This is a genomic window from Actinoplanes sp. NPDC051494 (assembly GCF_044454705.1).
Taxonomy (GTDB): Bacteria; Actinomycetota; Actinomycetes; order Mycobacteriales; family Micromonosporaceae; genus Actinoplanes.
In genome coordinates this window covers 1-224842 of record NZ_JBITDZ010000014.1, presented here as the reverse complement: position 1 = coordinate 224842, position 224842 = coordinate 1, and the positions used below count along the sequence as shown (strand labels likewise).

The following is a 224842-nucleotide window of genomic DNA, read 5'->3' as shown; positions in this document are numbered from 1 at the left end:
TACCGGGTGCGTCACGACCAGCTGACCGGGCTGCTGTCGCGCAGCGGCTTCGAGCACGACATCATCAGCATGCTGACCGGGCGCCCGCTGCCCGCCACCGTGCTCTACCTCGACGTGGACCGCTTCAAGGCGATCAACGACGGCTCCGGGCACGCGACCGGCGACGAGGTGCTGCGCGCTCTCGGCGTACGCCTGCAGTCCGGCGTGCCGCGCGGATCGCTCGCCGCCCGCCTCGGCGGCGACGAGTTCGTGATCGCCCTGCCGGTCACCCCCGACGAGGGCCGCCGCATCGGCGAGGCGCTGATCGCGGCCATGGCCGAACCCCTGGTGATCGATGGCAACCGGGTCCAGCTGTCGGTGAGCATCGGCCTGGCCGGCGCCCAGGGTCCCGGTGAGGCCGAGCGGGCCGTGCTGTCCGCGGACACCGCCATGTACGCGGCCAAGCGCGGCGGCGGCAACCGGCTCGAGATGTTCAGCGACCAGATGCGCGTCGCCGTGCAGGACCGCATCGTCGCCGAGGCCCGGCTGCGTGCCGCCCTCGACGGTGACCTCGAGGTCACCCTGCCGGTCTGGTTCCAGCCCATCGTGGCCGGCGCCGACGGCCGCATCATCGGCGCCGAGGCGCTGGTCCGGATGCGCACCCCGCAGGGCGAGATCCTCGCGCCCGGCCACTTCATCGGCGCCGCCGAGGAGACCGGCCTGGTGGTGCCGCTCGGCGAGCACGTCCTGGTCTCCGCGCTGCGGCACCTCATGTACTGGAACAACGACCTCGGCTACGTCTCGGTCAACGTCAGCCCGCGGCAGCTGTCCGAGCCGGGTTTCGTGCCGATGCTCGCCGCGCTGCTCGCCCGCGCCCCCGGCCTGGACCCGTCCCGGCTGGTCCTGGAGATCACCGAGACCGCGGTGCTGGCCACCTCCGGCGACTTCCAGAGCCGGTTGTACGCGATCAAGGCGCTCGGTGTCCGGATCGCCCTCGACGACTTCGGCACCGGTTACAGCTCGCTGACCTGGCTCCAGTCGGTCCCGGCGGACGTGGTCAAGCTGGACCGCTCGTTCGTGGCCGGCCTCGCCACCGACCCCCGCAAGGCGTCGATCATCTCGGCGACGTTGTGGCTGGCCCAGTCGCTGGGCATGACCGCGGTGGCCGAGGGTGTCGAGGAGGTCGAGGACTGGCAGGCGCTGCGCGCGGCGGGCTGCCCGGCGCTGCAGGGTTACTACTTCAGCCGCCCGCTGCCCCCGGCCGAATTCGACGCACTGCTGCGCAGCGGCGCCGGTCATTCCGTCGATCTCGTGACGGCCTAGGGCCGGGTGCGGTTTGGGTACCGGGCGTCGTATTGTACCCGCCATGGTTGTTCTGCTCACCCCCCAGCAACGCCGGCCTGCCGGCCAACCCTCCCCGCCCCGCAAGGGCCGGATCGCGGTGCTCGACGGACTCCGGCTGGTCGCGGCGCTCACGGTGGTCAGTTACCACTTCACCGCGTACGACCGGGGTCAGCCCAAGTGGTGGGGAGGCCCCACCGAGACGGTGTTCCCGACGCTGGCGCCCATCACGGCGTACGGCTGGCTCGGTGTGGAATTGTTCTTCCTGATCAGCGGATTCGTGATCTGCATGAGCGCGTGGGGCCGGTCCCTCGGTGACTTCCTGCGCTCACGCATCGTGCGGCTGTACCCGGCCTACTGGGCGGCGGTGCTGCTGACGTTCAGCGTGCTGACCCTGTGGCCGATCGTGCGCCAACCGGTCTCCGGCAGCGAGATGCTGGTCAACCTCACCATGCTGCACGAGCCGCTCGGGATCTCGCCGGTGGACGCGGTCTACTGGACGCTGTGGGTCGAGGCCCGCTTCTACCTGCTGTTCGCGCTCGTGGTCTGGCGCGGTCTGACGGTGCGCCGGGCGGTCCTGTTCGCCGGTGGCTGGCTCGTGGCCGCGGCGATCGCGACGCAGGCGGACGTACCCGCCCTGAACGTGATCGTGATGCCCGATTACGCGCCATACTTCTCGGCCGGCATCGCGCTGTTCCTGATCCACCGCTTCGGCTCGCACATCGGTCTCTGGGGCCTGGTCGGGGCGTCGTTCCTGATGGCGCAGCACCACGCCATGGGCCAGAGCCAGCACATCGCCGAGGACATCCTGCGCCGGCCGATGCCGGCCTGGCCGGCGCTGATCATCGTCGCGACCGTGTTCGCCGCGATGGCCGTGGTCGCCACCGGGCGCCTGGACGGCATCCAGTGGAAGTGGCTGACCGTCGCCGGCGCGCTGACCTACCCGCTGTACCTGGTGCACGAGTACATCGGCTGGACGCTGATCTACTACCTGCACGAGCACCTCAACCGTTACCTCGTGCTGGCCACGGCGGTGACGGCGGTGCTGCTGCTCGCCTGGCTGATCCACAAGCTGGTCGAACGCCCGCTGTCGCGGATCCTGCGCGACCGGCTGAAGCGCCCCATCTCCCAGTGACACCCGGCCGGCCCCGATCCCCGGGGCCGGCCCCCGCCCCGCTCAGTCCAGCAGTTCGCGGACCCGCGGGATGACCTCGGTGCCGTACAGGTGGATCGCCGTCATGAGCGACTCGTGCGGCAGCGTCCCGGCCGAGTACTTCAGATCGAAGCGCTGGATCCCGAGCGCCGTGACCGTACGGGCGATCTTCGCGGCCACCGTCTCCGGGGAACCGACGTGCCACGCCCCCTCGCTGATGTCGTCCTCGAACCGGTCCCGGGTCAACGGCGGCCAGCCCCGCTCGGCACCGATCCGGGTGATCGACTTCTGGGCGTGCGGCCACAGCGTCTCGACCGCCTCCTCGTCGGTCGCGGCCACGAAGCCCGGCACGTGCACCGCCACCGGCAGCCTCTCCCGGTCGAACTGGTCGAGAGCCCGGTGGTACAGCTCGACGTACGGGGCGAACCGGGCCGGGTCGCCGCCGATGATCGCCAGCACCATCGGGAAACCGTGCTGCGCGGCGCGGACCACCGACTCCGGGCTGCCGCCGACACCGATCCAGGTCGGGATCGTGCCCGCCTCGGTCTTCGGGAAGACCTCCTGGTCCTGCAGCGCCGGGCGCACCGTGCCGCTCCAGGTGACCGGCTTCTCGGTGAGCAGCTCGGCCATCAGGTCGGCCTTCTCCGAGAACAGCTGCTCGTAGTCGGCCAGGTCGTAGCCGAACAACGGGAACGACTCGGTGAACGAACCCCGGCCCAGGGTGATCTCGGCCCGCCCGTCGGAGACCGCCGCCAGGGTGGCGAACCGCTCGAACACCCGCACCGGGTCGTCGGAGCTGAGCACGGTCACCGCGGTGCCGAGCCGGATCCTGCGGGTACGGGCGGCGATCGCGGCCAGCACGATCTCCGGCGCTGACACCGCGTAGTCGTCCCGGTGGTGCTCACCGAGCCCGAACACGTCCACGCCGACCTCGTCAGCCAGCACTGCCTGCTCGACCACGTTCCGGATCACCTGGGCGTACGGCAGGGAGTTGCCGTCCTTGTCCACGGTGACGTCACCGAACGTGTCGAGGCCGAATTCCACGGAGCTCATGCCGCGATCCTAGAACGCCCGGCGATCATCGCGGTCGTCCCGGTGATCCACCGGACACCACCTCAGGTGCGCGGGTGCCCCGCCGATGACAGGTCCGACCACGAACGGGACAAGGAGCATCATGGGGCAGCGGAGTCACCTGCGCGACCCCTGGCTGCTCGGCCTCGCCGGGCTGGCGGTGCTGTGCGTGCCGTGGTTCCTGGCCGGCCCGGCCCCGCTGCTGTCCACGTGGCTGGTGCAGACCGCGCTCGACGTGCTGCTGGTCTTCCTCGGGTGGCGGCTCGCCCGGCTGTCCCGCCACCGGCCGTACTCGCTGCGGTTCTGGCGGGCCCTGCAGATCGCGATGATCTTCTGCGCGGTCGGCGACGCCTACCAGACCAGCCTGGTGCTGCGCTTCCCCGGGCACACCGGCGTCTCGGTCGTCCAGACCACGATGGTCGTGCTCGCCATGTCGATCGTCGCGGTGACCATGCTGTGCCACCCGCTCGGCGCCACCGGCCGGCAGCGGCTGCGGTTGTGGCTCGACGCGGTGACGGTGCTGGCCGGCGTCGCGGTGTTCCTCTGGTACTTCACACTCGCACCGCAGCTCAGCAGCGCCCACGACACCGACCGCTACGCCGCGGCGGCCAGCGCGGCGGTCATGCTGGTGGTGGTGTTCGGCCTGCTCAAACTCGTCTTCAGCGAACTGGCCCCGTTCCTGCTGGGTCCCGGCATCGTGGGCAGCCTCGGCGTGGCGACCACCGCGCTGGGCACCTCGGCCGGACTCGTGCTCACCGGCGGCCACGACCAGCGGATGATCTTCCTGGCCCAGGTCCTGTCCTGCACCCTGATCCCGATCAGCCTGCGCATGCAGGAACTCCAGACCCGCCGCCTCGACGCCACCCGCCCCGCCGACCGGCGCCGGCGCTACAGCCGCATGCCGTACGTCGCGGTCATCGCGGCCGAGGTCCTGCTGGTCGTCGCGCTGCCGCACACCAGTGCGGACGTGCGCACCTGGGGCGTCACGATCGGCGTGCTGGCCATCACCGCGCTGGTGCTCGGCCGCCAGCTGGTCGCGTTCACCGACAACGACCGGCTCCTCACCGACCTGCACGAACAGAAGGAATGGTTCCGGTCGCTGGTCCAGCACGCGTCCGACGTCACCCTGGTCGTCGGCCCGGGCGACATCATCCGGTACGCGAGCCCGTCCGCGACCCGCATCTTCGGCACCACCCAGGCGGTCGGTGCCGGGCTGGACATCTACCTGCACCCCGACGACCTGCCGGCGTTCCACGACCTGCGCGAGGAACTGGCCGCCGAACCGGGCACCGACGCCGCCGTCCAGGTCCGCGTCCGCCACGCCGACGGCACCTGGCGCTGGCTCGACCTGGTAGGTGCTGATCTCACGGCCAACCCGAGCGTCCGCGGCGTGGTCTACAACGCCCGCGACGTCACGGAGGCCCGGGCCCTGCAGGACCAGCTGCGCCACGAGGCCACCCACGACCGCCTCACCGGCCTGGCCAACCGCACCCTGCTGGCGGAACACCTGGCGGCGACGGGCCCGGCCCCGGTAAGCGTCCTGGTAGCGGACCTCGACGGCTTCAAACAGATCAACGACCTCCACGGCCACCACATCGGCGACGACCTGCTGGTGGCGGTGGCCCACCGCCTTCGAGCCGCCCTGGGCCCCCACGACCTCGCAGTCCGCCTAGGAGGCGACGAATTCGCCATCATCCTCCCGGCAGCCACCCCCGCCACCGCGGCAGACCTGGCCGCCCACCTGGCCACAACCCTGACCCACCCGTTCCTGATAAACGGCCTCCCCCTGACAGTGGGGGCAAGCATAGGAACCGCAACCGGCCCAGCCGACAACCCCGACGCCCTACTCCGAGAAGCCGACGCAGCAATGTACCGAGTAAAGAACGCAGTCTGACCCTTCGTTCCCGAAGCCCAAAAATAACCACCACCCGAACCCGCAACTGCACCCGTAACCGATGCACCCCCTCAACACCCCCGCCGAACCCCCACCCCCGACCAGAACCACACCCAAGCCACGCCACAATCCCCGCGAAAATACAAAAGCGGTCCCCGATAGCCCCAGAAAAACGCGACCAGAACCATCACCAGGACCGCGCCCGAACAAACCGCCAACCCCACCGAAACCGGCCCCCCGCCCCGGCCCCACAACTGAGGCCAGCATCCGAACTGCGCCCGGCGCCACACCCTTTCCTATACCCGCGCCCGGCACAGGAACCGCAGCCAGACCGACGACCGGAACCGCCGCCGGAACCGCCGCCGGAACCGCAGCCGGGGCCGGGGCCGGAACCGCAGCCGGGGCCGGGGCCGGAACCGCAGCCGGGGCTGGGGCTGGGGCCGGGGCTGGGGCCGGAACCGCAGCTGGGGCTGGGGCCGGGGCCGCAGCCGGAACCGCAGCCAGGGCTGGGGCCGGGGCCGGGGCCGGGGCTGGGGCCGGAACCGCAGCCGGGGCCGGGGCCGGGACCGGGGCCGGGACCGGGGCCGCAGCCGGAACCGCAGCCGGGGCCGGGGCCGGGGCCGGAACCGCAGCCGGAACCGCAGCCGGGGCCGGGGCCGGGACCGGGGCCGGGACCGGGGCCGCAGCCGGAACCGCAGCCGGGGCCGGGGCCGGGGCCGCAGCCGGGGCCGCAGCCGGGGCCGCAGCCGGGGCCGCAGCCGGGGCCGGGGCCGGGGCCGGAACCGCAGCCGGGGCCGCAGCCGGGGCCGGCGGAAGCGACCCCAGAGCACGCATCAACGCGGTCCACAACGACTCGATCGCCCTGTCCACAAACGCATCACCACGCGTGGCGCGCAATTCACTCATACGCGCGACATGAACCCGGTACTTTCCCCAAGCACGATTCTCGGCATGCTCACGACGGAACCTTTCGCGCTCCAGCGAATAGTTCCTCGATCTGGTCCGATCGCGCATATCCGTGACCTGATCACGTGTGAACATCGACATCTGCCCCATGCCCTTTATTGTCCTCCGAGCCGCCCGGAACGTCCAACTGGATCATCGACAAGTTTCGCGACCGGCAAAACATCAATTGACTCCTGACGTGGCGAAGCCCGCTGACAGAAGACCGACAGATTCCGGCGCTGCATGCGTTGTCGGGCTGCGGAGTAAAGAGTACGTTCGTAGCCATGAAAGCCAACGAATATACGCGACGTCAAGAGCACGATACTTTGTGCAAACGGCCGAGCTGACGCGAACAGGGAAGTGACACACAAGCGCTCGTGCCGCAGCGAAAGAAACAGTGTGGGCCGCAAATAATTGCGCGAAGGGAGACGTCGTGGCAGATACGTCGTCGACTGGCGCGGTGCCGGGGTGGACGCACAACGGGGCAAGCCCGGAGCGGGCGACCGCTCTCGCCAGGCGGAGCGCCCGGCATCACGACCCAAAGTGGGTAAGCCCCGGAGAGAAGCCACCGGGAGGCGAGGTATCGGCACCAGCAGGAGAGATCGGGAACAGGGCACCGGGTGAGGGCGGGGCTCCTAGAGCGCTGCCACCCCGGCGACCACGGCCATGCCGTTGGCGTTGCCGTCGCCTCCGTCGGGCCATTCGTGGACCCAGACCAGGCCTGGGGGGACCAGTTCCGCGTCACCGAAGAACTGCAGGATCTGGTCGCGGGTGCGGCCGTGGGCGGCTGAGACGTCGGTTCGGCGGTAGAGGGCTGTCACCTCCGCCTCCTTGGCGTCGGCCGGGGTGTCGGAGATGCCGTGCGAGATCACCAGGTAGGAGCCGATGGGCAGGGCCTGGCGGAGACGGGCCACCGCTTCGTAGGCGGAGTCCTCCGTCACGAAGTGCAGCATGGCCACCAGCATGAGGCCGACCGGTTGGTCGAGGTCGATGAGGCGGCGGACCTGGGGGTGGTCCAGGACCGCGTCGGGGAAGCGCATGTCGGCCTGGATCGCGCAAGCCCAGGGGTTGTCCTTGAGGATGTCGTTGCTGTGAGCCACCGCCACCGGGTCGATGTCGACGTAGGCCACCCGGGCGTCCGGGATGCGGCGCTGGGCGATCTCGTGGACGTTGCCGACCGTGGGGATGCCGCTGCCGATGTCGAGGAACTGGCGGACACCCCGGTCGAGGAGATAGTGCACCGCCCGGCTGAGGAAGGCCCGGTTGGCGCGGGCCATGTCACCGGCCGTGGGGATCATGGCCAGCAGGCCCTGCGCGGCCTCACGGTCGGCGGCGAAGTTGTGGTTGCCGCCGAGCAGGGCGTCGTAGATGCGCGCGCTGCTGGGACGGTTCGAGAAGTCGGGATCGGCGTTCGCCATGCCGAGAAACCCTACTCCATTGTGGAGGTTCGCCAGTGGTTCTCTCACGAGGACACCAATCCGGCCGCCGGGTGGGCGGCTCGCAGCAGGGCCGGCACCTGGTGCGGGGTGGCCGGAGCCGCGTACCGCAGGCCCTGGGCTCCGTCGCAGCCCGTACCGGTCAGGGTCGCCGCGCGGCGTTCGTCGTCGATGCCGTGCACGGTCAGGGTGAGGCCGAGGGCGTGGGCGGTGCGGGCCATACCGGCGAGCAGGTCGCGGTCGGACTCGGAGCCGGCCTCGGTGGCGCGCAACAGCCCGGCGGGGGTGCGAAGACCGTGGACCGGCAGGTCCCGGAGGTACGCGAGGCTGGTGAACCCGGTGCCGAAATCCTCCAGGACGATCCGGACGCCGATCTCGGCCAGCGCGGTCAGCACGGTCAGGCTGTGGGCGCCGGCCGGGACCGCGTCGAGGCCGGCGAGGTGCAGGTGCAGCCGGGCGGGGGCGAGCCCGCTGCCGTTCAGCGCGTCGCGGACCAGGTCGATCACATCGGGGTACCCGATCTGGTGCACCGGCACGTCGACCCCGACGAACGGGCCCTTGGCAGCACCGTCCCACTGCATCGCCTGGCGGCAGGCCTGGCGCAGCAGGCCGGCGGCCAGCCGGGTGGTGGTGTCGCGGTCGCCGGTGAGCTGGCCGATCCGGGCAAGGTCGAGGGTGCCGAGGTGCGGGTGCCGCCAGGTCATCCGGGTGTGCAGGCCGGCCACCCGGCCGGTGCCGAGACCGATGACCGGTTGGTACGTCGGCGGCCCGGTAACCAGCCCACTGACGCCCGAACCGCCCGAACCGCCCGAACCGCCTGAACCGCCCGAACCGCCCGCACCGCCCGCACCTGGCCCGCCTGCACCGACGCCGCCGACAACGACGCCGGCAGCACCGACGCCGCGAGCAACAGGGCCAGCAGCACCATCGCCACCAGCACCAACGCCACCAGCAATGGGGCCGCCGGCAATGGGGCCGCCGGCAATGGGGCCGCCGGCAATGGGGCCGCCGGCAACAGCACCTCCCACAACATCACCGCCAGCACCAACGCCGCCGACAACAGCACCTCCCACAACATCTCCGCCAGCACCAACGCCACCGGCAACAGCACCTCTCACAACATCACCGCCAGCACCAACGCCGCCGGCGACAGGGCCGCCTGCGACAGGGCCGGTACCGCGAAGGCCGGGCGGGGTGGTGCGGGTGAAGGCTGGGCGGGCGTCGTACACGGCCCAGCCGGTGGCTCCGGCGCGGGCCTGGCGCAGGGCTATCTCGGCGTCGACGAGGACGCGGGCCGGTTCGAGGCCGCCGGTGGCCACGTCGACGACGCCGACGCAGGCCGCGATCGGGGCGGTCAGGCCGGTGCCGGGCAGGGTGGACGGCTCGGCGAGCAGGGCGGTGATGCGCTCGGCCAGGTCGGCGAGGTGCACGAGGCCGCCGCTGTCGTGCACGAGCAGGGTGAACGTGTGGCTGCCGTGCCGGGCGAGCAGGTAGTCGGGGTGGTCCGCGACGAGGCGCAGTCGCCGGGCCACCTCACCGAGTACGTGGTCGCCGGCCTCCGTACCGAATTGTTCGCAGACCGCCGGGTAGCAGCCGACCTCGACGAGGCAGAGGCCGGCGTGCCGGCCCGGGTCGTCGCCGTTGGCGGCCTGCCGCAGCCGCTGGATCAGGCGGGCCTTGGTGGCGACCCCGGTCACCGGGTCGTAGTGGGCGAGCCGCCGGTAGCGTTCCTCGCTGATCTCGAGGGCGATCTGGAACTCGCGGGCGGCCCGCCGGCTGGCCCGGTGCAGGGATTCCTGCTGGGCGAGCGTGCGGGCCTGCATCGCGGCGGCGAACCCGGACACGAACGCGCCGGCCACCTGGCGGGCCGCTCCGGCGAGCACCTCGCCGTCGCTGAGGTCGTCGAGCACCACGCCCATGGTGGCGGGCAGCGCCTCGTGCCGGCCGATGCCGAGCGCGACGACCTCGATGCCGGCGCGGTAGGCGGCGTCGAGGTCGGCCGGGACGGTCCGGGCGGCGTCGCGCAGGCAGCGGGCGTAACCGTCGAGGGTCCGGGCGGCGACCGGTGCGTCCACCGGGAGGTAGACGCCGGCCCCGGTGACGGCCGCGAGCCAGGTCTCCCCCACGGTCCGTCCAGCGCTCACGGTCGCCCGCACCGGGACCAGATCGATGGGTACGGGCGCCGGTTGGTCCCGCCGGGAGCTGAATACGGTACGGGCGGCCCGGTCCAGTGCCGCGTCGGTGTACTGCTCGGCGGTGGAGAGCGCGGCCGCGACGATCCCGTCCGCACGGGTCCGGGCATCCGCGATCACCCGGTCGGCCCCGGTGTCGAGCGGCACCGGGGGGTAGCCGCATTCGCCGAGGATCTGGTTCAGGGCGCCGATCATCATCGCGTGGGTGAGTGGCTCGTCGGGCTGCGCCATCAGTGGTCCCCTCCCTCCGGGGTGGCAGACGTCCGGGGGACGCGCTGCTCCGGTATCGCCTGCCAGAGGGCGACAGCTTGTTTGCGGCCGAGTTTGAGCGCGGTCCGGACGGCCTCGGGCGACTTGCCGACCTTCGCGGCGATCTCCGACGGGGTCATCCCCTGCGCGGACAGTTCGAGGGCTTCGCGCCGTGCCGGGGGCAGTTGGGCCAGCACCCCGGAGAACCACTCCTCCAGTTCGTACTTCTGCAGGTCGGGGTCGTCGGCGCGGCCCTCGCTGAACTCGGCCACGTCGGGCACGAGCAGCTCGAGGTCGCCCTGACCGCTGGCCCGGCGCTGCTTGAGCCAGTGCGAGCGGGCGGCGGTGCGGACCCAGGCCGCCGGGTGGGTGAGGTCCCGCCAGCGGCGCAGGGCCTCGCGGATGGCCTCGGCGACCGCGTCCTGCGCCTCCCAGCGGTTGGCGCCCTCGCGCATGAGGTTGCGGACCAGGCCGGTCCAGTAGGCCCGGAAGAAGTCCTCGATCTCGGCCGCGGGCGGCGGGTCGGGGATGACCTGATCGGACCGGACCGGGTGGGGCGGAGCGACGGCCGGGGCCGCCTCATCGGACCGTGGTGGTCCCGCCGTGTCACTGCCCACGTCGTGCGCATCATGCGCGTCGACCACCACATGCCTCCGTTCGCCGTCGAACTCCCACCTAGTTAGGTCCCTGACAGCCCTCCGGCGTGACAGCCGAGGTCAAGATTCTTTTCGGTCAGCGCACCTCGCGGTCGCGCACCGTGATGAAGATCCGTTCGCCAGTGGGCCGCTCCGGCCAGGGAGAACGTTCTGTCCGACATGGACTGTACGGCCCAGCCAGCACAGGAGACCCACCGCCGGGTATGCGTTTTCGGTCACGTCTCTCTCCGGGGATAAGCGGGGCCGCGCTGCCCGGCCGATGCTGGGAAGATCGGTTGTCGACGAACATCGAAGGTTGGGGAGGCGCCGGTGCCCGGCACGCTCTACGCGGTCAGCGACCTGCACGTCGCGTACGCGGAGAACCGCAAGCTGCTCGATGACCTGCACCCGCCGTCCCCGCAGGACTGGCTGATCGTGGCCGGTGACGTCGGCGAGGTGTTCGGGCACATCGAGCAGACCCTGCGGCTGCTGCGCCCACGATTCGCCGAGGTCGTCTGGGCCCCCGGCAACCACGAGCTGTGGACGCACGGCCGGGACCCGGTCACGCTGCGCGGCGCCGAGCGGTACGACGCACTCGTCGCCATGTGCCGTGAGCTGGGCGTGCACACCCCCGAGGACGAGTACCCGGTGTTCCGTGGCGAGGGCGGGCCGGCCGTCGTGGCGCCCCTGTTCCTGCTGTACGACTACACGTTCCGGGCCCCGGGGACGGCCACCAAGGAGGAGTCGCTCGCGTACGCGTACCGGACCGGTGTGGTCTGCACGGACGAGGAACTGCTGCACCCTGATCCGTACCCGGACCGGGAATCGTGGTGCCGGGCCCGCGTCGCACTGACCGAGCGGCGCCTGGCCGCGATCGACCCGGACCTGCCCACCGTGCTGGTCAGTCACTGGCCCCTGCACCGGCATCCGACCGAGGTCCTGTGGTACCCGGAGTTCGCCCAGTGGTGCGGCACCGAGCTGACCGCCGACTGGCATGTGCGGTACCGGGCCGCCGCCGCGGTGTACGGCCACCTGCACATCCCGCGGACGACCTGGCAGGACGGGGTGCGCTTCCAGGAGGTGTCGCTGGGCTACCCGCGCGAGTGGGGCAAGCGGGCCGGCGCCCCGGCGCTGCTGCACAAGGTGCTCGAGTGAGGGCCGCGCCGTTCGTGCTGTCGCTGACCGGGCTGCTCGCCGTGCTGGCCCTGGGTACCGGGATCGCCGGCCGGGACGACACCCGGCTGGACCCGGCCGGGCGGACCATGACCGACGCCGTGGTGACCGCGCGCGAGAGCGGCACCACCGACACGGTGGCGTTACGGGTCTCCGACCCCACCCGGGAGGTGACCTGCCGGGTGCCGAGGTCGGATTTCGACGGGGACTGGCCGGCGGTCGGCGAGGTCGTCCCGGTCATCCCCGGCGCCCTCGGCCGCTGTGAGCTGCCGGTGGTCACCGGCCGGCTGCCCCGGGCCCAGCTGGTGGTCACCGGGCTGATCCTCGCGGCGGCGCTGGTGGCGTGGCTGATCCACCGCTCGGTCCGCGCGGGCCGGCGGCGGGCTCAGGACGCGACGCTGGCGGCGTACCTGTCCCGGAACGTCGCCCGGTAGGCCTGCGGGGTCGTCCCGAGCCGCTGGCCGAAGTGGTGCCGCAGGGTGGCGGCGCCACCGAAGCCGGCCCGGGCGGCGATGCTGTCGATGCCGAGCTCGGACTCCTCGAGCAGGCGGCGGGCCAGCAGCACGCGCTGCCCGGTCAGCCAGTCGTGCGGCGTCGCGCCGGTCTCGGACCGGAACTTGCGGGCGAACGTCCGGGGGGCCATGTGCGCCTGCGCGGCCATGGTGTCCACGGTGTGCGGCCGGTCGAGGCTCTCCATCACCGCGGTGATCAGCGGTTGCAGCGTCTCGCACTCGACGGACTGCACCGGCGTCTCGATGAACTGGGCCTGCCCACCCTCGCGGTGCGGCGCGACCACCATCCGGCGGGCGATCTTACGGGCCACCTCGGCGCCCTGCTCCGCGCGGATCAGGTGCAGGCCGGCGTCGAGCGCGGCGGCGGTGCCCGCGCTGGTCAGGATGTTGCCGTCGGCGACGTAGAGCACGTCCGGGTCGACGGCCGCGGTCGGGTAGAGCTCGGCGAGCCGGTCCGTGTGCCGCCAGTGTGTGGTGCAGCGGCGGCCGTCGAGCAGGCCGGCCGCGCCCAGGGCGAACGCGCCGGTGCAGACGCTCATCACCCACGCCCCGCGCGCCGCGGCGGCACGCAACGCGTCGACGACCTCGGCCGGGAACTCCTCGGCGTTGTCGTGCGGCACGATCGCGACGAGGTCGGCGTCGTAGGCCGGCGACAGGTCGTGGCTGGGCGAGATCGAGAACCCCGCATGGGTACGGACGGGAAGCCCGCCGACACTGCAGACCGCGAACTCGTACGCGGGGAGCCCGTCCTCGGTGCGGTCGAAGCCGAACAGCTCGCAGAGCACGCCGAGCTCGAAGACGGCGACGTCGGCGAGCACGATCACGGCGACTTTACGGAGCATGCGGACAGCCTAACGAGGGTTGGCAGGATTTTGTAGATGTATGGCATCACTGCCACTGTCCGCGCCCCGCCGTGCGGTTCAGACTGGTCCCAGAACAACCGGTGCGCACCGGCTCCACTGGATCAAGCCGGACTAGGTTGGGACCGTCATGGGACTCGTCATTCTGCTGTTCTTCCTGCTCATCGCCGCTGCCTCGGCGGCCGGGCTGACCGTCGACTCGCACGACAGCGCCGACTGGAAACCCACCGTCAACGGCGCCCGGGTCACCGCCCGCCGATGACCGGCAACGGGAAGTGGCGCGCACCTCGCCCGAGGTCGCGCCACCCGCCCGTACCGTGAAAGGTCAGTCCTTCTTCTTGGGAGCGACTTCCTCAGCCGCACCGGCCTCGTCAGCGGCACCGGCCTCATCAGCGGCACCGGCCTCATCAGCAGCGCCGGCCTCATCAGCGGCACCGGCGGCAGCGCCCTCGGCGGCCTTGGCGTCGGCGAGCGTGAGGCACGCGGTCAGCAGCGCCTCGCGGGCGGTGACCACCTCGGCGGCGAGATCCTCGGCGGCGGCACCTTCCTCGGCGGCACCCGCTCCCGCCTCTTCCTTCTCCGCGGCGGCGCCCATCTTCTTGGCGTACTTCTTGGCGATGGCCCGCTTCACCTTCTTGGAGAGCGGCTCATGCGCGGCCTTCTCAGCGGCCCCGGCCTCGGCGCCCTCTTCCTCAGCCGCACCCGCTTCCTCAGCGGCACCGGCCTCGGCGTCCGCGGCGGCCTGGTCGACGGCGAACGTGTCGCACGCGGTCTCCAGCGCGAGAGCCGACGCGGCGGCGGCGTCAGCGGCCCCGACGGCCTCCTGCGGCGCCAATTCCTCGCCGTCGCAGACCACCGCTCCCGCATTGATTTCCAGCGCTTCGCAACCGGCGACATCGAAGTTCTGGCCGTCGACGACCACTATCTTCGCGGCCTTGACCTGTTCGCCGGCGGAGGCCAGCTGCAGGCCGGTCACACCGCCACCCACCAGCACCGCGGCGAAGACCGCGGCGCCGATTGCCTTGCGGTTGACGCCGGTTCGCCGTCGCTGACGCAATCTCATCACCACTCCTGATCGTCGTCCACCAATGTCGCGTTCGGGAGTCGATACGGGCTCCGGACGACGAAGGGTTCACTTCTCGCGCACATTCGGGGGGTTCAATTCCTAATGGATAATTTTGAACTTTTTCCGGCCCGGTGGGGTTAGGGCGGGTCCTGGCAGGTCACATGCATGACCATGGCGACGAAGAAGACCGTGTTCGTGCTGTTCGGCGCGACCGGCGACCTGGCGAGGCGGATGGTGCTGCCCGCGTTCTACACCCTGGCGATCGAGGGGCTGCTGCCGAAGGACTGGGTCCTGGTCGGCAACGGCCGCGGCGATGTGGCGCACGAGGACTTCCGGGGCCACGTGCGCGAGGCGCTCACCGAGTTCGGCCCGCACCCGGACCAGGGCCCGTGGAAGGAGTTCGAGAAGCGGCTGCTGTTCGCCGGCGGCGGCTTCGACACCGGCTCCCCCGGCAGCCTGCTCGACGTCATCGCGCACGCCCGCGGCAAGCTCGGCGCGAACGCTCAGCTCGTGCACTACTTCGCCGTGCCGCCGTCGTCGTTCGGCGAGCTCACCCGGGCGCTGGGTCAGCACGGTCTCGCCGAGGGCTCCCGGGTCGTCTACGAGAAGCCGTTCGGCACCTCACCGCAGGACTTCCGCGCCCTGGACCGTACGGTGCACCGGGTGCTCGAGGAGCCGCAGGTCTACCGGATCGACCACTTCCTCGGCAAGGAGGCCACCCAGAACCTGCACGTGCTGCGCTTCGCCAACGAGGTGTTCGCGGCGATGTGGAACCGGCACCACATCGAGAGCGTGCAGATCGACGTGCCCGAGGACCTCGGCATCGACGACCGCGCACTGTTCTACGACGCGACCGGCGCGGTCCTCGACATGCTGGTCACCCATCTGTTCCAGGTCGCCGCCGAGGTGGCGATGGAGCCACCGGCCACGCTGGACGCCGCGGGCCTGCAGGACGCCCGGGAGAAGGTGATCCGCCGGTTCCGCCCGCTGGACCCCGCCGAGGTGGTGCTCGGCCAGTTCGAGAAGTACCGCGCGGTCGAGGGGATCAGGTCCCGGTCCACCACCGACACGTACGTCGCGGCCCGGCTCTGGATCGACAACCCGCGCTGGCGGGGCGTGCCGTTCCTGCTGCGCACCGGCAAGCGGATGGCCGCCTCCGAGCAGCGGGTCAGCGTGGTGCTGCGTACGCCGGCCGGCCCGTTCGCCGACCTGCCGCGGCAGGCGAACGTGCTCAGCTTCTCGCTGTCGGGCACCGGCGACATCGCGCTGAGCCTGCTGGCCAAGAAGCCCGGCGTCGCGCTCGAGGTCGACCCGGCGACCATGGCGCTGCCGCTGGCCCAGCTGCCGGACGCCGAGCCGCTCCCGCCGTACGCGCGACTGATCAACGATGTCCTGCTGGGTGACCGGTCGCTGTTCACCCGCCCGGACGGCCTGGCGTCGGCCTGGAAGGCGGTCCGCCCGCTGCTGGACGACCGCCCGCGCCTGCACCGGTACGCCCAGGGGTCCTGGGGCCCGGCCGCCGCCCGCGAGCTGGCCGCCCCGCACGGGTGGCTCCTGGGCCAATAGCGCGGACCCACCGGTACGGCGTCCCACCGGTCGCGACGAGCGGGGCCGGACGATCCGGATGAGTGCCGGTTCCGCCGGTGGGCCCACCACGGCCTAGTATCGGCGGATGGTCCCGCCCCTAGGACACGCCTGCCTGGCCTTCGACGACGTCGAGAGCTTCGAGGCGGCCGCGTACTCCTTCCTCGCCGCCGGGCGGCGGGAGGGCAAGCGGGTCCGCTACGTCGCCGAGAGGGCGCCCCGCGGCTGGGATTTCGAGCCCGAGCTGATGTCGCCCGCCGAGCACTACCCGGTGGACGGCGTCATCGACCCGGCGACCGGCCTGGACACCTGGACCGAGGCCACCGAGCAGGCACTCGCCGACGGTTTCACCGGGCTCTGCGTGGTCGCCGACACCACCCGGCTGGTGGGCACCCCGGCACGGCTCGACGCGTTCGCCCGCTACGAGTACCGCGTCGACCGCTACATGCGCGGCCACCCGTTCACCGCGATGTGCGCGTTCGACCGTACGGTGGTCGACGACGCCGTGATCGACGAGATGGCGTGCATCCACCCGGACTCCGACGCCCCGTTCCGGCTGTACGCCACCACCACCGGCGACGCGGGTGCCGGGCTGGCCGGCGAGCTGGACGCGGCCACCCACGAGCGGTTCGAGCACGCCCTGGACCGCGCCGAGCTCGAACCGGCGGACGGGGAGGTCGTGCTGGAGGCCGGCGATCTCACGTTCATCGACCACAACTCACTCGTGCACCTGGACACCTACGCCCGGCGCCGCGGCGCGGTGCTGGCGCTGCGGACCCCGCTCGGCGTCGCCGGGCGCATGGCCGGTCTGCTCGGCCTGACCGCACTGCGAGTGGAGATCACCCGATGAGGACAGGCGCGGCGGCCGGCCACCACGGTTACTTCCACGAAGCGGTCACGTACTCCACCGACCGGGAGTTCCTCGATCTCGCCACCGCGTTCCTGCTGGCCGGCCGCGCCGCCAGTGAGCCCAGCGTCGCGGTGCTCGACGCCGGCGGCATCGACCTGCTCCGCCGGGTCCTGCCGGCGGACTCCGGCGTCGAGTTCGTCGACAACCACGACCTGTACAACCGGCCCGCCGCCACCATCCACAACTACCGCAAGCTGCTCGGCGCCCACGTCGCCGCCGGCGCCCGGCAGATCCGGATCCTCGGTCAGGTCCCCACCACCGCGGACAACTGGGACCGCTGGGCCGACTACGAGTCGGTGATCAACGTGGCCTACGACGACTTCCCGCTCTGGAGCAACTGCGCGTACGACACTCGCACCACCCCCGGGCCGATGCTGGCCGAGGTGGCCCGGACCCACCCCCGGTTCGCCCGCCCCGGCGACCGGCACGAGGTCAGCCCCACGTTCCTCGAGCCCCGGTCGTACCTGTCCCGGCAGCGTCCCGCGCGGCCGGACCCGCTGCAGTCGGGCCCGCCCACCACGACGCTCGCGGACCCGGTGCCGGCCCAGGCCCGCGCGGCCGTCCGGGCGGCGGACCCGGGCCTCGCCCCGGAGGACCTCGACGACCTGGTGGTCGCGGTGAGCGAGACGGTGACCAACGCTTTCCGGTACGGTGTCCCGCCGGTGACCCTGCGCGTCTGGCGCGGTGCCGACCGCCTCGTCGTCACGGTCACCGATGCCGGGACCGGGCCCGAGGATCCCCTCGCGGGCCTGCTCCCGGCTGGCGACGGGTCCCTCGGCGGCCGCGGTCTGTGGATCACCTATCAGGCCTGCGACCAGGTCACCGCCGCCCGCGACGAGGAGGGCTGGACGATCCGCCTGACCGCCGGAATATCCGCGCGCTGATCACGTTGTATCGGCCGTATCCTCCGGGAGGTCGAAGATGAAGACTGGTATCCACCCCACCTACGGCTACGTCGTCTACCGTGACCGCAGCGCGGACTACACGTTCCTGACCCGCTCGACCGCGACGAGCGACACGACGATCGAGTGGGCGGACGGCACCACGTACCCCGTCCTGGACGTCGGCATCTCCGCGGCGAGCCATCCGTTCTGGACCGGCAAGCAGCGCCTGCTCGACACCGCCGGCCGCGTCGAGAAGTTCCGCGCGAAGTACGCCGCCTTCCAGAAATAGTCCGCGAACACGCCCCGGTCGTCAGGCCGGGGCGTGTTGCGTCCCCGGCCGGATCTGCACGCTGACCGGGCCGACGCGCAGGATCCCGTCGTTGAGCGGCACCGTGCGGATCCCGCCCCGGCCCCGCATGGCCTTGAACGCCCCCGGCGCGATGGTGGCGTCCATCCAGGCGCAGGGGTTGGCCCGCCGCTTCACCCGCAGGCAGACCGGGCCGTCCCCGGAGTCCAGGCACAGCACCGACCCCACCAGGTCGTCCACCGCGATCCCCCGGACCAGGATGTTGCGCCGCGTCTGCACCAGATCGGCGCCGCCCGGCAGACCTTCGACGGCCACCACCGTGACCACGGCGTCGCGGTGGGCCTGTTTCGCGAAGTACCGGTCCCCCACGATGCCCAGGCCGGCCCGGATCTCGATGGACCCCACCATCTCCCCCGGCGGTGCGGCCGCGGGCCCGGCGGAGGGCCGGCCCTCGTACCGGTGCGCGGGCGAGGCCAGCAACTGCAGGATCTCCGGCATCGGCCCATCGTAGGTCAGCGCGCGGCGAGCCAGTCCGGGAAGCCGATCGCGCCGATCCGCGCACCCGGCCCGGTGACCAGCGAGGTGTCGTCGAGCACCGCGCCGAAGTAGCCGGTGGCCGGGTCGGCGATGACCTTGCGGGCCGGTTCGTCGCCCCCGGCGGCCGCCAGGTAGCGCTCCACCAGGGTGGCCATCGGGAACGTCTCCGGGCCACCGAGCTCGGCCACGGCACCCGACGGCGTGCCGGTGGCCAGCTCGGCGAGCGTGGAGGCCACCTCGTCCGCGGCGACCGGCTGGAACAGCCGCGGGGTGAGCCGGATCGTGTCGCCGTCGGTCGCGGACGCGGCGATCGCGCGCAGGAACTCGAAGAACTGGGTGGCCCGCAGGATCGTCCACGGCACTCCACCCTGCTCGATCAGCGCCTCCTGCGCGACCTTGGCCCGCAGGTATCCGCTGTCGGGCAGCCGGTCGGCGCCGACCACGCTGAGGGCGACGTGGTGGGCGACGCCGGCCACCTTCTCCGCGGCGAGCAGGTTCCCGGTCGACGTGCGGAAGAAGTCGAGCACGTCGGCGTCGGCGAACGACGGCGAGTTGGACACGTCGACGACCACCCGGGCGCCGGTCAGCACCTCGGCCAGCCCATGCCCGGTGAGGGTGTCGACGCCGGTGTCCGGCGACGCCGCGACCACTTCGTGCCCGGCCCGGCCGAGCAGGTGGACCAGCTTGGAGCCGATGAGCCCGGTGCCACCGATGACCACGATCTTCATGACGTTCTCCCGTTCCTCAACTCGGATAACTCTTGTCCGAGACTATACTCAGACAAGTCCTGTCCGAGTCAAGTAGGATGGCGTCATGAAGATGTCCGGCGGGGTCGAATGGGCCCTGCACTGCTGCGTGGTGCTGACCGCGGCCGACCAGCCCGTCCCGGCCGCCCGCCTGGCCGAGCTGCACGACGTGTCGGCCAGCTACCTGGCCAAACAGCTCCAGCTGCTGTCCCGGGCCGGGCTGGTGGCGTCGGTCCAGGGCCACGCGGGCGGCTACCGGCTGACGCGGCCGGCCGAACAGATCACGGTCCTCGACATCGTCGAGGCGGTCGACGGCGGAGCACCGGCGTTCGTCTGCACGGAGATCCGTCAGCGCGGCCCGATGGCCACCCCGGCCGAGGCCTGCACCGCCCCGTGCGCCATCGACCGGGCCATGCGGGCCGCCGACGAGGCCTGGCGGCAGTCCCTGCGCGACATCACGATCGCTTCGCTGGCCCGCAACGTCACCGGCGACTACGGCCCGGGGGTCTTCACCGGCATCCGCGGCTGGCTGGCCGCGCCCTAGGTGTTCCGCCCTAGGCCGGGTCGGGCCCTTCCGGCGGCTCGACCCAGGCGGGTGCCTTGCCGGGGAGCCGGTTCGGGACCTCGGGGAAACGGCCCTGGCCCAGAGCCGCCCGCATGGTCGCCACGCAGTGGTTGCGGGCGCGGTCGACGCGGTCGCGGCGGTAGTGCTCCTCGAGGTTCATCTCGGCGTCGGTGGTGCGCAGCGGCTTCTGCCAGGCCGTCTTCATCTGCTCGCCGACCTCGGCCTTGGCCTCGTTGGTGAGCAGCCGGTAGGCGGCGGCGACCGCGGGCGCCTCGATGTCGAGCAGCGCCTGGTGGAACGCGAGCCGGGAATAGATCCGGCTCACCTCCTCGGTGAGCTGCTGGCGCCCCTCCAGGGTGCCCGGCCGGCGGCGGATGCGGTACGGCATCTCGGCGTAGTCCTCGACCACGCTGAGCGCCTCACCGAACGCCAGCGCCCGGCGCTCGCGGCGCGCGGCCCGGCGGTTGAGCCCGTACGTGAGCAGCGCGACCAGCGCCGCGCCGAGGATCGCGATGACCGGTGCGAGCACCGCCGTCGTCTGCACCGCCGTCCACTTCACGCCGCGGCGCCCAGGACGGTGACGAGGTCCGCGGCGTACCCGGCGTCCCACTGGTCCGGGCCCGGGCCGAAGATCCGGTTGATGCCGTTCTGGCAGGACAGACCCGCGAACGCCACCGGATCCGTACGGTGGCACCGGCGCAGCCACGCGATCGCGCCGCGATAGGCCGCCCCGGGCGAGCCGGCCCGGTAGACGTGGTCCGGGACGTTGTACAGCAGGCATTCGAGCAGGTAGGACGGCGCGGTCGAGCCGGCCCGCCGCCGGGCCTGCTTGGCCGTACGGACGACCTGCTTGAAACCGCCGCCGGTGCGCAGGTCCTTCGCGTCGCCGTTGCGCCGGTGCTGCTTGGGGAAGTTGACGATCGGGCGGCCCTCGCGGTCACGGAAGAAGACACCCTGCTCGAAGGAGCCGGCGCCCGGCACCGGGTGGAACCTGTACTCGGTCGCGACGAGGATGTCGACCATCTCGCCGAACAGCGAATCCGGATCATCGACGTTCACGCAGCGGCGGCCCATGCGCACGGTGTAGGACTCCCCCAGCACGGTGAGGACGTCGTCGCGGAAATCCTCCCAGGCGGAGACGCCGGCCGGCGCGCTGAGCATGAGCACGAGGTCGATGTCGCTGGTCGGCTCGACGGCGGTGCCGTTCACCCGGGAACCCTGGGCGAAGATCTGGTACGGCCGGCCGTCGAGCAGCGGGGAACGGTGCAGCGCCTCGCGCAGCACGCCTCCGGCCCAGGACACCAGGAACGCGTCGGGCTGCCCGATGCTGCGGGCAGCCCCGCGAAGGTCGTCGACCGTCCTGGTCATGACGCCCATTATGCCTCGGCCCTAGAGCGGTGCCCGTACGGTGAACGTCGTCGCGCGGGAGCTCAGGGCGAGCCGGGAACGACTCACCGACAGTGAGCGGTCGGGGTAGTTCTTGGAACGCAGCGTGACCTCACCCGGGGCGCGGCCCGCGATCGGGCAGAACGTCGCGTCGGCGGCGTACAGCGCCGAGCCGGTGGACCGGTCCAGCCAGATCTGGCCGTTGCGGTGCCGCAGGTGGTAGCCCGGGTAGTTCGACGACTCGAAGGAGACGCACGAGCTGTCGGCCAGGCCGGCCCGGACGACGAAGCGGGAGTCCGCGCGGTCCAGCGCCGAGCTGATCCGCTCGACGCGGCCCCGGTAGTCGCGGTGCCGGACCCGGTAGCCGGTCATGCCGGCGGGTTCCAGGCTGACCGCGGCGCCGACGGTGAACGGGCCGGGGGCCGGGGGCGGGGCCGAGGACCGCGTCGGTGCGGGCGCCGGGGAGGAGGACGCGGGTACGGGCGCGGGAGGTGCCGCCGTCGCGGTCGCCGGGCCGGACGGGTGGGCGGACGGCAGGGCGGACGCCGACGCCGGCGCCGAGGTGCCGGCGCTGCGGCTCGCACCGGAGGAGGACACCGAGACAGAGACCGAGGCCGATGTCGATGCCGACGGCGAGGCCGGGGCGGACGGCACCGTCAAGGGCATGGCCGGGACGGTCGGCACCGTGGGCAGCGTGACGAAACGGGCCTCGCCGGCGTTGCCCGGGCGCGCGGTCTGCCAGGCGACCGAGCCGGTGACCAGCAGGACGGCGATGGCGGCGAACGCGCCGACCGCGGCCCGGCGGCGGGTGGCCCGGGTGCCGGCGGCCGGCGCGACGGGCTGGGGGACGGTGGCGGTGGCCGAGGCCAGGAACGAGTCCGGCAGCGGCGGGTGGCCGGCCGGGCTCTGCGGGGGTGGGGGCACCCAGCCGCCCACCCGGAGCTCGGGGGGCGTGGAATCCTCTGTGGTCATTCACTTCCGATCGACAAAGCTCCGCGGTGGGGGCGTACCGCGGAGGTGCCTGGAAATGATCGAGGCAAATGACCCGAAACGCAAGCATCAGAATGGGGGGCCCGGGACGCGGGGATGGAAGCCGCGTCCCGGGCCTGCTCTCACCCGTTCGGGAACAACCGGGCGAATTCCGCGTACCCGGTGGCCACGTCCACCTGGGCCCAGAAGCGGTGGTAGTTGAACGTCGGTGCGGCACCGCCGTTCAGGTAGGCCTCGACCTTCGGCCAGTCCGGGTCGTTCTTGTAGAAGGACCGGATGTCGAGGAACGAGACGCCCGGCTTGATGACGTCACCGTTGGGCATCTTGCCGGTCCAGCCCGGCGGGATGTAGATGCCCTGTCCGGTGGAGGCGTTGTACACGTCGTCCATCCGGTTGTAGTCGGCCCGGGTCTCGGTGACCGAGACACCCTTACCGTCCTTGTACGCCCAGATCGCGTCCAGCAGTCCCTTCGCGGCCGTCTTCGCCTGGGCGTTGCCCGACTTCGCGGCGTAGTAGGTGAGCAGCTTGGCGTACGAACCGGCGACCCCGAGGTCCTGGCCCTTGCTCGTCACGGTGACGTGCAGGCCGGAGTTCGCGGCCGGGCTGGACGGGTTCCAGGTGGCGGGCTTACCGCTCCACGCCAGGTCGGAGGGGATCTCGAACGTCGTGGCACCGATCGTGGTGTTGGCCAGCGCCCACGGCACCCACTTGTCGAGCACCGCCTTCGCCTTGGCGTCGCCGCTCACGTAGTAGTACTCGGCGAGGCGCTCGAGAGACCACGTCTGCATACCGAACCAGCGGTTCGACGGCGGGTCCTCGTACACCGGGGCCTCGACGTAGGACAGACCGTAGAACGTCGGCGTGCCCGACGGGGGTGCCTGGTAGGAGCCGTTCCAGCTGTTCGTCGCGCCGCCGGCGATGCCGCCCTCGGACGACTGCAGCCACTGGTAGAACTCCAGCTGGCGGCCGAGGCTGGCCGCCCAGTCGGCCTTGGCCGTCGGCGATTTCGGCGTCAGCGCGGTCTGGGTGGACAGGATCCAGGCGGCCATCGGGTTCTGGTACCCGAAGTGGCTGGTGCTGGAGCCGATCCGCCACGCCCAGCCGGCGGAGGTGTCGGTGGCGCCACCCCACGCGTAGTACCAGGACATGAGGTTGTTGGAGCTGCTCTTGCCGGTGCCCGCGGCGCAGGACGTCGAGGTGCAGCCCGGGTTCTTGAAGTACTTGTCGTAGAACGAGTAGCGCAGGTAGTCACCCATCTTGGCGGCGTTCGCCACGGCGGCGGAGACCTGCGAACCCTTGCCCTGCTCGGTGGCCCAGGTGTACGCCCAGTACGCCGCCTGCACGGCACGGGAGTCCGCGTCCGGGGCATTGGTGTACTTCCACTGCTTCGCGTACGAGGTGTCCTTGGTGAACAGGTCGAGGTAACCGTTGGGGCCACCGGCCGCGAACGTGTCGCAGGACGGCTGCGGCACGGTCTCGAACGTCGACTCCTGGGCGCCCCGCTGGAACGTGTTGATGTACGTGACCCGGGTGGTCTTGTCCCCGCAGTGCCCGAAACCGTAGACGTTGTCGACGTCCAGCAACCAGTGCATGCCGTAGATGTCCGACGTGCCGTACGCCGTCTTCAGCTCGGCGGCCAGCGGGTCGGTCCCCACCGAGACACTGGGGTCGAGCTGCGACGGGTACTGCGACGGCGTCGGGTACTCGGCGGCGTACGTGGCGGGTTTCGACGGGTCGTACTTGTCGTTGGTGGGCTGGTCGGCGTGCGACGGGATGATGTACTTCTCCATCGTCTGCCAGGCCGAGCTGAACGGCGACCACTCACCGGTCACCCGGCCGTGATGCGCTTCCAGCCACAGCCAGTAACTGAACGCCTCGGACGTGGTCTCATGGCCGTGGTCGGGCGCCTCGTCGATCAACGTCTCGATCGAGTGGTACGGCACGCCCTCGGGGCTGAAGTAGCCGTTCGACGGGTTCTTGATGTCGTTGTAGAGCTGGGTGAACCGGGCGTCGGCGCTGCCCTCGGCCACCACGCTCGCCGTGACGGTCGCCGCGGTGTGCCCGGCGGCGGTCGCGGAGAACGTCGCGGTCGTGTTCACGGCGGCGGCCGCGGTCGCGGAGACCGTGACTGTCTGTGCCGTGTTCCAGTTCGCCGTCGTGAACGTCAGCGACGCCGGCGCGGCCGTCACCGTGGTGGCCCCGGCGGTCCGGGCGACCGCGACGGTGGTGCTCGCGGTGGGCGCCCTGGAGAGCGCGACCTTGAACGTCGCGGTCTTGCCCGGCGACACGGTCAGCGACGTGGCGTCCACGATGATCGCCGGGGTCGCCGAAGCGTCGACGAAGACCGGGACGTCGGCCGCGGTGCTGCGGACACCGGCGGAGTCGAAGGCCACCGCTTGTACGTGGTAAGCGGCGGCCTGGGCGGGAACGCCGCTCCACGTGTACGCGTACGGGGCGGTGGTGTCCTCCCCGAGCAGCAGCCCGTCGTGGTAGAACTCGACCTTGCTGATGGTCCGCCCGGTGCCGGCGGTGGCCGTGGCGGTGATCGGGATGCTGGCCGGCGCGGTGTACCGGGTGTTCGCGGCGGGGCTGCTGATCGCCGCGGTCGGGGCGGCGACGGCGCCGTTGCACGCCGTACCGTTGAGGGTGAACGCGGTGGGCAGCGGGTTCGCCGACGTGAACGTGCCGTTGAAGCCGGTGCTCACCGATCCCCCGGTGGGCAGGCTGCCGTTCCACGCCACGTTGGTCACGGTGACGTGCGCGCCGCTCTGGGTGTAGTTGCCGCTCCAGCCCTGGGTGACCTTCTGCCCGGCGTCCGGGAAGTCGTACTGCAGGTTCCAGCTGGTCAGCGGATCCCCGGTATTGGTGATCGCGATGTCCCCGGTGAAACCACCGGACCATTGGCTCTGCACTTTGTAGACGACGGAGCAGGCCGCGGCCGCCTGTGCGGGCGGCGGGGCGGCGACGAGAACCATGACGGTGCCGAGGAGGGCGGCACCGGCGGCTCTCCGGGTTTTGCGTGGCATGTGGGGCTGCCTCTCTGCAGGGACGGGCTGCGGGCCGGCCGCCGTGGAAGCGCTCCCATGAATGTCGTGGGTCCGTCATCTCCTTGTCAAGAGCTGGAAACAAATCCATCGAAGACCGACTATGTTGCCAGGGATCCTCGTTGACAGCGGGCCACCGTTTCGGTACCTATAGAGACATCACCGCCGTGGGAGCGCTCCTCATCGAACGGTGATTTCTTGTCGCACCCTCCCGCTATCGTCCAGGCGACCGATGGACGTGGGAGGGCTGTACTGATGTACCGGCAAGGTGATGTGCTGATCGTCGCGGGCGAGATCCCCGAGCAGTCCTGCGTCCCGGTGCCCCGCGACCGGCGCGGGCGCATGGTCCTCGCCCGGGGAGAGGCCACCGGCCACGCGCACGTGGTGGGCGGCCCCGGCCTGACCCTGGTCGCCGACCGCGACAACCCCGCCCTGATGTGGATCGACGTGCCCTCGCACGGCCGCGTCACCCACGAGGAACACGGCCCCATCTCGCTGCCCGCGGGGCAGTACCGCGTCGTGCGCCAGCGCGAGTACATCCCGGGTGCCTGGCGCCCGGTGGCGGACTGATCCCATGGCCCTGACCGCAGCCCAGGAGACCGCCGCCGCGGCCATCGAGGACCAGTGGCTCGCCACCGCCCTGCGCACCGGCCCCGCCAACCGCCCGGCCGCCGAGGAAGCCCTCGCCCAGACCTACCGAGCAGCCGGCCTCCCCCCACCGGACCGCGTCTACTGGCTCGGCTCCCCCCACGCCGGAGCAATAGCCGCGGCCCTGCTCACCGGCACCGCCCCCGCCGAGCCCGCACCCGCTGTCGCCTTCCCTGGCGCGGCGTCGGGTGGACCGGTCGCCGACGTGGTGGCCGCGCTGCGGCAGCAGGGGTGGGAGCCCGGGTCCGGCGCGACCGCGGGCGCGCCGGTGCGGACCGCGGTCCGCACCACGCCCTGGGCCACCGCCCGGGCCGAGGCCCTGGCCGCCCACGGCATGGACGACTGGGCACACCTCAGCGCCGCCGCCGGCCGCCGCTGCTGGGACCTCGTCATGGACCGGGTCGCCGGCCGCCTGCGCACCCGCTTGCGCGAAGACCTCGCCGATATCCCCGGCGACCTCGGCCGGGCCGCGTCCCGGGCCGTCCTCGACGCGGTCTACGGCCAGCACGACGCGGCCTGGCTCGCCCCCTTCGACGCCGCCGCCCGACTGCTGCCCCGCCCCGCCGCAGCCGAACCGGACAGGCTCGGCGCGCTCGCCGGGCTGGCCGCGCTCGCCCGCGAGACCGGCTGGTGGTGGCCCTTCGCGGACGTCGCGATCCTCACCGAGCGGCCGGTCACGCTCTCCCGCGACAACGTGGGCCGGCTGCACAGCGAGACCGCCGCGCTGGAATTCCCCGACGGCTACCAGCTGTGGGCCTGGCGCGGAATGCCGATCCCGCCCGGCCTCGCCGCCGAGCTGCCCACGCTCACCGCCGGCCGGATCGCCGCGGAGGAGAACGCCGAGCTGCGCCGGGTGATGCTCGAGCACTACGGCTACGAACGCTACCTGCGCGAGTCCGGGGCCCGGCGCCTCGGCGAGGACGAGACCGGCATCCTGTGGTACCTCGACCTGCCCCGCGACGAACCCCTGGTCATGGTCGAGGTCGTCAACGCGACCCCGGAACCCGACGGCACCAGCCGCGTCTACTGGCTGCGCGTCCCACCCCGCACCCGCACCGCCCGCGAGGGTGTCGCCTGGACGTTCGGCCTGGAGGCCGCCGACTACCACCCACGGATCCAGACCTGACATCCGGCCGTGATGACCACGAGGATCCGGAAGGATTGCTGAGCCGGGTCAGGGCTGCTCGCCCGCGAGAGCGATGGCGCGCGTCTCGGGAACCCCTAACATCAGCAGGCTCGTGATCGTCGCTGCCCGGGCGCCTGAGATCTCGGTCGGCAGGTCGCTGCTCGCGATGGCAAACACGACACCGTAGGCGACCTGGCTCAGCACGCCGGCCGGCAGGTGCTGTGCGAACACGTCGCTGTCCTGCCCCCGTTTCACGAGGTCGGCGAGGAGCTCGTCAACTGGCCCGAACAGGCTGTGGATCGCCTCGCCGTACTCGCCACGGCGCAGCGCCAACAGCACTCGGTACCGGTGCGTCACCGGCCATAGGCGGGCGATGAATGCGACCCACGTCGCGTCCGCTTCCGCACCGGCGGCGCTGACCTCGGCGAGCACGGCTGTCATCTCGGTGACAGCCCGTTCCATGAGTGTCCGGATCAGGTCGAGACGCGAGGAGAAATGTCCGTAGACGGTGCGGCGGACGACTCCGGCGGCAGCGGCGATGTCACCCATTCCGGCGTCGGGGTCCTCCCCCAGCAGTGTGCAACGGAGGGTTGCGCCACGCTTCGAAGCTCAGGAGAACACTGCCATGACCGGATCCGGAGACGGTGGGCGACTGGTCGCAAGGGGTTCGCGTGGCAAACGCCAGATCCCTGGTCGACCACTGGGAGCGCAGCTACGACTGGCGGCGCTTCGAGTCCCAGCTCAACAGCCACCCCCAGTTCCTCACCGAGATCGACGGGCTGGACATCCACTTCATCCATGTCAGGTCCGGGAACCCCCACGCGATGCCGCTATCCTCACGCACGGATGGCCCAGCTCGATCGTCGACTTCCTGAAGCTGATCGGCCCGCTGACCGATCCGGTCGCGTTCGGCGGGGACGCCGCCGATTCCTTCGACGTGGTCATCCCGTCGCTCCCCGGCTTCGGTTTCTCCCAGAAGCCCACGCAGACCGGGTGGACAGCAGCGCGCATCGCCGGCGCGTGGGCAGAGCTGATGAAGCGCCTCGGCTACCCGAGATGGACCGCGCAAGGCGGCGACTGGGGTGCCGTCGTCACCACCGCCCTCGGGGTCTTGCGACCCGAGGGGCTGCTCGGCATTCACCTGAACACCCAGTACGCCTTTCCCGCGAAGATCCCCGACACTTTGTCGCCCGAACAGCGCCATGCGGTGGAGACCGCCGCCCTCTATGCCGGCGATCTCGGTGGGGCGAACCACCTTCAGGGCACGAAGCCGGAGACCATCGGATTCGCCCTGGCGGACTCTCCCGCCGGCCAGGGCGCCTGGATCTACGACAAGTTCCAGTCCAAGACCGACAACCAAGGGCTCGCCGAGGACGCTCTCAGCGTCGACGACATCCTCGACGCGATCTCCCTCTACTGGTTCACCAACAGCGCGGCGTCGTCCGCCCGCATCTACTGGGAGAACAAGTCGAACACTTTCGCCGGGCCCAAGCTGACGCTCCCGGTCGCGGTGACCGTCTTCCCGAAGGACATCCCCCTGCCGCCGCGAAGCTGGATCGAGGACACCTACAGCAATCTGATCCACTACCGCGTGGCCGACAAGGGCGGGCACTTCGCGGCTGCGGCGGGCATGGCGCAAGGTGACCGACGGCGTAGCAGCCGAGGTGAAGCCCATCGCACACGGCGGCGGTCAGGGCCAGGTGGCGGGGATGCGTTCGAGGACTCCTGGGCCGTACACGTCATAGAGTTCGAGCGGTTTGAGGTGCACGTAGCCGATGTGGCAGTCGCAGATGGCGTTCGTGCAGGGCCGGGGTCGCAGGCCTGACCGCCAGGAGCCGTCGTAGAGGTTGCCGATCGGGGTGTCGATGAAGTGGCAGCGGCGCACCGTGCCGTCGCCCAGCACCGAGATGGCTGTCTCGCCGGCGTGGCAGGGCAGTCCGCGGGAGCGGTGCGGGCGGACGCTGTCGCCGAAGCGGGGGTCGATCGCGGTCCAGCGACGTTCCTCCTGCGCGGTGTAGAGGTGGCCCTCGGCCGCGTTGATCCAGAGGTAGACCGACGGGTCGAGGGCGGCCCGCAACGTCACGGCCGCGTCGTGGTGCTCGGGGAGGCCGACCACCCCGACGGAGTAACGGTGGCCGAGTTCGTCCAGGCGGCGGCAGCGCGCCAGGAAGCGTTCCAGCGTCACCTGGCCCGGATGGTAGGTGGCCCAGAGCGCGGCCACACCGGGCTTCGCCGCGGTCAGCCAGTCGACGCGGGCCGCGAGGTTGGTCTGGATGGCGACCCGGCGGATGTGCGGCTCGTGGGAGAGCCGGACGATCGCGTCTCTGTACCAGGAGCGGGTCAGGCCCTCGCCCCACGGGGTGAACAGCAACGACAGGGTGCGGTCGGTGGTCGCCACGGCCCAGGCGACGAAGCGGTCCAGGGCGGCGCGGTCCTCGCGGAGCAGGGCGGGCGGGTCGACGCGCTTGGCGAACGGGCAGTACGGGCAGTCGTAGTTGCAGCTCGCCAGCGGTCCACGGTAGAGCACCGAGAGCGCCGTCATCGCAGCACGTGGGTGGCCATGGCCGTGCGGACCGCACCGGAGACCAGCCACGGCCCGACGGCGTCGGAGTGGGCCAGGCCGGCCGGGGTGAGGCGGCGGCGGGCCGGGTCCAGCCAGCCGCGGGTGACGAGGTCGGCGAGCTGCGGGAAGTCCTCGTCGTGGCGGGTGCCGAAGCGGTTCTCGTACGCGATCGGGTCCAGGCCCTCGGCTCGCAGCAGCGATTTGAGCAACCATCGGCGGCGCTGTTCACGGTCGTCGAGGCGGAAGCCGAACTCGGCGTGCGCGAAGTCGTCCGGCGGGCGGGACACGTAGTCGTCGATCACCGCCCGGACCTCGGGCACGCTGACCGCGTAGTCGAACGAATAGTGCAGGTCGCAGGTGTACGACCGGGCGCCGCAGCCCAGCCCGACCATGCCGTCGTCCTGGCAGGAATAGTCCGGGCCGTCGTCGGTGGGGACGTCCGCGCGCCGGAACTGGCGCATGGACTGCTGCACGTAGCCGGCACCGGTCAGCACGTCGACGGCGTGGTGGTAGAGATCGAGGCGCTGGCCGTCCCAGCCGGCGACGGTGGTGGCGCGGCGGCCGAGGCCGGTCAGCGGGCGTACGTACAGCGGGTAGAGGAACAGTTCCTCGGGCCGCCACCGCAGCGCCTCGTCGAGGGAGTGTCGCCAGGTCTCGCGGGTCTGGCCGTCGATGCCGTAGATGAGGTCGATGTTGAGGACCGGGATCGCGGCGGCGCGGATCGCGTCGAGGGCCGCGTGCACCTCGGACAGTTTCTGCGGGCGCACCGCGGCGCGGGCCTCGGCCTCCAGGAAGCTCTGCACCCCGATGCTGACCCGGGTCACACCGTGCCCGGCGAGCACGGCGAGGCGGTCCGGGGTGGCGGTCGCCGGGGAGGTTTCCACCCCCACGGGGACGCCGGTGGCACCGAGGGTGTCCTCGACGACGCCGAACAGTTCGGACAGTTCGGGGGCGGTGAGGTAGGTGGGGGTGCCGCCACCGATCGCGACCCGGGCGAACGACGCGTCCGGGCCGAGCGCCCGGCGGACCGCGGCGCCCTGGTGGGCGAGCTGCGCCAGGTACGCGGTGACCTGCTCCGCCGGCGGCCGGGTGCGCGTGAACAGGTTGCAGAACCCGCACCGCATCTCGCAGAACGGCACGTGCACGTACGCGAACAGCGCGTCCCGCCGCTCCCCCGCCCACACGTCCCGCAGCGCGGGCCGGGGTTCGAGCCGCCGGTACGCGGTCTTGTGCGGGTAGGCGTACAGGTAGCCCTGGTAGGGCGAACCGTCGAGGGTCGTCACGAGGCCTCCAGGACGAAGTCGGCGTAGGGCACCGTCCAGACGGCCTCGTGGGCGACCCGGTGCCCGGTGTGGCCGTCCTCGCCGTACAGCGTGCCGTGGTCCGAGCAGATGATCACCAGGCAGGGCCGTCCCCGGCCGCCGGCCAGCGCGAACAGGCGGGGCAGCCGCGAGTCGACGTATTCCAGCGCCGCGGCGTGGGTGCCCAGGTCGTCCGCCGCGGCGCCGGGCCGGTAGTGGCGGTTCGGCTGGTGCAGCGCCGCGACGTTGAGGAACGTGAACAACGGCCGGTCCGCGCTCAGCCCGGCGACGACCGTGGCCAGCCGGTCGAGCTGGGCGTCGACGCAACCGGGGGCGGTGACACCGAACGCGGGCTCCCAGTGCGCTTCGGTGAAGAGGCCCGGCAGCACCCGGCCGAGCGGCGAGCCGGGGTTGAAGAAGCCGACCCCGCCCAGGCAGAGCGTGTGATACCCGGCGGCGGCCAGCGCGGTCGGCAGGTCCGCGGCGTCGAAGACGTAGGTACGCGGTCCGCTGCTCTCGCTGCCCGCGAAGCTCGCCGCGAACAGCCGTTCGTGCGGGCCGGGCGTGACCGGGGTCGGCAGGAAACCGGCGAAGAACGCGTGGTGCGCGGCGTAGGTGAAGCTCGCCGGGGTGTGCCGCCGCTGCCAGGTGCCGCCGGGCAGGACCCGGGCCAGTTCCGGGGTACGCCCGGCGGCCAGGCAGTCGGCGGCCACGTCGTACCGCAGCGTGTCGAGCGTGACGAACAGCAGGTCGTGGTCGCCGATCAGGTCGCGCACGGCACCCCCGCCCGGGCGAGTTCGGCGACCTGGGTGGCGTACGTGTCGAGGCCGCCGGCCAGCACGCCGGGCAGCAGGTCGCCGAACGCGTTGACCTCGGCGACCGCGTGCCGGCGCCACCCGGTGCCGAACATCAGGTCCACGCCCACGTGCAGGCTGCCGGGGAAGCACGCCGCGGCCCGCTCGCAGGTGCGCATCGCGGCGGCCCAGGCGGGCTCCCCGGCGGCGGCCCGCACCGCCGCGACGTCTCCGCGCGCGTTGCCCAGGTGCAGGTTGGTCATCGGGCTGCGGGAGGTGCGCACCACCACGTGCCGGGCCCGGCCGGCGATGACGACGACCCGCAGGTCGAGGGCCCGGTCGCCGAGGCCGGCCTTGGGGAACCAGCGCTCCGCGTGCAACCCGTCGGGGGCGAGCCGGTCCACGATCGCGGCCACCGCGGACTCGCTGTCGTAGCGGCGTACCCGCAGGTTGTTGAAGAGCCGGCCGTCCGCGCCCAGCTCGACCGAGGTCAGCGCCGACACCCGGGCGCCGGCCACGGTCACGGCGAGCACGCCGGACGCCGACGACGCGTGCGCGGGCTTCACGAACACCCGGCCCCACCCGGCGTCACGCAGCGCGGCCCGCACCTGCTCCCAGCCGTGCACGGGCGGCAACGCCTCCGGGACCGGTACCCCGGCGTCGCGCAACACAGCGTGACATCGGCGCTTGTCACCCATGGTCAGCACGTCCCCGGGCGGGTTGAGCAGCAGCCCGCCCCCGCCGGCGATCCGGGCCAGCCCGGCGCCGAGCCCGCGGTGGGCGGCGGCCAGCCCGAGGATCTCGCCGTGCTCCGCGGCCCGGGACGGGTCCCCGCCGAGGGCCCGCAACAGCAGGTCGACCCGCGGGTCCTCGCCGGGCGAGTCGATGCGCACGGTCGTGCCCGGGCCCGGCACCCGGCCCGCTCGGAGCACGTCGTGCCACGCGAACACCCGCGGTGGGCGCAGGCCGGCCCGCACCGCCGCCGCGGTGAACAGGTGCACCCGCCGGTTGGCCGGGTTGCCGACGACGGCGAGCTCGGTCATTCCGCCACCGCGGTGTAGCGGCCCCACTCCTCTTCCTTCTGCACCTCGGAGACGTCCACCCGGACACCGGGCAGCTCCTCGACGAGGCGCCCGGAGATCTCCGGGCTCATGAAGTGGTGCCGCAGGACCAGGGCGGAGAGGTGGTTGAGGGGCTGACCGGTGAGCAGCGCCTCGCCACCGGTGTCGCCGAGCATGCCGAGCGACAGGTCCAGCTCGGTGAGGCGGCCCACGACCGGGGCCGCGGCCAGGGCCACCGCGATCTCGTCCGCGTTCTCCGCGTTGCGCAGGCCCAGGCGGGTCAGGGCCGGGAAGGCGCGGCCGGTGAGGATCGGGGACAGGTCCTCGACGGTGGCGCCACCCTCGTAGTTCTCGACGCCGAGCCACAGCTCGAGGCCGGTCAGCCGGGGCAGGTCGAGCTCGCCCACCGTGCGCACGATCCCGGGTGGCAGGCCGCCGGACTGGATGACCAGCTCGGTGAGGCTCTCGTGGCGCAGCGCGCTCAGGCCCAGCTCCTGCGAGCCGCGGATCCACAGGCGTTCCAGCCGGGGGAACGCCTCCAGCAGCGGGGTGTAGTCACCCTGGTGGATCCAGGAGATCTCGCACTGCTCGAACGTCATCTCGCCGACGAACAGCGAGCGCAGCTCACCGAGCCGGGCGGCGGCGCCGATGACGACGTCGAGCGGGGCGCGTTCCTCGTACGCGGAGCCCCACTCGCCGATGATCAGCGTGCGCGGACCGCCCGGGCCGGCCCGGTCCATGACCTGCTCGAAAGCGGCCACGAAGTCCTCGCGGGGACCCTCGAAGTCCTCGATCTCGACCCGCCACGCCACCGCGGTGGGGTCCTCCGGCGTCTCCGGTGCGTCCCAGGCGACGATCGGCAGACCGGCGAACGTCGTCAGATGGGATCCGATGGCCACAAGCTCTCCTTCGCGTCGTTCCGGGTCGACAGCGAACCTAGCAGCGGCATCCGACAGAACCGCGGACCCGTGCCCGTTATGGTCGGAAGATGAGCCTGACCCAGCTGATCTACTCCAGCCGGCGCAGTGACACCCTGCCGCCGGAGGGTATCTTCACGATTCGTGACCAGGCCTGCGCCAACAACGCCCGCAACGACCTCACCGGCGTGCTGCTGTTCGACCGGCACACGTTCCTGCAGTGCCTCGAGGGCGACCGCGAGCAGGTCACGCGGACGTTCTGCACCATCGGCGAGGACCCGCGGCACACCCATGTCGCGCTCGTCTCGGTACGCGACATCGAGCAGCCGAGCTTCCCCGACTGGTCGATGGGCCTGGTCGACGGCAACTCCCCCAGCCTGCGCGCCGACCTGGGCGATGTGCTGACCGGCGACGAGTTCTCGCCCGGCAACCTGCCCGCCGAGAAGGCCACCACCGTGATGCAGCGCATGCGTACGCTGCGGTACTCCTACTGACGGACGCTCAGAACCCGCCCGCGACCGTGACCCGGACACCGCCGGCGGAGACGGTCTTCGCCTGGTACGTATCGGCGGACGCGGACCGGCCGGTCGACGCGTGGAAGTACTGGACGGCGAACGTGTACTCGCGCGGGTCCAGGACGTTGCCCTTCGTGAGCACAAAGCGGTAGACCAGTTTCCCGTCACGTTCGGTGACCGTCTTGGTCATCATCGGGTCCGGGATCGAGCTCCACGAGCCGCTACTGGACACGCCCTCGGTCTTCATCACCGTGATGGTGACCTCGAGCTCGGTGAGCTTCTCGGTGGGGGTCAGCAGCACATTGCCCTGGGCCCAGCCGACGTTCGACGCGGGATCGACCAGCGCCTTCGAGGACAGGTAACCGGACTTCGCCCGGGGCCGGTCGGCCGCCCCGCTGGACGTCGACGCCTGCGGCGCCTCGGTGTCGCCCCCGGTGGCCGGCGGCGCGGGCTTGGATGTCGGCGCCGGCTTGGACGTGGGCGCGGACCGCGACGGCTTGACCGACGGTGTGACCGGCGTGGACACGGCCGACGTGGGGGCCGCCACCTGGTCGTCGGGGGTGGTGTCGCCGCCGCCGAGCAGGCGGGCCCCGGCGATGCTCGCGACCAGCACGACCGCCACTCCCCCGGCGGCGGCGAGCGGGCGCAGCCGGATCAGCGCGGACGGCCGGCGGGCCTCGGTCCGGGCGGCCTCCTTCCGGGCGGCCTCGGTCCGGGCGCTGACGATGCGCGAGAACATCGCGTCGCGGTCCGGGTGGTGGCGTTCCGCCTCGTCGCGCAGCAGGGCGCGGAGGTCGCGCTCGTCGTGTTCACGCACGGTGTCCTCCTCCGGTACCCACGGGCATGTCCTGCAGGAACGTGCTCAGTTGCGCGGCGCCGCGCGAGGTCTGGCTCTTCACCGCGCCGACCGAGATGCCCAGGATCTCGGCCACCTCGCGTTCCGGCACGTCGAAGGCGTACCGCAGCACCACGCACTCCCGGCGCCGCACCGGCAGCCGGGCCAGCGCCGCGCGGACGTCCAGCACCGCCGGGGTGTCCGGCTCGCTGCGGTCGCGGCGCAGCAGGCCCAGGCGCAGCATGCCGTGCCGCTCCCGGGTCTGCTTCTTGATCCACTGCCGGGCCAGGTTGCTGACGATACCCCGGGCGTACGCGAGAGGGCTGTCGGCCGCCTCGACCCGGGCCCAGTGCTTCCAGACCTCGGTGAACGCGTCGGCGGCGAGGTCGTCGGCGATCCCCGCGTCCCCGGTCACCAGGTACGCGAGCCGGGAGAGGTCCGCGTGGTGCTGGTCGAAGAAGCGCCGGAAGGCACGCTCGGCGTCGAGGTCGGTCACGCGGTCCTTCCGGGTCGGGAAAGCGGTGGCTTGGGACAGCCGGGGCAGGTCAGCCGATTCGCACGGAGTAAGCATCGGTCTCCAATGCGCCGGCCCCGGTGAACACCTCGGTACCGGCCTGGACGCTGGAAAGATACCTGGTGGCGGGCAACCATGCCCGGGCGGTCAGTTCGTCGGTGAAGTCGGTCAGGTCGAGGTCCGCGGACGAGGTGTTCCCGGTACGCACGAACGAGTACACGTTCCAGCCGATGTCCCCGCGGTACAGGTCCCAGCTCGTCCCGCCGACCGTGACGGTCGCCTGCCTGGTGCCGACCGGGCCCGCGCCACCGGAGCGGTACAGCCACACCATCACCTCGTCGGTGGGCTGGTTCTGCCAGTCGGGGTTCGCGATATCGTGCACCCACAGGTCGTACGCGACGTTCATGGCGCCCGGCTTGTCCTCGGTGACCGTGAAATCCCAGTTCGCCCGGACCGGCTCGTGATCGGACAGCCGCACCGGCAATCCGGTGTCCCCGGCCTTCCAGCCCCAGTGCCACCCCAGCACGGCGCTGGCGTACGACTTGACGGAACTCGGCTGGCCCGTCCACTCCCACTCTGTGCGCCAGGCAAGCGTGTCCCCGTCGAGCCCGGCGTCGCTGCTGCACTGCTCGCCGCTACCGGTGTCCTTGCCCCACAGGTTGTTGTTCAGCCAGTACTTCCCGGCCGGGATCGCGGCGTTGGCCTCACACGTCCCGGCACCCCGGGACGGCGACACCGACGGCGAGGGGCCGGGCGAGGGCGGCACCGCCGACACCGCCCCGTCGCACACGGCGCCGTTCAGCGTGAAGGAGCCGGGCGAGCCGGCCGCGCCCGTGCCGTTGAAACCCAGGGACACGGCGGACCCCGAGGCGATCGTACGGTTCCAGCCCGCGTCCTTGACCCGCACAGCCGAGCCGCTCTGGGTCCACGTGCCGTTCCAGCCACCGTCCAGGCCCTGCCCAGCGGGGAACGTGAAGCCGAGCTCCCAGCCGTCCACCGCGGTCGCCCCGGTGTTGCGGATCTCGACGCTGCCGGTGAAACCGCTGCCCCACTGGCTGCTCACGGCGTACGTGACCGCACAGGAACCACCCACCGGGGGTGACTCGGCCGCGTCGGCGCGCATGATGCCCGCGGCCAGCGCGGCCGTGGCGGCGGCACCCACCGCGACGGGGATGACGAAACGCTTGCGCAGCATGCGGAGCCTTCTCGACCGGGGATGTGACGATCCGCACGCGGAGAGGCCGGTGAGGTCCGGGAACGGCCTCTCCGCGGGCGAACAAACCCTCAGTGCTCCCCCGCCCCGGAAAGGTTGCCCGCCGTCGGAAACTTTTTTGAACCCCTCCACTAGGGTGGCCCCGGTACGGGGGAGGACCGACGACCATGACCATGCCGCTGCGCCCGGGTGACGCGACCCGGCTCGGCCGTTACGACCTGCTGGGCCGGCTCGGACAGGGCGGCATGGGCACCGTCTACCTCGGCCGCGACGACCGGGGCCGCCGGGTCGCCATCAAGATGGTGCGCCCGGAATTCTCCGACCACGAGGAATTCCGGGGCCGGTTCCGCAGCGAGGTCACCCGCGCGCAGCAGGTGCCGCCGTTCTCCACCGCCGAGGTGCTCGACGCCGACCCCGACCACGACCCGCCCTACCTGGTCGTCGAATATGTGGAAGGCCCCAGCCTCGCCGCGGTCGTCGCCGACACGGGCCCGCTGACCGGCGGCGCCCTGCACGGCGTCGCGGTGGGCATCGCGACCGCACTCACCGCGATCCACGGCGCCGGGGTCGTCCACCGCGACCTCAAACCGGACAACGTCCTGATCGCCATGGGCGGCATCAAGGTCATCGACTTCGGCATCGCCCAGGCTTTCGAGGCGACGAGCAAGCACACCCGCACGGACCAGATGGTCGGCACCGTCGCCTACATGGCCCCGGAACGCTTCGACCCCGACGGCAGCGGCCGCATCGGCCCGGCGGCGGACATCTTCGCCTGGGGAGTGGCGGTAGCGTACGCGGCGACCGGCCGCACCCCGTTCGCCACCGACAACGCGGCGGCCACAGCGGTGCGCATCCTCACCCGGCCCCCGGACCTGACCGGCATCCCGGAACCCCTGCGCGGCCTGGTCGACCGCACCCTGGCCAAGGACCCGGCCGACCGCCCCACCGCCCGCCAGCTGTTCGACCTCCTCATCGCCGATGTCGCCCCCACCCCCGGCAACCTGGCCCAGGCACCCGCGGTCCCGGCCCAGGCCCGGCCGGCCTCACCCACCACCCAGCCCGACTCACCCACCGCCCAGCCCGGCCCCACCGCCCAGCCCGGCCCCACCGCCCAACCCGGCCCCACCGCCCAACCCGGCCCCACCGCCCAACCCGGTGCCGCCGCCCGGCCCGACACACCCGCGGGCCGGCCGGCCTTACCCACCGCGCGACCAGGCTCTCCCGCCGCACCGGCCTACCCCGTGGCACGGACCTACCCCGCCACGCTCTATTCGGCCACTACCTCCCCCTCATCCGACAAATCGGATTTGTCGGTCGGGGAGTCGCGGGCGGGCGAGGGATCGCGGTGGTCGGGCGACGGGTCGCAGCCCGGCGCAGGACCACAGCCCGGCGCGGGGTCACGGTCCGGCACGGGGGCGCGGGCGGGCGAGGGACCGAGGTGGCCCAGCGACGGGTCGCAGTCAGGAGCAGGACCACAGCCCGGCGCGGGGTCACGGGCCGGCGCGGGAGCGCGGCCGGATGCGGGGTTACGGTCGAGCGCGGGGGCGCAGCCGGGCGCGGGCTCATGGTCAGGCGAGGGGTCACGGGCCGGCGCGGGGGCCCAGCCGGGCGCGGGGTCATGGTCCGGCGCGGGGGCGAGGGCGGGCGAGGGACCGCTGTGGCCGGGATCGGGACCGCAGGGGGGCTCAGCGCCGCCGCTCGGGGCGGGGTCTCGGCGGAAGCGGGTACGGGTCCGGGTGGCGCTCTCGGTGCTCGGGGTGGTGGCTGTCGGTGCGGCCACGCTCGTCGGTCTGCACTACAGGTCAGTGGGGGACGACTCAGCGGGGACCGGCACCGGGACAGCCGGGGCGGCGGGTCCCGGCGGCAGCTCGCCGAGCGCCGCGCCGTCGCTGTCGGCGCAGGACAAGCTGGCGGCCGTCAAGCGGGGCAGCCGTAAGACGCTCATCCACATCGCCGAGATCGACCGGGACCTGGCGTTGCCGCTCGACGCCGACACGGTGGTGGCGTCGGACGGCACCGGGACGAAGTCGGAGTTCGTACTCGTACCCGCCGGGGTCGATTTTCTGATCCGGTCCCTGCGGGCGGGCACCGCCGGGCCGGAGGTCTGTCTCGGCGTGAAGCGTCGCACGAACGCCTCCGACACCCTGGTCCCGACCGCCTGCGAGCAGACCAGGGCCACCATTTTCTCCCTGGTCGACACCGGCGCGAAGGACGACAAGGGCCGGCCCACCCATTATCTCGACAACGAGGAGTACGGCACCGTGCTGTGGGACGCCTCCGCCCGCTCCGTGATCGTCGAGTTCGCCGACGACTGGACGCCGAATCTGAGCGTCAGTTTTGTCGACCGCGGCGCCCTGGAGCCGTGACATGGTCAAGCCGCTGCTTCCGGGCGACGATACCCGCCTCGGACGGTACGACCTGGTGGGCCGGCTCGGGCAGGGCGGCATGGGCACCGTCTTCCTCGGCCGGGACGACCGGGGACGCCGGGTCGCGATCAAGATGGTGCGCCCGGAGTTCGCGCACGACGAGGAGTTCCGGGGGCGGTTCCGCAGCGAGGTGACCCGGGCCCAGCAGGTGCCGCCGTTCTCCACCGCCGAGGTGCTCGACGCCGACCCCGATCATGACCCGCCGTACCTGGTTGTCGAGTACGTCGACGGGCCCAGCCTGGCCGCGGTCGTCGGCGACACGGGGCCGATGTCCGGCGGCGCGCTGCACGGCGTCGCGGTGGGCATCGCGACCGCGCTCACCGCGATCCACGGCGCCGGGGTCATCCATCGTGACCTGAAGCCGGCGAACGTGCTGGTCGCCATGGGTGGCATCAAGGTCATCGATTTCGGGATCGCGCGCCCGTTCGAGGCGACGAGCAAGCACACCCGTACCGATCATATGGTCGGCACCGTCGCCTACATGGCGCCGGAACGCTTCGATCCCGACGGGGGCGGCCGGCTCGGGCCGGCGGCGGACGTCTTCGCCTGGGGTGTGGTGGTGGCCTTCGCGGCGACCGGCCGCACCCCGTTCGCGGCGGATTCGGCGCCGGGCACCGCGATGCGCATCCTCACCCAGCCGCCGGATCTGGACGGCGTGCCGGAACCGTTGCGGGAGCTCGTGAACCGGGCCCTGGCCAAGGATCCCGTCGAACGACCGACCGCCCGGCAGCTGTTCGAGCTGCTCACCACCAGCGGAACGACCGGCACCACTGCCCGCCCGTCCATCCGGAAACGACGGCGGGGCGTGGTGATCGGTCTGTCGGCGGCCGGCGTGCTGCTCGTCGCGGCGGCCACGCTGCTCGGCCTGCACCACCGGGCCACGACCGCCGGGAACGGCACCGCGGCGGTGAGTGACGAGGAACGGGCCGCCGGTGTCCTGGACGGCACCCGCAAGACCCGGATCCACCTCGCCGGGATCGACCGGAACCTGGCCCTGGACTATGCCTCGCCCATGGTGGAGGCCTCCGCCGACGAGGGGTCGAACGCCGAGTTCGCGCTGGTGCCGCAGGGCGTCGACTACCTGGTCCGGTCGCTGAACCGCGGGGCCGCGCTGCCGCGGACCTGCCTCGGTGTCCGCGTCGACCCGGACTCGGCGGGCATGCTGGTGCCGACCACCTGCGCCGCGTCCAAGGCCACGGTCTTCACCCTGCAGGACACCGGCGAGGGTACGTATCTGCTGGTCAATCCGGAGTACGGGACCGTGCGCTGGGCGGCGGACGAGGAGCGGGTCGTGATCGGCTTCACCTCGTCGCCGGAGCCCGAGCTCCCGGTGAGCTTCGAGGACCTGGGTCCCCTGGACGAATGACGACGGTCCCGCCCTCCCTCATGGGGTGGACGGGACCGTCGTACCGATGCGATCAGGCCTTTCGCAGGACCGTCACGCTGCGCGGCTCGAGCCGGTCGGCCGAACCGTGCAGGAACTCCCCGTCGAGACCGGTCAGCTCGACCGGCTCGGCGGTGCGGTTGACCAGGAACCAGTACTCGCCGCGGACCGCGAGCTCGACGCGGCCCCGCAGCTCGGCCGGCAGCTCACTGGTGACGCCGGCCCGCTCGAGAAGATCCCCGAGCACCGGTGCCAGGCCGTCCGCGGCGAGGCGGGTCGACACGTACGCGGCAGAGCCCGTCCCCACCGTGCGGCGGGTGATGGCGGCCCCGCCGTCCTTGTAGCGGGCGAGCACCTGCACCCCGTCGCCGGTGACGTCGATCCGGTCGGTCCACAGGGTGCCGGTCGTGCCGTTGTCCAGCGGCGCGGTGTCCCCGTCGAGCAGCGGCTCGAATTCCTCGATCCGGATGCCGAGCAGGTCGCGCAGCGCCCCCGGGTACCCACCCAGGTACACGTGGTCGTTCTCGTCGACGATGCCCGAGAAGTACGTGGTGACGAGGTGTCCCCCACCGTCCACGTACGCCTCGAGGCGCTGCTTCAGCGGTTGCGGCACCACGTGCAGGATCGGTGCCACGACCAGGTCGTACCCGCTGAGGTCGGCGTGCGACGGCAGGACGTCGGCCCGGACCCCGAGGTCCAGGAACGCCGTGTACCAGTCGAGCGCCTCCTGCTTGTAGCGCAACCGGTCGCTCGGGTGCGAGTCCTGCTCGCTGGCCCACCAGGAATCCCAGTCGAACACGATCGCCGCCCGCGACGGGGTGCGCCCGGTCCCGGAGATCGGCGCCAGCTCGCGCAGGGTCGTCCCCAGTGCCGTGACGTCGCGGAACAGCACGCTGTCCGCGCCGGCGTGCGGCATCATGCCGGAGTGGTACTTCTCGGCACCGGCCCTGGACTGGCGCCACTGGAAGTAGCAGACCGCGTCGGCACCGTGCGCCACGTGGGTGAGCGCGTCCCGGGCCAGTTCGCCCGGCTTCTTGGCGACGTTGATCGGCTGCCAGTTGACCGCGCTGGTCGAGTGCTCCATGAGGAACCACGGCTTGCCGCCGGCCACGCCGCTGGTCAGGTTCGCCGAGAACGAGAGCTCGTCGAGGTCCTGCGCACCGGGCAGCCGGTAGTGGTCGTTGGAGACGAAGTCGACGTCGGCCGCCCAGGCGGCGTAGTCCATGGCCTTCGTCTCGCCCATGATCATGAAGTTGGTGGTGACCGGCACGCCCGGGGTCAGCTCGTGCAGCAGGTCCCGCTCGGCCCGCAGGTACACCCGCAGCGCCTCGGAGGAGAAGCGCTTGAAGTCGAGCTGCTGGGTCGGGTTGGGGTGGGTCGCCGCCAGCCGCGGCGGGAGGATCTGCGCCCAGTCGCTGTAGTGCTGCGACCAGAACGAGGTGCCCCACGCCGCGTTGAGCGCGCCGAGATCGGAGTACCGCTGCTGCAGCCACACCCGGAACGCCGCCGCGGCGTCGTCCGAGAAGTCGTAGACGTTGTGGCAGCCCAGCTCGTTGGAGACGTGCCAGGCGGTCAGCGCCGGGTGGTTGCCGTAGCGCTCGGCCATGACCCGTACCAGGCGCAGGGCGTGCTCGCGGAAGATCGGCGAGGTGGGACGCCACTGCTGGCGTCCACCGGGCCAGATCGTGCGGCCCTCCCGGTCGACCGGCAGGATCTCCGGGTGCTTGGTGGTCAGCCACGGCGGCGGGGACGCCGTCGCGGTGGCGAGGTCCACCGAGATGCCCCCGGCGTGCAGCAGGTCCATGATCTCGTCGAGCCAGCCGAAGTCGTACGTACCCTCGACCGGCTCCAGCCGGGCCCACGAGAAGATGGCGAGCGAGACGACGGTGACGCCGGCCGTCCGCATGGCGCGGATGTCCTCGTCCCAGGTCTCCCGCGGCCACTGCTCGGGGTTGTAGTCGGCGCCGTACTCCAGCCGGGGCTGCTGCCCCGGCCGGGTCGGGCGGAGCCAGGTGTGGTTCGTCGTCACTTGACCGTGAACCCCTGCTCCTTGCCGTAGTTCGCGGACTGGTCCTGCCACGCCTTGAGGCTGTCCGCGAGCGGCGTCGACGACACGTAGGACTTGCCCACGGTGTCGTTGAAGATGCTGTTGGAGTAGACCTGGAAGGGCAGGTAGGACCAGCCGGTCACGACGGACTTGGCGGACGCGGCGAAGATCTCGTTGGCCTTCTGGCCACCGAAGTAGTCGAACTCCTTGCTCAGGAACTCGGGCGAGGAGATCTCGGCGCTGGTGGCCGGGAACGCTCCGCCGTCGACGCGGATCTTCACGCCGTCACCGTCGTTCGCGTACTTCAGGAAGCCGTAGGCGAGGGCCTTGTTGGCGGCCTTCTCCGGGATGGTGAGCGAGCTGCCGCCGTTCTCGGCGGAGGCGTTGGCACCGGCGGTCCACTGCGGCAGGGCCGCGGCGCGCCACTTGCCGGAGCCCGCGGGGGCACCGGAGGTGAAGTTGGCCGGCATCCAGGCGCCGGTCGACAGCGTGGCGATGGAGCCGTTGCCCAGGCCCTGGTACCACTGGTCGCTCCAGGAGCTGACCGGTGCGAGCAGCTTCTCGCTGATCAGCTGCTGCCAGACCTTGGTGAACTCGGTCGCGCCGGCGTCGGCGAAGTTGATCGTCACGTTGGTGCCGTCGACCTGGTACGGCTTGCCACCGGCCTGCCAGATGAGGCTGGTCACGAAGCCCGCGTCGCCGGTGTCGTTGGCGATGTACGCCTTCGGGTCCGCGGCGTGCAGCTTACGGGCGGCCTCGAGGTACTCGGTCCACGTGGTGGGCACCGCGATCGAGTGCTTGTCGAAGACCTCTTTGTTGTAGAACATCGCCATGGGGCCGGAGTCCATCGGCAGGCCGAAGATGCCGCTGCCGCTCTTGACCGACGACCACGGGCCGGGGGTGAACTTGCTCTCCAGCGAGGACGCCGAGAACGTGTTCAGGTCGGTGACCGACTTGGCCAGCGCGAACTGCGGCAGCGCGTAGTACTCGATCTGCGCGACGTCCGGGATGCCGGAGCCGGCCGCGAACGCGTTCTGCAGCGCGGTGTACTGGTCGTTGCCCGTGCCCGCGTTGACGAGGTTGATCTTGACCTTGGGGTACTTGGTCTGGAACTGGGTGACGACGTCCTTGAGGGTCGGCTCCCAGGCCCAGACGGTCAGGTTGCCGCCCGCCTCGAGCGCCGCCGTGACGTCGGCGTCGGAGATCGTGGCACCCGAACCGGAGTCCGAGTCGTCACCGCCGCCGCACGCGGCGAGGGTGAGCGCGGTGGCGGTGGCGAGCGCGGCTACGCCGAGCAGCCGCCGCCTGGAGAACGTACGCATCTGGATGTTCCCTTCTATTCCTTGACGCTGCCGGCGGCGAGGCCGGACTGCCAGTAACGCTGCAGCAGCAGGAATGCGGCCAGCAGCGGGAGGATCGTGAGCATCGAACCGGTGATGACGAGGTTGAACACGACGTCACCACCCGCGGTCTGCGCCTGCGCGTTCCAGGCGTTCAGGCCGACGGTGAGCGGGTACCAATCAGGATTCTTCAGCATGATCAGCGGCAGGAAGTAGTTGTTCCAGGTCGCGACCATGCTGAAGAGCAGCACCGTGACGATGCCCGGGGCGAGCAGCGGCACGGCGAGCTTGAAGAAGATGCGGAACTCGCTCGCGCCGTCCACCCGGGCCGCCTCGAGGATCTCGGTCGGGATGGCCTGCTCGGTGAACGTCCACATCAGGTACAGCCCGAACGGGGTGATCAGCGACGGGATGATGACCGCCCACGGCGTGTTCGTGAGGCCCATCTTGCTGAACATGAGGAACGTCGGGACGGCCAGGGCGGTGCCGGGGACGGCGACCGCGCCGATGACGATCGCGAAGACGCCCTTCTTGCCCGGGAAGTCGAACTTGGCCAGGCCGTAACCGGCCAGCACGGCCAGGAACGTCGCGCCGCCGGCGCCGACGATCACGTAGAACAGCGTGTTGCCCAGCCAGCGGACGAAGATGCCGTCGTTGTACGTGAGCGTCTCGCGGATGTTGTCCCAGAGCGCGAAGTTCCCGTTGTCGAACCACAGGCCGAACGAGTCGGCGAGCCCGTCCTGGGTCTTGGTCGAGTTGATGACGAGCCAGACCAGCGGGATGAGGCTGTAGATCAGCACCAGGCCGGTGACCAGCGTGAGCACGACGCTCTTGCGGTCGCGGGGGTTCTTGCGGCGCTTCAGGGCCGGGGGCGTGGCCCTGCCGGTGCGCTCGGGCGCGGTGACCGTCGTCGTCATCGCTCAGCTCTCCTTGGTGCCGCGCAGCTGCACGACATAGGCGATGACCATGGTGATCAGGCCCATGACGATGGCCACGGTGGCGGAGTAGTTGTACTGCTGGCCCGAGAACGAGAGCGAGTACGCGTACAGGTTCGGGGTGAAGTATGTGGTGATCGCGTTCGGCGCGACGTTCTGCAGGATGCTCGGCTCGTTGAACAGCTGGAAACTGCCGATGATCGAGAAGATCGTCGCGATGACCAGTGCGCCCCGGATCGCCGGCAGCTTGATGGAGCGGATGATCCGCAGCTCCCCGGCGCCGTCGATCTCCGCCGACTCGTACAGCGTGGTCGGGATCGTGCGCAGCGCGGAGTAGAAGATCAGCATGTTGTAACCCACGAACTCCCAGGTCACGATGTTGCCGATCGAGGTGAGGATCAGGCTCGGCGACAGCGGGTCCGGCAGCGTGATGCCGAACGCGTCGTTGATGTTGCCGACCAGGCCGAACTGGGTGCCGTAGATGAAGCCCCACATGAGCGTGGCGACCACGGCGGGCACCGCGTACGGCAGGAAGATCGAGATCCGGAAGAAGCTCTTGCCGTACAGCCGCCCGCTGTCGATCGCGAGGGCGACCAGCAGGGCGATGAACAGCATGATCGGGACCTGGACCACCAGGAAGATCGACACCCGGCCGACGGCGGACCAGAAGTTCGCGTCGGTGAGCGCCTGCTGGTAGTTCTCCAGCCCGACGAAGGAGTTGCCGCCGATGAGCCGGTTCTTGAACAGGCTCAGGTAGATCGAGTAGGCGATCGGCGCGAGGAAGACCAGAGCGAAGACGGCCATGAACGGACCGACGAACTGCCAGCCCCTCCAGGACCGGCGTCTTGGTACCACGATGTCGGCCACGTGACGTCCCTTCTTCCGACAAAGTATGTTTACGTAAACATCATGCTCCGCCGCACGTCACTCTCCCAGACCGGGGAGCGATTGTTACGTGAAGGTGAATACCGTGATGTTAACGTAAACATCGTGGTGATCGTTACACCAAGATCGCCGGTCGTCAAGAGGAGCCGCAGGTCATGACCACAGGGTCGCGACGCAGGCCGGGACGGGGCGTCTCCATGGCCGACGTCGCCCGCCTCGCCGGGGTCTCGTCACAGACGGTGTCCCGGGTCGCCAACGGACACCCCAGCGTCGTCGAGTCGACCCGGCAGCAGGTGCTCGCCGCGATGCAGCAGCTCGGCTACCGGCCCAACAGCGCGGCCCGGGCGCTCAAGCGCGGCGAGTTCCGCACGCTCGGCGTCATCCTGTTCACGCTGGCCACCACCGGCAACAGCCGCACGGTCGAGGCCATCGCGGCCCACGCCGCCCAGCAGGGGTACGCGATCACGCTCATCCCGGTGGCGGTGCCGACCCAGGACGGGCTGCTGGGGGCGTTCACCCGGCTCGGCGAGCTCGCGGTCGACGGCGTCGTGGTGATCATGGAGGTGCACCTGCTCGACGCCGCCAACCTGACCCTGCCGCCGGGCATGCAGGTCGTGGTCGTCGACTCCGACGCCGGTGAGCGTTACCCGGTCGTCGACACCGACCAGGCCGACGGCGCCCGCCAGGCCACCCGGCACCTGCTGGAGCTCGGCCACGAGACGGTCTGGCACGTCAGCGGGCCGGCCGAGTCGTTCGCGGCCGGTCGGCGCACCCAGGCCTGGGCGGAGACCCTGCTCGCGGCCGGACGGGCCGTGCCGCCGCCGCAGCTGGGCGACTGGACCGCGGAGTCGGGATACCGGGCCGGGCTGGTCCTGGCCGCCGACCCGTCCTGCACCGCGATCTTCGCCGCCAACGACCAGATGGCGCTGGGCGTGCTGCGCGCCCTGCACGAACGCGGCCGCGCCATCCCCGGCGAGGTCAGCGTCGTCGGTTTCGACGACCTGGCCGACTCGCACGCGTTCTTCCCCCCGCTGACGACGGTCCACCAGGACTTCGCGGAGGTCGGCCGGCGCTGCGTGGACGGCCTGCTGCGCCAGATCCGCGACCAGCCCGGCCGGCTCGATCAGCCCGGCCAGCTCGATCAGCCCGGCCACCCGGGGACCGACCTCGTCCCCACCCGCCTCGTCGTGCGGGACAGCACCGCGCCGCCGCCCGCACCGCCTCGTTGAGGGGGTCCGGTCGCCTACGGGGGCAGGCGACCGGACCCGGTTCACTCAGACCGCGAGACGCTGACCCACGAAGATCAGGTTCGGGTCGCTCACCGCGCCGCTGTTGAGCTGGTAGAGCCCACGCCAGCCGCCCGGGACGTGCTTGGCGTTCGCGATCTTCGCCAGGGTGTCACCGGACCTGACCACATAGGTACGGCCGGTCGCCTTGACCGACGTGGAGCGGGTGCTCTTGTGCGCCTTCGTACGGCTGCTGGTCGTGCTCTTCTTGCGGGTGCTCGTGCTCTCGGTCTTCTTCTTCGCCGTGCTCTTGCTCACCGAGGAGCCCGACGTGTTGGTGCCGGAGTACGACTTCGACGAGCCGGCCTTCCTGCCGCAGACCGGCCAGGCACCGATGCCCTGACCGGAGCGGACCTTCTCGGCGATCCGGATCTGCTGCGACTTGCTGGCCTTGTTCGCGGTACTCGCGTACTTCGTGCCGCCGTACGCCTTCCAGGTGCTCTTGCTGAATTGCAGGCCACCGTAGTAGCCGTTACCGGTGTTGATGCTCCAGTTCCCACCGGACTCGCACTGTGCGATGGCGTCCCAGTTCACGCCGGACTTCGCCTGCGCCGCGCCGGCCGAACCGAGCAGGAGGCCGCCACCGGCGGCTCCCGCGACGATCAGGCCGAGACTACGGCTGCGCAGGGATTTCTTGCGAACGTGGTGCTTTGCCATGAAGTTTGACCCTCCACGCCTGCGAGGTCAGCTGTCGGGTTCGGGCCGAGGAGCCCGGCCGCGGTGTGCGGCTTCACCCCGAGGCGCGCCGTGCGGCGCGCCGGAAAACCTGTGGGTCCCCCGCTTCCTGCCTTGAGGTTGAGGTCCCGGTCCGGTCGGTGGCAGGACTCGGCGTTACCGACCGCGGGGCCCGCGTCAGCGGACTGGCCGACGATATCCACGCCCCAAGGGCGGACAGCAAACTTCTGACCCCGAAAGGTGAGCTTGTCTACACCCCAGGGGTCCCCCGTGAATGTGGAGAAAGGCGGACAGATCACCGCACCGCAGGGAGCGTCGGCAACAGCGCGACACGCAGGCCGAGCCGCAACGCAGCCAGTGTCAGGGCGGTCGAGTCGGAGGTGGTGTCGAGGTCGGCCGCGTGAGTGGGCTCGCGCAGACCGAACGCGTACCATCCGCCGTCGGTCGTCGCTCCGATCACCACGTCGAAGTTCCGCAGGAGATCATGAGCGTCCCGCATGAGCTGCGGGGTCATCTCGGGTGTCTCCACAGTGATCATCAGGAAGTCGCTACGGCGGTACACGCTGGGGGCGGCGCAACGGAAGAACCGGGTCATGCCGATAAGTGGCCGGAACCCGTCAGAAAGTTGCCACGCTCAGCAGGAAATCCACTCCGTGACCGTGGTCACTTCCGCGAGCACCTCCGGGAGCGGTGCGACGCCCAGGCCAGGGCCGTCCGGGACCCGCAGATGACCGTTCTCGAGCTCGAACGGCTCGGTGATGTCGGTCTCGAAATACCGCCGCGACGCGGACGTGTCACCCGGCAGGGTGAACCCCGGCAGCGCGGCGAGAGCCACGTTCGCCGCCCGCCCCAGGCCGGTCTCCAGCATGCCACCGCACCACACGGGTACGCCGTGAGCGGCGCACACGTCATGGATCCGGCGCGCCTCCAGATAACCACCCACCCGGCCGGGCTTCACGTTCACGATCGCGCAGGCGCCCATGCTGATCGCGGCGGCCGCGGTCCGCGCCGATGTGATCGACTCGTCGAGGCAGATCGGGGTGCCGATCATCCGGGCCAGCTCGGCGTGCCCGGCCACGTCGTCCTCGTCGAGCGGCTGCTCGATCAGCAGCAGCCCGAACGGGTCCAGCCGGGCCAGGTGCCGGGCGTCACCCAGGGTGTACGCGGTGTTCGCATCGACCTGGAGCAGGACGTCGTCACCGAACCGCTCACGGACCGCGCGGACCGGCTCGACGTCCCAGCCGGGCTCGATCTTCAGCTTGATCCGCAGGTATCCCTCGGCGAGGTAGCCGTCGACGGCGTCGAGCAGTTCCGGCACCGAGTCCATGATGCCGACCGAGACACCGCAGGGCACCCACTCGCGTACGGCGCCCAGCTCGCGCCCGAACGAGCGGCCGGCCGAGCGCAGCTCGGCGTCGAGGACCGCCGTCTCCAGCGCGGCCTTCGCCATCCAGTGCCCCTTGAAGCCGGACAGCGCCCGGCCCACCGCGTTGCCGTCCAGCCGGGGCGCCGCGGCCAGCGTCGGCACCAGGAAGCGGCGCAGCACGTCCGCGGCGGCGTCGACGTACTCCGAGGAGTAGCGCGGGTCGCTCATCGCGACACACTCGCCCCAGCCCTCGGCCCCGTCGGTCACCACCCGCACCAGCAGCACGTCGCGGGCCGTCTCGGTGCCGAACGACGTCCGGAAAGGACTGACCAGCGGCATGGCGACCCGCCGCAGCTCGACCCCGGTGAGTTTCACGCGCCACCCCGCATCACGTAGCCGCCGAGTCGGTCGAATCCCGCGAAGCGGTAACCGTCGGCCATCAGTCCGGTGAGGACCTCCCGCACGTCGGTCCGCCACCGCCGGGCCGCGGCGGGATCGGTGCCCCGCAGCCGCTCGACGTCCTCCGGCACGGCGACCAGCACCTTGTCCCCCTTCATCGGCCCGCGCTCCCCGGCGCGGTCCAGAGCCGCCACCCCGTCCGCCGCGGTGCCCCGCAGCGGGGTGGCCCCGCTGACGTCCCAGCGGACCAGCAGGCGGTCCGACGGGCCCGCGTCGTTGAGCCGGTCGTGCATGGACCCGTAGAAGTCGGGGAGGTACTCGACCGGCTCCGCCCCGAGCTTCGCCAGGTTGAAATACGCGTTCCGGGCCACCAGCGGGTCGAACGTCCACGTGATCGCGATGGCCCCGCGCTCGCGCGCCCATCTGCGCTGGTGCTGCTTCAGGGCGTAGCCGGCACCCCGGCCGGCCGAGCCGGGCACCACGCCGGCGACGTGGCTGTGCAGCTCGGCCTCGTCCGGCGGGCCGAAGAACCCGACGCAGCCGCCGACCAGCACACCGCCGTCGTAGGCCCCGGCGACGTAACCGCCGGCCTTGGCCAGCGCCCGCAGCAGTTCGGAGCCGAGCATCGGCGCCGGCTCGTCGTTCCAGATGCCGCCCAGCATCCGGTCCAGCGCCTCCAGGTCGGGGAGCGCGGAGAGGGTACGCACCTCGATGCTCATCGAGACAGCAGATCGCTGATCAGGCCCGCGATCAAGACCGCACGCGCGGGGAGTTCACCGACGATCACGTGCTCGTCGTCGGCGTGGGCGCCACCGCCGACCGCCCCGAGACCGTCGAGGGTCGGCACCCCGATGCCCGCGGTGAAGTTGCCGTCGGACCCGCCACCGACCGCGGCGGCGGTGGGCGCGGGCAACCCCAGCCGGGCGGCGACCCCGGTGGCGCGCTCGAACAGCGCCGCCGTCGCGTCCGGGCCCATCGGGGGCCGGTTGGGGCCACCCTGGATCTCCAGCCGGGCCCCCGGTAGGACCGGGCGCAGCGCGTGCACCGCGGCGTCGACCCGGCGTTGCTCGGTGGCGTCCCGGACCCGTACGTCGACCGCGACCTCACCGAGCGCCGGGACCGTGTTCTGCGAGGTCCCGGCGCCGAGCAGGGTCGGGGTGACGGTGGTGCCGCGGGCCGGGCCGGCGAGCGCGGCCAGGGCGAGGATCTGGTGCGCCAGCTCGACGGTGGCGTTGATCCCGAGCTCGGGCTCCAGCCCGGCGTGCGCGGCGCGGCCGTGGACCAGCACCCGGTAGCGCGAGACGCCCTTGCGCCCGGTCTTCAGCGCTCCCCCGGCGGCGGCCGCCTCCAGCACCAGCGCGGCGGCGCATCCGGCCGCTTCCTTCTCGATCAGGTCCCGCGACGTGGGCGATCCGATCTCCTCGTCACACGTGATCAACAACGTCACGCCGCCGAGATCGATCGTGTCCCCGACGGCCCGTCCGATATCCGACAGATCATCGGTGGAACGCACCATATCGGACAGTTCGGCCAGGGCGTGGAAGGCCAGCACCAGCCCCGCCTTCATGTCGACACAGCCCGGGCCGCGCAGGATCCCACCCCGCACCCCGTACGGGAGAGAGGTGAGCGTGCCCACCGGCCAGACCGTGTCGTGATGGCCCAGCAGGAGCACCCGGGACGGCCCGGCGCCGAGCCGCCACCGCAGGTGGACCCGGTTGTCGACGGTCAACCGCTCGGGTTCGGCACCCAGCAGCCGGGTGCCCAGCGCCGCGACGGCCTCGGTGCTAGCGGCCAGCGCGACCGGGTCGCTCGAGGGCGACTCACAGCGCACCAGCCGCTCGATGTCCGCCACCATCGATGGCAGCCGGGCGGTCATCCGGTCCCGCAGGCTCATACCCGGTCATCCTACGGGGCCAGGGGGCGATAGTGTGCTAACCCGTGACCCGGCCCCTACGCCCCGGTGACCCCCACGAGCTGGGCGGTTACCAGATGTTGTCGCGTCTCGGCGAGGGCGGCATGGGCGCCGTCTTCCTCGGCCGGGACGCCACCGGACGACTGGCCGCGATCAAGGTCATCCGCCCGGAGTACGCCTCCGACGACGAGTTCCGTGGCCGGTTCCGCAGCGAGGTCACCCGCGCCCGGCAGGTGCCACCGTTCTGCACCGCCGAGGTCCTCGACGCCGACCCCGAGCACGAGACCCCCTACCTCGTCGTCGAGTACGTCGACGGCCCCAACCTCGCCGAGGTGGTCGAGGAGAACGGCCCGCTCACCGCCGGCAGCCTGCACAGCGTCGCGGTCGGCGTGGCCACCGCGATCGCCGCCATCCACGGTGCCGGGGTCATCCACCGCGACCTCAAGCCCCGCAACGTGCTGTTCTCCCTGGGCACCCCGAAGGTCATCGACTTCGGCATCGCCCGCGCGGTCGAGATCACCAGCAAACACACGCGTACGGACCAGATGGTCGGCACGGTCGCCTACATGGCCCCGGAACGTTTCGACGCCGACAGCAGCGCCACCGGCCCGGCCGCCGACGTGTTCGCCTGGGGCGCCGTCGTCATGTACGCGGGCACCGGGCGTACCCCGTTCGCCGGCGACACCCCCGCGGTGACCGCCGCGAAGATCCTCACCCAGCCACCCGACCTCGACGGCCTGCCGGACCCGCTGCGCGGCGTCGTGGCCCGCAGCCTGGCCAAGGACCCCCGCGAGCGCCCCACCGCGTACGAGCTGCTCGACCTGCTCCTCAACGCGGACCAGGGCGGTGAGCAGACCCTCGCGCAGCGCCCCGAACTGCTCGAGGCCGCCGAGGCCGCCCGCCGCATCCGCCCACCGGCCCCGCGCCGCACCGGCCGGGTCGCCCTCGTCGCGGCCGCCGTCGCGGGACTGCTCCTGGCCGCCGGAGGTGCCGCGTACGGCGTCAGCCTCGCCCGCGACACCGGCCCGTCCGACGACGCCGGCATCACGGTGGCCGCACCCGCCCCCCGCACGGTGCGCGGCCTCTCGGTCATCGACCCGCTCGACCGCCCGGGTCAGTGGCGCACGGTCACCGACGACCCGGGCGGCTCCTGCGTCTTCACCGGCGGTGCCCTGCACATGACCACCGACGAGTACAACTCCTACGCGTGCGAGGGCCCGCAGGACTCGTTCGCCGGGGACCAGGCCATCGCCGCGGACGTGACGCTGCTCGACAAGGACAGCTGCGCGGTGATCCGCTTCCGCTACAACGACCCCAGCGGTTACCTCCTCGCGGTCTGCGCCGGCGTCCTGCGCATCGACCTCGAGAACGACGGCCGCGCGACCACCCTCACGTCGGTCGCGTCCGAGACGTTCGCCCCGGGCGCCACCCACCGGGTCCAGCTCGACCTGCGCGGCCAGGACGCCACCGTCTCGATCGACGGGACCCCGGTCTTCCAGGCCCCGATCACCGACCCGACCCTGGTCGCGGGCCAGGTCACCCTCGGTGTCGAGCGCGCACCCGGCGAGGGCGACGGCAAGGTGACGTTCGCCAAGGCGGAGATCCGCTCCCTGTAGTCGCAGAAATCCACCCGCCCGGTGATCCACACCGATCGACCTCACGTATCTTGACGTACCGGTCGGCACTCGTCACAAATCAGGGCAGGGACTCCATGGCGGACTCTTGGGATGACACCACTGCGGAACCACGTGACCCGGTGCTGGTCCGTCCGTACATCACCACCGAACCGGCCACCCCCGAGATCGCCGGTCACGACGACCGTCCGGATGAGACCTGGCCCCACACCGCGATGCTCCCCGAGGAGCCCGCGGCCGCCGCGACCACGGAAATGCCCAGGGTCACCGCGGCCCCGGCCACCAGTAAGGGCGCCGCTTTCCTCCGCCAGCGCATCCTGGTCCTGGCCGGCGTAGCGGTCCTGGCCCTGGCCGCGGCCGGCGGTATCTTCCTCACCACCGGCTCCGAGCCCGAGGACGACCTGTCCGCCCCGATCAACCCCAGCTTCGCCACCCCCGGGGAGACCACCAGCCCCGGCGCCGCCGCGACCCGCTCAGGTTCCCCGGCCGCCACGACCGCCCCGAGCCAGGGTGCCAAGGCTTCGTCCGCAGCCGCGTCCGCCCGCCCCGGGTCCTCCCCGGACCCGGCCGGAGCCCCGGCATCCGCGCCCCCGCCCCAGAACCAGGCGCCGCTCGACCCGGCTACCACCACCACAACCCCCGCCACCACGGCACCCACACCCACGGCGACCCTGAACCCGCCCCCGGCCACCGACCGCACCGGCCCGGTGACCTCGTCCGCGGGCCGCTGCCTGGCCTTCGGCGGCCTGCTGGGCATCGACGGCACCCCGATCCAGGTCTCCGGCTGCAGCAAAATCAATTACCAGAGCTTCACCCTCACGACCGCCGGCACCCTCACCGTGGCCGGCCACTGCACCGAGGCCACCACCGCCGGCGAGGTCCGCTCGGTGACCTGCGACGACCGCGAGAGCGCCCAATGGCGCACCGGCCCCGGCAACTCCCTGGTCAACCCGGCCACCGGCCTCTGCCTCACCGACCCGGGCACCTCCGGAGCCACCGCCCGGGTAACCCCCTGCGACGGCTCCGCCGCCCAGACCTGGACCCTCCCCTGAGGCTGGGCTCTCCCCTGAGGCTGGGCCCTCTCCTGAGGCTGGGCCCTCTCCTGACGCTGGACCGAGGCCCCGGGCCCACTCGGTCGTACCCCTGCAGCCCCCGGACCACCGGCGCCCGGTGAGCCACAACCTCACCGGGTGGCCCTCCGGTCCGGCACCCCGCGAGACACCTCCCCCACCTCGTCGCCGCCCCGCTCCCAGGCCCGACCTGGCCATTCCGCGAGGTGTCACAACCGGCGGGCCAACTGTCCGGCACCGGCAATTCGGACCCGGCGCGCTCCGCCCAGTCGATGGTCTCCACCAACCGGCAGGCAGCCATTTAAAACGGCCTGAAGACCCCTTAGTGGCGCGGACAAACATGCCTCACAACGTAGACAAGAATGACGATGAGATCAATTATATGCAAGCTATGATCCTGGACGCAGATTCACTGCATGAACCATTCAGTGAGAGTCGCTGACGACCAGTAATTGATCTTGCTGAAGTTCACTGTTCAGGTGTCACGCAGCGCGATTTAGCCTCTGCCAACAGCCTACTCCGCCGCCGGTCCGGAGCACCGAGGATCCCGCTGTCGGGGTTACGTCAGTGAGCTTCCGCACTTCCGGCAACCACAGTGGGATTTGGCGGAGTGTGAAAATGGCCGCACTTCCAGCGCTTATCCGGAGGGGCGTTCACGGCCGGCGCGAGGGATAATTTGATACGTGGGCCAGATGCAGTTGTTCACCCGGGAGCAGACCGCGGTAATGCGTGACCGAACCAGGTCCCGCAACTACTCCGTGGAACGCGAACAGTTCCGTCATGACCACGCTGTCAGTCGCGCGTGGGGCAAATATCGTCATCATGTCGTGTGTGTGCGTAGGCTCCGTGACAAGTACGGCGATGCCTGGGTGGAGAGTGCGCTCGAGGTACTGCGGGAGGCGCTGGAGAAAGCTCTGAAGTCGGTGCCGGCGGCCCCGGTCGTCTCCGCGGCCCCAGACCCGGTTGCGACCGCGGGTCCGGTTACGACCGCAGATCGAGTTGCGACCGTAGGTCCGGTCACGACCACGGGTCCGGTCACGACCGTAGGTCCGGTCACGACCGTAGGTCCGGTCACAACCGCAGATCGAGTTGCAACCGTAGGTCCGGTCACGACCACAGGCCCGGCCGCGACCACAGGCCCGGTCACGACCGTAGGTCCGGTCACGACCGTAGGTCCGGTCACGACCGTAGGTCCGGTCACGACCGTAGGTCCGGTCACGACCGTAGGTCCGGTCACGACCGTAGGTCCGGCTGCAGGCCCGGTCACCGCTGCGTCTCGGTTTCCGCGCATGGCCTCGACCGGCTGCTTCGGTCCGGGCACGACGCCGGGCGCACCTACGGACTCGTACATAAGCACGGCCCCTGGCACATGCACGACGTCAGGCCCAAGCACGGCCTCGGACCCAAGCACGACGTTGGGCCCAAGCACGGCCTCGAGCCCGGGTCCAAGCACGGGCGCAGGCACGCTCTCCGACACAGGCACGACCTCGGGCCTGGGCAAGGAGACGGCCTCCGCCACCGACAACGGCACGAGCACCAGCGCGGGCGTGGATGTGGACGTGGGCACGACCTCGGGCACCGGCGCGGACGTGGGTTCCGGCGGTGCCCACTCTTCGGCCGGTTCCTCTGAGCGGTTCTCGGCGAGGCCCCCTATCGCGGTGGCCTCGGGTGGGACCGCGGATCCAGGCCCAGCCGCCGTCCTGTGGCAGTCCCCAGGCGGCGCGGGGGCTTTGGCCTCACCGAGGAGAGACGCTGTGCTGCGAACCGGACACCGCACGGTGGTGTCAGTGCGGAGACGGGCCGGCACTTCGGTGCGGACGTCGATCGCGATGCCGGTGCCACCTCACCTGCTGACCCTCACCACCACTACCGGTGGTACGCCGTCGTTGTCCTGGACGGGGGTATCCGTTTCCTCGCCGCTGGGGCAGGGGCGGGTACGCGGGCAGGCTCCGGCGCCGCCTGGCTCCGGCAGACGAAACGGCTGCCGAACAGGTCAGCTTCATGCGTCGGGAGCTCGGCCGCCTCCGTGCACAGCCACGCCGAGTCGATCTCTGCGCAGGAAGGCGGGCCGCGATGTTTCAGGCCGGCGCCGCGCGGACGCGGGCTGGGCGAGACCCGGCTGAGCAGACGCAGGCGGGACAGCCGCCGGCAGCACCGACGCGGGCGGGACGGCCGCAGGCGGGACGGCCGCAGGCGAGACGGCCGCAGGCGAGACGGCCGTGGGCGGGGACGGCCGCAGGGTCGGGACGGCCGCGGGCAGGGACGGCCGCGGGGTCGGGTGAGTAGGGCTGCGGAGGGTAGGAGGGGCGGGTGGGCTGAGGGGCGGGCGAGGGGTCAGCCCTCGGCGTAGTGCAGGACTTCGGCGATCAGGCGGTCGACTGCCGGGGTTCGCAGGCGGTAGTGGACGTTGCGGCCGGCTCGGCGGCGGGATACCAGGGCTGCGTCGCGGAGGTAGCGGAGGTGGTGGCCGACGACGGTGGTGTCGACCTGGAGGCGGCGGGCGAGGTTGTCGGGAGTGGATTCGCCTGCTCTGAGCAGGACGAGGATGTGGAGGCGGTGTTCGTATGCCATGGCCTGCAGGACCGTTACCGCTCTGGGGATCATCGGGTGGCCTCCCTCAGGCCGGCGATGCCCTGGGTGGCTCGGCGCAGGGTCAGCGACCCGGCCAGGATCGCCGCGGCCACCAGGGTGATCGAGGCTCCCGCCGCGATGTTCCAGGTGCCCGACAGGGCGAGGCCGGCGATGCCGCTGAGCATGCCCAGGACGGCGGACAGGACCGTGATGACCGGGAGCCGGGCAGACCAGACGCGGGCCGCGGCGGCCGGGGCGACGATCAGCGCGAGGGCGAGGATCGTGCCGACCGCCGGGACGATCGTGACGATGACCAGTTCGATCGTCACGAGCAGCAGCAGGTCGGCCAGGCCGGGACGGTAGCCCGCGGCCCGGGCGCCGGCCTCGTCGAAGCCGGTGAACAGCAGCGTACGGCCGGAGAACGTGAGGACCAGGGCGACCAGGACGAGCACCGCGGCCGTGGTCATGACATCCGTGCGGCCGACCGTCACGATGCTGCCGACCAGGAACGACGACAGGTCGCGGCTGAAGCCGTCGCGCAGGGCGACCAGGCCCACGCCGATGGCGAAGCCCGCCGAGACGACCACGCCGGTGGCCGCCGCCGCGTCCTGGCCACGGCGGCGGGTCAGTGCCGCCACCCCGCAGGCCACGACGATGCCTGCCAGCGCGCCACCGAGGGTGATGCTCACGCCGAGGATGGCCGCGGCGACGACGCCGGGGAACGTGGCGTGGGTGAGCGCCATCGTGAAGTACGACAGCTTGCGCAGCACCACCTGCACACCGATGAGGCCGGCCAGCGCGCCGGCCAGCACGGCTTCGAGATACGCGTACGTCATTGCCGCCTCCGCAGATATCCGATGGGCAGGCACAGCACGTACGCGAGCACCAGCGCGAGCACGACCGAGGTCGCCGATGTGAGCCGGATCCCGTGGTCGACCGATGCCGTCCAGCTCAGCCACAGGCCCGCGTACCCGCAGATCAGGGTGAGCAGGGTCCCGGCCGCGGCCATCGCGACGAGCCGGTCGGTGAGCATCCGGGCGGCCGCCGCCGGTACGATCAGCAGGGCCAGCACCAGGATCGTGCCGACCGCGCGGACCGCCGCGACGACCACGAGCGCGACCACGAGGTTCAGCGCGAGGTCGAGCCGGGCGATCCGGAAGCCGGCCGCCGCGGCGCCGCCCGCGTCGAACGAGCGGAACACCCAGGCCCGCGCGCCGAACGCCACCAGCGCCAGCGTCACGACGGCCAGCACGGCGGTCTCCACCAGCTGCCCCGGTGTCACGGTCAGGATGCGGCCGAAGAGGAACGACGTCAGATCCGATGTGTACGACGACCGGCGCGACACCAGCGCGACTCCCACGGAGAACAGCGCGGTCAGCACCACGGCGGTGGCGGCGTCGTCGGAGAGCAGTCCGCCGCGGGTCAGCAGGGTCAGCACCACGGCGGTGACCAGGCCCGCGACCAGTGCGCCGCCGAACACGCCCTCGGTGCCGGCGGCGATGAACCCGACGACCACGCCGGGGAACACGGTGTGGGTGAGCGCGTCCGCGACGAACGACAGCCGGCGTGCGAACACGAACACGCTGACCGGCCCGCAGACCAGGGCGAGCAGGGTCAGCTCGGCGAGCGCCCGCACCATGAAGGGGGCGTCGAGCATCAGGGTTCCACCAGCATCGTCCGGCCGCCGGGAAGATCGACGGCGTGACGTCCGTACGCTTCCCGCAGTACCTCGGGCACCAGCACGTCCCCGGGCTTACCGGCCGCCCACTGGCGGGTGTTCAGCACGCAGACCTGGTCGGCGATCCGGGCGGCGACGGCCAGGTCGTGCGTACTGATGATGACCGCCGCGCCGTCCGCGGTGAGGTCGCCGAGCGCGCGCAGCACCGCCTCCTGACTGGTCGCGTCGACGCCGTTGAGCGGTTCGTCGAGCAGCAGCAGCCGCGCCTCGGCGGCGATCGCCCGGGCCACCAGGACCCGCTGGCGCTGCCCGCCGGAGAGCAGCCCGAAACGGACCTTCGCGCGGCCGGCGAGCCCGACCCGGTCCAGGGCGGCGAGCGCGGCGGCCCGGTCGGCACGCCCGGTCGGGCGCCACCAGCCGATCCGGCGGTAGCGGCCCATCAGCACGACGTCGGCGGCGCTGACCGGGAAGTCCGGGTCGAGCGTCTCGGCCTGCGGAACGTACGCGGCGAGCCCGCGCGCCCTCGCCAACGGCCGGCCGAGCACGGTGACCTCACCACCGACCAGCTCGGCCAGCCCCGAGACCGCTTTGATCAGGGTGGACTTCCCGGCACCGTTGGGACCGACCAGCGCGAGCGTCCCCCCGGTGGGCACGGTCAGCTCCACGTCCCTGAGCACGGCCCGGCCCCGGTATCCGAAACTGGCGCCCTCGACGCGCAGCGCGGTGCCCCGCGCGGACTGCCGGGGGATTGCCGGGTCAGCCACCGAGGGCCGCCGTGAGCGTGGCCGTGTTGTGCCGTTCGGCGCCCAGGTACGTACCCTGCTCCGTACCCTGCGGTCCGAGGCTGTCGCCGAACAATGCGTCCTCGCCGCCGACGACCGTGACCCCCGCCCGGGCCGCGATGGCCTCCGCGGACTTCGGCGGCAGCGAGCTCTCGGTGAAGATGGCCTTGACCCCGGTGGCCTTGATCTTCGCGACCAGGTCGTCGAGCTGCTGCACGGACAGCTCGGCCGACGTGTCGAGGCTGGGGATGACCGAGCCGACGAACTCCAGCTGGTACCGGTCGACGTAGTAGCCGAACGCGTCGTGGTTGGTGACGAGCTTGCGCTGCGCGGCCGGGATCGTCGCCCAGGCGGCCTCGTTGTCGGCGTCCAGCTTGTCGAGCTCCGCGGCGTACGACGTGAGCTTCGCCCCGAATGCCCCGGCGGCTCCCGGCTCGGCGGCGGACAGCGCCTTCTCGATGTTCGTCACCATGATCTTCGCGTTGGCGGGGTTGTGCCAGATGTGCGGGTCGTGCTCCTCGCCGCCGGCCTCCTCCTCCGCGTGCTCGCCTTCCTCTTCGTGGCCACCCTCGCGCAGCGTCACGCCCTGGCTCGCATCGACGACCGACCCCTTGAACCCGGTGGCCTCGATCGTGGGCTCCAGCCATTCCTCCAGCCCCACCCCGTTCTCGACGACCACCTTCGCGGCGCCGATGGCCTGCAGGTCGGCCGGCGTGGGCTCGTAGTCGTGCGGGTCGACGCCCGGCTTGATGATCTGCGTCACGGCGACCCGGTCCCCACCGATCTGCCGCACGAAATCAGCCACCTCGGGCGTCGTGGCGACAACCTTCAACGCACCGGGCGAGGCGGCGTCAGCGGCCGCGTCGTTCGAGTTCCCGCAGGCAGCGAGCGAGACGACAACACCGGTGGCAAGCACAAGACGGAAGACTCGGTTCATGCGCCAAACGGTAATCATTTTCAATTACATGGTCTAATCACCATGGGACGATGTGCGCACATCCGCATGTGTCCGCGCGAGCGACCGATGAGCCGGGCCGGGCGTCAGAGGCGGGTGGCGGTGCGGACCAGACCTGCTACGGCCGGGGAGCGGCTGTGCGGGGGCCAGGCGATCACCGTGGTCACCCGGGGTGCGTCGAGCAGGGGGACGGTGACGACGTCGGCATGGAGCTGGTTCCGGGCTGATTCGGGGGCTACCGTCAGGGCCCGGCCGAGGCCGATGAGCTGCAGCAGCTGGGTGTGGTCGTGCACCTCCGGGCCGGGGCCGTCCGGGTAGGTGCCGTCGTCGCGGGGCCAGCGGGGCATCGGCAGGTCGGGCACGCCGGTGACGTCGGCCAGAGTGAGGTGACTGTGGACGGTCAGGGGGTGCCCGGCCGGGAGGACCGCGACCTGCCCCTCGGTCAGCAGGTCCTCGGTGTCGAAGCCGGCGGTGCTGTCGAAGGGGCGGTGCAGCAGGGCCACGTCCGCTCGCCCGTCGCGCAGGATCCGCTCCTGCTGGCGGGGGCCGCACAGCAGGACCTCGACGGGGACCGCGCCGGGTTCCGCGGCGTAGGCGCCGAGCAGCTTGGCCAGCAGTTCGGTGGAGGCGCCGGCCTTGACCGCGAGGACCACGCCGGCCCGGCCGGGTGCGGCGGCTCCGGCACGGCGGGCGCGGCGTTCGGCGGCCTCGACCGCGTCCAGTGCGGCGCGGCCCTCGTCCAGCAGGACCGTGCCGGCGGCGGTGAGGGCGACCCGGTGGCTGGTGCGTTCGAACAGCGCGGTGCCGAGGCGGCGTTCGAGCTGGCGGATGGCGCGCGACAGCGGCGGCTGGGCCATGCCGAGTCGCTGGGCGGCCCGGCCGAAGTGCAGTTCCTCCGCCACGGCGACGAAGAATCGCAGCTCACGCGTCTCCACGCCACCGAGCCTACGCGCGGGCCGGCAGCGCGGCGATACCCGTGCGGTATCGCACCGGACCCAGTCGGTGTTGCCCGGGGTGACGCCGGGTGGCGACGATCGGTGGCATGAGCGAAACGAGGATTGCGCTGGTCACCGGCGCGAACAAGGGCATCGGGTACGAGATCGCGGCCGGCCTGGGCGCCCGGGGTTACACGGTCGGGATCGGTGCCCGCGACAACGAGCGCCGGGAGGCCGCGGTCGCGAAACTGCGGGCCGCCGGCGTGGACGCGTTCGGGGTGCCGCTGGACGTGACCGCCGACGACAGCGCCACCGCCGCCGCCACGCTGATCGAGCAGCGGTACGGGCATCTCGACGCGCTGGTCAACAACGCCGGGATCACCGGGGGCATGCCGCAGGAACCCACCCGGGTCGACGTCTCGATCATCCGGACCGTGGTGGAGACGAACGTGATCGGGGTCATCCGGGTGACGAATGCGATGCTGCCGCTGCTGCGCCGCTCGGCCGCGCCGCGGATCGTGAACATGTCCAGCAGCGTCGGCTCGCTGACCCGGCAGTCCGGCGCTGGCGGGGTGACGACCACCGGCCCGGTGGCGGTCGCGTACGCGCCGTCGAAGTCGTTCCTGAACGCGGTGACGCTGCAGTACGCCCGGGAGTTCACCGGCACGGCCATCCTCATCAACGCCGCGTGCCCCGGCTTCGTCGCGACCGATCTCAACGGTTTCCGGGGCGTGCGCACCCCGGAGCAGGGCGCGGCGACCGCGATCCGGCTGGCGATGCTGCCGGACGGCGGCCCGACCGGCGGTTTCTTCGAGGACGACGGCGAGGTCCCCTGGTAGCGACCACCCCCTTGCGGCCTGACGAACATGTTCGTTACGATCGCGTTATGACGACTCGCCGTACCCCCGTCAGCCGCCGGGACCGCCCCGCGAAGCCGGCCCTCAGCCGGGCCGGCGTCGTGGCGGTGGCGGTGCGGGTGACCCGCGAGGAGGGCCTGGAGAAGGTCACCATGCGCCGGCTCGCCACCGAGCTGGACACCGGGCCGGCGTCGCTGTACGTCTACGTCGCGAACATGGCCGAGCTGCACGGCGCGGTCCTCGACGAGCTGCTCGGCGAGCTCGACCTGGGTCCGGACCGGCCCCTGGTGGAGCTGCTGACCGCGGTCACCGGGCTGCTCTTCCGGTATCCCAGCGTGGCCCGGTCGGTGCTCACGCTGCGCCCCGCGGGGCCGCACTACCTGCGGCTCATCGACTCGGCACTGACCCTGCTCGCCGCCGAGGGGGTGCCCGCCGCCCAGGCCGCCTGGGGTGTCGACCTGCTGCTCCAGCACGCCATCGCCACCGCCGCCGAGCACGGCACCCGGTCCGAGCGGGCCGACGACGAGCCCCTGGAAGAGATGCTGCGCGGCGTCTCCGACACCGACCATCCGGCCATCACCGCGGCCGGCGAGCACCTGCTGTCCGGCACCGGTGAGCAGCGCCTGCGCTGGGCTTTCACCGCTCTGATCGCCGGGATCGCCGTGACGGCGGTCCCGCCCGCCTAGTTTCGCGGCCATCACGAACACGTTCGTCACGAACTCGTTCACCTCCAAGGAGAAACCATGACCATTTCCATCGCCATCGTCGGAGCCGGGCTCGGCGGCCTCACGCTCGCCCGCGTCCTGCACGTGCACGGCATCGCCGCCACCGTCTACGAGGCCGAGCCGTCGCGCGCGGCCCGCACGCAGGGCGGCATGCTCGACATCCACGAGGAGAACGGCCAGGTCGCGCTGCGCGCCGCCGGACTGTACGAGGGGTTCCACGCGCTCGTGCACCCCGGCGGCCAGGCCATGCGGATCCTCGACAAGGCGGGCACCGTCCTTCTCGACCAGGCCGACGACGACAACGGCGGGCGCCCCGAGGTGAATCGCGGGCAGCTGCGTGACCTGCTGCTCGACTCGCTGCCGGAGGGCACGGTGCGGTGGGGCGCCAAGGTCACCGGGGCGCGTCCGGACGGCGGGCTGACGTTCGCCGACGGCTCGTCGCTGACCGCCGATCTGCTGGTCGGGGCGGACGGCGCCTGGTCCCGGATCCGGCCGCTGGTGTCCGGCGCGCTCCCCGCGTACACCGGGATCTCGTTCGTGGAGGCCGACCTGCACGACGCGGACGCGCGGCACCCGGAGCTCGCCGCGATCGTGGGTGGCGGCATGCTCTTCGCCCTGGGTGACGGCAAGGGCGTGCTCGCGCACCGCGAAACCGACGGCAGCCTGCACTTCTACCTGGCGTTCAAGGACCTCGCGAGCGACGGCTTCCCCGACGACGAGACGGCCCGGCGGCAGGTCGGAGCACAGTTCGCGGACTGGCACCCGGCCCTGCGGGCGATCGCGCGGGACGCGGACGGGCCACTGGTCCACCGCACGATCCACGCGCTGCCGATCGGGCACCGGTGGGACCGGGTGGCCGGGGTGACGCTGCTCGGGGACGCCGCGCACCTGATGTCCCCGTTCGCCGGGGAGGGCGCGAACCTGGCCATGCTGGACGGCGCCGAGCTCGCCGCCGCCATCGTCGCGAGCCCCGCAGACGTGGAGAGCGCGCTCACCACGTACGAGACGGCGCTCTTCCCCCGCAGTGCCGCCTCGGCGGGCGAAGCCGCCGCCAACCTGGAGCTGATCTTCCGGGCCGACGCACCGCGGGGGCTGATCGAGCAGTTCGCGGCGTACGCCCAGGGCTAACCTGTACGGCCGTTGGCGTAGACCACCCGGAAGCCGAGGTGGTCGGCGAGCGCGGCCCAGCGCGTCGACCGGACCAGGCGCTCGACGCTGTCGATCCGGCCGCCGTTGACGAGTGTGTTGAGCACCACGGTCTCGAACGCGGCGGACTCGACCCAGTCGATCGACTTCGTGAAGCCGACCAGCATGGTGGCCTTCGTCTCGTGCAGGAATTCCTTGAGCACCCGGTCGGAGGTGCGCAGGACCGAACAACTGCCGAAATACAGCGTACGACCTGCGCAGCGGCCGGACATCCACGCGCCGATCTCGTCGAGCTCCACGGTCGTCCTCGCGGTCAGGCACAGTTGCGACGGCTGTCCGTGCAGGGCGAAGAAGCCGACCTTGTAGTCCTTGTACTTCTGCGACAGCCACGTGTCGAGGTAATAGTGCAGCTCCTCGACCGTGGCGGTGTCGCGGTGGATGAACCGGATGCTGCCGAGGCGTTCGAGCAGCTCAAGGGTAGGCAGCACGGACCCGCGCTCGGTGAGGTCGTCCTCCCACTGGCCCTCGACGCAGAACACTCCCCCAGGCTTACGCACGATCCCCCCGATCATCGCCTCAGCGCCCGACGCTAACACCCCGGCCGGCACTTACCTCGAAGTGCGTTCTGGCCGATCGCCGCGACGACCGCGCATGATGGGACGGTGACAACCGAACCCGCACCGCCGCCACCCCCGCCGGCACCCGCGCCCCTGATCCTGCTGGGCGACGGCGACGCCGAGACCTGCTCCGACGACGGCTGCAACTGAGAGGAACACCGAACGTGCTGGTCGAGATCTGGTCCGACGTCGTCTGTCCGTGGTGCTACATCGGCAAGCGGCGCCTCGAGACCGCGTTGAAGGACTTCGAGCACGCCGACGACGTCGAGATCGTGTGGCGCAGCTTCCAGCTCGACCCGTCGCACCCCAAGGGTGTGATCGAGCCGACCCAGGCCAACCTGGCGAAGAAATTCGGCTCCCCGGAACGCATCAAGCAGATGCAGGCGCAGGTCGGCGCGCTGGCCGAGGCCGAGGGGCTGCACTACGACTTCGACAACGCGGTGAGCGTCAACACGTTCGACGCCCACCGGTTGCTGCAGCTGGCCAAGGACCACGGGCTCGGCGCCGAGGCCCACGAGCGGCTGATGCGCGCCAACCTCATCGAGGCCCGGACCCTGGACACCGACACGCTGGTCGAGCTCGCCGACGAGCTGGGCATCCCCGGTGACGAGGCCCGCAAGGTGCTCGAGAGCGACGACTACACCGACGACGTCAACAAGGACATCGAGCAGGCCCGCGCGTACGGTGCGTCAGGTGTGCCGTTCTTCGTCCTGGACCGCAAGTACGGCATCTCCGGCGCCCAGCCGGCGGAGCTGTTCCTGCAGGCCCTGCGCACCGCCGACGCGGACTCCTAGAGTCGTTCCAGGCCGCTCAGCACGCGCTGGGCGGCCTGGGTCGCGGTCGAGAGCTGGCGGGTCACCTCGCTGAGCACCGCCGCCTGTTCCTCGACCGACACCGCGATGTCGGTCTGCACGGTGTGGATGTCGGTCACCGCGCTCGTCGTCGACTCGAACGTCGAGGCCACGTCCGCGGTCTGCGCGACGATCGTCTCGATCACCGAGTTGACCCGTTCGACGGAGCTCGCGGTCTGCTGGGCGAGCGTCTTGACCTCGTTCGCGACCACGGCGAAGCCCCGCCCGGACTCCCCGGCCCGGGCCGCCTCGATGGTGGCGTTGAGCGCGAGCAGGTTCGTCTGCGCCGCGAGCTGCGCGATCAACGCGTTGACCTCGGCGATCTCCCCCACCGACCGTTCCAGCGTGCGCACCTTCCCGGCCGCGGTCAGCGCGCTGTCCTTGCCCTGCGACGCGTTCGAGGCGGCCTCCCCCGACCGCGCCGACACGTCCCGGACCGCGGACGCCAGGGTGGCCAGCTCGGCGTCCACGGCGGTGACCGCCTCGATCGCCGACCGCGCCTCGCCGCTGATGTCCCGGACCTGCTCCGAGATCCGTTCGGCCCGCTCGGCCAGCTCCCGCGTGCGTTCCTGCTCCGCGTCGGCGACCTTGCTCCGGGCGTCGCGTTCGGCCTGCTCCACGGCCTGCTGCTGACCGGCGGCCGCCGTCGTGAGCCGCTCGGTCTCGTTCTCGGCCTGCTGGGCGAAATGCCAGAACACCACGATCCCAACGATCTCCAGGGTCGCGAACCCGGCGTGCAGGGCGACCTGCCCGAGCGCCAGCAGCGTGTGCATGTGCGCCATGCCGAAGACACGCTCCGGGGCGACCAGCCCGAGCACGCCGTGGTGCACCAGGATCACGATCACCGACCACACCAGCGGCGGCCACTGCTGATACAACGCCACGAAGACGAGTACGGCGTACAGGTGGATGTGCATCGCCATCATGCCGCCGGACAGCTCGATGAAGGCGAACGTGGTGCCGATCAGCCCGACCGCGGTGATCGTCGCCCGGGTCCGGGCCTCCCCCGGCACCGTCGACAGCCCGACGACCGCGGCGACCGCCCCCGGGATCACGAACGCCTCCCACACCGGCCTCGGCCCGACCAGGCCCACCACGATCAGCGCCGGCACATGCAGAGCCAGCAGCCACGTGTTGATCCGGTGCCGCTCCCGCATGGACTCCGGCGACAGTCTCGCCCCTCGCGGGAGCCGCGCCGCCAGTACCGTCATCCCCGCATCATCGCTGATCAGAGACCTCCAGAAGATCACTTCCCAGAAGTACGGGCACCAGCTCCCGCTCCCGATGGCGAAGCCGGCCGCCAACCGGCCCCAAGGCGCCCGGCCCCGGGCCAGCTCCGAACGCCGGCCCGCCATCGGCACCGCCGGCGCCGCCCGCTCATCCCGGTGTGGCACCGCACCGGGATGAGCGGGTGGGCTCGGGCAGCCTGACCGCACCAGCGTGAGAGACCAACCGGGCTCCTCAGGCGAACGGCCGGCACCCGAAAAAGCCAGCTACCAGGGACTCGGGCGCAGGCAGATCGGGCGCCGGCAGATCGGGCGCCGGGAACCAGGTGCTGGGGAATCAGGTGCAGAAGAACCACGGAGCGTGGAGACCGGGCCGCAGCGCCGCCGGCCCCGGTGCCGGGCGGCCGGCCGGAGCGAGGATCGGCCAGGACAGGCGCCGGTCACGACGCAGGACCGTCAGGACCCGAGGGCCGTCCCGGTGCCAGCTGTCCAGGGCGCGAGGGCCGTCCCTGTGCCGACTGTCAGGGTGTAAGGCTGGCCAGGTGAGGGGCCAGGTGAGGGGGCCAGGTGAGGGTGGCCAGGTGACGATGGCCAGGGCGCGAGGGCCAGGGCGCGAGGGCCGTGCCAGGGCCGGGCGGTCAGGGCGTAAGAGGCTGGGCCAGGTGAGGGGTGGCCAGGTTTGCGAGGGCCGGGCCCGTTGCCGGGTGGTCAGCGCGCGAGGTCAGCGCGCGAGGTTGAGGTGGGCCAGGGGGAGGACGAGACGGTCGACGATGGTGGGGGGCCAGGGGAAGGCGGTGCTGACGGCTCGCTGGTGGGCCAGGCCGTGCAGCGCGAGCCACAGCGCCACCGCGTCGGCGGACGGGTCGTCGCTGGTGGAGCTGCCCGCATCGACGCAGGTGGAGAGCGCGTCGATGAACACCTGCAGGGCGTCGTGGCCCAGCTCGGCTGCCTCGGCCGGGGTGATCGCCGCTTCCGCGACGGCATCGGCGGCGCTCCACAGGCCGCCGAACATGACCCGGTAGCGCTGCGGCTGCTCGGCCGCGAAGTCCAGATAGACGTCACAGACCGCGCGCAGCCGCCGTACCGCGACGTCCGGGGCCACCACCTCGCCGATCTGCGGGTCATCGCCGTCGGCCGCGGCGGCAAGGCGACGTTCGAGATCGGCGAACGCGTCGCGGACGATGGCCAGCAGGATCGACTGCCGGTCGGCGAAGTGGCGGTAGATCGACGGCGCGGCGATCCCGACCTGCCGGGCGACCGCGCGCAGCGTCACCGCCTGTTCGTCACCGGTCTCGTCGAGGATTGTGGCGGCTGCGAAGACGATGTCGGCCCGCAGCCGCTGGCCCTCTCCGCGGCGGTTGCGGCTCCGGGCCTCGGTCTCAGTCACGGCCCGACCCTATCCGCCTCCGTTCAGGCGGCCACCACCTGGAGCTGGGTCATGAGCAGCAGCGTGTCGGAGTTGATCCAGTACTCCACGAAGCGGCTGTCGGCGATCCGCAGGATGTCAGTCCCGGTGAAGTCGATGCCGGTGCCCGCCGGCGCGGTCGCACCGGGCATGCCCCCGGCGTAGGTGCCGGCCGCCCGCCATCGCACCACGACATGGTCGCCGTCGGTGAGTGGCCCGACCTCGATGGTGAAGCGCAGGTCCGGCATGGCCGCGCGCGTCTGGGCGATCCACCCGACCAGCGCCTTCGGGCTGTCGATCGCGCTCCCGTCACCGCCGTCCACCATCGCGGCATGCAGCCGGAACCCGTCCGCGACGATCTCGTCGGCGAGCGCGTAGTCACCGTTCCACAGTCGCAGCCAGGAGTTGATCAGGTCTTCAGAAGTCATACCGTAAGCTTACGTCGTAAGCTTACGTATGTAAAGTTGAGCTACCGTGGAGACTGAATGGATCGGAGGAGCGCAAGGCAGGCAGATAGCCAAAACCGGAAGCCGGCCGGAAGAAGGCGACAGAATCGGGCCTCGGGCAGGCACGCGACCGCACATCAAGGCGGACGGCACATCACCCCGGCCGGCGCACAACCCGAACGGCAAGGCGCGCAACCCGAATGGGCCGGCCACTGGCGCGCGGGCAACCGAACAGCACGACGGGCAACCAACACGGCGACGGGCAACCAAACAGGGAGGCGGGCAACCCGAACAGGACGGCGGCAACCAAACAGGGAGGCCGGCAACCCGAACAGGACGGCGGCAACCAAACACGGCGACGGGCAACCAAACACGGCGGCGGGCGACCCGAACAGAGCGGCGGGCAACCGAACAACGCGGCGGTCGACCCGAACAGGGCGGCGGGCAACCGAACAGGGCGGCGGGCAACCGAACAGGATGACGGCGGCCCGTCAGGGGTGAGTGGACTGACCGCCCCGGGTGAGGGCGGGCAGCAGCACGCCGTCGATGATCGACGTGAAGAACGGCAGGTCGACGGGTTGCCGCAGGAACAGCGCGCGGTGGGCGGCCATCGACGGGATCACCTGAGCCAGCGCGTCGACGTCGGCGGGTCCGGGGAACTCACCGCGGTCGGCCGCTCGCTGGATCAGGTGCCGGTAGGCGGCCACGGACGGCTCGACGATCGCCTCGCGGACGGCGGCCGCCGCCTCCGGGGTGCGGCCCATCATCGCGGTGACGCTCGCGAGGATCCGCAGCCGCCGTTCGCTGCCGCCGAGCCAGTCCGGGTCGAGCATCGCGAGCAGGTCGGTGCGCAGCTCACCGGTGTCGGGGAGCCGGTCGGCCTCGAGGTCGGCGCGGTCGGTGCAGGCGATCGCGGCCAGGATCAGGTCGTCCTTGCCGGCCCACCGGCGGTAGATCGTGCCGCGTCCGGCGCCGGCGCGGGCCGCGACCATCTCGATGGTGAGGTCGGCGTATCCGGTGTCGGCCAGGACGTCCAGGGTGGCCCGCAGGATCTCCGGGTCCCGCGAGTGATCCCGCTTACGTCCGACGGCAGAGGAGTTGATCACGGCGCAACAGTACGCGATAGTTCCGGAACTGTTCAGTACCGCAATGGGAGACTCAAGGGAGAGCACCGTCATGACCCTCCAGGAACTCGCCGACCGGGCCGACGTCACCGCCGTGATCTACGCGGTCGCCCGCGCCATGGACACCCGCGACTGGGACCTGCTCGCCGCCTGCTACGCCCTCGACGCCCGGGGCGACTACACCAACGCCACCGCCGACGGCCGGGATGCCATCGTCGCGTCGGCGCGGGGCTTCCTCAGCCCGCTGGACGCCACCCAGCACCTGATCGGCAACGTCGAGGTCCGCACCCTCGAAACCGGCAATATCGAAACCGGCGACGTCGCGACCACCCGTGCCACGTTCATCGCCCAGCACGTCCGCGACGGGGGCCAGTTCCTGATGGGCGGCACCTACGACGACACCCTGCGCCGGGGCACCACCGGCTGAACGATCACCAACCGCCGGATCCGGGGGATCTGGAGCAGCGGCGATCCCGCGGTGCTGACTATCGCGGTGAGCTGACCCGCGACGGCGGTGCCGGGATCCCGCGCAGCCCCCGGCCGAACGTGGCCGCGACGGCGGATCCCAGCACCGTGGCCGCGAACAGCAGGATCGCCGGCACCGGGCCGGCGGCGTCCACCAGCACACCGGCCAGGATCGGGGCCGCCGCGGCCGCGGACATCGCGATGAGCAGGATCACGCTGACCACCCGGCCCTGCAGGCGGTCCGGGGTCACCGACGCCTGGTATCCGAACAGCGCGGCGTTCGCGGCCGGGCCGAGGAACACGGCCACCCCGATCGGCACCGCGGCCAGGACCGTGTGGCTCAGCGGCGCGCTGAGCACCATGAGCCCGGCCGCGGCCCAGCAGATGGCGCGCACCAGCGTGGGCAGGCTCATCCGGCGCTGCAGAGCCGGTGCCGCCAGCGCCCCGAGCAGGCCACCGGCCCCGAGCATCGTCTCGGCGGTGCCGATCAGCGCGGGCGGGGTGCCGCGCTGCTGGAGGCTGATGATGATGGTGAACAGGATCCCGGTGACGGCGAGGTTGAGCGGGGCGGCGACGGCCAGCAGCGCGCGCAGGAACGCGTTGCCGAACACGAACCGCAGCCCTTCCGCCATCGCGGCACCGTGCTTCGCCGGCGGCTCCGTGCGCTTCTCCTGCATCGGCGTACGGATCAGCGCGACTCCCACCATCGACGCCAGGTACGTGGCGGCGTTGGCGAAGAACGGCACACTGCGTGCCACCCCGAACAGCAATCCGCCCAGCGGCGGTCCGGCGAGCGAGGTGCCGTACGAGCGGGCCTCGTTGCGGGCGAACGCGTCCGTGAGCTGCCCGGCGGGGACGAGGTTGCGCAGCGCCGCGTGTTCGGCGGTCGCGAAGACGGCACCGCATCCGGCGTCGAGCACCGCGACGACGGCGAGCAGGGCGAGCCCGGCGTGCCCGCCGAGAGCCGCGAGCCCGAGCGCCAGGAACGCCAGCGTCCGCACCGCGTCGCAGGTCAGCATGATCCGGCGCCGATCGAGGCGGTCCGCCATGACGCCCGCGGGCAGCCGGCACGCCAGCCGGACCACCGCGGCCGCGGTGCCCACCAGGCCCGCCTGCACGGCCGACCCGGTCAGCACGAGGACGGTCAGCGGGATGGCGATGCCGGCGACGGCGGTGCCGAGGTCGGACAGCGACTGGCTGGTCCACAGCAGATTGAAGTCCCGGTTGCGCCAGAGCCCGGCGGCCGCGTTCACCGGCCCGCTCATCGGCCGGCCCGCCGGGGGAACGCGTGCACGATCACCACGACCTGTTCGGCGTCGTCGCCGCCGTCCGGCCCCCGGTCGTGGTCGCGTACCGCCGCGCCGACATCGGTCCAGAGTGCACGCAGGCCCGCCGGGGTGGTCCGCAGCACGAAGTCGCCGGATTCGGCGGCACCGCGCCAGGCCGCGCTCCACTCGAGCCGGGCCGCCTCGGCCCGGTAGCGTTCCAGCAGGTCGTCCCAGACCTGCTGGGCCGCACCGGTCATCGCCCGGGCCGCCTCGGCGCCGCCGGGGCCGAGCTGCGCCGGATCGGTGCTCCAGGTCGTCGTCTCCGTGGCGGCCTTCCACCACCGCTCCCGCCCCCGGGGCCCCTTGCCCAGCTCGGGCGCGTCGAGCACGAACCCGTACCGATGAAGGTGGCGCAGGTGGTGACTGGTCTGGCCGGAGTCGGTGCCGAGCCGGCGGGCCAGCAGCGCCGCGGTGGCCGGCCCGTCGACCCGCAGCGATCCGATGATCTGGATCCGCAGGGGGTGTGCCATGGCGCGCAGCGTCTCCGCCCGGGACAGGTGCGATTCCATCGGGGCAGGATATTTATCGCAGAGGATCTCTGCAATAGGGGGTGGATACTGTTCGTATGCCGGATCACTACGACGTGCTCATCATCGGTGCGGGGCTGTCCGGGATCGGTGCGGCCTGGCGGCTGGGGCGGCTCCGCCCCGGCACCACGTACGCGATCCTCGAGGCCCGCGACGATCTCGGCGGCACCTGGGACCTGTTCCGCTATCCCGGAGTGCGCTCCGACTCGGACATGTTCACGCTGAGCTACCCGTTCCGGCCGTGGCACGGCGACCGGTCGATGGCGTCCGGCGCGTCGATCCTGCGCTATCTGCGCGACACCGCGCGCGACGGCGGCATCCTGCCGCACATCAGGTTCGGCACCCGGGTCCGGTCCGCCGCCCGGGACGGCGGGCGCTGGACGGTCACCACCGGCAAAGGCACGTTCACCTGCGATTTCCTGTACGCGTGCACGGGCTATTACGACTACGACAGCGGCCATCAACCGGATTTCCCCGGGCTGGCGGACTACCGGGGCCGCCTGGTCCACCCGCAGTTCTGGCCACCGGATCTCGATCACACCGGCGCCCGGATCGTCGTCATCGGCAGTGGCGCCACCGCGGTGACGCTCGTGCCCGCCCTGGCCGCGACCGCGGCACATGTGACGATGCTGCAGCGCTCCCCCACGTACATGGCGGTGCTCCCGGAGCGGGACCCGCTCGCCGGCGTGCTGCGCAACCGGTTGCCGGCCGGGGTGGCGCACCGGGTCGTGCGGGCCAAGAACGTCCTGGTGTCGCAGGCCTTCTATCAGCTGGCCCGGCGCCGCCCGGCCCGGGTCAGAGCCCTGCTGCGGCGGATGGCGCTGGGGCATCTGGACGATCCCGCCTATCTCGACGAGCACTTCACCCCCGCGTACGAGCCCTGGGACCAGCGGCTCTGCGTCGTGCCCGGCGGTGACCTGTTCGACGCGATCCGCTCGGGTGCCGCCGAGGTCGTCACCGCCGGTATCGAGCGTTTCGAGGCCGGCGGCGTCCGGCTCACCGACGGCCGGCTGCTCGGCGCGGACCTCGTGGTGAGCGCGACCGGCCTGGTGCTGCAGCCGCTCGGCGGCATCGACCTGAGCGTCGGCGGCACGCCGGTCGATCCCGGGTCGACGGTGGCCTACCGGGGCGTGATGCTCGGCGGGGTGCCGAATTTCGCGTTCTGCATCGGCTACACGAACGCGTCCTGGACGCTGCGCGCCGATCTGTCGCACCGCTACGTCTGCCGGCTGCTGGCCCACATGGCCCGGCACGGCTACGCCTCGGCGACACCGCGCGAGCGCCCCGGCCCGCGCCGCCCGCTGCTGGACCTGACCTCCGGGTACGTACAGCGTTCCCGGCACCTGTTCCCCGCGCAGGGTGACCATGACCCGTGGACCGTCCGGCAGAACTACCTGATCGACGCCGTGACCAGCCCGCGCGCCGACATCCGCCGGGACATGACGTTCACCCGCTCCCCGAGGTGACCGCCGGGTAACTGGCTGACCTAAAGTGATCGACATGTCCGTGTGGCCGACGAGTCAAGCCCATCACCGCTGGCTCGACCAGCACAGCCGCGATCTGCTGGCCTTCGGCCGCCGCACCGCCGACCCCGGGGGCGGCGCGCGCTGGCTCGACGGGGCCGGCGTCCCGGTGCCGGGACGCCCGGCATCGCTGCTGATCAGCTCCAGGATGACCCATGTGTACGCCATCGGGGCGCTGCTGGGCGTGCCCGGCGCCGGCCCGGTCGCCCGGCAGGCGATGGCCGGGCTGACCGGCCGGCTGCGCGACACCACCCACGGCGGATGGTTCTCGTCGGTGGCCGACGACGGCACGCCCGAACCCGGCAAGTCCTGTTATGACCATGCTTTCGTGATGCTGGCGGCGTCGAGCGCGGCCCAGGCCGGACTGCCCGGCGCGGCCGGGTTGCTGGACGACGCGTGCGCGGTGTTCCTGCGACGGTTCTGGGACGAGCGCGCCGGCATGTGCGCGGACACCTGGGACACGGCGTTCACCACGCTCGACGACTACCGGGGCATCAACGCCAACATGCACACCGTCGAGGCGATGCTCTCGGTCGCGAGCGTCACCGGCGACCAGGCGTGGACCGAGCGCGCGCTACGGATCTGCCGCTTCGTGGTGACCACCGCGGAGGCCCACCACTGGCGCATCCCGGAGCACTACGACCGCGACTGGGCACCGCTGCCCGAGTTCAACGCCGACAAGCCGGACCACCCGTTCAAGCCGTACGGTGCCACGATCGGCCACGGTCTCGAATGGTCCCGGCTGCTGCTGCACGCCGCGGCCTCCCCGGTCGGCGGCAACGCGGAATGGCTGACGACGGCGGCCCGGGAGCTGTTCGACCGGGCGGTGGCCGACGGCTGGGCGGTCGACGGCGCCCCGGGCTTCGTCTACACGACGGACTGGTCCGGGCGCCCGGTGGTCCGCGACCGCATGCACTGGGTCGCGGCGGAGGGCATCAACGCCGCGGCGGCCCTGTACGCGCTCACCGGTGAACAGGTCTACGCCGACCGCTACCGCGAGTGGTGGGACTACACCGCCGAGTTCCTGATCGACCACGAGCGTGGCTCCTGGTTCCACCAGCTGGACGACGCCAACGTCCCCACGGACACGGTCTGGCCGGGCAAGGCGGACCTGTACCACGCGTTCCAGGCGACGCTGGGCCCCCGGGTCCCGCTGTGGCCGATGCTCGCCACCGCGGTGCACTTCATGCTGACCTGAGCCACCCGGCGCGGGATCCCCGGACGAACTGGTCGACGGCCGTCTCCACCAGACCGTCGAGCAGGTCCGGCGGGACCATCGCGCCGTCCATGACCGTCGCGATGCCCTGCGTGGTGGCGAACAGCACGCTCACCAGCCGCGTCACGCACGCCATCGGCGGCCTGCTCGCCCAGAGCGACGACGACGGCGCCCGGCCCACCCGGTACGCCTCCACCCACCACATCCCCCGGCAACAGCTACATCGGCCCGAGCGGCTTCCTGCGGGGGCGCGGTGCCCCCGAACCGGTCCGGGTAGAACCCGGTGAGCGGGCCGGCAGCTGCGGCGTCCTGTTCCGGGGTCACGCGACAGCTGCTGACCATCGCCTATTTCGCAACGCCGACTCACAACGGCCGGGGACCGCCGGTGAGATCCCCGCTCAGAACAACGCGGTGCCGGTGATGGTGGCGAGCGCGGCGCACAGCCGGTCCTGGAAGGCGGGGTCGGCGGCGGCCGGGGCGGGCGTCCGGTGGCGGCGGTGGTGCCAGTAGTGGCCGGTGACCTGGGCCTCGGGGTCGGTGCTGACGGCCAGCCAGCTCTGGGTGTCGTGGCCGAGCGCGAGGTCGTCGGGGGCGGACGGGCCGCCCATCCGGGTGGGCACCCAGCCGGGGTCGACGGCGTTGCTCAGCACCGCCGGCCACCGCCGCGCGACGGCCGCGGCCAGCGCCGTGACGTGCAGTTTGCTCTCCGCGTAAGCCTGGGCGGCGTGCCACCGGCGGGCGGTCCAGTCCAGGTCGCCGAGGTCCGCGCCGGCGCCGAGGTGCATGCCGCTGGTCACGTACACGAGCCGGCCGGGCCGGTCGATCAGCGCGGTGAGCAGGTACGGGGCGAGCACGTTGACCGCCAGCGTGCGGGAGTGCCCGTCGGTGGTGGCGATGCGCTCGCTCGACAGGTAGACCCCGGCGTTGTGGATCACGGCGTCCACCGGCCCGAGCGCGTTGACCTGCTCGGCGACGTCGCGGGTCTGCGCGTCGCCGCTGAGGTCGCCGATCACGACCGCCGCGCCGAGGCCGGCGACGGTGGCCGCGCGTTGCCGGGTGCGGGCGTGCAGGACGACGTCGTGGCCCTGCCCGGCGAGGGTGCGGGCGTTGGCGAGGCCGAGGCCGTCGGTGGAGCCGGTGACGAGAACGCGGGCCATGGTGTCCCTTCAGGGGGTGAGGAGCCCGCCGACCGTGTCGGCGGCCTTCAGGGCGGTGCCGGTGAGCACGACCACGACCGGGCCGGTGCCGGACAGCAGGCCGCGGCGGGCGAACGTGCGGATCGCGGGGAGCACGATCGAGCTGGTCGGCTCCGCGTACAGACCGCGGCCCGCCAGCTCGAACATCGCCGGTGCGATGTCCTGTTCCGCGACCGCCACCATGGCGCCCTGCGACGCGCGGATCGCCGCCAGGACCTCGCGGTCGCGGACCGGCTGGGCGATCGAGGTGCCCTCGGCCAGCGTCGGCGTCCAGCCAGCGGGCGTCACCGCGGTCGCGCCCGCCTCGAACGCGGCCACCAGCGGGGCGCAGTTGGCCGGCTGGGCGACCAGCAGCCGGGGACGGCGCTTGATCGCGCCCGACGCGAGCAGCTCACCGAAGCCGAGGTGCAGGCCCAGGACCAGGCTGCCGGCGCCGCACGGCAGGACCACCGCCTCCGGTGCGGTGAGATCCAGGTCCTCCCAGATCTCGTACGCCAGCAGCTTCGTGCCCTGCAGGAAGAAGGGGTGCCAGTTGTGGCTGGCGTAGAACGTGGTGGCCGAGCGGCGCACGGCCTCGTCGGCGGTGGCCTGGCGGGTGCCGGGGACCAGCTCGACCGCGGCACCGTGCACCCGGCTCTGCTGGATCTTGGCCGCCGAGGTCGACGACGGCGCGAGGATCGTCGCCGTGATCCCGGCCGCCGCCGCGTAGGCCGCCACCGAGGATCCCCCGTTGCCGCTGCTGTCCTCGAGCATCGCGGGCACGCCCTGCTGCCTCAACGTCGACACCATGACCGTGGTGCCGCGGTCCTTGAAGCTGGCGGTCGGGTTGAACCATTCCGGTTTGACGCTCAGTGACAGGCCGTCGACCTCGAACGGCAGCAACGGGGTGCAGCCCTCCCCCAGCGACACCGGATGGTCGACCGGGCGGGGCAGGGCGGCCGCATAGCGCCACTGCGAGCGTACGGAGGAATCGATGTCGTCCCGCGTGATCCCGGGCAGCGGGGTGACCAGCAACGGGGACCCGTCCTCGCCGCGCCAGCGGGGCTCGTCCAGCGGGTAGTGGCGGCCGGCACGGTCGGCGAGGGAAACCATATGAGGAACCTAGGGGTTCGCTCAGGCCCTGCTCAAGTCGGCCCCCGACCGCTCAAGGTTGCTTTTCGGGTGCCGATGCCACGACCATGAACACCGCCCCCGGGATCGTAGTGGGTTCCCTCGACAGCCTCGTCGCCGACATCTACGTCAGCCACAAGGGGCTCGCCGAGCGGGCCGACGTGCTCGTCCGGTCGGCCGAGCGCACCGGCGACCGGCAGACCGCCGACCTGGGCCGGCTCGTCGTCGCCGAGCTGTACAACCGGGGCGGCCGGGCCCCCGAGGGCATCGCGCAGGCCCGGGCCGTGCTGTCCAGCACCGGTGACCGGATCGTGGTGGCGCACGCCCACGCGGTCGTGGCCGGCGGGCTGTGGCGCATCGGGGACAGCGCGCAGGCCGTGCGCAACGCGTACCCGGCCAGCCGGATGCTGCAGCCCGGGGATCCCGCGGTGCTGCGCGCCGACCACGCGATCGTGCTGGCGCTGCAGGTCAACGACCGGCGCATCGGCGGCATCTCGCACCGGGAGTTCCGGGTCGCGCAGGAGCTGGCCGACGCCACCCGGATCCCCGCGCTCATCCTGGCCAACCTGAACAACTGGGCCTGGTGCGCGTACACGCACGGTGACATGCGCACCGCGGTCGACCTGGCCGAGCGGATGCGGATGTGCAGCGAGCGCACCGGTGCCCCGCTGAACGCGTCCTGCGCCGACACGGTGGCCCGGATCATGCTGGAGACCGGTGACCAGGTGAACGCGACCACGGTGATCGAGCACGCCATCGCCACCGCCGAGGCGACCGACTCGGACGCGATCCCGAACGCGCTGATGACGCTGGCCGACATCCAGCGCCGCGACGGCAACGCCGGGGCGGCCCTGAACACGCTGCGGGCCTGCCGGGAGATGGCGGCCCGGGACCAGCTCGCCGACGTCGACGCGACGGCCCGCAAGATGATCTCGGCCTGCTACGCGGAGCTCGGCGACTTCGCGGCCGCGTACCGGGAGATGGTCGAGTTCCACAACGCCTGGACGGTGCGCCGCTCGGAACGCAGCGAGGTCATGGCCCGGGTCGCGCACGCCCAGTTCGCGGTCGACGAGGCCCGCCGCACCACCGAACGCTTCCGCGAGATGGCCGAACGCGACGCGCTGACCGGCCTGTGGAACCGCCGGCGCTCCGACGACCGGCTCGCGACGCTGACCCGTACCCCGGCGACCCGCCGTGGCCCGGTCTGTGTGGCCCTGCTCGACCTCGACCACTTCAAGGCGGTCAACGACACCTACACCCACGCGATCGGCGACATGGTCCTGTGCCGGGTCGCGGACCTGATGCGCACGGTCGGCGGTCACGCCGGACGGCACGGCGGCGAGGAGTTCATCCTCGTCCTGGACGCCGACCCGGCGGTCGCGGCCCGGCGCTGCGACCAGCTCAGGGCGGCCATCCAGGGGTACGACTGGACGTCGGTCGCCCCCGGGCTGAGCGTCACGGCCAGCATCGGCCTCACCGCCATGCGCCCCGACGACAACGCGCACTCGCTGGTCAACCGGGCCGACGAACTGCTGTACGCGGCCAAGCGGGACGGCCGCAACCGCCTCGCCATCGGCTGAGGCCGCTCAGCGCCCGGTGCGCCCGATCACCCGGCGATACGACCCTCGCACCGCGTTACGGCAGACCCGCAGCACCGAGCCGGTCCGGTTGACCATGCCGTCGCCGGTGATCAGCATTTCGCCCACGTACGCCGACGCGCGATCCATCAGCAGCCGGGCCTTCTCGAGATCTTTGTCCTCGTGGCGCAGCTCCCACAGTCGCCGCCCCTGGTCCCAGGCGTGCGCGCGGGTCGCCGCGACCAGCACCCGCTGGCTCCAGTCGTCCAGTTCACCGGCGAGGTCGTCGAGGCGCAGCTGCCAGCGGCTGGCGTAGCGGCGGCGCAGGTGCGGGATCTCCCGGTAGAAGATCTTGTTGATGAGCAGGTAGTCCGGGTGCGCCTCGGCGCCCGGCGGGGTGCCCAGCCGTTCCCACGTGGCGACCAGCGCGAGCGCCAGGTCGTGGTTGATGTGCGCGTTGACGCCGAGGACCGCCGCCGCGAGCCGGCTCACCCTCTCGTCCTGGGCGCGGCGGAACAGGACCTCCCAGGCGTCCGGGGTGCCGTGGTCCTCCTCGCCCCACATCCGCAGCGCGATGAAGTAGCGCTTGGCGAACTCGACGTCGAGCATCTCGAGGAACACCGGGTCGCGTACCTCGGGGCCGGTCAGCGCCGCACCCACCCGGGCGGTGATGGTGAAGTACAGCGAGTTGAACGCCGCGACCCGGTTGGACGCCGGCGGCGGGAGCAGGTCCATGATCGCCTGGGTCCGGGTGAGCATGTCCAGGACGTCGGCGATGGTGGCCGGTGGGCCGTCCGCCCAGAGTTCGGCCATCTCCCGCTGCGCCGGCTCCCAGCCCCGGCCGGTGGGCACGAGGCCGGGTTCGTCCGGCGCCATCCGCAGGCGTTCGGCGTGCAGACGGTCGGCGCTGTCCTGCACCTCACCACGGTCGAAACCGGTTGTCGCGGTCATCACGGCCCCCCAGCCAATTCCCCGGAGAGGCCACTGTGTACACCCCCGGACCGGAAAGCCATCGTCCGGTCAGGTACTTGCCGGTTCCTATCGGGAGAGCAGGCTCACAAATCGGGACACGTCGATGTTTCCGCCGGAGATGACCACGCCCACCCGGCCGCTGACCTTGAGCCGGCCGGACAGCAGCGCGGCCAGCCCGGTGGCGCCACTGGGTTCGATGACCACCCGCATCCGCTCGAACGCGAAGCGCATGGCGTCGCAGATCTCGTCGTCGCCGACCAGGAAGATCTCGTCGACGAGCCGCCGGTTCACCGCGAACGTCAGGTCACCGGGGGCGGGCGCGGCCAGGCCGTCCGCGATGGTCCGGGCCACCGGCACGCTCACCACCTCGCCGGCCTCGAGGGAACGCTTCGTGTCGTCGCCGTCGCGGGGCTCGACGCCGATCATCCGGATCCCCGGCAGCAGCGACTTCGCCACGGTGGCGCTGCCGGCCATCAGCCCGCCACCGCCCACCGGCACCACGAGCGCGTCGAGGTCACCGGCCTGCTCGATCAGCTCGAGCGCGGCGGTGCCCTGCCCGGCCATCACGTCCGGGTGCTCGTACGGCGGGATCAGCGTGAGCCCCCGCTCGGCGCACAGCGCGGCAGCCAGCGCGACCCGGTCCTCACGGTAGCGGTCGTACGTGATGACCTCGGCCCCGTAACCCTCGGCGGCCGCGCGTTTCGACGCGGGTGAGTCCTCGGGCATGAGGATCACCGCGTGGCTGCCCAGTTCCTGCGCGGCCAGCGCGACGGCCTGGGCGTGGTTGCCCGACGAGTAGGCCGCGATGCCGCTCGCCAGTTGCTCGGGGGTGAGTCGCGAACAGGCGTAGTACGCGCCCCGGAACTTGAAGGCGCCCATCCGCTGGAAGTTCTCGGCCTTGACGTGGACCTCGGCGCCGACGAACGCGTCGAGGGTCCGCGACCGGAGCACGGGGGTGCGGTGGGCCGCCCCCTTCAGGCTGTCGGCAGCGTCGCGAACGTCGGCAAGGGTGATACTCAACTGAACTTCTCTCCCCGGGGTAAACGGCTTTTCTGAACTTTCCCCATGGCGTTACGTGGCAGCTCCGCCACGAGGTGCACCACCCGGGGGCGTTTGTGGGCGGCGAGCCGGGCGGCGACGAAACCGATCAGCTCGTCCGGGCCGGCGGGCCCGCCGGTGACGACGAACGCGGTGATCTGCTCGCCCAGGTCGTCGTGGGGTGTCCCGATGACGGCGGCCTCGACCACGGCCGGGTGCAGCAGCAGCGCGTCCTCGACCTCGCCGGCGCCGACCCGGTAGCCACCGGTCTTGATCAGGTCGGTGGACGCCCGCCCGACGATGCGGTGCCAGCCGTCCGGCCCGATCGTGGCGACGTCACCGGTCGCGAACCAGCCGTCGGTCAGCGCGGCGGGTTGCCCGAGGTAGCCGTCGAACAGGGTGGCGCCGCGCACCTCCAGCGCCCCGATCGTCTCGCCGTCGTGCGGGACCGGGCCATCGGCCGCGACCAGCCGGGTGGCGACGCCGGCCAGGGGCAGGCCGACGTGCCCGGCGCGACGGTCGCCGTCGGCGCGGGCACTCACGGTGATCAGGGTCTCGGTCATGCCGTACCGCTCGACCGGGGCCTGGCCGGTCAGTGACACCAGATCATCGAAGACGGGTACGGGCAGCGGCGCGCTCCCGGACACGAGCAGCCGCGCACCCCGCAGGGCCCGGGCACTGGCCGGGTCGGCGCACACCCGCGACCACACGGTCGGGACACCGAAGTAGAGGCTGCCGCCCGCGGCCGCGTACGCGGAAGGGGTGGGTCGTCCGGTGTGCACCAGGGGTGAGCCGGTCCGCAGCGCGCCCAGCAGTCCCAGCACGAGGCCGTGCACGTGATAGAGCGGCAGCCCGTGCACGAGGGTGTCGTCCGCGGTCCAGTCCCATGCCTCGGCCAGCGCGTCGAGGTCGGCGGCGAGCGCCGCCCGGGACAGCACCACGCCCTTGGGCGGCCCGGTCGTCCCGCTGGTGTACAGGATCAGCGCGGTCTTCTCCGGGGCGGGATCGGGCGGGACGCTCCCGGACCGGGACGGGCCGCTGACCGGCACGACCGGCAGGCCGCTGGTGCCGGCCGCGGCGGGGTCGTCGGAGAGCATCACGGTCGCGCCGCAGTCGCGCAGCACGTGCAGGCGTTCCAGCTCGCCCGCGTCGGGCGGTACGGGCACCACCGGCACCCCGGCGAGCAGCCCGGCGACGATCGCGACGACGGTGGGCAGGCCGGCCACGGCGTGCACCGCGGCCACGGTTACGCCGTCCAGCTCCTCCGCGAGCGCGGCGGCCCGGCCGAGCAACTCGTGCCGCGACACCGGCACGCCGTCGACGGTGACACTGCGCTCGGCGTCCTGGTCCGCGTGCAACGCTGTCAGCAACCGCATGAGCTTGATGATCGCAGAGTCACCACGCACCCTGACACGGCACCTTGACACACCGTTGTAACAAACACACCTGGGGGTTCACCGGATGTTGTCCGACGTCGGCACCACCGTCGTTCTCACCGCCGGGGGCGTCACCGTTCTCGTCGACACGGCCGGCGATCAGCTTCCCGCCGTCCGGTACTGGGGTCGCGAGCTGCCCGGCCTCGACGCCGATCTCGCCGCCGCCCTGATCACCACCGCGGAGCCGGTCGCCGGGTCCAACGACATCCAGCCCCGGCCGCGCCTGTCGGTGCTGCCCGAGCAGCGCACCGGCTGGGCCGGCCGCCCCGGTCTGAGCGGCTCGTTCGACGGTGCCGGCTGGTCGCCGGCGTGGACGGTCACCGAGGTCACCGTCGACGGTGCGCCGGTGCGGGGTTTCACCGCCGCGGGGGCCGCGACGCTGACGGCCCGGGCGTCCGACGGCCGTCTGGACCTGACGGTGGTCCTGGAACTGCGCGACTGCGGCCTGCTTCGGGTACGCGCGACCGTGCGCAACCAGGACCCGGGGACGTACACGGTCGATGCCCTCGCCCTCGCCCTGCCGGTCCCCCCGGACGCGGTGGAGCTGCTGGACTTCACCGGCCGGCACAACCTGGAGCGGGTGCCGCAGCGCCGGCCGTTCGGGTCCGGCGCGCACGTGCGGGAGAACCGCAAGGGACGCACCGGCGCGGACAGTGCGTACCTGCTGCACGCCGGCACGGCCGGGTTCGGGTTCGCGGCCGGTGACATCTGGGCCGTGCACACCGCGTGGAGCGGCAACCACCTGCACTACGCCGAGCAGGTCCACACCGGTGAGCAGCTCCTGGGCGGCGGTGAGCTGCTGCTGCCCGGGGAGATCCGGCTCGGCACCGGTGAGGCGTACGAGAGCCCGTGGGTGTACGCCGCGTACGGTCACGGCCTGGACGAGGTGGCCCGGCGTTTCCACCGGCACCTGCGCGCCCGCGAGCGCCCGGTCGGTGCGGACCGCCCGGTGACGCTGAACGTCTGGGAGGCGGTCTACTTCGACCACGACCTGGACCGGCTGCTCGACCTGGCCGAGCGCGCGGCGGCCGCCGGGGTCGAACGCTACGTGCTGGACGACGGATGGTTCGGGTCCCGCCGCGACGACACCTCGGGCCTCGGCGACTGGGTGGTCTCCGCCGATGTCTGGCCGCGCGGGCTGCACCCGCTCGTGGACCGGGTCCGCGCGCTCGGCATGCAGTTCGGTCTCTGGTTCGAACCGGAGATGGTCAACCCGGACTCCGACCTGGCCCGCGCCCACCCCGACTGGATCATGGCGGCCCGCGACGACCGGCCGGTCGAGTCGCGACAGCAGCAGGTCCTCAACCTCGCGATCCCCGAGGCGTACGAGCACATCAAGGGCCAGATGCTCGCGATCCTCGAGGAGTACCCGATCGGCTACGTCAAGTGGGACCACAACCGGGATCTCGTCGAGGCCGGTGACCGGACCCGCGGCGGCCGGCCCGCCGTGCACGCCCAGACGCTCGCCTACTACCGGCTGCTCGACGAGCTGCGCGGCGCGTACCCGGACCTGGAGATCGAGTCGTGCTCGTCCGGTGGCGCCCGGGTCGACCTGGCGGTGCTGGAACGCACCGACCGGGTCTGGGTGTCGGACAACATCGACCCGCACGACCGGCAGGCGATGATGCGCTGGACCACCCAGCTGATCCCGCCGGAGTTCATGGGATCGCACATCGCGTCGGGCCGCTCGCACGTCACCGGCCGCCGTCACGACCTGTCCTACCGGGCCGGCACCGCGGTCTTCGGCCACCTCGGCGTCGAGTGGGACCTGGCCGGGGCCACCGTGGACGAGCTGACCGAGCTCGGCGAGTGGATCGCCTTCTACCGCGAGCAGCGCGGCCTGCTGCTCGCCGGTGACGTGGTGCGCATGGACGGCTACGGCGACCGGCTGCTCGTGCACGGCGTGCTGGCCCCCGACCGTAACCGCGCCCTGTTCGCCATGGTCGCGACCGACAGCCTGATGCCCAACCCGGCCGTCCGGCTACGGCTGCGCGGCCTGACCCCCGACCGGCGTTACCGGGTCCGGCCGGTCATCGTGGGCCGCAGGCCCTCCGGCCTGATCCCGCCGGCCTGGTGGGGCGACGACCGGACCGGCCAGGTCCTCACCGGGGCGGCGCTGGAACGCGCCGGGGTGGCCTGCCCCCGGGTGCACCCGGACCAGGTGGTGCTCTACCGCGCCGACGCCGTGTAGGCCCAGCTCAGCGCATCCGCGGCGGGCACCGCGACGTCCGGCACGACGCCGGTGCCCTCCCAGTTCGTGCCGGTGACCGGACTGATCGCCCGCGCGACCGGCACGGTGACCTCCATCGTGGGCGACAGCGGCAGGAACGCCGTCGGGTGCGCACCGCCGCGGGTGGTCTCCCCCACCACGGTGGCGCGCCCGTGTGCCTGCAGGACGTAGCAGATCTCCTCGCCCCCGGAGAACGTGCTCCCGCTCGTCAGCACGTACACGGGCTTGCCGGTGTACCGCGGGCCGGGCAGATACGCGAGGCTCCAGTACTGCCGCGTCTTCCCGCTCGCCCCGTCGTAGATGTCCAGCAGATGCGTCTCGTCGTCCGCGAAGAAGTAGCTGGTCAGGAAGTTCCCGCCGTTGGGCGTACCGCCCCGGCACCCCCGCAGGTCGAGAATCAGCCCCGTGGTGTGCGCCAGCAGCCCCATCGCGGCGGCGACGGCGTGCCCGCCCGTGCCCGCCTCGGGGATCTCGTTCATCTCCAGCAGCCCGACGTTGCCGTCCAGCCGCTCCACCCGCACGATCCCGTAGTTGACCGAGGCCAGGCGCTCCCGGTACGCCGCGACCATCTGTTCCTCGGTCATCGCTTCCCGGACCGCCGGATCCCGCGTACGGATCCGCAGGTGCTTGTCGTTCGTGACCTCGAGGAGCACCGCGGTGAGCCGCTCGCCCAGCGTGGCCTCGTCGAGACCGGCGTAGTCCCCCGCCAGCCGGCGGGCCCGGATCAGCCCGGCCGCCGTGGCTGCCTTGTCGGGGAAGATGTACCTGTCCTGGATGAGGGTGAGGGCTTCGTCGATCAACGCGGCGGACATGACGGCGAATTTACCCTCCCCTGTGGATTCCGGCTGCCCCGCAGACCATGGACCCCGACACGGCGGAAGGCCGGGCCTCGCGGCCCGGCCTTCCTTCGTCACAGCGGTGGATCAGTTGCGGTTGACGCCCTTTTCGTTCGGCAGGCTCACGTACGGGAACACCGTACGGAAGTCGTGCTCGTTGGCGTTGACCCCGTCGCTGAGCGTGGCGACCGCGGCCGGCGCGCCGGGCAGCAGGACGCCCTCGGCGGCCTGGATCGTCACGTCGATGACGTCGTCGGTGAGGCGACGGCCGTTCGGGAAGCCGGCGAGGTCCCCGTCGAGGACACCGAGTCGCTTCGGTGTCGCGGCCGGGGCCACCGACATGTTGAGCCGCAGCTGCTCGCTCGGCGCGAACTTCTTGGCGTCGACGTCCTTGTTCAGCTTCTGCGAGTTGAGCTCGGCCTTGACCGGGCCGCAGTCGTTGCAGAGGCCGGTGAGGAACACCTCGACCAGGTCGTTACGCGGGGTGGCCGGCGCCTTGATGTCGTAGATCGCCTCCATGAGACGCGGCACCTCGGGGTCGGTCACGTACTTGAGGAACTTGATGTCGTCCTGCGGCTTGGTGGCGTTGAACTCGTTCTTCGCCCGCAACGGCAGCACCGCCTCGTTGACCAGCGGCATGCCGAGCCGCGACACCTGCACCGTGGTGGCCGGCTTGCCGGCCATGCTGGCGCCGATCCGCCTCGTGGTCGACCACACGCCGATGTTCGGGTTGCGCGTCGCGTCGCCCTTGAGTGCCAGGTCCTTCTTGGGCACCCGCAGCGCGATCGTGTTGACGTTGTAGCCCTTGAGCGTGTCCTGCCCGACCTCGGACAGGTCGCCGCCGTAGAGCAGGTCGAAGACGCGCAGGTCGGCGAAGAACGGGTCGTCGGCCTGGCCGGCGAATGACTTCGAGCCCGCGCCGGCCGAGGTGATGGCCGCGTTGGACAGCGCCGCGTAGTCCGGCATCGACGCCTTGCCGGTGAACGACGGTGCCGCCCGCGCCGCCTTGAGGATCGTCTTGGTCTTGCCGCCGGAGAGCCGCTCCAGCTTGTACGTCTGACGGACGTTCAGGTCCTTGTCGGTCAGCGACGTCACCGGCCCCGTGTTGTACAGGAACGTACCGTCGTTCTGGTACGTCGTGGTGAACGTCCACCGGTAGATGATGTCCGCCCGGGCGTCACCGTCGTTGTCGATGTTGATCTCGTGCGCGGTGTCTTCCGCGAACGGGTAGAAGTTCGGGCCGCCGTTGGGCTCCTCGAACGGCGTCCAGTTGGCCACGAACGTCACGGTGTCCGCGTTGTCAGGGCTGACGAACGCGTACAGGTCGGTGTTGTCCAGGCTGGGCGTGGACGAGATCAGCGGTGCCTCGCGGTGCGAGGACGCCTGGCTCTGCAGAGGTGCCAGCGAAGCCACACACGCGGCCGAGGCACCGATCGCCGCGAAGGCCATCAAGCCTCGGCGTCGGCGGGATACAGCAAATTTCATTACTTCCCCCGGAATCTGACGGACGGATGGCTCCGGTGCCACCGCCCCATCTGACTTCGTAGCCCTTATTGCCATGGATTGGGGGGATATCGGCATTTTCTTACTCGTGTCAGGAACAAAAGTTAAGGTCCGTCATGCACTATTTGCCGGTGCGAAGACGATGGCTCCGGCCGGTCCTGATCATTTCCCTCGCCGTGGCGCTGCTCACCGGCGCCGGGATCCTGCTCGGCCCGCTGCGCGACGCCCCCACGCGGGCGGTTTCGCTCCCCGGCGCCACCACCGACCTCGAACGTTACGTCCAGCGCACCGAGACCCACCTGACCCAGGTCCCCGGCGACTGGCAGAGCTGGGCGCAGCTCGGTATGGCCCAGGTCCAGCTCGCCCGCCTGACCTCCGACCCCGGCCACTACCCCGCCGCCGAGACCGCCCTGCGGCGCTCCCTGGCCGCCGGGCCCGCGGAGAACGCCGGCGCGCTCACCGGACTGGGCGCGCTCGCCGCGGCCCGTCACGATTTCCACCGGGCCCTCGGGTACGCACGCCGCGCGGTCGCCGCCGACAGTTTCTCCGCCGACGCGTACGGGGTGCTCACCGACGCGTACGTCGAACTGGGCCGTTATCCCGAGGCGACGGCCGCGGTCCAGCACATGCTCGACCTGCGCCCGGACACCGGCTCGTTCGGCCGCGCGTCGTACCTGTTCGAACTGCGCGGCGACACCGCCCGGGCGACGGACCTGATGCGCCGCGCCCTCGACGTGGCGGCCGGGCCCGGCGACACCGTGTTCGCCCTGACCCACCTCGGCGAACTGGCCCTCAACGCCGGCGACCTCGACACCGCCACCACCCACCTCACCCAGGCCTTCACCGCCGCGGCCGGTGCCGGGCAGCCGGCCCTGCTCGCGGACCGGGCGAAGATCAGCGCGGCCCGCGGTGACCTGGCCTCCGCCGTCACCGACCTGCGGGCCGCGACCGCCATCCTGCCGACCGTCGACCACCTGGTGACGCTCTCCGACACCCTCACCGCCGCCGGGCGGACCGCCGAGGCCACCACGGTGGACAACCTGATCCGGGCCGGCGCCCACCTGCCCGGCACCACCCCGGCCACCACGGACATCGACCTGGTCCTGTTCTACGCCGACCACGACGACCCGTCGGCGGCCGTGGCGAAGGGACGCGCCCTGGTCAAGGCCCGCCCGAGCGTGACCGTCGAGACCGCGTACGCCTGGGCCCTGCACGCGGCCGGCCGGGACCGCGAGGCCCGTACCCACGCCGACCGGGGTCTGCGCCTCGGCACCCGCGACGCCCGCGCCCACTATCAGCGCGCCATGATCCGCCTCGCCCTCGGCGACCGGGCCGGCGCCCGCACCGACCTGGCCACGGCCCTGACGATCAATCCCCACTTCTCGCTTCGGTACGGAGCCCACGCCCGCGCCGAACTCGCCCGCCTGGACGGTGCCCGGTGATCCCCAGACGCACAGCCGCGATGATGCTCGGACTGTCCGCGACGATGATCGGACTGTGCACCGCGCTCATGCTGCCGACGCCGGCCCAGGCCCACCCGCTCGGCAACTTCACCACCAACCAGTACGCCGGTCTGCGCGTGTCACCGGCCGGCGTGGACGTCGACTACCTCCTGGACCTGGCCGAACTCCCCGCCTACCAGGCCCAGCACGACGAGATCGACACCGACCGCGACGGCACCACCACGACCACCGAGAACGACACCTACGCCCAGCAAACGTGCACGGCAGCCGCACAATCGGCCACCCTGACCGTCGCCGGCGAACAGCTGCCCCTGTCCGCCCGCGCCGCCGGCCTGACGTTCCCCACCGGTTCGGGCGGCCTGACCACGCTGCGCCTGCAATGCGTCCTGCACGCCGCCACCGACATCGACACGACCACCACGATCACGTACCGCCAGGACATGTTCCCCGACCGCATCGGCTGGCGGGAGGTGACCGCGGTGGGCGACCACGTCACCCTCACCACGTCGGACGTACCGTCGGGCAGCACGAGCGCCCGGCTGACCGCGTACCCCCCGGGCGTCCCGGCCGCGAACACCCGCACCGCGACCCTCACCGTCCACCCCGGCGGCCCGGCGGCCGCCCCGGCCCCGTTCCCGGTGACCCCCGGCACCCAGGCCCGCGACGTGGACCGCCTCACCGCCTGGTTCACCGACCTGGTCGGCCATCCTGATCTCACACTGGGCATCGGCATCCTCGCGGTGGCGATCGCGATCGTCCTCGGTGGAGCCCACGCGGTGGCCCCCGGCCACGGCAAGACCATCATGGCCGCCTATCTGATCGGGGCCCGCGACGCGACCCCCGGCGGATCCCGCCCCAGCGGCCTCGGACCGGCCCTCACGGTGGCCGGCTCGGTGGCGGTCACCCACACCCTGGGCGTCCTCACCCTGGGCACCATCCTGGCAACCTCGGTCCAGCTGGCGCCGGACTCCCTCTACAACTGGCTGAAACTCACCAGCGGCCTGCTGGTGGCCCTGGTCGGAGCCCAACTCCTCACCCGGGCGATCCGCAACCACCGGACCCGGGTGGCCCTCACCCGTACCCATCCCCCCATCACCCGAGACCACCACCACGACGACACCCTGCTCCTGTCCACCTCCATCCCCCTCTCCGCATCCCTCGCCCCCGCATCCCTCGCCCCAGCATCCCTCACCCCAGCGCCTCTCCCCCCAGCGTCCCTTAGCCCAGCCTCACCCAACGCGGCCTCACCCAACGCGGCCTCACCCAACGCGGCCTCACCCAACGCGGCCTCACCCAACGCGGCCTCACCCGGCCCAGCCGATCGCAGCCCGGTCTCTGTCACCCTGCCCTCCTCTCTCTCGGTGGGCGCGGGCCTGCCGACCATGTCGTTTTCCGCCACATCGGTGTCCGCCACAAACCACACGCACGACCACCCGCACTCGCACGACCACCCGCACTCGCACGACCAGCACCACCCGCACGACCTTGACCACGGTCATGCGCACGACGACCACCCGCGCGTGCACGACCGTGCGCACGACCAGCACCACCCGCACGACGATGACCACCACCATGCGCACGACGACCACGCGGGAACACACGACCTTGACCACAACCATGGGCAAGTGCACGGACACGGACATCACTCGCCTGAACATGTCGCTTCGTCCGTGCACGAGGCGGACGGCGTCCATGGTGGAGCGCGGGTGCTCACACACGACCACGGCGACGGACGTTCGCACACGCACTATGTTCCCGCGCCGGATGAGCCGCTGAAGGTACGGACGATGCTCGCCATGGGGTTCGCCGGCGGCCTGTCCCCGAGCCCCTCGGCCGTGGTCGTGCTGCTCGGGGCCACCGCGCTGGGCCGGGCCTGGTACGGGGTGGTGCTCGTCCTCGCGTACGGGATCGGTCTGGCCGCGACCCTCACCGGGATCGGCTTCGCGCTGGCACGCTGGGGCGACCGCCTGCGCCGCGCGGGGTCCGGCCGCTGGGCCCGGCTGGCGACGCACCGCCTGCCGGCCCTCACCGCGACCGTCATCCTGGTGGTCGGTCTCGGCATCACCTGCACCGCCGCCCTGAGCCTGCTGGCCTGAACCGACCGCCACGCACCGCTCGCCGCCACGCACCGCTCGCCGCCACACACCGCTCGCCCTGAGCTTGCCGCCCTGAGCTTGCCGGCTTCAGCTTGCCGGCCTCAGCTTGCCGCCCTGAGCTTGCCGGCCTCAGCTTGCCGGCCTCAGCTTGCCGGCCTCAGCTTGCCGGCCTGAGCTTGCCGCCCTGAGCAGGACCACCTATAGGCTGCCCCGATGGACGTCACCCGTCGCACGCCCGGCCTGCGCTTCGAGGTGGCGAGCGGACGGCGGATGCTCGTTCGGCAAAGTGAACGCGTGATACTGCTCGCCCGCGTGCATCCGCACAACTACGACGTCGAGCTGGTCCGGACGGGCGGCTACCGGTCGCCGCTACCGCCGCTACGAGCGGATGACGCGCGGCGGGTGACGGTGGCCGGCTGGGAGCAGCGGTTCGCCGGGTGGTTGCGCGAATCCGACATCGGGCCGCTGTACGCGGGACGCTGGTGCTTGTCGGAGGGCAGGCTGGGCCATGATCTCGTACGGGAATGGCCGGCCACCACGCTCGACTGGTTCGGTGCCGGATGGCATGGCACGGTGCCGCTGCGACCGCTGTCCGGCCCGGCGGACGCGCGGGAGGGTTCGCTCCCGCCGCTGCTGCTGTGGAGCGTCACCGGCCTCGACGGGTACCTGCTGCTGGACGGGCACGATCGCCTGGTCGCCGCGCAGGCCGAGGGTATGCGCCCCGCCGTACTCGTGCTCGCCACCGAATACGTACTGGAGCCCGATGAGGCCCGGCGGGCAACGGCGTATCAGCAGACCGCGCTGGACCGGGCGGCGGAGCAGGTCACCCTCGGCGTACCCGGTGCGGAGGCCGCCCATCGTTCGCTGCGACTCCACCTCGCCGGTCTTCCGCCACTCGCGGCCCGGACCCGCGCGTGGCCACTGCCCGGTGGTGCCGCCGAATGGGACCGCCTCGCCGCCGCCGCACCGCCCTTCCCGGCGGAGCAGCGGTAGGACCTCGGGCCGGCAGCAGGCCGACCTGGCGGGATGGCCGCGATGGCCGCGATGGCCGCGATGGCCGACCCGGATCGCGGGCACGGCGGCTTTGTCTGTCACCGTGGGCGCGAACGTTTCCGCAGTCCAGGGCGGTAGCGACCGGTGTCGTTCCGGCTCCCCGTGGCAGCCGGAACGACACCGGAGGCTCAGGCGGCCGGGGTGCCGGTCACCGTGAGATCGCGCAGACGCCCGATGTTGTCGAACGAGCCGAAACCGACCCGGCCGGAACCGAACGTCGTGTCACGGGCCGTCATCAGCGGGTCCGTGGAACCGTCGACGTAGACCGCGATCTCGCCGGTGGCGGAGAGATGCTTCACCCGTACGTCATGCCATTGTTTGTCGATGATCGCCGGGTTGGCGCCCCGTGAGCGACCGTTCCACTGATGGTCGATACGTTCACGGTCGGCGTTGTTCACTTTGAAGATGCCGTTGTGCGGATAGATGGTGTTGTCCGTCGACAGGTGCGCGTAATAGAACTCGGTGTCCGAACGCCAGCCGAACACGATGATGACGTCCCGGTTGGTGATCTCGACCTCCTCGTCGAGACGCACCTCGGCCTTGATGTCGGCCGAGGTCAGCTCCGGGCCCGTGGTCAGGATCGCGTACTCGAACGGCCGGCGCGGGCCGGGCCGTTCCGTGCCCGCCTCCGCGAGGATCACCTCGGAACCGGTGAACTGCCACTTGGCCGGTGTCACCGGCGTCCAGCTGGATGCGCGCATCGTGCGGTGCACCGTGGTCGTTCCTGCAGACGCCGCGGCGAAGGTCTTCGTACCGGTCACCTTCCAGATCTTGCCGTTGGCCTTGGCCAGAAGATAGAGCTCGCCGGACCGGTCCGTGCCGAACCGCAGGTCGACCCGGTTGGGATCGCCAGGCGCGCCGGGCGAGCTCAGATCCCGCAGCGGTACGGCGTTCCCGCTCGCGCCGTCGAACAGGTTCAGCCGGTGCGGGGTGGCCGGGGCGCGGCCGTTGCGCATCTCGGCGGCCCCGGTGCAGAAGACCCAGCCGCCGACCGGGTCCTAGCCCGGCCCAGGACTGACGGCCCGTGCACCACCGACGGGCCCCAGGATCTCGCGTACGTCCGCGCTCAGGTCGGCGACCCGGTATCGCGGCGCCCGGCGCCGGAGCTTGACCGCGAGACCGTCGAGGATCGTGTGCACATCCGTGGCGAAGTCCGCCGTCTGCCAGGCGAGATCAGCGCGGGCCTCGGCGTCGGTGTAGTGCCGGGTGACCGGCAGCACCACCTCGCCGCGGCGGGTGGTCAGCCGGCCGATCGCCAGCCGTGGACGCACGAACGGTCTCGCGTCCGGCGCGGCGGGCGGGCCGATCTCGTCGTGGAAGTATTCGGTGGCGAGACCCGGGCCGTCGTACGGATGGCTGAACGCGAGCGTGAGTGCGACGTAGCCGAAACCCGGCCCGTAAGGCCGCGCCAGGCGGTCGTCCAGCACGTCGCGCAGCCGCCGCAGCTCGGCGACGAACGTCGCGGCCTCGCCCTGGACGTTGCCGGAGCGCACGAACCTGACCGGGTTCTTCGCCGGCAGGATCCGCTGCGTGTGCAGTTCGGTGGCGGTGACCACGTCCGGCCCGCCCTCGCGCACGAAGCCGCCGCCACGCCGGGACCAGCGGTGCGCGGATCCGTCGACCACCCGGAACCGCTGGTCCCGCAGTTCCGTGTAGAACGAGCCGTCGATCCACCGTTCGGCGACGGCCTCGACCGGCGCCCGGTCCCCCCACCCGGCGACCGCGAGGGCCTCGCAGACCCGCACGAGCTCGTTCCACCCCGAGGCGGTCCGGTAGTCCCTCAGCCGGTCGAACTCGGCCAGCAACGCGGCATCCATGAACAGATCATCGCCGCTGAACACCAGGGTGAGCGCGACGTCGCCGAAACCGGGCCCGTGAGGCCGCGCCGGACGGCCCGGACCCGACGCCGCCGTCATGCGCGCGGCCGGGGGCTGGGCCCGGCGGGTCGTCGGGTGCGGTGACGGAGGGCACGGTTTCCCGTCCGCCGCCGACCACCTCGCGGCACCCTGTCAGCGGTGCTCGCGGACCCTGGCGACGGTCCAGCCGACGAACTCGGCGATCTCCTCGTCGGGGGTCGCGGGGTGAGCCAGCCAGTCCTCGACGACCCGGGCGAGCGAGGGCGGCAGTCCCGGCGTCGACACGTCCGGGACCGGGACGTCGGCGTACAGGTTGTCGGCGTGGTACCACGTGCCGCCCGGGTCCAGCCGGGCCACGTCGGCGCGGGTGCCGGCCACGATGAGGTCACCGGTGCGCCAGTCCCGGACCTCCCAGGTGGACGCCGACGTGCGGCCGCCGGTGACGATGCGGTAGCCGCGGCGGGCGAGGTCGTCGGCGCGGTCCCGGCGGGCCTGGTCGGCGCGGAAGGGCGCCTCGAGGACCCGCCGGGCGTGTTCGCGCACGACGTCGGTCGCGGTGATCCCGGTCGCCGTCCTCATGACACCCGGCCGGCGTACTCGGGGAGGGTGATCGCGTCGGCCGGTGGGGTGAAGAGCCGGTCGCCGAGGCGGCGGGCCGGGCGGCTGGCCGCCAGCCGCAGGGCCGTGCGCAGCGCCCGCACGCCCAGAGCGCTCCTCGGGTTGGCGATGCGGGGTGCGCCGGGTGGCAGCTGCTGCGCTTTTCGCACGTACGGCCGCAGCAGCGTCTCGTACGAGGTGAGTGCCCGGCGGTGATCGTCGTGGATGGCGAGTTCGCCGGCGAGGACGTAGGCGCCGGTCAGCGCGAGGCTCGTGCCCATGCCGCTGATCGGGGAGGCGCAGCAGGCCGCGTCGCCGAGCAGCACGACCCGGCCCCGGGACCAGGACGGGCAGTGGATCTGGGCGGCCCGTTCGAGGTAGAGATCGCCGGTGAGGCCGTCGAGGACCCGCTGGGCCTGCCAGCCGGCGCCGGCGAACCGTTCGCGCAGCACAGCGAGCTGGCCGGCGGGGTCGAGGCGTTCGTAGCCGCGCGGTGGGGACAGGAACGACAGGGTGGCCCGGGTCGTGCCGACGTTGTCGGGGCGCAGGGTGACCGCCCGGCCCCGGCCCGCCGGGTACCACCGCCACCACCGGTCGTCGCCGGGGGTGCGGGCGATGGTCCCGTACGCGTTGTACTGGCCGAGGTCGCGGATCCGGACCTGGTCGCCGAAGACCGTGCCCCGGGTGCGCGAGTTGATCCCCTCGGCGAGGATCACGATGTCGTAGCGCTCGGGCGGCGCGTGCCGGAACGTCGCGGTGACCCCGTCGTCGTCCTGGGTGAGGTTCTCGATCCGGTCGCCGTAGCGGTAGGTGACGGCGTCGCCGGGCAGGTCGACCAGGATCCGGGCGAGCTGACCACGGACGATCTCCAGCTCGGCGGTGGCGCCGCCGCTGTCGGTGGTGCCGGCCGGGAATTCCGCGACCGTCCGCCCGTGGGTGTCGACGAAGCGGGTGCCGACCTCGCCGGTGGAGGCCGCGGCGATCTGGTGTTCGATACCCATGTGACGTGTTACCTGCCGCCCGGCCCCGCGGACGTCGACGTTCTGCCCGGAGGCGCGCAACGCGGGCGCGCTCTCCACGACGGTCACGTCCCCGCCGTAGCGGTGCAACCAGTAGGCGGCGGCCGGCCCGGCGATACCGGCCCCGGAGATCAGGACTTTCATGCGACACTCCCGACGTCGGGCATTTCGCTAAGCAGCTTAGCAACTAAGGAGGTGAAATAGAATGGACGCGTTCGACAACCCGCTGCCGCTCACCATGACCGCGGTGAGCGAGCTCGTGACCGAGTCGGTGCGGCTGCGGCACACGCTCTCGCGGCGGGCCGGGCTGAGCGAGACGGAGCTGGACGCGCTGCAACGCCTGGTCGAGTCCCCGTCGACACCGAGCGAGCTGGCCCGGCTGCTCGACATCAGCACCGCGGCCTCGACCGGCGTGGTCGACCGCCTGGAACGCCACGCCCACGTCGAGCGCCGCAAGCACCCGACCGACCGCCGCCGCCTGGAGATCCACGTGACCGAATCCGGGCGCGCGGAGATCATCGGCCACCTGCGGCCCATGCTGGCCGCCCTGGCCGTCCTGGACGCCGGCCTCACCCCGGCCGAACGCGACGTGGTCCTGCGCTTCCTCACCGGCGCGAAAGCCGCCTTCGAGGCCGTCTCCCGCACGGCCGGGAAATAGCCCGCGGGTCAGAGGACGTGCTTGCGGTAGCCCTCGAGGGTGTCGGTGAGGATCTCGGCGCCGGGGCGGGCCCAGACCTGTTCGTTGAAGACCTCGACCTCGATCGGGCCGGTGAAACCGGTCGCGTCGACCGCTTCGCGGAAGCGGCGCAGCTCCACGCAGCCGGTGCCGGGCAGGCCCCGGCCGAGCAGCACCCCGGCCGGCAGCGGGGTGATCCAGTCCGCGACCTGGAAACTGGCGATCCGGCCCTCGGCCCCGGCGCGGGCGATCTGCGCCCACACCGTGTCGTCCCACCACAGGTGGTAGGTGTCCACGACGACCCCCACCGCCTCGGCCGGATGGGGCCGGGCCAGGTCGAGGGCCTGGCCCAGCGTCGACACGACGCAGCGGTCCGAGCAGAACATCGGGTGCAGCGGCTCGATCGCCAGCCGCACACCGGCGGCCAGCGCGTAGGGCACGAGCTCGCCGATCGCGTCGCCGATGTGGGCGCGGGCGCCGTCCACGTCACGGCTGCCGGCGGGCAGGCCCCCGGAGACGAGGACGAGGGCCGGTGCGCCCAGGTCGTACGCCTCGTCGATGGCCTGGCGGTTCGAGAGCAGCCAGTCGGGGCGGTCGAAGAAACCGCCGCGGCACAGCGAGGTCACCGACAACCCGAACGAGCGCAGGAGCGTGGCCGTCCGGGCGACACCGAACTCCTGGACCTCCTCGCGCCACAGCCCGACCTGGGTGACGCCCTGCGCGACGCAGCCGGCGGCGAGCTCCGGCAACGGCCAGCCGCGGGTGGTGGCCTGGTTGAGCGAGAACCGGTTCACGCCGTGACCCCCGCCGTGATCGCCCACGCCCGGGCCCGCCGGGACGCCAGGTCGGCGTCGGGCAGCACACCGGCCGCGTCGGCGAGCCGGATCAGCCGGGCGAGGTGCAGCGGCGACCGGCCGCTCTGCGCGCCCGCGATCATCGTGAAATGGTCCTGGTGGCCGCCCAGCCAGGCCAGGAACGCGATCCCGGTCTTGTAGAACCAGGTGGGGGCCGCGAACAGGTGGCGCGCCAGGGTCACGGTCGGGGTCAGGATCTCCTCGTACGCCGTGAGCTCACCGTCGTCGAGCGCCCGTAACGCGGCCGCGGCCGGCGCGGCGATCGCGGCCAGCACGCCCAGCAGAGCGTCGGAGTAACCCTGCTCGTCGCCGCGGATCAGCGCCGGATAGTTGAAGTCGTCGCCGGTGTAGAGGCGCACCCCGGCCGGCAGCCGGCGGCGCAGCGCGACCTCGAAGTCGAGGTCGAGCAGGGACAGCTTGATCCCGTCGACCCGCCCGGGGTGCGCGGCGATCAGCTCGAGGACGGTGTCCGCCGCGCGCGCCGGGTCGTCCGATCCCCAGTAGCCGGTCAGCAGCGGGTCGAACGCCGGTCCGAGCCAGTGCAGGATCACCGGTGTGCTGGTCTCGGCGAGCAGTCGTCCGTACAGATCGAGGTACTGCCCGGAGCCCGCGCCGGTGGCAGCCAGATGGCGGCTGCACATGAGGACCGGCACCGCGCCCGCCTGCTGGACGTCGGTGAGCTGCTCCGCGTACGCCTTGTGGATCTCGTCGGGGGTGGCCGGGCCGGCCGGCAGCTGGTCGGTGGCGACACCCGCCGCGATGCTGCCGCCGACCGCCGCGGCCTCGCGCGCCGAGCGGTGGATCAGCTCGCGGGCGGCGGGATAGTCCAGGCCCATGCCGCGCTGCGCGGTGTCCATCGCCTCGGCGACCCCGAAGCCGTACGACCACAGGTGCCGCCGGAACGCCAGCGTGGCCTCCCAGTCCGGGGCGGGTGCGGCGCCGGGGACGTTCTCGGCGAGCGGGTCGGCGACCACGTGCGCGGCCGCGTACCCGATCCGGCCGGTGAACCGCCCACCGGGAGCGGCCCACTGCGCGCCCGCACCGGTGAAGCTGAAGCCTCCGTCGGGGAGTTCGACGCTCATCGCTCCAGCTCCGGCAGCTCGATGCGGCGACCCTCACGGGCCGATTGCAGACCCAGCTCGGCGAGTTGCACGCCGCGCGCCCCGGCCCACAGGTCCCAGGTGTACGGGGCGTCCTGCGCGATGTGCCGCAGGAACATCTCCCACTGGGCCTTGAACCCGTTGTCGAAGTCCTCGTTGTCCGGGACCTCCTGCCACTGGTCGCGGAACGAGTGCCCGACCGGCAGGTCCGGGTTCCACACCGGCTTCGGGGTGGTGGCCCGGTGCTGGATCCGGCAGTTACGCAGGCCCGCGACGGCGCTGCCCTCGGTGCCGTCCACCTGGAACTCCACCAGCTCGTCGCGATTGACCCGCACGGCCCACGACGAGTTGATCTGGGCGACGACGCCACCCTCCAGTTCGAAGATCGCGTACGCCGCGTCGTCCGCGGTCGCCTCGTAGGCCTCGCCCCGCTCGTCCCACCGGCGCGGGATGTGCGTCGTGACGTGGGCGGTGACCGCCCGCACCGGGGCGAAGATCTGCTCCAGCACGTAGTGCCAGTGCGGGAACATGTCGACCACGATGCCGCCGCCGTCGGCCGACCGGTAGTTCCAGCTCGGGCGCTGGGCCTGCTGCCAGTCGCCCTCGAAGACCCAGTAACCGAACTCACCGCGTACCGAGAGGATCTTGCCGAAGAAGCCGGCGTCCACCAGGCGCTGGAGCTTGCGCAGGCCGGGCAGGAAGAGTTTGTCCTGCACGACGCCGTGCCGCAGGCCGGCGGCGTCGGCGGCCCGGGCCAGCTCGATCGCGCCGTGCAGCGTCGTGGCGGTGGGCTTCTCGGTGTAGATGTGCTTGCCGGCGGCGATGGCCAGCCCGATGGCCTTCTCCCGCTCGCTGGTGACCTGGGCGTCGAAGTAGACCGCCATGTCCGGGCGGGCCAGCGCCGCACCCAGGTCGGTGGTCCAGTCGGTCAGCCCGTGCCGGGTGGCGATGTCGCGCAGCTTGGCCTCGCTGCGGCCGACGAGCAGCAGCTCGGGCCAGAGCAGCGTGCCGTCGCGCAGGGGCACTCCCCCGGCCTCGCGGATCGCCAGCAACGAGCGGACCAGGTGCTGACGGTAACCCATGCGGCCGGTCACGCCGTTGAGCACGATCCCGACGGGAACCCGAGTGGTCATGAACCGTACCCCCTGAGGTAAGCGCTTTCCTGGCACATTACCGACAGGCGTGCCCCAACCTCAAGAGCTGGTTCGGCTAGTCTGGGCGGGTGGCGACTCTGGCGGACGTCGCGCGGCGTGCGGGGGTGTCCACCGCCACCGTCTCGCGCATCATCAACAACAGCCCCAAACCGGTGGCCGAGGCCCTGCGCGAGCGGGTGCTGGCCGCCGTCGCCGAGCTCGAGTTCGTGCCCAACGCCAACGCGCAGCAGCTGGCCCGGGCCCACAACAGCGCGGTCGGGGTGATCGTCCACGACGTCTCCGACCCCTACTTCGCCGAGATCACCCGCGGCCTGCAACGCGTCGCCACCGAGCACGGCCGGCTGGTCATCATCTGCAACAGCTACCGCGACCCGGAACGCGAGCTGGCCTATGTGGACCTGCTGCACGCCCACCGCACCGCCGCGGTCGTGCTCGCCGGCTCCGGATACATCGACCCGGAGACCACCCGGCGCCTCGACCGCAAACTGCGTGTCTTCGAGAGCACCGGCGGCCGGGTCGCGGTCATCGGCCGCCACGAGCACGCCGGCGACGCCATCGTCCCGGCCAACGAGCACGGCGGGCGCCTCGCCGCCGACGCGCTGTACCGCCTCGGCCACACCACCATCGGCGTGATCGCCGGCCCCCGGCACCTCACCACCACCGCCGACCGCCTCACCGGCCTGCGCGCCGCGGCCCGCGAGCACGGCCACGACCTGACCGACCGCCACATCGAGTACGCCGACTTCGACCGCACCGGCGGCCACGCGGCGGCCGCCCACCTGCTGGCCCGCGACCCCACGCTCACCGCGATCGCCGCCCTCAACGACTCCATGGCCGTCGGCGCGCTCGCCTACCTGCGCGAACAGCGCATCGACGTGCCCGGCCGGATCAGCCTCATCGGCTTCGACGACATGCCCATCTCGGTGGACGTGACCCCACCGCTGAGCACGGTCCGCCTCCCCCTGGAGGACATCGGCGTCCGAGCCATGTCCCTCGCCCTGCGGGGCCGCGGCGGCGACCCGCACATCGAACACGTCGAGGCGGAGCTGGTCCTGCGTGGCAGCACCGCCCCGCCCCCCACCTGACCGCCCCGCCCCCCACCTGACCGGCCCGCCTTCCCGCCGGCCCGCTCGCGTCAGAGCGGCCGGAAGAAGTTGACGAGGTTGCCGTCGGGGTCGCGGAACAGCAGCGACCGGTTGCCCCACGGCATCGTGGTGGGCTCGTAGACCACGTCCGTGATGACGTCGCCCCGTCGCTGCCGGGCCGCGTCCACGTCGTCGACGAGGAATTCGATGATCACCGGGCCGCTCCCGCCGGGCTCGGCCAGGCCCGGGACGGTCCGGGTACTGCCGATCGCGAGCGTGGCCGAGCCGACGGTGAGCTTGGCGAACTCCGGGTTCGCCCACTGCGCCACGGTGCCGGTCGCCTTCTCGTAGAAAGCGACGAGCCGGGCGACGTCCTGCGTGATGATGCGTGCCGAAACAAGATCCATGCCGGCAACCGTAGAATCAATAGGGGACAGAATCCGCCCACTATGGGAGATGATGTGGCCCTACTATCGGAGATCATGTGGTCCGGCCCACCGCCCGCGTCCTGACGCTGCTCGAACTGCTCCAGTCCGGCGGCATCCGCACCCGGGCCGAGCTCGCCGACCGGCTCGGCGTCGACGAACGCACCGTGCGCCGTTACGTGCAGCACCTGATCGACCTCGACGTCCCGGTCGAGTCGGTCCGCGGGCGTTACGGCGGCTACCGGCTCGGCCCCGGCAGCCGGATCCCGCCGCTCATGCTCACCGACGACGAGGCCCTGTCCGTGCTGCTCGGCCTGATCGCCGGTCGCCGCACCGGGCTGCTGACCGCCGACGGCACCGCCAACGAGACCGCCACCGCGAAGATCCGCCGGGTCCTGCCCGCCCGGCTCGCCCGCCGGATCGACGCGGTGCTCGCCTCGATCAGCTTCACCGGCTCTCCCCCGCGCACGCCCGCACCGGACAGCGCGGTCCTGCTCACCCTGGCCGCGGCGGTCCGCGCCCGTCAGCCGGTCGCGATCCGCTACGCCGACCGCCACGGCCGGCCGAGCGCCCGTACCCTGCACCCCTACGGTGTGGTCGCGCACGAGGGCCGCTGGTACGTGACGGGCGCGGACCCGGGGATCGGCGAGGACCGTACGTTCCGGCTGGACCGGATCGCGGACGCCCGCCCGCTGCCCGGCTCGTTCATCCCGCCCCCGGACCTCGATCCCGCCCAGCGCGTGCTCGCCGGCATCGCCCGGGCCCCGTACCGGTACGAGGTCACCCTGCACATCCAGGGCACACCCGAGCAGATCCGCGCGGTGCTGCCCGCGAGCCTCGCCACCATCGTCGCGTCGGCCGGGGGCCGGCAGCGCGTCGAGCTCCGCACCGAACGCCTCGACTGGCTGCCGGCCCTGCTCGCGTCCCTCGACCGGCCGTTCACCATCGAGCGCCCGGCCGAGCTCAACGACCTTGTCACCGCCCTCGCCGGCCGCCTGCTGAACGCCGCGGGCGGCCTCACCGCCCCTGACCGGTGAACAGGCCGATGACGCTGCCGGGGGTCTTGTCGCCGAAACAGATGTCGAAGTCACGGACCGCCTCGACGGCCTCGTCGGCGCCCCGGGGGAAGAGTTCCCGCTCATAGGCGGTCAGTGCTGCCTCCACGTCGCCGGGGTGGGCGGCGATGGCGCCGGCGAGTTGCGCGCCGTCGAACATGGCCAGGTTGGCGCCTTCCCCGTTCGGGGGCATGAGGTGGGCGGCGTCGCCGAGCAGCGTCACTCCCGGCACCCGGTCCCACCGGTGCCCGATCGGCAGGGTGTGGATCGCACGATGCACCGGCGGCGTCTCCCCGTCGGTGATCAGGGCGGTGAGCTCCGGCGCCCAGCCCTCGAACTCCGCGGCGATCCGCGCGCCCGCCGCACCGGCGTCGGAGAAGTCGATGCCGTCGAACCACGCCGCCGGCCGGGTGAGCGCGACGTACGTGTGCAGGACGCCGCCGGCCTCGCGGTGCGCCTGGATACTCTTGCCGGGGGTGACCGCCATCATCGCGCCGGTGCCGACCGCCGCCGCGCTCGCCGGGTGCCGCTCGTCGGCGTCGAACAGGTAGGTCTCGACGAAGGACGTGCCGGCGTACGCGGGTCGCGCGCCGGACACCAGCGGCCGGACCCGGGACCAGGCACCGTCCGCCCCGACCAGCAGGGTGGTCGGCACGGTGGTGCCGTCGGCGAAGGTGAGTTCGTGCCGGCCGTCACCGTACGGGCGGACCACGGTGACCCGGTGCCCCCAGGCGACGGTGCCGGCCGGGAGCGAGTCGAGCAGCAGCTGCCGCAGGTCCCTCGGCGAGGTGGCGGCGACGTGGGCGGCCCTCGACCCGCGGGAGTTCCCGTTCGTCCGCGGCCTCGCGGACCGGCTGCGCGACCACGACGACCGCGCGCAGTTCCTCGCCGGCGTCGACCTCATCCTCGCCGGGATCGCCACGCTATCGGGTGGTGAGTGATTACCGCTGCTCAGGACGGGTACGCAGAGAGCATGACGGATACACGGACACATCTGGACGGGCACCAGGAGGCTTCGACCGGCGACCTTGTCAGCAGGATGAGCGCCCAGGTCTCCGAACTCGTACGCGAGGAGCTCGCGCTCGCCCGTACCGAGATGGTGGAGAAGGGGAAACGGGCCGGGACCGGCGCCGGGCTGCTGGGTGGTGCCGGCGTGCTCGCCCTCTACGGTGTCGGCGCGCTGCTGCTCACGGCCGGTGCGGCGCTCGCGCTTGTGTGGCCCGCGTGGCTGGCGGCCCTGACGGTCACCGTGCTGGTGTTCGTCATCGCCGGGGTCGCCGCACTGCTCGGCAGGAAGCAGGTCCAGCAGGCCGTGCCGCCCGCGCCGACCGCCGCCGTCGACAGCACGAAGCAGGACGTCGAAGCGGTGAAGCGGGCAGCGAGGCACTAAGCCATCTGGTGACCCTGGACCAGGTCGTCGATCGCACGCTGGGTCGACGTGAGGGTCTGCATCGCCGCCTCGATCTCCTGGATGCTGCGGACCGCGTCGCTGGTCTGGGCGCGGATCCCCTGGACCTGTTCGGAGATGCTCTCGGTGGCCCGGCCGGTCTCCGTGGCCAGCTCCTTGACCTCGTGCGCGACGACCGCGAACCCGCGGCCGGCCTCGCCCGCGCGGGCCGCCTCGATGGTGGCGTTGAGCGCGAGCAGGTTGGTCTGCGACGCGATGCCGGTGATCAGCTTCACCACCTCACCGATCTTGGCGCTGCTGGCGTCCAGGGCGGCGATTGTCTGCGCGGCGGTCGTCGCCCGGGCCACCGCGGCGTCGACCGAGCTGGTCAGATCGGTGCTCACGCCGGCCAGCTGGGTGGTGGACGACGCGAGCTGGCGCAGCTGGGACTCGCTGCGCTCCATGAGCTGCTTCTCGTTGTCGATGTCGCGCAGGCCGCCGGCGACCCGCAGCGCCCGACCGGTGCCGTCCCGCTTCGTCGCCCCGGTGGCGACGAACCAGCGGTAGTCGCCGTTCTTGAGCTGCAGGCGGTACTCGACGTTGTAGGGCGTCCGGCCGGTGCGGTCGTTCAGGTGACCCAGGAACGCGTCGACGGTGGGCTGCGCGTCCTCGGGGTGCAGCCGCGAGGCCCAGCTGCTCAGGATGTTCGGGAAGTCCGATTCGTCCCGAAATCCCAGCATGCGGCGGAACTCCTGGGACCACTGGAACGGGTTGTTCGGATTGACCGGGTCGTGCGCGACGACATCCATGTCCCACAGCCCGATGCCGGCGGCCTCGGTCATCAGCGTGAAACGTTCCGCCTCGTCGTTGCGGGCGGCCTCCAGCTCCGCCAGCTGCCGGTGCACGGCTTCCAGCTCGGCCCGGACCTGGTCGGCCACCGAGACCTCGGCCCGCTCGGCCGCGGCCGTCTGCTCATCGCGCGTTTTCCTGCCAAAAGCCACGGTCGCTCAGCTCCCTGTTGTCCCTGTGACCAGCCGTATCGGCAGGATCGGCGGCCGCTGCAGGCTTTGTGACCTATCGGTTCGATGACGTAACACGCGCGCAATCGCCGGACCTCACATAGATTGTGGTCATGATCGGAGACCACAGAGGACTGAGTCGTCGTTCCCTGCTCGCGCTCGGGGCCGGGGTCGCCGCGGCGCCGCTGCTCAGCGCGTGCGGGGGCGTCTCCACCAGCGGTGCGGACGGCGGCGCCGGCTCGGTGACGCTGATGTCCAACCAGTTCAGCCCGGTCGAGGAGAAGCAGCGCTTCGAGAAGATCCTGCAGGCCCGGGTGACCGGCGAGAAGGTCGCGTTCAACCAGGTCGAGACCGGTATCTTCGCCTCCACCCTGCAGACCCAGGTCGACGCCGGCAAGGTGCAGGTCAGCGCCGTCGGTGCGCTGCACGGTGACCTGGCGCAGCACGCCGAGAGGTTGATCGATCTCGACGACGTGCTCGCCGGCCTCGCCGACCGCGGTTTCGCCGCGGAGCTGACCGAGCTCGCGAAACTCGGCGGCACCACCACGAAGTACATCCCGTGGATGCAGGCCAGCTATGTGCTCGCGGTGCACAAGAAGGCTCTGGAGTGGCTGCCGAGCGGCGCCGACGTGCAGAAACTCACCTACGACCAGCTCCTGGCGTGGACCACGGCCGGGCAGCAGGCCACCGGCAAGCCGATCCTCGGGATCCCGGCCGGCCCCAAGGGCCTCTACCACCGCTTCTTCCAGGGCTTCCTGCTGCCGAGCTTCACCGGCGGGCAGATCACCACGTTCCGGAGCCCGGACGCGGCGGCCGCGTGGGAATACATGAAGCAGCTCTGGGCGCAGACCTCCCGCGGCTCCACCAACTACGACAACCTGCAGGAACCGCTGCAGCGCGGCGAGGTGCTGATCGGCTTCGACCACGTGGCCCGCCTGGTCGGCGCCCCGGCCGACAAGCCGGACGACTGGCTGATGGTGCCGGCACCGAGCGGCCCCAAGGGCCTCGGTTACATGCTGGTGCTGGCCGGGCTCGGCATCCCGAAGGGCGCCCCCGAGACGGACAAGGCCAAGGACGTCCTGAAGGCGCTGACCACCCCCGAGGTGCAGCTCGACGTGCTGCGGCAGAACGCGTTCTTCCCGGTCACGAACGTCGCGATCCCCTCCGACCTACCGCCGGCCATCGCGCTCGCGGCCGCGGCGATCAGGGCCCAGCGGGAGGCACCGAACGCGATCCTGTCGCTGCCGCCGGTCGGGCTCGGCGCCCGCGACGGCGAGGTCGGCCAGATCTTCAAGAACTGCTTCAAGGAGATCTGCCTCGACGGCAAACCGGTCCAGCAGGTCCTCGACGCCCAGGCCGGGGAGCTCAACAAGATCATGGACGAGCTGAAGATCCCCTGCTGGAAGCCGGACCCGGTCGGCGAGAACTGCCGGGCGGCCTGATGCGCCGGACCCGCCCGCCGGCGGCGCTGCTGCTCATCGCGCCCTCGATCGTCTTCATGGCCGCCCTGTTCCTCTGGCCGCTGATCGCGGGCGTCACGCAGGCGTTCTCCGGGCCCGACGGACCGACCACCACCTATGTACGAAGGATGGCCGACGACCCGTACTTCTGGGAGGCGACCCGGAACACGGCGCTGCTCATCGTCGTACTCATCCCGTTGCAGTTCGTCCTCGCCGTGGTCATGGCGTTGCTGATGCGCGAACGCCCGCGCTTCGCCGGGTTCCACTTCTACATCTGGGTCGTGCCGCTGGCGATCAGTGACCTGGCCGCCGGGCTGGTCTGGCTGTCGATCTTCACCGACCGCGGTTACCTCAACTCGGTGCTCGACAGCCTCGGCCTGGGCACCTACGCGTGGCTGTCGTTCGAGAACCCAGGCACGATGTTCCTCGCCGTGGTCGTCGCCGAGCTGTGGCGGGCCACGTCGCTGGTCTTCGTCATCGTCATCGCCGGGTTGCAGGGCGTGCCCCGCGACTACGACGAGGCGGCCGCGGTGTTCGGCGCCACGTACTGGCAACGGGTCCGGCACGTGATCCTGCCCCAGCTGCGGCCCAGCCTGCAGGTGGCGCTGATCCTGCGCACCATCCTCGCGCTGGAGGCGTTCGCGGTGGCCCAGGCGCTGACCGGGCGCAACTTCCCGCTGCTGGTCGGCGAGACCTACCAGTGGTACTACCAGCTGCAGAACCCGAACGTCGCCACCGCCATCGCGCTGGTGGTGCTGGTGCTGTCCATTGTGGCCGCGGTCGGATACCTGCGGCTCATGCGCTCCCCGGAGGCCCGCTGATGTCGCGCAACCGGGTCCTGGTGCAGCTCGCCTGCGTCGTCATCACCGCGTTCATGGGCGTCCCGCTGTACCTCATCACGCTCGCCGCGCTGTCGAGCCGCGCGTCGCTCAACGCATTCCCGCTGTCGCTGCTGCCGACCTCGCTGTCCGGCGAGACGATGACGACGTTCCTGCAGTCGACCGGCATCGTCGGCGGCCTGCTCAACTCGCTCACCATCGGGCTGAGCACGGTGGCGCTGTCGCTGCTCATCGGGCTGCCCGCGGGCTACGCCATGTCCCGTTACGCGTTCCGGGGGCGCGACGCGTACCAGCTCGCGCTGCTGCTCACCCGGGCGCTGCCGATCGTGGTGCTGTCCGTGCCGCTGGCCCGGATCTTCCTGGACACCGGGCTCTACGACACCACGTACGGCGTGACGCTGCTGCACACGGCGCTCGCGCTGCCGACCACGATCCTGATCACCTCCGCCATCTTCCTCGGCGTGTCCCGGGAACAGGAGGAGGCCGCCATGATCTTCGGCGCGAGCCCGCTGGCGGCGTTCATCCGGGTCGTCGTACCCCAGGCCCTGCCCGGCATCGCCGCCTCCGCGATGTTCACGTTCGTCCTGTCCTGGAACGAGGTCCTCGGCGCGAGCATCCTCACCCTCAACCGCCGCACCCTGCCCGCCCAGGTCCTCGCCACGCTCGCCGACTCCCCCCTCGCGTTCCGCTTCGCCGGTGGCCTCGCCCTGGTGGTGCCGGCCCTGATCTTCATCGCGGTGGCCCGCCGCTACCTGCTCAACATGTGGGGAACCACGCTCAGATAAGGACGTCCGCATGGCCGGTGTGACAGTCAGCAACCTCGTCAAGACGTACCCGTCGGGCCGCCGCCGCGCGACCGACGACATATCCCTGGACGTGGCCGACGGCGAATTCCTCGTGCTGGTCGGCCCGAGCGGCTGCGGCAAGACCACGCTGCTGCGCATGGTCGCCGGGCTGGAGACCCCGGACAGCGGCACGGTCACCATCGCCGGGCGCGACGTGACCGCGCTGCCGGCCCGCGACCGGGGCCTGTCCATGGTGTTCCAGTCCTACGCGATCTTCCCGCACCTCAAGGTCCGCCAGAACATCGGCTTCGGCCTGACCATGCGCAAGGTCGACAAGAAGGAATGGAACACCCGCGTCGACCGGGCCGCGGAACTCCTCGACCTCACCGACCACCTCGACCGGTACCCCGCCCAACTCTCCGGCGGCCAGCGCCAGCGGGTGGCGGTCGCCCGGGCCATCACCGTCGACGCCGACGTCCTGCTCATGGACGAACCCCTGTCGAACCTCGACGCGCTGCTGCGCATGCAGTTCCGCGCCGAACTCAAGAAGATCGTCTCCCGGCTCGGCACCACCACGCTGTACGTCACCCACGACCAGGCCGAGGCCATGAGCCTCGGCGACCGGGTGGCGGTCATGCGCGACGGCCGGATCGCCCAGATCGGCGCCCCCCTCGACGTCTACGACCGCCCGGGCGAACAGTTCGTGGGCAGCTTCCTGGGCGCTCCCCCGATGAACTTCTTCACCGCGACCGTCCACGACGGACGCCTGGTCGTCGACGATCAGTCCCTGCCCGCCCCCGCCGCGTTGTCGAGCTGGCCGGACCGGAAGATCCTGGCCGGGATCCGCGCCGAGAACATCACCATCGCCGCCGACGGCGACATCCCGGCCGAGGTCGAGGTCGCGGAACCGACCGGGTCGGCCATCCTGCTGACCGTACGATGGGCCGGTGGTGAACTGAAGGTGCAGACCGCCGCGACGTTCCGGGCGGCCCCGGGCGACCGGATCCGGCTGACGTTCCCACCCGCGGCGCTGCGTTTCTTCGACCCGGAGACCGCCCTGGCCCTGACCTGACGCCTCACCGGCCCGGTACGTCCGCCTGCCTCCGGAAAGCCGAGCTCCGGGTGCCCGGAGGCAGGACGTCGCGCAGAGTCGCGAACAGCCGGGCCGCTTCCGCGTCGCCGTAGTCACGGAAGTGCCCGGTCGCCCGCAGCAGCACCGCCCCCGGTTACCAGCGCGGCGGGGACCAGCGTCAGCCACGAGTAGCCCCGCAACGTCTCCCGGGCACCGATGAGCGAATCCGGGCTCGGCGTCGGCGACGGCGTCCACCATCCGCTCGAGGAACGCCACCACGGCAGCAGCGTGGCACCACCGTCGGTCGCCGCGACGTGGAGCCCCCGCGAACTCCAGCGGCTCGCCGCCGCCGATCCGGTCCAGAAAATCCCCCACCCGGTCATGTCGTCCTCGAACACGACCGCGTCCCCGCCGGTCCCCCGCATCGCGGCCCGCGGCCGGGCCGGCACCGGACGCGGCGTCGCCGGGTCCAGGCACGGACGGCCGGTGAAGCCCGCGCGGCCACGGTCGATGAGTGCGGCCGGACCGTCGCCTACGGCGGGCCCGAGCGACCGTCGCATGCCCTACGCGGAGGCCAGGACGTGCATGGACACGGCCGTCATCGGGCCCGGTGTGCAGTGCGCGGGCAGGAGGCGGTGGCTCCGCGTCGAACCGGGCCCGGAACGGGTGATGCCCGCGGTCCCGGGCCCGATCCAGGCCCGATCCAGGTTCAGTGCTGGGGCCGGCGCTGGGCCCGGGTGCGGATCCCGGGTGCGGATCCCGGCGGGTTCCGGCGTCGCGAACAGGACGCCGCGGTCGGACCCGCCTTGTTGTCGGCAGTGGCCGGCGCTAGGGCTGCGACGTGGCTCTCTCCTTCGTCCAGCGCTGGGTCCGACCCGGACAACGGCCCCGCCCGGCTCAGGGATCGGCGCCGCGCCCCGGCCCACCAGGATGAGCGGGGCCGCGCAGACCCGGGGTCAGGAGGACAGGGGCAGGACCACCTGGGAGACGCCGAGGCGGAGGCCGACCTCGGTGCCGGGGGCGTAGCGCAGGGTGTGGTCGCGGTCGGTGCTCAGGATGATGACGCCGATGCGGTGGCCCGGGGCGAAGACGTGGTCCTGGGTCTGGAGGTTCCAGTGGAAGGTGTACGGGCGGCCCGCGCTCACCGGGGTGGTGACCGCCGCCGAGAAGCGGTTGCGGACGTCGAGCCAGCCCTGGGTGACGATCTCCGACGCGGTGGTGGCGGTGACGTGGACGCGCTGGTTGAAGCAGCCCGGGTCCTCGGGGATGCCGGGGCCGACACAGTCCTGGGTGGACAGTGAGCGCAGGCCGGCGTACCGCTCGGCGGTGCCGTAGTCGACCAGCAGCGCGGTCAGGTAGGGCGATCTGCCGTCCAGGTCGGCGCGGACGGTGATCCGCGGGGTGCCGGACAGACGGGTCTCCCGGGTCAGGGGCTCGGAGAGGTAGGCGAGACGGTTGGGGTCGGCGGACATGCCGTCGGCGGCCAGGTCCGCGGTTGTCCGGGAAGGATCATCCACGAACGTCTGCCGGCCGCCGGGAGGGCCGGGCCGGGACCGCAGCGTGCCGGGGCGGCCGTCGGGGGCGGGGCCGCCCAGGGCGAGGGTGGTGGGCCTCGTCCCGGGGACCGGCCATGTCCTGGCGGTGCGCCAGACGTTCGGGGCGACCTCGACGTCGGCGACCGGGTCCTTCATGATGCCGGTGTCGATGCGGTAGAGCCACTGGTCGAACCAGCGGTGCAGGGTGTCGAGCCAGACGTCGCGGCGTACGTTGAACGGGTCGGTGTGGCCGGCCTGGTGCAGCCAGATCTTGCGGGGGACGTGGTTGCGGGCCAGCGCGTCCCACCACCGGCCGGCGTTCAGGGTGCGGACGTTGTCGTCGTGCAGGCCGTGCACCAGCAGGACGCTGGCCCGGACCCTCGCGGCGTCGCGCACGTAGTCACGCTCGGCCCAGAACGCGTTGTAGTCGCCCGTCGCGCGGTCCTGGTCGTGTTCCAGGGCGGCAGTCACGCCCGCGCAGACCTCGGGATTCTCCCGGGTGAGCACGGCTTTCGCGAGCACGTCGGTGTCCTCGCCCTGGTAGCCGCCGGGCGCGACCACGCCACCGTTGGCGCGGTAGTAGTCGTACCAGCTGGAGATGCCCGCGATCGGCACGATGGTCTCGAGGCCGCGGACGCCCGTCGCGGCGACCGCGTTGGGCAGCGTGCCGTTGTAGGAGACGCCGATCATGCCGGTGCGGCCGGTGGACCAGCTCGCGCGGGCGGGCGCGCCGGCCTCGTCGACGCCCCGGGCCCGGCCGTTGAGCCAGTCGACGACGGCCTTCATGCCCAGGGTCTCGTTGCGGCCGCCGGAGGTCGGGCAGCCGGTGGAGCCGCCGCTGCCGAGGCTGTCGGCGAAGACCACCGCGTAGCCGCGGGGCACGAAGTAGTTGTCCAGGTAGCCGGAGAAGACCACGGTCTCGGCGGCCCGGCCGGTGCCGGGAGACCCGTCACGGCGCGCCCCGGCGGCGTCGCGGTCGATGTCGTCATGATTCGGTACGTCGTTGAGCCCCGCGTAATACGGGCTCGCCTGGAAGATCACCGGCACCTTGAGGCCCGGTCCGGAGTCCCGCGGCCGGATGATCCGCACCGCCACCCGGTCGGGCCGGCCGTCGGCGTCGCTGTCCACCGGGACCTGCACCCACACCCGTTCCCGGATCGCCTGGGCGTAGCCGTGGACCGGCTGGGTGCCCGCGGCGGTGACAGCCGGTGCCGGTGCCGCACCGGACGGCGCCGCGACCGCCGCGGAGGCGGGGACGATCGTCGCCAGCCCCGCCACGACGGCGGCCAGCCGCCGGGCCGGGGCCGCCGGGCCACGTCGAGGGCTTCGCATACCGGCCACACCTCCAGAGGGGGATCGATGCCCTAGCCTATCGTCCGGCGTCGATTGGCGGGGGCGACCTGTGGATAATCGAAAGGACGTTGCGATGACCGGTAAGGATCATGGACCGGCCCGCCGGACGGCGGTGTTCGCGGCCGCCCTCGCGCTGCTGCTGATCTTCGCCCGCTCCGGTTCCCCGTCGCTGACGATTCAGGTCTTCTTCACCCTGTTCGTCATCGCCGCGACACTGTGGATCCGGGGCCAGTACTACGACAGCCTCGATCATGAGCAGTGGCTGATCTCCCGGCGCACCGCCCGGGTCCTGCTCGCCGTGGCGGTCGCGCTCGTCGTCTCGTACGCCTTCTGGCACAGCGCCGGGACCGCCATGCTCGGGATCCTGGTCCTGTATTTCGTGGCCGGTTCCGCGATCACCCGGGTGCGGCAGGGTCCCCTGGCCGAGGACCGCCGCCTCGCGCTCGCCCTGGGCCTGCTCGGCGGCGGCGCGCTCCTGGCCGCGCTGGGTGTGCTCGTGCTGGGCGCCGGCTCCGGCACGGTCTGGGTGGTCCTCGAAGTGGTGCTGCTCGGCGTCGCGCTGCTCGGCCTGATCCCGCTGGGTCTCGCGCTGTTCTCCGAGGCCGCGGTCCGCCGCCTGGGTGCCGCGCCGCCGCCGCACCGGCTCCGGACCGGGCTCGCCGGCACCGCCGCCTTCCTGCTCGCGGCCGGTCTCCTGTGGTGGCTGACCCGGTCCCCGTGGCTGCTCGGCGCGCTGCTCGTGCTGGCGCTGCTGATCGTGGCGCTGACCTCCATGACCCAGGCGGACATCGCGTTCGCCATGAGTGTCATCGCGCTGCTCGGGGTCACCCCGATCCCGGCCGACCAGCCGGAGCAGATGCGCCCGCAGCGGGACGGGCGGCGGCTGATGGTGGCGTTCGGTGATTCCTACCTGTCCGGCGAGGGCGCGTCGACCTACTATCGCGGCACCGACGAGGGTGGCGGCAACCAGTGCCGGCGCTCCCCCACCGCGTGGGCGGCGGCCGCCGGGCAGCAGCGCCCGTTCGGCCGGGTCGAGTTCCTGGCCTGCTCTCGGGCGCGGACCAGGAACATCCAGACCCCCACCCTTGCGGTACGCCCGGACGCGCCGGATCCCGAGCCGCAGACCGGGGAAGCGGGCACCCAGCTCGACCGGTACCTACAGGACTACGGGCCCGCGTACACCCCGAGTCTGGTCGTGGTCGGTGTCGGCGGCAACGACGCCGGGTTCTCCACGATCGGGTTGATGTGCCTGGCCCCCGGCAACTGCGACGACGAGTCGCGGCTGTGGACCGACGCGCTCCCGCAGGTGCGGGCCGGGTTGCGCGACACCTATCGGCAACTCGACACGTTGTTCCCGCGGACGCCGGTGGTCGTGGTGCCGTACCCGGATCCGATCGATCTGGACGGCCGCTGCGCGGACGTCTCGCTGGCCCGGCGGGAGCGGGAATTCCTGCACCGGTTCGTGACCGACGGGCTCAACCGGGTGGTGGCGCAGACCGCGAACGAGTTCGGTTTCTACTATCTCGGCGGCATGCAGAACGCCCTGGCCGACGCGCACCTGCAACTCTGCGACCCGGACAACCAGGGCCGGCCGGGCCTCACCTTCATCGGCATCCGGTCGGTGCGCGGGGTGGCGGAACAGCGGTTCAACCCGAGGAACTGGTCGCACAGCAGCCTGCATCCCAACGAACGCGGGCACGCGGCGATGCTGCGGGCGTTCCAGGCCTGGTTGCCGCAGGAACTGGACGGTATGCGACCGAGATTGACCGCGTTCCCGGCCGACGGGGTGCAGACCCGGGCCGCGGTCGAACGGGTCGACCCACCGTGCGACCTGCTCGACACCAGCCCGGCGGGGTGCCGGCCGCGGGGCATGCAGTGGGCGAAAGGCCAGATCAGAGCCATGATCCTGCTCCAGGGCTGGATGGGCCTGGTGGCCCTGGCGGGCGTCTGGCTCGCCGCGGTCGCGTTCTTCGGTGACCGCCGCCACCATCACGCGCTGCGGGCGGACGCCGGGAACACCCCGCCGAGGGCGGACGACCGGGCCAAAAGAAGATCAGAAATGACCCCGGACCGTACGGCGAACCGGGCTGAAGATCAAGTGGACTGATCAGAATCGGTCACGGGTTCTGGACTCCGAGGACTGCACGACAATGGCCCCACGGAGGGCCCGATGACCGTCCTTTCGGGACTCGATCGCTAGCCGGGCCGGGGGTGGCGTGAACTGGGGATTCGCGGGGAGGAAGATCACTGTTCCGTTCATTTCAGGACACGTTGACCTTGGCATAAATCACTGCTTGTAATCTGCGAATCACTCTCCGTACGCTGTTGTCACAAGGCCCCATCGATTGGCTTGACGTTCATGGCAGTTGGTGGCCTCGCCCATCAGCGAGATCGGGGAGCATCGCATGGTTATCAAGGTTGTCGAGCAGATCAACGACGACGAGCTCATCGAAAACGCGTGGAAGATGTACGAGGAGTCCTTCCGGGGTCTCAACGCGCTCGCCGTCCAGCGGCACCTGATGTACTGGGGCGAGTTCGAGGAAGTCATGCGCGACGGCCGGGTGCAGAAGTACCTGAGTCTCGACGACGAGGGCAATCTGGTCGGGATGTCGACGTACACCAACGACCTCGACGCGATGCCGCTGATCTCACCGCAGTACTTCGAGCACCGCTGGCCCGAGCTGTACGCGCAGCACAAGATCTGGTACTGCGGCTTCGTGGCCGTACTGCCGACCGGCCGCGCCAGCTCGTCCTTCTCGGACCTGGTCGAGGCGATGTACCTGTTCGCCGCGGCCCAGAACGGGATCATCGGGCTCGACTTCTGCGGTCACAACGACGAGCAGCGCAAGATGAGCCGGGTCATCAGGCTGATGCTGCACCGCTTCTCCGGCAACTGCGAGGCCGAGATGATGGACGCCCAGCAGTTCTGGATCTACCAGTTCCCGCAGGCCGCCTAGGTTCGTTCTGGACGTGGAGCGGGGCTGACACGCCGGCGACCGCCCGCCGCTTCGACCGGATCCGGGCTCTTGGGGGGCTGACGGATCCCGGTCGGCATCGGGGACCTCCTTCCATCGGGATCGGCGGGCGGTTCCGGCGCGGTTCTCGGCAAAGCTGCTACTTCCACCGTGACGGCTCGGGCGGTGACTCCCACCGCGACGGCTCGGACGGGGTGTCCCACACCGATCGGCCGGGTGCGGCGGACCCGTGCGGGGCCTGGGGCTGCGGTTCCTCGTCCCACTGGGACGGCTGCGACGGCATCGGCGGTGGCGGGCCCCAGGGTGACGACGCCGGCGGGGTTCCCCACTGGCCCCCGTCGGGCTGGCCCGGCCCCTGACCCGGATAGCCCTGCCCGGGATGGCCCTCACCGGGATGGCCCTGACCTGGATGGCCCTGACCGGGGTGAACCGGCTCCTGGTGACCCGGCCCCTGGTGACCCGGCCCCGGGCGGCCCGGCGCCGGCGGCATCTCGTCCCGCGACGGGGGTGCCCCGGCGGAACCGGCGGCGGACGCCGCGCCCGCCGCGAGCATGGCCCGGGCGCTGAGCATCTCGGTGGGTGAGCCGCTGCCTCGGCGGGGCGAGTCCGAGATGAACCCGCCGCCGTCCGCGCCCCGGCCGATCGCCGCGTAGACCTCCGGACGGGCGGCCCGCATGATGACGGCCCAGATGAAGCCGGCGATCGCACAGATCAGGTAGCCGGTCGGGAAGAGCCAGTGGAACATCGAGCCCGGCTCCACCTGCAGCAGGTCACCGAGCCCGATGACGGTCGCCGCGAGGATGATGCTGAGCAGCATGAACGCGACGATCGGGGCGATCTTGGCGCGCCACAGGTTCTCGCTGTGCTCCTTGTGGTGGATGAAGAACATGATCACCGCGGCGGAAGCGCTCCACATCAGGATGAGCACGCCCAGGCCGCCGACCACGGTCAGCCACGCGAACAGGTAGACCAGCGGGTCGGCGCCGGTGATCCGGTAGACGACCAGCACCCCGAGGGCGAGCACGCTCTGGGTGATCGAGCCGACGATCGGCGCGCCGGTGCGGGGGTGGGTGTAGCCCCAGGCCCGGGGCAGTACGCCCTCGCGGCCGAGCGCGAACTGGTACCGCGAGACCGCCGCGTGGAACGCGAGCAGCGCGGCGAAGATGCTCGTCATGAACAGCACGTAGCCGACGTTGATCAGCACCTCGGGCACGTGCGGGCTCACCAGGTTGAAGACGAGGTCGGTCTCGTCGGCCTTGGCCGCCGCCACGATCGTGCGGGGCCCGGCGCCGACCGACATCGCCCACGCCGACAGCCCGCAGAGCAGACCGGCGAGCAAAACCGCGAGGTGCGTGGCCCGGGCGATCGTCCGCTTCGGATCCTTGGTCTCCTCGGACAGCACCACCGTGGCCTCGAAGCCGACGAAGCCCCCGATGGCGAGCACCATCATGGCCGCGACCTCGGGTGAGAACACCTGCGCCGGGTTGAGCGTGGCGAACGAGACCGAGCCGGTGGCCGGGTTCGCCACCATCACCGCGTCGTAGATCACCACGATCGCGATCTCGGCGACCAGCAGCACCGCGAGCACCTTGCCGCTGAGGTCGATCCAGAGCAGGCCGAGCACCGACACCAGGACCCAGGCCACGATCGCGCAGGTGAACCAGCCGGCCGTGATGCCCAGACCCTCCAGCACCCCCGAGGCGACCACCCCGAACAGACCGAACAGACCGATCTGCATGAGCGCGTACGCGGGGAGCGCGACGAACGCGGCCCCGACGCCCGGGATGCGGCCCAGTCCGTGACTGATGTAGGAGTAGAACGCCCCCGAGTTGACGATGTGCCGGCTCATGGCCACGAACCCGACCGTGAAGATCGACAGGATCGCGGCGACGACCAGGTAGACGATGGGGACCGCGGTGTTGCCCACCACCGCGTAGATGGTGGTGATCGCCCCGATCACGACCGTGAGCGGGGCGGCCCCGGCGACGCCGAAGAAGACCACCGAAGGAACGCCGAGCCGGTTCCGGGCCAGGGCCGTCGACACGATATCGGGCTCGGACATGTCCTTACGCGCCATCAAGAGCCTCCCAGCCCATTGATCGAAATTGTCCCGCCGGCGGTGATGACGACCGACCGGACTCACCGCCTACCGACGGCGAGCACGGATCCGACGGAAGCCTCGGTGTGCTCGATGAGCTGACGGAAATCCTCGGGCAGCGTCCCGATGGCGGTGGGGAGCTGCGTGAGGGCCTGCCGGTGGACCTCGAAGTCCCACAGCACGAAGCGGGTCAGGCCGGTGGCGACCACGAGGCCGGCGAGGAGCCGGTCACCGGTCGACATGTCGAGACCGCGCACCATGATGTTGGCCAGGCGCATCGGCGCCCAGGCCGCGGCATTGCGCTGCGCCTCGTTGTTGGGCATGTAGAAGGTCTGCACACTGAGCATGCGGCGCCTGGTCACCGACTCCACCGCACCGGAGCGCATCAATCGTTCCCCGACCCGCTCCGCCGCGTCCTGGGAAAGGTACGCGAGCCAGGTCTTGACGTCGCGATGTTGCGGTTGTGCGATGAGCAACTCGAGTACAGAATGCGACAGCGAGTCCCTCGGTGGTTGACGACTCTCGATGTGCAAGTCACCGTCGTAGATGCGAAGCCGTCCCTCGAGCACCAACTCCCCGAGAAGGGCGGCGGCGAGGCCCAGGCCGGTAGCCCGGGGGTGCAGCCGTGACCGGCCGGTCCGGTCCTCGTGTGCGATCAGGAAGAACTGGTCAGCCAGCACGCCGCCACTCCTTAGACACATCGACGCGAATTGTCGACGGGGCAACAACCCGTTAGAAGGCAATAACTCGCTGTCGGAAGCATCATGTACCCGACTCGGAGGTCAATGCAAGAAGTACTAGACTCCGGATCAGCCCGTGATGTCCACCATGGATCATGGGAAGATCGAAACCGGGTAATCGACATCCCAAGATCGAGGAGTCAGGGTGTCCACAGACGAGGGTCCCACGCTGCGCCGACGTCGTTTGGGCACAGAGCTGAAACGGTGTCGCGAACGCGCCGGACTCACCCAGGAAACCGTCTCGCGGCATTTTGAATGGCATGCCGCCAAGGTGACCCGTATCGAGACGGCCCGCGTCGCGGTCACCCCCCGTGACGTGCGTGACCTGCTCACGCTGTACGGGATCGACGACGAGCAGTACCGCGAGGCCCTGCTGGAACTGGCCCGCTCGTCCAAGCAGAAGACCTGGTGGACGGACTACCGCGACATCATGCGCCCGGGCAACTTCGTCGGCCTCGAGGCGGAGGCCTCGTCGCTGCGGGCCTGGGAACCCATCATCGTGCCGGGCCTGCTCCAGACCGAGGAGTACATCCGGGCGCTGATGCGGACCGGGCGGTCCATGGACCCGCCGGCGCAGACCGACCGCCGGATCGCGCTGCGGCTCAAGCGGCAGAGCCGGCTGACCGGGGCGAATCCGCTCGAACTGGTGGCGATCATCGATGAGTCGGTGGTGCGACGCTCCGTAGGCGGCCCCACGGTCATGGATGACCAACTCCGCCATCTCATTGACACAGCTAAATTACCCAACGTGACGCTCCAGATCCTCCCGTTCGATGCCGGCGAACACACCTTCCTCGGTGGTTCAGCAGCACTTTTGGAGTTCCGGGAGACCACTCATTTGGATGTAGTTTACTTGGAGGGACTTGCGGGTGACCTCTACGAAGAGCAACATTCAGAGGTCGCTCGTTACCGTGCGGAGTTCGAGCGACTGAGCACCAGGGCACTGGACCCCCGGTTGACCCTTAAGATGATCGAAAGCCTCCTACGCGCGTAGGAGGCTTCACGTCGCACAATCGCATATCGAAGGGAGGTGCAAAGGCATGCCGACGCACCATCTCAACGCCGCTGTCTGGAAGAAGTCCAGTCGCAGCAACGGAAACGGCGGCAACAACTGTGTCGAGGTCGCAATCCTCGACACAGCCGTTGCCGTGCGTGACAGCAAGAACCCTTCGGGTCCCGCTCTCATCTTCAACCCGGCGCATTGGTCCGAGTTCGTGAACTCGGCCAAGAGCGGCGAGTTCGATCTCCGCTGAGAGACACTACCGATAGGCACGCACAGCCGGGAAGTGGATACGCAACGTCAACTTCCGGTAGCTCCATGATCAATTTAAGATAGCGCAAAGGCGCAGTTCACGGCCTTCGCACAGCATTCGGGGCGTCCTCAGGGGCGCCCCGAATTGCAATTTGCAGATGATCAATGCCATATCGATCTCCATGCTTGCAGGTCATAGCCCTTTCCTGAGATCGGTGGCAGACTGACGAAACACTCTCCGCATTGACGAGACCACTTAGCGTAAGGGGCCTTCGTTGCGCCGCTCATCCAACATCGTCGCCACCCCCGCTCCCGCACGTCAGGTGCACCCGGGACCCGTGCTCGAGATGCGGGCCGGCCGGATCGTGGCCGCCCTGGACACGTTCCGGGCCGCCTTCCCCGGGGTCCGCCCGTTCTACGCCACCAAGTGCAACAACCACCCCGGTGTGCTGAGCACCCTGCACAGTGCCGGGTCCGGCTTCGAGGTCGCCTCCATCCAGGAGGTCGAGCTGCTCGTGGCGGCCGGCGTCCAGCCCTACGACATGCTGTTCAGCAACCCGGTCCGGGCCCGGGAACAGACCGCCCGCGCCGCCGCGGCCGGGGTCTACCGGTTCAGCGTCGACTCCTTCGAGGAGGTCCGCCGCGTCGCCGAGGAGGCACCGGGCAGCTGCGTGTACGCCCGGCTCATGACCGGCGGTACGGACAGCGTCGTGCCCAGCGAGGGCAAGTTCGGCGTGGACGTCCCCGGGGCCGTCGGTCTTCTGGTGCAGGCGCGCGAACTCGGGCTCACGCCGTACGGGATCACGTTCCACATGGGTTCGCAGTCGCTGGACCCCACCGCCCTCGACCGTCCCCTGCGCGACGTCGCGGTCGTGCTGGAGCGGCTCGCCCAGGTCGGCATCCGGCTGCAGATGGTCGACATCGGCGGCGGCTTCCCGGCCCGTTACGACGAACCGGTGCCGGACCTCGAGCTGTTCGGGCGGGTGGCGGCGGACGGCATCGCCCGCCTGCCTTACCCGGTGGAGGTCTTCGCCGAACCGGGCCGGGCGCTGGTCGCCGAGGCCGGCCGGTTCCGCTGCCGGGTGATCGGTGTGGCCGAACGGCCGTCGGGCTGGTGGGCGCACACCGACCTCGGTGTCTTCCACGGCCTGATGGAGGTCCTGGAGTCCGGTGGCGCGCTGCGCTATCCCATCCACGACGCCCGCGGCGCCCGGTTGCGGCGGGCGTTCCACCTGACCGGCCCGACCTGCGACAGCCAGGACACGTTCGCCCGCGACGTGCTGCTCTCGGCGGACCTGCGCGAGGGCGACGAACTCCTGGTCAGCTCCGCCGGCGCGTACACCAGCGTGTACGCCTCCCGGTTCAACGGTTTCGCCCCGCCGCGCGTGGTCATGATCTAGATCGGCGCTAATCTCCCAGGGTTGACCGCCGACTGGGGAGAAGACTGTGACCGAGCCTGAGAACGAACGCGACGACGAGTGGGACGCGGTCGAGGACGACGGGGTGCTCGACGCGTCGGACACGCTCGACGACGATGCCGTCGGTGACCCGCTGGACGTCGGCCACCAGGCGGCCGACGGCTACGCGGGCGCCGACCGGTTCGGCACCACCGCCGCCGAGCAGCGTCAGGGCGAGTCCCTCGACCAGCTGCTCGCCGAGGAGGAGCCGGACATCGACCCGTACGCGGACGACGACACCGACGAGGACGAGCTGATCCGGCGCGGCGACGACGCCGAGCCGCGGTCCGGCCGCCTGGTCGCCGGGGACGAGGGCCTCGGCCCCGACGAGGAGGCCGACTCGGTCGCCTCCGACGTGGGCATCGACTCCGGCGCCGCCACTGCCGAGGAGGCCGCCGTCCACGTCGTCGGCGACCCGGACAGCCGGGGCACCGGCCCGCGCCTCTGAGCTGACGCACCGGCCGTCCCGTGCCGCACGGGCGGGCGGCCGGTGCACCATCCGAGGAAAACAGGGCCGGGAAACGCCCGAATGTGCCAGGGACGCGAAGGGATCGAGGCCGTTCGGTGTCTTCCCGGCGCAGGTGACGGGCGGTAGCGTCCGGCGGCGTGAAGGTCACCCTGCCCCGGTTGCCAGCCCTGCCCCGGTTGCCAGCCCTGCCCCGGTTCCTCGTCCTGCTCCTCGTCGCCGCCGCCCTGACCGGCTGCACCTCGGACGACCCGGGGCCGCAGGACGCACCGGACCGGGTCAGTGTCGGGGTCATCCCGATCATCGACGTCGCACCCGCGTATCTCGGCCGGGCCAAGGGGTTCTTCGCGAGCCGGGGCATCGACCTGACGCTGGTGCCCGAGCAGGGTGGTGCCGCGATCGTGCAGGGGGTGCTGGCCGGGAAGTACCCGTTCGGCTTCAGCAACGCGACGTCGCTGATGGCCGCGACGGCCGGCGGGGCACCGCTGCGGGCCGTGGCCAACGGGGTCGCCTCGACCGGCCGGCCGGGACGCGACTTCTCCGCGGTGGTCGTGCGCGACGGCAGCGGGATCCGGTCGGCGAAGGACCTGGCCGGGAAGAAGATCGCGGTCAACACGCTGAAGAACCTCGGGGACACCACCGTGCGCGCGTCGATCCGCAAGGACGGCGGCAATGCGGGCGACCTGCGGTTCGAGGCCATGCCGTTCGCCGCGATGCCGTCGGCGCTGCAGGCCGGCACCGTCGACGCCGCCTGGGTGGTCGAGCCGCAGCTGTCCGAGGCGCTGACCCAGGGATCACAGGTGGTGGCGTCGAACTATGTGGACACCGCCGCGAACCTGACGGTGGCGCTGTACTTCGCCGGGACGGCACTGCTCGAGAAGGACCCGGACCTCGCGGCGCGGTTCACCGCGGCGATCGACGAGTCGCTGGCGTACGCGGCCGCGCACCCCGAGCAGGTGCGCGACATCATCGGCACCTACACGCCGATCACCGACGTGGTACGGACCGCGATGATCCTGCCCGACTGGCCGCACGACATCAACCGGGCATCGCTGGACCGGCTGGCCGAGCTGGGCACCGAGGACGGGATCTTCACCGCGCCGCCCCGGCTGGATCAACTGCTGCCCTGATCAGCTGCTGCCCTGATCGGCTGACGCTTTGAGCTCGGCCCGGTCCAGGGCGCGGTCGACCCGGACCTGTTCGCGCTCGTCGTCGCGGATCCAGCGGCGGACCAGCAGCAGCAGGACCACGGCGGCCGGGATCTCGCCGAACGCCCAGGCCAGGCCGGCCCCGAGGTGCTGGTCGGCGAGCAGCGGCGCGGCCCAGTCCGGGTGCACGGCGGTGTACCAGCCGGCCGCGATCACGGTGGTGGACTGCAGCAGGACGAACCCGAAGAACGCGTGCGCGACCATCGCCATGAAGTGCACCAGGGTGAGCAGCGCCGGGTAGATCCGGCGGCGGCCCGGGTCGGTGCCGATGAGCACCCAGAACAGCAGGTAGCCGGCGGCCACGAAGTGCAGCAGCATCGCCAGGTGGCCGAGGTGGTGGCGCATGAGCGTGGCCAGCAGGTCGCTCATGTACAGCGCGTACAGGCTGGCGACGTAGATGCCGAGCGCGACGACCGGGTGGTTGAGCACCCGGGCGATCCGGCTGTGCAGCACGATCAGCAGCCACTCCCGGGCGCCGCGGACCTGCGGGTCGGCCGGCCGGCGCAGCGCGCGCAGAGCCAGCGTGACCGGGGCACCGCCGACCAGCAGGATCGGCACCACCATCGACAGCACCATGTGCTGGACCATGTGCGCGCTGAACAGCACGTACGCGTACCGGGCGACGCCGAGGCCGGTGATCGCGGCGAACAGCAGCAGCCCGCCCACCCAGGACGCGGTGCGCGACGCCGGCCACGGGTGCCCGGCCCGCCGCAACCGGCGCACCCCGGCCAGGTAGGCGAGGATCCCGGCGACGGTCAGCGTCAGCAGCAGGAAGTCGGGCAGCGGGCCGCCGAGCAGCCGGGCGGCGCTCAGCGGGCCGGGCCGGTCGAAGCCGAGCAGCTCGACGAGCGGGTCGGGCACCTCGGGGCTCTGCGGCACCGGTGTGGGGCTGCGCGACAGCGCGACAGCCAGGCCCACCGCGGCGCCGAGCACGACCAGCTCCCCCGCGGCGAGGCGCAGGAACGCCCGCGGCGCGCCGCCGGCCAGGGCCGGCAACGTGCGGGTGCGGTGCAGGGCGCCGAGCACGCCCACGGCCAGCAGGGCCAGGACCTTGAGGAGCACCAGGACGCCGTACCGGGACGTCACCAGCGGCGACCACCCACCCAGGCGCACCGCCGCGTTCGCCGCGCCGCTGAGCGCCGTGGCCGCGAAACAGGCCAGGGCCAGGGTGCTGTAGCGCCGGGCCGCGTCGGCGAGGCGATGGTGGCGGCGCACCACCAGCAGGCCCGCCAGGCCGCCCACCCACAGCGACGCGGCGAGGATGTGCACCGCCAGGCTCGACACGGCGAGCTGGTGGTCACCGGCCTCGGCGGAGTGCCCGGTGAACGCCGGCGGCAGCAGCGCGGCGCAGGCCACCACCGCGGTGACAGCGGCGAGACCGCGCGACAGCCCGGCGCGGGACAGCACCGCCACGGCGAGCGCGAGCCCGGCCTGCAGCAGCAGCGACTGCCCCTGCGAGATGGACGTGGCGAAGCTCAGCACGGTCCGGATGCCGAGCTGCGACGGCGGTATCGCGAGCACGTCGGAGAGGGTGCAGAACAGCACCGCCAGGGAGGTGACGGCCCAGGCCAGCGCCGCCCAGGTGGCCCGGCGCAGCAGCAGCCAGCCGTGCGCCGCCACCCCGCGCCCGTCGCCGGGCAGCAGGAACGCGGCGGTGACGGTGGCGCCCACGGTGGCGATGCCGAGCAGGTCGGCGGTCGCGGTCAGCACGGGCAGCGCCCAGGCGGTGACCGGGCCGGGGCTGGGCAGCCCGGGCAGCACCCGGGCGTCGATCCCGCCGCCGAACACGAGCGCCCCGGCCAGCACCGCCGCCGTTGCCCCGGTGGCGGCCACCGGCACCCATCGCATACTTCGCACGGTTACTGGTCGTTCATGCCGGACGGTTGGTTCCGGGGCGTGACGGCCCTAACAGGCGATCGGGTTCTCCTCGACCCGGCGGGCGACCTGGCAGCCGACCTGGCGCAGCATCTCGACCTGCGGTTCGCTCAGGCCGTCGATGACGTAGCGGCGGACCGCGGCGACGTGCCCGGGGGCCGCCGCGACCACGAGCTCCCAGCCCGCGTCGGTGAGCACGGCCCGGGTGTAGCGGGCGTTCTCCGGGTCGGGCTCGCGGCGCAGCACCCCGCGCTGCTCGAGGCGCTTGGCGACGTTGGAGAGCCGCGAGAGCGAGCCGCTGACGAAGACCGCCAGCTCGCTCATCCGCATGGCCCGCTCCGGGTGCATGGACAGCGCGGAGAGCACGAAGTAGTCGAAGAGGGTGAGGTGGTTGTCCCGCAGGAGCTGGGCGTCGAGCGCCGCGGGCAGCTTGAAGATCAGGCTCGCCAGGGCCATCCATGCCGCGCGCTCGTCGTCGTCCAGCCACTTCGTCTCCTGCATGGCGCACAGCCTACGTCCCGGATTCCAGGCCGGAGTGACCGAGATCGCACCTGAGTTCAATCTTGAAGTTACCGTGCTAGCTTGGAGTTCAAGCTTGAACCGAGAGAGGGAACCCCCATGACCCTGTTCCGCCTGGACGCCAGCATCCGTGTCGAGGGCTCGGCGAGCCGCGAGATCGCGGACATCGTCGAGCAGGAGTGGCTCGCCGCCCGCCCCGGCGACACCGTCGAGCGCCGGCACATCGGCACCGAGCCGATCCCGGCCACCTACTGGGGCGCCGCCCTCGCCGCCGGTGCCACCCCCGAGGCGGAGCAGACCGACGAGCAGAAGGCCGCCGCCGCGCTCGCCACCGAGCTGGTCGACGAGCTGCTCGCCGCCGACGCGATCCTGTTCGCCGTGCCGCTCTACAACTACGGCCCGTCGCAGCACTTCAAGGCGTACATCGACCTCATCTCCACCGCGCCGAAGGCGTACGGCCAGGCGTTCCTCGCCGGCAAGAAGGTCGTGCTCGCCACCGTCCGTGGCGGCGCGTACGGCGCGGGCACCCCGCGTGCGGGCTGGGACCACTCCACCCCGTTCCTCAAGCGCATCATCGCCGACTCGTGGGGCGCCGACCTGACCGTCGTCGAGCGGGAGTTCACCCTCGTCGGCCAGAACCCGGCCCTCGACGACTTCAAGGACCTCGCCGCCGAGATGCACTCCGGCGCGCAGCAGTCCGCCCGCGAGGCCGGCAAGGCCCTCGGCGCGCTCTGAGCCACCGCACCGTGAACGGCGCCGCCCCGGCCGGGGCGGCGCCGTTTTCCGTGCTCCGGGCGCTCGGACAACCCGGAATACGTCGCAACCCGGGCGACGTACCGAGGATTCAGTTTCGTTCTTGAAAACAGCTTCGGATTCCCTTGTCCTGGCGGCTTTGCATGTGTCAAGGTCCGTCCACGCCGACCGGGAGGGATCCGTCACCGTTGCTCAACTTCGTCGCTGGGTCCTACACCGCACCGGCCGACGGGCGCACCTCCCCGGTCGTCAACCCGTCCACCGGTGACACCTATGCCCACGCCCCGGTCTCGTCCGAGCAGGACGTCGCGGTGGCCATGGAGGCCGCCGCCGCGGGGTTCGAGGTCTGGCGCGACACCACCCCCGCCGACCGGCAGCGGGCGCTGCTGCGGATCGCCGGCGCCGTCGAGGACCGCGCCGAGGAGATCATCGCCGCCGAGTGCCGCAACACCGGCAAACCCCTCGAGGCGACCCGGCGGGAGGAGATGGCACCGCTCCTCGACGAGCTGCGCTTCTTCGCCGGTGCCGCCCGGATGCTGGAGGGCCGCTCGGCCGGGGAGTACCTGCGCGACCACACGTCCTATGTGCGCCGCGAGCCGATCGGGGTCTGCGCGCAGGTCACCCCGTGGAACTACCCGATGGTCATGGCGGTGTGGAAGTTCGCGCCCGCGATCGCCGCCGGCAACGCAGTGGTGCTCAAACCGGCCGAGACCACCCCGGTCACCACGCTGCTGCTCGCCGAGATCGCCGCCGAGTTCCTGCCGCCCGGCGTGTTCAACGTCATCTGTGGCGACCGTGACACCGGCCGGGCCCTGATCACCCACCCGCTGCCCCAGCTGGTGTCGATCACCGGCTCCACCCGGGCCGGCATGGAGGTCGCCGCGTCCGCCGCCGCCGACCTCAAGAAGGTGCACCTCGAACTCGGCGGCAAGGCGCCGGTGGTCGTGTTCGACGACGCCGACATCGCCACCACCGCCGCGGCGGTCGCCGCGGCCGGATACTTCAACGCCGGGCAGGACTGCACCGCCGCCGCCCGGGTGCTCGTGCACGAGCGGATCGCCGACGACTTCACCGCCGCGCTGGCCGCCGCCGCGAAGAACACCGTGGTCGGCGGGCCGGACCACCCCGGCGCGTTCCTCGGGCCGGTCAACAACGCCGTCCAGCTCGACCGGGTCCGGGGGTTCCTCGACCGCGTTCCCGGGCACGCCGAGATCGTCACCGGGGGGCGGCGCATCGGTGACCGGGGATACTTCCTCGAACCGGCCGTCGTGGCCGGGCTGCACCAGCACGACGAGATGATCCAGGACGAGGTGTTCGGCCCGGTCGTCACCGTGCAGCGCTTCACCGGCGAGGACCAGGCCGTGCGCCGGGCCAACGACGTGCGTTTCGGGCTCAGCGCCAGCGTGTGGACCCGCGACCACGGCCGGGCCCTGCGGATGTCGCGGCGGCTCGACTTCGGCGCGGTCTGGATCAACACCCACCTGCCGTTCGTCTCCGAGATGCCGCACGGCGGCTTCGGCCACTCCGGGTACGGCAAGGACCTCTCGATGTACGGCTTCGAGGAATACACGAGGATCAAGCACGTCATGAGCTACCACGGCTGAAGGTGGGCGGGACATGAGCGACACGGCCGCGATCGAGCTCGTCGGCGTACACAAGGAATTCCTCTCCCACGGCGAGAAGGTGCCGGCCGTCCGCGCACTGGACCTCGCCGTCGGCACCGGCGAGTTCTTCTCCCTGCTCGGGCCGTCCGGCTGCGGGAAGACCACCACGATGCGGATGATCGCCGGGTTCGAGGAGCCGACCGGCGGCACCGTGTTCCTCGACGGCCGGGACGTCACCGGGGTCGCGCCCAACAAGCGCGACGTCAACATGGTGTTCCAGTCGTACGCGCTGTTCCCGCACCTCACGGCGTACCAGAACGTGGCTTTCGGTCTGGAGCGCAAGAAGGTCGCCAAGGCCGAGATCCGGCGCCGGGTCGGCGAGATGCTCGAGATCGTCTCGCTGACCGGCATGGAGAAACGATCCCCGCGCGAGATGTCCGGCGGGCAGCAGCAGCGGGTCGCGCTGGCCCGGGCCCTGGTCAACGGGCCACGCGCACTGCTGCTGGACGAGCCGCTGGGTGCGCTCGACCTCAAACTGCGCCAGCAGATGCAGATCGAGCTCAAGCGCATCCAGCGCGAGGTCGGCATCACGTTCGTCTACGTCACGCACGACCAGGGAGAGGCGCTGACCATGTCGGACCGCATCGCGGTGATGGAGGGCGGGCGCATCGACCAGCTCGGCACGCCCCGGGAGATCTACGAGAAGCCGGCGACCCGGTTCGTGGCCGGGTTCATCGGCACCTCCAACATCCTCGACGGCACGGTCTCCTCGGTCACCGGCGGCATCGCGGTGCTGGAGTTCGGGCCGGGCGAGAAGGTGCTCGTGCCCGCCGCGGTCAGCGCCGGGACCACCCTGGAGATCTCGGTGCGGCCCGAGAAGATCGACTTGAGCCGCGACGAACCCACCACCACGGACTGCAGCGTGCTCACCGGCGTCGTCACCGAGGTCGTCTACCACGGCACGTCCACGAACTACACGGTCCGGACGTCCGCCGGGGCCGACCTGGTGGTCTTCGACCAGAACGCGTACTCGGCCGAGGACCTGGCCGGAGCCGGCGACCGCGTGTTCCTCACCTGGAGCCCGCAGCACTCGTACCCGATCGGAGTCTGATGAGAGACCGTCGCGATTTTCTGAGGCTGGCCGGGATGGCCGGCATGGGTATGGCGCTCGCCGCCTGCGGGGTCAAGGGCAAGGGCTCCCCCGGTGCCAGCGCGCCGGCCGCCGACGAGGTGGCGAAGTTCTGGGCCGGCAGGACCGGCACCGGCAAGCTGAACTTCGCCAACTGGCCGCTGTACATGGACCCCGGGCACCCCGAGCTGAAGAAGTTCACCGCCGCGACCGGGGTGCAGGTCAAGTACGAAGAGGTCATCCAGGAGATGGGGCCCTGGTTCGCCAAGGTGCAGCCGCAGCTCGCCGCCAAGCAGGACATCGGCTACGACCTGATGGTCATCACCAACGGCATCCAGTTCAAGCAGTTCAAGGACTCCGGCTTCCTCGCGCCGCTCGACCTCACGAAACTGCCGAACTACCAGGCCAACGCCGACCCCGCGTACGCGAAGGAGGCGTTCGACCCCGGCAACGTGTACTCGGTGCCGTGGACGTCGGGCATCACCGGCATCGCGTACGACGAGAAGAAGACCGGGCGGCCGATCACGAAACTGGCCGACCTCTGGGACCCCGCGTTCAAGGGCAAGGTCGGGATGTTCTCCGACACCCAGGAGCTCGGCAATTTCGGCATGATGGCGGCCGGCATCAACCCGGACACGTCCACGGCCGCCGACTGGAAGACGGCCGCCGGCAAGCTCAAGGACCAGAAGACCCAGGGCATCCTGCGCAACTACTACGACCAGAGCTACATCGACGCGCTCGGCAAGGGCGAGGTGTGGCTCACCCAGGCGTGGTCCGGCGACGTCTTCCAGAAGAACGTGTCCGACGGTACGGACTTCAAGTTCGTGATCCCCGAGGAGGGCGGCACGATCTGGACGGACAACTTCGCCATCCCGGTCACCGCCACGAACCCGGTCGACGCGCTCAAGCTCATGGACTTCTTCTACGAGGTCGCGAACGCGGCGACACTGGCCGAGTACATCAACTACGTCTGCCCGGTGCCCGCCGCGAAGGCCGAGATCAAGGACAAGACGATCGCGGACAGCCCGCTGGTGTTCCCCGGGCCCGACGACTACGCCCGGCTGCACTATTACCGTGACTTCGCCACCGCCGCCGAGCAGCAGGAGTTCCAGAGCATCTTCGAACCCGTCGTGCTGAGCTGAGAGCCGTGCGCCGCCGACTCGCGCCGTACCTGCTGGTCCTGCCCGGCGGGCTCTGGCTGCTGCTGTTCTTCGTCGTCCCGATGGTCACGATGCTGTCGCTGTCGCTGCAGGAGGGCGACATCGTCAACGGGTACGTCCTGACCGGTCACTGGCAGACCTACACCGACGCGATCGTCAACTACCGCACCCAGATCGTGCGCTCGCTGATCTACGGAGCCGTCGCGACGGTGCTGCTCATCGCCGCGGCGTTCCCGGTCGCGTACTGGATCGCGTTCCACGGCGGGCGGCGCAAGGCCTCGTACCTCTTCCTGCTGCTCCTGCCGTTCTTCGTCTCGTTCGTCCTGCGCACGATCTCGTGGCGTTACATCCTCACCGACGAGGGCATCCTGCTCGGGCCGCTCAAGGACGCCGGGCTGCTCGCGGACAGCTTCCACCTGCTCGGCACCCCGGTCGCGGTCATCCTCGGCCTGGTCTACAACTTCCTGCCGTTCATGGTGCTGCCCATCTACGTCGCCCTGGAACGCATCGACCCGCGGGTGGTCGAGGCCGCCCGCGACCTGTACGCGTCCCCCCTGCTCGCCTTCCGCACGGTCGTCTTCCCGCTGGCGCTGCCCGGGGTCTTCGCGGGCGTCCTGATGACGTTCGTGCCGGCCAGCTCCGACTACGTCAACTCGGCGGTGCTGGGCAGCTCCTCGACCACGATGATCGGCCAGGTCATCCAGTCGCAGTACCTGGTCAGCTCGAACTACCCCACCGCCTCGGCGCTGTCGTTCACCCTGATGGCGGTCCTGCTCGTCGGGGTCTTCGCCTACGCCCGGGCGCTGGGCACCGAGGACGTCATGAAGGTGGCCGCCCGATGAGGATCCTGCGCGTGTACACCTGGGCGATCATCGCGTGGCTGACCCTGCCGGTCCTGGTCATGATCGTCTTCGGGTTCAACGACACCCCGGGCCGGTACAACCAGACCTGGGACGGCTTCACCCTGAAATGGTACGGCCGGGTGTTCGCCCTCGACGAGCTCACCCGGGCACTGGTGGTATCCCTGGTCATCGCGCTGCTGACGATGCTGATCGCGGGCGCGCTCGGCACCGGCATCGGCTACGCGCTGGGCCGCTACCGGTTCCGCGGCTCCGGCACGGTCAACCTCATCATGTTCGCCACCATGTCGTCACCCGAACTGGTCATGGGCGCGTCGCTGCTCACGCTGTTCGTCTCGCTCGGCGTGGGCCTGGGCACGGTGACGATCACCATCGCGCACGTGATGTTCTCCATCTCGTTCGTCGCGGTGGTGGTCCGGGCCCGGGTGCTCACCCTGGACCGGTCCATCGAGGAAGCCGCCCTGGACCTCGGCGCCACCGCCTGGACCACGTTCTGGAAGATCACGTTCCCGTTGATCCTGCCCGCGGTGGCCTCCGGCATGCTGCTGGCGTTCGCCCTGTCGATCGACGACTTCGTCGTCACCAACTTCACCGCCGGCACCACCACCACGTTCCCGCTCTGGATCTGGGGCGCGACCCGGGTCGGGCTGCCCCCTCAGGTCAACGTGATGGGCACGCTGATCTTCCTGGCCGGGGTCCTCATCGCGGTCGGCACCAGCATCCGGGCCAGGCCCCGCCGTGCTCGCTGACGCCGCCCCGGTCCCCTACTGGCTCCAGCAACCCGGCGCCCCGGCCCCGGCCGACCCGCTGCTGAGCGCGCAGACCGCCGACCTCGCGGTGGTCGGCGCCGGCTACAGCGGCCTGTGGACGGCGCTGCTCGCCAAGGAACGCGACCCCGGCCGCGACGTGGTCGTCATCGAGGCCGGGACAGCCGGCTGGGCGGCATCGGGACGCAACGGCGGCTTCTGCGCGGCGAGCCTCACCCACGGCTTCGACAACGGGGCCAGCCGCTTCCCCGGCGAGATCGACACCCTGGAACGGCTCGGCCGCGAGAACCTCGACGCCATCGCGGCCGCCGTCGCACGCTACGACATCGACTGCGACTTCTCCCGTACGGGCGAACTGCACGTCGCCACGGCCCCCTGGCAACTCGACGCGTTGCGCGAGACCGGCCTGCCCCTGCTGGACCGCGCCGAGGTCCGCGCGGAACTGAACTCCCCCACGTACCTCGGCGGCGTCTGGGACCGCACCGGCTGCGCCATGGTCGACCCGGCCCGCCTGGTCTGGGGCCTGCGAGCGGCCTGTCTGTCCCTGGGCGTGCGCTTCTTCGAGAACACCCGCGTCGACCGGATCGAGGCGCTGCCGGCCAAACTGCGCCTGCACACGCTGCGCGGCCGGGTGGACGCGCCCCGGGTGGCGCTGGCCACCGGGGCACACACCAGCCTGCTGCGCCGGCTGCGGCACTACGTGATCCCGGTCTACGACTACGCGCTGATGACGGAGCCGCTGTCCGCGCCGCAGCTCGCGTCCATCGGCTGGCGGCACCGGCAGGGCGTCGGCGACTCCGCCAACCAGTTCCACTACTACCGCCTGACGTCGGACAACCGCATCCTCTGGGGCGGCTACGACGCCGTCTACTACCGCGGCGGCCGGCTGTCGTCGGACCACGACCAGCGGGAGGCGACGTTCACCCTCCTCGCCCGGCACTTCACGGACACGTTCCCGCAGCTGGCCGACGTCCGCTTCACCCACAAATGGGGCGGCGTCATCGACACGTGCAGCCGCTTCAGCTCCTTCTTCGGTACGGCCTACGGCGGCCGGCTCGCGTACGCGACCGGCTATACCGGCCTGGGGGTCGGGGCGACCCGCTTCGGTGCCGACGTGATGCTGGACCTGCTGTCGGGCCGGCGCACCGAGCTCACGTCGCTGGAGCTGGTCCGTACCAAACCGGTCCCTTTCCCCCCGGAACCGGTCCGCACCGGCGTGATCCAGCTGACCCGCTGGTCCATCGCCCAGGCCGACCGCCACGACGGCCGCCGCAACCTCTGGCTGCGCACCCTCGACCGGGTCGGCCTCGGCTTCGACTCCTGAGACCCGCTCCGGGACGACCGGACCGGAGCTGACACCCGGTGGGCCCGGCGCGGGGCCGCAGCGCAAGAATGGCCGGGTGGATGTCGATCTCGCGGTGATCGGGTGCGGGGGCGCCGGGTCGCTGGTGCTGGCCGCGCTGCAGCGCCGTGGTGTGCGGGGGCTCAGGATCGCGGTGATCGATCCGCAGGAGCACCGGGACCGCACGTGGGCGTTCTGGACCGGGGCCGAGGACGAGCTCGATCCGGTCCTGGAGAGCTCGTGGGCGAGCGTGGACCTGGTCGGGGTCGAGCGGCGACGCCGGCTCGCGCTGGCACCGATGCGCTATGCGATGGTGCGGTCGGCACCGGTTTTCGCACTGGCGGTCCAGGCTCGAGAGCGGCTGGGGGCGCGACTGGTGACCTCGGTGGTGTCGGGGCTGGTCGATGACGGGTCCGGCGTCGCGGTGCTGGACGGGGACGGGAAGCGGATCGTGCGGGCACGGTGGGCGCTGGATTCCCGGCCCGCGGCGCCGGCCCGCCCCGGCCGTACCTCATGGTTACAGCATTTCCGGGGGTGGTGGGTCGAGTCGCCGACGGCGGTGTTCGACCCGTCCGCGGCGGTGCTGATGGACTTCCGCACGCCCCAGCCGGCCCGCGGGGTGTCGTTCGGGTATGTGCTGCCGACGAGTGCCACCTCCGCGCTCGTCGAGTACACCGAGTTCTCCGCCGCGACCTTGACCGACACTGCGTACGACGCGGCGCTGCGGGCGTACCTCACCGTGCTGGGGATATCCGGTCTGTCGGTACACGAGGTGGAGAACGGTGCCATCCCGATGACCGACGCGCCGTTCATCCTGCGACCGTCGGCGCGGGTGGTCCGGCTCGGCACCGCCGGTGGTGCCACCCGGGCGTCGACCGGGTACACGTTCTCGGCGATGCGCCGGCAGGCGGACCAGATCGCCGGCGCGCTGGTCCGGGGCAAGGCGCCGGTGCCCCGGGCGCCGTACCCGCGGCGGCACCGGTGGATGGACGCGGTCGCGTTGCGGGCCTGGGACACCGGCCTGGTCGAGGCCCCGGAGTTCTACGAACGCCTGTTCGCCGCCAACCCGAGCGACCGGGTGCTGCGCTTCCTCGACGGTCTGACCACGCCGCTCGAGGAGGTGGCCCTGATGGCGTCCACGCCCCTGGCCGCCATGACCCGCGCGGCCGCCGGGGACGCGCTGGCCCGGGTCCGGCGCGGGCCGATGACCGGACCCGGGTGAACTTGAGGCGCCGGGATACGTTGACCATCGTGAGTACGTCCACACGGGACGTCCGAACGGGGGAGATGTCTTTGTCTTACCGCAGAATTCTGGGTGCCGTCATCGCGGCGGTCACCACCGCCGTGCTCGTGCCGACCGCGGCGGACGCCTCGGCCTCCACCACCCGGTACGTGGCGCTCGGTGACTCGTACGCCTCCGGGGTCGGCGCACCGCCGTACCTGGACGCGGAGTGCCTGCGCAGCGACAACGCGTACCCGTCGCTGCTGGCCGCCGGCAAGCCGTTCACGTTCGCCGCGTGCAGCGGCGCGACGACCGCCGACCTGCTGGCGAACCAGCTGGGCGGCCTGAACCGGCGCACGAAGCTGGTGACCGTCACCATCGGCGGCAACGACCTCGGCTTCGGCAACGGTGTGCGCACCTGCCTGCTCGGCACCGACGCCGACTGCCTCGCGGTGGTCGCCGCCGCGAAGCAGTTCTCGGCGGAGGTCCTGCCGGGCCGGCTCGACAGCGTGTACCGCACGGTCAAGCACCGGGCGCCGCACGCCACGCTGGTCGTCACCGGCTACGCGCGCTTCTTCGAACCCACCGAGGTGTGCGCGACCGTGCCGATGAGCCTGACCAAGCGGGTCGCGCTCAACGAGGCGGTGGACACGCTGGACGCGACCATCGCCCGCCGGGCGAGGAGGGCCGGGGCCCGTTTCGCCGACGTCCGCCCGGCCTTCGCGGGCCACGGACTGTGCGGCGCGGACCCGTGGATCACCGGACCGGCCGACCCGGCCGCGTTCCACCCGACCGCCGCGGGTCACCGCGACGGTTACCTGCCCAGCGTGCGCAAGGCCCTGACCGGCCGCCACTGATCCGGTGCACCCGGCCTCATCGCCTCCCGCGTTGGGGCCGGGTGTCAGCTGGCCGCCGCCTCGTCATCGTTCACGGGCACGTGCCGAGTCCCATGCCGCCCCGGTACTCCGGCGCCACGTAGACCTCGGAGAGGAACCCGGACCGTCCGTCGGGAAACACCACCCGATACCACAACACAGACCGGATCCGGCCGGGATTGTCCTGGACCGGGACCGAGTCGGCGTTGTAGTTGACCATCGGCTCACCGTCGGTCCGGCAGGTGACGGCCACAACGGCCCCCGAGTCCAGTTCGGTTCCGCGCACCTTGCAACCTCTGGCCGCGCAGAATGACTCGGTCCGACCGGAAAGGTAAGCCGGGCCGGAGGGATCCTCGAGCAGGTCAGCGGGGCCGACCGCGATCTTGTTCTGGACGACCAGAGCGGCGATCGGGCGCACGACCGGGTGAACGACCGGGTCCCGGTGGAAGCTTGCCAGGGTCATCGCGGTGAGGGTCCCGGTGAGTGCTGCGGTCACGATCACCAGCAGCACGGGCCATCGCCATCGCCATCGTTTGGCGTCGCCGCTGACCGCCGTCAACAGGTTGGGCGCCTGCGGCGTATTCCGCAGGCGGGCCCGCTCCCATGATGGGCGGAGCAGTTCGGGGTCGGCTCCACACACATCGACGAACGCCTCCACGGTGTCCCATTTCGGGACATGCTTGCCGGCCACCGCGTCGCTCATGGCAGTCTTCGAAACCCTGCCCCGGGCCAGAGAGGCCATCTTCGCGAAGCCCGGATCGCCGGCCGAGCGCCGCAGCGCCCGAAGTTCGTCCGCGAGCGCCCGGGCCGGCGTCAAGGTGTCATCGACGGGTCGTTCGTCCAGAGACATGTCGCGCCTTCCCGGCATGGCTTGATCCGTCATTGCGCTGACGGCGTCCGTCGTCGTCCGTCGTCATCCGTCGTCGTCCGTCGGCCGCGTCCACCAGGGGATATCGGTGTTGAGCTGAGCGTAACGACGGGATCACCGTCGTTGCGTTTGCCACTCGACTCGAAGGAGTGAGCCTCATGGTCGATCACGTAGGGGCCGCCGTCGCGGCCCTGCCCGTCAGCCTGGTCCTGCTCTCCGGCGCGGCGCCGGCGGACGCTGCCGCGCAGACCACCGCACCCCATGCGGACGTCGTGACGGTGGCGGCGGCCGACGCCGTGTCAGCCGCGGACCAGGCAGTGGATTGGGCGAAACAGCGGCTCGGCACCGACAGCTACCACAACATGTGCGCCGACTTCGCCCGCGATGCTTGGCTGCTGAGCTCGGGCATTGACATCGGTGCGGGCTACACCAGTGCGAACGACTGGGCCGAGAGCCATCGTGGGCAGCTCCAGACGGAAGGAACCCCGCCGGCCGGATCGACCGTCTGGTGGTACGGCGAGGGTGACTACCCGGACGGTCATGCGGCAATCAGCCTCGGCGACGGCACCGCGGTGTCGACGGCCGAGCGGACCTACACCGATGTCCACGTGATGTCGATCGTGGAACGTAACGAGACCAAGCCATACGCGGGCTGGTACCTGCCGGCCTGACCGCACTCACCAAGGGGGATCACATGAACGCACGCCGAGTCATCAACGGGATCGCCGCGTTGACCGTCGGCCTGCTAGCCAGTTCGGTTCCAGGCCCGGCGCCGGCGCAGGCAGCCGGGAACTACTGGGTGTACATCTCGGCGCCCACATGGCAGGGGAACTGCCCGCAAGGCGGTTCGGTGAAGTACATGTGGGCGATGATCTCTGATTCCTGGTCCGGCGGCGACGCCGGGGACGACCTTGTCTACGGCCGGGCGTACGCGAACGTCACGCAGGATGTGGTCACGCAGCCGACCTGCTACAACGGCAGTCGTTCCTACGTCGGACCTGCAACGTCGCACAGCATCAGACCCACCCGCAACGGCCAGACGTGGTGGATGGGCCCCTCCGGGGTTTCGCACAACTGAGCACAACCGCGTCAACGGGGGTCGGCACCAGCCGGCCCCCGTCCGTACGCCCCGGGGACCAAGAGCTATACGGCGCCGCCGGTCAGCTCGACCGAGTGGACGCGGTCGGTGACGTTCTGGGCGTGGTGGGCGGTGATCAGTTCGTCGGCGCCCGCCTCCTTGGCGAACGTCTCCAGGTAGTCGCGGACCTCGTCGGCGGTGCCGACCGCGGTGTACTTCGTCATCGCCGCGAGGTTGCGGCCGCTCGGGGACGCCAGGAACTCGTCGATCTCGGCGTCGGTGAGGTTGCGGCCGAGCGGGCCCCGGGTCAGGAACGAGCGGGTACGCGCGCGGTAGGACGCGGTCATCTGGGCCACCGCCTCGTCGTGGGTGTCGGCGGCGATCACGTTGACGCCGGCGATCACGTGCGGCTCGGCGAGCTGGGCCGACGGCTGGAACGTGGCCCGGTAGACCTCGACCGCCTGGTGCAGGGCGTCCGGGGCGAAGTGGGAGGCGAACGCGTAGGGCAGGCCGAGCTGGGCCGCGAGCTGGGCGCCGAACAGCGAGGACCCGAGGATGTACAGCGGGACCGGGGCGTCGGCGCGGGGCACCGCCTGGATGCCGGGGATGCGGGAGTGGCCGCTGAGGTATCCCTGCAGCTCGAGGACGTCCTGCGGGAACGTGTCGGCGGAGGAGTTGTCGCGGCGCAGGGCGCGCATGGTGGCCTGGTCGCTGCCGGGGGCGCGGCCCAGGCCGAGGTCGATCCGGTCCGGGAACATGGTGGCGAGCGTGCCGAACTGCTCGGCGATCACCAGGGGTGAGTGGTTGGGCAGCATGATGCCGCCGGCGCCGAGCCGGATCGTGTCGGTGTGCGCCGCTACGTACCCGATGACCACGCTGGTCGCGGACGACGCGATCGAGGCCATGTTGTGGTGTTCGGCATACCAGACGCGGCGGTAACCGGCGTGCTCGGCGGCGCGGGCGAGCTGGACGCTGGCCTCGAAGCTCTCTTTCGCGGTCTGCCCGGAGGAGATCGGTGCGAGGTCGAGGAGGGAAAGAGGAGTCGCCATAGCCCTATCGTCCCCCCGTCGCCCCGCCCGGCGAAGGCGTGCCGGAAGAGGAGACCGGGCTCACGTCGGCGGGTCTCAGCGATAGTGCAACGGTGGACGACGGGCTAGGCTCGGGTCCTTGATGCAGACTCTGCGCTCCGTTCCCATCACCGCGCGTCCAGTCGAGGGCGATGCCGCCGATGCGCCGGCGAGTTATGTGGCGTGGGCGCCGCAGGGCCGGCGGCTCGCCGTTCCGGCCGGGCCCGGCGCGATCCAGCTCGTGGACACCGACACCGACACCGCCGCGTCCGGTCCCACCGTGGACGGCCTCGTCAATCAGGTGGCCTGGTCGCCGTCCGGGACCCGGCTGGCCGCGGCCGGCGGGGACGACGGCGTCTTCGTGTGGGAGCCGGGCCGCCCGTTACGCGCCCATGACGACTGGGTCGGCGCGATCGCGTGGTCGCCGACCGGGTCCCGGCTGGCGTCCGGGGCACGCGACCACCGGGCGATGATCTGGGAGCCGGGCGCCGACCGGCCGCGGCACGTCCTGACCGGCCACACCGGCGAGGTCACCGCCGTGTCCTGGGCGGCCGACGGCTACACGCTGGCGACCGGCTCGGCCGACGCCACCGTGCGGCTCTGGTCCGACGGCCGGTGCCTGCGGACGTGGCAGCACCCCGGACCCGTACGCGGCATCGCCTGGTCCCCGGACGGCCGGGTGCTGGCCGCGGCGACCGGCACCCACGTCGCGTTCCACCCGGCCGCGGACCGGCCCGCGCTGACCGGTCACACCGGCCCGGTGCACGAGGTCTCCTGGTCCCCCGACGGCCGGCACCTGGGCACCACGTCGGCCGACGGCACGGTGCGGCTGTGGGACGCGGCCGGCCGGACCCCGCTCGCGGTCCTCGACGTGGACGACGGCCGGCCGGCGTTCGCGTTCCACCCGGCGCTCGACCGCATCGCGGTCTGGACCCGCCGGGCCGGCCTCTCCCTCTGGGACTTCAGCCCGGCCTGAGCCGTCAGCGGCGGCGTTCCCAGAGGTCGCGCAGGGCGGTACCGCGCAGGGCCGCGTTGATGCCGAGCCAGCGGACCGGTTCCGGTTCCCAGGACCGGGAGCGGTGCCCGACCCAGGGCAGCGTCGTACGGTCCGTCAGGTTTCCGGAGATCAGGTCGGCGAGGGTGCGCCCGCCGAGGTTGGCCGCCGCGACCCCGTCGCCGATGTAGCCGCCGGAGGTGGCCAGGCCGTCGCGCAGGCCGACCGAGGGCATCCAGTCGCGCGGGACGGCGAGCGGGCCGCCCCAGGAGTCGGTGATCTCCGGGTCGATGCCGAACATGCCGGTCAGCGTGCGGCGCAGGGCCGCGAAGACCGCCGGATCCCGGTCGTACGACGCGTGCACCCGGGATCCGAAATGGTAGGGCGCGCCCCGTCCGCCGAACGCGAGCCGGTCGTCGGCGGTGCGCTGGCCGTACACGATGAGGTGTCTCTCGTCGCTGAAGGTCTCGCGCCGCGCCAGGCCGATCCGCTCCCAGGTCGCGGCGTCGAGCGGGGCCGTGGCGATCATGAGGGAGTAGACCGGGGCGAGCGCGCGGCGATGGCCCGGCAGGGTGGCGGTGTAGCCCTCGAGGGCACGCACGATCATCGACGCGCGGACCGTGCCGCGGTCGGTGACGACCGCACCGCGCGCGATGCCCAGGACCCGGGTGCCCTCGTGGATTGTCACCCCGCGTCGTTCGGCGGCGGCCGCGAGGCCACGGACCAGCTTCGCGGGGTGTACGGCCGCGCAGTCCGCGCTGTACGTCCCGCCGAGCACGTCCGTGGCACCGCACATGGCCGACGCCGTGGCGGCGTCGACGAAGTCCGGGGAGGTCTCGGCGCGCCGCAGCTGGGCCCGCGTCCGGGCCAGGGTGATCGTGCCGCCCTTGGCGTAGTCGCAGTCGATCCCCTCGGCCGCGGCGACCCGGCCGACCTCGTCGACCGCGTCCGCGAGCGCGCCGGTCATGGCCAGCGCGTGGTCCGTACCGTAGCGGCGTTCGAGCTTGTCGAACGCGACCGGGAACAGCCCGGAGCACCAGCCGCCGTTGCGCCCGGACGCGCCGAAGCCGCAGAACTCCCTCTCCAGCACCACGATGCGCAGGTGCGGCGCGGCGGCGGCCAGATAGTAGGCGGTCCACAGCCCGGTGTAGCCGCCCCCGACGATCGCCACGTCGGCGGTGCTGTCGCCGGGCAGCGCGGGCCGCCGGGCGATCGGGGGCAGGGACCGCAGCCAGAAGCTCAGATCCTGGTCCATGCCTCGCTCAGCACGTCGCGCAGGATCTGCTCGATCTCGACGAAGTGGCCCTCCTCGCAGATCAGCGGCGGGGCGAGCTGGATCACCGGGTCACCGCGGTCGTCGGCGCGGCAGTACAGCCCGGCGTCGAACAGCGCCTGGGACAGGAAGCCGCGCAGCAGCCGGTCGGACTCGGCCTCGTCGAACGTCTCCTTGGTGGCCTTGTCCTTGACCAGCTCGATGCCGAAGAAGTAGCCGTCACCGCGCACGTCGCCGACGATCGGAAGATCCCGGAGCCGATCGAGGTACGACCGGAAGACGCCGGTCTGGGCGCGGACGTGACCGTTCAGGTCCTCGCGTTCGAAGATGTCGAGGTTCGTCAGCGCCACCGCGGAGGCCACCGGGTGCCCGCCGAACGTGATGCCGTGCGCGAACGTCGCGGTGCCGGTGAGGAACGGTTCGACCAGGCGCTCCGACGCGATCATCGCGCCCATCGGCACGTACCCGGAGGTGAGGCCTTTCGCGCAGGTGATGATGTCGGGCTGGTACCCGTACCGCTGCGATCCGAAGTACTCGCCGAGCCGGCCGAACGCGCAGATGACCTCGTCGGAGACGAGCAGCACGTCGTAACGGTCGCAGATCTCGCGGACCCGCTGGAAGTAACCGGGCGGCGGCGGGAAACAGCCGCCGGCGTTCTGCACCGGTTCGAGGTAGACACAGGCCACGGTCTCGGGGCCCTCGAACTCGATGGCCTCGGCGATCCGGTCGGCGGCCCAGATCCCGAACTGTTCCTCGCTCATCGACTCGTCGGGGCGCCGGTAGTAGTTGGTGTTCGGCACGCGCATGGTGCTGGGCACGAGCGGCTCGAACTGCTGTTTGAGCGCGGGCAGGCCGGTGATCGACAGCGCGCCCATGGTGGTGCCGTGGTAGGCGACCGCGCGGGAGATCGCCTTGGTCTTCATCGGCTTGCCGGTCAGCTTGAAGTAGTTACGGGCCAGCTTCCAGGCGCTCTCCACCGCCTCGGACCCGCCGGTGGTGAAGAAGACCCGGTTGAGGTCGCCCGGCGCGAGCGACGCGAGACGTTCGGCGAGCTCGATCGCGGCCGGGTGCGCATACGACCACACCGGGAAGTACGCCAGCTCGGCGGCCTGCTTGGCGGCGGCCTCGGCCAGCTCGGTGCGACCGTGCCCGGTCTGCACCACGAACAGCCCGGAGAGCCCGTCCAGATAGCGTTTCCCGTGCTGGTCGTAGATGTACGGACCGGAGCCGCGCACGATGACCGGCACCTCCCCGGCATCGGGGCCGGCATAGGAGGAGAGCCTCGTGAAGTGCATCCAGAGGTGGTCGCGTGCCGCGGCTGACAGGTCCTGACTCATCTGGTTCCCCATGCGTAGGTCTGTTTCGCGAGCTTGAGATACATGAAGGTCTCGGTGGCGGAGACCCCCTCGACAGCCCGGATCTTGTCGTTGAGCAGTTCGAGCAGGTGCGCGTCGTCGGTGCAGACGAGCTCGACGAGCATGTCGTAGCCGCCGGCGCAGATCACCACGTAGTCGACCTCCGGGATCGCGGCGAGCTCGTCGGCCACCCGGCGCATGTCGCCGAGCACCTTGACCCCGACCATCGCCTGCCGGGCGAAGCCGAGCGTCAACGGGTCGGTGACCGCGACGATCTGCATCAGACCGCCGTCGAGAAGGCGCTGCACCCGCTGGCGCACCGCGGCCTCGGACAGCCCGATGGTCTTGGCGAGCGTCGCATAGGACATCCGTCCGTCCCGCTGCAGGTGCTCGATGATCTGCTTGTTGACGCTGTCCAGCGCTTGGTCCGTCACGCCAGGATTGTTCCATCCCCTCCCGCCCCGCCGTGCACATACGTTTATCGCAGCTTCTCGCGCTCTTGACAAGTGTTTCCGTCGCCACAACGCTCTCAAAACAAGGTTTCGGTTTTCGACCAAGGGACGACCATGCGCATCCTCACCATCGGCGCGGGCGGCGTGGGCACCGCGGCGGCCGGCATCGCCGCCCGCCGCGACTTCTTCGACCGGTTCGTCGTCGCCGACCACGACCCGGCCCGGGCCCGGGCGGCCGCGAACCACGACGACCGCTTCGTGGCCGAGCGGATCGACGCCTCCTCAGCGGACCAGGTCACCGCCCTCTGCCGCAAGCACGCAGTCACGCACGTCCTGAACGCGGTCGACCCCCGCTTCGTCATGCCCGTCTTCGAGGGCGCCCTCGCCGCCGGAGCCGGCTACCTCGACATGGCCATGTCCATGTCGGACGCGTCGACCGGGGTCCGGCTCGGCGACGCCCAGTTCGCCCGGCAGGACGCCTGGTCGGCGGCGGGCGGACTGGCCCTGGTCGGCATGGGCGTGGAACCGGGCCTGTCGGACGTGTTCGCGCGCTACGCGGCCGACCACCTGTTCTCCACCATCGACGAGATCGGCATCCGGGACGGCGGCAACCTGGTCGTCGACGGCCACCCGTTCGCCCCGTCGTTCTCCATCTGGACCACCATCGAGGAATGCCTCAACCCGCCCGTCGTCTACGAACGCGACCGGGGCTGGTTCACCACCGAGCCGTTCAGCGAACCGGAGACGTTCGACTTCCCCGCGGGGATCGGGCCGGTCGAATGCGTCAACGTCGAACACGAGGAGGTGCTGCTCATCCCCCGCTGGGTGGACGCCGGCCGGGTCACGTTCAAGTACGGCCTGGGCAAGGAGTTCATCGACGTGCTCAAGACCCTGCGCACGCTGGGCCTGGACCGCACCCAGCCGGTCGACGTCGGCGGCACCATGGTGTCACCGCGCGACCTGGTGGCCGCGGTGCTGCCCGACCCGGCCACGCTCGGCGACCGGATGACCGGAGCCACCTGCGCGGGCACGCTGGTGTCCGGCCTGGACAAACAGGGCCGGCCGAGCACGGTCTACCTCTACCACGTGGTGGACAACCGGTGGTCCATGACGGAGTACGGCTCCCAGGCGGTGGTCTGGCAGACCGCGGTCAACCCGGTGGTCGCGCTGGAACTGCTCGCCGCCGGCGCCTGGTCGGGAACCGGGGTCCTCGGCCCGGAGGCGTTCGACGCGGTGCCGTTCCTGGACCTGCTGACCGCGTACGGCTCCCCCTGGGCGATGCGCACCCGGTAGCGATAGTGTCCACGGTGCGGTCCGCCGGACCGCTGCCCCGGCCCCCGGCAGATGGATGGACGACCCCTGCCGAGGTGACACCGTGAAACCCGAATCACCCTCGGGATTCGACATCGTCGTGCTCGCCGATCCCGGCGCGCCGTCGGCGCTGGTCTGCCTTTCCGGCGAGATCGACCTGGCAGCGTCCGTCATGCTGAGCAGCGTCGCGGCGCACCTGTCCGCCATCGCGCCGACCACCGTGGTCATCGACCTGGCCGGCGTCACCTTCGCCTGCTCCGCCCTGCCGAATTTTCTGGCCCGCCTGCGAGCATCCCTGCCGGCCGGCTCCACGATGCACCTCTGCCGGCCCACGCACCCCATCCACGTCGTGCTCCGGGTGACCGACATGGGGCAGATCGCCACGCTGCGCGCGGATCTGCCGTTCACAACGCCCGCCTGCCCTTGCTCGCCGGGCTCCGGCGCCGGCCGGTGACCGGGGCCGGACAGATCGATCGCGCCTGTCCGGGCGTCAGATGAGCGATCCACCGTCGTCGGGCTCGTGTGCCGTACGACCGGTCCCGGGGTACGGCGGGTCGGGACGAGCAGGGTGACGCGGGTCCCGGATTCGCGGACCGCGGTCAGCATGGGCGGCGGAACCGGCCCCCGAACCCCAGGGGGAGCGCTCCGGGCGGGGATGTCGGAGCCCCTGGGTATCGTGTCGGCGACAGTCCCGGCTCACGATGAGGACCACCCGATGGAATTCCGTACCCTGGGGCGCACCGGCATGCAGGTCAGCCCGTTGTGTCTGGGCACGATGATGTTCGGCGCGTGGGGCAACACCGACCACGACGAGTCCGTGCGGATCATCCATGCCGCGCTGGACGCCGGGATCAACATCGTCGACACCGCCGACATGTACTCCCAGGGTGAGTCCGAGGAGATCGTGGGCAAGGCCCTGGCGAACGGGCGGCGCGACAAGGTCGTGCTGGCCACCAAGGTGCACAACCCGATGGGCGAGGACGTCAACATGCGGGGCAACTCGCGCCGGTGGATCATGCGGGCCGTCGAGGACAGCCTGCGCCGGCTGCGCACCGACCACCTCGATCTGTACCAGATCCACCGCCCCGACCCGCGCACCGACATCGACGAGACGCTCGGCGCGCTGACCGACCTGGTCCGGCAGGGCAAGATCCGGTCCTTCGGCAGTTCCACGTTCCCCGCGCACGAGATCGTGGAGGCGCAGTGGGTCGCCGAACGCCGCGGCCGGGAACGCCTCGCCACCGAGCAGCCGCCGTACTCGATGCTGACCCGGGGCATCGAGGCCGACGTGCTGCCGGTCGCCGGGAAGTACGGCATGGGCGTGCTGACCTGGAGCCCGCTCGCGGGCGGCTGGCTCACCGGCGCCTACCGCAAGGGGGCCGGCACCCCGGACACCCACCGCGCCCGGTACGGCTACATGCCGGAGAAGTACGACGTCACGTACCCGGGCAACGCGGCGAAGCTGGCGGCCGCCGACGCCCTCGCGCAGCTCGCCGACGACGCCGGTCTGTCGCTGGTCCACCTCGCGCTGGCGTTCGTGGCGGCCCACCCGGCGGTGACCGCGCCGATCATCGGCCCGCGCACGATGGCTCAGCTGGAGTCGCAGCTCGGCGCCGCCGACGTGGTGCTCAGCGACGAGCTGCTGGACCGCATCGACAAGATCGTCCCGCCGGGCAGCACGCTCGCCGCCGACGACGCCGGCTACGTCCCCCCGGCACTCACCGACGCGTCCCTGCGCCGCCGCCGGCACTGAGCCGGGGGCCTCAGCACCGGCTAAAGGCCCCGGGCCTACCGCGGCGGATCAGCGCGATCGCCGACACCAGGATCGCCGGGGCCGCGGCCATCGCGAAGCACGCGCTCAGCGGGAAGTGCCCGAGGAGCAGCCCGATCGCCGCCGTGCCACCGGCGTTGGCGAGGTTGAACGCCGTGTTGACCCAGGCCCCCGCCCGGGTCCGGGCGTCCGGCGCCGCTCGTTCGTCGGCGAGCAGGTAGGCCGTGGTCAGCGCCGGTGCGACGACCACGCCGGCGAGGGCGGCCGTGGCGGCCAGCACGACGAGGTCCGCGGCGGCGCCGGAGACCGCGAGCAGCACGCCCAGTGCGCCGACGAGCAGCGGGAGCCGGATCCGGCCCGGCGACCGCCAGGTCACCGCGCCGTACGCGAGGCCGCCGGCGGCGCTGCCCACGGCCAGGGCCGCCTCGATCCAGGCCACCGCCGCGAGGTGCCCCCGCTGGTCGGCGAACGCGACCACGAGCAGGCCCAGCGCGCCGAGGCACAGACCCACCGCCGCGGACATCAGGATCGGCAGGAGCAGCCCCGCCGCCGGGCGCGCGGAGGCGGTGCCCGGCCGGGCCGGCCGGGCGGTCAGCGGTGCGCCGGACAGGGCGAGGCTGCCGGCCAGGACGAGGGCGGCGCTGACGGCGACGCCCAGGGACGGGTTGACCAGGGCGGTGAGCAGGCCGGCCAGCAGCGGCCCGGTGACGTACAGCAGCTCCTCGGCCACCGTGTCCAGGGAGAACGCGCGGTGCCGGAGGTCCCGGCCGGCGATCAGCTCGGTCCACAGTGCCCGCATGACCGGGCCCAGCGGTGGGGTCAGTGCGCCCGCGGCCACGGCGAGGGCCCACAGCAGCGTCACCGGGGTGCCCGGGCGCCAGGTCAGCGCCGCGATCGCGGACAGCAGCGCGGCGTACCCGATCGCCATCGGGAGCAGCGCCCGGCGCAGGCCGTGCCGGTCGATGAGCAGGGCCCGCAGCGGTGACAGCACCGAACTGCTGAGACCGAACAGGGCCACGAAGAACCCGGCCGTGGCGTACGAACCGGTGGCCCGGGTGACGGCGAGGGTCAGGGACAGGAAGACGATCCCGTACGAGAGCCGGCCCACCAGGGCGGCGCCGAACGTGCGGGCGGCGAGTGGGGTGCGCAGGACAGCAGCGTAGGAAGAAGGCATGACGATTCCTCGGAAGAGACGGCACCGGACACGGCGCCGCTGGGTGGAAGGGGCGGCTGCTCGCCCCTACGCACGGAGGAATGACATGCCGAGGATCTTAGAGCAAAGCCTGTCGCAGGATCTCCAGGCCGCGGTCGAGGTCACGGTCGGCGATCACCAGGGGTGGCAGAAGACGCAGGACGTTGCCGTACGTGCCGCAGGTGAGCACCAGCAGCCCGGCGTCATGGCAGGCCCGGGCGACCGCGGCGGTGCGGGCCGGGTCCGGGTCGAGGGTGCCGGGGTGGACCAGTTCGATCGCCAGCATCGCGCCCCGGCCGCGGGCCTCGGCGATCCCCGGGTCGCGCAGGGCCGTCAGGGCGGGCAGCAGGCGGGCCTCGATGGACCGGGCCGCGGCGTTCAGGTCCAGCTCGCGCATGGTCTCGATGGCGGCGAGGGCGGCCGCGCAGGCGATCGGGTTGCCGCCGTAGGTGCCGCCGAGACCGCCCGCGTGCACCGCGTCCATCAGGTCGGCCCGGCCCACCACGCCGGCGATGGGCAGGCCGCCGCCCATGCCCTTGGCGGTGGTGACGAGGTCGGGTTCGAGGGCTTCGTGCTCGGCGGCGAACCAGGAGCCCGTACGGCAGAAGCCGGTCTGGATCTCGTCGGCGATGAGGACCGCGCCGGCGGTGCGGGACCAGGCGGCCAGCGCGGGGAGGAAGCCGGGGGCCGGGACGACGAAGCCGCCCTCGCCCTGGACGGGTTCGATGAGCACCGCGGCCACGTTGCCGGCGCCGACCTGTTTCTCGATGGTGTCGACGGCCCGGGCCGCGGCCTCGGGGCCGGAGAGACCGCCGTCGCGCAGCGGGTAGGACATGGGGACGCGGTAGATCTCCGGGGCGAACGGGCCGAAACCCTGTTTGTACGGCATGTTCTTCGCGGTCAGGGCCATCGTGAGGTTGGTGCGGCCGTGGTAGGCGTGGTCGAAGACGATCACCGCGGGGCGGCCGGTCGCGTGGCGGGCGATCTTGACGGCGTTCTCGACCGCCTCGGCGCCGGAGTTGAACAGGGCCGCCCGTTTCTCGCCGGCGCCCGGGGCCAGGTCGATGAGCTGCTCGCAGACCGCCACGTAGGACTCGTAGGGGGCGACCATGAAACAGGTGTGGGTGAAGCGTTCCGCCTGGGCGCGGACCGCCTCGACGACCCGGGGCGCGCTGTTGCCGACGTTGGTGACCGCGATGCCGGACGCGAAGTCGATCCACTCGCGGCCGTCGACGTCGCGCAGGGTGCCGCCGCCGGCCGTGTCGACGTACGACGCGATGACCGAGCTGACCCCGCGCGCGACGGCGGCCGAGCGGCGCTTGTGCAGGTCGGCTGAGGAGGTCACGCTCACTCCCCCGTGTAGTGCATGACGTGCTTGACCCGGGTGTAGTCCTCCAGGCCGTACACGGAGAGGTCCTTGCCGTGCCCGGAGTGCTTGAAACCGCCGTGCGGCATCTCCGCGACCAGCGGGATGTGGCAGTTGACCCAGACGCAGCCGAAGTCGAGGCGCCGGGTCATCCGCATGGCCCGGCCGTGGTCGCGGGTCCAGACGCTGGAGGCGAGGCCGTATTCGACGCCGTTGGCCCAGCGGACCGCCTCGTCCTCGTCGGTGAAGCGCTGCACGGTGATGACCGGGCCGAACACCTCGTCCTGGACCAGCTCGTCGCCCTGCCGCAGCCCGGCGACCACGGTGGGGGTGTAGAAGTAGCCGCGCTCGCCCTGCCGGGTGCCGCCGGCCTCGACGGTGGCGTGGCCGGGGAGACGGTCGAGGAAGCCGCTGACGCGCGCCAGCTGGCCGGCGTTGTTGAGCGGGCCGTAGAGCACGTCCTCGTCGCCCGGGGCGCCGGTGCGGGTGCCCTTGGCCTGCTCGGCGAGCGCGGCGACGAAGTCCTCGTAGACGCCCGGCCCGGCCAGCACCCGGGTCGCGGCGGTGCAGTCCTGCCCGGCGTTGAAGTAGCCGGCCTCGGCGATCCCGGCGGCCGCCGCGGCGATGTCGGCGTCGTCGAACACCACGACCGGGGCCTTGCCGCCCAGCTCCAGATGGGTGCGTTTCAGGTCGGCGGCGGCGGAGCCGGCGACCTCCATCCCGGCGCGCACCGACCCGGTGATCGACACCATCTGCGGCACCGGGTGCGAGACCAGCTCGCGGCCGGTGTCCCGGTCGCCGGTGACCACGTTGAACACCCCGGCCGGGAAGAACTCGGCGGCGATCTCGGCCAGCAGCACCGAGGTGACCGGCGTCGTGTCGGACGGTTTGAGGACCACCGTGTTGCCGGCCGCCAGTGCGGGCGCGATCTTCCACACCGCCATCATCAGCGGGTAGTTCCACGGGGTGACCTGCGCGCAGACGCCGACCGGCTCGCGGCGCACGTAGCTCTCGTACCCGGCGAGGTACTGCCCGGCGGAGCGGCCCTCGAGCAGTCGCGCGGCGCCGGCGAAGAACCGGATCTGGTCGATCGCGGGCGGGAGCTCCTCGCTGGCGGTCAGCCCCAGCGGCTTGCCGGTGTTGCGGGACTCGGCGGCGACGAGCTCGTCGGCCCGGGCCTCGACGGCGTCCGCGAACTTGAGCAGGGCCAGCTGGCGCTCGGCGGGCGTGGTGTCGCGCCAGCTCTCGAACGCGGTGGCGGCCGCCGTCACCGCCCGGTCGACGTCCTGCCTGCCGGAGACCGGCGCGCTCGCGAAAACCTCCCCGGTCGACGGGTCTATCAGGTCCGCGTAGCGCCCGTCCACCGGCGCGGCGGCGGCCCCGCCGATAACGTTGTGCAGCACGGTTTTGGCGGACATCCGGCCTCCTGATGAAGCAGATCACTGGTCGCAGGCCCATCCTTCCACCGAATCCGCAGCTGACAAGATGTCGGTGATCGCTCTCTTCCACGGAGGCCGTTGTGAGTATCAAGCTCGGATACCAGATCCCCAGCTTCACCTACCCCGGCGTGCCGGTGACGGCGTTGTTCGACACGGTGATCGCACAGGCCAGGGAGGCCGAGGCGTCGGGGTTCGACACCGTGCTGGTGATGGACCACTTCTACCAGCTGCCGGGCATCAACACGCCGGACAACCCGATGCTCGAGGCGTACACGACGCTCGGGGCGCTGGCCACCGCCACCTCGACGGTGCAGTTGTCGACGCTGGTCACGGGTAACACGTACCGGAATCCGCCGTTGCTCGCCAAGACCGTGACCACGCTCGACGTGATCTCGAAGGGCCGGGCGCTGCTCGGCATCGGGGCCGGCTGGTTCGAGCAGGAGCACGACGACTACGGCTTCGAGTTCGGCACGTTCACCGACCGGTTCGAGCGGCTCGAGGAGGCACTCACCATCATCACGCCCATGCTCAAGGGCGAGGAGCCGACCGTCGACGGGAAGTGGTACAAGGTCCGGGGCGCGATGAACAACCCGCGGCTGCGCCCCACGATCCCGATCATGCTGGGCGGCAGCGGGGAGCAGAAGACGTTCCGGCTGGCCGCGCGGTTCGCCGACCACATGAACATCATCTGCCCGCGGGCCGAGCTGGGGCACAAGGTCGCGGTGCTCAAGCAGCGCTGCGAGGAGATCGGCCGTGACCCGGCCACCCTGCCGACGACCTGGCACGCCACGGTCGTGATGGCCGAGACCGAGGCCGAGGCCGGGACGCTGGTCGCCACGCTGCCCGAGGGCCGGCGGGCACTCGCCGTCGCCGGCACGCCCGAGCAGGTCGTCGAGACGTTGCGGCGGGACGCGCTCGGCCAGGGCGTCGACGGCATCACCCTCAACATGATCCCCAACGGGCACGTCCCCGGCGCGGTATCGATGGCGGGAACGGCCCTGAAGGAACTGTTCGCGTAGGCCCTAGACTCGGCCGGGTGTCCACCCCTCCCCTGCTCCTGGTGCTCGACGGCAACAGCCTGCTGCACCGGGCGTACCACGCGGGGGCCGGCGAGGGGTGGCTCGACCAGGACGGGCGCCCGGTGTGGGCGCTGCGCGGGCTGGTCGGGTTCATCGCCCGGGCCGCCGCCTACCTGCGACCCGACGCGCTGATCGTGGGCTTCGACTGCCCCGACGACTCCGCGCGCCGGGCCGACTTCCCCGGCTACAAGGCACACCGCCCGGCGAAGGCCGCCGACCTGGCCGAACAGCTCGCCGGGGCCCCGGAGCTGCTCACCGCCGCCGGGATCCGCACGGTGGTGCCACCCGCGTACGAGGCCGACGACGTGCTCGCCAGCGCGGCTGCCGCGGCCCGTACCGCCGGGTGGCGTTCGGTGTTGATGACCAGCGACCGGGACTCGTTCGCGCTGATCGACGACCACACGTCGGTGCTGCGGATCCGCAACGGCGGCCTCGACGAGGCGGTGCTGGTCGACCACGCCGGGCTGAGCGAGCTGTGCGGGGTCGAGCCCTGGCAGTACCGGGACTTCGCCGCGCTGCGCGGCGATCCGTCCGACAACCTGCCCGGGGTACGCGGTTTCGGCGAGGCCACCGCGGCCAAGCTGCTCGCCGCGTTCGGCTCGATGGACGCGGTGTGGATGGCGCTGGACGGGGGTCAGGAGCACCTGGTCCGCGAGGTCGTCGGGGCGAGAGCCACCGGCCGGCTGCTGGCCGACGGCGTACGCGAGACCGTGGAGCGCAACCAGCGGCTCATGCGGATGCGCGCCGACCTGCCGGTGCCGGAGCTGTCCTCGACCCGGTTGCCGCTGAACCTGGCGACGTTCCGGATCGCGCTGCGGGCCCGCGGCATCAACCTGGGGCCGTCGTTGTGGGCGCTGACCGGCGGGGTGCCCCCGCAGCGTGACCCGGAGCCGCGCGACGAGGATCCGATCCCCGACCTGCGGCCGTGGGTGTTCCGCAAGAGCATGACCGCGCGCCGCGACCCGACCCCCGGTCAGCTGTCGCTGTTCTGACTCACCGTGCGCAGGTCCAGGCTGTGGCGTACGAACGTGTCGAGGTTGCCGGTGGACCACGACAGCACGCCGTTGCGGTAGGCGATCTGGCCGGCGTCCGGGCTGATCCGCACGGTGCGGTGGGTGGCGATCTCGTACACCAGCAGTTGCGCGTTGCCGGTGAGCTCGGAGTTGGCGCCGATCGTCACGAAGACCTGGAAGCGGCCCAGCGGGGCCACGTCGATGATCTCGGTGGCCGCGGTGTCGCCGGCGACGTCGACGCGCTCGCTGCCGTCCGGGCGCATGAGCTCGATGCGGCTGTAGCCGTCCTCGTCCAGCGACACCACCTGGCACCACGCCGGACTGCAATCGGTTGCCGCCTTCCGGGTGCCCGTGATCGGCACGTCCGTGCCGGTGGTGACGTTGCGCAGCGTGGTGGCACCGGTGGTGCTGGTGACGCCGTCGACCAGCCAGGGCCATCCGGCCAGGCGCCACGAGCCGGGCTCGGTGCGGACCTCCACCGGTCCTCCGCCCGGGGCGGCCGACCGCAGCTCGGTGACGTTCGCGGCACCCAGCGCGACCCAGCGCAGCCGCCCCTCGGCGATGCTCAGGTCGTTCTCGGAGCGGTAGAAGCGGACCTGGCCGACGTCCGCGGTCACCAGATGTGCGGTGGGGTCCGCCGCCCAGAGCCGCAGGCCGCCGGCGTCGGTGCGCTCGAACCAGGCGAGCAGGCCGTCCGCGCCGGCCGCCGGGCTCTGGAACGACGGGTTCTGCGCGGCGGGCAGGCTCCGCAGCACCTGGGTCCGGCCGTCGGCGCCGCGCTTCAGCAGGCGCAGGGATGTCCCGTCCGCCGACGGCGCGGTGCCGACCGACGTGCCGGCGTCGAGGAACAGCGCCGGTTCGTAGGCGGTGCCGTCCGGCAGGGTCGCGGGCAGCGTGGCCTTGCTCGCGGCCGGCCAGGCCAGCGCGAGCGACGACGGGGCCGCCGCCCGGCCCGGCGCGGCGGGCGGCAGCGCCAGCAGCAGCGCGCCCGCGGCGAGGGCGGCGATCAGACCGGCGGATCCCCGCAGACGACGTACTCGCACGACAGGAGTACGCACGCCGGGGCGCCGCGGTTCACCCCGCCAGGTACCGGAGCAGGTCGTGGACCAGGAAGACCGGCCAGACGAGCGCTTTCAGGATGCCGAGGACCCCGGCCCAGAAGCCGGTCGCCGCGCCGATGTAGTAGACGAGTGCGCCGAGGATGCCCAGGCCGTACACGGCGTCACCGCCGCCGCGCCTGGTCCCCCACGTGCGTGTCTCTGCCATTGTCATGATCCTTTCGGGGCGAGGTGCCGGGCCAGGAAACGTTCGACGGCGGTGTAGTAGGTCTCCCGGTTCTCCGGCCGGGTGAGACCGTGACCCTCGTCGGAGAAGAGCAGGTACTCGTGCGGCACCCCGTTCGCGCGCAGGGCGTCGACGATCTGCTCGGCCTCCGCACGGGGCACCCGGACGTCGTTGGCACCCTGCGCCACCAGCACCGGGATGGTGATGTCGCCGGCCCGCGACAGCGGCGAGCGCTCCCACAGCATCGCCGCCTCGGTCTCCGGGTCACCGACGTTGGCGTGCATGAACGCGGTCAGCGGGGTCCGGTACGGCGCCCCGGCCGCCAGCATCGTGAGCAGGTTCGACGGGCCGCACAGGTCGACCGCGCAGGCGAACACCGACGGGCTGAACGCCGCGCCGGCCAGCGCCGCGTAGCCGCCGTACGACAGCCCCATGATCGCCACCCGGGCCCCGTCCACCGCCCCGGTGCCGGTCAGGTGGGCCACCGCGTCGAGCAGGTCGGTGTGCATCGCGGCGCCCCACTGCTTCGCGCCGAGGTTGCGGAAGTGCTTGCCGTACCCGGTGGAGCCACGGAAGTTGACCTGCACACAGGCGTACCCGCGGTCGGCGACCCACTGGGCCTGTTCGTCGAAGCCGAACCAGTTGCGGGCCCACGGGCCGCCGTGCACGTCGAGGACCGCCGGCAGGTCCCGGCGCTCGCGCCCGGCCGGCCACGTCACGTAGCCGTGCACCGGCACCCCGTCGCGGGCGGTGAACGCGAACGGTTCCATCCGCGCCAGCTCATAGTTGTCGAGCTCGGGCTGGTGGTTGAACAGGTACCGCAGCTCACCGGCCGGGCGGTCGTACAGGTAGTAGAGGATCGGGCCGGCCCCGGTCACCACGGTCAGGGTCCAGAGCCGGTCGGTGCGGTCGGTGCGGTCGGCGTACACCTCGGCGTCGAGGCCGCGCAGCGCGAGCTCGGCGCGGATCCGGGCCAGGTCCTTGGCGAGGTCCTCGTCGAGCAGGAGCCACTCGTCGCGGTCCCCGGCCACGATCACCGCCTGCGGCCGGTGGGTCAGCGGGTCCAGCTCCACCTGGCGGATGTCGTGCGCCGGGTCACCGGCGACGAACGTGCGCTCCCCGGTGGCGACGTCGACGGCGTACAACTGCCCGGCGTCGGTGCCGATCGAGGACATCAGGTAGATCGTCTGCCCGTCGCGGGCGAACCCGGCGACGCGGGTGGTCATGACGTCCTCGTACGGCACCTCGAGCCACGTCGCGCCGTCGAGGTGGACGGTCGTGCCGCCGTCCGGGCGCATCGTGGTGCCGCCGCGCACCCGCAGGTCGGTGTCGATGATCCAGCTCAGGTATCCCGGGTTCTCGGCGACCATGGTCAGCTCGCCGGTGGGCAGGTCGAGCGCGTACACGTCGTGCAGGTGCGGGCGGTCGCGGTTCAGCCCGATCAGCACCGTCGTGGGGTGCCAGCGGTTGTGCGCCAGGATCCGGGCCTGGATCCCGGGGAACGGCGTGGCGCAGCGCTCCGCACCGGTCGCGAGGTCGACCAGGTAGATCCGCCAGCCCTCGTCACCGCCGTCGTCGCGCAGGTAGAACAGCGTCCGGTCGTCGTGGCAGACGCCGTACGTGCGGATCCCCCGGCCCCGGTCCCGGGTCACCGCGGTGGCGGCCTCCGGGTCGCCGACCGGCGAGGTCCACACGTTCAGGACGCCGTCGTCGGGTGCGAGGAAGAACAGCCGGGTGCCGTCCGGGGAGACCTCCGGTCTGAGGTACGCGGGTGCGGCGAACAGCAACGGGAGCGGGATCACCGGTGGGTCCTCCAGTCGGACAGGCACGGGAACTGGGCGACGGCCTCGTCGGTGCTCAGCGCGGGCTGGGCGCGCCCGGCGGGCAGCCCCACGGGTGGCCCGCCGGCCAGGGTCTGGACGTGGAACATCGCGCCGATGAGGGCGGGCGTGAGCGCCAGGGCCCGCCGCGGTGCGGGGGCCGGCGGGCGGTCCTGGTCGACGGCCATCCGCCAGGGCAGGTCCACCTCGGCGGCGACCGCGGCCTGCAGCCCGGCGTGCGGACCGGTGCTCGCGAGCTCCCGGGCGAGGCGGCGCACGCTCAGCGCGGCCACCGACATGCCGTGCGAATAGACCGGGTTGGTCGACGACAGCGCGTCACCCAGCACGAGCAGACCCGCGGTGGGAGAGCGCCGTTCGAAGAAACGGCGGCGGTTGGCGGTGCCCCGGTACGGCCGGACGGCGCCGTCCGGTGCCGCGGCGGCCAGCAGCTCGGCGAGGATCGGGGAGGCCAGGCCGGCGGTGGCCGCCTCGAACCCGGGTGCGTCGGCGGGTGGCACCCGCTCCCGGGACCCGGTCAGCGTGACGATCCACCGGCCGTCCTCGATCGGGAACAGCGTGGCGCCGTACCCGCCCCGGGGGTGCAGCATGATCGCCGGCATCGCCGCGGTCAGGCGGTCGGGCGCCCGGTAGACCCGGGTCGAGTACGCGAACCCGGGGTCGACGGTCCGCTCCTCGACCGGGGCACCGCCGAGCTCCGCCAGCCAGCGCGGGGCCCGGGAGCGCCGCCCGGTCGCGTCGACCACGAGGTCGGCGCGCAGCGGGGCGGCCCGCCCGTCCGGCCCGGCGACGACGGCCCCGGTGACCCGGCCGGCGTCACCGGTCAGGCCCAGCACCCGGGTGTCCTCCCGCACGGTGACCGTGGTGCCGGCCAGCGCCCGGCGGCGCACCACGTGGTCGGTGAGCCACCGGCTGCACGAGATCACGAACGACCCGGTCTCGTGGCGCCGGAACCAGCCGGCGTCGCTGAGGATGAGCGCGTCCCCGGTCAGCCCGCGCCGGTGCGCGCCGTGCGCGGCCAGCTCGGCGAGCGTGCCGGGCAGCAGTTCCTCGAGGGCGCGCGCGCCGCCGGTCACCAGCACGTGGTTGTGGTGCGCCTGCGGCAGGCCGGCCCGCACTCCCGGGTGCCGCGGGTAGCGGTCGCCCTCCACGAGGACGACCCGGTCGAAACCCGCGGTGAGCACGCGGGCCGCCAGGACGCCGGCGAAGCCCCCGCCGAGAACGACCGCGGTGCTCATCTCAGGCCGGGACCTTCTCGTCGAGCATGCCCTGGGCGAGCATCGACGCCAGGAACGCGTCCACGTCGGAGCGGATCCGGGCGCCGACCGCGGCGTTGCCGGCGCCGAACACCAGCGACAGCCGGGTGATCACGTCCTCCCGGTCGCCGCCGTCGGCCACCAGCACCCAGATCTGGGCGGCGGTGCTGTTCAGCGTCCGGAATTCCCCGGTGTCGGTGTGGTACAGCGAGACACCGTCGGCGGTCTCGTTCCAGATGACGCTGTCACTGATGTGCAGGGACATTCTCGGACCTCCTCGGGACCGGCATGATCGGGATGAGTTCGCCGGGCCGGATCGCCGGCACCGGCTTCGGGACGTAGGAGCGCCACTGGTCGTGCACCTCGTGCACGGCGTCGCCGGAGACCATCCGGGGCATGGTCATCTCCTGGTCGTGCGCGGCGATCTCGGCGCGGCTGACGCCGGCCTCCTGCCAGAGCTGGGTGACGACGCCGTGCCGCAGGATCCGGCAGTAGTGCCGGTCGTTGCTGCGCAGGTCGCCGGAGAGCGACATGTGGGTGGCCCGGCAGCCGCCGCCGCAGTTGGCCTTGATGTAGCACTTGTCGCAGTCGGCGTGGAACTCCCCGCCGTACACCGTGCTGCGGCGCATCGCGCCGAGCACCGGGCCGGCGAAGATGTCGGTGAGCCGCTTGCCGCGGATGTTGCCGGCCAGTTCCGGGCGCCCGGTGACCAGCTTGCACGGGTACACGTCACCGAGGGAGTTGATGTAGATCTCGTTGCCGCCCATGCCGCAGTTGCCCTTGACCGAGCACGGGCTGACCGGCCGGGGGCCGTCGGGGCGCAGCTTGCTGGCGATCGGCGAGGTCCAGACGAGCTGCTGGACGCGCAGGTGGTCGGCCCACCCGAAGTCGTACTCGTCGGAGGCGCCGCGGCCCAGCTCGTTGTGGTTCATCAGGCGCACGCTGTGCACCTCGAGACCGTCGACGAACGCCGCGAAGTCCTCCAGCTCGTCGATGTTGTCCGAGGTCATGATGTGGTTGATCCGCGGTACGACCCCGGCCTTGTTCAACATCTGCAGGGCCTTGTACGTCTTGGCGAACGCGCCCGCGCCCCTCGTACGGTCGTGGGTCTCGGCCGTGCCGCCGTCGACGCTGACCGTGACCGCGTCGAACAGCTCGGCGAAGCGGTCCGCGATCGCCTGGTTGCGGATCATCGTGGCGTTCGTGATCACGTTGACCAGCAGACCCACGCTGCGGGCGTGCTCGACGACGGTGAACAGGTCCTTGCGCAGCATCGGCTCGCCGCCGGTGAACACGATGGTCCGCGCGCCCAGCTCGGCGATCTGCGTGACCAGGTCCATCGACTCGGCGGTGTTCAGCTCGCCGGGCAGGCACTTCTCCGACGACGCGTAGCAGTACGGGCAGCGCAGGTTGCAGCCGTCGGTGATCGCGTAGTAGGCGATGTCGAGCGGGGCCTCGCTGACCGTGATGGCCGGGCGGTGGCCGTTGAAGTAGACGATCCAGTTGAGGATCAGCTTGGCCAGTGCCTTCTCGGTCTCCGGTGCCGCCTCCAGCGGCTCCCGTTCCCCGGCCGCCAGGGCCCGCAGGATCCGGAACTCGGCCGGGGTCAGCAGGCACCGGGCGCCGACCCGGGGGTTGATCACGAGGTGGTCCTCGCCCTTGACGAAGTAGGTCAGGTCCTGCGGCACCTCGAACAGGCCGCGGTTGCGAACCAGGTTCCCGCGCATCGACGCCTCCCTTGCATTGCGACTTGTGCTCCGGTCCGGTGCGGGTGTGGCCCGTCCGCCAGGCCACACCCGCGGTTCTGGTCGGACTAGTTGGCCTGGCCCGAACCGGCCCAGAGGCCACAGGCGCAGAGCATGGCGGCGTCGAAGCCCTGTTCGGCCGCCTCCGGCGTGGACCACTGCTGCGAGTGGGCCGCGACGTCCGGGAACAGCGCCACGAGCCGGCTCTTGGTGGAGATGAGCACCTCCGTCTCCTGCTGGGTCAGGCTGCCGTAGAACTCCTCGAGCTCCGGCGACATCTGTCCGCCGATGATGCCGGCCTCGCGGAGGGCCTCCACCGAGTTGTAAGCCATGGCCTTGTTCCTTTCCGTTGGGGTGTTGGAAGAAGAATGCTGGCGTTGACAGTTGTTACACAACCCCATGAATGTGGGTTGGAACGGCGGTAAGAATGCGCGTAGAGGTCCCCGACAACGTCCCGGAAATCCCGGACAAAGCAAATCCGGCAGAATCCAGAAGGGTACGGAATTCCGCTGCCGTGCGTTCTTTTCCACCGGTCAGCACGAGCATGGCGATATCGCTCAGCACGGATGCGGCGGCTCCCGGCCCGGCCCGGGGCGGCACCACCGGCTCGAGGATCAGCAGCCGCCCGTCCGGGGCGATCGCACGCCGGCAGTGCCGCAGCAGCACCGCGCACCGGTCGTCGTCCCAATCGTGCAGGATCCCCTTGAGCAGGAGCACGTCGCCCGGTGGCACGGCGTCGAAGAAGTCGCCGGGCTCGACCGACCAGCGGTCGGGCGGCACCGAGCGCCGCAGCGTCTCGGCGGCCCGGACGGCGCCCTCGGCGCTGTCGACCAGCACACCGTGCGCCCGTGGGGCGGCGGCGAGCACCGCGGCCAGGAGCGTGCCGTTGCCGCCGCCGAGGTCGACCACCCGACGCGCGGCGCTGAAGTCGTGCACCCGGGTCAGCTCGGCGGTGACCCATCCGGTGCCGTCGCCCATGGCGGTGCCGAACAGGTCGGACAGCACGGGGTCACCGGCGAGGTGGTCGAACAGCGGGCGGCCGTGGGCGTGTTCGAACGCCGATCCCCCGAGGCGCACGGCGTCGGCGAGCGATCCCCAGGCGGCCCAGGTCGCGGCGTCGCCGAGCAGCAGCAGGGCGGTGCGCAGCGACGCGGGATGGCCGGTGCACAGCGGACGGCCGAGCTCGGTCAGCGCGTACCCGTCATCGGTTTCCGCCAGGACGCCGAGCACGACGAGGGCCCGGGCCAGCCGGGCCAGGCCCTCGGGGTCGCAGCCGGTCCCGGCGGCGAGCTTCGCCGCCGGCAGCGGGCCACCGGCGAGGGCGTCGGGCACGCCGAGCCGGACGGCAGCGTGCAGGATCTGCGAGGTGGCGTACCCGAACGCCATGTGGGTCAGCGGGGTGTAGTTCACCGGGGCTCTCCGTGGGGGAATACCGGCAGGTGGCGGACGCCGTGCAGGAAGAGCTCCGGTGTCCACGTCAGCCCGGCCGGGTCGATGGCCAGGGTCAGGGACGGGAATCTGCGCACGAGCGTGCCGACCGCCGCGCGGGCCTGCATCCGGGCCGGCGCCGCCCCGAGGCAGTAGTGGATGCCGTGGCCGAGGCCCAGGTGCCGGTTCGGGGTACGGCCGATGTCGAACACGTCCGGGTCCTCGAACACCTCCGGGTCCCGGTTCGCGGCGAGCAGGACCGGAACGACCACGTCGCCCCGCGGGACGACGGTGTCACCGAACTCGACGTCGGCGAGCGCGTAGAGCAGCCCGGTGTGCCCCACCGGCCCGTTGAACCGGATCACCTCCTCGATCGCGGTGTCGATGAGGCCAGGATCGGCCCGCAGCCGGGCCAGCTGTGCCGGGTGCCGCAGCAGCTCCAGCACCGCGTTGCCGACCAGGTTCACGCTGGTCTCGTCCCCGGCCATGAGCAGCTGGAACACCGCGGCGATCAGCTCGGCCCGGGTGAGCAGCCCGGCGTCGCGCGCCCGGACGAGGTGCGCCAGCAGGTCGTCCCCGGTGTCCCCGCGCCGCTCGTCGAGCATCGTGGCGAGGTAGCGGCCGAACTCGGCACCGGCGACCCGGATCCGCAGCGGGTCGCCGGAGCGGGCCATCTCGTCGCTCCAGCGGCGCAGCCGGTCGCGGTCCCCGAGCGGGAAGCCGAGCAGCTCCGCCACGACCAGCACCGGCAGCGGCAGGGCCAGCGCCGCGATGACGTCGACCGGGCCGGACCCGGCGGCCATGGCGCTGGTCAGGTCGTCGACGACCCGGTCGACGTGCCGGCCGATCGCCGCGACGTGCCGGGCGCCGAACGCGGGGGCCATCAGCCGCCGCAGCCGGGTGTGGTCCGGCGGATCCAGGTGGAAGACGTTGCGCCGCCACGCGGCCAGCGGATCGAACCCGGCCAGCCGGTGCGGCGCGGCGAGCTCGGGCGGCAGCCGGTCCGCCTGCCGCCCCAGGTCCGGGTGCTGCAGCGCCCGCTGGACGTCGGCGTACCGGGTCAGGTACCAGAAGACCCGGCCGTGTCCGTTGACGTGCCGGTACACCGGGACCTGCGCCCGCATCCGGGCCAGCATCGGGTGTGGGTCCGCCCGGTGCCGGGCGGCGTTCGGGTCGAAGCCGGTCAGCGTCGTGCCGGTCACCGGGTGCCCCGGGTCCGCATGTCGAGGGCGAAGTACCGGCCCACGGTCGCGCCGAGCTCGGCCGCCGAACAGAATCCGCGCCGGGCCATCTCGATGTCCGGGGTGGTGCCCGGGCCCCGCCAGTGGCGCTGGAAGATCTGCGCACGGATCGCCGGCGGCGGTGCGGCCAGCCGGTGCCGGGTCTGCTCGGTGGCCTCGTCGGCGGCGGTGACCAGCCATTCCCAGTCCGGCCAGCCGGGCGCCGCCCGCAGGTCGGCCAGCACCGCCGGGCGCCAGTCCACGGACTGCCAGACCGGCCAGACCCGGATCATGACGAGACGGATCCGCTCGGCCGGGGTCAGGCCGGTGGTCTCCGCGTCGGTCAGCCACTTCGCGAGCGGGCGGGGCAGGGTCTCCCCCACACCCAGCTTCGCGTACGCGTACCCGGCGGTGTCCGTGCCCGCGGCGGTGGCGATGCCGTCGAGCAGGGCACCCAGCACCCGCTCGTGCCGGGCCGGGTACCCGGCGTCGAACAGCCGGGCGGCATCGAGGACGTCCAGGTCGGAGCGCCACCGGCCGGGGGCGTACTCGTGCCGGGAGCGCCGGTCGAGCGCCTGGTGCTCGCTGATGCCCGGGAACGTGACCGCCGGCCGGGACGGGGCCGCCCGCCGGTCGCGCGCGGCGTGCAGGGCGGCCACCGCGTCGCGGTGCTTGAGGTCCCACTCACCGGAGGCGATGCCCTGTTCCAGGGTGTTCAGCGCGTCCCGGTCACCGGCCGGCACCGCCGCCGCGAGCACCTCCCAGGAGCGGTCCATGAACGGCAGCGCCTTGGCCGCCGCGATGATCCGGGCCCCGGCGGCCGCGGGGACCCGGCCGGACCGGGCGCCCTCGCGCACGCCGTGCCGCAGGTTGACCAGCGCGACCGTCCGCGCCGGGTAGCCGCGCTCGGCCGGACCGTGCAGCAGGCCGACCTCGTCGTCGCCGTCGATCTCGCCCGAGCGGTACATGGCGTACACCTCGCCGACGCCCCGCATGCCGCACGGGCTGAGCTCGGCCGCCCGCAGCGCGCCCATGCTGGCCGCGCCGACCACGTCGACACCGGCGGCGAGCAGCCGCAGGATCTCCTTGTGCCCCACCGAGCGGCGTTCGCGGAAGAACCCGTCGATGAGCACCGCCACGTCGCCGGGCTTCCAGTCCTCGCCGAGCAGGTCGCCGCGCGCGGCCGGCGGGCGGATCCCCGCCTGCGGCAGCACCCGCCGCACCGCGTCCGCGGTGATCGTGGGGCCGGCGTAGACCAGGACCGTCATCACAGCACCTCCGTGGTGATCCGGGCGCCGGGGGCCACGACCTTGACCACGGGGACGCCGATCGCGTCCCGGCTCAGGTCGGCGACCAGCGGCGGGTGCCCGAACGCGGCGGCGGCCCGGGCGGTGACGTCGGCGAGGTCGTCGAGCAGGCTGGCGGGCCGCGCCGGTGCCGGGAGCAGGCCGGTGACGGCGACGGCGGTGCCGGCCGGTTCCCGGCGCCGCTTCGCTCCGCCCTCGTCGATGTCGTCGTGCAGGTCGTCGCGGGCGCCGGCGATGTAACTGAGCCGGGTCTGCGCCGCCTCGGTGAGCGCGCGGGTCAGGGCGATCTCCGCGCTGAGGTGGCAGCCGAACCCGAACATCGCCCCCGGGTAGTCGTGGCCGGACAGCCAGGCCAGGAAGCACGGCAGCCCGGTCGGCGACGGCAGGAGGCGGACCTCCATGGCGACGTCGGCCCGGTCGACGAGCGCGCACAACCCGTCGGCCACCGCGGAACCCAGGCTGCGGGGGTCGATCCGGGTCCCCAGGTTGCCCGCGGCGAGCGCGGCCGTGGTGGCGTCGCGCTCGATGACCTCGTACAGCCCGTGCAGGGTCGCCTCGACCAGCGTGTTACCGCTGGCCAGGCCGTTGGTGGAGGCGAGGAACACCGGGGGGTTCCAGCCGGTGCGCGCCTCCAGGGAGATCCGGACGACCTCGACCGGGACGAGCGTGGGCGTGCCGTCGGTCAGGCACCGGGCCGGGGTCCAGTCCAGCGGCAGGTCGTCGTGCAGGACGCTGGGGGTGCAGGCCGCGAGCGCGGACACGTCGTAGGTGAGCCGGTCCGTGACCTCGCGCGGGGACGCCGTGATCTCGCTCGGCAGGGGCTGCTCGGCGTGCCACGTCTCGACGGACTCCATCACCGCGGACAGCCGGGCCAGCTCCGCGGTGACCCCTTTGCCCTGCGCGACGGCGAGCGTGGTGGACAGCGGGCGGACGGCCTGGAACGTGGGGATGCCGATGGTGTCGAGGCGGGTGACGTCGGCGACCCGGGTGATCCCGACGGCCGCCGCGGCCCGGTCCGCCATGGCCCGGGTCGCCTCCGGCGGCACCGCCCGGTCGGTGCCGGGCAGCCGCAGCCGGGCGCGGTCCGCGGTGGTGCCGAGCCAGGACAGCGGGTGGGTACCGGTCCGCATCCGGGCCCCGCTCACAGGTTCTCGGTGCGGCGCAGCAGGGCCCGCGCGGCGACGGCGTTGGCCACGACCCCGACCACGACGAGGACCACCAGGCTGGGCCAGGCCCGGCCGAGGCCGAAGACGGCACCGTCGCGCATGCCGTCGATCGCGTACGTCACCGGGTTGACCACCGAGATCCAGCGCAGCACGACGGGCAGCTGGTCGGCCGGGGACAGCGACGGCGCGGTGAACACCAGCACGAGCACCGAGATGCTGCTGAGGACCGAGAACGTGCGGTAGTCGCGGATCAGGATCGCCGCCGCCAGGAACAGGCCGTTGAACGCCACCGCGGCCAGCACGAGCGCCGCCAGCAGCGTGACCCAGTGCGACAGCGGCACCTGGTAGCGGAACAGGACCAGGCCGACGACCAGGGCGAGCAGGCTCTGCGCCAGCACCAGCGAGACCCCGGCGAGGATCTTGCCGAGCAGGAACCGGGAGCGCCGCAGCGGCCAGGACCACAACTGGGTCGAGACGCCGCTCATCTCCTCCTGGAACAGCGCCATGCCGGTGGTCCCGGACGCGCTGACGATCGACATGGCCAGCACCATCGGCAGCAGGAACACCTCGAACGGCAGCGCCGTGCCGCGGTAGTCGATGTCCCCGACCACGTTGCCCAGCGCGGTGTTGACCAGCAGCAGGTACACCAGGGTGGGGGCCAGGCCGAAGATGAGGTTGACCCGGTTGCGGGCCAGCAGGGCGTACTCGCGGTAGAACACCGCGGACAGGTCGGCGGCCCTCGCGGGGGCGACCGGCGGGGTGTTGCGGAACGTCAGCGCGGTCATGTCAGCCCTTCTCGGTCATCCGCAGGAACACCTGTTCCAGCGAGTCGGCGGCGGTGCCGAAGCCGCTGATCGCGACGCCGGCGTCCTGGCAGTGCCGGGTCAGCGCGGGCAGCACGTCGTAGCCCGCGGTCCCGTCGATGTGCACCTCGGCGTCGTCGACCGTCGCGCGGTAACCGGCGCCGTCGGCCCATTCCGCGACGACCTTGGCCGCGACCGGGTCGGCGACGGTCACCACGAGGCGGCTGCCGCCGTACTCGCGGACCAGCTCGCGGGGCTCGGCGAACCGCAGCACCCGGCCCGCGCTGATGACCAGCACCCGCTGGCAGTTGCGCTCGATCTCCTCGATGTGGTGGCTGGTCCAGAGCACGGTCACCCCGTGCTCGGCGCGCAGCCAGCGCACGAACCGTTCCACCTGGTGGCGCCCGGCGACGTCGAGGCCCGCGGAGGGCTCGTCGAGGATCAGCAGCCGGGGGATGGTGAGCAGGGCCCGGACCAGCTGCAGCCGCTGGCGCTGCCCGCCGGAGAGCTGGAAGACCAGCCGGGGCAGGGCCTCGGTCAGGCCCAGGTAGTCGGCGACCTCGGTGGCCCAGGGCTCGACCGCTTTCCAGGACACCCCCCGGAACCGCGCGGCGATGCGCAGGTTGTCCAGGCCGGACAGCATCTCGTCGTACGGGCCGGACTGGTGCATGGCGCCGACGCCGCTCTTGGCCACCACCGGGTCGTGCACCGGGTCCAGGCCGAACACCCGGACCGTCCCGCTGGTCGCCGGGGTGACCCCGCAGATCAACTTCATCAGGGTCGTCTTGCCCGCACCGTTCGGCCCGAGCAGCCCGACGGTCTCGCCCGCGCCGATGCCGAACGAGATGCCGTCGACCGCCGGCGTCTGTTTGCCCCGGTAGCGTTTGGTCACTTCGACCGCGCTCACCACGTCACCCGACATGATCCCTCCCCTCCCCGATTGCTTTGCGCCGAACCTACGGGAACTCGATCGCCGGTAAACCTCATCGATCGGAACTGCCGCACAGCTGCCTCCTATCTGCCATTCCACGGCCGTCCGCGTCCCTACCATCGAGCCATGGAACAATCGGGGGACGGCAATTCCGTGGTGTTGCTGGTGAATGGGGCCGGCGGCCCGGAACTCGCCGGTGTCCATGCGGAACTCACCGGCGCGATGCATATTCCGTCCGTTTTCATGACCACGACGGACGGTTCCTTTTCCTTCGACCCGGATTCCGGGATCGTGCGGTGCGGCGGCGTCCGGGTCCGGCCGGTGGTGACCTGGGTGCGGCACTTCGCCCCCGGCACGCTGACCGCCCACGCGCGTCCCGCCGGTTCGGTGCCGGCCCTGGCCGCGGCGGCGTGGTCGGGGCTGCTCGGCCAGGTCGCCGACGCCGCGGTCACCGCGCTGCCCGGGACCGCCCCGGCCGGCACCGCACAGCTGCCGGCGGCCGGGCGGCTGGGGGTCCGCACCCCCCGCACGGTGCTCACCACCGACGTCGCGGACGGCGCCCGGCGCGTCGGCTCGGCCCGGGTGATCGTCAAGACCCCCGACTTCCGGCTCGTTGAGCCGGATCCCCGTCACTGGGGACCCAGTCTCCCGGTCGTCCTGGACCGGGACGCGGCGGCGGGTGCCCGCTCCCCCGGTGGGCGCCCGGTCGTCGTGCAGGAATACGTCCCGCACGCCTGCGAGCTGCGGGTCTATTACGTCGACGGCGGGATCTGCGCGTTCCGGGTGCGCCAGGGCGACCCGGCGGCGCGGTGGACGGACCCGGCCGGGGTCGCTGTGACCCGGGTGGACTGCCCGGACGCCGCCGGGGCCGTGGTGCGGACCCTGGCCGCCGCGTGGGGACTGCGGTACGCGGCGTTCGACCTGCTGATCACCGGGACCGGCGAGGTGGTCCTGCTGGAGGCCAACCCGGACGGCGACTGGCTGTTCTACGAGCGCCGGGCCGGCTGGCACGGCGTCACGTTCATGGCCGCGGTGATGCTGCGCGAACTGTTCGGCCGCGCGCTGAGAAAGGGATCCGATGAACGTTCTCTCCGGCCGTGACCTGCGGCTGCTGGGCATGCTGGCCTGTGGGCACACCACCGACCGGGCGGCCCGTGAGCTGCGGTTGAGCCGGCACACCGTCGGCGAGGAGATCAGTGGCCTGCTCGGCCGGTTCGGGTGCCGCAACCGGGCCGAGCTGGTGGCGTACTGCTACGCCCACCGGCTGCTGCCGGTCGGCGTCTGGCCGCCGCCCCATGACCCCCCTGCGGGGGACCGTCCGATGCCGGAACTCTCTTTGGTGGGTGAGTGACATGCATGATGCCCTCGGTGCCCTGCGCGACGCGGGATGTCCGGTCGATCAACTGAGTCAGGCCCAGCGCGACGTGCTCGCGGACCTCACGGAACAGGAGACCGTGGCGCTGGTCGCGGTGCAGCGCCGGCTGCTGGCGGCCGAGGGCGAGGTCCTCGCCCACGACCTGAAGCTGCTCTGAGGCGATCGTGAGCCGCAGGCTGGTGGTCGTGCTCTTCCTCGACCTGGTCGGCTGGACCCGGCTGGCCGAGCGGGTGGACCCGGAACCGTTGCAGGACCTGCTGGAGACCTACTACGGGATCTGCTCGGCCGCCGTGGAGGAGCACGGCGGCGTCATCGAGAAGTTCATCGGCGACGCGGTCATGGCGGTGTTCGGGGCGTCGCGCTCCGGCGAGGACGACGCGCTGCGGGCGCTGCGGGCCGCGGCCCAGATCCGCACGGGTACGGACGCCCTGCTCGCACCCGGTGGCACGCCGGTGGAGGTGCACTGCGGGATCGCGGCGGGCGAGGCCCTGGTGACGCACTCGCCGCGGGCCGGTCTGCGGGTCGTCGGCGACGTGGTGAACCTGGCCGCGCGGCTGCAGTCGGCGGCCACCGCGGGCGAGGTCATCGTCAACGAGGTCGTCGCGCGCCTGGCGGCACCGCACTTCACGCTCGTGCCGGTGGCGCCGCTGAGCCTGAAGGGCAAGGCCGCACCCGTCCCGGCGTGGCGGGCGGGTCCGGCCGGCACCCCGGACCAGGACGCCGACGCGGGATCGCCCATGGTGGACCGGGACGCCGAACGGGCCCGGCTCCGGGCGGCGTTCCAGCGGGCGGTCCGCGACGGCGGCACCCGCACCGTCACCGTGCTCGGCCCGCCCGGCGTCGGCAAGTCCCGCCTGGTCCGCGACGCGTTCGCGGGCTGCGCCACGGTGGTCGCGACCTGTCCCTCGTACGGGCCGGCCGGCAACCACACCGCGCTGCTGCAGGTCCTCGACGCGCTGGTCACCCCGGCATCCGGCGCGCGGATCACCGCGGTGCTCGACGGCCTGCGCGGCGCCGCGGCGGCACCGGGCGTCGAGGACATCGCGTGGGCCACCCGGGAATTGATCGCCGCGGCCGCGCCGCTCGTCGTGGTGTGGGACAGCCTGGAATGGGCCGGGCCGTCCCTGCTGCGGCTCATCGGGGAGCTGCGCGAGAGCCTGCGGGCGGTGCCCGTGCTGATGGTGTGCGTGGCCCGGCCGGAGCTGATGGACCTGGCCGTGCCCTGGGTGGCCGGCGACGACGACGTGCTCGACCTGGGCCCGCTCGGGCCGTCCGACAGCACGCTGCTGGCCGGCCTGCTGGTGGCCGGCGACGCCGAGGTGCAGGCGCACGGGATGGACCTGGTCGAGCGGGTCACCGCGCACAGCGCCGGCAACCCGCTGTTCATCCGGTTGATGGTCGAGTCGGACGGGCCCGAGGTGCCGGCGACCATCACCGCGCTGGTCGGCGCGATGATCGACCGGATGCCCGCGGCGGAACGCGACCTGCTCGGCGCGGCGGCGGTGGTGGGTTCCTCGTTCTCGGCGCGCCAGCTGGCCGGGCTCGGCCGGCCGGTCACCGCCACGGACCCGGCCACGGATCTGGCCACGGATCTGGCCGCGGACCTGGCCGCGGACCTGGCCGCGCTCGTCCGGCGGCAGGTGCTGCGCCGGACCGACCGCACGGACGGGTACGCGTTCGTGCAGCAGCCGGTGCACGAGGTCGCGTACGGGCGGCTCGACAAGCACCAGCGGCTCGGCTGGCACCGGCTGCTCGCCGCGAACGGGGTCAGCCCCGGGTTCCACCTCGACGCCGCCGTCCGCCTGCTGACCGCGCTGCGCCCGCACGACCCGGAGCTGACCGCGCTGGCCCGGGACGCGGCCGCCGCCCTGCTCGCCGACGGCACCGCGGCGCTGCGGCAACGCGATGTGCCGGCCGCGGTCGGGCTGCTGCGCCGGGCGCTGGCGGTGCTGCCCGACGACACCGGCCGGTGCCGGGCGGTCGCGGTGCTGCGGCTCAGCGACGCCCTGCTGCTCACCGGCGACACCGGCGGCGCGGTCGAGGTGATCGCGGGCGCGTTGCCACAGGTGACGGACCCGCGCACCCGTGACGCCTGCCTGATCCAGTGGCGACTGCTGGAGGCCCGGCGCGGGGTGGGGACGCCGCCCGGGGCGGACCCGGACCCGGATCCCGCCGATCCGCTCTCCGCCTGCCGCGCGGCGCAGCTGCGCATGCTGCTCCAGCTCGGGAACGGCCGATTCGGGGCGGCGGAGCAGTCGGCCCGCGACGCGCTCGCGCACGCCCGGCTGCTCGGCGACGACTACGAGCAGGACCGGCTGCTGGTGGCGCTGTGCGAACTGCGGCAGTGGGCGCCGGTCCCGCTCGCCGAGCAGCTGGCCGGGTGCTCGGAGCTGGCCCGGCGGTTCGCGGCCGACCGGTTCCTGCTGGTGCCGGTGCTGGCCGCCCGGGCGCGGTGCCTCGCGCTGACCGGTGACAGCGCGGGCGCGCACACCGCGCTGGCGCAGGCCCAGGAGGCGGTGTCGGAGCTGCGGCTCACCATGGGCCAGGTCCTCGTCGACCAGGCGTCCGGGCTGGTCCGCTCGCTCGACGGCGACCACGCCGGCGCCGGGCGGCACTACCGGCGCGCCGCCGACGCCCTGGACCGGGCCGGGCACGTGCCGACCGCGCTGACCCAGCGCGTACAGGCGGCCCGCGAGCTGGCCCACCACGACCGGGACGGCGCGCGCGCCGAGCTCGGCCCCCTTCTGGAGAGACAGGACGACATGGATCTGCGTGGCCACCTGCTGGCCCTGGCCGCCGCCGCCCGTCTCGGGTGCGACGGGGACCCGCTCGCCGCGGCGACCGCGCTGCTCGCCCGGACCGACGATCCCTGCCTGCGCGGGGACGTCTGCTTCGACCTGGCCCACGCGCACCGCGACCGCGGTGACGCGGACGCGGCCGCCGCGATGGCCCGGGCGGCGATCACCAGTTACGCCACCGTCGGCGCCGAGCGGCCGTCCCGACCGGTCCGCGCATGGCGGTGACCCCCGCGCCGTGGCGCCGCGAACGTCCCGGGCACTTCTCGGGCGTGCCCGCGTGGAGCATGCCCGCGACCGGCTACCGCGAGGAGCACGTGCCGGCGAGCCTGTTCGGCGGCGTCGACCGGGCCTGGGCGATGGACGGCGCGGACGGCACCGGGGTACGCGTCTGCGTGCTGGACAGCGGCATCGACGGCACCCACCCGATGGTCGCCCCGGTCGACCGGGCCTGGCAGGTGGTGACCGAGGCGGGCCGGGTGCCCCGGGTCCAGGAGTGCGCGCCGCAGGACACCGCCGGGCACGGGACCGCGTGCGCCGGGATCATCCGGGAGGTCGCGCCGGGGGTGCGGCTCAGTTCGATGCGGGTGCTCGAGGACGGCCGTTCGGGCAGTGCCGCCGCGCTGATCGCCGGGCTGGCCCACGCGATCGAGCAGGACTTCGACATCATCAACATGAGTCTGTCCACCGCCCGGCTGGAGTTCCGCGGGCGGCTGGCGGAGCTGTGCGACCGGGCGTACTTCCGCCGCACCACGCTCGTGGTGGCCGCGCACAACCTGCCGATCGAGAGCTTCCCGTGGAACTTCGCCTCGGTCGTCTCGGTCGCGAGCCACGCCGAGCCGGACCCGTTGCGGTACTACTACAACGCCGCGCCGCCGGTGGAATTCTGTGCCCGCGGCGTGCGGGTGCCGGTGGCGAGCCCGGGCGGCGGGATGACCCGCAACACCGGCAACAGCTTCGCCGCGCCGCACATCTCCGGGATCGCGGCCCGGGTGCTGAGCAAGCACCCGTGGCTGACGCCGTTCCAGCTCAAGAGCGTGCTGCTGCACTGCGCCACCAACGTATCGACCGAGGGGGATGAAGGTGGAGTTCTTGTCTCGCGCACCGCATAGCGCCGTCACCGAGCACCAGTTGCTGCAGTCCGTCGTCGCGGTGGCGCGGCACGTGTACGCGGCGGCCGCGTCCTCGGTGTTCATGGTGAGCCCGGAGTCCGGGGAGCTGATCTTCGCGGCGGTCGCCGGCGCCGGTCAGCAGAGTCTGGTCGGCCGGCGGTTCCCGGCCGGCACCGGGATCGCGGGCTGGGTGGCGGCGAGCTACCAGAGCCTGATCACCGACGTGTCGGCGACCGACAAGTTCGCCCGGGACGCGGCGGAGTCCACCGGCTATCTGCCGTCGAGCATCATGGCCGCGCCGCTGGTCGCCGACGGGGAGTGCATCGGGGTGCTGGAGGTACTGGACCGCCGGGGCGGGGACGCCGAGCGGGAGCTCGACGACATCGAGCTGCTGGAGCTGCTGGCGGGGCAGGCCGCGTTGAGCCTGTCGCTGCTGCGGCGGCGGGAGAAGGCGTACTCGGCGCCGCCGATGGGCAACCTGCTGGCCCGGCTGACCGAGCACGCGGCGATGGACTCGTCGGACCCGCTGGCCGTCGCGCTGCTCGGGGTCTCCCTCGACCTGCTGGACCGCCGATCCCCCCGGACGACCGTTGACAGCGCTCTCTGACATCCAAGATAATTTGGATGTTCGCTGAAGTTCAGACGAGGCGAGGTCCCCCGTGACGGATCCGACCACCAGCACCGCCGAACGTCCGTTCCCCGAGCTGCTGCGCCATCACCGGGTCCGCGCCGGGCTGACCCAGCGGGCCCTGGCCGACCTTTCCACCGTCAGCCCGCGGGCCATCCGCGACCTCGAGTCGGGCCGGGCCAACGCCCGCACCCAGACCATCCACCTGCTCGCCGACGGTCTGCGGCTGCAGGGCCCGCCCCGCGAGCACTTCGTCAGCGCCAGCCTCAACCGGCGCCCGACCGGCCCGTTCGACGCCGGCGCCTGCGTCGCGCCGCGCTCCGCCGACACCCTCGTCGGACGCGACACCGAGGTCCACGCGCTGGCCGGGGTCCTCGGCTCCGGGCGCCGCCGGATGATCACCATCTCCGGGCTGCCCGGCGCCGGCAAGAGCCGCGTCGCCGCCGAGCTCGCCACCACGCTCGGCGCCCGCCACCGGTGGCCGATCCTGTGGATGGGCAACGACATGGGCACGCTGCAACGGCACGGCACCGCGTACGGCCCGCTGATGCGCTCCCTGCGCTCGCTCGTGGACGCCGACCGCGACGGCATCGCCCAGGTCCGCCAGGTCATCGGCGGCCACGACGCGCTGCTGGTGCTCGACGGCCTCGCCGAGGGCACGCTCGCCCTCGACGTGCCCGAACTGCTCGACCGCTGTCCCCGCCTGCGCGTCGTCAGCACGTCGCGCCGTCCGTGGCTGGTCCCGGGCGCGCACCCGGCCGTGGTCTCACCGCTGCCCACCCCCGGCCCGGAGGACGGCGCCGACCCGTCCGGCGTGGCCTCGGTGCGGCTGCTGCTCGACCGGCTCGCCGAGTCCCGGCCGGGCTTCACCCCCGGGCCGGCGGCGACGGCGGCCGCGGCGGAGATCTGCCGGCGCCTCGACGGCCTGCCGCTCGCCCTGGAGCTGGTGGCCGAACGCGGCCGGGTGCTCAGCCTGGGGCAACTGCTGGAGATCCCCCCGGCCGGCCTGCTGGACCTGGCCGTGCCCGGCTCGCGTGACGAACGGCCGAGCACCATCGGCGCCCTGCTCGGCTCCGTCGTCGAGCGGCTCGACGACCGGTTGCGCACGATCCTCGGCGAACTGGCCCGGTCGGTGCCGGTCACCGACGTCGCCGCCGCCCTGCGCCGCGGCCTGGACGACGTGGTCGACGGTCTGCACACCCTCGTCGGCCACGGCCTCGTCCGGGTGTCGTACGGCGAGCTGACCACCGAACTGCACGTGCCCGGCCTGGTCCGGGCGGCACTCGGGACCCGCCGGTGAACCTGTGGTCAGCGTTGCGGGAGGTATCCGGCCGTGAGCGCGTACAGATCCATCCGGTCGGTGATGTTCTCCCGCAGCGACGGGCAGGGCGGCGAGCCCTCGCGCCACAGCTTGGGGCACGCGCCGCCGCAGACCGGCAGCAGGGCGCACCCGCGGCAGGGGGTCTCACCCGCGTCGACCGCGTCGTACCAGTCGTCGAAGGCACCCACCGGGCGCAACGCGTCCGCGGCGACCGTGCCGACGTCACCCAGGTCCGCCTTCTCCTGGCCCGGCACCAGCGGCTGCTCGGTGCAGCTGAAGATCCGCCCGTCCGCACCGACGACCTCGCTGTGCCGGGTCGTCGCCGCGCAGACCACCGGCCGGGTGGCCGACGGCAGCAGACCGAACCGCAGCCCGTGCCGCTGGTAGGCGAGGAACCAGGCGATCTCGGTGTCCGCCATCCGCCGGCGCGGCACCGCCAGGTCCGCGACGTCGTTGCCCCAGTCGTGCAGCGGTGCCGGGTAGCAGACCACCCGGTCGTGCGCGAGTCCCGCGCCGGCCAGGGCCGCGGCGAACGGCTCGGCCAGGCCGGCGTTGTGCACCCCGACATTCGTCCGGACCACGAACCGCAGGCCGTCGAGCTCCGGGTCGCGCAGCGCCGCGGCCAGCACGGCGACGATCCGGTCGAACGAGCCGCCCCCGCGCTTCAGCGGCCGCGACACGTCGTGCGCGGCGGCCGGGCCGTCCAGGGTGACCTCGATGGAGTCCACCCGGCACTCCCGGTGCAGCGCCCGCAGCTTGCGCGCGTCCAGCAGCGTGCCGTTCGTGACGATCTTCGCGGAGTACGCGATCCCGGCCTCGTCCGCGCTCACGACGAACCGGCGCGACAGGTCCCGCAGCACCGCGAAACCCATCATCGGCTCGCCGCCGAACCAGCGCACCGCGATCCGGTCGTAGCGGCCGGACCGCGCGGCCCGGCCGACCCGGTGGGCCAGGGCCGCCCGATGGTCCCCCGAGACGGCGCCCCGCTCGTGGGCCTGCCCGCAGTAGCCGCAGCCCATGTTGCAGTAGGCGCTGGGCATCACCACGAACTCGCGGACCCGGCGGTCCCGGGCCGCCGCCCGGCCCGCCGCGATCACCTCGCCCGCCTCGTCGCGGCCCGCGTCGACGAGCAGGCCCGCGTCCACCAGGCGCTGGTCCGAGGCCGGATCCTCACCGGCCGGATCACCGCCGGCCGGGCCGCCCGCCAGCCGGTCCGCGGTCGCCGGGTCGACGAGGTAGACCCGGGTCGTCGCGGTGTGGAAGACCGGCCGTACGACGCGCCCCGAGGGGTGCCGGAACGATGTCGCGCTGACGACCGTGTACCGGCTGGGGCGCGGCCGATCAGTTCTCGGCACAGCCACCGTTGACGGACTCGGTGAACAGGGGGTTCAGGATGCCCGACGCGTGGGTGATCTCCTCCATGAACGTGTGTGCCTCCCGCTGCAGCGCGTGAGTGGTCAACGCGAGCTGCGTTCCGGCCTGTTCCGCCAGCTCCGCCGCGTGCTGCAGCAACCAGGTATCGATCAGCATGCCTAACACCCCTGACTCCCCTGTGGACCATCCATCGAGAGACGTCCAAGTTTTGCCAGACGATCAGTCGAAGTCAAGCATCCAAATTAGGGGCGTCATACGAAACCTGTTCGACATCGCGACTATGATGTGAGACGTCCTCGTTTGAAGGGAATCGACCAATGACGGCCGAACCACGCATGGTGCAGGACGTGGAGACACTCAAGGCCCTCGCGGACCCGGCACGCCTCGCGATCCTCGAGCTGATGATGGCGGACACCGCGCGCACGTGGACCACCAAGGAACTCGCGACGGCGATCGTCATGCCGCCGAAGAAGCTCTACTACCACCTGGCCCTGCTGGAGCAGCGCGGGCTGCTCGAGGTCCGCACCACCGCCGTGGTCAACGGCATCATCGAGAAGCACTACGCGGCGGCCCAGCCGAGCATCACGTTCCAGCGCGGGCCCGGCGGCCCGGCCACCGGTCCGGTCGAGGAGATGGGCCAGGTCGTGACCACCCTGTTCGACAAGGTGCACGACAACATCCTGAGCGGCCTGCGCGCCGGCCGGACGGTCATGGACCGCCAGGCCCCGGACGCCGAACGCGTCGTGGTCAGTTACACCGCCACCGCCATGGCACCCGAGCGGGCCGGGCAGTTCCGCGACTCCCTGCTGGAGCTCGTCGAGCGCTTCGACGCCGGCACCACCCCGGGGCAGCCGACGTTCGAGCTCCTCATCGCGATCCACCCGCAGGGCTGATCCGCAGGCGCGCCCGCCCGTTGCCAGGAGTGGCATCCTAGGAGGATAGGTTGCGGAATGACCGCAGCGTGACGACGGTTGAGGGCGACGTGAAGAAGAAGATCGGGTTCCTGTCGTTCGGGCACTGGCGTGATGTCAACGGGTCGCAGACCCGCAGTGCCGCCGACGCATTGCTGCAGACCATCGAGCTGGCCGAAGCGGCCGAGGAGCTCGGGGTCGACGGGGCCTTCGTGCGGGTGCACCACTTCGAGCGGCAGCTCGCGTCACCGTTCCCGCTGCTGTCCGCGATCGGCGCGCGGACCAGCCGGATCGAGATCGGCACCGGCGTCATCGACATGCGATACGAGAACCCGCTGTACATGGCCGAGGAGGCCGCCGCCACCGACCTCATCAGCGGCGGCCGGCTGCAGCTCGGCGTGAGCCGGGGATCCCCCGAGACCGCCCTGCGCGGCAGCGAGGCGTTCGGCTACCTCCCCGGGGAGGGCTCGACCGCCGCGGACGACGCCCGGCGCAAGACCGAGGTCTTCCTCGCCGCGATCGAGGGAGTCGCGGTCGCCCGTACCGACCCGGCCCGCACCGGCGGCGTCAGCGGCGGGCTCGCCATCACCCCGCACGCCCCCGGCCTGCGCGACCGCATCTGGTGGGGCGCCGGCACCCGGGCCACCGCGCAGTGGGCCGCCACCATCGGGGCCAACCTGCAGAGCTCGACGCTGCTCAGCGAGGACACCGGCGTGCCGTTCGACAAGCTGCAGGCCGAGCAGATCGAGCTGTACCGGCAGTCCTGGCGCGAGGCCGGCCACACCCGCGAGCCGCTGGTCTCGGTGTCGCGCAGCGTCCTGCCGATCACCGAGGAGATCGACCGGATCTACTTCGGCGACCAGGAGCAGGAGGACCAGGTCGGCCTGCTCGAGGGGACCCGGTCGCGCTTCGGCCGCACGTACGCCGGGGAGCCCGACCGCATCGCCGCGGAGCTGGCCGCCGACGAGGCCGTCCGGGCCGCGGACACCGTCCTGTTCACGGTGCCCAACCAGCTCGGCGTCGAGTACAACGCCCGGATCCTGGAAACGATCACCAAGCACATCGCCCCCGCCATCGGATGGACCCGCGGACAGGGAGAATAGGGCCGTGCCGTCGCCTACTGAACCTCTGCGGAAGCTGGGCTTCCTGACCATCGGCCTGTTCGACCGGGCCGACCCGCGTGCGGGCCACGAGTCGACGCTGGAGATCATCCAGCTCGGTGAGCGGCTCGGGTTCGACAGTGCCTGGCTGCGCCACCGGCACCTGCAGTACGGCATCTCCTCGCCGGTGGCCGTGCTGGCGGCCGCGTCGCAGCGCACCTCGCGGATCGAGCTGGGCACCGCGGTGATCCCGCTGGGCTGGGAGAACCCGCTGCGCCTGGCCGAGGACCTGGCCACCGCCGACCTGCTGTCCGGCGGGCGGCTGAACCCGGGGGTCAGCGTCGGGCCGCCGATGAACTACGACACCGTCAAGGACGCGCTCTACCCGGACACCGCGGACGCCGAGGATTTCAGCTACCGGCGGGTGGAACGCCTGCTGGCAAACATCGCCGGGGAGCAGATCACCGACTTCAGCGGCGCCAAGGGCGTGGTCGAGGTGTTCTCCGAGCGGGTCGAGCCGCACGCGCCGGGGCTGCGCGAGCGCCTCTGGTACGGCGGGGCGAGCCTGCGGTCGGCGCAGTGGGCCGGTGAGCACCGGATGAACTTCCTGACCAGCAGCGTGGTCAAGGCGGAACAGGCCGAGGACTTCGCCGAGATCCAGCTGTCGCACATCCGCGCGTTCCGTGCCGCCCACCCCGACGGCGAGCGCGCCCGGGTGTCGCAAGGGCTGGTCGTCATCCCCACCGACAGTGCGACCGCGGACCAGAAGGCCAGGTACGCGGCGTACGTGGACAAGCGCACGCCCCGTACCGCCGCGCCGCAGGGCCCGGCCCGGATGATGTTCGCGAAGGACCTGATCGGTACGTCCGAGCAGCTCGCCGAGCAGCTGTCCGCGCATGCCGCGTTCCGGGAGGTCGACGAGGTGGCGTTCGCGCTGCCGTTCAGCTTCGAGCACGACGACTACGTGCAGATCCTGACCGACATGGCCACGAAGCTCGGCCCCGCGCTCGGCTGGCAGCCGGCCGCGGGTTAGGGGATGCGGCGCAGCCGGGCCCGCAGCGCCCGGCGGGCGACCGGGCCGAGGTCGTCGACGACCTCGGCCAGCACCGCCAGTTGTTCCAGCGCCTCGAACGCCGTGGTGGCGCCGGGCTCGTCGACGCCTTCGTACAGCTCGAGGCCGACGAACGCCGCGGAGACCGCCTTCGCCAGCCCGGCCGGCTCGGCGAGGGTGCCGAACGGCGAGCCGGTGAGGACCCGGCGCAGCACGGTCTCGATCTCGGCGGTCCACAGCGCCAGCGCCGCGGCCGTCGGGGGTGCGAGCCGGGGGTCGGTCTGGGCGCCGGCCAGCATCTGGGCGAGGATCGCCACGTTGCCGCCGGCCTTCTCGCGTTCGTGCAGCTCACGGCCGACCGCCAGCAGCTCCCGCAGGCTGGTCACGCCCGCGAGGGCGCTTCGGTACGACGCGACGCTCGCCGCGGTGGCGCTCTCGCAGGCCGCCGCCAGCAGGTCGTCGACGGTGCCGAAATGGTAGAAGACGAGGGCCTGGTTGACCCCGGCGGCGGTGGCGATGGTGCGCGCCGAGACGCCCGCGATACCGTGCTCGCGGATGGCCGCGAGGGCGCCGTCGATGAGTTTCTGGCGGGTGGGCGTCATGTCTCCGGCATCCTATCCGATTTGAGCACCCGCTCAAGTGCGGGGGAAGGCTCACCTCTCCCCCGGGCCGACCGACTTTAGTGCCGACAGGACCGCGCGACGACGGGACGGGGGGTGGCACGGTGACGTCCGACCGTCTGCCGGCCGTCGTCTCGCCGTACGGCGCCTTCCCGGGCCTCGGCCTGCACATCCACGACCTGACCATCCGCGGGCTGCACTCCGACGCGGTGATCGCCGCCGACGAGGCCGAGGCCGTGCTGCGGCTGCTCGGCGACGGCCGCACCTACCGGGTCAGCCGGCTCGGCCGGATGTACGCCCTGAGCGCGCTCGGCCGCCCCGACGAGGCGCTGCTCATCGGCCAGGAGCTGGTCGACGACGACGGCCCGTGGACCGGCCCGCGCACCACCGACGCGAAGATCCTCGCGGACACCGCCCGGATGCTCATCCAGGTCGGCCGGATGGACGAGGGGCTGCACCACGTGGCGCGGGCGATGGCCATGCTCGACGTGGTGCCCCGCAAGAGTCTGCGCTACTTCTCCGCGATGGCGTCGCTGGGTGACGCCGCCCGGGCCGCCGAGCTGTTCGAGCTGGCCGAGACCGCGCTGCTGCAGGCCATGGACGCGTTCGAGAACCCCGACGACGTCTACCGCTCCGGCGCCGAATTGCAGTACGCCGAGTTCCTCCTCGAGTGGGCGTTGCGCCTCGAGCACGTGCAGCGGCACGAGGAGGCCCGGGTCATCCTCGACAAGGGCGTCACGATCCTGAGCTACTGGGCGGACAAGGGCCCCGACCTGCCGCTCGGCGAGGCGCTGCTGGCCGTCGGGTACGCGAAGCAGGGCCGGCACGACGATGCCCAGTCCCTGGTCGACAAACACCTGCTCGCGATGCGCGCCGCGGGCCAGCACCACGAGAGCCGGCTGCTGCACCTGGCGCACGGCCTGGTGCTGCGCGGTGCCGGTGAGCTGCGGGGCGCCCGGCGCGAGTTCCTGGCCGCGGCCGAGCTGTGCGTGCTGTCCACCGAGACGCTCACGTTCCAGTACGAACTGGCGGTGACCGCCGCGCTGGACACCCCGGGCGAGGCCACCAGCACGGTGCTCGCCGCCCTGCACGCGCACATCAAGATGCTCTGGCAGCTGCGGCTGGACCGGCGCACGATGCTGCAGCAGGCGTACCGGCGCATCGAACTGGAGGAGGCCCGCACCAGCGCGGACCAGGCGGCGACCTCGGACGCGCTGACCGGGCTGGGCAACCGGCGGATGTTCGACCGGCGGATGGCGACGGTGACCGGTTCCGGGGCGCTGCTGCTGATCGACGTGGACCGCTTCAAGGACATCAACGACGCGTTCTCGCACGGCGTCGGCGACCGGGTGCTGGGCGAGATCGCCGCGGTGCTGCGGGCCCACTGCCGGCACGACGAGGTGGCGATCCGCTTCGGCGGCGACGAGTTCGCGCTGTTCCTGTCCGCCACCGAGCTCGAGGCCCGCCAGGTCGCGGAACGGATCCGGCAGGTCATCCTGGCCCGGGACTGGTCGACGATCGCCCCGGGCCTGCGGGTCACGCTGAGCATGGGCCTGGCGTCGTGCCGCACCGGCGAGGCCGGGCACGAGCTCTACGACCGGGCGGACGCCAATCTGTACGCGGCCAAGCGCGGTGGGCGCAACCGGCTCGCGGCCGCCGCCTGAGTTTCGCCGGACCGCCGGACATCCCGGCCCGGAAACGGCAAGCTGGGCCTATGCGGATCGGGGTCATCGCGGGGCACGACGAGATCGGCGGGGCACTCGCGCGGTGGTGGACGCAGGCCGGCCACGAGGTGGTCGCCAGCACACCGGGGGCGGCCGGCCCGGCGCAGGCCGCCGCGTTCGGTGACGCCGTGCTGTTCGCGCCGGACTGGTCCGCGGCCCACGGCGTGCTGGACCAGGTCGGCGACGTACTGGCCGGCAAGCCGGTGCTGGACGCGACGACGCCGCCGCTCGACGAGGGCGGGCTGGAACAGCTCACCCGGTGGTCGCCCCGGGTGCACTGGGTGAAGGCGTTCAACACCCTGCCGGTGGAGGTGCTGGACGCCCGCCGGGGCCGGGACCCGCTGCTGGCCGAGTTCCTCTGCACCGACTTCACCGACGCCCGGGACACCGCGTCCCAGCTGGTCCGTGACCTCGGCCTGGCGCCGATGTACGCGGGCGGTGCCGACCGGGCGTGGATCACCGAGACCGGCCCGCTGCACATGCGCGAGGTCGACATCAAGGACGCCACCGCGTACCTGGCCGCCGCGCTCGACGGGATCCGCTGACCAGGGTCCGTCAGACGCCTAGGACGTGAGGACCCCGCGCAGCAGGCTCTTGCCGGAGTGCGCGGCGTCGCCGTCGTGCGCCTCGTCGGAGATGTCCACGAGCCGGTAACGGTTGAGGTCGGTGCCCGGGGGCACCGGCAGCACCGCCTGCCGGCCGTCGGGCAGGTTGCCCAGCGACACCATCCTGGTGAGGTCGTCCGGGTCGATCAGCCACACCTCGTGGAAGCCGGTGGTCAGCGGCAGGTTCGTCACGTCGACGAGCATCTCGCCGTCGGCGCGCACCTCGGCCGCGCCGCCGGCCGACGCCGGTGCGTCCGCCAGCGGTGCCAGCGCGGCCCGGGCCGTGACGGCCTCCGGGGCCGGCGCGGTGACCCGCTGCACGACCAGGGTGCCGGCCACCGCCAGCACCGCGGCCGCCACCGCGGCCAGGACCGGGGACAGCCGCCGGCGGGCCTTCACCCGCACCGGGGCGGGCACGGGTGCGAGCCCGGCCTGGATGGCGTCCCAGACCCGGTCCGGAGGCGGCGGCAGGTCCCGCATGCCGCCGGACTCCGCACCGGCCCGCGCCACGTGCTCGAGCGCGTCCAGCTCGTCACGGCACTGCCCGCACCCGGTCAGGTGGGCGGTCTCGTCCGGCTCCGCGGTGTCCTCAGCGAGCGCGAGAAGAACCAGCCGATCGGGATCCAGATGCCGCACCGTCCACCTCCCAACGCTGTCGCAGGTTCGCCATACCGCGGCGGATGTGGCTCTTGACCGTACCCAACGGCAGTCCGGTGACCGCCGCGATCTGCGGGTGCGTCAGATCGTCGAAGAACGCCAGCTCCAGGGTGCGGCGCTGCTCGGCCGGCAGCCGGCCCAGCTCGTCCGCGACCACCAGCCGGTCCACCACCTCGTCCGGGGTGTCGTCGCCGGCCGACGAGGGCAGCAGCGCCTGGACGGTCTCGGCGACCCGGTTCTCCCGGGCCGCGGAGCGCAGCCGGTCGACGACCTTGCGCCGGGCTATCCCCAGCAGCCAGCCGAGCAGCGAGCCCTTCGCCGGGTCGAACGTCTCGTGGCCCAGCCAGGCGGCTACGAACGTGGCCTGCGTGACGTCCTCGGCGTCGGCCCGGTTGCCGAGCATCCGCTGGGCGAGGTGGAGCACGGACCCGCCGTGGCGGTCGAACGCCAGGCGCAGCGCTCTCTCGTCGCCGCCGCCGAACCGCACGGCCAGCTCATCCTCGGGCTTCATCGACCCCCCTTCGGCACGCCTTCATCCGTTCCTTCGCTCCCGGTGCGCGTTCTGGATGCAGTGAATTCGTGTGCATCCATGCAGAGGGTCCCGGGCGAAGTGATGGGTGACCGATCCCTGATACCCCAGGAGTGCTCATGCGCATCATGCCCCTGCTCGGCAGCGTCGCCGTCGTGGCGCTGTTCGGCGCCGTCGCCGCGACCCCGGCGTACGCCGCGTCGTCGCAGGTCTCCGTCGTGCACGGCATCCCCGGTCAGCCGGTGGACGTCTACGTCGACGGGAAGAAGACCGTACCGGACTTCCAGCCCGGCAAGGTCGCGGGCCCGCTGACGCTGCCCGAGGGCACGTACGACATCGCCCTCACGAAGCCCGGCGACGACCTGGACAAGGCGCTGCTCACGGTGGACGACGCGAAGGTGCCCGGCGGCGCGGACATCAGCCTGGTCGCGCACCTGTCGGCCGACGGCAAGCCCACGCTGACGCCGTTCGTCAACGACACGAAGAAGCTGGCGGCGGGCAAGGCGCGGCTGGTGGTCCGGCACACCGCCGCGGCCCCGGGCGTCGACGTGCGGGCCGCCGGGAAGCCGGTCTTCGAGAACCTGACCAACCCGAAGGAGGCCAAGGCCGACCTCGACGCCGGCACCGTCTCCGCCGACGTCGTGCTGACGGGTACGGACACCCGGGTGCTCGGCCCGGCGGACCTGTCCCTGAAGGAGGGCACGTCGACCATCGTGTACGCGGTGGGCTCGGCCGACGACAAGAGCCTGGACCTGGTCACCCAGACGATCGACGGGCTGCACTCGGCGCCGGGCGGCGTGGACAGCGGCAGCGGCGGGCTCGCCGACCGGGGCCTGAACCCGGCCTGGTACGCGCTCGGCGGTGCCGGGATCCTGCTGCTGCTCGGGGCCGGGCTGACCCGGCGACGGGCTCTGTCCGTACGCGGATGAGGTCTTCGGACCGCGCGCCCCGGTTCCGGCCGGGGCGCGCCACCCTGCTGACCGCCGCCGGGATCGCGCTGGTCCTGGCGTTCACGGTGGCCGCCTGCCGCTCCCGCACCGCGCCCGACGTCGGCGCCCCGATCGTCACGGTCCTGGAGAGCGCCCGGCCCACCACCTCGGCGCCGGAACCGGAGCCGGGGCCGGCACGCATCGAGGCCCCGCGCAGGCTGCTGATCCCGGCGCTGGACCTCGAAGCGACCGTGACGCCCGCGGGGGTGCGGGACGGGGAGTTCGCGGTGCCGCCCAGCGTGGACGAGGTCGGCTGGTACAAGTTCGGGCCCGGCCTGGAGGCGACCGCGGGCTCGATCGTGATCTCCGGGCACGTGGACAGCGCCGAGCAGGGCAAGGGCGCGTTCTTCCGGCTCGGCAAGCTGCGCCCCGGCGACCGGATCACGGTGACCGGGAAGGGCGCCGGCCGGGAGTTCTCGGTGGTGGCGCGCGAACGGTACGCGAAGACGGCGATCCCGCTGGAGAAGTACTTCGCCAGGGACGGCGCTGCCCGCCTCACGTTGATCACGTGCGGCGGGCAGTTCGACCGGCGGACCGGCCACTACCGGGACAACGTGGTGGTCACCGCTGTACCGATGGGGTAGGCCCGGTGGGACGCGTCAGGCGGTGACCCGGCGCTTACGGGTCCAGGAGAAGCCGATCAGGCCCATGATCGCGGCGAGCACGCCACCGCCGGCCGTCCAGAACCAGCGCGACGAGAAGTCCGGGATCCAGTCCCAGCTGATGCCCTCGTCGTCGTCGACCGGCGCGGCCGAGCTGGTCACGTCACCGGTCAGCACGCTGCCCGGCCGGTTGTTCGGCACCAGTGGCGCGGCCAGCACGCCCTGGTCCGCGCCGGTGTCGCCCTTGGGGGCGGCGAGCAGCAGGCCCACCGTCACCGGCAGGCCCAGGTCCTTGTCCGGCAGCTCGGTGCTGGACAGGCGCACGTAGTACGTACCCGGCAGCGGGTCGCCGTCCCAGGGCTCGGCCCACGAGCGGACCTGCCGAAGCTGACAGCGCAGCGTGACGTCGGTGTCGTCGGCCGCGGCCTGCGGGCTCTGCTCCCCCGCCACGCACGCCTGCCGGCGGCGCAGTCCGTCGAAGACCTCGACGGTCCACGCCTGGGCACCGTTGCGGTCGGCCGCCGGGGGCAGCTCGACGGTCGCGGTGAGGTCCGGGCGCTGACCGGCCTGCGCGGTGAACGACCAGTACAGGTAGTCGCCGGTGACCGCGGCGACGTCGACCTGCTGGTCCGGCGAGATGGCGATGGCGGTCAGGAACGAGGTCCCGGCGATGTTCACCGCCGGGGCCGGGGCGGGTGAGGGCGCGGCGAGCGCCGGGGTCGCCGGCAGCACGCCGATCATGGTCGCGCCGATGGCCGCGATGAGGGTCTTCCGCATGATCAGTTCTCCCGCCACTTGGCGATCCACCAGCGGGTCAGCCAGCCGGAGAGCACCCCGGCGAGCAGTCCCGCGATACCCAGCACGAGCAACAGCAGGAAGCCGCGGCCCAGGCCGGGCGCGTCGGGGGCCTTCGAGGCGTCGACCACGTCGATGCTCAGCTCCAGCGGCATACCGGGCGCGCTCGCCGCCGTCGACGACGCGAACGAGTTGCTGACGATCAGGCAGACGTCGGTGGTCGTGGCCACGTCCTCGTCGTCGTCGGTGTCCCCACTGGCCTTCGGCCGGGGCTCCTCGTCACCGGACCAGCGCAGGCCGGCGGAGAGCACGTCGGCCCGCCCGCTGCCCGCGTCGGTGCCGCGGACCAGCTCACGGCCGTCGGCGGTCGCCGCTTTCAGCAGGACGCCGTAGTCGCGCGACACCGGACGGTCCAGCGCGACGCTCACCGAGGCCCGCAACTCCTGACCGGACCGTACCGGGACCCGGTAGTAGCGGTGCTCGCTGATCTTCTCGCGGTCGGTGTAGACGCCGGGCGCCAGCAGCGGCGCCTGCCCGCAGTCCTCGGCGCCGGCGACCGGTGCCGGAGCCACCGGCGGGGGCACGGCGGCGCGGTCGACGAGTTGCTTGACCCGGTCGGTCAGCTCCTCCTCGCTCTGCGCCGCGGTGAACGTGCCGCCGGTCGCCGTGGAGATGCAGACCAGCTGCTTGCGGGTCTTCTCGTCGGGCGCGAGGCCCAGCGTGTCCACCACCAGCTTGGTGCCCTTGGCCGCCAGCTCGCGGGCCACGCTGCACGGATCAGGCGGCGTACACGTGTCCTCACCGTCGGTGATCAGCACGATCCGCCGCGCCGAACCGATGTCCCCGAGGTCCTTGGCGGCCTCACGCAGCGCCAGGCCGACCGGCGTGAATCCGGTGGGCTTCAGCTCGGCGATGGCGTCCTTGGCCTCGTCCCGGTCGACCGGCCCGACCTCGACGATCTGCTGGGTGTCCTTGCAGCCGACCTTCTTGTCGTCACCGGGATAGGTCGCGCCGAGCACCCGGATCCCGAGGTACGTGGTCTCCGGCAGCGCGTCGACGACCTCGTTGAACGCGCGTTTCGCGACCGCGATCCGGGTCTCCCCGTCGATGTCGTCGGCCCGCATGGACCCGCTGACGTCGAGCACCAGCTCGACCCGGGGCGGTTCGGCCCGGGCGGGTTCACCGGGCTCGGCGGAGGCCGGTGCGGCACCCAGCACGCTGGAGATGCCGACCAGCCCACATACAACCATTGTGGACAGTCTTTTGCGGATCACGCGGCAAGATCATAAGGCCATCCCGCCTCCGCGTGCCGCACCGGGTGTCCGGCCCCCGGCGAACCGGGTCAGAGCGTGAAGCGGTCCACGATCGCGCGCAGGTCGCCGGACATCTCCGCGAGCTGCCCCGCGGCCCGGTTCGCCGCACCGACGCCGACGGTGGTGAGCTGGACCGACGCGGCAACATCGGTGATCGTCGCGGCGACCTGACCACCGGGCGTCGCGGCCCCGGCGGCGACGGTCTGGATGGTCGCGGACATGGTGGCCGCGGACTCCGCCACGGTGGCGGCCTGCCGGGCACCCGCCTCGGCGCTGCCGGTGCTCTCCCGGCTCGTCGCGGCCAGCGAGCCCGCCGCGGCGCCCAGCCGGGTGGAGTGACTGGCCAGGTCGCTGACGGTCTGCCGCAGCGTGGTGGTGGCCCGGCGCAGGCTCTGTGCCATCCGGCCGACCTCGTCACGCTGCTCGACATCGGCGTCGCGGGACAGGTCACCGTCCGCCACGGCCTCCAGCACCCCGGACACCCTGCGCAACGGCACCACGATCATCCGGGCGACCAGCAGCGCCAGCAGCACCGCGACGGCCGCCCCGATGACGAAGACCGCGATGACCAGGGTACGGATGTCACGTACCGTCGCGTCGAAGTCCTCGCCCGCGACCAGCGCGTCGTCGGCCCGGCCGATCTCGTCCGCCAGCAGGGTCTCGTAGCTCTTGCGCAGGTCCCGGTTGGCACCCATCGCGACCGTGACAGCGGCCTTCGGGTCGCCCGGATACGACGTGAACTCGGTGCCGAGCGCGGTGAACCACGCATCGGTGGCGGCTTGATGCCGTCGATGGTGGCCTGCTCACCGGCGCTGCCCAGCGCCCGGGCCCGGCCAGGTTCGCATCGACGGCCTTCTGCCGGCCCAGCGCCTCGTCCCGGAATGTGGGGTCCCCGCCGATCAGGTATCCCCGCTCGTCGTCGGCAAAGCCCTCGACCATGGCTGAGGCGTACCCCATAGCGGCCCGCTCAGGCACCGGTCCGCACCGCGTCGCGTGATCCAATGGCGTGATGGACCTCGATCAGGACACGCCCGGCCTCGTCGGGCGCCCGGGGGTCCGCGCCGAGCTGGCGGCGCTGCTGGACGGGCCCGGCGCGGCGCTGCTGGTCGGCGACGCCGGGATCGGCAAGACCACGCTGGCCCGGGCGTTCGCCACCCGGGCCGGGACGCTGGGGCACCCGGTCGTCCGGACCGGCGGGGACGCGACCGGCGGGCCGTACTCCGCGTTGCGGCCGTTGTTCGAACGCGCCGAGGTCGCGCAGCTGCCGCCGGAGCAGGGCCGGGCGGTGCGCAGCGCCCTCGACGGGGCCGGGCACGAGGTCGACCTGCTCGCGCTGCGCGGTGCGATGTGTGTGATCGCCGGGCAGCTGGCCGGGGAACGGCCGCTGGTCCTGGTCGTCGACGACGTGGACCGGGTCGACGCGCCGAGTTTCGACCTGCTGCTGACACTCGCCTCGGTGCTCTCCTGGGCGCAGCTGTCCGCGGTGGCCCTGTTCGTCTGCCGCACCGAGCGGGTGCCCGGGGAGCTGGCCGAGCTGGTGCGCCCGATCGTGGTACCCCCGCTGGCCGGTCAGGAGGCCGAACAGCTCTTCGACACGCTGCCCGGCGCACCGGACGGGTCCGCCCGCCACGAGATCATCCGGCGGGCCGCGGGCAACCCGCTCGCGCTGCGCGAGTACGCCGAGTGGGCCGACGGCGCGGGCGGCAGCGACGAAACGCGGGTCTTCGCGCGCCGGGTCGCGGCCCTGCCGGAGCTGTCGCTACGGGCGCTGACGCTGGCCGCGGCGGGCGAACGGAGCCTGGCCGTGATCGCCCGGGCCGATCCGGCGGTGACGCTCGCCGCATGGCGCCCGGCCGAGGACACCGGCCTGATCACGGTGGCCGACGACCTGGTCCGGTTCCGGCACCCGCTGGTCGAGTACGCGGTGCTGGAGGCGGCCGGGCCCGGGGCGCGGCGGCACGCGCACCGGCTGCTCGCCGCGACCGCGACCGACCCGCTGCGCGGGCTGTGGCACCGGACCGCCGCCGCGGACCGGCCCGACCCGGAGCTGGCGGCCGAGCTGGCCGGGTCGGCCCGCCTGCTGGACGGCGCCGGCACGGTGACCGCGGTCGGCCTGCTCGAACAGGCCCACGACCACGCGGTGGGCGGGCAGCGCGCGATGATGCTGTTCGAGGCCGGGATGCGCGCGGCGGCGGCCGGCCGGGTCCGCTGGGCCGGCTCGCTGCTCACCCGGGCCCGGGCCGCCCTGGGTGACGGCGACATCACCGGGGTCGAGGCCGACGTCGTCGGCCTGGGCTCCTGGCTGCACACCGTGCGCGGCGAGCTGGACACCGCGTCGGCGCTGCTGGCCGGCACGATCCGCCGGACCGGCGCGGCGGTCCCGCCCGGCCTGCTCGTCACCGCGGCGCTGCCGGCGTTCCTGCTCGGCGACGGGGAGCTGCGCACCGCCCTGCGCACCGCGGTGCCCCGGATCACCACCACGCCGGGGCCGCCGTTCCTGTTCGCGCGGGCCCTGGCGGCGCCCGGCGAGCAGGTCAGGGCCGAGGTGCTCGCGCAACGCGAGACCACCGACCTGCGGGACATGTCCCGGGCGGCCACCGTCGGGGCGGCCGCGCTGCTGCTCGACGAGCCCGAACACGCGGTCCGCCTGCTCGGGCCGGCCGTCACGGCGCTCGTCGAGGGCGCCGCGGCCAACACGTACCTGGCCGCACCGGGCGCGGCCGGCTGGGCGCTGGTCGACACCGGCCGCTGGACCGAGGCCGAACGGTGGCTGGTGCCGCTGCAGTCGTCACCGGTCATGAGCGAGACGCCCCTGCTGCGCACCGGCGTCCACGTCGTGCTCGCCGTCGTCGCGTACCTGCGGGGACGCCCGGACCGCGCCGGGGAGCTGCTCGCGGCGGGCCCGCTCGACCCGTACGGCGTACCCGTCTTCGCGTTGCGCCTGAACTGGGCACGGGGCCTGGCCGCGGCAGCCGGCGGCGACCACGGCGAGGCCTGGCGGCTGTTGTCGGCGGCCGCCGCGGTCGAGCACGACTGGCGGGCGCTGGTGCTCCCGGATCTCGCGGCCGCGGCCCGGCGCACCGGCCGGGACCGACCGGCGCCCGGCGCGGGCACCAGCAGGGCCGGCACCAGCTGGCTCAGCACCCGCCGGCGGGGCCGGGCCGACCTGACCGGGGCGCTGGGCGAGGACGACCCGGGCGTCGCCGCCGCCCGGATGGCCGCGGTGCTGGACGACCCGCGGGCACGGCGGTGGCCGTTCGAGCGGGCCGTGCTCGCCGTCGAGCGCGCCGACCTGCTGCGCCGGGCCCAGCAGCCGCGGGCGGCCCAGGACGTGCTGGTCGACGCGCTGGACGCGTTCGACCATGTGGGCGCGGCCGGGTGGGCCGCCCGGGTGCGGGCCGAGCTGCGTACCCCGGTGGTGTCCCGCCCGGACCCGTTCGCCGGGCTGAGCGCGCAGCAGGAGCAGATCGTCCGGCTGGCCGCGCAGGGGCTGAGCAACCGCGAGATCGGCGCCCGGCTGTACCTCTCGCCGCGCACCGTCGGATCCCACCTCTACCGGGTCTTCCCGCAGCTGGGCGTCGCCAACCGCACCCAGCTGGCCGATCTGCTGAGCACCGCGGACCAGCGGTGACCGAACTCGACGCGGCCGCGCGGCGGATGGTCACCGGCGCGCTGTACCCGCCGTTCCTGTACGCGATCGGGCCCGACGACGCGCGGCGGGCGCTGGCGCTCATGCAGGTCCCGCCGGCCGAGCCCGCCGGCGCCGGGCACCACGTGCTGAGCGTGGCGACCGCTCGCGGCCCGATGCGCGTGCACGTCCTGGTCCCGCACGACGCCGGCACCCGGGCGCCGGTCGTGCTGTACGCCCACGGCGGCGGCTGGGTGATCGGCGGCTACGACACCCACCACCGCCTGGCCGCGGCGCTGTGCCGGGAGACCGGTGCGATCGTCGTGGTGCCCGAGTACACCCGGGTCCCGGAGGCCCGGCACCCGGCGGCGGTCGAGCAGCTGACCGCCGCGCTGGGGTGGATCCGGTCCGGGGCGCTGCCGGTGGGCGCCGACCTGTCCCGGGTGGCCGTGGCCGGGGACTGCGCGGGCGCGACGATGGTGGCCGCGGTGGCGATGGCCGACCGGGACACCGGTGCCCCGCCGCTGGCCGCGATGGTGCTGCTGTACCCGCTGGGCCGCCCCGGGCCCCGCGACGGGTCCGCGGCCGAGTTCGCCACCGGCGCCGGGTTGCGGCTGGAGGACGTGCGGCGGCTGTGGCGCGGGTACTCGCCGTCGGCCGACCCGCTGGCCGATCCGCTCGCCGCCCGCCGGCCGGCCGGGTTACCGGCGACGTTGCTGGTCACCGCGGAGGCGGACGTCAACCGGGATCCGGCGGAACGGTTCGGGGCGCGGCTGCGGGCGGCCGGGGTGCCCGTCACCGCCGTGCGTTACCTCGGCACCGTGCACGACTTCGCGGTGCTCGACGCGCTGCGCTGGACCCCGGCCGCCCGCGCGGTCGTCGGCCAGGCCGTCGACCACCTGAGCGCCGCCTTCCGGATCGGGACACCATGAGAGCCGAACGGACCCTGGTGTACGGCCCCCGGGGCACCGGCCGATCCACCGCGCTCGCCGAGGCGATCCGCGAGCACACCGCGGGCGGCGGTCAGGTGCTCGTGACGAAGGCGCTGCCCGGCGACGAACGGCTGCCCGGTGCCGGCCTGCAGCGGCTGCTGACCCCGGTCCCGGACGTGGCGGGCGACCTGGGACGGCTGGCGCGTACCGGGCGGTGGCTGATCTGCGTCGACGACCTCGACCGCCTCGACCAGCTGTCCCGGGAGGTGCTGCGCGCGCTGGACGGGGTGCCGCTGCTGGCGAGCGCCGTCGGCCCGGTCGACGGGCCGTGGACCCGGACGGTCCGGCTGGACCGGCTCCCCCGGGCCCGGGCGCACCGGATCGCCGACACCACCCATCCCGCGGCGCGGGTCCTGCTGGCCCAGGCGGCCGGCAACCCGCTGGCGCTCGCCGAGCTGGCCCGGGCGCTGCCCCCGGCGGACGGGTTCGCGGTCACCACCACCGAGCTGCCCGTCCCGGTACGCCTGCGCCGGGCGCTCGCCCCGATGACCGACGATCTGGATCCGGTGGCGCAGCGGGCGGCCCTGCTGGCGGCGTTCGCCACGGAGACCCCCGGGCCGCGGACCCGGGACGCCCTGGAGTCCCTGGCCGCACCGGGGGTGTGGACCGCCCTGGTGACCGCCGGGGTGCTCCGCCCCGGGCGGCGGTTCCGGTTCGCCCACCCGGTGATCCGCGCGGCGGTGCTCGACCGGGCCGGGCCGGCGCGTGGCCGCGAGGTCCGTCACGAGCTGGCCACGGCCCTGCCGGCGGACAGCCCCGCACACGCCTGGCACGCGGCCCGAGCCGATCCGTCCCCCGACGACCGGCTCGCCGGGATCCTGGCCCGGGCCGGTGCCGCGCTGAGCCACGACGGCCGGTTGCGGATGGCCGTCTACGCGTTCGCCCTGGCCGCCGCGCGCAGCTGCGACCCGGCCGTCGCGCACGACCGGTACCTCCGGGCGGCCCGCGAGGCGCACCTCGCCGGGGAGGCGGCGTGGAGGGCACGGATGCCGGTCACGACCACCGCCGAGCTGCCCGCGCTGATCCGGGCCGCGTGGCTGCGCGGTGACGACGAGTCCCGCCGCCGGGTCCGGGCCGCACTGGACGGCGGCACCGCACTGGACGGCGGCACCGGGCTGCTCACCACGTGGGGGCGGGCGGTCGTCGACGACGAGGACGCCGGTGGCGCCGCCGAGCGGCTGCTGCACGAGCCACCCCGGCCCGGGCCACCCCGGCCGGGTCCGGCCGGGCCGGTCGCTCCGTACGAGCGGGCGATGGCGCTCGGCACGATCGCGCTGGCCCGCCACGAGACCGCCCTCGCCGAGCGGTACCTGCGCCGGACCGCGGAGCTGGCGCCCCCGGCCGGGCTGCACCACGCGATGGCGCTGGGCGGGCTGGCCTGGACGTCGTTCGACGCAGGTGACCTCGACGCCGCCCGGCTGCACGCGGAGCGGGCCCTCGCCGCCGCCCGGGACCCCGGCAACGCCGTCCTGCTCGACGTGCGGGCCGGCGCCCTGACCACGCTCGCCGCGGTCGCGGTGCTGCGCGAGGACCCCGGGCACGCCGAGCGGCTCCAGCAGGCCCGGGAGGCGCTGCAGCCGGGCCGGCACGCCGTGCACGACCTGCGGCTCGACCGGGCCCGCGCGCAGCTCGCCGGGATCCGCGGCGACCACGGGCTCGCGTGGCACCGGCTGCGCCGCGGCTACGACCCGGCCGGGCACCCGGTGCACCACCGGGCCTCCGACCTCGCGCTGGCCGACCTCGCCCAGGTCGCCGTCGTGCTCGGCCGCCAGGACGAGGTGGCCCCGATCGTGGCCGCCGCCGAGGCCCGGGTGACCGCGTTGCGCTCGGCCCGGACCACCGCGCTGTGGCATCGCGCGCGGGCCCTGCTGGCCGGCCCGGACCCGGTGGCGGAGACGTACTTCCGGCTCGCGCTGGCCGACCCCGGCAGCGACCAGTGGGCGGTCGAACGCGCACTGGCCCGGATGGACTATGCACAGTGGCTGCGGCGGCGGCACCGGCCGGCGGAGTCCCGCCCGCTGCTCAGCGCCGCCCGGGACGTGTTCGCCACCTCCGGGCTGACCGCGTGGCGCGAGCGGGCGCAGGCCGAACTGGCCGCCGCCGCCCCGCCCCCGCGCGGAGACGGGGCGCCCGGCAGCCGCCTCACGTCCCAGCAGCGGCAGGTGGTCGTGCTGGCCGCCCAGGGGCTCACGAACGCCCAGATCGCGGCACGCCTGGGGCTCTCGGCGCGGACCGTGGGAACGCATCTGAGCCGGGCGTACCCGATCCTCGGGGTGACCCGCCGCTCGCAGCTGCCGTCCGTGCAGTCGTTCGACGGACGACCGTGACCATCGCCGGCGGGCACGCTCACCGGCATGGACGACCTCGTCGAACGGGCCCGCCGGGATTTCGACACCCGCCAGTCCGCTGACGTGCCGCGCCCGGCCGCCGACCTCGAGGACCGGGTCGTCACGGGCGGTCCGTCCGGCCGGGTCGCGGTCCGGGTCGTCCGCCCGGCCGGTGCCACCGGACCGCTCCCGGTGATCCTGTACCTCCACGGTGGCGGGTGGGTGGCCGGCAGCGCCCGCACCCATGACCGTCTCGTCCGGGAGCTCGCCACCCGGGCTTCCGCCGCCGCGGTGTCCGTCGGCTACACCCGCTCCCCCGAGGCGCGCTACCCGATCGCCGCCGAGGAGTGTTACGCCGTCCTGGAGTGGATCGCCTCGGACGGTGCCGCGCACGGCCTGGACCCGCAGCGCACCGCGGTCGCCGGCGACGAGGCCGGCGGCAACCTCGCGGCCGCGGTCACCCTCATGGCCAAGCAGCGCTCCGGCCCGGTCCTGGCCGGTCAGGTGCTGTTCACGCCGATCACCGACGCGTCCTCCGGGGCCGCGCGGTGGTACTGGGACCGCTACACCACCGGCCCGGCGGCCCGGTCCGAGATCACCTGCTCGCCGGCGCGCGCCACCACCGAGCAGCTCGCCGGCCTGCCCCCGGCGCTGGTCGTCGTCGCCGGCGCCGACGAACTGCGCGACGAGGGCGAGGCGTACGCGGCCCGGCTGCGGCACGCCGACGTCCCGGTCACCGCCGTGCGCTACCTCGGGGTGGCCCACGACTTCGCCGTGCTGGACACGCTGCGCGACACCCCGGAGGCCCGCGCCGCCACCGCCCAGGCGGGTCGTTTCCTGGCCGACGCGCTGTCGTAGACAATGGCCCGATGGCTCTCGACCGGTTCGGCGCGGTGGACGTGCACTACCCGGACACCGGGGGCGCCCACGCGGCGCTGGTCGTGGCCGGCACCGATCGCTTCGCGGAGCTGACCGAGGAACGCACCGCGTGGCTCCCCGAGGTCGCGGCGTACGAGCCCGGCCGCTTCTACCTGCGGGAGCTCCCGGCCCTGGAGGCGGTCCTGGCCACCACCACCGCACTGGAGCTGCTGATCGTCGACGGTTATGCCGACCTCGACCCCACGGGTACGCCGGGACTGGGCACCCACGTGCACCGCAGCACCGGCCTGCCGGTGATCGGCGTGGCGAAGACCGCGTTCCACCTGGCCACCCACGCGATCCCGGTGCGGCGCGGCACCGCCACGAAACCGCTGTTCGTGACCACGGCCGGGTTCCCGCTCGAGGACGCCGCCGGCCTCGTCGCGGCGATGGCCGGCCCGCACCGCCTGCCGGACGCGCTGCGCCGCGTCGACCGGCTGGCCCGCGGTCGTCCATAGTGTAGTGATGCCCAAGCGCCTCACCTACGCCGACGCGGTCAAGCTGCTGGACGGGTCCAGCCCGCTGGTCAAGGCCGCCGACAACCTGCTGGGCGGCGCCCTCGCCCTGGCCACCGCGGGAGGCAGCGAGGTCGCCCTCGGCTTCTTCGACGCCAAGGCCGAGGTGGCCCGCCTCGGCCAGGTGGTGGCCGGCAAGATCACCGATCAGGTACGCGGCCTGGGCCGTTACGACCGCAGCAGCCGCCTCCAGGCCGCCCACGGCGTCCTGGTGGTGACCGCCTTCTTCGACGCGCTCGACGACTGCCTCGCCCGGGCCGGCCTGGCCACCCCGGATCTCACCCGAGCCGACCAGCTCCTGCTGGTCACCGGGCCTGCCCGGGAAGGTTGGCTCCCGCAGTTGCTGGACGCCGAGCTGCCGGTGCCGGCGCCGGACCGGTCCTACGACAGCCTGCTGCGCGATGTCCGGGCGTGGTGCGACGCCCGTACCCACGCGATGATCAACCACCTCGGCGGGCTGGCCGAATGGGACGAGGCCGACGACCGGGCCCGCCGGGCCGTCACCCGGCTGGTGGCCGAACGGTTGCCGGACACCGCCACCGAACGCTACGACGCGGCGGTCCGGCGGCTGTCGGTGGAGCTGCCCGAGTTCGCGACGTGGCTGCGGCAGCTGGAGTCGCGGGCCGCCGCCCGGGGGCTGGAGAGCCTGGAGGCGGCGTTACGGGAGGCCACCTCGGACCGGGTTCCCTCGCGCCAGCGCCGTGATCTCGCCACCGCGTACCGGGAGATCCTGGACCGGGCCATCCTCGGCGGTGACGCCGGCGAGGTGATCATGCCGAGCCTGGCCGCGGCGTACATCGATCCGCGGTTCCGGGTGAAGGCCGCCGGCCCGGGTGCGCGACCGGCCGAGGACGAGTGGTGGGACACCGGCGCGCGGGCCGACTTCGCCGGTTTCCTGGTCACGTATCTGACCACGCCGCAGGCGGCCGAGGCACCGCTGCTGCTGCTCGGTCAGCCCGGCGCCGGCAAGTCGACGCTCACCCGGATCCTCGCGGCCCGGCTCCCGGCCGCGGACTTCCTGGTGGTCCGGGTCGCGCTGCGCGAGGTCGGCGCCGAGGCGGAGATCCAGGACCAGATCGAGCAGGCCGTACGCGGGGACATCGGCGAGACGGTGGCCTGGGCCGATCTGGCCCGCGACGCCGCCGGGGCGATGCCGGTGATCCTGCTGGACGGCTTCGACGAGCTGCTGCAGGCGACCGGTATCCACCGCTCCGACTACCTGCAACGGGTGGCGGCGTTCCAGCACCGCGAGGCGACGCTCGGCCGCCCGGTCGCGGTGGTCGTCACGAGCCGGGTCGCCGTCGCCGACCGGGCCCGGCTCCCGGCCGGCGGGCTCGCCGTGCGCCTGGAACCGTTCGACGAGGCCCAGCTGATGCGCTGGTGCGCGATCTGGAACGAGACCAACGCCGGGCGCCGCCCGTTCCCGGTCGCCGTCCCGCGGCGCTTCCCCGACCTCGCGGCGCAACCGTTGCTGCTGCTCATGCTGGCGCTGTACGACGCCACCGGCGACGGGCTGCAGGACGAGTCGCTGGACACCGGGCAGCTCTACGAACGGCTGCTCAGCGAGTTCGCCGCCCGCGAGGTCCGCCGCATGCACGCGGACAGCCCGGACGGCGACCTGTCCGCGCTGGTCGAGGCCGAGCTGCTGCGCCTGTCGGTGGTCGCGTTCGCCATGTTCCACCGGCTCCGGCTCTGGGTCACCACCGCGGAACTCGACCACGACCTGGCCGGGCTCGGCCTCGAACCGCTGGTCGCGGCGCGCGCCGAGGACTTCCGGGCGAAGATCACCGCCGGGCAGGAGATGGTCGGCCGGTTCTTCTTCATCCAGCGGGCCAAGGCCAGCCAGGACGACCGGACCCTGCAGACGTACGAGTTCCTGCACGCGACGTTCGGCGAATACCTGATCGCGCGGCTCGTGGTGCAGGCGGTCCGGGACGCCGCGGCCCGGTCGGGCGCCCGCACGCTGCGGCTGGGCCCGGCCGACGACGACGACCTGCTGCAGTCGCTGCTCGGCTTCACCCCGCTGACCGCCCGCGCGACCGTGCTCCCGTTCGTCACCAGCCTGTTGCGGGGCGCCCCGGTCAGGGACTGGCTGGCGGAGCGGCTACGGGCCGCGGTCACCCGCCCCGGGTACGTCCAGCGCCGGTATCAGCCGGTCGACAAGCGGGCCGACCACTGGATGGCGACGTACTCGTTCAACCTCATGCTGCTGACCCTGGCGTGCGGCGGCCCGCTGCGCGCGTCCGAGCTGTTCCGGCACGCGGAGAACCCGGCGAGCTGGCTGCGCGACACCGCCCTGCAGTGGCGGGCCGCCGTCCCCGGCGGGATCATGCTCGACAGCCTCGAGACGATCGGCGTCACCCGCGGCTGGGCGCAGGACGGCCGCCGCGACCTGGTCCTGGAGGCCGGCGACGGCGGTGCGCTGACCGTCGACCCGGTGTGGTCGCGCGGCCTGTCGCAGGACTGGTCCGAGCTGCGGACGTTCGACACCGGGGTGCCGCTGCGGTCCGCGCTGAAGTCGATGCAGCTCAGCGGCGCGCTCAGTGAGGACGTCCTGCGGCACGCCGTCGAACCGGTCCTGTGGCGCATGCCGGCGGCGGTGGCGACCTTCGTGCGGCACGGCGCCGAGGAGTCGGAATCCGTCGCGCACAGCCTCATGACCCTGTTGCTGGCGTCGGCCCACCACGACGATCCCGGCGATCTGCTCGCCGCCTACCTTCGGGCGCGGGACGCGGTGATCGTGGCGTTCCAGGGCGACGCGGCCGAGCCGTACGTGACCCTGCTGCTCCGGTCCCTCACCCGGGACGCGGCGCGGTTGCCCGCCGACGACGTGCTGCGGATCGTCCAGCGGCTCATGCTGGCCGGACGGTTCGACCCCGCCCGGCACGCGGTCCTCGCCGTCGAGTGCTTCCTCGCCGTCAGCGGATCCGCCACGGCGATCCCCATCCGAGGCACCACGGAGCTGCTCTGGAACGCCCTGGAAGGCGTGGAGCTGACCGGCGAGCTGCTCGCGCGGGTCCGGGCCGACCCGTATCTGCGCGACGTCCTATCGGCGGGGACGCTGCTCCTGGAGGCGCAGGACGAGACGGGTGGCCAGGACGAAGGCCAGTCCGAGGGCCGTGAGCGCGCCCATGGCGAACCACCAGGCCGGGAGTGAGTGCTGCCAGAGGCCGTCGGCCGGGAGCAGGATGCGCAACGCCCGCAGGTCGATCGTCACCGCTGCGGAGGCGAAGCCCCAGCGGGTCGGGCTGAGCACGGCGAGCGCTTGCAGCCAGGGACGGCCGCCGATGCTGTACAGGCCGCCGCTGAGGACCAGCTGGGCCATGATGGCGACCACCAGGATCGACATGGTGTGTTCGCTGCGCTGGGCGAGGGCACTGGCCAGCAGCCCGGCCGCCGCGGCGGTGAACGCGGTCAGGGCGAGCACCACGATCAGCTCGAGGCGGGCGTCGGCCAGGACCATGCCCGAGGCCGGCAGGTCGCGGCCCAGCAGACCCAGCAACCCCAGGACCACCGCCTGGAGTACGCAGATCAGCGCGCTCAGGGCGAGCTTCGAGCCGAGGTACGCCCCGGAACGCAGGCCGATCGCCCATTCGCGCCGGTAGATGGGGCGTTCCGCGACGAGTTCCCGGATGCTGCCCGCCATGCCCATGAACGCGGCGCCGAGCACGAGGATGACCAGCAGCGTCGCCGCCCCGGTCTGCGGTGGGCCGCCGGGGTCGAAGCGCAGGCTCGCCTCCGGCGGGGCGGTCTGGACCACCGCCGCGAGGACGAACGGGAGCCCGGCCAGCATCATCCACTGGCGGCGGTCCGCGGTGAGCAGCGTCATCGCCCGGTGCAGCAGCAGACCGGTCTGGCGCAGCGCGCCCTGCCGCGGCGGGCTGGGTGAGCGGACCGGGGCGAACCGTTCCCGGGTCCGCGGGCGTTCCTGCAGCGTGTAGCGGTTGGCCCAGGCGGTGGCTTCCTCGCTGAGCGCGGCGAACGCGTCGGCGTAGTCCCTGGCACCGAAGTGGGTGAGCAGGCCGCTGGGCGGGCCGAAATACGCGACCCGGCCGCCGCGGGCCAGGGCCAGCACCGCGTGGCAGGAGTCGAGGTGCAGGGTGCTGTGGGTGACCACCACGACGGTACGCCCGCGGCCGGCCAGGTCGCGCAGCTGGCGCATCACCTCGCGGTCGAGCAGCGGGTCGAGGCCGGAGGTGGGTTCGTCCAGGTACAGCAGGGACGGCTCGGTGAGCAGTTCCATCGCCACCGAGGCCCGTTTGCGCTGACCGCCGGAGAGGCGGTGGATGGGCAGGTCGCGCTGGGAGTTCAGGTCCAGCTGGGTGAGCACCTCGTCGACGCGCTGGTCGCGGACCGCCGGGGGCACGTCGTCGGGCAGGCGCAGCGCCGCCGCGTACCGCAGCGCCTGGACCAGTCTCAGCTGGTCGTGCAGGACGTCCTCCTGCGGGACGAGGCCGATCCGGTGCCGGACCTCGTCGTACGCCGGGTACAGGTCGATGCCGTCGACGAAGACGTGACCCTCGTCGGCGGCGCGAGCCCCGGTGAGCGCGCGCAGCAGCGTCGACTTGCCGGCGCCGCTCGGGCCGATGATGGCGACCAGGGAACCCGGCGGGACGGAGAACGAGAGGTCCGAGATGACGCGCGTCTCGCCGTAACGGACGGTGAGGTCCTGGGCGGCGAGCGAGGCCTTGGGCAGCTCTCCGTGTTCGAGCAGGGCCCCGGCGCCGTCGAAGCTGAACGTGGTGCGGCCGATGGTGAGCCGGTCGCCGGGCAGCAGCGAGGACCGGGTGACCGGGTGTCCGTTGACGAACGTGCCGTTGCGCCCGCCGAGGTCGGTGACCACGGCGACGCCGGGCCGGGCCGCGGTGACCCGGGCGTGGTTGCGCGACGCCAGCAGGTCGTCGACCACGACGGCGTTGTCCGGGGAACGGCCGATGGTCAGCGGTCCGCCACCGAACGGGTACACCGCTTTGACGGTCTCCGGCGCCGGGGCGGTCATGGCGGTCACGGCAACGGCGGTCGGTTCGGCCAGACCGGGGTCGCCGAGCCGCACGGTCACCGTGGGGCCGGCGTCGCGGTCGCCGAGGCGCACCACGATCGGCGACCCGGGTGTCAGCGGGTGCGAGGTGATCCGCTGCTCGCCGACGAACGTACCGTTACGGCTCGTGTCGACCACGAACCACCGATGGTCACGCAGCTCGAACACGCAGTGCTCCCGGGACACCCCGTTCGCGGCGACGACGACCGCGCAGTGGGGGTCCCTGCCCACCACCACGCGGTCGGTGTCACCGAATTCGAGCTGGTCCGTGCCGGACCCGGTCACATAGAGCGGCGTAGCCATGCGGAGATCTTGTCAGCGAGCCGCAAACCGGTGGGATCAGGGCGCGAAGCTCGGGTGCGGAGGCTGGTTGTAAGCGGTGTTCTGCCAGGCCAGGGCCACCCGGTACTGACTGTCCTGGAGCAGCGTGACGATCCGGCGGTCGGTCGGGATCGGGGTGGAGTAGATCCGCAGCGCGGTGTTGTCGGTGGTCGGCCAGACGACCTCCTCGCGCCAGTCGCCGAACAGGTCACCGGAGAGCGACGGGGTCGACTTGGTGCTGTTGTTCGCGTGCACGCCCGACGCGGTCAGCAGCCGGGTGTCGCCGGACGTGCCGTACTTGTCGATGTGTGTGCCGTCGAGGAGTTCGCGCTGCACGTCGCCGTCCCACCAGGCCAGGAAGTTGGTCGAGCTCGGCTTGCGGCTCGCGACCACGGCACCGGACGGGCTGCGCACCCCGTCGGCCGCCGAGGACCAGGACTCGGCGCCGGCGCTGCCGGCCCAGATGTCGCCGGAGACGCCGCGGCCGTTGTCACCGTTGGCGGGCGTCGACCAGAGGATCTGTCCGGTACGGGCGTCCGCGAACCACGACGACGGCTTGCTGGAGTCCTCGTCGACCTTGAACACCTCGAGCCCGGCCCGGGACGGGTCCAGGTCGCCGACGTGCAGCGTGTCGCCGTGCCCGTACCCGGTGTTCCAGAGCTTGTTGCTGTTGTCGTCGATGGCCAGCGACCCGTAGATGATCTCGTCGCGGCCGTCGGCGTCCACGTCGGCGATGGAGAGCTGGTGGTTGCCCTGCCCCGCGGTGCCGGGGTTGGTGGAGCTGTTGCTGTCGAACGTCCAGCGCCTCGTCAGCGCCCCGTTGCGGAAGTCCCAGGCCACCACCACGCTGCGGGTGTAGTAGCCGCGGGCCATGATCAGGCTCGGGTTCGTGCCGTCGAGGTACGCGGTCCCGGCCAGGAACCGGTCGACCCGGTTGCCGTACGAGTCGCCCCACGACGAGACGGTCCCGCGGGCCGGCACGTAGTCGACGGTCGACAGCGCGGCACCGGTGCGCCCGTCGAACATGGTGAGGAACTCCGGTCCGGTGAGGACGTACCCGCTGGAGTTGCGGTAGTCGGCACTGCCGTTGCCGATGACCTGCCCGGTGCCCGAAACAGTGGCGTCGGCCGTCTTCATGGCCACTTCCGCGTCACCGTCGCTGTCGTAGTCGTACACCTGGAACTGGGTGTAATGCGCCCCGGCCCGGATGTTGCGGCCCAGGTTGATGCGCCACAACCGGGTGCCGTTGAGCTTGTAACCGTCGATGTAGACCGGGTCGGTGACGCCGGACTGCGAGTTGTCCTTGGCGTTGAGCGGCTCCCACTTGAGCACGAGGTCGAGCACGCCGTCACCGTCGAGGTCGCCGACGCTGGCGTCGTTCGCCGCGTACAGGGAGCTGTTGGGATTCTGGATCGGCACGTCGAGGTAGCCGTTCGCGAAGCTGAGCGAGGCCGGCGACGCGGCCTGCTCGACGCCGCCGACGACGGCCCGCACGGTGTACGACGAGCCGGCCGCCGCCCCCGCGTCGAGGTAGTTGGTCGAGGCGGTGACCGGGGTGGCGGTGACCTTGGTGGTGCCCCGGTAGACGTTGAACGAGACGCCCGCGGGGTCGCCGGTGAGCAGCCGCCAGCTCACCAGGTTGCCGGTGCCGGACCGGACGCTGACCAGGCCGCGGTCGAGCCGCTCGATCTGGCGTGGGGCGGCGGCGGAGGCCGGGGCCGCCTGCGGGGCGACGAGCAGGCCGGCGCCGAGCACGGCGACGGCCAGGGCTGGGAGCTTGCGCATCAAACACCTCACATAGACGTTTGTCAGGATATGGAAGCGCTCCCACATTGACCCCTGTTAATGCCGCTGTCAAGTGCGGGAAACATCTCGGCAATGGTGTTGGAAGCGCTCCCATGTAATGATGCTCATCTATCGATTAGGGGAGGCAGCCCGTGCTCAGATCAAGGATCTTGCTGGTGGGAGCCGTGTCGGCACTGGCCGCCGGGACGATCGTCGGCACCGCCGGACCGGCCAGCGCGGCCGCCGGGTGCCGCGTCGGCTACGCCACCACGAGCCAGTGGCCCGGCGGTTTCGGGGCCTCGGTGGCGATCACCAATCTCGGTGACCCGATCACGTCGTGGACGCTGACGTTCGCGTTCCCGGCCGGGCAGACGGTGAGTCAGCTCTGGAACGGCACGGTGACCCAGTCCGGCGCGAACGTGACGGTCCGCAACGCCGCCTGGAACGGCGCGCTCGCCACCAATGCGACCACCAGCCTCGGCTTCAACGGCTCCGGGAGCGGCGCCGCCCCGACCTCGTTCGCCGTGAACGGAACGACGTGTACGGGGAGCGTGCCCACCCAGCCGCCGACCACACCGCCCCCGACCACACCGGCTCCGACCACACCGCCCCCGACCACCCCGCCGCCGACGACTCCCCCGCCGACGACCCCGCCCCCGGCGGGGGACGCGCCGCTCAGGATCATGCCGCTGGGTGACTCGATCACCGGCTCACCGGGCTGCTGGCGGGCCCTGCTGTGGCAGAAACTGCCCGCCGCCGACGTCGACTTCGTCGGCACGCTGCCGGGCCAGGGCTGCGGCTTCACCTACGACGGCGAGAACGAGGGCCACGGCGGTTTCCTGGCCACCAACGTCGCCGACCAGAACCAGCTCGTCGGCTGGCTCGACGCCACCGACCCGGACGTGGTGCTCATGCACTTCGGCACGAACGACGTCTGGAGCAACATCGCCCCGGCCACGATCCTGGCCGCGTTCACCAAGCTGGTCGGCCAGATGCGCGCGAACAACCCGGCCATGAGGATCGTCGTCGCCAAGATCATCCCGATGAACCCGTCCACGTGCACGGACTGCGCTCAGCGCGTCGTCACCTTCAACGCGGCCATCCCGGCCTGGGCGGCGTCGCTGACCACCGCTGCCTCCCCCGTCACCGTGGTCGACCAGTGGACCGGCTTCGACACCGCGACCGACACCTACGACGGCGTACACCCCAACGACGCCGGCAACGTCAAGATCGCCAACAAGTGGTACCCGGCGGTGGCCGCCCTGCTCTGACCCACTGTCACGACCGGACCGGGAACACCCGCCGGTGCCAGACCAGCAGCGCCGGGACACCGAGCAGCTCGACGGCCATGGCCACCAGGAACGGCACCGGCGGCGGGCCGGCCAGCACCACCCCCAGCAACCGGGCCAGGCCACCGAGCACCATGACGGCGAGGATCCCCCGCGTCACGGCCGCCCGCGGCTGCGGCCGGCGCAGGGACCACCACAGCAGGACGCCGGCCGCCAGCCACCAGACGCTGATGAACCGGTACTCGCTGTCGAAGTACGGCGTGGTCGTGGTGTCGTCCGGGCTGAGACGCAGGCCGCCGATCACCCCGGCGGCCCCGGTCAGCACCGGGACGACGCCCAGGGCGGTGAGGGTGACCAGCAGTGCCTTGCGCGATGTCATGACCTCAATGGTCCGGGGTGCCGGGCGGGGCCATCACGCGCAGGGCGTTCGCCGCCAGGCCGATGCGCAGCGGGGTGCGGCCGGCCGGTTCGCCGTCCACCTCGACACGGGCCGGGCGGTCGGTCTCGACCAGGACCTCGCCGGTGGCGAGGAAGGGCTCGGTGCGCAACGTACGCCGGTGGCCGGTCGCCGCGTTGCGGGCCGTCTCGCGCAGCAGCTGCCACCGGGTCCGGCCACCCACCGGGTACGCGACCAGCAGCCGGTCGTCGGCGTGCGCGTCGGCGGTGATCGGGCGGCCGGCGTGGAAACCGCCGTTCGCCACGTACACCTGGTGGGTGGTGAACGTGTGCTCGCGGCCGTCGGCGCGCACCGACACCCGCAGCGGGCGGTGCCGGGTGAGCAGAGCGAGCGCGGTCACCGGGTACGCGAGCCGGCCGACCCGCCGCTTGAGCCCGGCCGGCACCGACACCATGACCTCGGCGGACAGCCCCACGCCGACGTGGTTGGTGAACAGGGTGTCCCCGGCGATGCCCAGGTCGACGTCGATGACCGTGCCGCCGGTGAGGGTGCCGATCGCCGCGGACAGCTCGAGCGGCACCCCGACCGTACGCGCGAAGTTGTTGGTCGTGCCCAACGGCAGCAGGCCGAGCGCGACGTCGCGGTGCGCGAGCAGCCGCGACGCCGTGCTGATGGTGCCGTCGCCGCCACCGGCGACCAGCAGGTCCGGGCCCAGCTCGATCGCCTCGGCGATGGTCCGCTCGAGTTCCTGGCCACGATCCCAGGGGTACGCGCCGAGCAGCTCGAAGCCGGCCGCGAGCAGCTGCTCATGGGCGCTGTCGTAGAGCTGCCGGCCCCGCCGGGAGTGCGCGTTGACCACGAGCACCGCCCGCCGGTCCCGCTGGATCGCTTCGGTGAGCTGCCCTTTTGTCCGCATCGGCCCCGACCCTACCGGCCGGGGCCGCGATCGGCCGTACTCAGCTCGTGAAGAACGCGATCAGGTCGGCGCCGAGGGCCTTCTGGTACTCGCCGGCGATGCCGTGCGGGGCACCCGGGTACACCTTCAGCTGCACGTTCTTGGCGATCTTGGCGGTCCGCAGCGCGGCGTCGTCGATCGGCACGATCTGGTCCGCGTCGCCGTGGGCCAGGAAGAACGGGATGTCGAGGGCCTCGAGGTCGGAGGTGAAGTCGGTCTCCGAGAAGGCCTTGATGCAGTCGTACGCGCCCTTGAGGCCCATCTGCATGCCGAGGCGCCAGAACTGGTCGCGCTGGCCCTGCGACACGGCGTAACCCTGGTTGATCCCGAAGAACGACTCGGACAGGTCCTGGAAGAACTGCGAGCGGTCGGCGAGCACACCGGCGCGGATCCCGTCGAACACGTCGATCGGCAGGCCACCGGGGTTGGACTCGGTCTTGACCATGATCGGGGGCACCGCGCCCGCGGTCGCGATCTTGGCCACCCGGCCGGCACCGTGCCGGGCCGCGAAACGCACGACCTCGCCACCGCCGGTGGAGTGCCCGACCAGCAGGATGTCGGTGAGGCCCAGCTCGTCGACGAGCGCGGCCAGGTCGGCGGCGTACGTGTCCATGTCGTTGCCGGCCCACGTCTGGTCCGAGCGGCCGTGGCCCCGGCGGTCGTGCGCGATGGCCCGGAACCCGTTGTCGGCGGCGAGCTTCATCTCGACGTCCCACGCGTCGCCGTTGAGCGGCCAGCCGTGGCTGAAGATCACCGGCTGACCCGATCCCCAGTCCTTGTAGAAGATCTGAGCGCCGTCCGCTGCGGTGATGTAAGGCATGTAGAACCCCTTCGACCTGCGATGCGGGGCCTTCCCGCACCGTGTTCGACGGTCCCACGGGCCGGCGGCGGTGCCATCTGTCAACCGACTGCACCTGCCGCGCGACGTCCACTGTGACCCGGTTCGTCCAATGGGGACTGCGAGGTTGTTTCGCGTATGACAGGCTCCCGCTCAAGTGTTCATCGTCTATTCATGAACGGGGCAACCTTGTCTCTGAAACGGCTCTTCGCGGCCGCTTGCGTCGCACTCACCGCGGTCACCACCACGGTGGTCCTGACCGCTTCCCCGGCAGCGGCCGCGGTCTCCGACGGGGCGGTGTTCAACAACCCCCTCGTCGCCGCCGAGCAGTACAAGATCCGTGACCACGTCCGGACGCTGATCGACGGGTCCCCGGCGGGCTCGACGATCCGCATCGCGATGTACAACTTCACCGACACCGTCATCTCCGGCGCCCTGATCAGCGCGAAGGACCGGGGCGTCAACGTCCGGCTGGTGGTGAACTACGACACCTCGACGTCGGCCGCGGTGACCTCGCTCAAGACGGCGCTCGGCACCGACCGGACCCAGGCCTCGTGGGTGTCGGTGTGCACCAGCGGCGGCGCGTGCATCGGCTCGGCCGGTACGCCGATCATGCACAACAAGTTCTACCTGTTCTCCAGCACGAACGGCTCGAGCAACGTCGTGGTGCAGTCCTCGGCGAACCTCACCGTGTCGAACGCGACGGTGTACTGGAACAACGCGGTCACCCTGGTCGGTAACGCCGGGCTCTACAACGCCTACGCCGATTACCACAGCGACCTGGCCGCGAAGGTCAAGAACTCGAACTACTACACGTCGGTCCTCAGCGGCAACGCCAAGGTCTACTTCTTCCCGCGGGCCGGCACCGACGAGACGACCGACACGATCTACAACATGCTCAACGAGAACATCACGTGTGAGGGCAACACCACCACCGGCACGTCGGACCTGCACCGGACCATCATCCGGGTCGGTATGTGGTACTTCAGCCGGGACGACATCGCGCGCCGCCTCAAGGAGCTCGCGAACGAGAAGTGCTGGGTCGACGTGATCTACACCGAGGCCGACGCCGGGGTGCTGGGCCAGCTGCGCGGCAACTCGCGCATCGCGGTCTACCAGGTCCCGGAGAACCCGAACATCATCCACTCGAAGTACCTGGCCATCGAGGGCACGTACATCGACCAGAAGGACACCAAGTGGGTCATCACCGGCAGCCACAACTACAGCAACGCGGCGCTGCGGGAGAACGATGAGGCCATGATCCGGATCAAGTCGGACGCGATCTTCGACCAGTACCGGGCGAACTTCCGGACGGTCCGCGCCAACGCGGTGCCGGACCCCAACTCGGCGGCGTCGTAACCACGTCCTGAGGTGATGCCGGGGCCGGTCGCGGCCCCGGCATCGCGCGTCAGACGGTCACGGTGGCCGGGGCCGCCGCGACGAAGCGGGAGTTGGTCACCGCCATCCGGGTCACCTCGGCCTCGGTGAAGCCGGCGTCGAGCAGCCGGTCGGCGAACAGCGCCAGGCCGTCCTCGACCGGCGGGTTGAACGGCTGGCCGAGGTCGCTGGAGAGCACCGAGTGCTCCACGCCGACCGCGCGGATGGTGCTGAACAGGTCGTCCCAGCCGACCTTGCCGGTGTACGGCGTGGTGAAGCACCGCTCCAGCAGCGCCCCGGCGGCGGCGAGCTCACGCTGCTCGGCGACCGGCAGCCGCTGCGAGGTGAACTCGGGGTGGGTGACCACGACCCGGCGCACCCCCTCCTGCCTGGCCGCGTGCACGACCGCGATGATCTCCGGACCGCTGAGGTGACCGGTGGCCAGCACCAGGTCGTGCCGGGCCATCACCCGCAACACCTGGCGTACGGCCGGCAGCACCGCTCCGTCCGGGCCGACCACCTCGACGACGTCCGGGACGATGCCCTGGGCGTGCAGGTCCTTCTGCAACGCGCCCCACATGGCCGGCTTGGCACCGGGCAGGTCCGCGGCCGTGCTGCCCCGCTGATTGCGGGAGTCCACGGTGGGCATCCACACGATCCGGGCACCCTGCCGGCCGGCGATCTCCACGGCGGCCGGGTTCATCCCGCCCATCGAGCCGTTGAGCGTGATCGCGCCGAGCGCGTCGGCGCCGGGCACCGCCTTGCGCACCACGGCCGCGCGCTCCGCGGTCGCCACGTAGTGCGACTTGAGCACGAACCCGGCCAGCCCGGTCGCCAGGAACCGGGCCGCCAGGTCGAGGTCGTCGATGCGGCGCTCCATCACGTCCGGCGCGACGTGCACGTGCGTGTCGTACGCGCCGGTCACCAGCGCACGGGCGCGCTGCGAGGGGACGGGGTGCTCAGACATGGATCTCCTTGACGGTTCGGGCGGGCTCCGGGGCGTTCAGACCGGATCCGCCGGCTGGGAAATGTCGATCGCGGGGAAACGCTGCGCGGCCGCGCCCGGGGTCCGCGACAGGGTCTGCTCGACCTGACCGAGGTGCCGGCGCATCGCGAGCTCGGCCGCGTCCGGGTCCCGGTCGCTGATCGCGTCCACAATGGCCGTGTGCTCGGCCAGCGACGCGGGTGGCCGGCCGGGGACGAGGATCGTACGGTACTGGAACCGGATCATCTGCGCGCGTAACCCGATGATCAGGCGGGCGGCGGTCTCGTGCCGGGCGGCGGCGATGATCCCGGCGTGCAGCGCGGCGTTGCCCTCGGAGTATCCGACCAGGTCGTCCTGCGCGAACTTCTCGTTCATCCGGGCCAGGGTGCGCCGGATGCCGGCGATCTCGCGCCCGGTGGCCCGCACGGCGGCCTGCCGGGCGGCGAGCGCCTCGAGCACCGCGCGCGCCTGGAGGATCTCGACGGCCTCCTCCTGCGAGACCATCCGGACCCGGGCGCCCCGGTTCGGGGTCAGCACCACGATGCCGTCGTGGCCGAGCTTGACCAGCGCGGTACGCACCACGGCCCGGGTGGCGCCCAGCCGGTCGGCCAGCTCGGTCTCGACGAGGCGTTCGTTCGGCTGCAGCTCACCGGTATAGATCAGCTTGCGGAGCCGGTCGTACGCGGTGTCCGCGCCCACCGCCCGGCGGATCGGGGAGGTCATGCCGCAACCCTCCCGCCGACGACTTCATTGCACGCGAAGCTATCCACAACACTCTCCACCTGACGTCTGGGATGTGGACGACGGACCGTCTCCGGCGCGCCGTCCACATCGATGATCCCGTACCGGCGACCGACCGTGGCCGGCCACCGGTACACCGGGAGTCGTGAGCGCCCTCCGCGCTCCCAGACCGCCATGGGCGTCCGTGCCCGGGCTGACTTCTCCTCGCCCCGGACACCGCGCCGCATGCAGACAAGATTGCAAACAATCTTGTGAAGAGAATGGCGCCGGGTGGCCCCGGCTGTCAACACAGCTCCTACCTGGACGAACGTCACCATCGTCCGGTTCGTGAGCGCTAACAGCCGGGCAAATCGGTCAGTGACAGGCTCATGATCGGTGCTCTAGCATCTCGTCCGGACACCGGCCGGTAGTGACATAAGTCAATGGTCAGAGTCTTCATCTTCGTCATCCGAACACCCGGACCCGTGTGCTCGACGGCCGGGTTCTCCCAGGAGGATTCATGACCAGGCGCTACCGTGCGCTCTCCGCCGCCCTCATGGCCGCAGCCTTGGCCGTCACGAGCGCGTGCTCGAGCGGTGGTGACGACGACAGCTCCGCCGGCAGCAGTGGCGGCAAGACCGACAAGATCACGTACGTGACCGCGTTCGGCGCCGTCGGCCGCGACTCGTTCGTCTGGCTCGCCAAGGAGAAGGGGTTCTTCGAGGACGCCGGTATCGACATCGAGATCCAGAAGGGCGCCGGCAACGTCCAGAACCTGACCGCGATCAAGTCGGACCAGGCGCAGTTCGCCGCGCTCGACTTCACCGGCGCGGTCATCCAGGCCGGCAAGGGCGAGTTCAAGGACTGGAAGGCCGTCGCCGCGGTCCACCAGCAGACCCTGGTGTCGATCATGACCACCAAGGACACCGGCATCTCCTCGCCGGCCGACCTGACCGGCAAGACCATCGCGGCCGGCACCGCGTCGGTCAGCCAGCTGCTGTTCCCGGCGTACGCGAAACTGGCCGGCCTCGACCCGACAACCGTGACCATCAAGGGTGTGCAGCCCACCGCGCTGAACGGTCTCATGGCCAAGGGCGAGGTCGACGGCCTCAGCACGTTCCTGCTCAGCAAGAAGGCCCTGGAGACCGCGTCCAAGAAGGAGGTCGTGGTGATGCCGTACAGCACCTACCTGAGCGACCTCTACGGCAACGCGATCATCACCAAGCCGTCGCTCATCTCCAGCGACCCCGACCTGGTCAAGCGCTTCGTCGGCGCGGCCATGAAGGGCCTGCAGTACACGCTGGACCACCCCGACGAGGCCGCCGCCGCGATGACCAAGGCCGAGCCCACCGCGCTCGTCCCGGCCGCCCTCGGCGAGATCAACGCGATGAAGCCGTACACCCAGGCGCCCAGTGGCGCGGCCCTCGGCAGCATGGACGAGCAGCGGGTCGCCCGCAGCATCGCGGTGCTCTCCGGCGCCGGGCTGATGCCGGCCGGGCTCACCCCCGACGCCGTCGTCGACTTCAGCTTCACACCGAAGGCATGACCATCGGCGGGGACGGGGCTCCGGTCCCGCCCCCGCCGTGTACCGGGAGCCCCCATGACTGACACCCTCGCCGTCACCCGCGCGTCCCGCCTGTGGACGAACGCGGGTCTGCCCGTGCTCGGGGCGGTGCTCGCCATCGGCCTCTGGTGGGTGCTGACCGCGGCCCTGGACATCGACCCGTTCTACGTCCCGTCACCGCCGGACGTCGTCGACTCGTTCCTGCGTACCCCCCAGTTCCTGCTCTCCGAGACCTGGATCACGCTCAAGCGGGTCCTCGTCGGTTTCGGCATCGCCGTCGTCGCGGGCCTGGTCATCGCGGTCGTGCTCGCCGCGTCGCGCACCGTGGAGCGGATGACCATGCCGCTGCTGGCCGCCGTCAACGCCGTGCCCAAGGTCGCGCTGGCGCCGCTGCTGCTGGTCTGGATGGGTTTCGGGGACAGCCCGAAAATCGTGATGGTGGTCCTGGTGAGCTTCTTCCCGGTCATCGTCTCCACCATGGCCGGCCTCTCGTCCACCCCCGCCGACCTGCGCGAGCTCGCCGCGTCGCTGTCGGCGTCCTGGTGGCAGACGTTCGTGAAGGTGCGGCTCGCCTGGGCGCTGCCGCAGGTCTTCGTCGGGCTCAAGGTCGCCACCCCGCTGGCGATCATCGGCGCCGTCATCGGCGAGGTGGTCAACCCCGACCACGGCCTCGGCTCGGTCATCGTCGGCTCGGGCGCCAACGCGGACACCGCCATGGCGTTCGCCGCGCTGGGCCTGCTGGCGATCACCGGTGTCGCCCTGTTCTACCTGATGGCGGCCATCGAGCGGCTCCTCGTGCCGTGGGCACCAGCGATCTCCGGAAAGGCCACACCATGATCACCATCGACGGGGTCACCCGTACGTTCGGCCCGGTGACCGCCCTGTCGGACCTCCGCCTCGAGATCGGCACCGGCGAGTTCCTGGCCGTCATCGGCCGCTCCGGCTGCGGCAAGTCCACCCTCCTGCGCCTGATCAGCGGCCTGGTCAAGCCCACCGGGGGCCGGATCCTCATCGACGGCGAACCGGTCCGCAAACCACGCCGCGACGTCGCGATGGTCTTCCAGCGCCCGGCCCTGCTCCCCTGGCGCTCGGTCCTCGACAACGTCCTGCTCCCGGTGGAGATCTTCCGGTGGAAGCGGGCCGAGCACCGCGACCGGGCGATGCACCTGCTGGAGACCACCGGCCTGACCGATTTCGCCGCGCGCCTGCCGCACGAGCTGTCCGGCGGCATGCAGCAGCGGGTCTCGCTCTGCCGGGCCCTCATCCAGCAGCCCAAGGTCATGCTCATGGACGAGCCGTTCTCCGCCCTCGACGCGCTCACCCGCGAGGAGCTCGCCATCGAACTGCAGCGCATCCACATGGAGATGGGCACCACGATCGTCTTCGTGACCCACTCCATCCAGGAGGCGGTGCTGCTGGCCGACCGGACCGCGGTGCTCAGTGCCCGTCCCGGCCGGCTGCGGCAGATGGTCGAGATGCGGATCCCGCGGCCGCGCTCCTTCGGTCACAACGCCCACCTGGACGAGGTCGCGGAGGCCTCGGCCGAGCTGCACCAGCTCCTGCTCAGCGACCACCTGCCGGCGGCGCCGCGCCCGCTCACCCGTGGATCGGTCCCGCCGTCGCGGTGAGGCGCTCCCCGGTCCCGCTCCAGCGCAGCGCCACGATCTCGGCCGCGATGCTGACCGCGGTCTCCTCCGGGGTCCGCGCGCCGAGGTCCAGGCCGATGGGCGAGGCCAGCCGCGCGAGCTCGGCGCCGGTCAGGCCGGTCGCGCGCAGCCGCTTCAGCCGATCATCATGGGTACGCCGTGAGCCCATCGCCCCCACGTAGGCCAGCGGGAGCCGCAGGGCGACCTCGAGCACCGGCACGTCGAACCTCGGATCATGGGTCAGCACGCAGGCCACGGTGCGCCCGTCCAGCCGCCCGGCCCCGGCCTCGGCGGCGAGGTAGCGGTGTGGCCAGTCCACGACCACCTCGTCGGCGCCGGGGAACCGGCGCGCGGTCGCGAACACCGCCCGCGCGTCGCAGACCGTCACCCGGTAGCCCAGGAACGACCCGATCCGGGCCACCGCGGCGGCATGATCGGTGGCCCCGAACACCAGCATCCGGGCGGCCGGCGCGAACGACGTCACCAGCACCGTGGTGCCCGACCCCCGCCGCTGCCCGTCCGGCCCGTAGTGCAGCAGCCCGGTCCGCCCGGCGGCCAGCATCCCCCGCCCGTCGTCGGCCGCCGCGTCGTCCAGCCGGTCGTGCCCCAGCGACCCGTGCCGCCCGGCCCTGCTCTCCGGCTGCCCAGCCCCGCTCTCCGGCTGCCCAGCCCCGCTCTCCGGCTGCCCAGCCCCGCTCTCCGGCTGCCCAGCCCTGCTCTCCGGCCGCCCGGCCCCGTTCTCCGCGGTGAGGACCAGGTGCCGGCCGACGCGGTCCCCGGCACCCTCCACGCAGGTCAGCAGCGCGACCGGGCGGCCGGCCTCGACCGCCTCGGCCAGCACCCCGAGCTCCGGGAACCCGGCCGGCTCCACGAACAGCTCGATGGTGCCCCCGCACGGCAGCCCCACCTCGAACGCGTCGTCGTCGGAGACCCCGTACCGCGTCGTGCGGGGCCGCCCGGAGACGGCGACCTCCCGGCACAGCTCGTAGACCGCCCCCTCGACGCAGCCCCCCGACACGCTGCCGGCCACCACCCCGTCGGCGTGCACGACCATCGCGGAACCCGGCTGCCGCGGCGCGCTCGACCACGTCGCGGTCACGGTCGCGAGCCCCGCGGGCGCCCCCGAGCGCCAAGCCTTCACCAGCTCCCCGAGCACGTCACGCATCCCCGGATCCTAGTGCGCGAGCGAGCAACCCGTGGCTGGAAGCGCTCCCAGCCATCTCTTTACAGGCCCGTTACGTCCGTGTAACCATCGATCTCCATCGTTGCGCTTCCCGGAAGGACGGCCGGTGACCCCTGCTCAGGTCTCGCTGGATGTCGCCGGGCTCGTGCGCCGCGCCCAGGACGGGGACACCGGGGCCCGCGACGAGGTGATCGCCGAGCACCTGCCGCTGGTCTACAACATCGTGGGACGGGCCCTCGGCGGGCATCCGGACGTCGACGACGTCGTCCAGGAGACCATGCTCAACGCGCTGCGAGGGCTGCCCCGCCTGCGTAACCCGGGCCGGTTCCGGTCCTGGCTGGTCGCCATCGCGTACCGGCAGATCCAGCTGTACATGCGCTCGCGCAAGGCCGGCCGGCACCGCCTGGTCCCCGGACCGGCCGAGGTGCCCGACCCGGCCGGCGACTTCGCCGAGCGGGCCACCGCCGAGCTGGTCCTCGCCGGGCAGCAGCGGGAACTCGTCGAGGCCACCCGCTGGCTCGACGACGACGACCGCCGGCTGCTCGGGCTCTGGTGGCAGGAGGCGGCCGGCGACCTGACCCGGGCCGACCTGGCGGCCGCCCTCGACGTGGCGCCCAAGCATGCCGCCGTACGGGTGCAGCGGATGAAGGCGCAGCTCGACGCGGCCCGGGGCGTTGTCGGGGCGTTGCGGGCCCGGCCTCGCTGTGCGGAGCTCGGTGGGCTGCTCGGGCCCTGGAACGGGGTCGCCGGTCCGTTGTGGCGCAAGCGGCTGGTCCGCCACGTCCGCGACTGTGCGGTGTGCGCCCGGCACGGGGACGGGCTGGTGCCCCCGGAGGCGTTGCTGCTGGGCCTCGGCGCTCTGCCCGTACCCATCGGATTGGTCACCGGATTGGCCACCGGATTGGCCACCGGATTGGCCACCGCGGTGCCGGCCAAGACCGCTGGTTTCTCCCTGTTGCCGGCGTTCCTGCGGCACAAGGTGCTCGCCTGGACGACCACGGCGGCGGTGGTCACGGCCGGCGGCGGGCTCGTCTACGCCGTCCATCACGAGCCCACCCCGGCGGAGGACCGCACGGTCGCGGTGGCCCCCACCCGGACGATACCGCCACCCGCGCCCACGACGGCCCCGGCCACCGTCGCCCCGAGCCCCGGACCGAGTGCGAACCCGGGGTCCGGCCCTGCCGGAAAACCCGCCGGCCTCGGCGTTCAGCGGGCCGACATCTACGTCGCGCCCGGCGGCAGCGACGACGGGGACGGCAGCGCCGAGCGACCGTACGCGTCGGTGGGCAAGGCCGTCCGGAACGTCGGGGCGGGGCAGACCATCGCGCTGCGCGGCGGCGTCTACCGGCCCCGAGCGGGCATCGAGATCCAGGTCAGCGGCACCGCGGACAGACGCATCGTGCTCAGCAACTACCGGGACGAACGGCCGGTCATCGACGCCACCGGCATCCCCGCGGACCAGTGGGCCGTCACGCAACAGGCTTCCTACTGGACCGTGCAGGGGCTCGAGATCACGGGCGGGCCCAGTCACGCGTACGTCTGCCGGGGTTGCCGCTCGTCGATCTTCCGAAGGCTCTCCGTGCACGACAACGCCGGTGCCGGACTGATGCTGCGCGACCCGGGCACCACCGGCAACCAGGTGCTGGACTCGGACTTCACCGGCAACGGCTCCGGCCTCGACGTCCAGTTCGGATCGGGGGACGCCAACACGCTGCGCGGCAACCGGATGGCCGGCAACACCGGCGCGGGAGTGGACCTGGGCGCGTTCACCGGCCGGGTGACGCTGGAGCACAACTGGGCCTACCGCAACGGCGGCTCCGGGTTCGTGCTCGGCGGTGGCACTCCCCCGGCGTCCGCCGCCCACCTCCTGCGGCACAACGCCGCGTGGCAGAACGCGGGCAACGGTTTCGACGACGAGCGCAACACCGCGGCGGTCGAGCTCACCAGCAACACCGCGTTCCGCAACCGCGGGACCGGCTTCGCCCTGCGGACGTCGTCGGGGGTGCTGCGTTCCGGTGCCGCGGCCGGCAACGGCCGGACCTGGGAGCTCGGCCCGGACGTCCGGGAGAGCCGCAGCCGCGACGAGGTCATCTTCCGGTCGACGGACGCCACCCAGGCGGAGGGCCGGCGGCAGGCGACGGGCGGCCTTCCCCGGACCGACTACCTGACCACGGGTACGGGCGTCGGCGCGTCGATGGGCTGACAGCTCTCAGGACGGGGCCGCGACACCGTACGGGCCCGGGCGGTCACCGCGGCCGTCACGGCGGCCCGGCAACACGAACGCGCGGGCCTCGCCCGGGAGCTGCACGACGTCGTGGCGCACCACGTCGGCGCGATCGTGGTGCAGGCCCGGGCCGCGCAGGTCGTCGCCGGGCCCGCCCGCGACGGAACCCCGGTCGTACGGTGGCGGGTTCGGCCTGGTCGGCATGCGCGAGCGGGTCCACCTGCTCGGCGGCCGCTTCTCCGCCGGCCGGGCCCCGGAGGGTGGCCGGCGGACGGTCGCCGAGCTCCCGCCGCGGGCCGGCCGGTACGGCGATCAGCGTCCTACGGCTGGGTGAACCGGTTCTTCGCGACCTGCTCGGGCTCGGTCCACAGTCCGTGGGGGTATCCCAGCTCGGGCGCGCTCACCTCGTTGAGCCAGGCGAGCTGACCCGCCGGGATCTCCAGCTCGACGGCCGCGAGGTTGGACGTGAGCTGCTCCACGCTCCTCGGCCCGATGATGGGGATCACGCCCTTCGACATCGACCACCTGATCGCCACCGCCTCCGGGGACGTGCCGAGGTCCCGGGCGACGCTCACGACAGCATCCAGGATCTTCGCCGTGGCGGGGTCGTCCTCCTTGTGCAGGAACTGGCTGATGGCGCTCTGGGCGCGACCGGTCTCGCCCCGCCGGTACTTGCCCGTCAGCAGACCACCGCCGAGCGGCGTGAACCCGAGGACACCCAGGCCGAAGGCATCCGCCATCGGCACCAGCTCCCGTTCGGCGCTGCGCTCGACCAGCGAGTATTCGGCCTGGATCGCCACGACCGGCGCCCAGCCGTGCTGCCGCGCCAGGGTGGCACCCGTGGCCACCCGCCATGCGGGGAAATTGCAGAGACCGGCATAGAGAATCTTGCCGGCGCGCGTCAGATCGTCGAACGCCCGCAGGATTTCCTCGATGGGCGTGGCGGCGTCGTCCACATGGGCCCAGAACACGTCCACCCGGTCGGTGCCCAGCCGGCGCAAGCTCTGCTCCAGGGACTGGACCATCGACTTCCGGCTGTTGCCGGTCAGCTGAAGGCCACTGCCCGCCGAGGACCCCATGGTGTATTTCGTCGACAGAACGACATCTTCACGATCCGTGGAGATGATGTCCGCGAGGTATTCCTCCGCATCCCCCGTCTGATAATTGGAAGCGGAATCGATGAAGTTGCCGCCCGCTTCCCGATAGGCGTCGTACATGGCCCGGGCCTCGGGCACCAGCGCCCCATGCCCCCAGCCCATGCCGAAATTCCCTGTCCCCAGCGACAGTTCCGATACTCGCAGACCCGATCTTCCCAGATATCGGTATCGCATGGCCTCTTGCTCCTCGTGTCGATCCGGCCCGGGTGGGCGCCGCCCACCTGACGGCTCCCGCCGCCGGATCTCCATCGTTCCCACCCTGGTGCGTATAGTCCATAACGTGAAGTCCAGTAAAGATTATGGATCGTCCAGCGGTGAGGTCCTGCTCGACGCACGCGACCCCTTCCGGGACGCCCTGACACTGGCGCGACCCCAAGCCATCGCGCCCGTTCCACTCCACGCGACAGCGCCGTGGCGAGCGCGGTTCTCCCCCTTTCCCCACATCAAGCTCGGCGTGGTGGTGGAAGGCGAGTGCTGGCTGTGCGTCGACGGACGGGACCCTGTTCTCCTCCGCACGGGCGATTTCTATCTTCTCGGAAATCCGCCCCCTTACGGCCTCGGGAGCTCGGGTTCCGACGGTGGACCCGAGATCGCCCCGGGCTCCGTCACCTATACGTGCAGCGTCGACTTCGTGTTCCAGGATTCCGACGTCTCGGCCCTGTTCTCGTTGCTGCCCGCGGCGATGCTCGTCAAAGCGGACGCGCCCGACGGGAAACTGCTCTGGAACATCGCGACCCTCCTCGTCCACGAGATCGAGACGCAGAAGGTGGGCCAGTCTCTCGTCCTCGAGCATCTGGCGCAGATTCTTCTGGTGCACATGCTGAGGTCGCACGCCGGTTCGTCGCATGAGCCCCTGGGATGGCTCGCGTCGGTCACCGACGACGGGATCGGGGCGGCGTTACGCGCCGTCCACGACGACCCGGGACATCACTGGACCCTCGAAGAGCTCGCCAGGATCGCGCGGATGTCCAGGTCGGGTTTCGCCGCGACCTTCAGGAACCGGGTGGGAAGACCACCGCTGGACTACCTCATCGAGTGGCGCATGCAGCTGGCCCGGGCCGCATTGCGTACCGAGAACTCCCTCACGGCCATCGCGGAGGACATCGGATACCGATCCGAGAGCGCTTTCAGTACCGCTTTCCGGCGCGTTGTCGGAGTATCACCCCGCGAATTCCGGGTCTCCCTGACCACGAAGCCGAGGGACCACTGACCGGGCCGGTCGCGCGACCGGCCCCGCAGTGGCCCCTCTTCCTGGCCCATCAGGGCTAGGAAACGTCCCGGTCCTTGTTACCGCTGCGGGAAAAGGCCATCGCGAACAGCGCCGGCCGCCGGAACCAGGCCCCTGCCCCGATGTCCTCCTGGACGTCGGTGTCCCGGTGTTCCTCGGTCATGGTGTCCTCCCGGCGGGGATCGAGGCACCACCCGACGGGGCGACCGAGGTGTCGGACGGCGGCGGGTTGCTGGGGTCCGCGCTGCGCCGAGCCTCCGCGTGGGCGTCGTCGGCCTCGGCCTCGTCGTCGTCCGCGGGTTCGGTGCCCGGGGCCTGACGGTCCGGGGTCGGCTCGCCCGTCGGATGGCTGACCAGGTAACGGATGGCGGTGTTGAGCACGGCCAGCAGCGGGACCGCGATCAGGCCGCCCACGATACCGGCCAGGACGATGCCCGCGGCGATGGCCAGGATGACCGCGAGCGGGTGCAGCGCCACCGCCCGGCCCATGATCAGCGGCTGCAGGACGTGGCCCTCGAGCTGCTGGACCGCGATCACCACGATGAGCACGATGAGCGCGCTCACCCAGCCGTCGGCGACCAGCGCCACCAGCACCGCGACCGCACCGGTCACCGTGGCGCCGACGACCGGGATGAACGCGCCCAGGAACACCAGGGCGGCCAGCGGCAGCGCCAGCGGGACCCGGAGCACGAACAGGCCGATGCCGATGCCGACCGCGTCCACGAACGCGACCAGGACCGTGGCATGCACATACGAGACCAGGGTGTGCCAGGAGTAGTGCCCGGCGCGGGCGGTCGGTACCCGGGCCTCGCGGGGCAGCAGCCGGCACAGGAACGACCAGATCTGGGCGCCGTCGCGCAGGAAGAAGAACAGCGTGAACAGCACCAGGAAGAAGCCGGTGACGACCTCGCCGAGCGTGGTGGCGGTGCTCAGCGCGCCCGACGTCAGCGCGCCCTGGTTGGCGGTGATCGCCTCCTGGACCTTGTCGACGTACTGGCTCAGCTGGGTGTCGGTCAGGTGCAGCGGCCCCTGCGACAGCCACTTCTGCACCTCGGTGATGCCGTCGCTGACCTGCGACGACAGCGTGCCGATCTGGCTGATGAAGGTCCGGATGATCAGCCCGAGACCACCGAAGACCAGCAGCATCGCGGCGAACAGCACCAGCGCGGCCGCCAGGGAGCGTTTCATGCCCCGGCGCACCAGGGCCGCGGCGGCCGGCTGGAACATCGCGGCCAGCAGGATCGCGACGATCACCGGGATGATGACGACCCGGAGCAGTCCGACGATGTGCAGGAAGAGATAGCCGGCGAGGATGAACGCGATGAACCGCCAGGCCCACGCCGCGGCGGTGCGGACCCCGCGCGGCAGGACCTCCTCGGCACCGGGCGTCTGCTGCTGCACCACCATGACCGGGGTGGCGGATCCGTCGTCCGGGAACGGCGGCGGGGCATTGCGGCTGGCCGCCTCGGCGAGCCGCTGACGGGCTCGCTCCCGGACCGTCTGTGCCCACATCATCGGACCGTTGTCTGACACGGAACCCTCCACCTATCGCGTTGTGCCTCCTACCTGCCCGTTCACGGCCGTTTTCAACCTGTGTGCACGGGCCGGCCGGCCGGCGGCGGCGAATACCCGGCGGGGACGATCGGCGCGCCGGGCGACGTGACGCTCAGACCACGCCGGCGGGCCAGCCACAGCACCACCACCGCGTACGCGATCAGCAGCGGCACGTCGACCGCCACGGCCTGCCACGGCATGTCGGCCGCGGTCTCGTCCGTACCGAGGTCGCCGTAGGCCGCCACGATCACGCTGCCCAGCAGGTTGTTGGCCACGTGCAGCGCGATCGCCGCCTCCAGACCGCCGGTACGCACCGTCAGCAGCCCCGCGACCAGCCCGAAGACCACCAGGTCGGCGAAGCCCCACGGGGTACCCCAGCCATGCAGCGCGGCGAACGCCACCGCCTGCACCACGATCGGCACCCACGGCCCGCGGAACCACCCGCCCAGCCCCTGCAGCAGCCAGCCGCGCATCAGGTACTCCTCCGCCGCGGCCTGCGGCGGCACCACGACCAGCAGCACCAGCATCGACAGCGCGAACGGCCCCCACCCGGCGAGCCGGTCCTGCGCCGTGGTCTCCCCGGGCAGCAGCATCGCCGCGGCCATCAGCAGCGTGACCGTCCCGGCCGCGACCGGCAGGCAGGCCAGCAGCCACCGCCACCGCAGCCGCCCGGTCACCGACGACAGCGTCCCGGGCCGCCGCCGCTGGATCCACCAGGCGGCGAGCACCGTCGCCGGAAGGAACCCGGCGACCGTCAGGAACCCGCCGGCCATCTCACCCCGCGCGCCCGGCACGGCCGCGGTGCCGGCCGCATAACCCGCGAAACCGAGAACAGCGCCGGCCACGACGATGAACAGCGCGCCCAGCACCATCCGCCACCAGGACGGACGAACCAGACGATGGTACGGACTCAGCGGCGCGGGCCCCATCAGCATGGGGACAAGTCTGGTCGCCGGGAAGCCGTACCGAATCTGTCCACAGGCCGGATCCGACCCCCACCCTGAGGTATAGGAAGTCGCTAAAGTGCCCGCATGAAATGGCTCCTGCCCGCGCTGCTCGCCGCCGCCCAGCTCCTGCTGTGGCCCGGGGTGCCGGTGCTGACCGGCTCCGCCGTGCCACCCGTGCAGGTCGTGGCGGTCAGCCTGCTGGTGCTCGTGACGGCGGCCGCGCTGTGTCTGCGGCGCGACCGCCCGGTTCCGGCGTTGTTCGCGGTGCTGGTCACGCTCGGCGTCGCCACCTGGGCCGCCCCCGCCGGCCAGCAGTTCGTCGTGCCCGGCGACGCCCTGACGGTGATCGCGGTCGCCGATCTGGTGGCGCTGTTCAGCGTCGCCGCCCGCCGCCCGGCCCGTACCACCGTGGTCGTCTTCGGTGTCGTCATGGCCTGGCAGGCCGCGCAGCTGGCCCTCGTCGACGGGGTGAGCGGAGGCTATCCGCTCGACCTGGTGCTCACCGCCGCCGTCTACGGGCTGATCATCGTCATGGGCCGGGTCCGGGGCCGCTGGCGGGCCGACCGCGCGGCCGCCGCCCGCCGGTTGGCCGAGGCCCGGCAGGCGCACGCCGACGCCGCCGACGCGGAACGCCGGCGCCTCGCCCGTGAGCTGCACGACGTCACCGCCCACCACCTGACGTCGATCGTGGTCAACAGCTCGGCCGCCCAGATGCTCGGCGACAAGCGGCCCGAGCTGCGCGCCGAGGCCCTCGCGTTCGCCCGGCGCACGGGGTACGACACCCTCGAGGCCCTCCGGCAGCTGGTGGCGATCATGCCGTTCGACCGGGGCCCCGAACCGCCCACCACCCCCCGGCTGGCCGACCTCGCGGACGACTTCCGCCAGCTCGGCCAGGTGATCACGGTGGACGTGCCCGCCGCCGACCTGCTACCCGCCGACCTGCCACCCGCCGACCTGCCACCCGCCGTGGCCGAGGCGGTGCACGGCATCGTCCGGGAAGCGCTCACCAACACGTTGCGCTACGCCCCCGGCAGCCGGGTCCACGTCCGCTTCGCCGACGGCGAGCTCACCGTCGACAACGACGGCTCCGCACCCGGTCCGGGCGCGGCCGGTGGCCTCGGCGGCGGGCGCGGCGTGAGCGGCATGCGCGACCGGGCACAGGCGCTCGGCGGCACGCTGGAAGCCGGTCCGCACGGCACCGGCGGATGGCGGGTCCGCGCCGTGCTCCCCGGCACCACCCCGGCCCGGAGCCGTCCGCGGTGGATCCGGTCGCGGTGGATCCGCAGCCGTACGGTGCTGGACGCGCTCCTGGTCCTGTTCGCCCTGGCCATGCCCCTGCTGATGCTGGGCTCCGAGGTGGTCGAGGAGGATCTGGCCGGGGACGTGGCGGCGCTGATCCTGCTCGCCGTGGTCGCCCACGCCGCACCCCTGCTCCGCCGCCGGCAGCATCCCTGGCCGGTCCTCGCCGCGGTAGCCCTGACCGCCTGGCTCGGCCCCCTGCTGGCCGCCACCGGCGCGACCCCACCCGCCCGCGGCTGGCTGTTCCTGTTCGGCACCGGCGCCGAGTTCCTGGCGGTCTATTCCGTCGCAGCCCGCGGCACCCGACCGGCCCTGACCTGGCTGGCCCCGCTGGCCGCCGGAGCCTCCGCCGCCCTGTCCCTGGCCACCCTGGTAGCCCTGGACCCGCCCACCGGAACCGCCCCCGCAGACCTGACCACCCCGACCACCCTCACCTCCCCCGCCGGCACCGCGATGATCATCGTCGTCACCGCCGCCGTGGCATTCCTGCTCTACTCCCCGTTCCTGGCCGGCAGCTGGCTGGCCGGCTGGACGGTCCGCCGCCGCCGAGACCGCCGCCGAGCCCACGAGGAAGGCAGCGTGGCCACCGCCCTCTGGCACGCCGCGGCCCGGGCCCAGCACGAACGCGCCCGCGTAGCAGCCGGCCTCCGAGAAGCCGTCCTCCGCCACGCCGCCGACGTCCCCCGAGCCGCCGAGAACGCCGACCTCCCCACAGTCCTGTCCGCGGCCCGCCAATCCCTGGCCGCCATGCGCTCCCTCCTGGACGGCCTCAACAACCGCCCCGCCACCGAAACCCCCCAGCCAACGTCCCCACCCACTGCTCCCGCCCCCGCAAGCCCGCCGACCCCCACACCCCCGACCTCCACACCCCCGACCTCCACACCCCCGACCTCCACACCCCCGATCTCCACACCCTCGACCTCCACACCCTCGACCTCCACACCCTCGACCTCCACACCCCCGACCTCCACACCCCCGACCTCCGCACCCGCCACCATTGCACCGTCTACCCCCGCATCACCCACCTCCACCTCCAGCACCCGGCCAGCCAGCCCGCCGGTCGTGCCGACCCTGCAGACCCTGCCGGTCGCGCCGATCGCGCCGATCGCGCCGCCGGGGTCGCTCGGGTCGCTGGCCGAGCGGCTGCGGGCCGCCGGGTGCTCGGCCACCGTGGACGTGGCGGCAGACGTGACGGCCGCCGGACTGCCCACCGTGACCGAGGTCGCCACCTGCCGGATCGCCGAAGTGCTGCTCGAGGGCGTGGCCGGGCCCGCCGCGATCCGGGTCGACCGCGATGAGATGCCACGGCTGACAGTGACCGGCGCCCCGCCACCGGGCGACACCGCACAAGCCAGGATCGAGGTGCTCGGCGGTCAGATCCACGCCGGCCCGGACCGCACCGTCGTAGTCCGGCTCACCGGAATACCCGGCGCGGCGAGCACCGGCACAAACGGGCTCGGCACAGGCTGGGGCCAGGGACCGAACGCCGGCGCAGCGCGGGCCGACCCAAGCCGGGCCGGCACAGACCGGGCCGGCACAGACCGGGCCCGCACAGACCGGGCCCGCACAGACCGGGCCCGCACAGACCGGGCCCGCACAGACCGGGCCCGCACAGACCGGGCCAGCACAGACCGGGCCAGCACAGACCGGGCCAGCACCAACGGGATCAGCCCCGATCGCGGGTTACCTGACTTACCAGAGGTACCCGACACGGTCCGGGAGCCCGCCACAACCGGCCCCGCCGTAGCCGGGCACACCACAACCGGGCCCACCACAACTGGGCCCACCACAACCGGGCCCACCACAACCGGGCCCACCACAACCGGAACCGTCGCGACCGAGCCCGCTACAACCGGGTCCGTCGCAACCGGGCACACCACAACTGGGCCCACCACAACCGGGTCCGTCACAACCGGGCCCGCGACAACCGGGTTCGTCGTAGCTGAGGGGGTGTCGTCATCGCGGTCCGTGTGATGGTGGTCGACGATCAGGTCATGGTCCGGGCCGGGCTGGCCGCCATCGTCGGGTCGCAGGACGATCTGGAGGTTGTCGGCGAGGCCGGGGACGGGGCCGCTGCCCTGGCGCTGGCCGCGGTGGCCGAGCCCGATGTCGTGCTGATGGACATCCGGATGCCCGGTATGGACGGCCTCACCGCCACCGCTCATCTCACCGCCGGTGAGCGTCCTCCGCGGGTGCTGGTGCTGACCACGTTCCACCAGGATGCGTACGTCTTCCAGGCATTGCGGGCCGGTGCGTCCGGCTTCCTGCTCAAGGATGCCGAGCCGGCCGAGCTGATCGCGGCGATCCGTGTCGTGGCCGGGGGTGACGCGATGCTGAGCCCGGCGGTCACCAAGCGTCTCATCGACGCGTTCGCCACCGGGGCGTTCACGTCTGCGCCCGAGGGGGATCCGCGCCTGGGCACGCTGACCCCCCGGGAGCGCGACGTCCTGGTCAGTCTGGCCCAGGGGCTGTCCAACGCGGAGATCGGCGCGGCCCTCGGCATCGCCACCGGCACGGTCAAGGCCCACGTCAACGCCCTGCTGCCCAAGCTCGGCGTCCGGGACCGGGTGCAGGCCACCATCGTCGCGTACGACCTCGGCCTGGTCCGGCCGCGCTGATCCCCGGCCGCGCTGACCCCCGGCCGCGCTGACCCCCGGCCGCGCTGACCCCCGGCCCGGTGGCTGTCAGGCCAGCAGGTACTCGCGCATCTGCTTGCCGGGGTTGATGCGGCCGACGATCCGGGTGCTCGTGGCGTCGTACACGTCGATGGTGTTGTTGCGGCGCATGAGTTCGCGGACCGGCGGCGGCAGCGGGGGTTCCTCGGACATGGCCGCGCGCAGGTCGCGGCCCGCGGTGATCAGGCGGTCGGTGAGGGCGGCGGTGTCCGTGTCGACGCGGACCCGGGCGAATTCCCAGCCGGCGACGGTCAGGTCGAGGATCTCGAAGAGGTGCGCGAGCAGCGGATCCGGGTCGGTCACCCGTACGATGCGGCGGGCCTGGGTGGCCACGACCGTGACCGCCGCGGTGACCTGGATGTACGGGTGCAGGCCGACCGGCAGGTTGAACAGCGGCCAGCGCAGGTCCGGGGCCGCGGCCTTCCACACCGGCCGGTAGTCGCGGCGGTCGACGGCGAACCGCAGCGCCGCCGCCTGGGCGTACATCTCGGCGTAGGCGGCGTCCGCGAACTCCCGCACGACGGCCACCGCAGCGAGCAGGCCGTCGTCGCCGGTGAGGAGACGGGCCACCTCGTCGGCCTGGTCGGGGAACCGGGCCTGGACGTGCACGCCGTACCGTTCGCGCAGGTCCTGGACCAGGGCCAGCTCGCGGCCCGGGTCATGCTGGACCTGTTGCTTGCCCGCTCCACGCCGGAACCACCGCATTGTCGCCTCGTTCTCCACAGCCAGTTGGGACGCGGCACATCGTAATAGAGATCGTGGCGGCGGGAACATTCACGCGGGGAGCCGGGGGTACACCCGCCGGGCGTTGCCCTCGTAGACCGCGTACCGATCGCTCTCGCCGAGGTCGAGGGCGTCGACGTAGCGGCGGGTGTCGTCGAAATAGGCGCCGGTCAGCGGGTCCCGGCCGCGGACCGCGCCGACCATCTCGGAGCCGAACAGGATGTTGGCGGTGTCGATGACCTGGAACAGCAGGTCGATGCCGGGCTGGTGGTAGACGCAGGTGTCGAAGTAGACGTTGCCCATGACAGATTCGGCCAGCGGCGGCCGGCCGAGCATGTCAGCGAGGCCCCGGAACCGGCCCCAGTGGTAGGGCACCGCGCCGCCGCCGTGCGGGATGATCAGGCGCAGGCCGGGGAACTCCTTGAACAGGTCGGCCTGCACCAGCTGCATGAACGCCGTGGTGTCGGCGTTGAGGTAGTGCGAACCGGTGGCGTGGAAGCTGGGGTTGGTGACCGCGGAGACGTGCACCATCGCCGGGACGTCCAGCTCGACCATCGCCTCGTACAGCGGGTACCAGACGGGGTCGGTCAGCGGCGGCGACGTCCAGTGCCCGCCACTCGGGTCGGGGTTGAGGTTGAGGCCGACGAACCCGAGGTCGCAGACGCAGCGCCGCAGTTCGGCGATCAAACCCGACATGGGTACGCCGACAGCCTGCGGAAGTTGGCACACACCGGCGAACTTCCCGGGGTGGAGACCCACCACCCGGGCGATCAGATCGTTGCAGGCGCGCGCCCAGGCCGTACTCGTGACAGCGTCGTCCCGGTGATGGGCCATCGCGGAGGCCCGCGGCGAGAAGATCGTCAGATCGATGCCGCGCTCGGCCATCAGGCGCAGCTGGTTGCCCTCGATCGTCTCGCGGATCTCGTCGTCGGTGATCACCGGGTACGCCGGCGGGGTGTCGCCGGCCCCGAACGTCTCCCGCCAGGCGTTGTGCGCGGCCGGGGCGGTCGTGTAATGGCCGTGACAATCGATGATCATGAGTCCCTCAGCGAGATGAGCAGGTCCCGGGCGGCGGCGGCGACCCGCGGGGGCACACCCAGGCCGGTGAGCTGATCGGCGGCGGCGGTCATCTCGTCGGCGCGGCGCCGGGCGTGCCGGTGGGTGCCGTCGACGAGCCGGTCGATCGTCGCGGTGTCGAAACCGGCGAGTTCGGCACTGATGTTGTCCCGCAACCAGTCCTCGCACCCGGCCTTCTCGGCGGCGGCGAGGGCCTCCACGACGGCGGCGGCGAGACCTTTGTAGAACACGCTGCGCAGCAGCTTGCGCGAGATCGCCTCGCCCACCGGACCGGGTTGCACGCTCACCCGGCGCCGAGCGCGGTGAGGACGCCGGCATACCGCGCGGCTCCCGGCCCGGAGACGATCATCGGGGTACGCAGACCCTTGCCGGGCACCGGTGCCATCAGAGCGACATCGACGACGGGTACGTCCCGGCCGGCGAGCAGCTCCTGCAGCGCGACCTTGGTCTGCGGCGAGGCGGTGTTCAGGTCGGCCCAGATCGTCCCCGGTCGCAGGGCGGGCAGCGCGTTGCGGAGCGCGGGCAGCGCGTCGCGCGAGCTGTTGACACTGAGAACGAGCCCGGCGTCACGTACCGTATCCGCTTCGTCCTTGCGGGCCACGACTCCCGGCGGCGGCTCCCGCAGCGGGTCGTATCCCCGGACGTCGGCTCCGGCCGCGACCAGGTCCCGGGCGATCTCCCCGCCGGCCTCGCCCAGCCCCAGCACCGCGATCGGGGTCACCATGACCGGGCGGATCTCGGCGCTCACGGCAGCCGGTCCACATAGCGCACGCCGAGTTCGTCGAGCAGCGGCCGCAGCCGGTAAAGATCGACACCGAGCGTCCCACCGGCGAGGATCTCGCGCTTGGCGGTCTCGCCGGCCAGGCGTTCCGCGGCGGCGGCGGCAACCTCGGGCCCCCGGGCGGCGGGCAGGGCCAGCACGCCGTCGTCGTCCGCGACGACGATGTCCCCCGGCCGGACGAGCTGACCGGCCGCCACCACCGGCACGTTCACCGAGCCGGGGCTGGCCTTGACCGTGCCCTGGGCGTGCACGGCCCGGGCCCACACCGGGAAACCCATCTCACGCAGGGCGGCGATGTCCCGCACCCCGGCGTCGGTCACCAGCCCGAGCACACCGCGGGCCAGCAGCGACGTGGCGAGCAGGTCACCGAACATGCCGTCGGTGGACGGCGAGGTCGTGGTCACCACGAGGATGTCGCCGGCCCGGCACATCTCCACCGCGGCATGGATCATCAGGTTGTCCCCGGGATGACAGGACACGGTGATAGCCGAGCCGGCGATGACGGCGCCCTCCTGCCGGGCCCGGACCCCGGGGCCGAGCAACCCGACCCGGCCGGCCGCCTCGTGCGCGGTGGCGACCCCGGCGGCCCGGAGCACGGCGATCGGCCCGGGGTCGGCCCGGTCGACCGTTCGTACGACAAAGTGACCGGACGTCATCGGTGCTCCTCGATCCGGGGGCGCGGGAAGATTGAAGCTATCCGCGTGCGAACAAGATTGTCAACAATGTGTCCGGCGCTGCAGCACAACGCCCACGATCGTTCACAACGCGGGCAGCTTCCCCCGCCGCTGCTCACACGCGGGCAGCCTCCCCCGCCGCCAACTCGTCCACTACCTACCTACCCGGCCCGCCTGCCCGGCCCGCCTGTCCGACCCGCCTGCCCGACCCGCCCGACCTGGCCCGCCCGACCTGGCCCGCCCGACCCGCCCGACCTGGCCCGCCCGACCTGGCCCGCCCGGCCCGACCCGCCCGACCCGCCCGACCTGGCCCGCCCGACCTGGCCCGCCTGACCCGACCCGACCCGCCCGACCCGACCCGCCCGACCCGCCCGACCCGACCTGGCCCACCCGACCTGGCCTACCCGGCCCGCCTGCCCGGCTGCCACGCCTGGCCCACCCGCCGTGGCCCACCCGACCCGACCTGCCCTACCTCCCCGACCTGCCCGGCTGCCATGCCTGGCCCGGCCGGCCTGACTCGCCCGGCCTGCCCGCCCGGGGCCGGGGCCGGGCCGGGGCCGCCTGATGGCACCCCGGTAGCCCGCACAGCCGTGGCGCTCCAGGAGTACTGCCACAACGTCTTTCCGCCGCTGACCGTCCGCGGGGATGCCGAGCTCGCCCACGCCAAAGGGCCTGCACGACCCCTACGGCCGACGAGGCGTACCTCGCGCTCGAGACCGTCGGCCTCAGCGAGAACTCGGACGCCCCCTCGACACGCATGTGGCATCCCGCCGATGGACGACCGTTCGCCGGCGTCGACACCCGGACCCACCTTCACCAGGATCCGCACCCACCGGTACGAACTGGTCCAGCGGGCGAGAACCACCGGAGCCCTACCATGGCAGGTGTGAGCGACGTACTGGACGAGCTGCGGCAGGGCATCCTGCGGGGCGAATTCGCGCCCCGCCAGCGGCTCATCGAGACCGAGCTGACGGAGCGGTATTCGACCAGCCGCTTCGTCCTCCGCAACGCCCTCACCCGCCTCGCCACCGAGGGCCTGGTGGAACTGCAGCCCAACCGGGGCGCCCGGGTCCGCGAGATCACCGTCCCGGAAGCCATCGAGATCACCGAGATCCGCCGAGCGGTGGAAGGCCTGGTGGCCGCCCGCGCCGCGGAACGCATCACCGACGCCGAGATCACGGTGCTGCACTCCCTGGGCGCGGAGATGACCGCGGCCGTCCAGGCGGCGGACATGTTGCGCTATTCCGAACTCAACGCCCGCCTCCACAGTACGGTCCGAACCATCGCCCAGCACGCCTCAGCCACCAAGATCATCGAACAGCTGAACGCGCAGATGGTCCGCCACCAGTTTCACCTGTCCCTGGTTCCCGGCCGCCCAGCGGTCTCCCTCCCCGAGCACCTGGCCATCATCACCGCCATCTGCACCCGCGACCCCGCTGCCGCGGAACGGGCCATGCAGGCCCACCTGACCAGCGTCCTGAAGACCCTCGCCGCCTCAGCAACAGTCACCCCCTGACCCGCCCCACCCACCCCGTTCAACCACCGAAGTCCAGGCCCGCGCGAGCTGTCCCTGACAGCCATCCCGGCAGGCGAACGGCGCCAACCAGCCGACAGCCACCAGCCGCCCGAACCGAACAGTCCGCGGCGATGCACCAGCGCCGCAGCCCGCCGTACGCGCCTCCTGGTCGGTCAGTGTGCCGAGGACGATGTGGTCGGCGGTGGAGAGGCCGCCGAGGATGTTGCGGCTCGAGACCAGCGTCAGCCAACCGGAGCCGGTCGGGAGCAGCGGCACGCAACACCGCTCAGCTACGGCGCTTCGTGAGGTGACCCGGTGACCCGGTGCCGCCGACATGCCAGGACCATCCGCCGAGAATCGGCACCCGCCTGCCGAGACCGGTGCGGCCTTCCGGGCAGGCCGGCCAAACGCGGTCGCCGAGGTCGGCCGGGCGCCCGCACGAAGGGAGACCAACGACGCCAAGGGCAGCCACGGCATTGACCGAAGTCGCCGCTGCAACACACCGGCCGGCCCCCTGAACCACCGCGCGGAGAAGGCCATGCGGTCGGCAGCGTCATCAATCCAGTCGACGAGGGCGCGACGCACCGCCCGCTGCCGCTGCCGCTGCCGCTGCCGCTGCCGCTGCCGCTGCCGCTGCCGCTGCCGCTGCCGCTGCCGCTGCCGCTGCCGCTGCCGCTGCCGCTGCCGAAGAGTGCACGCCGCGGACCGGGCTAAGGTTCGCCAGGGTTGCGCACGTCCGGGGATCGAACGTCCTGCCGCAGCATTTGCGGACCCACCCGCACCGCGAGCAACACTATGCCGGCAAAGGGCATGACGGTCGCGCCGACCAGATGCTCAGATGCGCAGGTGGTAGAGGTTGCGGCGGGGTTGCTGGGTCGGGTCGATCGTGAATGGGGGAACGAACTCGGGAAGGCTGTCGGGGCTGAGTCGGATGGTCCAGTCGGCGGTGGGGTGGTGGATGAGTCGGTGGTGGTGTCGGCAGAGCAGGACCATGTTGTCCAGGCTCG

At 72.2% G+C, this 224842-nt stretch carries 210 protein-coding genes, 1 pseudogene and 1 riboswitch (1 of these 212 cut by a window edge); of the genes and pseudogenes, 97 read left to right on the top strand and 114 right to left on the bottom strand.

The annotated features are described in order from the left end of the window. Positions 1-1302: the 3' portion of a putative bifunctional diguanylate cyclase/phosphodiesterase gene (locus ACIA6A_RS36590; RefSeq protein ID WP_396102637.1), read on the top strand. 957 nt of this gene lie to the left of the window's left edge; only the last 1302 of its 2259 coding nucleotides appear in the window; the start codon falls outside the window, past its left edge; the stop codon is at positions 1300-1302. Positions 1303-1345: 43 nt separating this feature from the next. Further along, the gene (locus ACIA6A_RS36585; RefSeq protein ID WP_396102636.1) at positions 1346-2455 is read left to right on the top strand and encodes an acyltransferase family protein; all 1110 of its coding nucleotides are present in this window, start codon (positions 1346-1348) and stop codon (positions 2453-2455) included. A gap of 42 nt (positions 2456-2497) precedes the next feature. Here ACIA6A_RS36585 and ACIA6A_RS36580 read toward each other — a convergent pair whose 3' ends face one another. Continuing rightward, positions 2498-3526: an LLM class flavin-dependent oxidoreductase gene (locus ACIA6A_RS36580; RefSeq protein ID WP_396102635.1), complete on the bottom strand. Its 1029-nt coding sequence runs from the start codon at positions 3524-3526 to the stop codon at positions 2498-2500. Positions 3527-3647: 121 nt separating this feature from the next. On the opposite strand from ACIA6A_RS36580, the gene ACIA6A_RS36575 reads away from it, so the two are divergent. Beyond that, positions 3648-5438 carry a diguanylate cyclase domain-containing protein gene (locus tag ACIA6A_RS36575; RefSeq protein WP_396102634.1) on the top strand — a complete coding sequence of 597 codons (1791 nt, stop codon included), beginning with the start codon at positions 3648-3650 and terminating at the stop codon, positions 5436-5438. A gap of 296 nt (positions 5439-5734) precedes the next feature. Here the strand turns inward: ACIA6A_RS36575 and ACIA6A_RS36570 are convergent, their stop codons facing one another. From ACIA6A_RS36570 to ACIA6A_RS36555, 4 genes are all read right to left on the bottom strand, one after another. Beyond that, positions 5735-6268, bottom strand: coding sequence for a hypothetical protein (locus ACIA6A_RS36570; RefSeq protein ID WP_396102633.1), 534 nt, complete (start codon positions 6266-6268; stop codon positions 5735-5737). A 750-nt stretch (positions 6269-7018) separates the two neighbouring features. Further along, positions 7019-7801 carry an SAM-dependent methyltransferase gene (locus ACIA6A_RS36565; RefSeq protein ID WP_396102632.1) on the bottom strand — a complete coding sequence of 261 codons (783 nt, stop codon included), beginning with the start codon at positions 7799-7801 and terminating at the stop codon, positions 7019-7021. Positions 7802-7845: 44 nt separating this feature from the next. Beyond that, positions 7846-10242 carry an EAL domain-containing protein gene (locus ACIA6A_RS36560; RefSeq protein WP_396102631.1) on the bottom strand — a complete coding sequence of 799 codons (2397 nt, stop codon included), beginning with the start codon at positions 10240-10242 and terminating at the stop codon, positions 7846-7848. Beyond that, positions 10242-10904, bottom strand: coding sequence for an RNA polymerase sigma factor (locus ACIA6A_RS36555; RefSeq protein WP_396102630.1), 663 nt, complete (start codon positions 10902-10904; stop codon positions 10242-10244). The genes ACIA6A_RS36560 and ACIA6A_RS36555 overlap by 1 nt, the downstream gene beginning before the upstream one ends. Before the next feature lie 321 nt (positions 10905-11225). On the opposite strand from ACIA6A_RS36555, the gene ACIA6A_RS36550 reads away from it, so the two are divergent. Beyond that, on the top strand, positions 11226-12050 hold the full coding sequence (locus ACIA6A_RS36550; protein WP_396102629.1) for a metallophosphoesterase family protein: 825 nt from the start codon (positions 11226-11228) through the stop codon (positions 12048-12050). After that, entirely contained in the window at positions 12047-12502 is a 456-nt protein-coding gene (locus ACIA6A_RS36545; RefSeq protein WP_396102628.1) for a hypothetical protein, read from the top strand. The genes ACIA6A_RS36550 and ACIA6A_RS36545 overlap by 4 nt, the downstream gene beginning before the upstream one ends. On the opposite strand, the gene ACIA6A_RS36540 is transcribed toward ACIA6A_RS36545, so the two are convergent. Beyond that, entirely contained in the window at positions 12454-13422 is a 969-nt protein-coding gene (locus ACIA6A_RS36540) for a GlxA family transcriptional regulator (RefSeq protein ID WP_396102627.1), read from the bottom strand. The two genes, ACIA6A_RS36545 and ACIA6A_RS36540, sit on opposite strands and share 49 nt — an antisense overlap. A 148-nt stretch (positions 13423-13570) precedes the next feature. Here ACIA6A_RS36540 and ACIA6A_RS36535 point away from each other — a divergent pair, with 148 nt between their 5' ends. Beyond that, positions 13571-13702: a hypothetical protein gene (locus ACIA6A_RS36535; RefSeq protein WP_396102626.1), complete on the top strand. Its 132-nt coding sequence runs from the start codon at positions 13571-13573 to the stop codon at positions 13700-13702. Between the two features lie 63 nt (positions 13703-13765). Here ACIA6A_RS36535 and ACIA6A_RS36530 read toward each other — a convergent pair whose 3' ends face one another. Beyond that, a complete protein-coding gene (locus ACIA6A_RS36530; protein ID WP_396102625.1) occupies positions 13766-14503 on the bottom strand; it encodes a hypothetical protein in 738 nt (245 codons plus the stop codon). A gap of 168 nt (positions 14504-14671) precedes the next feature. On the opposite strand from ACIA6A_RS36530, the gene zwf reads away from it, so the two are divergent. From zwf to ACIA6A_RS36510, 4 genes are all read left to right on the top strand, one after another. Beyond that, on the top strand, positions 14672-16072 hold the full coding sequence (zwf, locus tag ACIA6A_RS36525) for a glucose-6-phosphate dehydrogenase (protein ID WP_396102624.1): 1401 nt from the start codon (positions 14672-14674) through the stop codon (positions 16070-16072). 106 nt (positions 16073-16178) lie between these two features. Next, on the top strand, positions 16179-16940 hold the full coding sequence (locus ACIA6A_RS36520) for an MEDS domain-containing protein (protein WP_396102623.1): 762 nt from the start codon (positions 16179-16181) through the stop codon (positions 16938-16940). Continuing rightward, positions 16937-17884, top strand: coding sequence for an anti-sigma factor RsbA family regulatory protein (locus ACIA6A_RS36515; RefSeq protein ID WP_396102621.1), 948 nt, complete (start codon positions 16937-16939; stop codon positions 17882-17884). Before ACIA6A_RS36520 ends, ACIA6A_RS36515 begins: the two co-directional genes overlap by 4 nt. Positions 17885-17921: 37 nt before the next feature. Continuing rightward, a complete protein-coding gene (locus tag ACIA6A_RS36510) occupies positions 17922-18173 on the top strand; it encodes a type B 50S ribosomal protein L31 (RefSeq protein ID WP_396102620.1) in 252 nt (83 codons plus the stop codon). Between the two features lie 21 nt (positions 18174-18194). Here the strand turns inward: ACIA6A_RS36510 and ACIA6A_RS36505 are convergent, their stop codons facing one another. Beyond that, positions 18195-18689, bottom strand: a complete 495-nt coding sequence (locus ACIA6A_RS36505; RefSeq protein WP_396102619.1) for a molybdenum cofactor biosysynthesis protein — start codon at positions 18687-18689, stop codon at positions 18195-18197. Positions 18690-18703: 14 nt separating this feature from the next. Then, positions 18704-19456 carry an SDR family oxidoreductase gene (locus ACIA6A_RS36500; protein WP_396102617.1) on the bottom strand — a complete coding sequence of 251 codons (753 nt, stop codon included), beginning with the start codon at positions 19454-19456 and terminating at the stop codon, positions 18704-18706. Between the two features lie 85 nt (positions 19457-19541). On the opposite strand from ACIA6A_RS36500, the gene ACIA6A_RS36495 reads away from it, so the two are divergent. Continuing rightward, on the top strand, positions 19542-20018 hold the full coding sequence (locus tag ACIA6A_RS36495) for an RrF2 family transcriptional regulator (RefSeq protein WP_396102616.1): 477 nt from the start codon (positions 19542-19544) through the stop codon (positions 20016-20018). 10 nt (positions 20019-20028) lie between these two features. On the opposite strand, the gene ACIA6A_RS36490 is transcribed toward ACIA6A_RS36495, so the two are convergent. The 4 genes from ACIA6A_RS36490 to ACIA6A_RS36475 form a co-directional block, all read right to left on the bottom strand. Continuing rightward, the gene (locus ACIA6A_RS36490; RefSeq protein ID WP_396102615.1) at positions 20029-20598 is read right to left on the bottom strand and encodes a hypothetical protein; all 570 of its coding nucleotides are present in this window, start codon (positions 20596-20598) and stop codon (positions 20029-20031) included. Next, positions 20595-21407 carry a nucleotidyltransferase gene (locus ACIA6A_RS36485; RefSeq protein ID WP_396102614.1) on the bottom strand — a complete coding sequence of 271 codons (813 nt, stop codon included), beginning with the start codon at positions 21405-21407 and terminating at the stop codon, positions 20595-20597. Before ACIA6A_RS36485 ends, ACIA6A_RS36490 begins: the two co-directional genes overlap by 4 nt. A gap of 21 nt (positions 21408-21428) precedes the next feature. Beyond that, entirely contained in the window at positions 21429-22397 is a 969-nt protein-coding gene (locus ACIA6A_RS36480) for an AbfB domain-containing protein (protein WP_396102613.1), read from the bottom strand. A 140-nt stretch (positions 22398-22537) separates the two neighbouring features. After that, positions 22538-25441, bottom strand: coding sequence for a glycoside hydrolase family 48 protein (locus ACIA6A_RS36475; RefSeq protein WP_396102612.1), 2904 nt, complete (start codon positions 25439-25441; stop codon positions 22538-22540). 291 nt (positions 25442-25732) lie between these two features. Between ACIA6A_RS36475 and ACIA6A_RS36470 the strand changes: the two genes are divergently transcribed. Continuing rightward, complete coding sequence (locus tag ACIA6A_RS36470; protein ID WP_396102611.1) at positions 25733-26029, top strand: hypothetical protein; 297 nt, start codon at positions 25733-25735, stop codon at positions 26027-26029. Between the two features lie 4 nt (positions 26030-26033). Next, on the top strand, positions 26034-27233 hold the full coding sequence (locus ACIA6A_RS36465) for a DUF6745 domain-containing protein (protein WP_396102610.1): 1200 nt from the start codon (positions 26034-26036) through the stop codon (positions 27231-27233). Positions 27234-27281: 48 nt separating this feature from the next. On the opposite strand, the gene ACIA6A_RS36460 is transcribed toward ACIA6A_RS36465, so the two are convergent. After that, positions 27282-27782 (bottom strand): TetR/AcrR family transcriptional regulator, encoded by a 501-nt coding sequence (locus ACIA6A_RS36460; RefSeq protein WP_396102608.1) that lies wholly within the window; start codon positions 27780-27782, stop codon positions 27282-27284. Between the two features lie 122 nt (positions 27783-27904). On the opposite strand from ACIA6A_RS36460, the gene ACIA6A_RS36455 reads away from it, so the two are divergent. Together ACIA6A_RS36455 and ACIA6A_RS36450 are read left to right on the top strand one after the other, a co-directional pair. Beyond that, positions 27905-28108 carry an epoxide hydrolase N-terminal domain-containing protein gene (locus tag ACIA6A_RS36455; protein WP_396102689.1) on the top strand — a complete coding sequence of 68 codons (204 nt, stop codon included), beginning with the start codon at positions 27905-27907 and terminating at the stop codon, positions 28106-28108. Next, positions 28066-28326 (top strand): annotated as a pseudogene (locus ACIA6A_RS36450) (alpha/beta fold hydrolase); the annotation flags it as partial. The gene ACIA6A_RS36455 and the pseudogene ACIA6A_RS36450, both read left to right, overlap by 43 nt. A 597-nt stretch (positions 28327-28923) precedes the next feature. Here ACIA6A_RS36450 and ACIA6A_RS36445 read toward each other — a convergent pair. The 5 genes from ACIA6A_RS36445 to ACIA6A_RS36425 are packed head-to-tail and all read right to left on the bottom strand — an operon-like array spanning position 28924 to position 33851. Beyond that, a complete protein-coding gene (locus ACIA6A_RS36445) occupies positions 28924-29775 on the bottom strand; it encodes an STM4011 family radical SAM protein (protein ID WP_396102607.1) in 852 nt (283 codons plus the stop codon). Continuing rightward, positions 29772-31079 (bottom strand): STM4012 family radical SAM protein, encoded by a 1308-nt coding sequence (locus ACIA6A_RS36440; RefSeq protein WP_396102606.1) that lies wholly within the window; start codon positions 31077-31079, stop codon positions 29772-29774. Before ACIA6A_RS36440 ends, ACIA6A_RS36445 begins: the two co-directional genes overlap by 4 nt. Then, on the bottom strand, positions 31076-31873 hold the full coding sequence (locus ACIA6A_RS36435; RefSeq protein WP_396102605.1) for an STM4013/SEN3800 family hydrolase: 798 nt from the start codon (positions 31871-31873) through the stop codon (positions 31076-31078). Before ACIA6A_RS36435 ends, ACIA6A_RS36440 begins: the two co-directional genes overlap by 4 nt. Next, positions 31861-32934: an STM4014 family protein gene (locus ACIA6A_RS36430; protein WP_396102604.1), complete on the bottom strand. Its 1074-nt coding sequence runs from the start codon at positions 32932-32934 to the stop codon at positions 31861-31863. Before ACIA6A_RS36430 ends, ACIA6A_RS36435 begins: the two co-directional genes overlap by 13 nt. Then, positions 32931-33851 (bottom strand): STM4015 family protein, encoded by a 921-nt coding sequence (locus tag ACIA6A_RS36425; RefSeq protein WP_396102603.1) that lies wholly within the window; start codon positions 33849-33851, stop codon positions 32931-32933. Before ACIA6A_RS36425 ends, ACIA6A_RS36430 begins: the two co-directional genes overlap by 4 nt. An 89-nt stretch (positions 33852-33940) precedes the next feature. Between ACIA6A_RS36425 and ACIA6A_RS36420 the strand changes: the two genes are divergently transcribed. Next, positions 33941-34363 carry a BLUF domain-containing protein gene (locus ACIA6A_RS36420; protein ID WP_396102602.1) on the top strand — a complete coding sequence of 141 codons (423 nt, stop codon included), beginning with the start codon at positions 33941-33943 and terminating at the stop codon, positions 34361-34363. 7 nt (positions 34364-34370) lie between these two features. On the opposite strand, the gene ACIA6A_RS36415 is transcribed toward ACIA6A_RS36420, so the two are convergent. From ACIA6A_RS36415 to ACIA6A_RS36405, 3 genes are read right to left on the bottom strand one after another with little or no spacing between them, the layout of a single operon-like run. Beyond that, on the bottom strand, positions 34371-35201 hold the full coding sequence (locus ACIA6A_RS36415) for a hypothetical protein (RefSeq protein ID WP_396102601.1): 831 nt from the start codon (positions 35199-35201) through the stop codon (positions 34371-34373). Next, positions 35194-35715, bottom strand: a complete 522-nt coding sequence (locus ACIA6A_RS36410; RefSeq protein WP_396102600.1) for a SigE family RNA polymerase sigma factor — start codon at positions 35713-35715, stop codon at positions 35194-35196. The genes ACIA6A_RS36415 and ACIA6A_RS36410 overlap by 8 nt, the downstream gene beginning before the upstream one ends. 49 nt (positions 35716-35764) lie before the next feature. Further along, positions 35765-36928, bottom strand: a complete 1164-nt coding sequence (locus ACIA6A_RS36405) for a cellulose binding domain-containing protein (protein ID WP_396102599.1) — start codon at positions 36926-36928, stop codon at positions 35765-35767. A 185-nt stretch (positions 36929-37113) separates the two neighbouring features. Here ACIA6A_RS36405 and ACIA6A_RS36400 point away from each other — a divergent pair, with 185 nt between their 5' ends. Both ACIA6A_RS36400 and ACIA6A_RS36395 read left to right on the top strand, forming a co-directional pair. Then, positions 37114-39312, top strand: a complete 2199-nt coding sequence (locus tag ACIA6A_RS36400; protein ID WP_396102598.1) for a serine/threonine protein kinase — start codon at positions 37114-37116, stop codon at positions 39310-39312. Position 39313: 1 nt separating this feature from the next. After that, positions 39314-40738, top strand: coding sequence for a serine/threonine-protein kinase (locus ACIA6A_RS36395; RefSeq protein WP_396102597.1), 1425 nt, complete (start codon positions 39314-39316; stop codon positions 40736-40738). A 52-nt stretch (positions 40739-40790) separates the two neighbouring features. On the opposite strand, the gene ACIA6A_RS36390 is transcribed toward ACIA6A_RS36395, so the two are convergent. Genes ACIA6A_RS36390 through ACIA6A_RS36375 form a run of 4 tightly spaced genes read right to left on the bottom strand, consistent with a single transcriptional unit; the run spans position 40791 to position 45882 of the window. Then, entirely contained in the window at positions 40791-42785 is a 1995-nt protein-coding gene (locus ACIA6A_RS36390) for a beta-galactosidase (protein WP_396102596.1), read from the bottom strand. Then, a complete protein-coding gene (locus ACIA6A_RS36385) occupies positions 42782-44125 on the bottom strand; it encodes an ABC transporter substrate-binding protein (RefSeq protein ID WP_396102595.1) in 1344 nt (447 codons plus the stop codon). The genes ACIA6A_RS36390 and ACIA6A_RS36385 overlap by 4 nt, the downstream gene beginning before the upstream one ends. Positions 44126-44139: 14 nt before the next feature. Next, positions 44140-45060: a carbohydrate ABC transporter permease gene (locus ACIA6A_RS36380; RefSeq protein ID WP_396102594.1), complete on the bottom strand. Its 921-nt coding sequence runs from the start codon at positions 45058-45060 to the stop codon at positions 44140-44142. A 3-nt stretch (positions 45061-45063) separates the two neighbouring features. Next, entirely contained in the window at positions 45064-45882 is an 819-nt protein-coding gene (locus ACIA6A_RS36375) for a carbohydrate ABC transporter permease (RefSeq protein ID WP_396102593.1), read from the bottom strand. A gap of 278 nt (positions 45883-46160) precedes the next feature. Here ACIA6A_RS36375 and ACIA6A_RS36370 point away from each other — a divergent pair, with 278 nt between their 5' ends. After that, complete coding sequence (locus ACIA6A_RS36370) at positions 46161-47192, top strand: LacI family DNA-binding transcriptional regulator (RefSeq protein ID WP_396102592.1); 1032 nt, start codon at positions 46161-46163, stop codon at positions 47190-47192. A gap of 45 nt (positions 47193-47237) precedes the next feature. Here the strand turns inward: ACIA6A_RS36370 and ACIA6A_RS36365 are convergent, their stop codons facing one another. From ACIA6A_RS36365 to ACIA6A_RS36345, 5 genes are all read right to left on the bottom strand, one after another. Continuing rightward, positions 47238-47906: a transglycosylase family protein gene (locus ACIA6A_RS36365; RefSeq protein WP_396102590.1), complete on the bottom strand. Its 669-nt coding sequence runs from the start codon at positions 47904-47906 to the stop codon at positions 47238-47240. 1 nt (position 47907) lies between these two features. Next, positions 47908-48090, bottom strand: a riboswitch (cyclic di-AMP (ydaO/yuaA leader). 129 nt (positions 48091-48219) lie between these two features. Further along, positions 48220-48519, bottom strand: coding sequence for a DUF2064 domain-containing protein (locus tag ACIA6A_RS36360; protein WP_396102589.1), 300 nt, complete (start codon positions 48517-48519; stop codon positions 48220-48222). A gap of 39 nt (positions 48520-48558) precedes the next feature. After that, a complete protein-coding gene (gene menC / locus ACIA6A_RS36355) occupies positions 48559-49665 on the bottom strand; it encodes an o-succinylbenzoate synthase (RefSeq protein WP_396102587.1) in 1107 nt (368 codons plus the stop codon). Next, on the bottom strand, positions 49662-50408 hold the full coding sequence (locus tag ACIA6A_RS36350; protein WP_396102586.1) for a GNAT family N-acetyltransferase: 747 nt from the start codon (positions 50406-50408) through the stop codon (positions 49662-49664). Before ACIA6A_RS36350 ends, menC begins: the two co-directional genes overlap by 4 nt. Continuing rightward, positions 50405-51583, bottom strand: coding sequence for a M20/M25/M40 family metallo-hydrolase (locus tag ACIA6A_RS36345; protein ID WP_396102585.1), 1179 nt, complete (start codon positions 51581-51583; stop codon positions 50405-50407). Before ACIA6A_RS36345 ends, ACIA6A_RS36350 begins: the two co-directional genes overlap by 4 nt. Before the next feature lie 44 nt (positions 51584-51627). Here ACIA6A_RS36345 and ACIA6A_RS36340 point away from each other — a divergent pair, with 44 nt between their 5' ends. Then, complete coding sequence (locus tag ACIA6A_RS36340) at positions 51628-53217, top strand: serine/threonine protein kinase (protein WP_396102584.1); 1590 nt, start codon at positions 51628-51630, stop codon at positions 53215-53217. Between the two features lie 95 nt (positions 53218-53312). Next, positions 53313-54287 carry a ricin-type beta-trefoil lectin domain protein gene (locus tag ACIA6A_RS36335; RefSeq protein WP_396102583.1) on the top strand — a complete coding sequence of 325 codons (975 nt, stop codon included), beginning with the start codon at positions 53313-53315 and terminating at the stop codon, positions 54285-54287. 2352 nt (positions 54288-56639) lie between these two features. Here ACIA6A_RS36335 and ACIA6A_RS36330 read toward each other — a convergent pair. From ACIA6A_RS36330 to ACIA6A_RS36305, 6 genes are all read right to left on the bottom strand, one after another. Then, entirely contained in the window at positions 56640-56909 is a 270-nt protein-coding gene (locus ACIA6A_RS36330) for an ArsR/SmtB family transcription factor (RefSeq protein ID WP_396102581.1), read from the bottom strand. Then, a complete protein-coding gene (locus ACIA6A_RS36325) occupies positions 56906-57712 on the bottom strand; it encodes a metal ABC transporter permease (protein ID WP_396102579.1) in 807 nt (268 codons plus the stop codon). The genes ACIA6A_RS36330 and ACIA6A_RS36325 overlap by 4 nt, the downstream gene beginning before the upstream one ends. Further along, a complete protein-coding gene (locus tag ACIA6A_RS36320) occupies positions 57709-58533 on the bottom strand; it encodes a metal ABC transporter permease (protein ID WP_396102577.1) in 825 nt (274 codons plus the stop codon). The genes ACIA6A_RS36325 and ACIA6A_RS36320 overlap by 4 nt, the downstream gene beginning before the upstream one ends. Then, positions 58533-59318, bottom strand: a complete 786-nt coding sequence (locus ACIA6A_RS36315; protein WP_396102576.1) for a metal ABC transporter ATP-binding protein — start codon at positions 59316-59318, stop codon at positions 58533-58535. The genes ACIA6A_RS36320 and ACIA6A_RS36315 overlap by 1 nt, the downstream gene beginning before the upstream one ends. Next, positions 59311-60273 (bottom strand): metal ABC transporter substrate-binding protein, encoded by a 963-nt coding sequence (locus ACIA6A_RS36310; RefSeq protein ID WP_396102575.1) that lies wholly within the window; start codon positions 60271-60273, stop codon positions 59311-59313. Before ACIA6A_RS36310 ends, ACIA6A_RS36315 begins: the two co-directional genes overlap by 8 nt. A gap of 104 nt (positions 60274-60377) precedes the next feature. Continuing rightward, positions 60378-61226 carry a LysR family transcriptional regulator gene (locus ACIA6A_RS36305; RefSeq protein ID WP_396102574.1) on the bottom strand — a complete coding sequence of 283 codons (849 nt, stop codon included), beginning with the start codon at positions 61224-61226 and terminating at the stop codon, positions 60378-60380. Positions 61227-61333: 107 nt separating this feature from the next. Here ACIA6A_RS36305 and ACIA6A_RS36300 point away from each other — a divergent pair, with 107 nt between their 5' ends. From ACIA6A_RS36300 to ACIA6A_RS36290, 3 genes are read left to right on the top strand one after another with little or no spacing between them, the layout of a single operon-like run. Further along, positions 61334-62065 carry an SDR family oxidoreductase gene (locus ACIA6A_RS36300; RefSeq protein ID WP_396102572.1) on the top strand — a complete coding sequence of 244 codons (732 nt, stop codon included), beginning with the start codon at positions 61334-61336 and terminating at the stop codon, positions 62063-62065. A 47-nt stretch (positions 62066-62112) separates the two neighbouring features. Then, entirely contained in the window at positions 62113-62769 is a 657-nt protein-coding gene (locus ACIA6A_RS36295) for a TetR/AcrR family transcriptional regulator C-terminal domain-containing protein (RefSeq protein WP_396102571.1), read from the top strand. Positions 62770-62826: 57 nt separating this feature from the next. Continuing rightward, positions 62827-63936: an FAD-dependent oxidoreductase gene (locus tag ACIA6A_RS36290; RefSeq protein ID WP_396102570.1), complete on the top strand. Its 1110-nt coding sequence runs from the start codon at positions 62827-62829 to the stop codon at positions 63934-63936. Here the strand turns inward: ACIA6A_RS36290 and ACIA6A_RS36285 are convergent. Then, positions 63933-64526: a DUF6642 family protein gene (locus ACIA6A_RS36285; RefSeq protein WP_396102569.1), complete on the bottom strand. Its 594-nt coding sequence runs from the start codon at positions 64524-64526 to the stop codon at positions 63933-63935. The genes ACIA6A_RS36290 and ACIA6A_RS36285 overlap by 4 nt on opposite strands. A gap of 209 nt (positions 64527-64735) precedes the next feature. On the opposite strand from ACIA6A_RS36285, the gene ACIA6A_RS36280 reads away from it, so the two are divergent. Then, positions 64736-65365 (top strand): DsbA family oxidoreductase, encoded by a 630-nt coding sequence (locus ACIA6A_RS36280; protein ID WP_396102567.1) that lies wholly within the window; start codon positions 64736-64738, stop codon positions 65363-65365. Here ACIA6A_RS36280 and ACIA6A_RS36275 read toward each other — a convergent pair. The 4 genes from ACIA6A_RS36275 to ACIA6A_RS36260 all read right to left on the bottom strand — a co-directional run bounded on the left by ACIA6A_RS36275 (position 65362) and on the right by ACIA6A_RS36260 (position 69605). Continuing rightward, positions 65362-66633 (bottom strand): methyl-accepting chemotaxis protein, encoded by a 1272-nt coding sequence (locus ACIA6A_RS36275; RefSeq protein ID WP_396102565.1) that lies wholly within the window; start codon positions 66631-66633, stop codon positions 65362-65364. The genes ACIA6A_RS36280 and ACIA6A_RS36275 overlap by 4 nt on opposite strands. A 736-nt stretch (positions 66634-67369) precedes the next feature. After that, positions 67370-68035 carry a TetR/AcrR family transcriptional regulator gene (locus tag ACIA6A_RS36270; RefSeq protein WP_396102564.1) on the bottom strand — a complete coding sequence of 222 codons (666 nt, stop codon included), beginning with the start codon at positions 68033-68035 and terminating at the stop codon, positions 67370-67372. A 23-nt stretch (positions 68036-68058) separates the two neighbouring features. Next, positions 68059-68481, bottom strand: coding sequence for an ester cyclase (locus ACIA6A_RS36265; RefSeq protein WP_396102562.1), 423 nt, complete (start codon positions 68479-68481; stop codon positions 68059-68061). A gap of 509 nt (positions 68482-68990) precedes the next feature. Then, positions 68991-69605: a TetR/AcrR family transcriptional regulator gene (locus tag ACIA6A_RS36260; protein WP_396102561.1), complete on the bottom strand. Its 615-nt coding sequence runs from the start codon at positions 69603-69605 to the stop codon at positions 68991-68993. Positions 69606-69675: 70 nt separating this feature from the next. Here ACIA6A_RS36260 and ACIA6A_RS36255 point away from each other — a divergent pair, with 70 nt between their 5' ends. Further along, a complete protein-coding gene (locus tag ACIA6A_RS36255) occupies positions 69676-70050 on the top strand; it encodes a nuclear transport factor 2 family protein (protein ID WP_396102560.1) in 375 nt (124 codons plus the stop codon). Between the two features lie 58 nt (positions 70051-70108). Here ACIA6A_RS36255 and ACIA6A_RS36250 read toward each other — a convergent pair whose 3' ends face one another. Further along, complete coding sequence (locus tag ACIA6A_RS36250) at positions 70109-71353, bottom strand: MFS transporter (protein WP_396102559.1); 1245 nt, start codon at positions 71351-71353, stop codon at positions 70109-70111. After that, on the bottom strand, positions 71350-71925 hold the full coding sequence (locus ACIA6A_RS36245) for a helix-turn-helix domain-containing protein (RefSeq protein ID WP_396102558.1): 576 nt from the start codon (positions 71923-71925) through the stop codon (positions 71350-71352). The genes ACIA6A_RS36250 and ACIA6A_RS36245 overlap by 4 nt, the downstream gene beginning before the upstream one ends. Before the next feature lie 56 nt (positions 71926-71981). Between ACIA6A_RS36245 and ACIA6A_RS36240 the strand changes: the two genes are divergently transcribed. Beyond that, the gene (locus tag ACIA6A_RS36240) at positions 71982-73409 is read left to right on the top strand and encodes a flavin-containing monooxygenase (protein ID WP_396102557.1); all 1428 of its coding nucleotides are present in this window, start codon (positions 71982-71984) and stop codon (positions 73407-73409) included. 34 nt (positions 73410-73443) lie between these two features. Next, entirely contained in the window at positions 73444-74664 is a 1221-nt protein-coding gene (locus tag ACIA6A_RS36235; RefSeq protein WP_396102556.1) for an AGE family epimerase/isomerase, read from the top strand. Here the strand turns inward: ACIA6A_RS36235 and ACIA6A_RS36230 are convergent. From ACIA6A_RS36230 to ACIA6A_RS36220, 3 genes are all read right to left on the bottom strand, one after another. Further along, entirely contained in the window at positions 74651-74878 is a 228-nt protein-coding gene (locus ACIA6A_RS36230) for a hypothetical protein (protein WP_396102555.1), read from the bottom strand. The two genes, ACIA6A_RS36235 and ACIA6A_RS36230, sit on opposite strands and share 14 nt — an antisense overlap. A 202-nt stretch (positions 74879-75080) precedes the next feature. Continuing rightward, a complete protein-coding gene (locus ACIA6A_RS36225) occupies positions 75081-75839 on the bottom strand; it encodes an SDR family NAD(P)-dependent oxidoreductase (protein WP_396102554.1) in 759 nt (252 codons plus the stop codon). A gap of 9 nt (positions 75840-75848) precedes the next feature. After that, positions 75849-76970 (bottom strand): pyridoxal-phosphate dependent enzyme, encoded by a 1122-nt coding sequence (locus ACIA6A_RS36220; RefSeq protein ID WP_396102553.1) that lies wholly within the window; start codon positions 76968-76970, stop codon positions 75849-75851. 86 nt (positions 76971-77056) lie between these two features. Between ACIA6A_RS36220 and ACIA6A_RS36215 the strand changes: the two genes are divergently transcribed. Further along, positions 77057-78568: a GGDEF domain-containing protein gene (locus tag ACIA6A_RS36215; protein WP_396102552.1), complete on the top strand. Its 1512-nt coding sequence runs from the start codon at positions 77057-77059 to the stop codon at positions 78566-78568. Positions 78569-78574: 6 nt separating this feature from the next. Here ACIA6A_RS36215 and ACIA6A_RS36210 read toward each other — a convergent pair whose 3' ends face one another. The 3 genes from ACIA6A_RS36210 to ACIA6A_RS36200 form a co-directional block, all read right to left on the bottom strand. After that, positions 78575-79516, bottom strand: coding sequence for a DUF5995 family protein (locus tag ACIA6A_RS36210; RefSeq protein ID WP_396102551.1), 942 nt, complete (start codon positions 79514-79516; stop codon positions 78575-78577). Between the two features lie 87 nt (positions 79517-79603). After that, positions 79604-80557, bottom strand: coding sequence for a threonine/serine dehydratase (locus ACIA6A_RS36205; protein WP_396102550.1), 954 nt, complete (start codon positions 80555-80557; stop codon positions 79604-79606). Next, a complete protein-coding gene (locus ACIA6A_RS36200) occupies positions 80554-81951 on the bottom strand; it encodes an AMP-binding protein (protein ID WP_396102549.1) in 1398 nt (465 codons plus the stop codon). Before ACIA6A_RS36200 ends, ACIA6A_RS36205 begins: the two co-directional genes overlap by 4 nt. 85 nt (positions 81952-82036) lie before the next feature. On the opposite strand from ACIA6A_RS36200, the gene ACIA6A_RS36195 reads away from it, so the two are divergent. Next, positions 82037-84202: an alpha-galactosidase gene (locus tag ACIA6A_RS36195; protein ID WP_396102547.1), complete on the top strand. Its 2166-nt coding sequence runs from the start codon at positions 82037-82039 to the stop codon at positions 84200-84202. On the opposite strand, the gene ACIA6A_RS36190 is transcribed toward ACIA6A_RS36195, so the two are convergent. Both ACIA6A_RS36190 and ACIA6A_RS36185 read right to left on the bottom strand, forming a co-directional pair. After that, the gene (locus tag ACIA6A_RS36190; protein ID WP_396102546.1) at positions 84181-85053 is read right to left on the bottom strand and encodes a S41 family peptidase; all 873 of its coding nucleotides are present in this window, start codon (positions 85051-85053) and stop codon (positions 84181-84183) included. The genes ACIA6A_RS36195 and ACIA6A_RS36190 overlap by 22 nt on opposite strands. Positions 85054-85164: 111 nt before the next feature. Next, positions 85165-86526, bottom strand: a complete 1362-nt coding sequence (locus ACIA6A_RS36185) for a DUF4331 domain-containing protein (protein ID WP_396102545.1) — start codon at positions 86524-86526, stop codon at positions 85165-85167. 185 nt (positions 86527-86711) lie between these two features. Between ACIA6A_RS36185 and ACIA6A_RS36180 the strand changes: the two genes are divergently transcribed. From ACIA6A_RS36180 to ACIA6A_RS36170, 3 genes are all read left to right on the top strand, one after another. Continuing rightward, a complete protein-coding gene (locus ACIA6A_RS36180) occupies positions 86712-88022 on the top strand; it encodes a tetratricopeptide repeat protein (RefSeq protein ID WP_396102544.1) in 1311 nt (436 codons plus the stop codon). Continuing rightward, positions 88019-90139, top strand: coding sequence for a hypothetical protein (locus ACIA6A_RS36175; protein WP_396102543.1), 2121 nt, complete (start codon positions 88019-88021; stop codon positions 90137-90139). The genes ACIA6A_RS36180 and ACIA6A_RS36175 overlap by 4 nt, the downstream gene beginning before the upstream one ends. A gap of 213 nt (positions 90140-90352) precedes the next feature. Then, on the top strand, positions 90353-91132 hold the full coding sequence (locus ACIA6A_RS36170; protein WP_396102541.1) for a hypothetical protein: 780 nt from the start codon (positions 90353-90355) through the stop codon (positions 91130-91132). 188 nt (positions 91133-91320) lie between these two features. On the opposite strand, the gene ACIA6A_RS36165 is transcribed toward ACIA6A_RS36170, so the two are convergent. From ACIA6A_RS36165 to ACIA6A_RS36150, 4 genes are all read right to left on the bottom strand, one after another. Next, positions 91321-92148 carry a hypothetical protein gene (locus ACIA6A_RS36165; RefSeq protein WP_396102540.1) on the bottom strand — a complete coding sequence of 276 codons (828 nt, stop codon included), beginning with the start codon at positions 92146-92148 and terminating at the stop codon, positions 91321-91323. A gap of 42 nt (positions 92149-92190) precedes the next feature. Next, the gene (locus ACIA6A_RS36160; RefSeq protein WP_396102539.1) at positions 92191-93009 is read right to left on the bottom strand and encodes a hypothetical protein; all 819 of its coding nucleotides are present in this window, start codon (positions 93007-93009) and stop codon (positions 92191-92193) included. A gap of 192 nt (positions 93010-93201) precedes the next feature. Further along, entirely contained in the window at positions 93202-93627 is a 426-nt protein-coding gene (locus ACIA6A_RS36155) for a hypothetical protein (RefSeq protein WP_396102538.1), read from the bottom strand. Next, on the bottom strand, positions 93624-94808 hold the full coding sequence (locus tag ACIA6A_RS36150; RefSeq protein ID WP_396102537.1) for an FAD-dependent monooxygenase: 1185 nt from the start codon (positions 94806-94808) through the stop codon (positions 93624-93626). Before ACIA6A_RS36150 ends, ACIA6A_RS36155 begins: the two co-directional genes overlap by 4 nt. 61 nt (positions 94809-94869) lie before the next feature. Between ACIA6A_RS36150 and ACIA6A_RS36145 the strand changes: the two genes are divergently transcribed. Beyond that, complete coding sequence (locus ACIA6A_RS36145; RefSeq protein ID WP_396102536.1) at positions 94870-95322, top strand: MarR family transcriptional regulator; 453 nt, start codon at positions 94870-94872, stop codon at positions 95320-95322. 8 nt (positions 95323-95330) lie between these two features. Here ACIA6A_RS36145 and ACIA6A_RS36140 read toward each other — a convergent pair whose 3' ends face one another. From ACIA6A_RS36140 to ACIA6A_RS36130, 3 genes are read right to left on the bottom strand one after another with little or no spacing between them, the layout of a single operon-like run. Beyond that, positions 95331-96134 (bottom strand): sugar phosphate isomerase/epimerase family protein, encoded by an 804-nt coding sequence (locus tag ACIA6A_RS36140; RefSeq protein WP_396102535.1) that lies wholly within the window; start codon positions 96132-96134, stop codon positions 95331-95333. Then, positions 96131-97276, bottom strand: a complete 1146-nt coding sequence (locus tag ACIA6A_RS36135; RefSeq protein ID WP_396102534.1) for a DUF993 family protein — start codon at positions 97274-97276, stop codon at positions 96131-96133. The genes ACIA6A_RS36140 and ACIA6A_RS36135 overlap by 4 nt, the downstream gene beginning before the upstream one ends. Beyond that, on the bottom strand, positions 97273-98427 hold the full coding sequence (locus tag ACIA6A_RS36130; RefSeq protein WP_396102533.1) for a Gfo/Idh/MocA family protein: 1155 nt from the start codon (positions 98425-98427) through the stop codon (positions 97273-97275). The genes ACIA6A_RS36135 and ACIA6A_RS36130 overlap by 4 nt, the downstream gene beginning before the upstream one ends. An 89-nt stretch (positions 98428-98516) precedes the next feature. On the opposite strand from ACIA6A_RS36130, the gene ACIA6A_RS36125 reads away from it, so the two are divergent. Continuing rightward, positions 98517-99533, top strand: coding sequence for a LacI family DNA-binding transcriptional regulator (locus ACIA6A_RS36125; RefSeq protein ID WP_396102532.1), 1017 nt, complete (start codon positions 98517-98519; stop codon positions 99531-99533). 50 nt (positions 99534-99583) lie between these two features. Here the strand turns inward: ACIA6A_RS36125 and ACIA6A_RS36120 are convergent, their stop codons facing one another. Next, complete coding sequence (locus ACIA6A_RS36120; RefSeq protein ID WP_396102531.1) at positions 99584-99940, bottom strand: VOC family protein; 357 nt, start codon at positions 99938-99940, stop codon at positions 99584-99586. Between the two features lie 77 nt (positions 99941-100017). Here ACIA6A_RS36120 and ACIA6A_RS36115 point away from each other — a divergent pair, with 77 nt between their 5' ends. After that, on the top strand, positions 100018-100995 hold the full coding sequence (locus ACIA6A_RS36115; RefSeq protein WP_396102530.1) for a helix-turn-helix transcriptional regulator: 978 nt from the start codon (positions 100018-100020) through the stop codon (positions 100993-100995). Here ACIA6A_RS36115 and ACIA6A_RS36110 read toward each other — a convergent pair. Beyond that, positions 100976-101725: an FAD-dependent oxidoreductase gene (locus ACIA6A_RS36110; protein ID WP_396102529.1), complete on the bottom strand. Its 750-nt coding sequence runs from the start codon at positions 101723-101725 to the stop codon at positions 100976-100978. The genes ACIA6A_RS36115 and ACIA6A_RS36110 overlap by 20 nt on opposite strands. 1 nt (position 101726) lies before the next feature. On the opposite strand from ACIA6A_RS36110, the gene ACIA6A_RS36105 reads away from it, so the two are divergent. Together ACIA6A_RS36105 and ACIA6A_RS36100 are read left to right on the top strand one after the other, a co-directional pair. Then, positions 101727-101954 (top strand): hypothetical protein, encoded by a 228-nt coding sequence (locus tag ACIA6A_RS36105; protein WP_396102528.1) that lies wholly within the window; start codon positions 101727-101729, stop codon positions 101952-101954. Positions 101955-101986: 32 nt separating this feature from the next. Beyond that, positions 101987-102403, top strand: coding sequence for a phage holin family protein (locus ACIA6A_RS36100; RefSeq protein ID WP_396102527.1), 417 nt, complete (start codon positions 101987-101989; stop codon positions 102401-102403). On the opposite strand, the gene ACIA6A_RS36095 is transcribed toward ACIA6A_RS36100, so the two are convergent. Next, a complete protein-coding gene (locus ACIA6A_RS36095; RefSeq protein WP_396102526.1) occupies positions 102400-103401 on the bottom strand; it encodes a methyl-accepting chemotaxis protein in 1002 nt (333 codons plus the stop codon). The genes ACIA6A_RS36100 and ACIA6A_RS36095 overlap by 4 nt on opposite strands. A 131-nt stretch (positions 103402-103532) precedes the next feature. Between ACIA6A_RS36095 and ACIA6A_RS36090 the strand changes: the two genes are divergently transcribed. Genes ACIA6A_RS36090 through ACIA6A_RS36075 form a run of 4 tightly spaced genes read left to right on the top strand, consistent with a single transcriptional unit; the run spans position 103533 to position 107575 of the window. Next, positions 103533-104861 carry an ABC transporter substrate-binding protein gene (locus tag ACIA6A_RS36090; RefSeq protein ID WP_396102525.1) on the top strand — a complete coding sequence of 443 codons (1329 nt, stop codon included), beginning with the start codon at positions 103533-103535 and terminating at the stop codon, positions 104859-104861. Next, entirely contained in the window at positions 104861-105700 is an 840-nt protein-coding gene (locus tag ACIA6A_RS36085; protein WP_396102524.1) for a carbohydrate ABC transporter permease, read from the top strand. The genes ACIA6A_RS36090 and ACIA6A_RS36085 overlap by 1 nt, the downstream gene beginning before the upstream one ends. Beyond that, positions 105700-106503: a carbohydrate ABC transporter permease gene (locus ACIA6A_RS36080; RefSeq protein ID WP_396102522.1), complete on the top strand. Its 804-nt coding sequence runs from the start codon at positions 105700-105702 to the stop codon at positions 106501-106503. The genes ACIA6A_RS36085 and ACIA6A_RS36080 overlap by 1 nt, the downstream gene beginning before the upstream one ends. Positions 106504-106513: 10 nt before the next feature. Then, complete coding sequence (locus ACIA6A_RS36075; RefSeq protein ID WP_396102521.1) at positions 106514-107575, top strand: ABC transporter ATP-binding protein; 1062 nt, start codon at positions 106514-106516, stop codon at positions 107573-107575. Positions 107576-107688: 113 nt separating this feature from the next. On the opposite strand, the gene ACIA6A_RS36070 is transcribed toward ACIA6A_RS36075, so the two are convergent. Together ACIA6A_RS36070 and ACIA6A_RS36065 are read right to left on the bottom strand one after the other, a co-directional pair. Continuing rightward, positions 107689-108135, bottom strand: coding sequence for a hypothetical protein (locus tag ACIA6A_RS36070; protein ID WP_396102519.1), 447 nt, complete (start codon positions 108133-108135; stop codon positions 107689-107691). A 396-nt stretch (positions 108136-108531) separates the two neighbouring features. Beyond that, positions 108532-110442: a Xaa-Pro dipeptidyl-peptidase gene (locus ACIA6A_RS36065; protein WP_396102518.1), complete on the bottom strand. Its 1911-nt coding sequence runs from the start codon at positions 110440-110442 to the stop codon at positions 108532-108534. A gap of 94 nt (positions 110443-110536) precedes the next feature. On the opposite strand from ACIA6A_RS36065, the gene ACIA6A_RS36060 reads away from it, so the two are divergent. Next, positions 110537-112570, top strand: coding sequence for a GDSL-type esterase/lipase family protein (locus ACIA6A_RS36060; protein WP_396102516.1), 2034 nt, complete (start codon positions 110537-110539; stop codon positions 112568-112570). Between the two features lie 298 nt (positions 112571-112868). Then, positions 112869-113420, top strand: coding sequence for a hypothetical protein (locus tag ACIA6A_RS36055; RefSeq protein ID WP_396102514.1), 552 nt, complete (start codon positions 112869-112871; stop codon positions 113418-113420). A 157-nt stretch (positions 113421-113577) separates the two neighbouring features. On the opposite strand, the gene ACIA6A_RS36050 is transcribed toward ACIA6A_RS36055, so the two are convergent. Together ACIA6A_RS36050 and ACIA6A_RS36045 are read right to left on the bottom strand one after the other, a co-directional pair. Next, on the bottom strand, positions 113578-115515 hold the full coding sequence (locus ACIA6A_RS36050; protein WP_396102513.1) for an APC family permease: 1938 nt from the start codon (positions 115513-115515) through the stop codon (positions 113578-113580). A 62-nt stretch (positions 115516-115577) separates the two neighbouring features. Continuing rightward, positions 115578-116216 (bottom strand): GPP34 family phosphoprotein, encoded by a 639-nt coding sequence (locus tag ACIA6A_RS36045; RefSeq protein ID WP_396102512.1) that lies wholly within the window; start codon positions 116214-116216, stop codon positions 115578-115580. A gap of 205 nt (positions 116217-116421) precedes the next feature. Between ACIA6A_RS36045 and ACIA6A_RS36040 the strand changes: the two genes are divergently transcribed. The 5 genes from ACIA6A_RS36040 (at position 116422) to ACIA6A_RS36020 (ending at position 120581) form a co-directional block, all read left to right on the top strand. Next, complete coding sequence (locus tag ACIA6A_RS36040; protein WP_396102511.1) at positions 116422-117270, top strand: helix-turn-helix domain-containing protein; 849 nt, start codon at positions 116422-116424, stop codon at positions 117268-117270. Between the two features lie 46 nt (positions 117271-117316). Next, a complete protein-coding gene (locus ACIA6A_RS36035) occupies positions 117317-117529 on the top strand; it encodes a DUF397 domain-containing protein (protein WP_396102510.1) in 213 nt (70 codons plus the stop codon). Positions 117530-117803: 274 nt separating this feature from the next. Then, a complete protein-coding gene (locus ACIA6A_RS36030) occupies positions 117804-118928 on the top strand; it encodes a type III PLP-dependent enzyme (protein WP_396102509.1) in 1125 nt (374 codons plus the stop codon). Positions 118929-118974: 46 nt separating this feature from the next. Then, positions 118975-119433: a DUF5709 domain-containing protein gene (locus ACIA6A_RS36025; RefSeq protein ID WP_396102508.1), complete on the top strand. Its 459-nt coding sequence runs from the start codon at positions 118975-118977 to the stop codon at positions 119431-119433. Between the two features lie 158 nt (positions 119434-119591). Next, a complete protein-coding gene (locus tag ACIA6A_RS36020; protein WP_396102507.1) occupies positions 119592-120581 on the top strand; it encodes an ABC transporter substrate-binding protein in 990 nt (329 codons plus the stop codon). Here ACIA6A_RS36020 and ACIA6A_RS36015 read toward each other — a convergent pair whose 3' ends face one another. Then, a complete protein-coding gene (locus tag ACIA6A_RS36015; RefSeq protein ID WP_396102506.1) occupies positions 120582-122507 on the bottom strand; it encodes a cytochrome c oxidase assembly protein in 1926 nt (641 codons plus the stop codon). Between the two features lie 57 nt (positions 122508-122564). Next, a complete protein-coding gene (locus ACIA6A_RS36010) occupies positions 122565-123035 on the bottom strand; it encodes a MarR family winged helix-turn-helix transcriptional regulator (RefSeq protein ID WP_396102505.1) in 471 nt (156 codons plus the stop codon). 117 nt (positions 123036-123152) lie between these two features. Here ACIA6A_RS36010 and ACIA6A_RS36005 point away from each other — a divergent pair, with 117 nt between their 5' ends. The 9 genes from ACIA6A_RS36005 to ACIA6A_RS35965 all read left to right on the top strand — a co-directional run bounded on the left by ACIA6A_RS36005 (position 123153) and on the right by ACIA6A_RS35965 (position 132747). Continuing rightward, complete coding sequence (locus ACIA6A_RS36005) at positions 123153-123788, top strand: FMN-dependent NADH-azoreductase (RefSeq protein WP_396102503.1); 636 nt, start codon at positions 123153-123155, stop codon at positions 123786-123788. Between the two features lie 161 nt (positions 123789-123949). Then, positions 123950-125410, top strand: a complete 1461-nt coding sequence (locus ACIA6A_RS36000; protein WP_396102502.1) for a gamma-aminobutyraldehyde dehydrogenase — start codon at positions 123950-123952, stop codon at positions 125408-125410. 13 nt (positions 125411-125423) lie between these two features. After that, a complete protein-coding gene (locus tag ACIA6A_RS35995) occupies positions 125424-126521 on the top strand; it encodes an ABC transporter ATP-binding protein (RefSeq protein ID WP_396102501.1) in 1098 nt (365 codons plus the stop codon). After that, positions 126521-127681 carry an extracellular solute-binding protein gene (locus ACIA6A_RS35990; protein WP_396102500.1) on the top strand — a complete coding sequence of 387 codons (1161 nt, stop codon included), beginning with the start codon at positions 126521-126523 and terminating at the stop codon, positions 127679-127681. The genes ACIA6A_RS35995 and ACIA6A_RS35990 overlap by 1 nt, the downstream gene beginning before the upstream one ends. Before the next feature lie 5 nt (positions 127682-127686). Beyond that, the gene (locus tag ACIA6A_RS35985; RefSeq protein WP_396102499.1) at positions 127687-128541 is read left to right on the top strand and encodes an ABC transporter permease; all 855 of its coding nucleotides are present in this window, start codon (positions 127687-127689) and stop codon (positions 128539-128541) included. Next, a complete protein-coding gene (locus ACIA6A_RS35980; RefSeq protein WP_396102498.1) occupies positions 128538-129308 on the top strand; it encodes an ABC transporter permease in 771 nt (256 codons plus the stop codon). Before ACIA6A_RS35985 ends, ACIA6A_RS35980 begins: the two co-directional genes overlap by 4 nt. Further along, positions 129298-130650 carry an NAD(P)/FAD-dependent oxidoreductase gene (locus tag ACIA6A_RS35975; RefSeq protein WP_396102497.1) on the top strand — a complete coding sequence of 451 codons (1353 nt, stop codon included), beginning with the start codon at positions 129298-129300 and terminating at the stop codon, positions 130648-130650. The genes ACIA6A_RS35980 and ACIA6A_RS35975 overlap by 11 nt, the downstream gene beginning before the upstream one ends. Positions 130651-130726: 76 nt before the next feature. Continuing rightward, positions 130727-131890, top strand: a complete 1164-nt coding sequence (locus tag ACIA6A_RS35970; RefSeq protein WP_396102496.1) for a lycopene cyclase family protein — start codon at positions 130727-130729, stop codon at positions 131888-131890. A gap of 71 nt (positions 131891-131961) precedes the next feature. Beyond that, the gene (locus tag ACIA6A_RS35965; protein ID WP_396102495.1) at positions 131962-132747 is read left to right on the top strand and encodes an SGNH/GDSL hydrolase family protein; all 786 of its coding nucleotides are present in this window, start codon (positions 131962-131964) and stop codon (positions 132745-132747) included. Between the two features lie 70 nt (positions 132748-132817). Here the strand turns inward: ACIA6A_RS35965 and ACIA6A_RS35960 are convergent, their stop codons facing one another. Beyond that, the gene (locus ACIA6A_RS35960; RefSeq protein ID WP_396102494.1) at positions 132818-133615 is read right to left on the bottom strand and encodes a helix-turn-helix domain-containing protein; all 798 of its coding nucleotides are present in this window, start codon (positions 133613-133615) and stop codon (positions 132818-132820) included. Positions 133616-133791: 176 nt separating this feature from the next. Here ACIA6A_RS35960 and ACIA6A_RS35955 point away from each other — a divergent pair, with 176 nt between their 5' ends. Together ACIA6A_RS35955 and ACIA6A_RS35950 are read left to right on the top strand one after the other, a co-directional pair. Continuing rightward, positions 133792-134304, top strand: a complete 513-nt coding sequence (locus ACIA6A_RS35955) for a CHAP domain-containing protein (protein WP_396102492.1) — start codon at positions 133792-133794, stop codon at positions 134302-134304. A gap of 23 nt (positions 134305-134327) precedes the next feature. Beyond that, positions 134328-134711, top strand: coding sequence for a hypothetical protein (locus ACIA6A_RS35950; protein ID WP_396102491.1), 384 nt, complete (start codon positions 134328-134330; stop codon positions 134709-134711). Positions 134712-134776: 65 nt separating this feature from the next. Here ACIA6A_RS35950 and ACIA6A_RS35945 read toward each other — a convergent pair whose 3' ends face one another. After that, positions 134777-135760 (bottom strand): LLM class flavin-dependent oxidoreductase, encoded by a 984-nt coding sequence (locus ACIA6A_RS35945; RefSeq protein WP_396102490.1) that lies wholly within the window; start codon positions 135758-135760, stop codon positions 134777-134779. Between the two features lie 121 nt (positions 135761-135881). On the opposite strand from ACIA6A_RS35945, the gene ACIA6A_RS35940 reads away from it, so the two are divergent. Further along, positions 135882-136754, top strand: coding sequence for a WD40 repeat domain-containing protein (locus tag ACIA6A_RS35940; RefSeq protein ID WP_396102489.1), 873 nt, complete (start codon positions 135882-135884; stop codon positions 136752-136754). 4 nt (positions 136755-136758) lie between these two features. Here the strand turns inward: ACIA6A_RS35940 and ACIA6A_RS35935 are convergent, their stop codons facing one another. The 3 genes from ACIA6A_RS35935 to ACIA6A_RS35925 are packed head-to-tail and all read right to left on the bottom strand — an operon-like array spanning position 136759 to position 139819. Next, positions 136759-138027, bottom strand: a complete 1269-nt coding sequence (locus tag ACIA6A_RS35935) for an NAD(P)/FAD-dependent oxidoreductase (protein WP_396102488.1) — start codon at positions 138025-138027, stop codon at positions 136759-136761. Then, positions 138012-139382 carry an aspartate aminotransferase family protein gene (locus ACIA6A_RS35930; RefSeq protein WP_396102487.1) on the bottom strand — a complete coding sequence of 457 codons (1371 nt, stop codon included), beginning with the start codon at positions 139380-139382 and terminating at the stop codon, positions 138012-138014. The genes ACIA6A_RS35935 and ACIA6A_RS35930 overlap by 16 nt, the downstream gene beginning before the upstream one ends. Beyond that, positions 139379-139819, bottom strand: a complete 441-nt coding sequence (locus ACIA6A_RS35925) for an Lrp/AsnC family transcriptional regulator (protein ID WP_396102688.1) — start codon at positions 139817-139819, stop codon at positions 139379-139381. The genes ACIA6A_RS35930 and ACIA6A_RS35925 overlap by 4 nt, the downstream gene beginning before the upstream one ends. Positions 139820-139966: 147 nt before the next feature. Here ACIA6A_RS35925 and ACIA6A_RS35920 point away from each other — a divergent pair, with 147 nt between their 5' ends. The 3 genes from ACIA6A_RS35920 to ACIA6A_RS35910 all read left to right on the top strand — a co-directional run bounded on the left by ACIA6A_RS35920 (position 139967) and on the right by ACIA6A_RS35910 (position 142916). After that, entirely contained in the window at positions 139967-141145 is a 1179-nt protein-coding gene (locus ACIA6A_RS35920; RefSeq protein WP_396102486.1) for a saccharopine dehydrogenase family protein, read from the top strand. Between the two features lie 82 nt (positions 141146-141227). Then, positions 141228-141617 (top strand): STAS domain-containing protein, encoded by a 390-nt coding sequence (locus ACIA6A_RS35915; RefSeq protein WP_396102485.1) that lies wholly within the window; start codon positions 141228-141230, stop codon positions 141615-141617. Positions 141618-141878: 261 nt separating this feature from the next. Next, positions 141879-142916, top strand: coding sequence for an aldo/keto reductase (locus tag ACIA6A_RS35910; protein ID WP_396102484.1), 1038 nt, complete (start codon positions 141879-141881; stop codon positions 142914-142916). A 10-nt stretch (positions 142917-142926) separates the two neighbouring features. Here ACIA6A_RS35910 and ACIA6A_RS35905 read toward each other — a convergent pair whose 3' ends face one another. The 3 genes from ACIA6A_RS35905 to ACIA6A_RS35895 all read right to left on the bottom strand — a co-directional run bounded on the left by ACIA6A_RS35905 (position 142927) and on the right by ACIA6A_RS35895 (position 146910). Beyond that, on the bottom strand, positions 142927-144108 hold the full coding sequence (locus tag ACIA6A_RS35905) for an MFS transporter (protein ID WP_396102483.1): 1182 nt from the start codon (positions 144106-144108) through the stop codon (positions 142927-142929). A 97-nt stretch (positions 144109-144205) separates the two neighbouring features. Beyond that, positions 144206-145471 carry a 4-aminobutyrate--2-oxoglutarate transaminase gene (gene gabT, locus ACIA6A_RS35900; protein ID WP_396102482.1) on the bottom strand — a complete coding sequence of 422 codons (1266 nt, stop codon included), beginning with the start codon at positions 145469-145471 and terminating at the stop codon, positions 144206-144208. A 2-nt stretch (positions 145472-145473) separates the two neighbouring features. Beyond that, positions 145474-146910 (bottom strand): gamma-aminobutyraldehyde dehydrogenase, encoded by a 1437-nt coding sequence (locus ACIA6A_RS35895; RefSeq protein ID WP_396102481.1) that lies wholly within the window; start codon positions 146908-146910, stop codon positions 145474-145476. Positions 146911-147011: 101 nt separating this feature from the next. Between ACIA6A_RS35895 and ACIA6A_RS35890 the strand changes: the two genes are divergently transcribed. Then, complete coding sequence (locus ACIA6A_RS35890; protein WP_396102480.1) at positions 147012-147950, top strand: LLM class F420-dependent oxidoreductase; 939 nt, start codon at positions 147012-147014, stop codon at positions 147948-147950. A gap of 17 nt (positions 147951-147967) precedes the next feature. Continuing rightward, positions 147968-149002 (top strand): 5'-3' exonuclease H3TH domain-containing protein, encoded by a 1035-nt coding sequence (locus tag ACIA6A_RS35885; RefSeq protein WP_396102478.1) that lies wholly within the window; start codon positions 147968-147970, stop codon positions 149000-149002. On the opposite strand, the gene ACIA6A_RS35880 is transcribed toward ACIA6A_RS35885, so the two are convergent. From ACIA6A_RS35880 to ACIA6A_RS35820, 13 genes are all read right to left on the bottom strand, one after another. After that, entirely contained in the window at positions 148984-150066 is a 1083-nt protein-coding gene (locus ACIA6A_RS35880) for a hypothetical protein (RefSeq protein ID WP_396102477.1), read from the bottom strand. The genes ACIA6A_RS35885 and ACIA6A_RS35880 overlap by 19 nt on opposite strands. Before the next feature lie 31 nt (positions 150067-150097). Continuing rightward, entirely contained in the window at positions 150098-150289 is a 192-nt protein-coding gene (locus ACIA6A_RS35875; protein WP_396102476.1) for a hypothetical protein, read from the bottom strand. A 2-nt stretch (positions 150290-150291) separates the two neighbouring features. Next, complete coding sequence (locus ACIA6A_RS35870; protein ID WP_396102475.1) at positions 150292-152109, bottom strand: S9 family peptidase; 1818 nt, start codon at positions 152107-152109, stop codon at positions 150292-150294. Next, positions 152106-153383, bottom strand: coding sequence for an NAD(P)/FAD-dependent oxidoreductase (locus ACIA6A_RS35865; protein ID WP_396102474.1), 1278 nt, complete (start codon positions 153381-153383; stop codon positions 152106-152108). The genes ACIA6A_RS35870 and ACIA6A_RS35865 overlap by 4 nt, the downstream gene beginning before the upstream one ends. Position 153384: 1 nt before the next feature. Then, positions 153385-153666 carry a PqqD family protein gene (locus ACIA6A_RS35860; protein ID WP_396102473.1) on the bottom strand — a complete coding sequence of 94 codons (282 nt, stop codon included), beginning with the start codon at positions 153664-153666 and terminating at the stop codon, positions 153385-153387. Then, positions 153647-155128 (bottom strand): StsB family radical SAM/SPASM domain sactipeptide maturase, encoded by a 1482-nt coding sequence (gene stsB, locus ACIA6A_RS35855; RefSeq protein ID WP_396102472.1) that lies wholly within the window; start codon positions 155126-155128, stop codon positions 153647-153649. The genes ACIA6A_RS35860 and stsB overlap by 20 nt, the downstream gene beginning before the upstream one ends. Before the next feature lie 86 nt (positions 155129-155214). Beyond that, entirely contained in the window at positions 155215-155478 is a 264-nt protein-coding gene (locus ACIA6A_RS35850; protein ID WP_396102471.1) for a StsA-related sactipeptide RiPP, read from the bottom strand. 55 nt (positions 155479-155533) lie between these two features. Next, positions 155534-156556, bottom strand: coding sequence for a methyltransferase (locus ACIA6A_RS35845; RefSeq protein WP_396102470.1), 1023 nt, complete (start codon positions 156554-156556; stop codon positions 155534-155536). Further along, positions 156553-157776: a cytochrome P450 gene (locus ACIA6A_RS35840; protein ID WP_396102469.1), complete on the bottom strand. Its 1224-nt coding sequence runs from the start codon at positions 157774-157776 to the stop codon at positions 156553-156555. Before ACIA6A_RS35840 ends, ACIA6A_RS35845 begins: the two co-directional genes overlap by 4 nt. Continuing rightward, positions 157773-159062 carry a TfuA-like protein gene (locus ACIA6A_RS35835; protein WP_396102468.1) on the bottom strand — a complete coding sequence of 430 codons (1290 nt, stop codon included), beginning with the start codon at positions 159060-159062 and terminating at the stop codon, positions 157773-157775. The genes ACIA6A_RS35840 and ACIA6A_RS35835 overlap by 4 nt, the downstream gene beginning before the upstream one ends. Next, entirely contained in the window at positions 159062-160231 is a 1170-nt protein-coding gene (locus ACIA6A_RS35830; RefSeq protein WP_396102467.1) for a YcaO-like family protein, read from the bottom strand. The genes ACIA6A_RS35835 and ACIA6A_RS35830 overlap by 1 nt, the downstream gene beginning before the upstream one ends. An 11-nt stretch (positions 160232-160242) precedes the next feature. Next, positions 160243-161052, bottom strand: a complete 810-nt coding sequence (locus ACIA6A_RS35825; protein ID WP_396102466.1) for an ABC transporter permease — start codon at positions 161050-161052, stop codon at positions 160243-160245. A 1-nt stretch (position 161053) separates the two neighbouring features. Further along, positions 161054-161992, bottom strand: a complete 939-nt coding sequence (locus tag ACIA6A_RS35820) for an ABC transporter ATP-binding protein (RefSeq protein ID WP_396102465.1) — start codon at positions 161990-161992, stop codon at positions 161054-161056. A gap of 135 nt (positions 161993-162127) precedes the next feature. Here ACIA6A_RS35820 and ACIA6A_RS35815 point away from each other — a divergent pair, with 135 nt between their 5' ends. The 7 genes from ACIA6A_RS35815 to ACIA6A_RS35785 are packed head-to-tail and all read left to right on the top strand — an operon-like array spanning position 162128 to position 169211. Further along, positions 162128-163102 carry a RimK family alpha-L-glutamate ligase gene (locus ACIA6A_RS35815; protein ID WP_396102464.1) on the top strand — a complete coding sequence of 325 codons (975 nt, stop codon included), beginning with the start codon at positions 162128-162130 and terminating at the stop codon, positions 163100-163102. Beyond that, positions 163080-163352: a response regulator transcription factor gene (locus ACIA6A_RS35810; RefSeq protein ID WP_396102463.1), complete on the top strand. Its 273-nt coding sequence runs from the start codon at positions 163080-163082 to the stop codon at positions 163350-163352. Before ACIA6A_RS35815 ends, ACIA6A_RS35810 begins: the two co-directional genes overlap by 23 nt. A gap of 1 nt (position 163353) precedes the next feature. Next, a complete protein-coding gene (locus ACIA6A_RS35805; RefSeq protein WP_396102462.1) occupies positions 163354-163533 on the top strand; it encodes an aroma-sacti cluster domain-containing protein in 180 nt (59 codons plus the stop codon). 7 nt (positions 163534-163540) lie between these two features. After that, complete coding sequence (locus ACIA6A_RS35800) at positions 163541-166399, top strand: adenylate/guanylate cyclase domain-containing protein (RefSeq protein ID WP_396102461.1); 2859 nt, start codon at positions 163541-163543, stop codon at positions 166397-166399. Beyond that, a complete protein-coding gene (locus tag ACIA6A_RS35795) occupies positions 166390-167283 on the top strand; it encodes a S8 family serine peptidase (RefSeq protein WP_396102460.1) in 894 nt (297 codons plus the stop codon). Before ACIA6A_RS35800 ends, ACIA6A_RS35795 begins: the two co-directional genes overlap by 10 nt. Further along, positions 167255-167890 carry a GAF domain-containing protein gene (locus ACIA6A_RS35790; protein ID WP_396102459.1) on the top strand — a complete coding sequence of 212 codons (636 nt, stop codon included), beginning with the start codon at positions 167255-167257 and terminating at the stop codon, positions 167888-167890. Before ACIA6A_RS35795 ends, ACIA6A_RS35790 begins: the two co-directional genes overlap by 29 nt. Positions 167891-167942: 52 nt before the next feature. Continuing rightward, positions 167943-169211, top strand: a complete 1269-nt coding sequence (locus tag ACIA6A_RS35785; protein WP_396102458.1) for a helix-turn-helix domain-containing protein — start codon at positions 167943-167945, stop codon at positions 169209-169211. A gap of 8 nt (positions 169212-169219) precedes the next feature. Here ACIA6A_RS35785 and ACIA6A_RS35780 read toward each other — a convergent pair whose 3' ends face one another. Then, on the bottom strand, positions 169220-170587 hold the full coding sequence (locus tag ACIA6A_RS35780) for a radical SAM protein (protein ID WP_396102457.1): 1368 nt from the start codon (positions 170585-170587) through the stop codon (positions 169220-169222). Next, positions 170574-170762, bottom strand: coding sequence for a hypothetical protein (locus tag ACIA6A_RS35775; protein ID WP_396102456.1), 189 nt, complete (start codon positions 170760-170762; stop codon positions 170574-170576). The genes ACIA6A_RS35780 and ACIA6A_RS35775 overlap by 14 nt, the downstream gene beginning before the upstream one ends. A gap of 161 nt (positions 170763-170923) precedes the next feature. On the opposite strand from ACIA6A_RS35775, the gene ACIA6A_RS35770 reads away from it, so the two are divergent. The 3 genes from ACIA6A_RS35770 to ACIA6A_RS35760 all read left to right on the top strand — a co-directional run bounded on the left by ACIA6A_RS35770 (position 170924) and on the right by ACIA6A_RS35760 (position 173650). After that, on the top strand, positions 170924-171499 hold the full coding sequence (locus ACIA6A_RS35770; protein ID WP_396102455.1) for a helix-turn-helix domain-containing protein: 576 nt from the start codon (positions 170924-170926) through the stop codon (positions 171497-171499). Between the two features lie 68 nt (positions 171500-171567). Next, positions 171568-172620 carry an LLM class flavin-dependent oxidoreductase gene (locus tag ACIA6A_RS35765; protein ID WP_396102453.1) on the top strand — a complete coding sequence of 351 codons (1053 nt, stop codon included), beginning with the start codon at positions 171568-171570 and terminating at the stop codon, positions 172618-172620. A 4-nt stretch (positions 172621-172624) separates the two neighbouring features. Next, positions 172625-173650, top strand: a complete 1026-nt coding sequence (locus ACIA6A_RS35760; protein ID WP_396102452.1) for an LLM class flavin-dependent oxidoreductase — start codon at positions 172625-172627, stop codon at positions 173648-173650. Here the strand turns inward: ACIA6A_RS35760 and ACIA6A_RS35755 are convergent. After that, positions 173647-174270: a TetR/AcrR family transcriptional regulator gene (locus tag ACIA6A_RS35755; protein WP_396102450.1), complete on the bottom strand. Its 624-nt coding sequence runs from the start codon at positions 174268-174270 to the stop codon at positions 173647-173649. The two genes, ACIA6A_RS35760 and ACIA6A_RS35755, sit on opposite strands and share 4 nt — an antisense overlap. A 122-nt stretch (positions 174271-174392) precedes the next feature. Here ACIA6A_RS35755 and ACIA6A_RS35750 point away from each other — a divergent pair, with 122 nt between their 5' ends. Together ACIA6A_RS35750 and ACIA6A_RS35745 are read left to right on the top strand one after the other, a co-directional pair. After that, positions 174393-175952, top strand: a complete 1560-nt coding sequence (locus ACIA6A_RS35750) for a diguanylate cyclase (RefSeq protein WP_396102449.1) — start codon at positions 174393-174395, stop codon at positions 175950-175952. A 50-nt stretch (positions 175953-176002) separates the two neighbouring features. After that, entirely contained in the window at positions 176003-176557 is a 555-nt protein-coding gene (locus ACIA6A_RS35745; RefSeq protein WP_396102448.1) for an NADPH-dependent F420 reductase, read from the top strand. A gap of 18 nt (positions 176558-176575) precedes the next feature. Here ACIA6A_RS35745 and ACIA6A_RS35740 read toward each other — a convergent pair whose 3' ends face one another. Further along, positions 176576-177253: an anti-sigma factor gene (locus ACIA6A_RS35740; RefSeq protein WP_396102447.1), complete on the bottom strand. Its 678-nt coding sequence runs from the start codon at positions 177251-177253 to the stop codon at positions 176576-176578. Next, on the bottom strand, positions 177207-177785 hold the full coding sequence (locus ACIA6A_RS35735; protein ID WP_396102445.1) for an RNA polymerase sigma factor: 579 nt from the start codon (positions 177783-177785) through the stop codon (positions 177207-177209). The genes ACIA6A_RS35740 and ACIA6A_RS35735 overlap by 47 nt, the downstream gene beginning before the upstream one ends. Positions 177786-177922: 137 nt before the next feature. On the opposite strand from ACIA6A_RS35735, the gene ACIA6A_RS35730 reads away from it, so the two are divergent. Next, positions 177923-178732: a DUF4397 domain-containing protein gene (locus ACIA6A_RS35730; protein ID WP_396102443.1), complete on the top strand. Its 810-nt coding sequence runs from the start codon at positions 177923-177925 to the stop codon at positions 178730-178732. Then, complete coding sequence (locus ACIA6A_RS35725) at positions 178729-179376, top strand: class F sortase (RefSeq protein ID WP_396102442.1); 648 nt, start codon at positions 178729-178731, stop codon at positions 179374-179376. The genes ACIA6A_RS35730 and ACIA6A_RS35725 overlap by 4 nt, the downstream gene beginning before the upstream one ends. 15 nt (positions 179377-179391) lie before the next feature. Here ACIA6A_RS35725 and ACIA6A_RS35720 read toward each other — a convergent pair whose 3' ends face one another. The 3 genes from ACIA6A_RS35720 to ACIA6A_RS35710 all read right to left on the bottom strand — a co-directional run bounded on the left by ACIA6A_RS35720 (position 179392) and on the right by ACIA6A_RS35710 (position 182197). Further along, on the bottom strand, positions 179392-180171 hold the full coding sequence (locus ACIA6A_RS35720; RefSeq protein ID WP_396102441.1) for a peptidase: 780 nt from the start codon (positions 180169-180171) through the stop codon (positions 179392-179394). 2 nt (positions 180172-180173) lie between these two features. Then, positions 180174-181463: a VWA domain-containing protein gene (locus ACIA6A_RS35715; RefSeq protein WP_396102440.1), complete on the bottom strand. Its 1290-nt coding sequence runs from the start codon at positions 181461-181463 to the stop codon at positions 180174-180176. A 68-nt stretch (positions 181464-181531) separates the two neighbouring features. Continuing rightward, on the bottom strand, positions 181532-182197 hold the full coding sequence (locus ACIA6A_RS35710) for a HAMP domain-containing protein (RefSeq protein WP_396102439.1): 666 nt from the start codon (positions 182195-182197) through the stop codon (positions 181532-181534). A 314-nt stretch (positions 182198-182511) separates the two neighbouring features. On the opposite strand from ACIA6A_RS35710, the gene ACIA6A_RS35705 reads away from it, so the two are divergent. Genes ACIA6A_RS35705 through ACIA6A_RS35680 form a run of 6 tightly spaced genes read left to right on the top strand, consistent with a single transcriptional unit; the run spans position 182512 to position 193039 of the window. Continuing rightward, complete coding sequence (locus ACIA6A_RS35705; RefSeq protein WP_396102438.1) at positions 182512-185133, top strand: AAA family ATPase; 2622 nt, start codon at positions 182512-182514, stop codon at positions 185131-185133. After that, a complete protein-coding gene (locus tag ACIA6A_RS35700; protein ID WP_396102437.1) occupies positions 185130-186062 on the top strand; it encodes an alpha/beta hydrolase fold domain-containing protein in 933 nt (310 codons plus the stop codon). The genes ACIA6A_RS35705 and ACIA6A_RS35700 overlap by 4 nt, the downstream gene beginning before the upstream one ends. Next, positions 186059-188449, top strand: coding sequence for a LuxR C-terminal-related transcriptional regulator (locus ACIA6A_RS35695; protein WP_396102436.1), 2391 nt, complete (start codon positions 186059-186061; stop codon positions 188447-188449). Before ACIA6A_RS35700 ends, ACIA6A_RS35695 begins: the two co-directional genes overlap by 4 nt. A 27-nt stretch (positions 188450-188476) precedes the next feature. Next, positions 188477-189307, top strand: a complete 831-nt coding sequence (locus ACIA6A_RS35690) for an alpha/beta hydrolase (protein ID WP_396102435.1) — start codon at positions 188477-188479, stop codon at positions 189305-189307. A gap of 11 nt (positions 189308-189318) precedes the next feature. Then, positions 189319-189825 carry an endonuclease V gene (locus ACIA6A_RS35685; protein WP_396102434.1) on the top strand — a complete coding sequence of 169 codons (507 nt, stop codon included), beginning with the start codon at positions 189319-189321 and terminating at the stop codon, positions 189823-189825. A 7-nt stretch (positions 189826-189832) separates the two neighbouring features. Next, entirely contained in the window at positions 189833-193039 is a 3207-nt protein-coding gene (locus tag ACIA6A_RS35680; protein ID WP_396102433.1) for an NACHT domain-containing protein, read from the top strand. On the opposite strand, the gene ACIA6A_RS35675 is transcribed toward ACIA6A_RS35680, so the two are convergent. Both ACIA6A_RS35675 and ACIA6A_RS35670 read right to left on the bottom strand, forming a co-directional pair. Beyond that, positions 192929-195223 (bottom strand): FHA domain-containing protein, encoded by a 2295-nt coding sequence (locus tag ACIA6A_RS35675; protein WP_396102432.1) that lies wholly within the window; start codon positions 195221-195223, stop codon positions 192929-192931. The genes ACIA6A_RS35680 and ACIA6A_RS35675 overlap by 111 nt on opposite strands. 36 nt (positions 195224-195259) lie before the next feature. Beyond that, entirely contained in the window at positions 195260-197026 is a 1767-nt protein-coding gene (locus ACIA6A_RS35670) for a rhamnogalacturonan lyase (protein WP_396102431.1), read from the bottom strand. A gap of 176 nt (positions 197027-197202) precedes the next feature. Between ACIA6A_RS35670 and ACIA6A_RS35665 the strand changes: the two genes are divergently transcribed. Continuing rightward, on the top strand, positions 197203-198297 hold the full coding sequence (locus ACIA6A_RS35665; protein WP_396102430.1) for a cellulose binding domain-containing protein: 1095 nt from the start codon (positions 197203-197205) through the stop codon (positions 198295-198297). Between the two features lie 7 nt (positions 198298-198304). Here the strand turns inward: ACIA6A_RS35665 and ACIA6A_RS35660 are convergent, their stop codons facing one another. The 3 genes from ACIA6A_RS35660 to ACIA6A_RS35650 are packed head-to-tail and all read right to left on the bottom strand — an operon-like array spanning position 198305 to position 200487. After that, complete coding sequence (locus ACIA6A_RS35660) at positions 198305-198694, bottom strand: DUF4345 domain-containing protein (RefSeq protein ID WP_396102428.1); 390 nt, start codon at positions 198692-198694, stop codon at positions 198305-198307. Between the two features lie 4 nt (positions 198695-198698). Then, entirely contained in the window at positions 198699-199628 is a 930-nt protein-coding gene (locus ACIA6A_RS35655; protein ID WP_396102426.1) for a diacylglycerol/lipid kinase family protein, read from the bottom strand. Positions 199629-199668: 40 nt separating this feature from the next. After that, entirely contained in the window at positions 199669-200487 is an 819-nt protein-coding gene (locus ACIA6A_RS35650; protein WP_396102425.1) for an alpha/beta fold hydrolase, read from the bottom strand. Between the two features lie 192 nt (positions 200488-200679). Between ACIA6A_RS35650 and ACIA6A_RS35645 the strand changes: the two genes are divergently transcribed. Next, positions 200680-201864, top strand: a complete 1185-nt coding sequence (locus tag ACIA6A_RS35645; RefSeq protein ID WP_396102424.1) for a phosphatidylserine/phosphatidylglycerophosphate/cardiolipin synthase family protein — start codon at positions 200680-200682, stop codon at positions 201862-201864. Positions 201865-201913: 49 nt separating this feature from the next. On the opposite strand, the gene ACIA6A_RS35640 is transcribed toward ACIA6A_RS35645, so the two are convergent. Both ACIA6A_RS35640 and ACIA6A_RS35635 read right to left on the bottom strand, forming a co-directional pair. Beyond that, the gene (locus tag ACIA6A_RS35640) at positions 201914-202849 is read right to left on the bottom strand and encodes a DUF6282 family protein (protein WP_396102423.1); all 936 of its coding nucleotides are present in this window, start codon (positions 202847-202849) and stop codon (positions 201914-201916) included. Between the two features lie 36 nt (positions 202850-202885). Next, the gene (locus tag ACIA6A_RS35635) at positions 202886-203590 is read right to left on the bottom strand and encodes a GntR family transcriptional regulator (RefSeq protein ID WP_396102421.1); all 705 of its coding nucleotides are present in this window, start codon (positions 203588-203590) and stop codon (positions 202886-202888) included. A 517-nt stretch (positions 203591-204107) separates the two neighbouring features. Between ACIA6A_RS35635 and ACIA6A_RS35630 the strand changes: the two genes are divergently transcribed. The 3 genes from ACIA6A_RS35630 to ACIA6A_RS35620 are packed head-to-tail and all read left to right on the top strand — an operon-like array spanning position 204108 to position 206779. Next, the gene (locus ACIA6A_RS35630) at positions 204108-205133 is read left to right on the top strand and encodes an ABC transporter substrate-binding protein (protein ID WP_396102420.1); all 1026 of its coding nucleotides are present in this window, start codon (positions 204108-204110) and stop codon (positions 205131-205133) included. A gap of 54 nt (positions 205134-205187) precedes the next feature. Beyond that, entirely contained in the window at positions 205188-205988 is an 801-nt protein-coding gene (locus tag ACIA6A_RS35625) for an ABC transporter permease (protein WP_396102419.1), read from the top strand. Beyond that, positions 205985-206779, top strand: a complete 795-nt coding sequence (locus ACIA6A_RS35620) for an ABC transporter ATP-binding protein (RefSeq protein WP_396102418.1) — start codon at positions 205985-205987, stop codon at positions 206777-206779. The genes ACIA6A_RS35625 and ACIA6A_RS35620 overlap by 4 nt, the downstream gene beginning before the upstream one ends. Here ACIA6A_RS35620 and ACIA6A_RS35615 read toward each other — a convergent pair. Beyond that, a complete protein-coding gene (locus ACIA6A_RS35615; protein ID WP_396102416.1) occupies positions 206748-207962 on the bottom strand; it encodes an XdhC family protein in 1215 nt (404 codons plus the stop codon). The genes ACIA6A_RS35620 and ACIA6A_RS35615 overlap by 32 nt on opposite strands. A gap of 124 nt (positions 207963-208086) precedes the next feature. On the opposite strand from ACIA6A_RS35615, the gene ACIA6A_RS35610 reads away from it, so the two are divergent. After that, complete coding sequence (locus ACIA6A_RS35610) at positions 208087-210183, top strand: sigma-70 family RNA polymerase sigma factor (RefSeq protein WP_396102415.1); 2097 nt, start codon at positions 208087-208089, stop codon at positions 210181-210183. A gap of 223 nt (positions 210184-210406) precedes the next feature. After that, positions 210407-210538: a hypothetical protein gene (locus ACIA6A_RS35605; RefSeq protein ID WP_396102692.1), complete on the top strand. Its 132-nt coding sequence runs from the start codon at positions 210407-210409 to the stop codon at positions 210536-210538. Here ACIA6A_RS35605 and ACIA6A_RS35600 read toward each other — a convergent pair. Then, positions 210525-211535: an aldo/keto reductase gene (locus tag ACIA6A_RS35600; RefSeq protein ID WP_396102414.1), complete on the bottom strand. Its 1011-nt coding sequence runs from the start codon at positions 211533-211535 to the stop codon at positions 210525-210527. The genes ACIA6A_RS35605 and ACIA6A_RS35600 overlap by 14 nt on opposite strands. Between ACIA6A_RS35600 and ACIA6A_RS35595 the strand changes: the two genes are divergently transcribed. Further along, positions 211420-212571, top strand: coding sequence for an AraC family transcriptional regulator (locus ACIA6A_RS35595; protein ID WP_396102413.1), 1152 nt, complete (start codon positions 211420-211422; stop codon positions 212569-212571). The genes ACIA6A_RS35600 and ACIA6A_RS35595 overlap by 116 nt on opposite strands. A 55-nt stretch (positions 212572-212626) precedes the next feature. Here the strand turns inward: ACIA6A_RS35595 and ACIA6A_RS35590 are convergent, their stop codons facing one another. Genes ACIA6A_RS35590 through ACIA6A_RS35580 form a run of 3 tightly spaced genes read right to left on the bottom strand, consistent with a single transcriptional unit; the run spans position 212627 to position 215078 of the window. Continuing rightward, the gene (locus ACIA6A_RS35590) at positions 212627-212752 is read right to left on the bottom strand and encodes a hypothetical protein (protein ID WP_396102412.1); all 126 of its coding nucleotides are present in this window, start codon (positions 212750-212752) and stop codon (positions 212627-212629) included. Then, positions 212749-214122 (bottom strand): AI-2E family transporter, encoded by a 1374-nt coding sequence (locus ACIA6A_RS35585; protein ID WP_396102411.1) that lies wholly within the window; start codon positions 214120-214122, stop codon positions 212749-212751. The genes ACIA6A_RS35590 and ACIA6A_RS35585 overlap by 4 nt, the downstream gene beginning before the upstream one ends. Positions 214123-214175: 53 nt before the next feature. Then, positions 214176-215078, bottom strand: coding sequence for a lysostaphin resistance A-like protein (locus tag ACIA6A_RS35580; RefSeq protein WP_396102410.1), 903 nt, complete (start codon positions 215076-215078; stop codon positions 214176-214178). Positions 215079-215174: 96 nt separating this feature from the next. On the opposite strand from ACIA6A_RS35580, the gene ACIA6A_RS35575 reads away from it, so the two are divergent. Together ACIA6A_RS35575 and ACIA6A_RS35570 are read left to right on the top strand one after the other, a co-directional pair. Next, positions 215175-218363, top strand: a complete 3189-nt coding sequence (locus tag ACIA6A_RS35575; protein ID WP_396102409.1) for a histidine kinase — start codon at positions 215175-215177, stop codon at positions 218361-218363. Continuing rightward, on the top strand, positions 218363-219007 hold the full coding sequence (locus tag ACIA6A_RS35570; RefSeq protein ID WP_396102408.1) for a response regulator: 645 nt from the start codon (positions 218363-218365) through the stop codon (positions 219005-219007). Before ACIA6A_RS35575 ends, ACIA6A_RS35570 begins: the two co-directional genes overlap by 1 nt. Positions 219008-219073: 66 nt before the next feature. On the opposite strand, the gene ACIA6A_RS35565 is transcribed toward ACIA6A_RS35570, so the two are convergent. From ACIA6A_RS35565 to ACIA6A_RS35545, 5 genes are all read right to left on the bottom strand, one after another. Next, entirely contained in the window at positions 219074-219769 is a 696-nt protein-coding gene (locus ACIA6A_RS35565; RefSeq protein WP_396102407.1) for a hypothetical protein, read from the bottom strand. A gap of 69 nt (positions 219770-219838) precedes the next feature. Further along, a complete protein-coding gene (locus ACIA6A_RS35560) occupies positions 219839-220825 on the bottom strand; it encodes an amidohydrolase family protein (RefSeq protein ID WP_396102406.1) in 987 nt (328 codons plus the stop codon). Then, positions 220822-221151 (bottom strand): DUF1932 domain-containing protein, encoded by a 330-nt coding sequence (locus ACIA6A_RS35555; RefSeq protein WP_396102405.1) that lies wholly within the window; start codon positions 221149-221151, stop codon positions 220822-220824. The genes ACIA6A_RS35560 and ACIA6A_RS35555 overlap by 4 nt, the downstream gene beginning before the upstream one ends. Beyond that, positions 221148-221612, bottom strand: coding sequence for an NAD(P)-binding domain-containing protein (locus ACIA6A_RS35550; RefSeq protein WP_396102404.1), 465 nt, complete (start codon positions 221610-221612; stop codon positions 221148-221150). The genes ACIA6A_RS35555 and ACIA6A_RS35550 overlap by 4 nt, the downstream gene beginning before the upstream one ends. Further along, complete coding sequence (locus ACIA6A_RS35545; RefSeq protein WP_396102403.1) at positions 221609-222301, bottom strand: 4-carboxy-4-hydroxy-2-oxoadipate aldolase/oxaloacetate decarboxylase; 693 nt, start codon at positions 222299-222301, stop codon at positions 221609-221611. Before ACIA6A_RS35545 ends, ACIA6A_RS35550 begins: the two co-directional genes overlap by 4 nt. A 904-nt stretch (positions 222302-223205) precedes the next feature. Here ACIA6A_RS35545 and ACIA6A_RS35540 point away from each other — a divergent pair. Then, on the top strand, positions 223206-223835 hold the full coding sequence (locus ACIA6A_RS35540; protein WP_396102402.1) for a GntR family transcriptional regulator: 630 nt from the start codon (positions 223206-223208) through the stop codon (positions 223833-223835). Positions 223836-224842 lie beyond the last annotated feature (1007 nt).

Bases quoted from the DNA above. Each gene is read 5' to 3' on its own strand.
- ACIA6A_RS36075 (WP_396102521.1), top strand. From the start codon at position 106,514: ATGGCCGGTGTGACAGTCAGCAACCTCGTCAAGACGTACCCGTCGGGC.
- ACIA6A_RS35820 (WP_396102465.1), bottom strand. From the start codon at position 161,992: ATGTCGGGTGACGTGGTGAGCGCGGTCGAAGTGACCAAACGCTACCGG.
- ACIA6A_RS36575 (WP_396102634.1), top strand. From the start codon at position 3,648: ATGGGGCAGCGGAGTCACCTGCGCGACCCCTGGCTGCTCGGCCTCGCC.
- ACIA6A_RS36210 (WP_396102551.1), bottom strand. From the start codon at position 79,516: ATGACCGCGACAACCGGTTTCGACCGTGGTGAGGTGCAGGACAGCGCC.
- ACIA6A_RS36330 (WP_396102581.1), bottom strand. From the start codon at position 56,909: ATGATCCCCAGAGCGGTAACGGTCCTGCAGGCCATGGCATACGAACAC.
- ACIA6A_RS36245 (WP_396102558.1), bottom strand. From the start codon at position 71,925: ATGGAATCGCACCTGTCCCGGGCGGAGACGCTGCGCGCCATGGCACAC.
- ACIA6A_RS35935 (WP_396102488.1), bottom strand. From the start codon at position 138,027: ATGGACCAGGATCTGAGCTTCTGGCTGCGGTCCCTGCCCCCGATCGCC.
- ACIA6A_RS36345 (WP_396102585.1), bottom strand. From the start codon at position 51,583: ATGAGCCTGCGGGACCGGATGACCGCCCGGCTGCCATCGATGGTGGCG.
- ACIA6A_RS36250 (WP_396102559.1), bottom strand. From the start codon at position 71,353: ATGAGCGGGCCGGTGAACGCGGCCGCCGGGCTCTGGCGCAACCGGGAC.
- ACIA6A_RS36505 (WP_396102619.1), bottom strand. From the start codon at position 18,689: ATGCCGGAGATCCTGCAGTTGCTGGCCTCGCCCGCGCACCGGTACGAG.
- ACIA6A_RS35980 (WP_396102498.1), top strand. From the start codon at position 128,538: ATGAGGATCCTGCGCGTGTACACCTGGGCGATCATCGCGTGGCTGACC.
- ACIA6A_RS36565 (WP_396102632.1), bottom strand. From the start codon at position 7,801: ATGGCGAACGCCGATCCCGACTTCTCGAACCGTCCCAGCAGCGCGCGC.
- ACIA6A_RS36405 (WP_396102599.1), bottom strand. From the start codon at position 36,928: ATGCTGCGCAAGCGTTTCGTCATCCCCGTCGCGGTGGGTGCCGCCGCC.
- ACIA6A_RS35640 (WP_396102423.1), bottom strand. From the start codon at position 202,849: ATGTCTGAGCACCCCGTCCCCTCGCAGCGCGCCCGTGCGCTGGTGACC.
- ACIA6A_RS35650 (WP_396102425.1), bottom strand. From the start codon at position 200,487: ATGCCTTACATCACCGCAGCGGACGGCGCTCAGATCTTCTACAAGGAC.
- ACIA6A_RS36005 (WP_396102503.1), top strand. From the start codon at position 123,153: ATGACCCTGTTCCGCCTGGACGCCAGCATCCGTGTCGAGGGCTCGGCG.
- ACIA6A_RS35645 (WP_396102424.1), top strand. From the start codon at position 200,680: ATGAACGGGGCAACCTTGTCTCTGAAACGGCTCTTCGCGGCCGCTTGC.
- ACIA6A_RS36255 (WP_396102560.1), top strand. From the start codon at position 69,676: ATGACCCTCCAGGAACTCGCCGACCGGGCCGACGTCACCGCCGTGATC.
- ACIA6A_RS35560 (WP_396102406.1), bottom strand. From the start codon at position 220,825: ATGATCATCGATTGTCACGGCCATTACACGACCGCCCCGGCCGCGCAC.
- ACIA6A_RS35830 (WP_396102467.1), bottom strand. From the start codon at position 160,231: ATGCGGACCGGTACCCACCCGCTGTCCTGGCTCGGCACCACCGCGGAC.
- ACIA6A_RS35895 (WP_396102481.1), bottom strand. From the start codon at position 146,910: ATGTCCGCCAAAACCGTGCTGCACAACGTTATCGGCGGGGCCGCCGCC.
- ACIA6A_RS36400 (WP_396102598.1), top strand. From the start codon at position 37,114: ATGACCATGCCGCTGCGCCCGGGTGACGCGACCCGGCTCGGCCGTTAC.
- ACIA6A_RS35675 (WP_396102432.1), bottom strand. From the start codon at position 195,223: ATGGCTACGCCGCTCTATGTGACCGGGTCCGGCACGGACCAGCTCGAA.
- ACIA6A_RS36310 (WP_396102575.1), bottom strand. From the start codon at position 60,273: ATGAACCGAGTCTTCCGTCTTGTGCTTGCCACCGGTGTTGTCGTCTCG.
- ACIA6A_RS35810 (WP_396102463.1), top strand. From the start codon at position 163,080: ATGAACGTTCTCTCCGGCCGTGACCTGCGGCTGCTGGGCATGCTGGCC.
- ACIA6A_RS36300 (WP_396102572.1), top strand. From the start codon at position 61,334: ATGAGCGAAACGAGGATTGCGCTGGTCACCGGCGCGAACAAGGGCATC.
- ACIA6A_RS35770 (WP_396102455.1), top strand. From the start codon at position 170,924: ATGACGGCCGAACCACGCATGGTGCAGGACGTGGAGACACTCAAGGCC.
- ACIA6A_RS36170 (WP_396102541.1), top strand. From the start codon at position 90,353: ATGGACGTCACCCGTCGCACGCCCGGCCTGCGCTTCGAGGTGGCGAGC.
- ACIA6A_RS36035 (WP_396102510.1), top strand. From the start codon at position 117,317: ATGCCGACGCACCATCTCAACGCCGCTGTCTGGAAGAAGTCCAGTCGC.
- ACIA6A_RS36430 (WP_396102604.1), bottom strand. From the start codon at position 32,934: ATGACCGAGCTCGCCGTCGTCGGCAACCCGGCCAACCGGCGGGTGCAC.
- ACIA6A_RS35565 (WP_396102407.1), bottom strand. From the start codon at position 219,769: ATGCGGTGGTTCCGGCGTGGAGCGGGCAAGCAACAGGTCCAGCATGAC.
- ACIA6A_RS36515 (WP_396102621.1), top strand. From the start codon at position 16,937: ATGAGGACAGGCGCGGCGGCCGGCCACCACGGTTACTTCCACGAAGCG.
- ACIA6A_RS36265 (WP_396102562.1), bottom strand. From the start codon at position 68,481: ATGACTTCTGAAGACCTGATCAACTCCTGGCTGCGACTGTGGAACGGT.
- ACIA6A_RS36485 (WP_396102614.1), bottom strand. From the start codon at position 21,407: ATGACCAGGACGGTCGACGACCTTCGCGGGGCTGCCCGCAGCATCGGG.
- ACIA6A_RS35795 (WP_396102460.1), top strand. From the start codon at position 166,390: ATGGCGGTGACCCCCGCGCCGTGGCGCCGCGAACGTCCCGGGCACTTC.
- ACIA6A_RS36225 (WP_396102554.1), bottom strand. From the start codon at position 75,839: ATGGCCCGCGTTCTCGTCACCGGCTCCACCGACGGCCTCGGCCTCGCC.
- zwf (WP_396102624.1), top strand. From the start codon at position 14,672: ATGACCATGGCGACGAAGAAGACCGTGTTCGTGCTGTTCGGCGCGACC.
- ACIA6A_RS35875 (WP_396102476.1), bottom strand. From the start codon at position 150,289: ATGGCAGAGACACGCACGTGGGGGACCAGGCGCGGCGGCGGTGACGCC.
- ACIA6A_RS35720 (WP_396102441.1), bottom strand. From the start codon at position 180,171: ATGCGGAAGACCCTCATCGCGGCCATCGGCGCGACCATGATCGGCGTG.
- ACIA6A_RS35960 (WP_396102494.1), bottom strand. From the start codon at position 133,615: ATGTCTCTGGACGAACGACCCGTCGATGACACCTTGACGCCGGCCCGG.
- ACIA6A_RS35745 (WP_396102448.1), top strand. From the start codon at position 176,003: ATGCGGATCGGGGTCATCGCGGGGCACGACGAGATCGGCGGGGCACTC.
- ACIA6A_RS36580 (WP_396102635.1), bottom strand. From the start codon at position 3,526: ATGAGCTCCGTGGAATTCGGCCTCGACACGTTCGGTGACGTCACCGTG.
- ACIA6A_RS36015 (WP_396102506.1), bottom strand. From the start codon at position 122,507: ATGCGATGGGTGCCGGTGGCCGCCACCGGGGCAACGGCGGCGGTGCTG.
- ACIA6A_RS35825 (WP_396102466.1), bottom strand. From the start codon at position 161,052: ATGACCGCGCTGACGTTCCGCAACACCCCGCCGGTCGCCCCCGCGAGG.
- ACIA6A_RS36365 (WP_396102590.1), bottom strand. From the start codon at position 47,906: ATGGCAAAGCACCACGTTCGCAAGAAATCCCTGCGCAGCCGTAGTCTC.
- ACIA6A_RS36070 (WP_396102519.1), bottom strand. From the start codon at position 108,135: ATGCGACGGTCGCTCGGGCCCGCCGTAGGCGACGGTCCGGCCGCACTC.
- ACIA6A_RS36335 (WP_396102583.1), top strand. From the start codon at position 53,313: ATGGCGGACTCTTGGGATGACACCACTGCGGAACCACGTGACCCGGTG.
- ACIA6A_RS36185 (WP_396102545.1), bottom strand. From the start codon at position 86,526: ATGGCCTTCGCGGCGATCGGTGCCTCGGCCGCGTGTGTGGCTTCGCTG.
- ACIA6A_RS36540 (WP_396102627.1), bottom strand. From the start codon at position 13,422: ATGCTCCGTAAAGTCGCCGTGATCGTGCTCGCCGACGTCGCCGTCTTC.
- ACIA6A_RS35775 (WP_396102456.1), bottom strand. From the start codon at position 170,762: ATGCTGATCGATACCTGGTTGCTGCAGCACGCGGCGGAGCTGGCGGAA.
- ACIA6A_RS36530 (WP_396102625.1), bottom strand. From the start codon at position 14,503: ATGAGATTGCGTCAGCGACGGCGAACCGGCGTCAACCGCAAGGCAATC.
- ACIA6A_RS35905 (WP_396102483.1), bottom strand. From the start codon at position 144,108: ATGCCTTCTTCCTACGCTGCTGTCCTGCGCACCCCACTCGCCGCCCGC.
- ACIA6A_RS35580 (WP_396102410.1), bottom strand. From the start codon at position 215,078: ATGCTGATGGGGCCCGCGCCGCTGAGTCCGTACCATCGTCTGGTTCGT.
- ACIA6A_RS36160 (WP_396102539.1), bottom strand. From the start codon at position 93,009: ATGGATGCCGCGTTGCTGGCCGAGTTCGACCGGCTGAGGGACTACCGG.
- ACIA6A_RS35710 (WP_396102439.1), bottom strand. From the start codon at position 182,197: ATGGGTGCCAACCGGGACCTGCGCAAGAGCTACGAGACCCTGCTGGCG.
- ACIA6A_RS36320 (WP_396102577.1), bottom strand. From the start codon at position 58,533: ATGCTCGACGCCCCCTTCATGGTGCGGGCGCTCGCCGAGCTGACCCTG.
- ACIA6A_RS36350 (WP_396102586.1), bottom strand. From the start codon at position 50,408: ATGAGCATCGAGGTGCGTACCCTCTCCGCGCTCCCCGACCTGGAGGCG.
- ACIA6A_RS36285 (WP_396102569.1), bottom strand. From the start codon at position 64,526: ATGATCGGGGGGATCGTGCGTAAGCCTGGGGGAGTGTTCTGCGTCGAG.
- ACIA6A_RS36295 (WP_396102571.1), top strand. From the start codon at position 62,113: ATGACGACTCGCCGTACCCCCGTCAGCCGCCGGGACCGCCCCGCGAAG.
- ACIA6A_RS36445 (WP_396102607.1), bottom strand. From the start codon at position 29,775: ATGACGGCGCTCTCGGTGCTCTACCGTGGACCGCTGGCGAGCTGCAAC.
- ACIA6A_RS35930 (WP_396102487.1), bottom strand. From the start codon at position 139,382: ATGAGTCAGGACCTGTCAGCCGCGGCACGCGACCACCTCTGGATGCAC.
- ACIA6A_RS35570 (WP_396102408.1), top strand. From the start codon at position 218,363: ATGGTGGTCGACGATCAGGTCATGGTCCGGGCCGGGCTGGCCGCCATC.
- ACIA6A_RS35630 (WP_396102420.1), top strand. From the start codon at position 204,108: ATGACCAGGCGCTACCGTGCGCTCTCCGCCGCCCTCATGGCCGCAGCC.
- ACIA6A_RS36275 (WP_396102565.1), bottom strand. From the start codon at position 66,633: ATGACGGTACTGGCGGCGCGGCTCCCGCGAGGGGCGAGACTGTCGCCG.
- ACIA6A_RS36235 (WP_396102556.1), top strand. From the start codon at position 73,444: ATGTCCGTGTGGCCGACGAGTCAAGCCCATCACCGCTGGCTCGACCAG.
- ACIA6A_RS35595 (WP_396102413.1), top strand. From the start codon at position 211,420: ATGGCCCGGGCCTCGGGCACCAGCGCCCCATGCCCCCAGCCCATGCCG.
- ACIA6A_RS35575 (WP_396102409.1), top strand. From the start codon at position 215,175: ATGAAATGGCTCCTGCCCGCGCTGCTCGCCGCCGCCCAGCTCCTGCTG.
- ACIA6A_RS35910 (WP_396102484.1), top strand. From the start codon at position 141,879: ATGGAATTCCGTACCCTGGGGCGCACCGGCATGCAGGTCAGCCCGTTG.
- ACIA6A_RS35945 (WP_396102490.1), bottom strand. From the start codon at position 135,760: ATGGCGACTCCTCTTTCCCTCCTCGACCTCGCACCGATCTCCTCCGGG.
- ACIA6A_RS36360 (WP_396102589.1), bottom strand. From the start codon at position 48,519: ATGACCCGGTTCTTCCGTTGCGCCGCCCCCAGCGTGTACCGCCGTAGC.
- ACIA6A_RS35850 (WP_396102471.1), bottom strand. From the start codon at position 155,478: ATGGCTTACAACTCGGTGGAGGCCCTCCGCGAGGCCGGCATCATCGGC.
- ACIA6A_RS36585 (WP_396102636.1), top strand. From the start codon at position 1,346: ATGGTTGTTCTGCTCACCCCCCAGCAACGCCGGCCTGCCGGCCAACCC.
- ACIA6A_RS36065 (WP_396102518.1), bottom strand. From the start codon at position 110,442: ATGCGAAGCCCTCGACGTGGCCCGGCGGCCCCGGCCCGGCGGCTGGCC.
- ACIA6A_RS36475 (WP_396102612.1), bottom strand. From the start codon at position 25,441: ATGCCACGCAAAACCCGGAGAGCCGCCGGTGCCGCCCTCCTCGGCACC.
- ACIA6A_RS36375 (WP_396102593.1), bottom strand. From the start codon at position 45,882: ATGGCCGTCTTCGCTCTGGTCTTCCTCGCGCCGATCGCCTACTCGATC.
- ACIA6A_RS36000 (WP_396102502.1), top strand. From the start codon at position 123,950: ATGTGTCAAGGTCCGTCCACGCCGACCGGGAGGGATCCGTCACCGTTG.
- ACIA6A_RS36495 (WP_396102616.1), top strand. From the start codon at position 19,542: ATGAAGATGTCCGGCGGGGTCGAATGGGCCCTGCACTGCTGCGTGGTG.
- ACIA6A_RS36085 (WP_396102524.1), top strand. From the start codon at position 104,861: ATGCGCCGGACCCGCCCGCCGGCGGCGCTGCTGCTCATCGCGCCCTCG.
- ACIA6A_RS36010 (WP_396102505.1), bottom strand. From the start codon at position 123,035: ATGCAGGAGACGAAGTGGCTGGACGACGACGAGCGCGCGGCATGGATG.
- ACIA6A_RS35990 (WP_396102500.1), top strand. From the start codon at position 126,521: ATGAGAGACCGTCGCGATTTTCTGAGGCTGGCCGGGATGGCCGGCATG.
- ACIA6A_RS35590 (WP_396102412.1), bottom strand. From the start codon at position 212,752: ATGACCGAGGAACACCGGGACACCGACGTCCAGGAGGACATCGGGGCA.
- ACIA6A_RS36155 (WP_396102538.1), bottom strand. From the start codon at position 93,627: ATGAGGACGGCGACCGGGATCACCGCGACCGACGTCGTGCGCGAACAC.
- ACIA6A_RS36130 (WP_396102533.1), bottom strand. From the start codon at position 98,427: ATGACCACTCGGGTTCCCGTCGGGATCGTGCTCAACGGCGTGACCGGC.
- ACIA6A_RS36050 (WP_396102513.1), bottom strand. From the start codon at position 115,515: ATGGCGCGTAAGGACATGTCCGAGCCCGATATCGTGTCGACGGCCCTG.
- ACIA6A_RS36290 (WP_396102570.1), top strand. From the start codon at position 62,827: ATGACCATTTCCATCGCCATCGTCGGAGCCGGGCTCGGCGGCCTCACG.
- ACIA6A_RS35655 (WP_396102426.1), bottom strand. From the start codon at position 199,628: ATGCGGACAAAAGGGCAGCTCACCGAAGCGATCCAGCGGGACCGGCGG.
- ACIA6A_RS36500 (WP_396102617.1), bottom strand. From the start codon at position 19,456: ATGAAGATCGTGGTCATCGGTGGCACCGGGCTCATCGGCTCCAAGCTG.
- ACIA6A_RS36060 (WP_396102516.1), top strand. From the start codon at position 110,537: ATGACCGGTAAGGATCATGGACCGGCCCGCCGGACGGCGGTGTTCGCG.
- ACIA6A_RS36560 (WP_396102631.1), bottom strand. From the start codon at position 10,242: ATGGCGCAGCCCGACGAGCCACTCACCCACGCGATGATGATCGGCGCC.
- ACIA6A_RS35805 (WP_396102462.1), top strand. From the start codon at position 163,354: ATGCATGATGCCCTCGGTGCCCTGCGCGACGCGGGATGTCCGGTCGAT.
- ACIA6A_RS36385 (WP_396102595.1), bottom strand. From the start codon at position 44,125: ATGCGTACGTTCTCCAGGCGGCGGCTGCTCGGCGTAGCCGCGCTCGCC.
- ACIA6A_RS36215 (WP_396102552.1), top strand. From the start codon at position 77,057: ATGAACACCGCCCCCGGGATCGTAGTGGGTTCCCTCGACAGCCTCGTC.
- ACIA6A_RS36135 (WP_396102534.1), bottom strand. From the start codon at position 97,276: ATGAGCGTCGAACTCCCCGACGGAGGCTTCAGCTTCACCGGTGCGGGC.
- ACIA6A_RS35940 (WP_396102489.1), top strand. From the start codon at position 135,882: ATGCAGACTCTGCGCTCCGTTCCCATCACCGCGCGTCCAGTCGAGGGC.
- ACIA6A_RS35635 (WP_396102421.1), bottom strand. From the start codon at position 203,590: ATGACCTCCCCGATCCGCCGGGCGGTGGGCGCGGACACCGCGTACGAC.
- ACIA6A_RS35730 (WP_396102443.1), top strand. From the start codon at position 177,923: ATGCGCATCATGCCCCTGCTCGGCAGCGTCGCCGTCGTGGCGCTGTTC.
- ACIA6A_RS35615 (WP_396102416.1), bottom strand. From the start codon at position 207,962: ATGCGTGACGTGCTCGGGGAGCTGGTGAAGGCTTGGCGCTCGGGGGCG.
- ACIA6A_RS36370 (WP_396102592.1), top strand. From the start codon at position 46,161: ATGGCCGACGTCGCCCGCCTCGCCGGGGTCTCGTCACAGACGGTGTCC.
- ACIA6A_RS36145 (WP_396102536.1), top strand. From the start codon at position 94,870: ATGGACGCGTTCGACAACCCGCTGCCGCTCACCATGACCGCGGTGAGC.
- ACIA6A_RS36120 (WP_396102531.1), bottom strand. From the start codon at position 99,940: ATGGATCTTGTTTCGGCACGCATCATCACGCAGGACGTCGCCCGGCTC.
- ACIA6A_RS35865 (WP_396102474.1), bottom strand. From the start codon at position 153,383: ATGAGCACCGCGGTCGTTCTCGGCGGGGGCTTCGCCGGCGTCCTGGCG.
- ACIA6A_RS36080 (WP_396102522.1), top strand. From the start codon at position 105,700: ATGTCGCGCAACCGGGTCCTGGTGCAGCTCGCCTGCGTCGTCATCACC.
- ACIA6A_RS36380 (WP_396102594.1), bottom strand. From the start codon at position 45,060: ATGACGACGACGGTCACCGCGCCCGAGCGCACCGGCAGGGCCACGCCC.
- ACIA6A_RS36150 (WP_396102537.1), bottom strand. From the start codon at position 94,808: ATGAAAGTCCTGATCTCCGGGGCCGGTATCGCCGGGCCGGCCGCCGCC.
- ACIA6A_RS35685 (WP_396102434.1), top strand. From the start codon at position 189,319: ATGGCTCTCGACCGGTTCGGCGCGGTGGACGTGCACTACCCGGACACC.
- ACIA6A_RS35955 (WP_396102492.1), top strand. From the start codon at position 133,792: ATGGTCGATCACGTAGGGGCCGCCGTCGCGGCCCTGCCCGTCAGCCTG.
- ACIA6A_RS35725 (WP_396102442.1), top strand. From the start codon at position 178,729: ATGAGGTCTTCGGACCGCGCGCCCCGGTTCCGGCCGGGGCGCGCCACC.
- ACIA6A_RS36535 (WP_396102626.1), top strand. From the start codon at position 13,571: ATGGGACTCGTCATTCTGCTGTTCTTCCTGCTCATCGCCGCTGCCTCG.
- ACIA6A_RS36055 (WP_396102514.1), top strand. From the start codon at position 112,869: ATGGTTATCAAGGTTGTCGAGCAGATCAACGACGACGAGCTCATCGAA.
- ACIA6A_RS36090 (WP_396102525.1), top strand. From the start codon at position 103,533: ATGATCGGAGACCACAGAGGACTGAGTCGTCGTTCCCTGCTCGCGCTC.
- ACIA6A_RS36190 (WP_396102546.1), bottom strand. From the start codon at position 85,053: ATGTCCGCCGCGTTGATCGACGAAGCCCTCACCCTCATCCAGGACAGG.
- ACIA6A_RS36460 (WP_396102608.1), bottom strand. From the start codon at position 27,782: ATGGGTGACATCGCCGCTGCCGCCGGAGTCGTCCGCCGCACCGTCTAC.
- ACIA6A_RS35860 (WP_396102473.1), bottom strand. From the start codon at position 153,666: ATGTCCCTGCACATCAGTGACAGCGTCATCTGGAACGAGACCGCCGAC.
- ACIA6A_RS35695 (WP_396102436.1), top strand. From the start codon at position 186,059: ATGAGAGCCGAACGGACCCTGGTGTACGGCCCCCGGGGCACCGGCCGA.
- ACIA6A_RS35950 (WP_396102491.1), top strand. From the start codon at position 134,328: ATGAACGCACGCCGAGTCATCAACGGGATCGCCGCGTTGACCGTCGGC.
- ACIA6A_RS36520 (WP_396102623.1), top strand. From the start codon at position 16,179: ATGGTCCCGCCCCTAGGACACGCCTGCCTGGCCTTCGACGACGTCGAG.
- ACIA6A_RS35755 (WP_396102450.1), bottom strand. From the start codon at position 174,270: ATGACGCCCACCCGCCAGAAACTCATCGACGGCGCCCTCGCGGCCATC.
- ACIA6A_RS35995 (WP_396102501.1), top strand. From the start codon at position 125,424: ATGAGCGACACGGCCGCGATCGAGCTCGTCGGCGTACACAAGGAATTC.
- ACIA6A_RS36200 (WP_396102549.1), bottom strand. From the start codon at position 81,951: ATGCGGTTGCTGACAGCGTTGCACGCGGACCAGGACGCCGAGCGCAGT.
- ACIA6A_RS36325 (WP_396102579.1), bottom strand. From the start codon at position 57,712: ATGACGTACGCGTATCTCGAAGCCGTGCTGGCCGGCGCGCTGGCCGGC.
- ACIA6A_RS35605 (WP_396102692.1), top strand. From the start codon at position 210,407: ATGCGCGAGCGGGTCCACCTGCTCGGCGGCCGCTTCTCCGCCGGCCGG.
- ACIA6A_RS36420 (WP_396102602.1), top strand. From the start codon at position 33,941: ATGAGCCTGACCCAGCTGATCTACTCCAGCCGGCGCAGTGACACCCTG.
- ACIA6A_RS35835 (WP_396102468.1), bottom strand. From the start codon at position 159,062: ATGACGGTCCTGGTCTACGCCGGCCCCACGATCACCGCGGACGCGGTG.
- ACIA6A_RS35620 (WP_396102418.1), top strand. From the start codon at position 205,985: ATGATCACCATCGACGGGGTCACCCGTACGTTCGGCCCGGTGACCGCC.
- ACIA6A_RS36465 (WP_396102610.1), top strand. From the start codon at position 26,034: ATGGCCCTGACCGCAGCCCAGGAGACCGCCGCCGCGGCCATCGAGGAC.
- ACIA6A_RS36480 (WP_396102613.1), bottom strand. From the start codon at position 22,397: ATGACCACAGAGGATTCCACGCCCCCCGAGCTCCGGGTGGGCGGCTGG.
- ACIA6A_RS36395 (WP_396102597.1), top strand. From the start codon at position 39,314: ATGGTCAAGCCGCTGCTTCCGGGCGACGATACCCGCCTCGGACGGTAC.
- ACIA6A_RS35625 (WP_396102419.1), top strand. From the start codon at position 205,188: ATGACTGACACCCTCGCCGTCACCCGCGCGTCCCGCCTGTGGACGAAC.
- ACIA6A_RS36100 (WP_396102527.1), top strand. From the start codon at position 101,987: ATGACGGATACACGGACACATCTGGACGGGCACCAGGAGGCTTCGACC.
- ACIA6A_RS36165 (WP_396102540.1), bottom strand. From the start codon at position 92,148: ATGCGCAACGGCCGCGCCCCGGCCACCCCGCACCGGCTGAACCTGTTC.
- ACIA6A_RS36220 (WP_396102553.1), bottom strand. From the start codon at position 76,970: ATGGTTTCCCTCGCCGACCGTGCCGGCCGCCACTACCCGCTGGACGAG.
- ACIA6A_RS35680 (WP_396102433.1), top strand. From the start codon at position 189,833: ATGCCCAAGCGCCTCACCTACGCCGACGCGGTCAAGCTGCTGGACGGG.
- ACIA6A_RS35690 (WP_396102435.1), top strand. From the start codon at position 188,477: ATGGACGACCTCGTCGAACGGGCCCGCCGGGATTTCGACACCCGCCAG.
- ACIA6A_RS35815 (WP_396102464.1), top strand. From the start codon at position 162,128: ATGGAACAATCGGGGGACGGCAATTCCGTGGTGTTGCTGGTGAATGGG.
- stsB (WP_396102472.1), bottom strand. From the start codon at position 155,128: ATGCGCGGGAACCTGGTTCGCAACCGCGGCCTGTTCGAGGTGCCGCAG.
- ACIA6A_RS35660 (WP_396102428.1), bottom strand. From the start codon at position 198,694: ATGACATCGCGCAAGGCACTGCTGGTCACCCTCACCGCCCTGGGCGTC.
- ACIA6A_RS35545 (WP_396102403.1), bottom strand. From the start codon at position 222,301: ATGACGTCCGGTCACTTTGTCGTACGAACGGTCGACCGGGCCGACCCC.
- ACIA6A_RS35735 (WP_396102445.1), bottom strand. From the start codon at position 177,785: ATGAAGCCCGAGGATGAGCTGGCCGTGCGGTTCGGCGGCGGCGACGAG.
- ACIA6A_RS36240 (WP_396102557.1), top strand. From the start codon at position 71,982: ATGCCGGATCACTACGACGTGCTCATCATCGGTGCGGGGCTGTCCGGG.
- ACIA6A_RS35670 (WP_396102431.1), bottom strand. From the start codon at position 197,026: ATGCGCAAGCTCCCAGCCCTGGCCGTCGCCGTGCTCGGCGCCGGCCTG.
- ACIA6A_RS35920 (WP_396102486.1), top strand. From the start codon at position 139,967: ATGCGCATCCTCACCATCGGCGCGGGCGGCGTGGGCACCGCGGCGGCC.
- ACIA6A_RS36510 (WP_396102620.1), top strand. From the start codon at position 17,922: ATGAAGACTGGTATCCACCCCACCTACGGCTACGTCGTCTACCGTGAC.
- ACIA6A_RS35600 (WP_396102414.1), bottom strand. From the start codon at position 211,535: ATGCGATACCGATATCTGGGAAGATCGGGTCTGCGAGTATCGGAACTG.
- ACIA6A_RS36195 (WP_396102547.1), top strand. From the start codon at position 82,037: ATGTTGTCCGACGTCGGCACCACCGTCGTTCTCACCGCCGGGGGCGTC.
- ACIA6A_RS35705 (WP_396102438.1), top strand. From the start codon at position 182,512: ATGGACCTCGATCAGGACACGCCCGGCCTCGTCGGGCGCCCGGGGGTC.